At 48.4% G+C, this 230,686-nt stretch carries 170 protein-coding genes, 10 tRNA genes, 1 rRNA gene and 1 other annotated feature (1 of these 182 cut by a window edge); of the genes, 144 read left to right on the plus strand and 37 right to left on the minus strand.

Annotated elements, in window-relative coordinates; translation table 11 throughout:
- Positions 1-15: 15 nt before the first annotated feature.
- From rrf to BN1360_RS10055, 10 genes are all read left to right on the plus strand, one after another.
- Positions 16-132: ribosomal RNA gene (gene rrf, locus BN1360_RS10010) — 5S ribosomal RNA — on the plus strand.
- Between the two features lie 5 nt (positions 133-137).
- Positions 138-210, plus strand: a tRNA-Asn gene (locus BN1360_RS10015).
- A 53-nt stretch (positions 211-263) separates the two neighbouring features.
- Positions 264-338 (plus strand) — tRNA-Glu (locus BN1360_RS10020).
- Between the two features lie 6 nt (positions 339-344).
- A tRNA-Val gene (locus BN1360_RS10025) sits at positions 345-420 on the plus strand.
- Between the two features lie 14 nt (positions 421-434).
- Positions 435-508 (plus strand) — tRNA-Met (locus BN1360_RS10030).
- Between the two features lie 21 nt (positions 509-529).
- Positions 530-606, plus strand: a tRNA-Asp gene (locus BN1360_RS10035).
- A gap of 129 nt (positions 607-735) precedes the next feature.
- Positions 736-811, plus strand: a tRNA-Lys gene (locus tag BN1360_RS10040).
- Between the two features lie 14 nt (positions 812-825).
- Positions 826-900, plus strand: a tRNA-Gly gene (locus BN1360_RS10045).
- A 9-nt stretch (positions 901-909) separates the two neighbouring features.
- A tRNA-Arg gene (locus tag BN1360_RS10050) sits at positions 910-986 on the plus strand.
- 7 nt (positions 987-993) lie between these two features.
- A tRNA-Leu gene (locus tag BN1360_RS10055) sits at positions 994-1,072 on the plus strand.
- Positions 1,073-2,399: 1,327 nt separating this feature from the next.
- On the opposite strand, the gene BN1360_RS10060 is transcribed toward BN1360_RS10055, so the two are convergent.
- Both BN1360_RS10060 and gap read right to left on the minus strand, forming a co-directional pair.
- Positions 2,400-2,639, minus strand: coding sequence for a NifU family protein (locus BN1360_RS10060; RefSeq protein ID WP_068779742.1), 240 nt, complete (start codon positions 2,637-2,639; stop codon positions 2,400-2,402).
- 220 nt (positions 2,640-2,859) lie between these two features.
- Positions 2,860-3,870, minus strand: a complete 1,011-nt coding sequence (gene gap, locus BN1360_RS10065) for a type I glyceraldehyde-3-phosphate dehydrogenase (protein ID WP_068779743.1) — start codon at positions 3,868-3,870, stop codon at positions 2,860-2,862.
- A gap of 231 nt (positions 3,871-4,101) precedes the next feature.
- Here gap and BN1360_RS10070 point away from each other — a divergent pair, with 231 nt between their 5' ends.
- The gene (locus BN1360_RS10070; RefSeq protein ID WP_068779744.1) at positions 4,102-4,701 is read left to right on the plus strand and encodes a TetR/AcrR family transcriptional regulator; all 600 of its coding nucleotides are present in this window, start codon (positions 4,102-4,104) and stop codon (positions 4,699-4,701) included.
- A gap of 781 nt (positions 4,702-5,482) precedes the next feature.
- Here the strand turns inward: BN1360_RS10070 and rarD are convergent.
- From rarD to hemQ, 6 genes are all read right to left on the minus strand, one after another.
- Positions 5,483-6,439 (minus strand): EamA family transporter RarD, encoded by a 957-nt coding sequence (gene rarD, locus BN1360_RS10075; protein WP_229520965.1) that lies wholly within the window; start codon positions 6,437-6,439, stop codon positions 5,483-5,485.
- Positions 6,440-6,483: 44 nt separating this feature from the next.
- Positions 6,484-8,211, minus strand: a complete 1,728-nt coding sequence (gene cydC / locus BN1360_RS10080; RefSeq protein ID WP_068779745.1) for a thiol reductant ABC exporter subunit CydC — start codon at positions 8,209-8,211, stop codon at positions 6,484-6,486.
- The gene (gene cydD / locus BN1360_RS10085; RefSeq protein WP_068779746.1) at positions 8,208-9,974 is read right to left on the minus strand and encodes a thiol reductant ABC exporter subunit CydD; all 1,767 of its coding nucleotides are present in this window, start codon (positions 9,972-9,974) and stop codon (positions 8,208-8,210) included. The genes cydC and cydD overlap by 4 nt, the downstream gene beginning before the upstream one ends.
- Positions 9,975-10,017: 43 nt before the next feature.
- Complete coding sequence (locus tag BN1360_RS10090) at positions 10,018-11,031, minus strand: cytochrome d ubiquinol oxidase subunit II (protein WP_082790008.1); 1,014 nt, start codon at positions 11,029-11,031, stop codon at positions 10,018-10,020.
- On the minus strand, positions 11,031-12,395 hold the full coding sequence (locus BN1360_RS10095) for a cytochrome ubiquinol oxidase subunit I (protein WP_068779748.1): 1,365 nt from the start codon (positions 12,393-12,395) through the stop codon (positions 11,031-11,033). Before BN1360_RS10095 ends, BN1360_RS10090 begins: the two co-directional genes overlap by 1 nt.
- Before the next feature lie 464 nt (positions 12,396-12,859).
- Positions 12,860-13,606 carry a hydrogen peroxide-dependent heme synthase gene (gene hemQ, locus BN1360_RS10100; RefSeq protein WP_068779749.1) on the minus strand — a complete coding sequence of 249 codons (747 nt, stop codon included), beginning with the start codon at positions 13,604-13,606 and terminating at the stop codon, positions 12,860-12,862.
- An 822-nt stretch (positions 13,607-14,428) separates the two neighbouring features.
- Between hemQ and BN1360_RS10105 the strand changes: the two genes are divergently transcribed.
- Positions 14,429-15,409, plus strand: a complete 981-nt coding sequence (locus BN1360_RS10105; protein ID WP_068779750.1) for an NAD-dependent epimerase/dehydratase family protein — start codon at positions 14,429-14,431, stop codon at positions 15,407-15,409.
- Positions 15,410-15,555: 146 nt separating this feature from the next.
- On the opposite strand, the gene BN1360_RS10110 is transcribed toward BN1360_RS10105, so the two are convergent.
- The gene (locus BN1360_RS10110) at positions 15,556-15,690 is read right to left on the minus strand and encodes a helix-turn-helix domain-containing protein (protein WP_082790009.1); all 135 of its coding nucleotides are present in this window, start codon (positions 15,688-15,690) and stop codon (positions 15,556-15,558) included.
- 138 nt (positions 15,691-15,828) lie between these two features.
- Here BN1360_RS10110 and BN1360_RS10115 point away from each other — a divergent pair, with 138 nt between their 5' ends.
- From BN1360_RS10115 to BN1360_RS10190, 16 genes are all read left to right on the plus strand, one after another.
- Positions 15,829-16,875, plus strand: a complete 1,047-nt coding sequence (locus BN1360_RS10115; protein ID WP_068779751.1) for a LacI family DNA-binding transcriptional regulator — start codon at positions 15,829-15,831, stop codon at positions 16,873-16,875.
- Between the two features lie 137 nt (positions 16,876-17,012).
- The gene (locus tag BN1360_RS10120; RefSeq protein ID WP_068779752.1) at positions 17,013-20,174 is read left to right on the plus strand and encodes an alpha-mannosidase; all 3,162 of its coding nucleotides are present in this window, start codon (positions 17,013-17,015) and stop codon (positions 20,172-20,174) included.
- A 59-nt stretch (positions 20,175-20,233) separates the two neighbouring features.
- On the plus strand, positions 20,234-21,028 hold the full coding sequence (locus BN1360_RS10125) for an alpha/beta hydrolase (protein ID WP_068779753.1): 795 nt from the start codon (positions 20,234-20,236) through the stop codon (positions 21,026-21,028).
- Between the two features lie 26 nt (positions 21,029-21,054).
- A complete protein-coding gene (locus tag BN1360_RS10130) occupies positions 21,055-21,717 on the plus strand; it encodes an SGNH/GDSL hydrolase family protein (protein ID WP_068779754.1) in 663 nt (220 codons plus the stop codon).
- Between the two features lie 470 nt (positions 21,718-22,187).
- Complete coding sequence (locus BN1360_RS10135) at positions 22,188-23,951, plus strand: glycoside hydrolase family 36 protein (RefSeq protein WP_068779755.1); 1,764 nt, start codon at positions 22,188-22,190, stop codon at positions 23,949-23,951.
- Positions 23,952-24,099: 148 nt separating this feature from the next.
- Entirely contained in the window at positions 24,100-25,725 is a 1,626-nt protein-coding gene (locus BN1360_RS10140; protein ID WP_082790010.1) for an extracellular solute-binding protein, read from the plus strand.
- A 233-nt stretch (positions 25,726-25,958) separates the two neighbouring features.
- Entirely contained in the window at positions 25,959-26,921 is a 963-nt protein-coding gene (locus BN1360_RS10145) for an ABC transporter permease (RefSeq protein WP_229520966.1), read from the plus strand.
- Between the two features lie 15 nt (positions 26,922-26,936).
- Positions 26,937-27,812 (plus strand): carbohydrate ABC transporter permease, encoded by an 876-nt coding sequence (locus tag BN1360_RS10150; RefSeq protein WP_068779757.1) that lies wholly within the window; start codon positions 26,937-26,939, stop codon positions 27,810-27,812.
- 25 nt (positions 27,813-27,837) lie between these two features.
- Complete coding sequence (locus tag BN1360_RS10155) at positions 27,838-29,730, plus strand: sensor histidine kinase (protein WP_068779758.1); 1,893 nt, start codon at positions 27,838-27,840, stop codon at positions 29,728-29,730.
- Positions 29,730-30,536, plus strand: coding sequence for a response regulator transcription factor (locus BN1360_RS10160; protein ID WP_068779759.1), 807 nt, complete (start codon positions 29,730-29,732; stop codon positions 30,534-30,536). Before BN1360_RS10155 ends, BN1360_RS10160 begins: the two co-directional genes overlap by 1 nt.
- Before the next feature lie 55 nt (positions 30,537-30,591).
- Positions 30,592-33,639 carry a glycoside hydrolase family 2 TIM barrel-domain containing protein gene (locus tag BN1360_RS10165; RefSeq protein ID WP_324254259.1) on the plus strand — a complete coding sequence of 1,016 codons (3,048 nt, stop codon included), beginning with the start codon at positions 30,592-30,594 and terminating at the stop codon, positions 33,637-33,639.
- A 290-nt stretch (positions 33,640-33,929) separates the two neighbouring features.
- Complete coding sequence (locus tag BN1360_RS10170; protein ID WP_069188330.1) at positions 33,930-34,946, plus strand: response regulator; 1,017 nt, start codon at positions 33,930-33,932, stop codon at positions 34,944-34,946.
- 74 nt (positions 34,947-35,020) lie between these two features.
- The gene (locus tag BN1360_RS10175; RefSeq protein ID WP_229520967.1) at positions 35,021-36,790 is read left to right on the plus strand and encodes a cache domain-containing sensor histidine kinase; all 1,770 of its coding nucleotides are present in this window, start codon (positions 35,021-35,023) and stop codon (positions 36,788-36,790) included.
- Between the two features lie 96 nt (positions 36,791-36,886).
- Positions 36,887-38,455, plus strand: coding sequence for an extracellular solute-binding protein (locus BN1360_RS10180; protein ID WP_068779762.1), 1,569 nt, complete (start codon positions 36,887-36,889; stop codon positions 38,453-38,455).
- 93 nt (positions 38,456-38,548) lie between these two features.
- Positions 38,549-39,403, plus strand: a complete 855-nt coding sequence (locus tag BN1360_RS10185; protein ID WP_068779763.1) for a polysaccharide deacetylase family protein — start codon at positions 38,549-38,551, stop codon at positions 39,401-39,403.
- A 103-nt stretch (positions 39,404-39,506) separates the two neighbouring features.
- A complete protein-coding gene (locus BN1360_RS10190; protein WP_068779764.1) occupies positions 39,507-40,781 on the plus strand; it encodes an MFS transporter in 1,275 nt (424 codons plus the stop codon).
- 154 nt (positions 40,782-40,935) lie between these two features.
- Here the strand turns inward: BN1360_RS10190 and BN1360_RS10195 are convergent, their stop codons facing one another.
- From BN1360_RS10195 to BN1360_RS10210, 4 genes are all read right to left on the minus strand, one after another.
- Positions 40,936-42,126, minus strand: a complete 1,191-nt coding sequence (locus BN1360_RS10195; protein WP_068779765.1) for an MFS transporter — start codon at positions 42,124-42,126, stop codon at positions 40,936-40,938.
- Positions 42,127-42,202: 76 nt separating this feature from the next.
- On the minus strand, positions 42,203-42,652 hold the full coding sequence (locus tag BN1360_RS10200; RefSeq protein WP_068779766.1) for a MarR family winged helix-turn-helix transcriptional regulator: 450 nt from the start codon (positions 42,650-42,652) through the stop codon (positions 42,203-42,205).
- A 306-nt stretch (positions 42,653-42,958) separates the two neighbouring features.
- Positions 42,959-45,118 (minus strand): alpha-amylase family glycosyl hydrolase, encoded by a 2,160-nt coding sequence (locus BN1360_RS10205; protein ID WP_082790011.1) that lies wholly within the window; start codon positions 45,116-45,118, stop codon positions 42,959-42,961.
- A 317-nt stretch (positions 45,119-45,435) separates the two neighbouring features.
- The gene (locus BN1360_RS10210; RefSeq protein WP_068779767.1) at positions 45,436-47,232 is read right to left on the minus strand and encodes a glycoside hydrolase family 13 protein; all 1,797 of its coding nucleotides are present in this window, start codon (positions 47,230-47,232) and stop codon (positions 45,436-45,438) included.
- Positions 47,233-47,757: 525 nt separating this feature from the next.
- On the opposite strand from BN1360_RS10210, the gene BN1360_RS10215 reads away from it, so the two are divergent.
- The 4 genes from BN1360_RS10215 to asd all read left to right on the plus strand — a co-directional run bounded on the left by BN1360_RS10215 (position 47,758) and on the right by asd (position 52,959).
- Positions 47,758-49,083, plus strand: coding sequence for a sugar ABC transporter substrate-binding protein (locus BN1360_RS10215; protein ID WP_229520968.1), 1,326 nt, complete (start codon positions 47,758-47,760; stop codon positions 49,081-49,083).
- Positions 49,084-49,169: 86 nt separating this feature from the next.
- Complete coding sequence (locus BN1360_RS10220; protein WP_068779768.1) at positions 49,170-50,480, plus strand: carbohydrate ABC transporter permease; 1,311 nt, start codon at positions 49,170-49,172, stop codon at positions 50,478-50,480.
- Positions 50,477-51,310 carry a sugar ABC transporter permease gene (locus tag BN1360_RS10225; protein WP_068779769.1) on the plus strand — a complete coding sequence of 278 codons (834 nt, stop codon included), beginning with the start codon at positions 50,477-50,479 and terminating at the stop codon, positions 51,308-51,310. Before BN1360_RS10220 ends, BN1360_RS10225 begins: the two co-directional genes overlap by 4 nt.
- 93 nt (positions 51,311-51,403) lie before the next feature.
- Positions 51,404-51,667: a binding site (T-box leader), on the plus strand.
- Between the two features lie 206 nt (positions 51,668-51,873).
- Positions 51,874-52,959, plus strand: coding sequence for an aspartate-semialdehyde dehydrogenase (gene asd, locus BN1360_RS10230; RefSeq protein WP_082790012.1), 1,086 nt, complete (start codon positions 51,874-51,876; stop codon positions 52,957-52,959).
- Positions 52,960-53,238: 279 nt separating this feature from the next.
- Here the strand turns inward: asd and BN1360_RS10235 are convergent, their stop codons facing one another.
- Positions 53,239-54,108 carry a helix-turn-helix domain-containing protein gene (locus BN1360_RS10235; protein WP_068779770.1) on the minus strand — a complete coding sequence of 290 codons (870 nt, stop codon included), beginning with the start codon at positions 54,106-54,108 and terminating at the stop codon, positions 53,239-53,241.
- A 223-nt stretch (positions 54,109-54,331) separates the two neighbouring features.
- Here BN1360_RS10235 and BN1360_RS10240 point away from each other — a divergent pair, with 223 nt between their 5' ends.
- From BN1360_RS10240 to BN1360_RS10265, 6 genes are all read left to right on the plus strand, one after another.
- Positions 54,332-55,288: a DUF1861 family protein gene (locus tag BN1360_RS10240; protein WP_068779771.1), complete on the plus strand. Its 957-nt coding sequence runs from the start codon at positions 54,332-54,334 to the stop codon at positions 55,286-55,288.
- A 159-nt stretch (positions 55,289-55,447) separates the two neighbouring features.
- Positions 55,448-57,736, plus strand: coding sequence for a helix-turn-helix domain-containing protein (locus tag BN1360_RS10245; protein WP_068779772.1), 2,289 nt, complete (start codon positions 55,448-55,450; stop codon positions 57,734-57,736).
- 301 nt (positions 57,737-58,037) lie between these two features.
- Positions 58,038-58,910: an ABC transporter permease gene (locus BN1360_RS10250; protein ID WP_229520969.1), complete on the plus strand. Its 873-nt coding sequence runs from the start codon at positions 58,038-58,040 to the stop codon at positions 58,908-58,910.
- 29 nt (positions 58,911-58,939) lie between these two features.
- On the plus strand, positions 58,940-59,824 hold the full coding sequence (locus BN1360_RS10255; RefSeq protein ID WP_068779774.1) for a carbohydrate ABC transporter permease: 885 nt from the start codon (positions 58,940-58,942) through the stop codon (positions 59,822-59,824).
- 87 nt (positions 59,825-59,911) lie between these two features.
- Positions 59,912-61,435 carry an extracellular solute-binding protein gene (locus tag BN1360_RS10260; protein WP_068779775.1) on the plus strand — a complete coding sequence of 508 codons (1,524 nt, stop codon included), beginning with the start codon at positions 59,912-59,914 and terminating at the stop codon, positions 61,433-61,435.
- Between the two features lie 67 nt (positions 61,436-61,502).
- Positions 61,503-64,214 (plus strand): hypothetical protein, encoded by a 2,712-nt coding sequence (locus BN1360_RS10265; RefSeq protein WP_068779776.1) that lies wholly within the window; start codon positions 61,503-61,505, stop codon positions 64,212-64,214.
- Between the two features lie 144 nt (positions 64,215-64,358).
- On the opposite strand, the gene BN1360_RS10270 is transcribed toward BN1360_RS10265, so the two are convergent.
- Complete coding sequence (locus tag BN1360_RS10270) at positions 64,359-65,150, minus strand: helix-turn-helix domain-containing protein (protein WP_068779777.1); 792 nt, start codon at positions 65,148-65,150, stop codon at positions 64,359-64,361.
- A 125-nt stretch (positions 65,151-65,275) separates the two neighbouring features.
- Here BN1360_RS10270 and BN1360_RS10275 point away from each other — a divergent pair, with 125 nt between their 5' ends.
- From BN1360_RS10275 to pgmB, 21 genes are all read left to right on the plus strand, one after another.
- Positions 65,276-67,525: an FAD-dependent oxidoreductase gene (locus BN1360_RS10275; RefSeq protein ID WP_068779778.1), complete on the plus strand. Its 2,250-nt coding sequence runs from the start codon at positions 65,276-65,278 to the stop codon at positions 67,523-67,525.
- A 301-nt stretch (positions 67,526-67,826) separates the two neighbouring features.
- On the plus strand, positions 67,827-68,693 hold the full coding sequence (gene erm, locus BN1360_RS10280; protein ID WP_069188331.1) for a 23S ribosomal RNA methyltransferase Erm: 867 nt from the start codon (positions 67,827-67,829) through the stop codon (positions 68,691-68,693).
- 113 nt (positions 68,694-68,806) lie between these two features.
- Positions 68,807-69,178, plus strand: coding sequence for a MerR family DNA-binding transcriptional regulator (locus BN1360_RS10285; protein WP_068779780.1), 372 nt, complete (start codon positions 68,807-68,809; stop codon positions 69,176-69,178).
- Positions 69,179-69,180: 2 nt separating this feature from the next.
- Positions 69,181-69,501, plus strand: a complete 321-nt coding sequence (locus tag BN1360_RS10290; protein ID WP_068779781.1) for a thioredoxin family protein — start codon at positions 69,181-69,183, stop codon at positions 69,499-69,501.
- A gap of 149 nt (positions 69,502-69,650) precedes the next feature.
- Positions 69,651-70,370, plus strand: coding sequence for a CPBP family intramembrane glutamic endopeptidase (locus BN1360_RS10295; RefSeq protein ID WP_068779782.1), 720 nt, complete (start codon positions 69,651-69,653; stop codon positions 70,368-70,370).
- Between the two features lie 211 nt (positions 70,371-70,581).
- Positions 70,582-72,381: a sensor histidine kinase gene (locus tag BN1360_RS10300; RefSeq protein WP_068779783.1), complete on the plus strand. Its 1,800-nt coding sequence runs from the start codon at positions 70,582-70,584 to the stop codon at positions 72,379-72,381.
- Complete coding sequence (locus tag BN1360_RS10305; protein WP_068779784.1) at positions 72,353-73,789, plus strand: helix-turn-helix domain-containing protein; 1,437 nt, start codon at positions 72,353-72,355, stop codon at positions 73,787-73,789. Before BN1360_RS10300 ends, BN1360_RS10305 begins: the two co-directional genes overlap by 29 nt.
- A gap of 104 nt (positions 73,790-73,893) precedes the next feature.
- Complete coding sequence (locus BN1360_RS10310; RefSeq protein WP_068779785.1) at positions 73,894-75,231, plus strand: ABC transporter substrate-binding protein; 1,338 nt, start codon at positions 73,894-73,896, stop codon at positions 75,229-75,231.
- 107 nt (positions 75,232-75,338) lie between these two features.
- Positions 75,339-76,208, plus strand: a complete 870-nt coding sequence (locus tag BN1360_RS10315; protein WP_068780005.1) for a carbohydrate ABC transporter permease — start codon at positions 75,339-75,341, stop codon at positions 76,206-76,208.
- An 18-nt stretch (positions 76,209-76,226) separates the two neighbouring features.
- Positions 76,227-77,075: a carbohydrate ABC transporter permease gene (locus BN1360_RS10320; RefSeq protein ID WP_229520970.1), complete on the plus strand. Its 849-nt coding sequence runs from the start codon at positions 76,227-76,229 to the stop codon at positions 77,073-77,075.
- A 71-nt stretch (positions 77,076-77,146) separates the two neighbouring features.
- Positions 77,147-80,476 carry a sugar-binding protein gene (locus BN1360_RS10325; RefSeq protein WP_068779786.1) on the plus strand — a complete coding sequence of 1,110 codons (3,330 nt, stop codon included), beginning with the start codon at positions 77,147-77,149 and terminating at the stop codon, positions 80,474-80,476.
- 51 nt (positions 80,477-80,527) lie between these two features.
- Positions 80,528-81,001, plus strand: coding sequence for a hypothetical protein (locus tag BN1360_RS10330; protein ID WP_195714254.1), 474 nt, complete (start codon positions 80,528-80,530; stop codon positions 80,999-81,001).
- Between the two features lie 157 nt (positions 81,002-81,158).
- A complete protein-coding gene (locus tag BN1360_RS26205) occupies positions 81,159-81,287 on the plus strand; it encodes a hypothetical protein (RefSeq protein WP_267490885.1) in 129 nt (42 codons plus the stop codon).
- Positions 81,288-81,324: 37 nt separating this feature from the next.
- Positions 81,325-82,281 carry an alpha/beta fold hydrolase gene (locus BN1360_RS10335; protein WP_068779788.1) on the plus strand — a complete coding sequence of 319 codons (957 nt, stop codon included), beginning with the start codon at positions 81,325-81,327 and terminating at the stop codon, positions 82,279-82,281.
- Between the two features lie 126 nt (positions 82,282-82,407).
- Complete coding sequence (locus tag BN1360_RS10340; RefSeq protein WP_068780007.1) at positions 82,408-83,418, plus strand: LacI family DNA-binding transcriptional regulator; 1,011 nt, start codon at positions 82,408-82,410, stop codon at positions 83,416-83,418.
- Between the two features lie 180 nt (positions 83,419-83,598).
- Positions 83,599-85,926 carry a glycoside hydrolase family 65 protein gene (locus BN1360_RS10345; RefSeq protein WP_068779789.1) on the plus strand — a complete coding sequence of 776 codons (2,328 nt, stop codon included), beginning with the start codon at positions 83,599-83,601 and terminating at the stop codon, positions 85,924-85,926.
- 33 nt (positions 85,927-85,959) lie between these two features.
- Positions 85,960-87,270 (plus strand): ABC transporter substrate-binding protein, encoded by a 1,311-nt coding sequence (locus BN1360_RS10350; RefSeq protein ID WP_068779790.1) that lies wholly within the window; start codon positions 85,960-85,962, stop codon positions 87,268-87,270.
- A gap of 60 nt (positions 87,271-87,330) precedes the next feature.
- Positions 87,331-88,224: a carbohydrate ABC transporter permease gene (locus BN1360_RS10355; protein ID WP_068779791.1), complete on the plus strand. Its 894-nt coding sequence runs from the start codon at positions 87,331-87,333 to the stop codon at positions 88,222-88,224.
- 20 nt (positions 88,225-88,244) lie between these two features.
- Positions 88,245-89,084 carry a carbohydrate ABC transporter permease gene (locus tag BN1360_RS10360; protein WP_068779792.1) on the plus strand — a complete coding sequence of 280 codons (840 nt, stop codon included), beginning with the start codon at positions 88,245-88,247 and terminating at the stop codon, positions 89,082-89,084.
- A gap of 259 nt (positions 89,085-89,343) precedes the next feature.
- Positions 89,344-91,551 carry an alpha-L-rhamnosidase-related protein gene (locus tag BN1360_RS10365; RefSeq protein WP_229520971.1) on the plus strand — a complete coding sequence of 736 codons (2,208 nt, stop codon included), beginning with the start codon at positions 89,344-89,346 and terminating at the stop codon, positions 91,549-91,551.
- A 44-nt stretch (positions 91,552-91,595) separates the two neighbouring features.
- Positions 91,596-92,258, plus strand: a complete 663-nt coding sequence (gene pgmB / locus BN1360_RS10370; RefSeq protein ID WP_068779793.1) for a beta-phosphoglucomutase — start codon at positions 91,596-91,598, stop codon at positions 92,256-92,258.
- Between the two features lie 110 nt (positions 92,259-92,368).
- Here pgmB and BN1360_RS10375 read toward each other — a convergent pair whose 3' ends face one another.
- Positions 92,369-93,775 (minus strand): MATE family efflux transporter, encoded by a 1,407-nt coding sequence (locus tag BN1360_RS10375; RefSeq protein WP_068779794.1) that lies wholly within the window; start codon positions 93,773-93,775, stop codon positions 92,369-92,371.
- Positions 93,776-93,947: 172 nt separating this feature from the next.
- On the opposite strand from BN1360_RS10375, the gene BN1360_RS10380 reads away from it, so the two are divergent.
- Together BN1360_RS10380 and BN1360_RS10385 are read left to right on the plus strand one after the other, a co-directional pair.
- Positions 93,948-94,916 carry a helix-turn-helix domain-containing protein gene (locus BN1360_RS10380; protein ID WP_068779795.1) on the plus strand — a complete coding sequence of 323 codons (969 nt, stop codon included), beginning with the start codon at positions 93,948-93,950 and terminating at the stop codon, positions 94,914-94,916.
- Positions 94,917-95,060: 144 nt separating this feature from the next.
- Entirely contained in the window at positions 95,061-95,858 is a 798-nt protein-coding gene (locus BN1360_RS10385; protein ID WP_068779796.1) for a Nif3-like dinuclear metal center hexameric protein, read from the plus strand.
- A 132-nt stretch (positions 95,859-95,990) separates the two neighbouring features.
- Here the strand turns inward: BN1360_RS10385 and BN1360_RS10390 are convergent, their stop codons facing one another.
- From BN1360_RS10390 to BN1360_RS10400, 3 genes are all read right to left on the minus strand, one after another.
- Complete coding sequence (locus BN1360_RS10390; RefSeq protein ID WP_068779797.1) at positions 95,991-97,814, minus strand: ABC transporter substrate-binding protein; 1,824 nt, start codon at positions 97,812-97,814, stop codon at positions 95,991-95,993.
- 140 nt (positions 97,815-97,954) lie between these two features.
- Positions 97,955-99,439 (minus strand): ABC transporter permease, encoded by a 1,485-nt coding sequence (locus BN1360_RS10395; protein WP_068779798.1) that lies wholly within the window; start codon positions 99,437-99,439, stop codon positions 97,955-97,957.
- Between the two features lie 13 nt (positions 99,440-99,452).
- The gene (locus BN1360_RS10400) at positions 99,453-100,829 is read right to left on the minus strand and encodes an ABC transporter permease (protein WP_082790029.1); all 1,377 of its coding nucleotides are present in this window, start codon (positions 100,827-100,829) and stop codon (positions 99,453-99,455) included.
- Between the two features lie 211 nt (positions 100,830-101,040).
- Between BN1360_RS10400 and BN1360_RS26310 the strand changes: the two genes are divergently transcribed.
- The 10 genes from BN1360_RS26310 to yajC all read left to right on the plus strand — a co-directional run bounded on the left by BN1360_RS26310 (position 101,041) and on the right by yajC (position 111,276).
- A complete protein-coding gene (locus tag BN1360_RS26310) occupies positions 101,041-102,780 on the plus strand; it encodes an ABC transporter ATP-binding protein (RefSeq protein ID WP_068779799.1) in 1,740 nt (579 codons plus the stop codon).
- A 92-nt stretch (positions 102,781-102,872) separates the two neighbouring features.
- Positions 102,873-102,946, plus strand: a tRNA-Pro gene (locus tag BN1360_RS10410).
- Between the two features lie 135 nt (positions 102,947-103,081).
- On the plus strand, positions 103,082-103,774 hold the full coding sequence (locus BN1360_RS10415; RefSeq protein WP_068779800.1) for a BofC C-terminal domain-containing protein: 693 nt from the start codon (positions 103,082-103,084) through the stop codon (positions 103,772-103,774).
- A 475-nt stretch (positions 103,775-104,249) separates the two neighbouring features.
- Positions 104,250-104,753, plus strand: a complete 504-nt coding sequence (gene ruvC / locus BN1360_RS10420) for a crossover junction endodeoxyribonuclease RuvC (protein WP_068779801.1) — start codon at positions 104,250-104,252, stop codon at positions 104,751-104,753.
- Positions 104,750-105,367 carry a Holliday junction branch migration protein RuvA gene (gene ruvA, locus BN1360_RS10425; RefSeq protein WP_068779802.1) on the plus strand — a complete coding sequence of 206 codons (618 nt, stop codon included), beginning with the start codon at positions 104,750-104,752 and terminating at the stop codon, positions 105,365-105,367. The genes ruvC and ruvA overlap by 4 nt, the downstream gene beginning before the upstream one ends.
- A 170-nt stretch (positions 105,368-105,537) precedes the next feature.
- A complete protein-coding gene (gene ruvB, locus BN1360_RS10430; RefSeq protein ID WP_068779803.1) occupies positions 105,538-106,554 on the plus strand; it encodes a Holliday junction branch migration DNA helicase RuvB in 1,017 nt (338 codons plus the stop codon).
- Between the two features lie 77 nt (positions 106,555-106,631).
- Positions 106,632-108,737: a SpoIID/LytB domain-containing protein gene (locus BN1360_RS10435; protein WP_229520973.1), complete on the plus strand. Its 2,106-nt coding sequence runs from the start codon at positions 106,632-106,634 to the stop codon at positions 108,735-108,737.
- A 7-nt stretch (positions 108,738-108,744) separates the two neighbouring features.
- A complete protein-coding gene (gene queA / locus BN1360_RS10440) occupies positions 108,745-109,773 on the plus strand; it encodes a tRNA preQ1(34) S-adenosylmethionine ribosyltransferase-isomerase QueA (protein WP_068779804.1) in 1,029 nt (342 codons plus the stop codon).
- A 22-nt stretch (positions 109,774-109,795) separates the two neighbouring features.
- Positions 109,796-110,935, plus strand: a complete 1,140-nt coding sequence (tgt, locus tag BN1360_RS10445; RefSeq protein WP_068779805.1) for a tRNA guanosine(34) transglycosylase Tgt — start codon at positions 109,796-109,798, stop codon at positions 110,933-110,935.
- A 35-nt stretch (positions 110,936-110,970) separates the two neighbouring features.
- Entirely contained in the window at positions 110,971-111,276 is a 306-nt protein-coding gene (gene yajC / locus BN1360_RS10450; protein ID WP_068779806.1) for a preprotein translocase subunit YajC, read from the plus strand.
- Between the two features lie 69 nt (positions 111,277-111,345).
- Here the strand turns inward: yajC and BN1360_RS10455 are convergent, their stop codons facing one another.
- Complete coding sequence (locus BN1360_RS10455) at positions 111,346-111,738, minus strand: TIGR04086 family membrane protein (protein WP_068779807.1); 393 nt, start codon at positions 111,736-111,738, stop codon at positions 111,346-111,348.
- Positions 111,739-111,846: 108 nt separating this feature from the next.
- On the minus strand, positions 111,847-113,424 hold the full coding sequence (spoVB, locus tag BN1360_RS10460; protein ID WP_068779808.1) for a stage V sporulation protein B: 1,578 nt from the start codon (positions 113,422-113,424) through the stop codon (positions 111,847-111,849).
- A gap of 625 nt (positions 113,425-114,049) precedes the next feature.
- Between spoVB and BN1360_RS10465 the strand changes: the two genes are divergently transcribed.
- The 6 genes from BN1360_RS10465 to BN1360_RS10490 all read left to right on the plus strand — a co-directional run bounded on the left by BN1360_RS10465 (position 114,050) and on the right by BN1360_RS10490 (position 120,744).
- Positions 114,050-114,307 (plus strand): post-transcriptional regulator, encoded by a 258-nt coding sequence (locus tag BN1360_RS10465; protein ID WP_068779809.1) that lies wholly within the window; start codon positions 114,050-114,052, stop codon positions 114,305-114,307.
- Between the two features lie 157 nt (positions 114,308-114,464).
- Positions 114,465-115,718 carry a protein translocase subunit SecD gene (secD, locus tag BN1360_RS10470; RefSeq protein ID WP_068779810.1) on the plus strand — a complete coding sequence of 418 codons (1,254 nt, stop codon included), beginning with the start codon at positions 114,465-114,467 and terminating at the stop codon, positions 115,716-115,718.
- The gene (gene secF / locus BN1360_RS10475; protein WP_082790014.1) at positions 115,699-116,610 is read left to right on the plus strand and encodes a protein translocase subunit SecF; all 912 of its coding nucleotides are present in this window, start codon (positions 115,699-115,701) and stop codon (positions 116,608-116,610) included. The genes secD and secF overlap by 20 nt, the downstream gene beginning before the upstream one ends.
- A 105-nt stretch (positions 116,611-116,715) precedes the next feature.
- A complete protein-coding gene (locus BN1360_RS10480; protein ID WP_068779812.1) occupies positions 116,716-117,684 on the plus strand; it encodes a cation diffusion facilitator family transporter in 969 nt (322 codons plus the stop codon).
- Between the two features lie 75 nt (positions 117,685-117,759).
- Positions 117,760-120,165, plus strand: a complete 2,406-nt coding sequence (gene recJ, locus BN1360_RS10485) for a single-stranded-DNA-specific exonuclease RecJ (protein ID WP_068780011.1) — start codon at positions 117,760-117,762, stop codon at positions 120,163-120,165.
- Positions 120,166-120,225: 60 nt separating this feature from the next.
- Positions 120,226-120,744, plus strand: a complete 519-nt coding sequence (locus tag BN1360_RS10490) for an adenine phosphoribosyltransferase (protein WP_068780012.1) — start codon at positions 120,226-120,228, stop codon at positions 120,742-120,744.
- A 98-nt stretch (positions 120,745-120,842) separates the two neighbouring features.
- Here BN1360_RS10490 and uraA read toward each other — a convergent pair whose 3' ends face one another.
- Positions 120,843-122,129 carry a uracil permease gene (gene uraA, locus BN1360_RS10495; RefSeq protein WP_068779813.1) on the minus strand — a complete coding sequence of 429 codons (1,287 nt, stop codon included), beginning with the start codon at positions 122,127-122,129 and terminating at the stop codon, positions 120,843-120,845.
- Between the two features lie 337 nt (positions 122,130-122,466).
- Positions 122,467-122,814, minus strand: a complete 348-nt coding sequence (locus BN1360_RS10500; protein ID WP_068779814.1) for a DUF4870 domain-containing protein — start codon at positions 122,812-122,814, stop codon at positions 122,467-122,469.
- Between the two features lie 303 nt (positions 122,815-123,117).
- Between BN1360_RS10500 and BN1360_RS10505 the strand changes: the two genes are divergently transcribed.
- The 7 genes from BN1360_RS10505 (at position 123,118) to BN1360_RS10535 (ending at position 134,164) form a co-directional block, all read left to right on the plus strand.
- Entirely contained in the window at positions 123,118-125,295 is a 2,178-nt protein-coding gene (locus BN1360_RS10505; protein WP_068779815.1) for a RelA/SpoT family protein, read from the plus strand.
- A gap of 46 nt (positions 125,296-125,341) precedes the next feature.
- Positions 125,342-125,788, plus strand: a complete 447-nt coding sequence (gene dtd / locus BN1360_RS10510) for a D-aminoacyl-tRNA deacylase (RefSeq protein WP_068779816.1) — start codon at positions 125,342-125,344, stop codon at positions 125,786-125,788.
- Between the two features lie 396 nt (positions 125,789-126,184).
- Entirely contained in the window at positions 126,185-126,667 is a 483-nt protein-coding gene (locus BN1360_RS10515) for a hypothetical protein (RefSeq protein WP_068779817.1), read from the plus strand.
- Between the two features lie 840 nt (positions 126,668-127,507).
- Entirely contained in the window at positions 127,508-128,755 is a 1,248-nt protein-coding gene (gene hisS / locus BN1360_RS10520; RefSeq protein ID WP_179014475.1) for a histidine--tRNA ligase, read from the plus strand.
- A 102-nt stretch (positions 128,756-128,857) separates the two neighbouring features.
- The gene (aspS, locus tag BN1360_RS10525) at positions 128,858-130,636 is read left to right on the plus strand and encodes an aspartate--tRNA ligase (protein ID WP_068779819.1); all 1,779 of its coding nucleotides are present in this window, start codon (positions 128,858-128,860) and stop codon (positions 130,634-130,636) included.
- Between the two features lie 501 nt (positions 130,637-131,137).
- Positions 131,138-131,893, plus strand: coding sequence for a tRNA threonylcarbamoyladenosine dehydratase (locus BN1360_RS10530; protein WP_068779820.1), 756 nt, complete (start codon positions 131,138-131,140; stop codon positions 131,891-131,893).
- Positions 131,894-132,034: 141 nt separating this feature from the next.
- Positions 132,035-134,164: a HelD family protein gene (locus BN1360_RS10535; RefSeq protein WP_068779821.1), complete on the plus strand. Its 2,130-nt coding sequence runs from the start codon at positions 132,035-132,037 to the stop codon at positions 134,162-134,164.
- Positions 134,165-134,275: 111 nt separating this feature from the next.
- On the opposite strand, the gene BN1360_RS10540 is transcribed toward BN1360_RS10535, so the two are convergent.
- Complete coding sequence (locus tag BN1360_RS10540; protein ID WP_068779822.1) at positions 134,276-134,575, minus strand: CD3324 family protein; 300 nt, start codon at positions 134,573-134,575, stop codon at positions 134,276-134,278.
- 421 nt (positions 134,576-134,996) lie between these two features.
- On the opposite strand from BN1360_RS10540, the gene BN1360_RS10545 reads away from it, so the two are divergent.
- The gene (locus BN1360_RS10545) at positions 134,997-136,304 is read left to right on the plus strand and encodes a replication-associated recombination protein A (protein ID WP_068779823.1); all 1,308 of its coding nucleotides are present in this window, start codon (positions 134,997-134,999) and stop codon (positions 136,302-136,304) included.
- A gap of 338 nt (positions 136,305-136,642) precedes the next feature.
- Here the strand turns inward: BN1360_RS10545 and mnmA are convergent, their stop codons facing one another.
- Entirely contained in the window at positions 136,643-137,764 is a 1,122-nt protein-coding gene (mnmA, locus tag BN1360_RS10550) for a tRNA 2-thiouridine(34) synthase MnmA (protein ID WP_068779824.1), read from the minus strand.
- 259 nt (positions 137,765-138,023) lie between these two features.
- Here mnmA and cymR point away from each other — a divergent pair, with 259 nt between their 5' ends.
- From cymR to BN1360_RS10630, 17 genes are all read left to right on the plus strand, one after another.
- Positions 138,024-138,443 carry a cysteine metabolism transcriptional regulator CymR gene (cymR, locus tag BN1360_RS10555; protein WP_068779825.1) on the plus strand — a complete coding sequence of 140 codons (420 nt, stop codon included), beginning with the start codon at positions 138,024-138,026 and terminating at the stop codon, positions 138,441-138,443.
- Between the two features lie 95 nt (positions 138,444-138,538).
- Positions 138,539-138,667 carry a hypothetical protein gene (locus BN1360_RS26220; protein ID WP_256872305.1) on the plus strand — a complete coding sequence of 43 codons (129 nt, stop codon included), beginning with the start codon at positions 138,539-138,541 and terminating at the stop codon, positions 138,665-138,667.
- A 340-nt stretch (positions 138,668-139,007) separates the two neighbouring features.
- Positions 139,008-140,162, plus strand: a complete 1,155-nt coding sequence (locus BN1360_RS10560) for a cysteine desulfurase family protein (protein ID WP_068780013.1) — start codon at positions 139,008-139,010, stop codon at positions 140,160-140,162.
- An 87-nt stretch (positions 140,163-140,249) separates the two neighbouring features.
- Positions 140,250-140,765 carry a PRC-barrel domain-containing protein gene (locus BN1360_RS10565; protein WP_068779826.1) on the plus strand — a complete coding sequence of 172 codons (516 nt, stop codon included), beginning with the start codon at positions 140,250-140,252 and terminating at the stop codon, positions 140,763-140,765.
- A 24-nt stretch (positions 140,766-140,789) separates the two neighbouring features.
- Positions 140,790-140,996: a hypothetical protein gene (locus tag BN1360_RS10570; protein WP_082790016.1), complete on the plus strand. Its 207-nt coding sequence runs from the start codon at positions 140,790-140,792 to the stop codon at positions 140,994-140,996.
- A 136-nt stretch (positions 140,997-141,132) separates the two neighbouring features.
- Complete coding sequence (locus tag BN1360_RS10575; protein ID WP_068779828.1) at positions 141,133-142,200, plus strand: AI-2E family transporter; 1,068 nt, start codon at positions 141,133-141,135, stop codon at positions 142,198-142,200.
- Between the two features lie 790 nt (positions 142,201-142,990).
- On the plus strand, positions 142,991-145,615 hold the full coding sequence (gene alaS / locus BN1360_RS10580) for an alanine--tRNA ligase (RefSeq protein WP_068779830.1): 2,625 nt from the start codon (positions 142,991-142,993) through the stop codon (positions 145,613-145,615).
- A gap of 403 nt (positions 145,616-146,018) precedes the next feature.
- On the plus strand, positions 146,019-146,279 hold the full coding sequence (locus tag BN1360_RS10585) for an IreB family regulatory phosphoprotein (RefSeq protein WP_068779831.1): 261 nt from the start codon (positions 146,019-146,021) through the stop codon (positions 146,277-146,279).
- Positions 146,280-146,287: 8 nt separating this feature from the next.
- A complete protein-coding gene (gene ruvX / locus BN1360_RS10590) occupies positions 146,288-146,704 on the plus strand; it encodes a Holliday junction resolvase RuvX (protein WP_068779832.1) in 417 nt (138 codons plus the stop codon).
- Positions 146,705-146,715: 11 nt separating this feature from the next.
- Positions 146,716-147,039, plus strand: coding sequence for a DUF1292 domain-containing protein (locus tag BN1360_RS10595; RefSeq protein WP_068780014.1), 324 nt, complete (start codon positions 146,716-146,718; stop codon positions 147,037-147,039).
- Positions 147,032-147,337: a DUF1292 domain-containing protein gene (locus BN1360_RS10600; protein ID WP_068779833.1), complete on the plus strand. Its 306-nt coding sequence runs from the start codon at positions 147,032-147,034 to the stop codon at positions 147,335-147,337. Before BN1360_RS10595 ends, BN1360_RS10600 begins: the two co-directional genes overlap by 8 nt.
- Before the next feature lie 107 nt (positions 147,338-147,444).
- Entirely contained in the window at positions 147,445-148,497 is a 1,053-nt protein-coding gene (gene mltG, locus BN1360_RS10605; protein WP_068779834.1) for an endolytic transglycosylase MltG, read from the plus strand.
- Positions 148,498-148,511: 14 nt separating this feature from the next.
- Positions 148,512-149,447, plus strand: coding sequence for a peptidase U32 family protein (locus tag BN1360_RS10610; RefSeq protein WP_068779835.1), 936 nt, complete (start codon positions 148,512-148,514; stop codon positions 149,445-149,447).
- Between the two features lie 243 nt (positions 149,448-149,690).
- Entirely contained in the window at positions 149,691-151,025 is a 1,335-nt protein-coding gene (locus BN1360_RS10615) for a peptidase U32 family protein (protein ID WP_068779836.1), read from the plus strand.
- 252 nt (positions 151,026-151,277) lie between these two features.
- Complete coding sequence (locus BN1360_RS10620) at positions 151,278-153,428, plus strand: methyl-accepting chemotaxis protein (protein ID WP_068779837.1); 2,151 nt, start codon at positions 151,278-151,280, stop codon at positions 153,426-153,428.
- Positions 153,429-153,580: 152 nt separating this feature from the next.
- The gene (locus tag BN1360_RS10625) at positions 153,581-155,380 is read left to right on the plus strand and encodes a peptidoglycan D,D-transpeptidase FtsI family protein (protein ID WP_068779838.1); all 1,800 of its coding nucleotides are present in this window, start codon (positions 153,581-153,583) and stop codon (positions 155,378-155,380) included.
- 516 nt (positions 155,381-155,896) lie between these two features.
- Entirely contained in the window at positions 155,897-157,300 is a 1,404-nt protein-coding gene (locus BN1360_RS10630; RefSeq protein WP_068779839.1) for a polysaccharide deacetylase family protein, read from the plus strand.
- 108 nt (positions 157,301-157,408) lie between these two features.
- On the opposite strand, the gene ilvD is transcribed toward BN1360_RS10630, so the two are convergent.
- Positions 157,409-159,094 carry a dihydroxy-acid dehydratase gene (gene ilvD / locus BN1360_RS10635; protein WP_068779840.1) on the minus strand — a complete coding sequence of 562 codons (1,686 nt, stop codon included), beginning with the start codon at positions 159,092-159,094 and terminating at the stop codon, positions 157,409-157,411.
- Between the two features lie 1,785 nt (positions 159,095-160,879).
- Positions 160,880-161,938: an acyltransferase family protein gene (locus BN1360_RS10640; RefSeq protein WP_082790017.1), complete on the minus strand. Its 1,059-nt coding sequence runs from the start codon at positions 161,936-161,938 to the stop codon at positions 160,880-160,882.
- Positions 161,939-162,218: 280 nt separating this feature from the next.
- On the opposite strand from BN1360_RS10640, the gene BN1360_RS10645 reads away from it, so the two are divergent.
- The 3 genes from BN1360_RS10645 to BN1360_RS10655 all read left to right on the plus strand — a co-directional run bounded on the left by BN1360_RS10645 (position 162,219) and on the right by BN1360_RS10655 (position 164,762).
- On the plus strand, positions 162,219-162,983 hold the full coding sequence (locus tag BN1360_RS10645; protein WP_068779842.1) for an HAD family hydrolase: 765 nt from the start codon (positions 162,219-162,221) through the stop codon (positions 162,981-162,983).
- Positions 162,984-163,152: 169 nt separating this feature from the next.
- A complete protein-coding gene (locus tag BN1360_RS10650) occupies positions 163,153-163,899 on the plus strand; it encodes an NAD-dependent protein deacylase (RefSeq protein WP_068780015.1) in 747 nt (248 codons plus the stop codon).
- A gap of 86 nt (positions 163,900-163,985) precedes the next feature.
- Positions 163,986-164,762, plus strand: coding sequence for a protein-glutamine gamma-glutamyltransferase (locus BN1360_RS10655; protein ID WP_229520974.1), 777 nt, complete (start codon positions 163,986-163,988; stop codon positions 164,760-164,762).
- A gap of 138 nt (positions 164,763-164,900) precedes the next feature.
- Here the strand turns inward: BN1360_RS10655 and BN1360_RS10660 are convergent, their stop codons facing one another.
- Positions 164,901-165,773 (minus strand): AraC family transcriptional regulator, encoded by an 873-nt coding sequence (locus BN1360_RS10660; RefSeq protein WP_068779844.1) that lies wholly within the window; start codon positions 165,771-165,773, stop codon positions 164,901-164,903.
- A gap of 161 nt (positions 165,774-165,934) precedes the next feature.
- On the opposite strand from BN1360_RS10660, the gene BN1360_RS10665 reads away from it, so the two are divergent.
- The 35 genes from BN1360_RS10665 to groL all read left to right on the plus strand — a co-directional run bounded on the left by BN1360_RS10665 (position 165,935) and on the right by groL (position 214,736).
- Complete coding sequence (locus BN1360_RS10665) at positions 165,935-167,113, plus strand: galactokinase (protein WP_068780016.1); 1,179 nt, start codon at positions 165,935-165,937, stop codon at positions 167,111-167,113.
- Position 167,114: 1 nt separating this feature from the next.
- Positions 167,115-168,101, plus strand: a complete 987-nt coding sequence (gene galE, locus BN1360_RS10670) for a UDP-glucose 4-epimerase GalE (protein ID WP_068779845.1) — start codon at positions 167,115-167,117, stop codon at positions 168,099-168,101.
- 13 nt (positions 168,102-168,114) lie between these two features.
- Entirely contained in the window at positions 168,115-169,698 is a 1,584-nt protein-coding gene (locus tag BN1360_RS10675) for a UDP-glucose--hexose-1-phosphate uridylyltransferase (RefSeq protein ID WP_068779846.1), read from the plus strand.
- A 483-nt stretch (positions 169,699-170,181) separates the two neighbouring features.
- Entirely contained in the window at positions 170,182-170,724 is a 543-nt protein-coding gene (locus BN1360_RS10680; RefSeq protein ID WP_068779847.1) for an NfeD family membrane protein, read from the plus strand.
- A complete protein-coding gene (locus BN1360_RS10685) occupies positions 170,725-172,272 on the plus strand; it encodes a flotillin family protein (protein ID WP_068779848.1) in 1,548 nt (515 codons plus the stop codon).
- A gap of 220 nt (positions 172,273-172,492) precedes the next feature.
- Complete coding sequence (glcT, locus tag BN1360_RS10690) at positions 172,493-173,341, plus strand: glucose PTS transporter transcription antiterminator GlcT (RefSeq protein ID WP_068779849.1); 849 nt, start codon at positions 172,493-172,495, stop codon at positions 173,339-173,341.
- Positions 173,342-173,811: 470 nt separating this feature from the next.
- On the plus strand, positions 173,812-174,087 hold the full coding sequence (locus tag BN1360_RS10695) for an HPr family phosphocarrier protein (RefSeq protein WP_068779850.1): 276 nt from the start codon (positions 173,812-173,814) through the stop codon (positions 174,085-174,087).
- On the plus strand, positions 174,080-175,792 hold the full coding sequence (ptsP, locus tag BN1360_RS10700; RefSeq protein WP_068779851.1) for a phosphoenolpyruvate--protein phosphotransferase: 1,713 nt from the start codon (positions 174,080-174,082) through the stop codon (positions 175,790-175,792). Before BN1360_RS10695 ends, ptsP begins: the two co-directional genes overlap by 8 nt.
- 197 nt (positions 175,793-175,989) lie before the next feature.
- On the plus strand, positions 175,990-176,700 hold the full coding sequence (locus BN1360_RS10705; RefSeq protein WP_068779852.1) for a DsbA family protein: 711 nt from the start codon (positions 175,990-175,992) through the stop codon (positions 176,698-176,700).
- Positions 176,701-176,744: 44 nt separating this feature from the next.
- Positions 176,745-177,206, plus strand: coding sequence for a disulfide oxidoreductase (locus BN1360_RS10710; RefSeq protein ID WP_068779853.1), 462 nt, complete (start codon positions 176,745-176,747; stop codon positions 177,204-177,206).
- Between the two features lie 171 nt (positions 177,207-177,377).
- Positions 177,378-179,207 (plus strand): sensor histidine kinase, encoded by a 1,830-nt coding sequence (locus BN1360_RS10715; RefSeq protein WP_068779854.1) that lies wholly within the window; start codon positions 177,378-177,380, stop codon positions 179,205-179,207.
- Positions 179,182-180,765: a response regulator gene (locus tag BN1360_RS10720; RefSeq protein WP_068779855.1), complete on the plus strand. Its 1,584-nt coding sequence runs from the start codon at positions 179,182-179,184 to the stop codon at positions 180,763-180,765. Before BN1360_RS10715 ends, BN1360_RS10720 begins: the two co-directional genes overlap by 26 nt.
- 206 nt (positions 180,766-180,971) lie before the next feature.
- Positions 180,972-181,886 (plus strand): carbohydrate ABC transporter permease, encoded by a 915-nt coding sequence (locus BN1360_RS10725; RefSeq protein ID WP_068779856.1) that lies wholly within the window; start codon positions 180,972-180,974, stop codon positions 181,884-181,886.
- Between the two features lie 5 nt (positions 181,887-181,891).
- Entirely contained in the window at positions 181,892-182,731 is an 840-nt protein-coding gene (locus BN1360_RS10730) for a carbohydrate ABC transporter permease (RefSeq protein ID WP_068779857.1), read from the plus strand.
- Between the two features lie 136 nt (positions 182,732-182,867).
- Entirely contained in the window at positions 182,868-184,214 is a 1,347-nt protein-coding gene (locus tag BN1360_RS10735) for an ABC transporter substrate-binding protein (RefSeq protein WP_068779858.1), read from the plus strand.
- Between the two features lie 69 nt (positions 184,215-184,283).
- Positions 184,284-185,948: an MGH1-like glycoside hydrolase domain-containing protein gene (locus tag BN1360_RS10740; protein ID WP_068780017.1), complete on the plus strand. Its 1,665-nt coding sequence runs from the start codon at positions 184,284-184,286 to the stop codon at positions 185,946-185,948.
- 74 nt (positions 185,949-186,022) lie between these two features.
- Complete coding sequence (locus BN1360_RS10745; protein WP_068780018.1) at positions 186,023-186,934, plus strand: glycoside hydrolase family 43 protein; 912 nt, start codon at positions 186,023-186,025, stop codon at positions 186,932-186,934.
- 186 nt (positions 186,935-187,120) lie between these two features.
- Positions 187,121-189,676 carry a DUF2339 domain-containing protein gene (locus BN1360_RS10750; protein WP_068779859.1) on the plus strand — a complete coding sequence of 852 codons (2,556 nt, stop codon included), beginning with the start codon at positions 187,121-187,123 and terminating at the stop codon, positions 189,674-189,676.
- Positions 189,677-189,829: 153 nt separating this feature from the next.
- A complete protein-coding gene (locus BN1360_RS10755; RefSeq protein WP_195714255.1) occupies positions 189,830-194,203 on the plus strand; it encodes a WIAG-tail domain in 4,374 nt (1,457 codons plus the stop codon).
- 190 nt (positions 194,204-194,393) lie between these two features.
- Positions 194,394-195,353, plus strand: a complete 960-nt coding sequence (locus BN1360_RS10760; RefSeq protein WP_068779861.1) for a 3'-5' exoribonuclease YhaM family protein — start codon at positions 194,394-194,396, stop codon at positions 195,351-195,353.
- 173 nt (positions 195,354-195,526) lie between these two features.
- Positions 195,527-196,189 (plus strand): L-serine ammonia-lyase, iron-sulfur-dependent subunit beta, encoded by a 663-nt coding sequence (sdaAB, locus tag BN1360_RS10765; protein WP_068779862.1) that lies wholly within the window; start codon positions 195,527-195,529, stop codon positions 196,187-196,189.
- 53 nt (positions 196,190-196,242) lie between these two features.
- A complete protein-coding gene (gene sdaAA / locus BN1360_RS10770) occupies positions 196,243-197,121 on the plus strand; it encodes an L-serine ammonia-lyase, iron-sulfur-dependent, subunit alpha (RefSeq protein ID WP_068779863.1) in 879 nt (292 codons plus the stop codon).
- A 139-nt stretch (positions 197,122-197,260) separates the two neighbouring features.
- Positions 197,261-198,445, plus strand: coding sequence for a GntR family transcriptional regulator (locus tag BN1360_RS10775; protein WP_068779864.1), 1,185 nt, complete (start codon positions 197,261-197,263; stop codon positions 198,443-198,445).
- A 257-nt stretch (positions 198,446-198,702) separates the two neighbouring features.
- Positions 198,703-199,413 (plus strand): response regulator transcription factor, encoded by a 711-nt coding sequence (locus BN1360_RS10780; RefSeq protein WP_068779865.1) that lies wholly within the window; start codon positions 198,703-198,705, stop codon positions 199,411-199,413.
- 23 nt (positions 199,414-199,436) lie between these two features.
- Positions 199,437-201,056, plus strand: coding sequence for a sensor histidine kinase (locus BN1360_RS10785; protein WP_229520975.1), 1,620 nt, complete (start codon positions 199,437-199,439; stop codon positions 201,054-201,056).
- 93 nt (positions 201,057-201,149) lie between these two features.
- Entirely contained in the window at positions 201,150-202,793 is a 1,644-nt protein-coding gene (locus BN1360_RS10790) for a type 2 periplasmic-binding domain-containing protein (RefSeq protein ID WP_068779866.1), read from the plus strand.
- Between the two features lie 105 nt (positions 202,794-202,898).
- Entirely contained in the window at positions 202,899-203,768 is an 870-nt protein-coding gene (locus tag BN1360_RS10795) for an ABC transporter permease (protein WP_229521114.1), read from the plus strand.
- 9 nt (positions 203,769-203,777) lie between these two features.
- Positions 203,778-204,665, plus strand: a complete 888-nt coding sequence (locus tag BN1360_RS10800; protein WP_068779867.1) for a carbohydrate ABC transporter permease — start codon at positions 203,778-203,780, stop codon at positions 204,663-204,665.
- A 34-nt stretch (positions 204,666-204,699) separates the two neighbouring features.
- The gene (locus tag BN1360_RS10805; protein WP_082790019.1) at positions 204,700-207,438 is read left to right on the plus strand and encodes a carbohydrate-binding protein; all 2,739 of its coding nucleotides are present in this window, start codon (positions 204,700-204,702) and stop codon (positions 207,436-207,438) included.
- Positions 207,439-207,702: 264 nt separating this feature from the next.
- Positions 207,703-209,046, plus strand: a complete 1,344-nt coding sequence (locus BN1360_RS10810) for an FG-GAP repeat domain-containing protein (RefSeq protein WP_229520976.1) — start codon at positions 207,703-207,705, stop codon at positions 209,044-209,046.
- A gap of 23 nt (positions 209,047-209,069) precedes the next feature.
- The gene (locus BN1360_RS10815; protein ID WP_068779869.1) at positions 209,070-209,768 is read left to right on the plus strand and encodes a response regulator transcription factor; all 699 of its coding nucleotides are present in this window, start codon (positions 209,070-209,072) and stop codon (positions 209,766-209,768) included.
- Positions 209,755-211,152: a sensor histidine kinase gene (locus BN1360_RS10820; protein ID WP_068779870.1), complete on the plus strand. Its 1,398-nt coding sequence runs from the start codon at positions 209,755-209,757 to the stop codon at positions 211,150-211,152. The genes BN1360_RS10815 and BN1360_RS10820 overlap by 14 nt, the downstream gene beginning before the upstream one ends.
- A 104-nt stretch (positions 211,153-211,256) precedes the next feature.
- Positions 211,257-212,447 (plus strand): stalk domain-containing protein, encoded by a 1,191-nt coding sequence (locus BN1360_RS10825; protein WP_229520977.1) that lies wholly within the window; start codon positions 211,257-211,259, stop codon positions 212,445-212,447.
- A 320-nt stretch (positions 212,448-212,767) separates the two neighbouring features.
- Positions 212,768-213,049 carry a co-chaperone GroES gene (gene groES / locus BN1360_RS10830; RefSeq protein ID WP_068779872.1) on the plus strand — a complete coding sequence of 94 codons (282 nt, stop codon included), beginning with the start codon at positions 212,768-212,770 and terminating at the stop codon, positions 213,047-213,049.
- 58 nt (positions 213,050-213,107) lie between these two features.
- Positions 213,108-214,736 carry a chaperonin GroEL gene (groL, locus tag BN1360_RS10835; protein WP_068779873.1) on the plus strand — a complete coding sequence of 543 codons (1,629 nt, stop codon included), beginning with the start codon at positions 213,108-213,110 and terminating at the stop codon, positions 214,734-214,736.
- A 309-nt stretch (positions 214,737-215,045) separates the two neighbouring features.
- Here the strand turns inward: groL and BN1360_RS26225 are convergent, their stop codons facing one another.
- Positions 215,046-215,171: a hypothetical protein gene (locus BN1360_RS26225; RefSeq protein WP_267490886.1), complete on the minus strand. Its 126-nt coding sequence runs from the start codon at positions 215,169-215,171 to the stop codon at positions 215,046-215,048.
- 173 nt (positions 215,172-215,344) lie between these two features.
- Here BN1360_RS26225 and BN1360_RS26315 point away from each other — a divergent pair, with 173 nt between their 5' ends.
- Complete coding sequence (locus BN1360_RS26315; RefSeq protein ID WP_068780022.1) at positions 215,345-217,372, plus strand: glycosyl hydrolase family 18 protein; 2,028 nt, start codon at positions 215,345-215,347, stop codon at positions 217,370-217,372.
- A 61-nt stretch (positions 217,373-217,433) separates the two neighbouring features.
- Here the strand turns inward: BN1360_RS26315 and BN1360_RS10845 are convergent, their stop codons facing one another.
- The gene (locus tag BN1360_RS10845) at positions 217,434-217,742 is read right to left on the minus strand and encodes a hypothetical protein (protein ID WP_068779874.1); all 309 of its coding nucleotides are present in this window, start codon (positions 217,740-217,742) and stop codon (positions 217,434-217,436) included.
- A 242-nt stretch (positions 217,743-217,984) separates the two neighbouring features.
- Positions 217,985-218,458 carry a Cys-tRNA(Pro) deacylase gene (gene ybaK, locus BN1360_RS10850; RefSeq protein ID WP_218652903.1) on the minus strand — a complete coding sequence of 158 codons (474 nt, stop codon included), beginning with the start codon at positions 218,456-218,458 and terminating at the stop codon, positions 217,985-217,987.
- Between the two features lie 204 nt (positions 218,459-218,662).
- On the opposite strand from ybaK, the gene BN1360_RS10855 reads away from it, so the two are divergent.
- Both BN1360_RS10855 and BN1360_RS10860 read left to right on the plus strand, forming a co-directional pair.
- Entirely contained in the window at positions 218,663-219,364 is a 702-nt protein-coding gene (locus BN1360_RS10855; protein WP_068779876.1) for an ABC transporter ATP-binding protein, read from the plus strand.
- A gap of 13 nt (positions 219,365-219,377) precedes the next feature.
- Positions 219,378-222,686: an ABC transporter permease gene (locus BN1360_RS10860; RefSeq protein ID WP_068779877.1), complete on the plus strand. Its 3,309-nt coding sequence runs from the start codon at positions 219,378-219,380 to the stop codon at positions 222,684-222,686.
- 198 nt (positions 222,687-222,884) lie between these two features.
- Here the strand turns inward: BN1360_RS10860 and BN1360_RS10865 are convergent, their stop codons facing one another.
- From BN1360_RS10865 to BN1360_RS10880, 4 genes are all read right to left on the minus strand, one after another.
- The gene (locus BN1360_RS10865; protein ID WP_068779878.1) at positions 222,885-223,112 is read right to left on the minus strand and encodes a hypothetical protein; all 228 of its coding nucleotides are present in this window, start codon (positions 223,110-223,112) and stop codon (positions 222,885-222,887) included.
- Between the two features lie 318 nt (positions 223,113-223,430).
- The gene (locus BN1360_RS10870) at positions 223,431-224,348 is read right to left on the minus strand and encodes a glycine betaine ABC transporter substrate-binding protein (protein ID WP_068779879.1); all 918 of its coding nucleotides are present in this window, start codon (positions 224,346-224,348) and stop codon (positions 223,431-223,433) included.
- 2 nt (positions 224,349-224,350) lie between these two features.
- Positions 224,351-225,193, minus strand: a complete 843-nt coding sequence (locus BN1360_RS10875; protein ID WP_179014426.1) for an ABC transporter permease — start codon at positions 225,191-225,193, stop codon at positions 224,351-224,353.
- Entirely contained in the window at positions 225,186-226,406 is a 1,221-nt protein-coding gene (locus tag BN1360_RS10880) for a quaternary amine ABC transporter ATP-binding protein (RefSeq protein ID WP_068779880.1), read from the minus strand. Before BN1360_RS10880 ends, BN1360_RS10875 begins: the two co-directional genes overlap by 8 nt.
- A gap of 369 nt (positions 226,407-226,775) precedes the next feature.
- On the opposite strand from BN1360_RS10880, the gene BN1360_RS10885 reads away from it, so the two are divergent.
- Positions 226,776-227,327: a GbsR/MarR family transcriptional regulator gene (locus BN1360_RS10885; protein WP_068779881.1), complete on the plus strand. Its 552-nt coding sequence runs from the start codon at positions 226,776-226,778 to the stop codon at positions 227,325-227,327.
- A 134-nt stretch (positions 227,328-227,461) separates the two neighbouring features.
- Here the strand turns inward: BN1360_RS10885 and BN1360_RS10890 are convergent, their stop codons facing one another.
- The gene (locus BN1360_RS10890) at positions 227,462-229,720 is read right to left on the minus strand and encodes an alpha/beta hydrolase family protein (RefSeq protein ID WP_068779882.1); all 2,259 of its coding nucleotides are present in this window, start codon (positions 229,718-229,720) and stop codon (positions 227,462-227,464) included.
- Positions 229,721-229,877: 157 nt separating this feature from the next.
- On the minus strand, positions 229,878-230,686 hold the 3' portion of the coding sequence (locus BN1360_RS10895) for an amino acid permease (protein WP_256872302.1). Its footprint extends 559 nt past the window's final position; the window shows 809 of its 1,368 coding nt (coding positions 560-1,368); its start codon lies off the right edge, out of view — the gene reads right to left on this strand; it ends in the stop codon at positions 229,878-229,880.

Genomic DNA, 230,686 nt, shown 5'->3' on the forward strand with positions numbered 1-230,686 from the left:
GATTAACCTTGAACGTTTGGTGGCGATGGCGGAGGGGTTCCACACGTACCCATCCCGAACACGACCGTTAAGCCCTCTAGCGCCGATGGTACTTGGACCGAAGGGTCCTGGGAGAGTAGGAAGCCGCCAAGCAATGTTCCCTGATAGCTCAGTTGGTAGAGCACTCGACTGTTAATCGAGTTGTCACAGGTTCGAGTCCTGTTCGGGGAGTCAAATCCCCAGAAAGTAACGTTTTTTCTTTCTGGGGAACCCAAATTTTTTATGGCCCGTTGGTCAAGGGGTTAAGACACCTCCCTTTCACGGAGGTAACAGGGGTTCGAATCCCCTACGGGTCACCAAAATATGGAGGCTTAGCTCAGCTGGGAGAGCATCTGCCTTACAAGCAGAGGGTCAGCGGTTCGATCCCGTTAGCCTCCACCATATATTCTAATTGACGCGGGGTGGAGCAGTCCGGTAGCTCGTCGGGCTCATAACCCGAAGGTCGTAGGTTCAAATCCTGCCCCCGCAATTAGCTTTAATTTTATAGTGTGGAGCCGTGGTGTAGAGGCCTAACATGCCTGCCTGTCACGCAGGAGACCGCGGGTTCGAATCCCGTCGGCTCCGCCATTTTCTCTTAATCCGGACAGAAGTTTTCTGTTCTTTGGAAGTAATGATTCATTGACACTTTGGTACTGCAGATGTATTGCCATAGAATGTGCTTAAAGGCTCTTTACTTCATCTCAGATTTACTTATGAGAGCCATTAGCTCAGTTGGTAGAGCACCTGACTTTTAATCAGGGTGTCGAAGGTTCGAGTCCTTCATGGCTCACCAGTTTTTTAATTTATGCGGACGTGGCTCAGCGGTAGAGCATCGCCTTGCCAAGGCGAGGGTCGCGGGTTCGATTCCCGTCGTCCGCTCCATCTAAATATGCGCCCTTAGCTCAGCTGGATAGAGCGTTTGACTACGAATCAAAAGGTCAGGAGTTCGAATCTCTTAGGGCGCGCCATTTATAAGCCGGCGTGGCGGAATGGCAGACGCGCTCGACTCAAAATCGAGTGGGAAACCGTGGAGGTTCGAGTCCTCTCGCCGGTATAGCTAAAAGAGTTCATTGGAGATACTTTCCAATGGGCTTTTTTTATTTGAGTTTTAGTACTCCACTCATGGCTTGAGCTGAAGATACTTTCGAGTTGTATTTCAAATGTGAATAAATATTTGCTGTTGTTGAGTAGTCGCTATGCCCTAGCCATTCTTGAACTTCTTTCATGCTCACACCGTTGGTTACTAACAAGCTGGGCACAGCTATGACGAAGGTCGTGATACAGGATTCGCTTAAAACCGTGTCTGTTCAACAGAATGGAGAATGCTGAGTAATGTAGTCTGGCTTAATGCGCTGCCTCAATGTATCGACATAAATATACTCCAGGTAGTCTGTGCAGTAAGCATTGCCATAAGATAAGCGATGAGCTTCCTGTTGTTCCTTAATACGGATCAGTAGTTCATAGAACGTTTAAGAGTAGCGGGATTTGCCACAATCAGCTTTGTTTTCATTGCATAAATCAAGGTAACATTAAGATTTGATGATTGCTTCCTGTTATGTAAATGGGGAGGAAGAGAGAATAGGGAGGAACAAGGAGGAGAGTGTAAAGGCTCAGCATGAACGCAAGCCCATGCATGGTCTGTGGAAAAGAGATTATAGGGTAAGCAAATGCAATTATTAAACTTTTGACGCCAGGTAGCTTGGCTACAAAGCTCAATATTCGCGAGCTATATAAAGATGCTGTAACCTGCTACATTGTCAATTGGATTAAGATTTCGAGAAAAGAGTTCACAATACCATTAAGTATCTACTTTGATTGTTATCGCCATTAATATTTACGTGGAAATATAGCTTTTAAAAATAATAGTATAGATAGAATAGAATAAGCGGGGACTGTTGTCCCCGCCCCCTATATTGAAAGTAAATTATCCGAGCCAAATCGCTTCGATCCGTTTCAGTACTTACGGTTAAGCTTCGGTACATTTAACGATACCGCATCCTCAATTTGACTAACTTAGCTAGCGCCGATCAATGCTGAGGTCACTCTACTGCCACGAAGCCTCCCGAAGAGGGCCAAATTAGGACATCTTCTGCCCGCGAGACCATGGCGCTGCCGTTTCTCGAATGTATCGATCCTTTCAAAGTTATGCCGCAGACCTAGCGAGATGGCGGCAGAGGCAGAGTGCTGTGGCCAATTTGAAGCACGATCACTTCATGCACCTTGGAAAAGCCCATCTTTTCAGAAGTTCATACTTTCGTTGGATATAGAGCAATCTTCGTCATGAAGCAGTATGTTTTTCAAGTTAGTTTACGCTTTTATTGTAGGGGAAAGGCATCCAAACATATGTCAGCAAGGAGGTAGTTTGTGTGGGCACCCTCTCTCTAGAAGACTTGGACGACTTCATGAATGCCATCCACTTCTTCAAAAATGGCACGTTCAATTCCAGCCTTCAATGTGATCGTTGCGCTGGGACAGCCGTTGCACGCTCCCAAGAATTTTAGCTTAGCCACTCCGTCCTTAACTTGAACTAATTCGGCATCTCCACCATCGCGCTTTAAAAAAGGACGCAATCTTCTCAATACATCATCTACATCTTCGAACAATTCCTGAGAATCTCCCACTTCATAACTCCTTTCATAAAGGCTGCGCTAACTAGCTTCACCGTTCGTATTTTCTTTGTTTCATCAATCATGTCCTGATAAAACTTAACTCTTCACCTGGCGTAACTTTCTAGAAATCGGAAGTACCGATCTTGTTCTTGCTTATGCAGCTTTCCGTACAGTACATATAAACCCTGCTTTTTTGATGCTTGCAGCTAGGGTGAAGAAGAATGGCAATGATTTACTTGGCGATTTTAGCGAAGTATTCTAATGTTCTAACCAATTGCGCGGTGTAAGACATTTCATTATCGTACCAGGCTACGGTTTTCACCAGTTGCTGGTCGCCAACGGTTAGAACTTTGGTTTGAGTTGCATCAAAAAGAGACCCAAACGTCATTCCTCTAACATCGGAAGATACGATCTCGTCCTCAGTATATCCGTATGTTTCTGGATCTGATGCTTTTCTCATAACGGCATTAACTTCTTCAACCGTAACCTTCGTGTTTAAAACAGCTACGAGTTCTGTTACGGAGCCTGTTGCTACAGGTACACGCTGAGATGCACCATCAAGTTTACCCTTCAATTCAGGAAGAACAAGGCCTATGGCTTTAGCAGCACCGGTGGAGTAAGGAACAATGTTCTCGGCTGCAGCCCGTGCTGCGCGGAAGTTTCCTTTTGAATCTGGCGCATCAAGAGTATTCTGGTTGCCTGTATAGGCGTGAACGGTAGTCATCAACCCAGACTGAATTCCAAATGTATCGTTCAAAGCTTTAGCCATGGGAGCGAGACAGTTCGTTGTGCAAGAAGCACCGGAAATGACGGTTTCCGTTCCGTCCAGTGCTTCATGGTTTACGTTATATACGATGGTCTTCATGTCGCCTGTTGCCGGAGCGGAAATAACGACCTTCTTTGCTCCGCCTTTCAGGTGAAGCTCTGCCTTTTCTTTGGTGGTAAAGAAACCAGTACATTCGAGTACGATAGCTACGCCAAGCTCGCCCCAAGGGATTTCTTCAGGGTTGCGGTTAGCCAGCACTTTAATTTCTTGGCCGTTAACAGTAAGAGCTCCATCATGAACATCAATGTCACCATGGAAAGTGCCTTGTGTAGTATCATATTTGAGCAGATGCGCCAGCATTTTGGCATCAGTCAAATCGTTTATCGCTACAACTTCGATATTTTCCATTTCCTGAATACGACGGAAAGCGAGTCTTCCAATTCGCCCAAAACCATTAATGCCTACTTTTATTCTCATTAAATAGTCCTCCTGTTTCGTTCCAAATTCATTCCACATAAGTTTGTCCAGTAGAACTTAGAGGTAAACAATAGGCCGAAGCCAAACAAGATTGCCTTTGGAATGGGTTTGTTTTATAATAAATGATACCGATCGGTATCATTTATTATATCAGAATTTATAACTTTGGCAAGGTTTCGGCTGTAAATTTGATATAATGTTAGTTTAGAATAAGATCATTTGGAGGAAACTATGAAAAAAGGAGAACGAACAAGAGAGCATATTATTATGAAATCGGCAGCAATCTTTAATCAAAGAGGTTATGCTGGTACATCGTTAAACGATATTATTGCCGACACCGGGATTAAGAAGGGAGGCATCTATCGACATTTTACAAATAAAGATGAGATTGCGCTTGAAGCCTACAATTACGCTGCCAGTATAGTTATCAGCAAATTTGCTGAGGCGGTCGACCGGGAGCAGTCTGCATCAGGGAGATTACTTGCTTTTTTTCGTGTTTATGAAGATGTTGTTGGTAATCCACCATTTGTTGGCGGATGTCCTATGCAGAATACAGCAGTAGAAAGTGACGATACTCATGCGGAGCTTCGAGAACGGGCGAGACAAGGGCTGCATAACCATTTGGATATGATAAAGAGTATAATTCTTAACGGGATAAATAGTGGGGAGTTTAAGGAGGATTTGAATGCGGATGCACTTGCTACATTTGCCTTTTCCTTGCTCGAAGGAGGCATTTTACTCAGCAAGTTAGATGGGGATAATAAGCATATGCAAATGAATACAGCATCCTTTGCGTTCTATTTACAGAATTGTTGTTTGAAAAATAGTTAATCAGTTGTGCTTGGGAGCGTAGAGAGAATAAGATGCTTATATGATCTCTCTCAACATATTGGAGGTATATCGACATAAAAGTATTTGTTGCGACCAGAATGTTACTTCAGGTCGAGCAAATGAGGGTAGCGTTTTAAATCGGGCTTATATCCTGTTGTTTCGGAACATTGTAGAATTCTCCACAGTCGCCAAGAAGTCCGAGATGTAGCTGTCCCCCTGTTTTTTACCCCTTATGGGGAGCCCAAGGCAGGAGGCTGTTTTTTTGATTGTAGAATCTGATCATGAGAGTAAGCAAACGCTTGAATAAATGGTGGAGTGGTCAACCTTGCATACCCGCTACGCGTCATCCGCTGCTCCCCATCCTCGAAATTCCCTTCTACTGCTGGAAGGCAGCTTCCGCCAAAAACAAATGACTTATATACGGTGAATTTCCGCGCAACATCGACGTAGTGCATCTCGCTTGGTAGGAAAGGAGGCTTTCTTCCGAAATCAGTATATTGAAGTAGGCTTTTTTATGAGGCCGCCACGTTTCGGGAGATTGCATGGGTACAAATACTTTACCGAATGAGGCGGCTTTTTTACTTTCCTGGCTAACCAACAAGCTTGGCCCAATACAGCCCAGCTTTCCGCGATCCAGACATAGAAGATATCGCTAACCTATTTCTCTTCGGGGTTCTTCGCTTGGAACTCGCTGTTTAACACGTTGTGTTGAACAGGCAGCGTATTATTGGAGAACCATACACTGTGTCGTGGTTAATCTTCAGTTCTCGGGCGACGTCTGTCACCGGTTGGACGCTTCATTAATATGTTGTACTTTCTGACACCTGAAGGCCTCGTCATACATAGTTTTTTCATGGGGTACATTCATCTTCGTGACTTTTGTGCCACGAACCGATGCCACAGCGTATATAACAAGCGCTGTCCAAATGAGTGCAAAACCGACGAGAAGGGTAGACGAAACCGATTCCTCGAACACAAATACGCTCAGTAACAGCATGATTGTCGGCCCGATGTATTGTACGAATCCGAGTGTGGAAAACGCCATGCGGGCGGCTGCTCGTGCAAAGAAGAACAGCGGCAGTGCCGTTACTACGCCCGAAAGGAGTAGCCCGATGAACATAGAAGGAGCCAGTGTCCATGTCATCGCCTTGCCCACGGAGGCCAAATAGACCCAGTAGCCGAGCGCAATGGGTAGAACTACAATTGTCTCCGACAACAAGCCCACAGAAGCGTTTAGCGCAATCTTCTTTTTCGCAAGGCCGTATAAGCCAAACGATGCAGCCAGCGAGATTGCGACCCACGGAAATCGCCCATAGTCGATTGCGATGATGAGCACCGCCGCGCCAGCGACGGCAATCGCGAGCCACTGGCCACGATTCGGCTTCTCGTGAAGGAAGACGATCGCTAGTAACACGTTCAGCAGCGGGTTTAAATAATAGCCGAGGCTTGTCTCAACGACATGGTTGTTGTTGACAGCCCAGATGAAGATGAGCCAATTAGCAGCGATCAATAGTCCGCTGGCGGTGAGCGATAGCAGGAGCGAACGGCTAGTCACAATCCGCTTCATATCACCCCAGCGGCGCTGGACGGTGACGAGAATACCCATGAAGACAAACGACCAGACAACCCGATGCGATAAAATTTCGCCTGCGGGCACATCATTAAACAGCTTCCAATAAAGTGGGAGAACTCCCCACATGATATAAGCGATAATAGCGTTGATTAACCCATTATTCATAATCAATTTCCTTCTTCCCGCTCCGACGTCTGAGTGCAATTTGCTCAGTCCCCCGTAGCGCCAATTAATTGTAACTCAATTTGTTTCATCTTATAAAAATAGCCTTTTTGCTCCATCAATTCGGAATACGAACCCGTTTCTACTACCCCTCCTTGCTCCATAACGACGATTCTATCCATTCCTTCCAAACCGTTGAGCCGGTGACAAATTAGCAGAAGCGTATCTGCGGACGCTTGCTCGTATAGGTACGTCAAAACACGTTGCTCTGTCACATAGTCCAGCGAAGACGTCGGCTCATCCAGCAGCCATAGCTTTCCCTTGCGAAGTATGGCCCGCGCCAGGGCCAAACGCTGTTTTTCGCCTTCCGATAAATTTGCTCCCTTTTCGTACACGGGGTCCGTTAACGAGATGGTTGGCAATTGTACTTTAGCGAGAATATTCAAAAGGTCGCCGTCAGAATAATGCTCACCATCCATGAGCAAATTATCCCGGATCGTTCCCCGGAAAAAATGGCTTTGCTGCAGCACGACATTAGCCGTTTTCCAGATGCTCGACTCCTCCAGTTCCTGTACTGATATGCCGCTCAGTCGCAAGTCCCCAGCCGTTGGTGTACGTAGCTTGAGCAACAACTCAATCAACGTGGACTTTCCCGAACCGCTAGGTCCGACAATCGCTGTTTTGGATCCTGGTGGAATTTGCAACGAAACGTTCTTCAATGCTGGCCTCCACTCGTCTTTATATTGAAATAAAACGCTAGATAGTTCAATAGAAACGGCATGGTCGGTATTTAACGTACGACTTGGCTGAACCGGCTGCACTGTAGGAGTCAATACTGCTTCCGTCAGCCGCTTGGCTGCATGTTCGCTATCTTGCTTATAGGCTGGCAAAGTGGCCATAGCCGCTGCTTCTTCAAATACAGTTAATGAGGCCATGACAAGCATAGCCAGATATACGCCAGCTAGCGTTCCATTTGATATCAGATAAGCACCAAGTGCCAACACTCCCCAGGAAATCAGATATGTGATAAAGACATGCATCGATTGTCCACGTAGCAGTTGCCCGGCCGCTTGCTGCTGCTCGGCTGCCAATGCAGCAGAAGCTTGGCGTAGTTGCTGTTCCCGCTGTGCAAGCTGCCCATAAACTTTGAGATCCCGGAAACCATACAATACCTCTGTTAGTTCCGTAGACAGCAAAGCCCGCTGATTGCGAACCTGCCCATTGATTTTCCGGTATCCTAGCAACACGATTCCCGGCACGACCCATACGGTTCCCAGCATACCGAGTAACATCAAGCAGGCCATCCAGAAAGAAAAGGAGGCGGCAGCCAGCATTGTTGTCAAGAACACCATGACAACAATAATCGGCGGATACGCGACACGTAAGAAGTAGTGCTGCAAACTTTCAACATCCCCAACGATTCGCGCAAGCAGATCCCCGCTTCGTTTATTGCTTAAAATGCCCGGCGTTAGAGGAATGAGCTTGGCAAAAAAGGATGTTCGCAATCGGCTAAGCATAGAGAACGTCGCTCTATGCGAATATAAGCGCTCGCCATAACGACTCATCGCTCGAATCAAACCGAGCAGCTTGACCAATGAAGTAAGTACAATCAGAGTATACAGCGGAGGTGCAAACACCGTTTGCGAAATTAGGTATCCGCTCGCAGAAAAGAGGATCACACCAGCAATACCGGCGACAAATCCACCTAAAATGGAAAGAATAATATCTTTGCGTTCCCTAATCATAGCTTGGAACAAAATAGCCAATTCGTTCATCTCGCCCCCCCTTTACGTTGGATATCGACCATCTCTGCGTACGCAGGTAGACATTTCATAAGCGCGTCGTGATGTCCCGAGCCTATTAGGACGCCATGGTCCATAAATAAAATGTTGTCCGCATTTCGAATGGTATACAGTCGGTGAGCAACCGTAATCATCGTCGCTGATTTTGCCAAGGTTGCAATCGAATGTTGCAGGATGCCCTCGGTGTGAAGGTCGAGTCCAACGGTCGGTTCATCGAACAAAATAATGGAAGGTCGCTTCAAAAAAGCCCGCGCTATGGCAAGCCGCTGCTTTTCCCCACCGGATAGTCCTCTACCGCCTTCACCGACGGGGGTATCAATTCCCTGCTCCAGTTGGGATACAACCTGTGAAAGACCCGCGTCCGCAGCCGCTGCCTCAATTTCAGCCCTGGAGACTTTCCGCCCGGCGCCAACTGCGATATTATCAGCGAAGGTACCTGCAAAAATGTAAGGATGCTGTGTAATGTAGCTGATATGTTCGAACCATCTCGTCTCATTCTGTTGAGTAAGCGGGATTCCACTCACCCAAATGGTCCCCGACACCGGTCTTAGTAAACCCGATATAAGATGGAGCAAGGTTGTTTTACCGGATCCGCTATGACCAACAAGGGCAATATGATCCCCTGGTCCAATTGTAATCGAACCTGTATTCAGCTCAAATGAGTCAGGTGCATACTGAAACCGGACATTGTCCAGTTCAATGGTGGGCGGCATTGGAACCAGCTTCTTCGGAAATGGCTGAAGCCCTATCGGCTGATCCTTCAGATTGTTTCCATCGTTCGTGTCCGCGAGCATGGTTTCGACCTTGCGAACCGCTCCCATACTGGTTCGCCCATTGTGAAAGGCTGTTCCTGAACTCTTTAATAAGCTGTAAAATTCGGGCACGAGCAGCAAAACAAAAAAGGCCGTGTGAAAAGACATCGATTTGAAAACAAGGAGCTGAATGGCCAGTTCGAGAGCAACAATCCCGATGCTCAGCATCACAATTGATTCCAGCATAAAGGTATTCGTAAACGCAATCTTCAAAATATCCATTGTGGCATCGCGGTATCTTAAGCTACTACGTTCGATTTCTTGCTGCTGATGGCGGGCTCGTCCGAATATTTTTAACGTAACGAGCCCTTGAAGGGAATCTAGAAATGTACCGGCAAATTCAGCCAACTGCGCATACTTTTCTTCTGATTTATTTTTTGTTTTCAGTCCTATCAAAATCATAAAAATCGGTATAAACGGTGCTGTAACCAGCATGATGATACCTGAATTGGCATGTTGGATAAACGTAACGACTATAATCAGAATGGGGATAATGGCCATTTCCACCATGCGCGGCATGTATTGACTGAAATAACTATCCGCCTCATCCACTGCATCCAGCGCAATGCTGACCTTTCCCCCCGTTTGCTCTTGAAGGGAGGAAGGCATGGAAGCATGCATGAAATTTTCAAGCACGGCTGCTCGCATGTTTGTTTTGGCGGTTGCTGCCATTTGCAAACCAACTGTGGCATTCCCTAATGACAACAGGGTACGTATCGTCATCACGACCAGTAGGATGCCAAGCAGTAGGGCAACTGATGATAAAGATGCTTTCTCTACAAAGATCTGCTGAACGGCTTCAGCCAGCAGTGCAGCCTGACTTACAACCGCGGCGCCTAGTGCGAGCGAGATGAATGACAGGTAAATGAGACGTTTGCGTTGCGCGGTTAACTGTATAGCCATCAAGCTTCTTTTCTCCTTCACCAAACTCAACTCCTTTTATGGTAATAGCCTGCGAGTAATCAGCCTACTTTTTCCCTTTCACGTAATCCGCATCAAATAGAAACAGCTTGAAAACCAAAATAAGAGAAGGAATTAATAGACACATACCCCCGATAAATACGACAACCAGCGCGAAGCCCATTGAGGATGAGGTAACGCTGCTTTGAATCGTAATGTAGGGATCAAGAATATAGGGATACTGCCCAATCCCGTAAGTGAAAAAGGCACAGAGAAATTGCAGCATGATGCAAACAAATGCTACCCCATAGCGGCGGCCGCGGTATAACAGCCACAACGCAATGATGAAAAAGGTAACAGAAAGTGCTAACAGCCACCATAAATCCATCATATTTTGATAGTGCCGCTCATTATGTTGCCCCAAATAGATAAAGGCCGTCAGGGCGATAATAATCGTCGGCGTGCTCCAGAACAACGCATAGGTCCGCATAAGCTTTAAGGCAGCTTTGTCCTCTGCTCGTGAAGCGTAAAACGTTAGAAAACAGGCACTAATAAACAAAACAGACACAATTGCCAATCCAACGATGCTCCACGATAATGGATTGGTTAATAAAGCCCAGTAATCCAGAGAAACCGTCTGACCCTGCTTCAAGATAAAGCTGCCTTCAGACAGGGTTAACGCCACGGACAATGAAGCTGGGATCAGCAAACCCGTTGCACCGTATAAAAACAGATAGACCATATTATTTTTGGACCCATAGTTTTCAAATGCATAGAACGAGCCACGAATAGCAAGCAGCACGATTGCAACACTCCCTGGAACAATAAGCGCCGAGCCATAATAATACGCTGTATCCGGAAAAAATCCGATCATGCCGATGTAGAAAAAGACAAAAAATACATTTGTGATCTCCCATACGGGTGACAAATAACGAGAAATCAGACGATTAATGAGGTGATCTTGCTTGGTCAGGCGGGCATAAAAGGCAAAGAAACCGGCTCCAAAGTCAATGGAGGCTATAATAAGATACCCGTACAAAAACAGCCAAAGTACTGAAATTCCAATCAAATCATAACTCATCAGGCATGCGCATCCTTCCCGGACCTCTTGTTACCCGCATGCTGCGCCCACTTCTCCATCTCAGTTTCTGCCGGATTATTGTGAAACAAGCGCCGAAGAACAAGAACACTAACCACGCCTAATACGATGTAAAGAAGAAGGAAGAGGAAGAAAAGAATTCTCACGCTGGGCGATGTCGTTGCCGCTTCTTCTACACGCATATATCCTCGTAAAATCCAGGGCTGCCGCCCCAACTCGGCGTAAAACCAGCCCAACTCGACTCCCAAAAATGCGAGCGGCGCACCTAGAGCAATAATGCGGAGCAGCCATTTGTTGTGCTCATTGCGTTTTTTCCAGAATGTAAATAGGAAATACAGAACGGATATACCCAATAACGCAAACCCTATGCCAGCCATCAAATCAAAAAAATAATGCACAAGGAGCGAAGGTTGTTCATCTGGAGAAAATTCATTCAGACCTGTTACTTTCGCATTAAAATTTCCAAAAGCCAGGAAGCTGAGAAACTTCGGTAGGTGAATTGCGCCAATCATTTTATGCTCGGCATTAAGCCACCCCAATAGAATCAAATCCGCGCCGCTCCCGGTCTCAAAATGCCATTCCGCAGCAGCCAGCTTTTCCGGTTGATGCTCGGCCAAGAACTTGGCAGATGTATCTCCAGCTACTGTGTTCAGCAGTCCGAATAACATGACAACGGCCATCATAAGCTTTAACGCTTTTTTGTGGTATCCAGTAACCCCTTTTCTAAGTATCGTAAAAGCCGCAATCCCTGCTAGCAGAGCTGCTCCTGTTAAGTAGGCTGAGCTTAATACATGGAACACTTTGGAGAACGTCGCCGTATTCAGCATCGCTTGCACTGGATTAACGGCTGTAAATTGTCCGCCTTGCATTGTGAATCCCCCAGGTTGGTTCATAAAACCATTCACAGTCGTAATAAAAACAGCAGACATGCCTGCCCCTGCGACAATGGGGAGTGTGAGCAGCCAATGAATATAGGGGTTCTTGAACCGATCCCACGTATATAGATAAATGCCTAGGAAGATAGCTTCAAAAAAGAATGCAAATACCTCCATGAATAACGGAAGTGCAATAACGTTCCCCGCCAACTTCATAAAATTCGGCCATACCAATGCCAATTGCAGTGAAATTGCCGTACCTGTTACGACACCAACTGCGACGGATATAACAAATCCCCGCGCCCACCTCTTAGCCATCAGTGTGTAATGAGAATCTTGCTTGCGGATGCCGATGAACTCAGCAATCGCGATCATGAGAGGGATACCGACACCAATCGTCGCGAATATCATATGGAACCCTAGTGTCATTCCTGTCACCAGCCTGCTCCATAGTACCGTATCAATTCCCATTCCTTACGACCTCCCTTCCAAAGTGATTTGTAATTTGAGTTGATTATATCTCTTTCCTTCAGCAATCTAATCGCGGTCCACATCTTCTCCCATATTCGTTCAGGAAGGATCAATTCTCTCTGACAACTTGATGAAACCAATAACGTTTCAGTTCAACTTGTTTGAGATGAAGAAAATTACACGGCACTTTGGCTAGTCGTCTCACGTGCATAAATGTACATAAATTTACCGAAACCGCTGCCATGGCTAGTCCCCAGAATAGTTTTGCAGGGGCTTGGCGGAGGATGCTATTGCACTGGACAAAATAGCAATGCTGAATATGCCGCTGATAAACTGCATCAGTTGAAACAATTCCGTGCTAGAACCAATTGAGAGGAAGGAGGGGGACACGTATTCATTCACTTAACAATTTCGTATGGAGTCGCGACACGTCGACAATCTGAACGTCCGCGACTCTTTTGGCCTCACACGTTCAGTAACTCTGTCAAGCCACCGGGTGTGAGTATATTGCCGACGTAAAACTGGCCGAATTCGCCGAAGCGTGCGCTAGTCTCGTCAAACCGCATCTCATAGACGAGCTTTTTAAACTGCAGCGGATCGTCGGCAAACAGTGTAACACCCCACTCCCAATCGTCGAAGCCGACCGAGCCGGTGATAATCTGCTTGACCTTGCCTGCATAAGTGCGGCCGATCATACCGTGACTGCGCATGAAGTTTTTGCGCTCCTCCAGAGAAAGCATGTACCAGTTATCGTTGAGCATGCGTCGCTTGTTCATAGGGTAAAAGCAGATATGTTTCGCCTTGGGTAAGATTGGCTTAAGGCGAGTCGCTACTTCGGGAACTTGCATCGGATCGGAGCCGGGAGCTGCTAAATAATTGCTCAGCTCGACGACACTGACGTACGAATAAACGGGTTTTACGAATTTGGCGAACCGAGAACGATTAAATGCGTTCTCCACTGAGTCCAACTCCTCGAGTGTCTCGCGTAGGTTTATAAACATAATGTCTGCCTTCTGGCCGACGATGGCGTACATTGCCAAGCTGCCTTCCATTCTGGATTCGACCGCCGACCATTCGTAGATTAGCGTCATCAAATCATGTTTTGCATACTCGCGTTCTTCTGCAGTTGCACTTTCCCAGGCAACCCAGTCAATGGTGCGGAAATCATGCAACGCGTACCAACCCTCTATTGTTTCTGCTGCCTCACTCATCTTACTTCAGCTCCCCTGATTGTTGTGGCTTATCCAATAGCTTTCTTTTTTGAATTTCATTTTCTTGATCTTAGAATAAAGAGTGATCTCATCCTGATAAGGAGTTGTCTGCGACCAATGTAACGGGACTATAGTCGAACTGTCGTGTTTTAAGAAATGATGATTTATCATCATACGCTTGATCGACCATGCAGTCTTTCTTCTCAAGATTTGATTTGAGAAGCATTTGAATGCGCCTATCCCGAGTAACAAATGAGAATTTTAGATCCGTTTTAAACAAATATATAATTACTTCCTTGTCCTGGCGCACACTACCTATTCATTATGTAACAACTCTTTAATTCGGCGGAAAATAAGGCGAGATCAGTCCATTACCTTTAAAATCTACTTTTCAGTCATTCTCAAATCCTCCTATAAGTTTTAGTTATTCCAAAGAGGCGAATACCTCTCATGAAATTAAAATGGCTTGGCGCTATTTCATTCTGGAACAGCTTGTTGTACAATAAAAGATACCGAACGGTAGCTTTTATTGTATCATGATTCTAGTTAAAGGCAAGACCGGAATCGTATATTCGATTTTCTTGTAACGGGCGCGTAGCGCCATAACCGGATCAAAGGATTGCGTGAGGGCTTGCTCAGGCCGATGGTGGAGGTGGCTGCGGATCTCATGTGGGCATCTGCAAATGCTGCATCTCTACTATACGTCACAACTCGGCTACGCAAAGCGGTGCCACCCACGTCATCCACTTCAGAAATCCTGGTGCAAATCCGTGAGGGTGCCATACGGTCCATCCTAAATCCTGAACAGAAAGGACGAACACAATGAAAATTCTTGTCACGGGAGGTACTGGTCTGGTAGGTGGTCGCCTAATCCCGAAGCTCATAGAGGACGGTCACGAGATTTTCGCACTTACGCGCTCCATATCATCTCACGCCAAACTCAAGTCCATGGGTGCTACGCCAGTCGATGCCGATCTCGAAAGCAGCACGCCACTCATATTACCGGTGATTGATGCGGTTGTACACGCGGCCGCCCTGTTCCGCTTTTCGGGATCTCGCGAACCCTTCTTCCGCACCAACGTTGATGGAACCATAGCCTTGTTGAAGGCAGCCGAGTCCGCCGGTGCGAAGACATTCGTCTACATCAGCGCAGCGGGAATTCTCATGGATAATGGCGGTACGCCAATCTGCAACGTTGATGAAAGCACGCCGATTTTCCCGAACCACTTCTCCGCCTACCTGGCGAGCAAGGCACGGGCCGAATCAATGGTTCTGGCAGCTAACAAACCGGGCTTTCGCACCATCGCGCTTCGCCCTCCGGCTATTTGGGGACCTGGTGATCCGTTTAGTCAAGGGCTTCCCGAAGCAGTCAGATCTGGACAGTTCGCCTTCATCAACCGCGGTGACTACGCTTTTTCAACCTGCCACGTGGACAATGTGGTAGAAGCCATACAATGCGCTCTCAAACGCGGAGAAGGCGGTCATGCCTTCTTCATCAAAGACCAGGAAGGGCAGACTTTCCGTGAGTTCGTCACCTCGCTCGCAAACTTACAGGGCCTGTCCATCGATAAGCTGCGTTCGATGCCCTACTGGCTTGCCTCTGCCATTGGCCGGCTGCTCGACACGATCTGGGCCGTCACGCGGAAAGACGGAGATCCGCCGATCTCACGCTCGATGATACGCATGATCGGGCGTGAGTTCACAGTCAACGATGCCGCTGCACGTCGAGAGTTGGGCTATGTCGGAAGAACTTTGCGCGACGCGGGCTTGCAAAGCTATGAGGAACCATCTACTCGACGATAGTGCTTTGGAGGGCGAACGCCGGCAAGCGCCGGTTATTCGTTCTCTGGACTTCCCCCTCGAATATTTCTCTAAAAATAATTTGGAATACAGTATGTAAAAACAAAGACAAGCCATGTGAAGCAAACTCCACATGGCTTGTCTTTGTATTATCTGTAACGACTAAGATCAAAACGACGAATTGCCAGGATAAAGGCAATTGCCAACTGTTGTTTGCAATCTGTATCAATGGTTCCATTTCGTTTAGCGTATTTATTAATAACTCGTTTTGTAGCTTCAAACATTTGCGCATAGTATGGACGGGAGACGTTTTTGCTTAGCGAAAGCTAGTTAACTTGAGCAAGCTAACGAAGGGAAGGCTATCATAAAAAACGTCTATACATCTTTTATAACACGTGTTATACTCTTGCCGAGGTGCTAATATGGGAAGAAAAAGAATTACCAGCCACGATGTGGCCCGGCTGGCCGGCGTATCTCGCAGCGTAGTATCCGCGGTGTTGAATGCGACGCCCGGGATCGGGGTCAGTGCGGAGACACGGGAGAAAGTGCTGGCTGCAATCCGCGAGCTGGACTATCATGTGGACGCCCAGGCGCGCAGCATGAAGACGGGACGCAGCATGACGCTGGCAGCCTTTGGCGACACCCGGCATCCGCTGTTCATCCGCCTGTTGGAGGGCATGCAGCGGGAATCCGAGGCCAGGGGATACCATATTCTGCTGTGTTCTCCAGGATACAGACAATCAGGAGAAGCGAGGAATGAGCTGCTGGATCTCTATCATCAGCGGAAGATCGACGGAATCGTTACGCTGGACAGCACAAGCTATCGGAGCAAGGAATGGGCTGCGAAAGTCCAAGCTGCAGGTGTACCCTACGTATCGGTTGAAGGTTATGCGGAGACATCCGGCGTATCTTCGGTGCTGGCTGATTACAAAGGCAGTGTAACGATGGCGCTGGACTATCTGTTGAAGCGCAACCCTGATATGAAAGGGGCTCCGTTATATGCAGAGGTCTATGGAGCACCTGCAGGTCGGGTAATCTGGGCGGAGAAGATGCGCAAAGCTGCTTATATGGAATGGTGCCGCAAGTATAACCTGAGTCCGAAGGTCTCCCGTCATGAAGAGAAGGAGGGCCAGGTCAATTGGTTGGAATGGCTGGAGGGTGTAGCCCAAGCGGGAGCCGGAGAAACGCTGCCTCCTGTGCTTGTCAATTGGTCCAATGCGGTTCCCGATCTTTACCGGGCGGCACACAGCCTGGGTTTGCCCATCGGGGAAGAACTGAAGATCATGGCTGCGGACAATATGATTCAGGGCCATCGTCTAAGCCTTCCTGCACTAAGCTGCGTAGAGATTCCCTATGTGAGCATGGGGGAGGAAGCAGTGCGCTGTGTACTGGGACAGATAGAGTTGGAGCGGGAGCTGCCGGAAAAGGTATGGCTGCCGGCCATTCTGAGACCGGGTGAAAGCGCGTAACAGGTAGTGCTGGTAAAGAAGAGGTCGAATGCCCACTAGTTCTTTTTTCACCAGGTGTAAAATGCGGTCCCACTTTGTGGGTAACCGCTTATTTCATAGCATATAACACGTGTTATAAACTAAAGGAGGAGAAGTGTATGTTTTGGACGGAAGAGAAGCTGGAAGCGCGTATTAAGGAGTTGGAGACCTATCGTTACCGAGAAGCTATGCAGTTGGTGGAGTGGAAGATACAGGAGGATGAGGAGGGAGCCAATGGAAAATATCCTTCACAGCCTGCCGGACAATCCGTTATCCGTTTGGGGGAGCACTGGACCGGCCGAGACCGTTATTTGTGGATGTACAAGCGGGTGGACGTGCCGACGGACTGGAAAGGCCGGCGTATTGTAGGCCGCTTTGATTTTGGACGGACAGGCGGAGGCAACAATAGCGGATTTGAAGCTCTGCTGTTCCTGAACGGGAAGCCGTATCAGGGCGTAGATTCCAATCACCAGGAGGTGTTTCTCGAGGAAGATGCTGCGGGGAGTACGCTCGATTTTGCCTTCCGTCTGTGGTCTGGTCTTGAAGGCGGCGGGAAGCCAACGCCACAGGAGCATCGCATTAAGCTGGCAGAGCTGGCTTGCTTGGATGAAGCGGCGGATGACCTATACTTCACCGGTCGGGCTGTACTTGCCGTCAGCAGGCAGCTGGCGGATAGCCAGCCGGAGAAGCAGGAGCTGATCACGGCGCTGAATCGTGCGTTTGCAGAACTGGATTGGTCGCGGCCCGGCAGCGAGGCTTTCTATGCCTCCGTCGCTGCGGGCAATGCCCTGCTGCAGACGAAGCTGGCGGCGATGCAGCGAGAGCATCCGGTTACGGTTACGGCAGTGGGCCATACCCATATCGATGTCGCCTGGCTGTGGCGGCTGACTCATACGCGGGAGAAAGCGGCGCGTTCCTTCTCCACCGTTCTGAGGTTGATGAAGCAGTATCCCGAGTATATCTTCCTGCAGACCCAGCCGCAGCTGTACGACTATATCAAGCAGGACTACCCGGAGATTTACGCCGAAATTGCCGATCGTATCAAGGAAGGACGTTGGGAGGCTGGCGGGGCGATGTGGCTGGAGGCGGACTGTAACCTGACGAGCGGAGAATCGCTGGTTCGTCAGATTCTGTACGGTACGAAGTTCTTCCGCGAGGAATTCGGCGCGGAATGCAAATATCTCTGGCTGCCAGATGTTTTTGGCTACAGCTGGGCGCTGCCGCAGATTTTACGCAAATCAGGCATCGACACCTTTATGACGACCAAAATCAGTTGGAGTCAATACAATCGTATGCCGCATGATACGTTCCGTTGGAGAGGCATGGACGGTACCGAGGTGCTGGCCCATTTCATTACGACACCGGAAGGGCCCGAGTCCAGCGCTTGGTATTATACATACAACGGGTTGATCGAGCCGTTCTCCGTGCAGGGCATCTGGGACCAGTACAGGGACAAGAATCTGAACAGAGAGCTGTTATTGTCTTACGGGTATGGCGATGGCGGCGGCGGAGTTAACCGTGAGATGCTGGAAATGCGCCGCAGACTGGATGAGATTCCAGGGGTTCCAAATGTGAAGACGGGGCGGGCTGATACGTATTTTGAACGGTTGCAGACAACGATTGAGAGCACGGATGAGTATGTCCACACATGGGATGGAGAGCTGTATCTGGAATTCCATAGAGGCACATATACGAGCCAGGCCTATAACAAACGGATGAACCGGAAGCTGGAGCTGCTGTATCGGGAATCCGAATGGCTGCAAGCGATACTGGCTGCGGAGACAGGGGATTTCTCCAGGTATCCGGCTCAGCAGCTATATGAGGGCTGGAAAATCATTTTGCGCAATCAGTTCCATGATATCATTCCTGGCTCTTCCATCCGCGAGGTATATGAGGATTCCCGGGCGGAGTATGCGGAAGCGCTTCGGATTGGTGAGGAAGCCGCCGCATCGGCCAAAGAGGGTCTAATGGCCTTAAACAGCGGAAGAGATGAAATAGAATATACAGTGTTTAATGGTGCCTTCTATAAGCGCAGCGATCTTGTCATTTTAACGGATGCGGAGGGCCAAGACAGGGAATGGAGAGACGGAAGCGGGCGCGTGCTGCGTTCACAAAGACAGGGGGACAAATGGCTGATCGAGGTTCCTGATCTTCCTATGATGGGGGCTGCAATCCTTAAAGCCCGCCCGGCTGAACCAATCCAGCAGGATGTGCCATTCCACTGGGAAGCCTCCCGGCTGACCACTCCATTTTATGTTCTTGAGTGGAACGAGGCGGGGCAATTAACCCGCATTTACGATCGGGAAGCGGAGCGGGAAGTCCTCGCTGCGGGAGAGTGCGGCAATGTACTGCAGGTGTTCGAGGATAAGCCAAAAATGTATGAGGCATGGGATATTGATCTGTTCTATCAGGAGAAAATGCGGGAGATTACGGATTTGCAGTCCATGTCCTTGATTGAGAGCGGACCGTTAGCCGCTGTACTGGAATTGAAATGGGATTATATGGACTCAACCCTTACCCAGAAAGTTAAGGTGTACTCGGGAAGTCGGCGGATCGACTTTGAGACGCTGGTCGATTGGCACGAACGGCAGCAGTTATTGAAGGTTGCGTTCCCGGTTGCGGTAAGATCGACAGAAGCCACTTACGATATTCAATTTGGCAATGTGAAGCGGCCGACCCACTGGAATACGAGCTGGGATTATGCGCGTTTCGAAAGTGTGGGGCATCAATGGGCTGATTTGTCGGAGCGAGGGTATGGCGTGAGCTTGCTCAATGATTGCAAATATGGGTACGACATCAAGGATCATGTGATGAGGCTGTCATTGATTAAGTCGGCCACCGAGCCGGATTGGCAGGCAGACCAAGGCGAGCATCTCTTCACTTACGCTTTGCTGCCGCATCTGGGAGATTGGGCTGTCGGAAGAACGGTGGAGGAGGCATGGTCGCTGAATAACCTGCTGCAGGCGGTACAGGGAGGATATGCCGCCGGAGCCGGCAGGTCGCTGATCCGAACGGATGCCGACGGCATCGCGATTGATGCGGTGAAGCTGTCAGAGCAAGGCGACGGTCTGATCGTCCGACTACATGAATATCTGGGGGGACGTAGCGAGGTCACATTATCCAGCGATTACCCGGTTTACTCCTGGCAGGTGTGCGATCTGATGGAACGCCCTCTATCGGAAGCAGTGAACGGTCTCGAGATCCGCCATAGCTTCAAGCCTTATGAGATTAATACTTTTCTAGTGAAATTCTCTGGCCTATCCGGAGAAGGCCGCAAGTAGAACGATAGGCAATTGGAGCCTTGAAGCAGCAAAACTGTATTTTGGGAGAGAACTCAAATATGAAAATGGAACTATGGCCGGAAGAGGCCCCTTTGGCGTTCGGCAGTCAAGTAGAAGATCGTCCTGCCATAACCGCTTATCTCGCAGAGAATAAAGGGAATTTGCAATCGGCTGTTATTGTGCTCCCGGGAGGAGGCTACGAATCATTAGCTCATCATGAAGGTGAACCTATAGCCAGATGGCTAAATGGAATAGGGATTACTGCTTTTGTGCTTGAATACAGGGTAGCGCCATATAAGCATCCGGCTCAACTGCTGGATATTCAACGGGCGATCCGCTATGTCAGAGCGCACGCTGAATCATGGCAAATCGATCCGGCCAGATTAGGGCTGATAGGGTTCTCGGCAGGAGGCCATTTGGCCGCTACTGCGGGAACCCACTATGACGAAGGTGACCCTGCATCTCTCGATCCAATCGAACATTTTAGTTGCCGTCCTGACTTTTTAATGCTATGTTATCCGGTTATAAGCATGGGCGAATTTGGCCATGGGGGATCTCGCATTCACCTGCTGGGTGAACATCCATCGGCCGGAGAGCTTGAATATTTGTCAAATGAACTTAGAGTAACGGCTGATACGCCACCGACTTTCCTGTGGCATACTGCTGATGATCCAGTAGTTCCGGTTGAAAACACTTTGCTGTTCGCTCGGGCGCTAAGTCGCTGTAAAGTGCCGTTCGAGATACATTTGTATCAAAGCGGCAAACATGGCTTAGGTTTGGCAGAGGATCATCCGGAAGCCCGAACTTGGCCTGATCTGTGCGCACGCTGGTTGAGGCGTATCGGAATTTTGTAATAGATTTGACGAAAGGAGAGACAGCGATGTTAGTAGGCTATAACGAGAAGCTGATCATGATTGGCGACTCTGTGACAGATTGTGAGAGGGCTCGTCCTTATGGAGAAGGTCTATTTGGAGGAATTGGAAAAGGGTATGTCATGATGGCAGACGCTCTGATCCAGTCGGTATATCCTGAGCGGGGTATTCGTATCACGAATATGGGCGCGAGCGGCAATACGATTCGGGATTTGCAGCAGCGGTGGACAACAGACGTAATGGACTTGAAGCCAGATTGGCTGTCTATTATGATTGGGATCAATGATGTATGGAGACAATTTGATACTCCGCACATCACAGAGGGGCATGTATATCTTGGGGAATATGAGCTGACGCTTAGAAATTTGGTAGAATCGACGCTTCCCTCTTTGAAAGGACTTATCCTTATGACTCCCTATTATCTGGAGCCTAACCCTCATGATCTGATGAGAGCAGACATGGATCGGTATGGATCTGTCGTGAAGCGCGTTGCCGATGATTACGGCTGCTTGTTCGTTGATACCCAGCAAGCATTTGCCTCTGTGCTTGAGTCTATTTACCCGGCGACGATAGCATGGGATCGGGTTCATCCGAATGCTGCCGGTCATATGGTATTGGCCAAAGCCTTTCTAAATGTCATTGGCTTCGATTGGAGCAAAGCCTCGCATTAAGCGGGGCTTTTTTTTATTTGTGCGACATAGAATGAGGATTTCCCCCGGTAAAATCGTTCTTCTCCCCGGTTTTCGCTTATATGGGATTGCGATATGTTTAGGGGGCAGTATGCTTCAAGTGCGTGTTCAAAAAGGCCGGTTTTCAGCAGCGAGAAGGTCGGATGAAGCCAGGAAAGAAAGGGGCGGAGCGTAGACAAAACCAACGTGAGCACCTGAGATGTTTTTGTAAGCATTGGCTTAGACCCGGCTGAACTCAAGGATTCGATGTCGAGTTACTTCTTGATTCACTTCGTGCTAGATATCGATTTTAATCCTTTATCAGCCAGGCTGATGAAATTCTATATTGCCAGAAAACCTTCATTCGGATCATGGTCGCGCATTCTGAATAACCTTGATCGGTTTTCTGATCGAAAGCGGACTTTTTGAACAACATCTTTGAAAGTATGTAAGCGAGTACAGGAGGGCTATACATGTCGATGAGGCAACACCACTTTCATTGGACTGACGGAGGCGATGGCGTTCAGTGGGAGATTACAACGGAGACTCCTGAAGCAGGAATAGAGCTGGTTCATATTCGAATCAGTCTGGAAAACCCAGACATACCACCGTGCATCCAATTGACTTGGGAGCATCCGGCAGCTGATATTCAAGGGGTCTGGCATCCGAACTGCGGAAGGAACCGGGGATTTGTGCCGGATTGGGGGGCTGGTTATACCAGCCGACTGACCAACTCTTCTCCCGTGGTATGTCTCTTTAGCGGAACTGGCCGAAACAAGCTGACATTTGCTTTCTCGGATGCGTTGAACCCGATTGTGATGAAGGCCGGTGTTCATGAGGAGACCGCGGAGTATCATTGTGCGGTGACTCTGTTTGACGAGCCGGTGGCACCGCTAAGCCATTATGAGGCGACGCTTAGGGTGGATTGCCGGGACTTATTTTATTACGAGGCATTGAATGAAGTTCAGAACTGGTGGAGCGGGTTGCCTGGTCTGACTCCTGCCCCGGTTCCGGACTCTGCCCGCGAGCCGATGTACTCAACCTGGTACAGCTATCACCAGCAACTGGTGCCGGAAGAGATTGAGGAACAATGCCGCCTGGCCAAGAAACTGGGTTGTGAATCCGTGATTGTGGACGACGGGTGGCAAACAGCGGACAATCTGCGCGGATATGCATACTGCGGCGATTGGAACGTGTGCCCGGACAAAATACCGAATATGAAAGAGCATGTAGAGCGGGTTCATCGCTTGGGAATGAAATATTTGCTCTGGTATTCCGTTCCTTTTGTTGGCATGCATAGCCGGGCCTGGAACCAATTTCAGGATAAAATGCTGTATACGATTGAAGAGCGAGGCTGGGGAATCGTAGATCCAAGGTATCCCGAGGTACGCGAATATTTAATCTTGATCTATGAAAAGGCGCTGATAGAATGGGACCTGGACGGTTTCAAGCTGGATTTTATGGATAGCTTCCTACCTCCAGGGGGAAGGAAGCCGGAGTACGGCAACGGGCGCGATTATGTGTCGGTATCGGAGGCAGTGGACCGGCTGATGACCGACATTATGCAGCGTCTGCGCAGGATTAAACCGAAGGTGATGATTGAGTTTCGTCAATCTTATATTGGGCCGCATATGCGCAAGTACGGCAATATGTTCCGAGCCTCGGATTGCCCCAATGATTCTATCGAGAATCGGGTGCGCACTTTGGATATTCGGCTTCTATGCGGCAATACGGCTGCACATGCTGATCCGATCATGTGGAGCATGGAAGAACCGGCAGAATCGGCAGCACTTCAGCTCATCAATGCATTGTTTGCCGTGCCGCAAATTTCGGTTAGATTGGATCAGCTCCCTGAACGACATCAAGATATGGCAGCGTTTTGGCTGAGCTTCTGGAGGGAACATCGGCAGGTTTTGCTGGATGGACCGCTTGAGCCTTATCATCCGGAGCTGCTGTATCCTGTAGTCATCGCTGCAGCAAAAGATATCCTAATCGCCGCTGCTTATGAGCGGACGGTAGTGCCCCTTAATCGCGAGCTGCCAAAGACCGTCGTGCTGATTAATGGCACGCGAGAAAATGGAATGATTGTGGAGTGGGCAGCCAACGCTGGTTCCAGAGCAGTTACGGTACAAGATACTACCGGGCGCGTAATGCAGGAGTACAACCTGGGTATAGAAGGGGTACAGCAAATTTCTGTTCCGCCCGCAGGTCTTGTTACACTTATAGCAGGCAAATAAGACTTTTATCCGGTATTATCGTCCTTTTCCCCGGTTTTCAGGGAAGGTATTTTTTATTAATTTTGACATGTGAACGCTTTCTTTTTAGTTTTAGGTCAGGTCGTTTTTAAGGGGAAACAGAGTACAAATTGAGGAGGTCTTTTCGTACATGGCAAAACTAAGAAACAGGTTGACTAGTAGTATGCTGGCTGTTGTTCTGGCAGGTACAGTAGCATTAACGGGATGTGGCAGCTCCGGAGAACCGTCCGCCTCGCCGTCTTCTTCACCGTCTGAAGGAAAGGAGACGAACGCTGCGGATCAGCCTTATAAGCTGAATTGGTTGAAAGGTCAGGATATATCGAAGCCGTATGATTATTCCAAGGATGTCGTGAAGCAGGCGATTGAGAAAAAGCTGAACATTGAGATTATTCCGGAAATGGTGGATGTCCAGCAGTACAAGACGAAGCTGAATCTGAAGATGACCAGCGGGGATATTCCCGATGTGGTTCGAATTGATTTCGCCGATGACTTTCAAAAGTATGCGCAGCAGGGCGCTTTTGTCGACCTGACCGATCTGATCAATGAGACAGACACACCAAACATTGTTAAGGAAGTGCCTGCGGATGTGTTCGAACAGGCTATGGTTAACGGTAAACTGTATGGAATCCCTTATCAGGGCGGTCCGGGAGCCGGCTACCGTTGGGATTTGGTAATGCGTACAGATCTTCTGGGCAGCACGCCGGCGCCAACGACGCTTGATGACTATTATAATCTGCTCAAGAAGATCAAGGCAGAGCATCCCGATGTCATTCCCCTCGGAGGTTATAACGCAGAGGTCGGTCAACAAAAATATGCCAACAATTCCTTTGATCATATTTTTGGCGCATTTGGGGTGACGCCAGGCTTCTTCACGGAAGCGGATGGCAAATTCAGCAATTATGATATCGATCCGAAAATGAGAGAGGCGCTTCTTTACCTGCAAAAGATGTATTCAGAAGGACTTATTGATAAGGAATTCGCTACGATCAAGGAAGAGCAGCTGCGGACCAAGCTGTATAGCGGCAAGCTGTTCTCCTGGATGGGCTGGTGGTCTACGGCTAACGATTATGATACACAAATCGAGACAAACCTGTTGAAGCAAAGCGGAGAGCTGGCATCGGATGGCAGTTTGCCTGACCAATCCAATTTGCCTTTCAAATATTTAACGTTGACGGGTTCCCTTGTCGGAGCCGATGGTACGGCAGTGGCTCCGGCAGGTGCCCCATTCAATCAAATGACGGCGATTAGCGTCAAGACGAAAGATCCTGCACGGGTATTGCAAATTATCGAGGATTCCTTGTCGCCTGAAAATCAAATGCTTACGGTGTGGGGAATCGAAGGCGAAGACTACAAGATTGAGAACGGTAAAATGTCGGTAGTAACGGATTTGGTAGATCCTAAAACGATGCAAGACAAGGACGGTAATTTCCGCAGTATCCAAAGCTATTTGTTTGCTCCCGGGCTGAAAGGCTGGCCGCGATATCTAGAATCGTTACCGCTTCGGCATTCCCAGGCGCTTGATGTAGCTATTACGAATAAATATCAAATCACAGATGCCTCCAACTTCTTGGATTCTCCAACCAAAATTGCCAAGCTGGTAGAGCTTAATACGATGCGCGACTCTGTATTTACTCAGATTATCATGGGCGGGGATATTAAGAAATTTGATGAATTCGTGGAAAAATGGAAGTCCCAAGGCGGATCGCAAATTTTAAGCGAGTTGGAAGCATCGTTCAAGAAAAAACAAGGCAAATAATCCCCTTTTAGGGTAAGGGAACTCATGAATGATTGAATGTACAATCAAGAACGGGAAAGGGGTCGCTCCATGGAGCAGCCTCTTCCCGTCTTTTTTTCTTCCTAACTTAAAACTCGACTTTTCCCCTGTAATACTTCGCTTCTGTCCGGTTTTCGGTTCAGGAGGGATTAGATATATTATTTATGAAAGCCCTTTCGAAACGGTTGTATATGGAACAAGGAGGCATAAAAAGAATGGGGAGCGAGTTGAAATCGGCGCAAATGATCGTAGGAACTGTGCCTGAATCAGGATGGAAGAAAGCGCTGGATCGGATCTGGAAGTATAAACTGTTGTATCTTCTTTTACTTCCGGGATTTTTGTGGGTATTCATTTTTGATTATCTCCCGGTTTTCGGGATCAGCGTAGCCTTTATGGATTACAATTTTATTCGCGGAATCAGTGGTAGTGAATGGGCAGGACTAAAATACTTTCATGCATTGTTTGAGTCTGACATGTTCTGGACGGCCTTTAAGAATACGCTGATCATTAATTTGTACAAGATGATAAGCGGCTTTATCTGTCCAATTCTATTAGCCCTTGCCTTAAATGAAATTCGCATCAAATGGTTCAAAAAGACGCTGCAAACGGCCGTGTACCTGCCAAGATTCGTCTCCTGGGTCGTATACGGGGGAATTATTACTCTACTGCTGTCTCCGGAAACCGGGATTGTTAATAAGGTGGTTGAGCTGCTGGGCGGAAGTCCTGCTTATTTGCTTGCCGATCATCATTACTTCCGCACGATCTTGGTGGTGACCGACGCGATGAAGGAGATGGGATGGGCAGCGATAATATATATCGCAGCCATCGCCGGCCTGAACCCGGAGGTTAATGAAGCGGCTGTTGTGGATGGAGCCACCCGCTTCCAGCGCATCATTTATATGACGCTGCCGGGGATATCGGGTACGATCGTAGTCATGTTTATTTTACGGGTCGGCTTCATAATGAGCGCGGGCCTTGATCAGGTGATCAATCTGTACAACCCTATGGTTCTGCAGGTTGGCGATATTTTGGATACGTATATTTACCGCGTTGGGGTGGAGCAATTCAATATTAGCGTGGCTGCTGCGGCAGATGTGATCAAAGGGATTATCGGATTAGCGATGGTGCTGACAGCCAATCATTTTGCCAAACGAATCAATGATTCGGGCATTTTCTAGAGAGGAGACCGAATCATGAAGCTTACCGCTACAGAAAAGTTATTTGTCGTCTCTAACTATATTCTTTTGTCGCTTATGACAGTTGTTATTATTTTGCCCTTCTGGTATGTCATTACTGTATCCGTTACTCCTTATCATATATTCAGTGCCAAAAATGGCATGGTCTTGTTTCCAACTTCGTTTAGCCTGGAGTATTACAAGTATTTGCTGGAGAAGGGTTCACTGATCTATCAATCCTATGGGAATACGCTGAAGAACACAGCCGGGGGTGTAATCCTTGCTCTGATTCTGACCTCTGGCGCCGCTTATGCATTAGCTGAGAAAAAGCTGCCCGGACGTAGAATTCTGATTTTGTTTTTTGTATTTACGATGTTATTTAGGGGGGGAATGATCCCTACCTATATTACGATCAAGCAACTAGGGCTGCTGAACACTTCGTATGTTTTGATCCTGGTTATGGCGTTCAGCGCGTTCTATATGATCATTATGAAAACCTTCTTTGAGGGCATCCCGGAAAGCTTGAAGGAATCCGCTGCTATCGATGGAGCCTCGGAATTCCGCATCTTATGGCAAATTGTCTTGCCGCTGTCCATGCCGGTTTTAGCTTCTATCGGTTTAATGTATTTAGTAGTCTACTGGAATGATTTCTTTAATGCTATGCTATATGTGACGGATTGGAGTAAGGCGCCGGTGCAATTAGTGCTTCGAACCATTATAGCCAGTTCCAGCTTGCCTCCTGAGCTGTTAGAGGCGGCCGGAACTACACCTCCGCCAACGATCGGCATCCAAATGTCAGCCATCGTGATCGTGGCTTTGCCGATGCTGATTATCTATCCTTTCGTTCAAAAATATTTTGATCAGGGGATGATGGTAGGCTCAGTCAAGGGGTGATATTCCATGTGCAGGGGATGAGAAGATGGGACAGAATGCATCGCGTAAAACCTCACGCTTGTTCAACAAATTGAGCTTGCCGCTCTTGGGTTTGATTGTGGTATTTATCGTCCTGTCCACAACGGCCTCCAGCTATATTCTGATTCAGGTTCAGAACAACCATACGCTGAAAATGGCGGAGCAGTCGATGGAGTTCGTACATCGGAATGTCTGGTATCAGTTTGATACTATGAAAAATGTAAGTGCATTCGTGCGATCCAATCAGTTTATTGATAACCTTATTGATCGTCAATATAAGCAGGATTATGAGTCGATCGGTGACTTTTTTGAGCTGGAGAAAAATTTGCAAAATCTATCTCTCTTGTCTCTGCTCCATAATGTCGCTTCAAATAATGCAGTTCAGACAACGTATAGCGTATCTATGTTATTGGAGCCCACCAGCAGTCTTTATAGCGTTTCACCCGCCCATTTTTTCGGGGGAACCGGAATCTATCAGGCTAATGACCTGATCGATGCGGAATGGTATCAACGCTTGAATCGTAATGAGAGCGAAGGCGTGTGGTGGGCTCAGCCTTTTGGAACGGGCAATGTCGTGTATTTGGCGAGTCGCAAGCTCAGCTATAAGGATGGACGGAATATAGGCACGGTGATGGTTGGTGCCGATACCCGAAGCATCCAGGGTGTGATTGGCAACGCACCTATTGATAAAGGCTACTATCTGCTGCTGGATGAGAAGAACCAGGTAATATATAGCGCCCGGCATTCATTTATGGATAATTTGAGCGGAACGCCCTATGTTCAATCGCTTCATGGCGCTAAAGGGACAGTTAAAGCCACTGTAGATAACGAATCATACAGAATTATGTACGATTCGTTCGATAATGGCTGGAAGCTGGTGGCCCTGGTTCCAGAGAGTCATTTTAGCCGCTATACCTTTATGATCTCGATGATCTGCGCAGTGATTGGCATTGTTGCGCTACTGGTATCCGGATTCTGGATGCATTCGATTGTTACCCGGGTGACAGTTCCCATATCCCGGTTAGTCTCGGCCATGCAGCGAAAGGATGTGCTGCAGCTGGAGCAGCCCCTGCCAAGCGATATTTCGGAAATTTATGAGATTAACGAGTTGAACCAACAGTTCTCAGCCATGCTGGTTATGATTCGGCAGCTGATTGAGAAGAGCTTCACTGAAGAAATCGAGCGGCGCCAACTGCAGTTGGAATTGTTACAGGCTCAAATCAATCCTCATTTTTTGTATAATACCTTGGATTTGATCAACTGTCGGGCATTGATATCCGGGGATATGGAGACCAGCATGATCGTTCGTTCGCTTGCCAATGTGTTCCGTTATGGGTTAAATAAAGGCAAGACCTGGATTCCTCTGAAGGATGAGGCTTGTCAGGTAGAAGCTTATTTAGACATTCAGAAGCAAATGCTGGATGACTTGACGATTCGCATAGATATTCCAGAGGAGTTGGCCGCGGTACAGGTGATCCACTTAATCTTGCAGCCGCTCGCGGAAAATTGCATTGTACATGGATTTGCCAATCAGACGAGCAAATGTCGAATCGCGATTTCAGCCAGAAGAGAATCTGAAAGCGTTATCCTTCGGGTGGAAGACAATGGAAGCGGAGTGGATTCGAACATGATGAACCAGCGTTTGGCCCGAGAGAGCAGCAAGGAGAAGAGCTCGGAAGGGGGCTATGGAACTTTAAATGTACATCGCCGAATTGTGCTGAACTGTAAGGAACGGAAGGGAGAATATGGGCTGCGGTATATCAGGGTTCCCAACGGAACCTGTGTCGAAGCGGTTATGCCATTTATCGCTGAGGCGGATGAAGCAATTAAGAATGAAGGCGGACTTAGTCCCAGCTTGTTCGGAAATCCTGCATCGGAAGAAAGAATGGAGGATGAATAATGTATAAGCTGCTGGTAGCTGAAGATGTAAGGACGGTTCGGGAAGCCATTGTTCGCTCCATAGATTGGCGTGCCCTAGATGTAGAGATCGTCGGAGCACTAAGTAACGGTGAGGAGGTTCTGGAACAACTGGATGTCCTTGCTCCCCAAATTCTATTAACGGATATTAGTATGCCAAAGGTGAATGGCATCGAGTTGATCACAGGTGTGCTGCAGCGGTATCCGGACATGAAATGCATTATTCTCTCAGGTTTGAATGAATTTGAGTATGCCCGCAAGGCGATCTCATTACAAGTGCTGGATTACGTTCTGAAGCCGGTAGATCCGGAGCAGATTCAACGAGTGGTGGGACTTGCCGTTGCCCAGCTTCGCAAGGAAGAAGAGGAACGCAATGGGCTGGCCATGGCGGAGCAGTTGGTGAGAGAGCAGCTTCCCAATCTATCGGGTCAAATGCCGCTAAACAGCATAGGCGGAAATGTGAAAAAGAAAAAGCTGGTGGAGCAAGCTCTTGAATATGTTTTGGCTCATTACATGAAGCGAAGCTTGACCTTAAACGATATTGCTTCCCATGTTGGATTAAGTGAAAAATATTTGAACCAGGTGTTCAAAGAGGTAACCGGGACGACCTTAAACCATGCTATTATCCAGGTGCGGATGGAAGCGGCGGTTCAGCTCCTTAAGGACCCGACGATCAAAATTTATGAGATTTGCGATCAGATTGGCTATACGGATCAGGATCATTTCCGGGACAGCTTCAAAAGACATTATGGATTAACTCCAACCGATTATCGAAACAAGTTTCTTTAGTTCATTTCGTCAAAGGGCTTGCTGTTGTTATCTTAAGATTCGGAGGAAAGGATGAATGTTCATGAAGAACCTGCCTAAATTGTGGGAAAATCCAGGGAAACTGCACGAAAATCGAGAGCCGGCACGCGCTCATTATATTCCTTATGCGACGATGGAGCAGGCCAAGTCTCGGAAGCGGGGGCGTTCGCCATTTTATCAAACCTTGAATGGGAAATGGAAATTTCAATATTTCGCAAGTGTTGTTAATGCGCCTGATGGATTCTATACCGAAGAAAATGATGTGAGCAGTTGGGATGATCTCATCGTTCCATCTTGCTGGCAGGTCAACGGATATGATCAGCTTCATTACACGAATGTAAGATATCCGTTTCCCGTAGATCCGCCTTATGTGCCTGATGATAATCCTGCAGGATTATATGTGCGCGATTTTCAGGTGCCGGTTGATTGGGCTGCAAAGGAGCAATATGTCATATTTGAAGGAGTGAACTCCTGCTTCTATCTTTGGGTTAATGGACAATACGTCGGCTACAGTCAAGGCAGCCGCAATCCGGCAGAATTTATGATAACCCCTTATCTCAAGGCGGGAGTCAACCGGATAGCTGTGCTGGTGCTCAAGTGGTGCGATGGTACCTATTTGGAGGATCAGGATTGCTGGCGGTATTCGGGGATTTTCCGCGATGTCTATCTTTTGGCCCGCGACAAGGAGCATATTCGCGACGTGTTTGCCCATCAGGAATTTGAGGCTGATTACGAAAAAGTCACATTGCAGGTTGAGGTGGATACAACGGGGCCGCTGCAGGTGCAGGTTGAGCTCCGGGATGCACAAGCATTGCTCGCAGGTTCGGCTGAAGGGTTCATCGACCATTCCTCCACGCTGGCTATTCAGGTGGAGCGTCCTGTGCTCTGGAATGCGGAGCAGCCGTATTTATATGATCTGTATGTACGAGCTGGGGAAGAGAGCTTAGCTATTCAAGTGGGATTCCGCCATGTGGAAGTAGTGGACGGTGTATTTAAGCTGAATGGTCAGGCCTTGAAGTTGAAGGGCGTTAATCGGCATGATTCACATCCACTGCTGGGACAGACGGTGCCGTTGAATCATATGAAGCATGATCTGCTGCTGATGAAGCAGCATAATATCAACACGGTGCGGACTTCCCATTACCCGAACGATCCTCGCTTCCTGGAGCTTTGCAACGAGCTGGGCTTCTATCTGGTCGATGAAGCGGATCTGGAATGCCATGGAATGAGCGTGGGGACCCCATGGACCTCTGCTCAGACGGATGTTCTTAGTGAGGACCCGGACTGGCGGGATGCTTATCTTGATCGTGCCAAGCGTTTGGTAGAACGGGATAAGAACCACCCTTCTGTACTGATCTGGTCGCTTGGCAATGAGTCAGGCTTTGGGGATAATCATATCGCTATGGCTGAATGGATCAAGCAGCGGGACCCCTCCCGTCTGGTCCATTACGAAGGGGCGCCTGGCTCCCAGTCTGAGCCTGAGCGTACCCGCAGCCTCGACGTTGATAGCTGGATGTATGGCTCTGTAGAGAGCTGCGCCGAATACGGACGCGACGAACAGAACAGGAAGCCGCTCTTTTTATGTGAATACAGTCATGCCATGGGCAATGGTCCGGGCGATCTGCGGGATTATTGGGAAGTGTTCGAGGCCTACCCCAAGCTGATGGGGGGATGTGTGTGGGAATGGGTGGATCATGGGATTCTGACCCATACAGAGGAGGGAACCCCTTATTATGCATATGGAGGAGACTTTGGAGATCAGCCGAATGACGGCAATTTCTGCATAGATGGACTGGTCTCCCCAGATCGTGTGCCTCATGCCGGACTGTTGGAGCTAAAGCAAGTGCTTGCACCGGTCCGGGTGGAGACGGTAGATCTTGCTGCCGGCCGGGTGCGAATCGGCAACCGCTATGATTTTACGGATCTTTCCCATATTGCCGCCTATTGGAGACTCCTGGAGGATAACGTGCTTATTGATCAAGGCAAATTACAGGAATTAAATACGACCCCGCAGGAATGGGAGACCGTGATTCTGCCCTATACACTCCCTCCTAATCCCGGACGCCTGGTGCTCCAGCTCTCCTTCCGGCTTGATCGGGATATGGAGTGGGCGGAGCCGGGTTATGAATTGACATTTGCCGAATTGGAATTTCCTATCGAACAGGCGGGAGCCGCAAGGGAAGTCAGCGCAAGCCGGACATCGCCAGTTAAAGGGAGGCTTAGCGCTTTAGAAGCTGACGGCAAGCTGTTGCTGAACGGATTTGATTTCCGATATGAGTTTGATCTGCATCGAGGGGCTCTCACCAAGCTGGAACGGGATGGACTTGAGCGGCTGGCAGCCCCTGCAACGCTGAGCATCTGGCGTGCGCCTACAGATAATGATCGTAATATCCGGCAGGCATGGGAGCAGTTAGGCTATGACAAGGCGAAAATGAAGGTATATCGGTCTGAGTGGGAGGTAGACTCGAACGGGGGGATCCGCATAGGAATTGAATACTCGCTTGGAGCTTATATTCATGCGCCGTTTCTACGCGGACGGATGGAGTGGAAGGTGGCTCCGTCCGGAGAATTGACCTTGAAGACGACCGCGGCAGTGGGGGAGAAGCTGCCTTGGCTGCCGCGCTTTGGACTTGAGCTTGTATTAGCGCCTGGCAATGAGGAAGTGGAATACTCCGGGCTTGGGCCACACGAGAGCTATATCGACAAGCGCCTGAGCGTACGGCAAGGGGTCTATTTGACCAGCGTAGATCAAATGTTTGTCCCTTACATTGTGCCGCAGGAATTTGGCTCGCGATATGATACGAACTGGGCTATTGTTTCGAATGAGCAGGGAATGGGACTGCGTATTGATGCGCCACAGCCGTTCTCATTCCAGGCTGCCCACTATAAGGCGCAGGATCTCACCGAGGCCACTCATCTTCACCAGCTGAAGAGACGGCCCGAGGCCTATGTGCATCTGGATTATCGGATGAGCGGGGTCGGTTCGAATTCTTGCGGGCCGGAATTGGCCGAAAGGTATCGGATTGAAGAGAAACAGATTAACTTTGAGTTGACCCTGAAGCCGGTTAATAAGGAAGATGAATAATCATGACAGGCCGCTGCTTATCAGTTTAGGGGAATGTTGCCAAACATTCCCCTTTACGGGAGGGAGGCGAAAGATTACTGTTGGACCGCCCGCGCAAGCCCATTCAAATGATTTGCCCCCAAAGCTCTATTTTTCCTCGTAAGACTTCGGATGACTCCTGGCGGAAGAAGAGGCCCGTTTCTTTTGACGGGATCATTACGTGAGAATTAAGTCACATATACGGTTTTGCTTTATCTGTTATACATGAGTTATTCATTCTAAAAACAGATGCGCAAAGGGGAGAAGCTAAAATTTATCACGTTGTTGTAGCAGAGGACGAAATGTGGATTCGCAGCGCATTAGTCAAAATGATTGAAGGCTTGGGCAGCGGATTCAAGGTCGTAGGCGAGGCGTCAAGCGGGGAGGAAGCCTGGTATATGATACAGGAGCTCTGGCCGTCCATTCTGGTAACAGATATTATGATGCCGACCATGAACGGGCTGGATTTGGCCAAACATATTCATGCCTACAAGCTGCCGATCGTAACCGTTGTTATAAGCGGTTATGATGAATTTGAATATGCCCGTCAGGCTATACGCTATGATGTGTCCGATTATTTGTTGAAGCCCGTCAGCGAGGAGCAGGTGCAACAAGCGCTGCTGAACAGCAAGGAGCGCTTGTATTCGTTGCAGGATGAGCAAGCTTATATGTTTAAGGTTCGGGAATTTTTGGATCAGCTCTTCCTTGGCGATGGTGTTCAGCTGCTTAAGATGGTTACAGTACTCATCTCCTCGATTCTCAGGATGAAAGGGGCCCGGCCAGGTGTACGTCTCGGTTTTTTGCGTATTATAGCCGGACGATTGAACGAACTTATCGCAAGTCTGGATGAACGGTTTAGTGCTCCCCCCATGCCGGAGAATACAGAAGACAAAGTGATTATTCGGTATTTTGAAATGCTAGTTATTGCTTGGCTCGAACGCCGTCCGCTTTATGCCGGCGGGGAAGCGTCACATACGATTAAACAAGTGTATGCCTATCTGGAGAAGAACTATATGAATCATCTGACCTTATCAGCAGCAGCAGATCATGTTCATTTAAGCCCCAGTTATTTCAGTACCTTGTTTAAACAATATACCGGGGAAACATTCGTCAACTATTTAAATGGAATAAGGATTGCAAAAGCGAAGATATTGCTGGTGGATTTTGATATAAAAATTTATGAGGTTGCCGAGCTGGTAGGCTTTGCTTCTCTGCCTTATTTTAACCGGGTTTTTAAACAAGTTACTCAAATGACGCCAAAAGAATTCAGAAATCGGTTGATGTCATGATTGATTTTTTTACTTGGAAGAGACGGTTATCTGCTCAGAACCTGTCCATTAAATCAAAAATGATCGCCGTTTTTTTGTCTATTAATATAGTATCGGTTGTCATTATCACTGTTATATCCCAGTTATATTATACAAAGGAAGTAGAAAAAAACTTTTTTGCATTATCTTACGATGCGGTTTTCAGCAAAAAGCATCAGCTTGATTTATATTTTAAACAGGTCATTCAGTCTACTTCTTCCCTGCTTAATGATGATCTGGTACAGCGTTATTTGACTAATCCAGACAAGGTGAGCGCGGACGATATTAACGATCTTAGAAGAGCATTGAGCAGGTATGTAGCGCTTAATTACTCCGAGATAATTGACATGTTTTTAGTTCCCCGTCAAATGGAAAGTGTTGTTTCACTGAACGGCCCGGATTTAACAACAGAGCCATATAAGAACGAGCCCTGGTTTAACTGCCCTCCTCTATTAAAGCCGGCCATTCTGGCTACCCATCGTATCTCTTACGCTAACGGCGCAGGAACTTATGCGGTCTCCCTCGTCATGCCTATATTTAGTACAGATACAACGGAACATATTGGATATCTCGTTGTGGATCTATCCTTATCGCAAATTCAGGAAATGTTCGAAATGGACTCGGCGGAAGGAGAAGCTCCTGGTGTCTTCCTTGTAGTTGCAGCGGATGATACGGTTGTCTATCATCCAGAACGAAAATGGATGGGAGCGGCAAGAAAAAACACGGACTTGGTACAATTAAATATTAATTATGACAAGGCTTCATTGCGGCAATGGCAGGGAGAAAAGTGGCTGATCGCCTTAGAGCATTCAGAGCTTACTCAATGGACCATTGTTCTTGCATTGCCCTTTAGAGAAATGGCAGGGGGGCTCCAGGCTATACAGAGGGCGATTTTCATATCTTTTATTATTGTGACCTTATTGATTATGATCGTAATTCCCCTGCTTGCAAACAGCTTTATGAACCCCTTGTTGAAGCTTGCTAAGCTGATGAGGATTGTAGCAAAAGGGAATCTAGACGAAAAGGCTGATCTTGCATCAAGACATTATGAATTTAAGCAGCTGGGCTATAATTTTGATGATATGATTTCACAAATTAAAGAGCTTATGGAAGAAGTAACTGAACTACAGGTAAGGGATATTCATAGTCGGATCAGGCAAAAGGAAGCACTAATCCAAGCATTACAGAATCAAATCAATCCTCACCTGCTGTACAATTCCCTGGACATTATTAAAAGTATGGCCTACCTGGAGGATATGCCGGTTATTGAAAAGATGGCCCTGAATCTCGGAGATGTTTACCGCTATACAGCCAAAATTTCCGATGATGAAGTGACTTTACAGGAAGAACTGGATCATTTGACAAAATATCTGGATATTATCCGGCTGCGATTCCCCGGAAGTTTTCAGAGCCGGATTTACATTAACGAGAACTTTCTGGATTGCTCGATAATCAGACTAACACTGCAGCCGATAGTAGAAAATGCTGTGAAGTATGCTGTGGAGCCAAGGGGAGGCCACGGTGCTATTCTGGTTAGCGCCTACCAAGACAAATCGGACATGATTATAGAGATTGCCGATAACGGAGAGGGATTTCCGGCGAATAAGCTGCAACAGGCGCAAGATCTGCTCGAAGGCATCTCCAGTCAGACAAATGACTTCACACAGCAGGATAGTCTTGGCATATCCAATGTCCATGCTCGCCTTGTATTAAAATATGGCAGTCGGTATGGAATCCATATCAACTCTTTTCCGGGAAGAGGCTGCGTAATTTCAGTCCGAGTTCCTTATACACCAGTTGCTGAAACTATGAAGTTCAAAAAATAAGAGAATAAATCATTAAAATGTGCAAGGAATTATTTTGATCATACGTCTACTATAGACTAGTAGCCAAACAAACTGACTGGGGGTTCATATGAGAAAATGCGCATTTGGCTCACGGTACTCGTCCTTATAGTCAGCTTGCTTACAGCATGTGCAAGTACGCCTGAAGCTGCTCCTCAGAACAATAGCCAACCCGGATTATGGGGGAACGGCAAGGATAATCATCCATCATCCACACGAGGCCTGGCTGATGACGGCACAGAAAAGCTGACTATTCATCTCATGTCGCCCAGCTGGGCCGGTGGGGGATGGGCAGACAATAATCATCCTGTCATTGAAAAATTAAATGAGAAGCTAAACATCGAATTAAAAATTCAATGGGTTCCGGCAGAAAGCTATATTGAGAAAATACATGTGTTGGCTGCTTCTAACAATCTGCCGGACGTATATTATTTGAATACGAATTTCCTGAGATGGAGAGAACGTGGCCAGTTTATGGACATTAAGCCTTATCTGGATAACTATCCAGATCAATTTCCTAATTTGAGATCTAATATCGCACAGTATGGCTACGAAATAATGAATCCTAAAGGCAAGTATTATGGACTCCCGTATTATGGAATTGAAACCCGGGACTCTCTTGTTATCCGCCAAGATTGGATGGATGAGCTTGGTTTGCAAATGCCGGCGACGGTCGATGAGATGTATGAAGTGTTAAAAGCATTTGTCTATGGTGATCCGGATCGGAATGGGATTAACGATACAATTGGCTTTAGTATGTCTGTGCTGGAGAACGGCGGATTTGGCTACGTTGATTATTTGATGGGGGCATTCGGACTGGCTAATGGCTGGAAAGATGTAGACGGTAAACTGGTGCCTGTACAGGTTCAGCGCAATGAACTAAAAGCGTTTGTTGCCTTCTTGCGCAAAGCCTATGATGAAGGGGTATTGGACAAAGACTTCCCGACTAATAAGACGGACGATCCTATGTACAAGTTTGCGGGGGGCAAGCTGGGCATGAACTATGCAAATCCGAATGAATTGTATACAACCCTTCTTCCTGCCTTACAGAGGCTTGTACCAGATGCAAAACTGGCTTACCTCGTTCCGCCAAAAGGCCCCACGGGGCTGCGGGCATCCAAAACTGCCACGATAACGAACAAAGTTGTTATTCAGGGCAAGATTAACGTCAAGAAACAAGAACGCATATTGAAAATGCTCGATTATCTCGTTTCTGATGAAGGAACTATTTTGACTCGAAATGGCTTGGAAGGGATTCATTACAGAATGAATGCAGATCGAACCTACAGGAAGCTGGAAGCTTTCGATTCAGATCGGCCATTTCTTCTTTCCTCCTGGTTTTTCCGCCGTTTTGATCCGGCGACCCAAGAAAGATTGTGGGATGATCCGGTTCAATCCGCCAAAACCTTAAAAATGTTCGAAGAAAATGCTAAATATGCATGGCCAAATGCTGCAATAGGTATAGAGACAGAAACAATGAACAAGCGTTTTACTGATTTGAATATAAGATGGACCGCAGCCCTGGTTAAGATCATCATTGGACTGGAGCCGATGCAGATGCTAGATAAAGCCATTGCTGATTGGAGAGCCGATGGGGGCGACCAGATAATCATTGAAGTAAACGAAGAGTACCAAAAATTGCAATAAAGAGGTATGTTCGGATCAGTCAAAGGATAAGGTGAATTATCAGGAACAGAAGCTAATATTAGATCGTTTCATAAAAAGAAAGGAGGACTTAACATGAGTCCTAAGTACCTAATTATTAATTGTGACGATTTTGGTCAAAGCGCTCCGATGAACCAGGCTATCATGCATTTGCTTGAGGAGCGCAAGGTATCCTCGGCAACAATTATGACTCCGGCTCCGGGATTTGAGGAAGCTGTTGAATGGTGCATCCAAAAAGGCTATAAAAATATTGGTTTGCATATGACGCTTACAAGCGAATTTGACGCTATTCGGTGGACAAGCTTGACTGGCCATCCATCGCTGCATGATGAGAGCGGTTATATGCACAAGACTGCTGAAGCCTTTGAACGCCATGCCGATACCGATGCAGCTGTAAAGGAAGTATCCGCGCAATATGAAAGGCTTGTACAATATGGAATTTACCCTACTCATGCCGATAATCATATGGGCAGTTTATATGGAATGGAGTCAGGAAGGAGCCATATACCACAGGCATTGAAATTATGTGCCGAATGGAAGATACCTTTCCGTTTCTTCCGCAAAGTCTACCTGGGTGACCCATTACTTTCCGTAATCCCAGGGGTCGAGCATGTAGCCTCTGAGGTTTCCGCTCTTGCGGACGAATTTGGCGTTGGAATCCCCGACTACTTGTTATCGCACCCTTTTCATATTGGTAAAGGTGAGACCTACGAAAAATTTAAGCAAGAGATAATTACTAAGATATACAATTTGCCTGAAGGCATTAGTGAAACATATATTCATCCTGCCATTCAGGACATACGCTTGCAGGAACAAGTTCCAAGCTGGGAGAAGCGGGTATGGGAATACAAGCTGATGCTGGACGATGATTTTGCTTATGCCATCAAGGATGCTGGTATCATTCTGACTGATTATTCTGCTCTACGTTAATATATCGTCCAATGTAAGCGTTTTAGGAAGCGGTTCCCTTTCCGCTTCAGCAATATTCCCAATTCATTGGCCGCAGATATGCACAGGAGGTTATCACCGAAGTATGAAGCAGAAACTACTGAACTCACCTATGATATACGCATTTGGAATGCTAGCGATGATGATACCCAGCCAAGCCTTCAGTTCTTTTTACACTTACTACTATGTGGATAAGCTGGGCCTAAGCATCGGACTTGCCACCCTTGCACGAACAATATTTTTAATATGGGATGCCGTTAACCAGCCTATTTTCGGCTATTGGTCCGATCGGACGAGGACCAGATTCGGGAGGAGGCGTCCATGGATATTTATTGCTTCTCCATTATTCGCGCTCGCATTTATTTTAGTATTCTCCCCGCCGGTCAATCTGTCAGAATCGGGATTATTTACATGGTTTTTAGTAATGCTTGTATTCTATGAAGCAGTGGCGGCAATTATTTGGGTTAACTATGGAGCCTTATTTCCGGAATTGTTCAAGGGAGACCGTGTCCGTACAAAAGCTTCAGCAATTCAGCAGGGCTATCAGATCGTGGCAATTTTAATCGGGACTGCATTTACACCCGTTTTATTTAATGCCCTGGGTTTTGGAAATATGGCTGTAATCTACTCGCTAGTGTTTCTTATTTTCATGGCTTTGTTTCTCTGCTTTATAAAAGAGGACGAAGAGGCGAGTAAAGGTCCGCAGCTGAAGCTAAAAGAAGCATTCAAAGCAACCTTGAAGAACAAGCCGTTTTGGCTGGTTAATATCTCTAATTCATTTGCCCAGACTGTCAATGGACTGCTTAGCGCAACGATCCCCTTTTACGCCAAGTATGTTCTTCACATCCCTGAGAAACAGAATACAATCTTGTTTGCCGCCGTATTTGTATCGGTCATTCCGCTCGTCGCTGTGTGGTATTGGCTGCTGCGCAGGATGGATCCGGTCAAGGGCTGGAGATTATCACTCATCATGTATGCATGTGCTGTTATTGCGTTCTGGTTCGGTTATAATTTAACAAGCGGTATCATAGCAGGCGTGGTAGTTGGCTTCGGATTGGCGGGCTTCCTTGTCTCCCCTCCTATGGTCAATAGTAGAATTATAGATCTTGATGTGGCAAAGACCGGGAGCAGGAGGGAAGGCATCTATACAGCTGTCAGCAGCTTTATTGTTCGGTCAAGTGGTTTGATTTCTTCAGTTTCATTTTTTGTAGTGGGCGTTATCTTCGGGTATGAAAGCGGTGATAATCCGGGACCCGATCCGGAGTCCACCTTTCGTTATTTGATCAGCGTTGTTCCGCTGATTCTGTTATCCATTTCCATCATTATTTCTTTTTTTGTGAAAATAGAGGACAGAATGTAATCATCCAGATCGAATCCACATCATCAAAAAGAGAAACCTTGGGTTTGAAAAGTCCAGGTTTCTCTATATTTGCGTCGTATTAAATGATATCGTGGCGCGATATCATTCTTTCACTAAGAACGAACAGGCATCAAGGTTTATCCGAATAAGACAATTACTGCGTCTTGATCGCTTTGCCTTTCCATATCATAAACATAACAAAAGCAGCGGACAGTACAACGGCGGCAAACATATATGGAAGATTGAGATTTACATCGAACAGGATACCGCCGATGGCAGGCCCGACAATAATGCCAAGGCTTGTATAGGTGGAATTCATCCCGGCGACAAAACCTTGATGCTCCCCTGCCATTTTAGATAGCAGTGTTGTTACGGCAGGACGAAGCAAATCACAAGCAAAAAATACAATACTTGTTACAGCCATAATGCTCCAATAGCTGTTCATGAAGATCGTAGCGAGAATAAACAGGGCGGCGATGAGCAGCATGGCATGAATCAATTTTTTCTCGCCAAATATGTTCACCAGCTTTTCGAAAAGTGCGATTTGAGCAACTACACCGAGAATGGAGCCGACGGTGATGATCACGGCAATATCTTTAGCCGTAAAACCGAACTTGGCATCCATAAAAAGGCTGAACATCATTTCATAGACGGCTAATCCAAAGGATAGCACGAAAACGATCAGAAACGGCGCGAAATAGGCGGAATGGACCGACTTTTTCAGTTCTCCAATAAGGTTGGCCTTCTTTTTTTCGCTCCGGTGCTTCATCAGTTGTTCCTTTGACATCGTTTCTTCTAACATAAATAATGAAAAGACAGCTGCGATGAAAGCGAATCCTGCGGCGAAAAAGAACGGGGCACGTATTCCGATTTCAGCGATAAAGCCGCCCAGTCCGGGACCGATGATGAAGCCGCCGCTGATTGCCGCCGCTTGGTAACCTAATACTTTGGCCCGGTTTTTCAATGAAGTTCGGTCTGCGATATACGTGATGACGGCCGGCATAATGAACGCATCGCTGACTCCCCCTAAGATTCTCGATAGAAACAGGACCCAGACCTGATTCCCGAACCCGAATAATAGCTCCGAGAACGAAAATAGAAACAGTCCGAGGACAATCATTCTCTTTCTACCGAGGGTATCGACCCAAACGCCGGTAATTGGTGACATGAGCAACTGAGCAAAAGCAAATGCGGAAATCAAGTATCCTACGGTCCCGCCGCTTAAATGCAATTCATGTGCAAATGACGGCATGACCGGGACTACAAGGCCAATCCCTACGTAGGCAATAAATAGATTGAATAAGACTAAACCTAAAGATATCTTTTCTTTGTTAAACTTACTCATGGAATAATCCTCACTAGATCTTAATATTCTATTTTTTTTGAATTTAGTTGCACGATCGGGGCTTTCAAAAGGTTTATCAAGCTTTATTGTTGGACTGCTTGATCACCCGATTGATTTTTTTCATGGTTAGAAGTACTTGCTTCAGATCCTCTACCTCGATATGGGAGAAATATTGCTTCACAAAAGCTGCATCCGCCTCGCTGATCAAATGGGCATATTTTTTTCCTTCTTCCCCAAGAAGGATCAAGGTTTCCCGACGGTCATCAGGGTTGCTTTTCCGGCGTATAAATTTTCTGTCCTCTAAATGGGTAAGTACCTGGCTGACTGCGCTTTTTGTGATTGAAAAATTCTCGGCAATCTCATTTACAGTAATTCCCTCATTCTGAACTACATAAAGCAAAATATTTTCTTGTTGGACAGAAAGGTGATATTCATCAAGTTTTTTTGCTCCCTTGTTGTAAAATACATAGTATTCGTTCAATACCTCATTTAATTCGTTAACTAATTTTTGATATTCTTCAAGCATGATGTTCCTCCTTGACTATAGACAAAACTTGAACATAATATTGGTCGTTTGCCATAAAGAGAAAAAATGAGAGACAGGCAACTGAATTAGGTTAGTTCACTTAACTAATCTATATTAGCTTTCTTTTATTGTCAACCCATGAGATCAGATTTTTTGGGAAACAAAATAATGGGATTTCTTGTCCCAAGCCAGGATCACCGAGATCACTGTTCCTGGCTTGGTTGATTTTACTAAATGTACTGAACACAAAAAGGTCCAGCCGATGGGGTGACCCCCGGCCGGACCTTTCGGTTATTGAGTTGAGGATTACGGCTGCCAGTCGACTACAATCGTACCGACACCGCTGGTTGGTGTTATATAACTGTGATTGGCACCACCTTCCCAGCTGGCCGCCGTACCGTTCTTTTTAATGAATTTGAACTGCAGTTCTGTTCCCGCAGGCACGCTGACATCATAGTACCAGGACGGATAGGCAGCGATAATCTGATTAAATAAAGGGCCGATCGCCTTGTTCGGGTCCCAGCTGCCGAGCTCGGCAACATTGCCTGTCAGGTAGACATTTTCGCCGTACACGGTGCTGGCCTGGTTCACAATGAAGCGGACCGATACCTGCTGCCCTGTCAGCAGATTGAAGCTGGTGTAGCTATTGCTGTTCACAGAGCTGCCGCTGCGAACCGTCACGTCATGCTTGCCGGGGGCAGCTGCCGGAACGATGACCTGAATCTGCGAATCCTCCCATTGAAGGATCTGGCTGTCGGTGACCGCCGTTGTGCCAAAGAAGACGGTGCCCTTGGCAGCGCCAAAGCCGCGTCCGTCAATCGTCAGCGTTGAGCCGGCTGTCCCCAGGTCCGGTCCGATATTGCCAATAATCGGCGAAGTCTCGTCGGCAGCAAATTGCCATACGGCGGTAGCTCCAGCCGGCAGGCTAAAGGCAGCAACGGCGCCCGTGGCGTTAACCGTTATACTGCCGCCATCCAGCAGTCCTCCCAGCTCATCCGCATAGTTGCCGGCGGGAAGCGATGTTTGCAAACCGGTAACTGCTGCAGTGCCAGTCTCGCTGCGGTTAATGGCAATCAGTGCCGTGCTGCTGCCGAATTTCCGTTCGTATATATAAACATCATTATTGATCCAGCGTTCCTGCGTACTGCCGTAAGCAATGGCCGGATTGGACTTGCGAAGCGGCGCCAGCTTGCTAATGACTTGATAGGCGGTGCCCGCCGTTGAGAAGCTGTTCATGAAGGAGCGGTTTGCCGGATCTCCATTGCCGGCCATGTACTGCTCCGTACCGTAGTAGATAGCCGGAACGCCGCGCGAGGTAAGTGTAAAGGCCAGCGCTTGTTCCAGGCGGCGGTTATTATTTCCAAGCTTAAAACGATCCATGTCATGGTTGTCAATAAATGTAACCTGATCATGGATATGTGTATAATCGGCGGCGGTTTCGCTCAGCATGCTGTTCAAGCCGTACATATTATCGGTGTTGTCGCGAAATACGTCACGAACCTTCTGCCCGAAACGAAAATCGAGCAGACTCATGCCCGATTCATTGGCGAAGCGGGTGTTTTGCGGATCATTTTCCCCAACTCCAAGGAACCACTCGCCGAAAGTGAACACCGGCTTATATTCCGAGAGATAAGCCATCCAATTCTTCTGCCAGCCCTGCGGCATATGCTTCACCGCATCAACCCGGATGCCGTCGATCCCCATATCCAGCCAGAGCTTGATCGCTTCTTTGAAGTAGGCGTCCGTCTTATCGTTGTGGTGATTGATATCGGCCAGATCATACAGATTGCGATAAATACCATCCTCCAGCGATGAAAAATCAGTCCCCAGGTTATGATGGAAAATACCGTTCGTATCTCCGGAGTAGCCGGCGATCAGGCTGCCGTTATCGTATAGCCGTCCATTTTCTGCGAAGGAGGGTTCCGTCTCGGAAGCCGGCGAAGTATGATTCGGGGCAAAATCTATAATTATTTTGATGTTATGGGCATGAGCGGTGTTAACCAGCTCCTGAAAATCGGCCATGCTGCCAAACGCCGGGTTGGTCCGCTTGAAATCGCGGGCCCAATAACCGTGGTAGGCTGTGTTATTGACGCCGGAGTAGTTGATAATGCTGTATATATTCTCTACAGGCTGGGAGATCCACAGCGCGCTGATGCCCATTCCCGTAAAATAGCCATCGGTGATTTTATCGATGATTCCCTGCCAGTCTCCGCCGCAGTAAAGCTTAAGATTGGTGCATCCTGAAGAGAATGCCGCACCGGACGGGTTGTTGGAAGCATCCCCGTCTGCAAAGCGGTCGGTTACAATCTGATAGATAACATCGGTGGAGAACCCTTGCTTGTTCAGAACCGATGTATCAGGAGCGGCGCTTGCCGAAGGAACGGCAATAGTGGGAGCGAGCCATGCTGCAAAGAGAAAGGTGGTAGCAAGAAGTGTGATTATTGATTTTTTAATCATCCGTTTCATTAATCAAGCCGCCTTTCAAATTTTTAGTAAGGTTTCTGAATGTGTTTCCTTCCTTGTATACCAAGCCAAGCGCTGAATGAAGGCAGAATTCCTCCTTTCGCGCTGCTTACGCCAAATAACCCCGCAATCTTCGCAAGAAGATTACGGGGTTGTTCCTGGTTCGGATCATGATCAGGAAAGCAGCGCCCTCAAATTGTAAACCGGCATCCTTGCCCGGCAGTTACAAAATAAAAAACAAGAATGCGCTTTCATTCTAAACGAAGGTTCCATTTTTGTCAAATGATAACAATATAAGACGCACACTATAGGTCAGCCGCTTATGATACGGTTAGCTGGATGGCTTTGGTGAGGTGATCTGGAGAAGCTTGCAGGATGGCGTAGCCAAAGCCAGGGAGTGCGACTTCTATCGTACTCTCGGCTATCCCGATTGCAGCGTCGCTGCCTACATCCTGCCACAGCCCGTTCAGCCCGCTGCTTCGCACGGCAACTGTACATGCGGATTCGTCATTGTTCAGCAGCAGCAAGAAGCGGTCCCTCTCATCGTACCGTTCGTAGACGAGCAGCTGCGGAAGCCCGGGGATCGTTAGAAAGCGCAGGCCGCTGCCACGTAATGCCGGTTGCGCTTTGCGCAGGGCAATCAGGTGGCGGAAAAATGCCAGCAGCTCCCGATCCTGCTTCGCGGGGTCCCATTCCATGCATTTGCGATTATAGGGATCATGCTCTCCGTCGAGGCCGATCTCATCCCCGTAGTAGATGCAGGGGGCCCCTTGAAAGGTCAGCTGAAATATCACGGCCAGCTGCATCAGCCGTTTATTGCCGCCGCACAGCGTCAGCAGCCTGACGGTATCATGGCTGTCCAGCAGGTTGAATGCGGCTTCGGTGACCTGCTGCGGGAAGCTGGCTAACTGGGTGTTGATGCTCTGGGCAAACCGAGTGGCATCAATGTGTCTTCTGGCGAAGAAATCAAGCACGATGTTGGTAAACGGGTAATTCATCACCGCATCGAACTGGTCGCCCTGAAGCCACAACATCGCATCATGCATAATTTCCCCGAGCAGGTAGGCGTCCGGATTGGCTTTCTTGATCTCGCGCCGGAACTCGCGCCAGAATGCATGGTCCACCTCGTTGGCTACATCCAGCCGCCATCCATCCAGCCCCAGCTCGCTGATCCAATACCGGCCGACTTCCAGCAGATAGGCCTTGACCTCCTCGTTGCCCGTGTTAAGCTTTGGCATAATCGGCTCAAAGCCGAAGGTGGCATAGCTTGGAGTACCGTTCTCCACCTTGAGCGGCCACTCCTTAATATGGAACCAGTTGGCATAGCGGGAGGCGGGACCGTTCTGTTGTACATCAAGAAAGGGCGGAAACAGGTGTCCGCAATGATTGAATACACCGTCCAGCAGCACCCGAATTCCCCGGGCGTGACAGGCGTTGACCAGTTCCTTCAGCTTTTCGTTCGTGCCGAATTGCGGATCAACGAACATATAATCGCTTGTGTCATATTTGTGATTGGTTGTCGCAGCGAACAAGGGGTTGAAATAGACCGCATTGATCCCCAGCTCTACGAGATGGTCGAGGTGGTCAAGCACACCTTGCAGGTCGCCGCCAAAAAAATGGGTTGGACTCGGCTCGCCGCCCCATTCCAGCGCCCCCTCGGGATCGAGAGACGGGTCGCCCTTGGCAAAGCGCTCGGGGAAGATTTGATAGAAGACAGCTTCCTTCACCCACTCTGGCGGGGTGTGAACATCTTTAGGGTTCAGATAGGGGAAATCGAACAGCCCTTCATACAGAATCTTCGGTGGTGCATCAAAGAAGCCCTTTTCCAGAAAATAGACGGTCTCGCCAGCTTCTTCATACAGCGCAAAATAATAAACGACCCGCTGAAACCGCGGCGAGACGGCAGCTTGCCAGTAATCGAATAAGCCGTCTGCAGCAAACTGTTCCATGGCCATGGATTCGTTGTATTTATCCCAGTTGTATTTGTCGCCGCATACCAGCTGCACTTGTGCCACATTGCCGCGCTTGGTACGCAGGCGGATGTGGACGGTCGATTCGTTATAGGCATAGGACCAATTCAGTCCGATGCGATGGTATACCGCTTCCAGGATGATCATAATAATGGCCTCCTTCAGGCATGAGAAACGCAAAAAAGGCCCAACCTCTGAATAGACCGAGGTTGAACCCGAAAGTTTCATTGCCTTTAAATTTCCCCAATCTTAACACAGGTTTTCCAGGTTAGCAACCGCTTTTGATGAACCCGCTCGGGCGGACAAATATTTCCGGAAATAATAATTGAATTAGAAAGCAAAAACGAGATATTAGACCAAAACATATAAAAAGTTAAGGATTTTAATCTATTTCTTCGTTTTTTATCCGAATTTCCGTAATTATCCTATTTGCAAACGTTTTCTTGTAAAGTTTATGATGGAGGTGTCTTAAGAGTTCTAGTGGAAATAACGACCGCTTGAAACAATTTAAAGGCGCTGCTACCCAAGGGTACAACCTCGACAATCGTGAGATTTGTAGAGAGTTGTACTCTTTTTTTTATAGTTAAAGGGAGCCTGGGGGTAGAGCCATTTTCCGCAAAAGGTGTAACGTTTGCACAAAAAATATGAAGTTAAGAAAGGGTGGACAACAAAGTGAAGTTGAAACAAAAAGCGAGTTTAAGACAATGGGTTATCGGTCTCGTTAGTGTAATGCTGGTTCTAAGTCTGGCGGCATGTGGGGGCGGCAACGGGGGAAACTCCAGCACAAACAGTTCCCAGCCACCTAACACATCCGAGGCACCCCCGGCTTCTTCTGAAAATAGTAACGAAGAGGAGTATTTACCGGAACCTGGAGCGAAGTTAACGGTATGGGAATCGCAGGAGCAAATGGAGTATATGGAGAAAATTGCGGCCGAATTTGAGAAGCAGTATGGCGTGCCGGTTAAGCTGGAAGTTGTAGCCGGCGGGGATCAGGGCACCCGTCTGGCGACTGACGGACCATCGAAGCTTGCAGCGGATGTCCTGACCATGCCTCATGATCAGATCGCTCAAGCGGTTAAAGCGGGACTTCTGCTGCCTAACGATTTGTTCGAGGATGAGACTCGCGCTGTCATGGAAGAGTCCGCCATCAAAGCGGTAACTTATGATGGAGTTCTGTACGGCTATCCCAAATCGGTCGAGACCTATGCCATGTATTATAACAAAGACCTCTTCCCCGAAGCTCCGAAAACTTGGGATGAAATTAAGAGCTTCGCAGAGTCGTACACGGACACCAAGCAAAATAAATACGCCATTATGTGGGAGTTCGTCGGGTATTATACTTATCCATTCGTCAGCACGCTTGGAGGTTACTTCTTCGGTAAGGATAATACCGATCCGACGGATATCGGCTTGAATAACGAGGGGGCAGTCCAGGGGTTTGAACTGCTGAAGAGCCTGAAGGGAATTCTGCCTATGAACGCGGGAGACGTATCCTATGATGTGAAGACGCAATTGTTCCAGGAAGGCAAGCTGGCCTTGAATATCGACGGGCCATGGTCAATAGCGGCATTCAAAGATAAGGTCAACTTCGGTGTTGCTCCATTGCCGGCGATGTCCAACGGCGAAGTATCGCACTCGTTCTCTGGCGTGAAAGCTTATTTTGTTAACTCATACAGCGAATATCCGATTGCTGCTCGCCTTTTCTCCAACTTTGCGGCTAATAAGGAGAACCAATTGTTGAACTACCAGATGACGGGGGCCATTCCAGCGAATAAGGAAGCGGGAGAGGATCCGACAATTAAAAATGATCCGATTATCAGCGGGTTCTTCGAGCAGTTCTCTCATTCCACGCCGATGCCAACGATCGGGGAGATTAACGCGGTATGGGATCCGCTTCAAGCGGCGTTTAGAACCATTTGGGACGATCCAAAGGCGGATGTCAAGACCACGCTCGATACGATGGTCGATACAATCAAGACAAGTATTTCATCCAATTAGTTGTATCTTTCAGAGGGACTTTCACCCGATCGTTCCGGCGGTCGGGTAAAGTCGGTCAAATCGCAAGAAAAGAGGTTGTTTAACACATGCAAAGAAAGACGATAAGTACCACCCTGTCGGTTCTTTTTATGGGTCTTGGACAATTGTACAACCGGCAATGGATGAAAGGGCTTTTGTTCTTGGCGACAGGCCTGGCAGCGATCTATCTATCTTCGGTGGTTGGACTTTCTTCTTACCTGAAGGGGCTTATTACATTGGGAGAGCAACCTAGCGGATTGGTGAAGATAGGTAAAATTACGAAGATGGTCGAAGGTGACCACTCGATATTTCTGATGATCAAAGGGTTAATGGCAGCCTTATCTTTAGTTCTCGTTGGCGTGTTATACACCCTGAATATCAGGGACGCCTACAAAGTGGGGAAGGAAAGGGATGCGGGCATTGCACCCAATAACTTCCGACAGTCGCTGCGGCTTATCAATCAGAATAACTTTGCTTATCTCGTATTAGCGCTGCCCACCGTCACGGTTCTATTTTTGACGATTCTTCCCTTGATATTCTCTATTTTGCTGGCCTTTACCAATTACGCCGATCCGATCCTCCCGCCCGCCAATCTGATTGATTGGGTTGGCTTCAGCAATTTTGTCAAGCTGGTCAGCCTGAAGGTGTGGAGCAATACGTTTTTCGGCGTCCTGCTATGGACGGTTATCTGGGCCATCCTGGCTACGGCGACGACGTATATTGGCGGCATTCTGATCGCAGTGCTGATTCAACAGCCCCGCATTCGCTTCAAAATGTTCTGGCGCACGGTTATGATCATCCCATTTGCGATTCCAAGCATGATCTCTTTGCTCGTGATGCGGAATATGTTTAACAATAAATTTGGTCCGATTAATGAAATCTTGCGCTGGATCGGTTTAGACGGAATACCATGGCTTACAGATCCGATCTGGGCCAGGGTCACACTCGTTCTTGTTAATATGTGGATCGGTATTCCGGTAACGATGATACTGGCTATTGGGGTGTTAACGACGATTCCGAGGGATCTGTACGAAGCGGCTGATGTGGATGGAGCGAACTCATTCCAGAAATTCCGCTCTATTACGATGCCGATGGTATTGTTCTCGACGGCGCCGATTCTGATCATGCAATTTGCTGGCAATATAAATAATTTCAACGTCGTCTATCTCATGACGGACGGCAACCCGGTCAATTCAAATTATCAATACGCCGGGCATACGGATTTGCTGGTGACCTGGCTCTATAAGCTGGCTTTAAATCAATCGCAATACAGCTTCGCGTCGGTGATCGGTATCATTATCTTCCTAATCATCGCTTCCTTATCAATTATTAGCTACCGCCGCACCAGATCCTATAAAGAGGAGGATATGATAGCATGAACAGCCGGTCCGCTCGGGTCAAGCTTGGGGTCAGCTATGTGCTGCTTATCCTTTTATCCTGCGCAAGCTTGTTTCCCGCCCTATGGATTATCATGTCTTCCCTCAAGGAAGGCAACAGTCTTTACAGCGATACATTAATTCCGCGCAGCTTTACGTTGGAGCATTATCGGGATCTGTTCGAGAAGACCAAATATCCGCTGTGGTTCTTGAATACGCTGAAGGTCGCAGTACTGTCGACCCTTTTCGGTACGTTCCTGCTGCTGCTGACTTCATACGCAATTTCAAGATTCCGCTTCGCGGGCCGTAAATTCGCACTGAACACTTTGCTTGTGCTTCAGATGTTTCCCGGGTTTATGGCCATGATCGCTATCTACGTTCTGCTGAATACGATGGGATTGCTCAATTCCCATTGGGCGCTGATTCTCGTTTACAGTTCGGGCGCGATTATCTCGAATGTATTCGTAGCCAAAGGTTTTTTTGATACGATCCCCAAAAGCCTGGAAGATGCGGCAAGAATCGATGGAGCCAGCCACCTGAAAGTGTTCTTTTCCATCATTATCCCGCTCGCCAAGCCGATGCTGACCTATGCGAGTCTTATGATCTTCAACGGCGCCTTCCTCGACTTCATCTTCGCCGATCTGGTGTTAAGGACGGAAGATCAGCGAACGTTGGCAGTTGGTCTGTACAGAATGGTGAGCCAGCGCAATTCGACCGAATTTACGATGTTCGCTGCCGGAGCCGTGATCGTTGCATTACCCATAACGATGTTATTCCTGCTGCTTCAGCGCAATCTGGTCGACGGACTGACTGCCGGAGCCTCCAAAGGTTAGAGGCAGCAAGAACATTGATGAATCAGGGATTAAATAAAAGAAAGAGAAAATGGTTTACCTCCGGCCGATTTTTTTATATTATAAACAGTAATACTAAATGCGATGAAGAGAAGAGTAGGTAAACCGGTTCTTTTCCAGAGAGCTCCACTACGCTGAAAAGGAGCAAAGAATCGCTTATTCGAAAAAAGACTCTGAGCAGCACTCCGAAACCTGAGAAAATCAGGGGATGGTGTGCCAGGAGCTCCTGTTACAGAGCTAAAGTATATGCGCCTTTTGCTGTACTTGAAGAGGCTGATATGGCGACATATCGGTAAATTTAGGGTGGTACCGCGAGAGAATTCAAATCTCGTCCCTGAGACTGCAGTCTTGGGGGTGAGATTTTTTTGTATAATAAAGCTGTGGTACCTGTTGCAAAGGATTCGCATAAGTATCTATTAATAGTACGTGTCTAAAAAGTCAGGCTTATTAAGCAATTGCTAAAGTGATGTGATTTACCGTTTGGAATAGGCCGGCGGATGTAATAATCAAAATATTGAGCTAATAAGGAAAGGAATGGAGATATCATGGCAGAAAGGCTTAAAGTAGGGATTATCGGAGGAACGGGCATGGTTGGGCAGCGTTTTGTGCAGCTGCTGGATGGTCATCCATGGTTTGAGGTGGTTAGTATTGCAGCTAGCGGCAGATCAGCGGGCAAAACTTACGAAGAGTCTGTTCAGGATCGGTGGAAGATGGCCGGACCCATTCCGGAACAAGTGAAAAATATTATCGTACAGGATGCGGCAAAGGTAGAGGAAGTTGCGGCGGACGTGGATTTTGTATTTTGTGCCGTAGATATGAAAAAAGATGAGATTCTTGCTTTGGAAGAAGCGTATGCCAAGACCGGCACGCCTGTCATCTCCAACAACTCAGCGCATCGCTGGACGCCGGACGTTCCGATGGTAATTCCGGAAATTAACCCGGAGCATATCGAGGTCATTGCTGCTCAAAGAAAGCGCCTTGGCACAAAAACCGGCTTTATCGCCGTGAAGCCGAACTGCTCGATCCAAAGCTATGTCCCTGCGTTAAATGCTCTGCTTGATTTTAAGCCAACCCAAGTGGTTGCCTCCACCTATCAAGCTATCTCGGGAGCAGGTAAGAACTTCACAGACTGGCCGGATATGCTGGATAATGTGATCCCGTATATCGGTGGAGAAGAAGAGAAGAGCGAGCAGGAGCCGCTGCGAATTTGGGGGCATGTCTCCGGCGGAGAAATCGTTAAGGCCAGTTCGCCGCTTATTACAACGCAATGCATTCGCGTTCCTGTAACAGATGGCCACCTGGCTGCGGTGTTTGTCTCGTTTGAGAATAAACCTGCGAAGGAAGAGATCATTAAGCGCTGGAGCCAATTTGCCGGACGTCCGCAGGAGCTTGGTCTGCCAAGTGCGCCGAAGCAGTTCATTACGTACTTTGAAGAAGAGAACAGACCGCAGACGAAGCTGGATCGTGATATTGAGCGTGGTATGGGCGTATCGGTAGGCCGTTTGCGCGAGGATTCGTTATACGATTTTAAATTCGTCGGCTTGTCGCACAACACCCTGCGCGGTGCCGCTGGCGGTGCCGTCCTGATTGCGGAGCTGCTGAAAGCGGAAGGATATATCCAGCCTAAATAAAGCGGGGAATCGCATATATCATGGTTAAGTCCGTTTCTACTCTAATGAATTAGAGAGAGACGGGCTTTTTTTATGGGAGAGGGAAGTCCCAAATAAATATGAACGAATCAAAAAAGATACGTCGTTGTTGGGGGTATAGATCGATTCTATAATTTGAGGTGTACAACACAACAGAAGTGATTGCGGGGGGAATTTCAATGAAAAGATCTTGGTGGCCAGAAGTATCTGCCGGAGTCGTCGGACAGGACGATGCAATTTTTTTGGAGTGCCTTGTATAACTCATATCAATGGAGTGAGCTTGGTATGGTGCATTTTTCGGTGGGCTTGAGGCGTTCTTCCAAACAGCTTCTTAAACGATTTATAGAAATGTCCCAGATTTCCGTATCCGGCCTCTAACGAGATGTCCAGTATGCTCCAGTCGGAATGGAGCAATAAATTTTCCGCATATTGCAATTTAATCCGGTTCAAATATTGCAGAGGCGTCTCATGCTCCCATTCCTTGAACATACGGCACAGGTGGGCATGAGATTTGCCGGATAACCGAATCATCGCCGGAACACCTTCAATAAAGTGCTCCGGCTTTTTCATTTCTTTGCAAAGATCGAGAAACCATGCGGGTTTTTCGCTAACTCCCGGAATAACGGAATGCATCAAGTAATGACAGTAGACTTCCGCTAAAAGAGCTCGAAGCTCGGCCCGATACCACTGCTTCTCATGCTGGGGAATCCGGTAGAGCTTTTCCATGCGATGCTGTAGCAGCCGCTTTTCTTGTTGGGATAGCTGGATGACGATGGGAAAAGCCGCACTAAGGAACGATTCCTTGGGAAATCCCGGCCCGAGATAGGCAAGCAAATCCAGCAGTGTCTTTTCATAAAATGACAGGTTAATCAGCCGACAATCGGTGCCGGGCAATGGTTCATAATAGTGGACATCCTGTGGACGCATGAACACAAGTGCGCCTTCATTCAGCAGTTCTCTTTTACCATTAATGCAATGATAGGCCGCTCCTTCAATGATGACGAAAAACTCGAAAAAATCATGGGTGTGGGGGCCTGATGTATTTTCAATCCCCGTTATATCCCTGTAATGTCCCTCTGACTCGGCGTCAATTCCGCCCTCTGCGGTCAGCTTCTGAATCTGATTGTTCATCCTTCGGCTCCCTCCTTATCTAACATCAAAATAGCATATTCTATTTAATAATGTATAGATTATTTGGATTATATAAAGCTTGAATTGTTGGTGCATTATTCAAAAGATGCCTGAGTGAATGCGAAAATAGCGTAGTCTGTGGCTAAATATAAGTAAGATTCCGGTGCCGGTCCATGATAAACTAATCGACAAGTCACGAAGACAAACGGAGGGATAATGGTCAATGAATTTGATAGAGCGGCGAGAGCATTTTGAGATGAATAAGTCTATTTATGAAAGGGAAAAGCTCTTATTTTATGGAGTAGAGGGCTACGATGTATATAATGTTTCGATTCCGTTCCAGTGGAAAGGGAGGGAATATATTTTTGGTCGAATAGAAAGACGCAGCGAATGGGCCCGTTCCTGGGTACGGCTGTTTGAAAAGACTGGCAAGGACCAATGGACACTGGTTCCTGATTCTATGATCTATCCGTTGGAAGATCCGTATATCAGCCTGATCGGCGATACCCTGGTTATGGGCGGAACCCATGTGCGTTACCAGCAAAATAGCGTCGATACGTATTTCGGATATTTTTACAAAGGTACGGAAATCGATGATTTGCATTATTTCACCACGGGACCCGAGTATATGAAGGATATACGTTTGGTTGAAATGGATGGGGGGAGGATCGGGGTATTCTCCAGACCGCGGAGCGAGGAGATCCGCAGAACATTCGGCAGTGAATCGATGATCGGCTTCACCGTCATTAACAGTCTTGACGAGCTCACGATGGAGGTAGTCGAGAATGCGCCTTACATCTATGGCTTATTTGAGCAAAATGAGTGGGGGGGCTGTAACCAGGCCTATTATTTGGACAGCGGGAATATTGGCGTTATTGGTCATATCTGTTACAAGACTACTGGGGAAGACGGCGGGATGAAGCAGGTCTATATGAATTTTTCATTTGTTCTCGATGTGGATCGTCATGTTGCTATGGATCAGAAAATCATTGGCACCCGAACCTGCTATCCCGATGGTCCGGCCAAAAAGCCGGAATTGACGGACTGTGCTTTCTCATCAGGCATCGTGATGCGCGAGGACGGAAAATGCGACCTTTATAGTGGAATAGGGGACACAGAGGCAGGAAGAATTGTGATCGACTACCCTTTTGCCGGTTACGGAAACATCATTTCAAAGTAATTTTGCGGTATGAATTTAAATCGACCAGCTGTCCGGGCCCGGATACGAATCGAGGGAAACATGCATTTACAGGTGTGGTATAATTAACCTCATTAATTACCATCAATATGGAAGCGCTTTATATTGACTGTGGCAGGTAACAACACAAGGGGGACTGGGATGAGGTATATCAGAGAGAAAATCCGTTTGAGGTCGCTGTTTGTCAAGTTCTTTTTTTCTTTCGTTGTGCTGCTTGCCGCTGTTACTTTAACTATGACCGTCCTGCTGTATCATGCTTTCTCCAAGAGTTCGACGGAACAGATTAATGAAATCTCGCAAAAACGGCTGGAGCAAAGCTCAAGCATGTTCGAGTTCATTATCGATCAGGCCAGACTGATTACGCTGCAATTATCTGTGGATAATGACATTATAAGATCCATCAACGGCCGTGAAGCGGCGGGCGACTATTATTTGAACAATGCATCCTTGCGAAAAATCAATGACCTGATGCTGACCAATAAAAATATTTTTTCTATCACGTTATATAACGGACAAAGCCAAACACTGATCGGGACGGATCGCGATAAAGCGCATGCCGAAGCCGCAACGATCGAGTGGCTGAGAGAGGCTCCCGTCCAGAGTCTGGGCCGCGCGGTTCCCCGCAAACTGTCTATCGGGGGAGCGACGCGATCTGTTCAGAATGTATATACTATTTTCTACTATGATAAAAATCTGGAAACCAATGATATTACCAGTGCTATTATAGTCAATTTGACCATAGACAGCTTTGTTAATCATCAAGAGGATGAGACGAAAAGCAAAGATGGTCTTATGATCCTGGATCAGGAAGGTCATATCGTGTTTGGCTTCGAGGAGAGCGGGTTCCTTGCTGATATTTCCCAGCGGAATTATGTACAGCGTATTATAAAAACAAATCAAAATGAAAGCTTTACAGATAAGACAGATCAGACCCTGTCCATGGTGTCTTCTCTTTATTCGGAGCAGCTTGGATGGTATTTTGTCTCTGTCATTCCATACGATACGGCTACGGCGCAGATCTCGGCCATTCGACAGGTGGCGATTATAACCTGCCTGGTGCTGCTTGTTCTGGCTATGGGTGTGTCAGCGCTTCTCAGCGGGCTGCTGTCTTCACCGCTATCCAGGCTTGCCCGCAATACGCTTCGTTTCCAGGCCTATACGGGGGAGCTGCCGGAAGGAAAACTTAGCGAAATGGAGATATTGACCCGGTTTTATTCCAATATTGCTACACAATTTGAACAATTGGAAGCTTCTAGCCGAAAATCGCGAGTATCATTAAAGGCCGAATACCTTAAGGAGCTGCTGCATGGGGTACGGAATCCGGAGCCGGAGGATATAGAGGAGTATAAGCTGCGTGTCGATCTACTGAAAAACGCCGCTTTGTATGTGGCTGTTCTGAAGCTGGATAACATTCGTGAACTGGCTGAACGAAAGGAAGAGATTGACCATACCATCAGCACGGTCCTGTATAGCTTCACCGAGCAGTTTATGCTATCCCGCGTTCTCAGTGAAACGGTTAAGGTAGACCATGAAATCGTGCTTATATTCAGCGGAGAAGAAGCGGCTCTGCCTGATGCCGTGATGAACGCGATGCTGGAGCTTCAGCAGGAGGTTGCGCGGACTTATGGGATCACGGTAACCATCGGTATTGGACGCGCTGCTCTGAGCGCTCAAGAGATTAGCGACTCCTATTTAAGTGCGAAAGAAGCTTCCCTTTACCGGATTGTTCGCGGAGCGGGCAGCATGATTGCTTACGAAGATGCGATATCACGGCTGAATAACGATTTTGACTATCCAAATGCCAAACAGAAAACACTTCTTGAGATCATCAAGGCAGGCCGGGAAGATAAGGTTGAAGCGGCTATAGCAGATATTTTTGCTTCCTTGCGGCTCGCGCCATACCATAAGATACGGCTTTCGGTGCATCATTTGTTATTTTCCGTGATTACAGCTACCTCTGCTAATCCCTCGGTTTCGACAACCTCCTCCAATTTTATTGAGATGCTGGGGAGCCTGGAGCGAAAGGAATCTTTGCAGCAAATCGAGGATTGGTTTGTGGAGTTTATTAGGACGGCCATTTGCCGCTCAAAGGAAAACAAAAAGCAGCAGAAGTCGGATTTAGCGAAGAAGATTGCCGCTTTTCTTGAGGAGCAGTATGGTAATCCCGAGCTATCTATTGAAATGGTTGCCGAACGCTTCCACTACAACGGCATTTATTTCGGCAGGTTGTTCAAGGAATTGTTTAACTGTCTGTTTCTCGAGTATGTTACGGAGCTGCGAATACGGAAGGCGAATCAATATTTGAAGGACTCTAAGCTAACGGTCAAGGAAATTGGGGAAAAAGTAGGGTTCCTGAATTCCTCCTATTTTGTAACCTGGTATAAAAAGCATACGGGTTTGGCTCCAACCGAATACCGGAAAAAACACTAGCTTATGAGTTTGAGACGTTCCCCAGGAACGTCTTTTTATATGGTAATTTTCTGGAAGATACTGAGAATACTTACACAGATTGAGGTTTGAAATACATAGATCGGCCTTAGGTATGTTTTTTACCGGGTCCAACCTACATTATTCAAAGGAATATTTAGTTTTTAAACTTGTGATTCAATATTGAAAGCGCTATATTTTGGCCCTGAGGCAAGAGAATCGACATAGAGAAAATGAGGTGTACAAAATGAGGAGAGTCCTGCATGTAAGGTTTACCGATTTAGTCAAGAACAGATTTCTATATTTGTTGGTATTACCCGGATTAATCTACTTCCTATTATTCAGTTATTTGCCCATGGCTGGTATTGTCATAGCTTTTAAGGAATACCGCATGGATCTGGGGATTTTCGGAAGTCCGTTTAATGGACTGAACAATTTTAAATTTCTAAGCGTAGATACGATTTCCGTATTGAGGGTTGTTTTCAACACTCTATTCCTGAATGTTTTATTTATTGGTATAGGTACTGCATTAGCCATAACGACCGCAGTTCTGATTAATGAGATCCGCCTGGTCTGGTTCAAGAAAATCTCCCAATCGCTCGTAATCCTCCCCAATTTTATTTCATGGGTGATTGTTGCTGTATTTGCGTACAACTTCCTGAATACGGATTTCGGCATCGTGAACAATTGGTTAAAGAGCTTGGGCCTGGAAGGGATCAGTTGGTACAACCAGGCCGGGTATTGGCCGGCCATTCTCGTGCTGCTGTACTCCTGGAAATCGGTTGGCTTCAACAGCATTATTTACCTTGCCGCTATCACAGGAATTGATCAGGAGCAGTATGAATCTGCTGCGCTTGACGGTGCCAACAAGTTCCGGCAGATCTGGCATATTACCATACCCGGTATTTCCAAGACGATCATTATTTTGCTTCTGCTGGCTATAGGCCGGATCTTTTATGGCGACTTCGGCATGATCTATGGTTTGGTTGGCGATAACAGCCTGTTGTTTCCTACGACAGATGTTATTGATACTTATGTGTTCCGGGCGCTTCGAACCTTGAATGACGTAGGGATGTCCTCGGCCATCGGACTGCTGCAATCCGTGATTGGCTTCCTGTTTGTCTATACGGCCAATGCCGTAGTAAGAAAGTATGACAAGGATGCCGCGCTATTCTAAAAGATAAATCCAGATAGGTGTGATAATGAATGAAAACCAAGTCTGCCAGTGATAAGATCATTTCCGCTTTTGCCTATATTTATATGATTTTGTTTGTTATCGTCGCTATTATTCCATTCATGACCATTATTTCCACATCGATTACAGATGAGCAATATATTCGTGCGAACGGCTTCGATATATTCCCGCATAAAGTAACTTGGTCGGCATACAAATATGTGCTTGGAAGAGGCTCCACCATTCTGGACGCTTACCAAGTCACGACTTTTGTTACGGTGGTTGGAACGCTGTTCAGCATGCTGATTACCACCATGATGGCATTTGCCTTGTCGAGAAAAGAATGGAAGATGGCGGTGCCGATCTCGTTTCTTGTCTATTTCACCATGCTGTTTAATGGCGGTCTTGTTCCATGGTACATCATAACGACGAAGTATCTGGGCCTGCATGATAGTTTGCTTGCCTTGATTATTCCTTACACCATTAACGCTTTTAATCTGCTTGTACTGAGAAGCTTCATATCCGGCATTGACAATTCAATCTTTGAAGCCGCGAAAATAGATGGAGCAAATGAATTTCAGCTATTATTTCGGATTGCATTACCGCTGGCATTGCCCGGGCTGGCCACTATCTGCCTGTTTTATGCCATCAGCTATTGGAATGATTGGTGGCTCGGGCTTATGCTGATCAACGAAAGGGAGCTTTACCCGCTGCAACTGCTGATTCGGGCGATTACCTCCAATATTTCTTATGCGACCTCAAGCGGAGCCAATTCATCGATCGCCGCTGCATCTATTCCGGAGGAGGGCGTCAAGATGGCAACCACAGTTCTGACCATCGGGCCCATCATCTTGCTGTATCCGTTCTTGCAGCGCTATTTTGTCAAAGGTCTGACTATTGGAAGTGTAAAAGGCTGAATATGGGGTTAACCTGCGCATGTTTCTTTGTATACATCCCGAAAGGGTTTGTATAGATAGCACTCATCATAAACAGGAGGTCTGGTCATGAAGAAATTATTCGGTAAAACGTTTGGGGTTTTTCTGGCAAGTGTACTGCTGATAGCTGCTTTGGCCGCTTGCTCGTCCAATGGAGGAAATGGAGCGGCAACAAACGCTGGCAAAGAGAATGGATCAGCTCAGAGCAGCGGCACGGAGTCTTTGCCGAAAGTGACTCTGAACATCGTATATCCGGGCGATCCGCAGCCGGATCAGGATACGGTAACAGCGGCCTTGGAGAAGAAGCTGGCCGAGGACGGCATTAACGTGAAATTGAAGTATCAATACATTCCTTGGGGGGATTACTATCAAAAATTGCCAATTATGCTGGCCACGGGAAATCAAGTAGATATTATGTGGACGGACCCGGGCCTACTGGGCACATTCGCCAAATCCAACTCGCTTGCCTCGCTGGATGAGCCTCTCTCCAAATATGGCCAAGCTATCATGGATGCGCTTGACAGCAAATACTGGCCTCCGGTGACGATTAACGGTCAGAAGTACGGCGTGCCGGCAGGGGCATTAGGTACGACCAAGGGCTACTATACGGCGACAATCCGCAAAGACTTGCGTGAAAAGTACGGCCTGCCTGAGATCAAGACCATGGATGATCTGTTAGCCTATGCCGAAGCGGTGAAGAAGAATAATCCGGAAATGATCGTATTTAACGAACCGCCTGCCCAATACCAGACAGGGGAAGTGTTGCAAAGCACAGTTTCTGACGGCATTTTATTTAACTTCAAGACGCTGAAAGCGGTAGCTAAATACGACCTTCCGGGCACTTTGGAGGATGCGAAATATTTGCGGATGCTTTATGAAAAAGGATTTATCGATAAGGACGTCATGGTTGGTCGTGACATCCGGGCAGATTTCAACTCAGGAAAAGCAGCGATAGGCGGCGGGGATGTATATGAATATAACAATTATTATCGGAATATTTCCGTACCTGGAGCCGAGGTCGAGTTCGTAAAAATATTGTTGACCGATGAGCCTTATATGCCAACGACCACTTGGAACTTCCAAAGCATTGCCGCAACCTCGAAAAATATCGATAGAGCCGTTATGTTTCTAAACTGGATTCAGGAGAACGAAGAAAATTACGATATGATGACCAATGGGTTGAAGGGCACTCACTTTGATATTAAGGACGGCAAGATTGTTACTCCTGATAGCGTAGATGTTTCGACGATTGGATATGCACCGCCGGAGTGGATGTGGCAAAATCCGAAGTTCCTGAAGCCAAAGGCTACCGATGCGCCGGACTTTATGGAGCAATTGCTGGACTTCGATAAGAATACCAAGCTGCTGAGTCCGATTATGGGCTTCAACTTCGATCAAACACCGGTTAAGACCGAACTGGCTGCTCTTAGTACGATAGAGAATAAATACAAATACGGAATTGCAGCGGGCGTATTGGAGCCGGAAAAGGCGATTGCCCAATACAGCGCTGAGCTCAAAAAGGCCGGACTGGACAAGGTAATTGCGGAATATCAGCAGCAGGTCGATGCCTTCCTGTCTGCCGCCAAAGAATAGATAGAGAAAAATAGAGTTATGAGGGAGAAACCGTGCTGATTCAATCCGAAAGGGAGGATTAGCTGATATGAGGAAAGGGAGAAAGCGAGGAAAAGCTCTGCTTGCAAGCTCATTGATCCTTTTGATTTTATCCGCCTTCGTGCCTGCAGCTTACGCGAATGGCAATTTCAGCGCCCAGTATGTTCAAGAGAGCGCTTCGTCCATTACTGTACATCCAGGCGAGACGGGGGAGTTTTGGGTTGATCTCAAAAATAACGGCAGCGAGCCATGGTTATTCGGATGGCCAAGCAATGAAGTCGTCTTGGCCAATACGGACGCCAGTTATTCATATGAGACAAGCTCTATATTTACCGGCTACAATAATTGGCTTACGTTCAGCAGACCGGCTGCACCAGACTATTCCGGGATTGAAACCGGAGGTACAGGAAGGTTTATGTTCAGCTTTACAGGTCAGGAGGAGCTTGGGACAAGCAGAATCTACCTGCGTCCTATTAAGGCGGATGGCACCTTTTTGCCGGATCTGGGGATATGGTTTGATATTAATGTGGTTCCTTACCCTGAATTTTCCCTGTCTGCGGGTGCTCCCGCTTCCAGCCAAGCCACGATTAACTGGGTGAAGTATGAGGGGGACGATTTCGGGGCTTATAAAATCTATAAGTTCCCCAAGACATATCCGGGCCTTAGATATTACACGGGGGGAGATTGGAACAAAAACTTTCAATATCTGCCCCAAATGCATCCTTATTACCTTGATGCCACAATTACAGATGTAAATACGTTGTCCTACGTGAGTTCTCTTGAAGCAGAAAAAACATATGTCTACCTTGTTGATGTCTGCGATTCAAACGGGGACACCCTCGCGCGGTCGAATCAGGCGGAGGTCAGGAATGTAGCCAGCTATGCCGTCAAGCCTCAGGAGAGGGGGCAGAGAATTTATTATGATCCTCAATTAGGTGACTACAGAAATACGGAAACCAGAGGTTATATTGAGAGCAGTATGAGATGGAGTACGGATTCCGCCGAGATATTGCTGAGCTTGCAGACCTTGCCCGAAACCTATGCACAGGATACGGCGCAAAATCTGGTTGATTTCGTGAAGGAGAGCATGCCAAGAGGCCTGCCAACTCACAGATGGGCTGATTTCAGGTACGGACAGGGTCCAAGTGTGTTTGTGGATCCGCAGCTAAAGTTTGATAACGGTCTGTATTTTGTAACGGGGGATCTATCTGTTCCTCGATTAACGTTTGCGGAGAGTACTTATGGTTCCGATCCGTTGGGAGCCCTTCGCTTTGCTTATGGCTATGATGGTTTGACTCCCGTGGAAATTGCCAATCCGACGACCCGATCGGTTGCCTTTGATGAAGATACCAATACAATGGTCGTGGAGTTCACTAAAGATGAAAACAATGTCCATGTGTATTTTAAGGTCCGCATTCATGGAGGTGTGGCCGAGATTGAGGGCTCCATTACGCCTACTGGCGGTTCAATAAGCAATCCGCGCTTGATTGTAAAAGCATTGAGCGACGACGGCATCGGGGACGCCGAATTTTTTGGCTCTGTCAAGCAGTGGGGAAGCGATGCCTGGCTGCTCTATGATGACGGAAAAGGCTTTGTGAGGGGAGAAGACCTTGCGAAGAACAATCCGGACCGATTCGAGGGGATTTTGCAGTCCAACGGCAGTTCTTACTTTAAATACAACGGAACGATTGCTGAGGGTGAGACCTGGAGCGAATATCTTGAAAAAATAAGATTTGGTTCTCATATGCTGGGAGGAACCGCTGACAGCTATGAACCGACAGCATATAATTCAACCAAGTATGATAATTACTTGTTTGGCAGGCTTATGAATTACGGCTACCCGATCATGGGCTTGGCCTCATGGTGCAGCAGCCATCCAGCGGATAACGATGCAAGGGAAGTATTAAATCAGGCGTTCGGTATTTATTATCGGAATTTAATGAATTACGGGGAACATAACTGGACGTCCTATGAAGACAAGTCGAACGGTTCGTTATATTGGGGCGAGCTGGGGCCGCTTCTTTATGGATTATCCGTTATGGCCGATCTGGACAATACAACAACTATAGAAGGAAAAACTTATGCGCAGATCGCTCAATATGTATATGACCTGCTGCCTGCGGAAGCTTCCGGATTGTTTGCTAATGACAATGATGGGCTGGGGAATGCGATTTTTGGCATAAGGAAATTCAAAGGAATGGACGATCCCAAAGCGGCGAACTATGAGTCTCATTTGCAGGACATAAATGCCAATAATAATAAGGGCTACTACACTACCAAAACTTATTTGGGATATAGCGACAAGCAGAGCCCAAACGCGCTAAGCGCCTTGAGTTATTTCTTGCAGCTTCCGCAATGGGATACAGAGGATGCGCTCGTTATCCGAAATGAGCTGGGTTATGCCGGTATGGGCGAATCCCAGGCTTGGGGGCAAATCCTGTTCAACCAGCTGGAGGAGAGTTATGGGGGAGTCTACCCGATTCTAATAGGAACGGACACCAGACATTCCTATCAGAATATTAACCTTAAGTCCATGCATTGGGACGCCGGCTCCAAGACACTTAATATGAGCTTTGATCATCCTTTTGAGGAATTGGACGTATACACGGGGCTCTCTGATTTATCGGATGTGAAGTTGAACGGGGTTTCTTTGATTCCGGGAGCGGACTATACTTTTGATACTACTACACATATATTAAGAATCATGAAGACGGGCACCGCAGGAAATAACTTTAATGTATCCGTCGTCACGGTTCTGTAGCGAGGAGAATCGCTATTGCCGATTGTTGATATGCCTTTAGAGCAACTGAAAACCGGTACAGAAATCAAATTAAGCATGGGCGCTTGTAGAGTTGAACCAACAACTCTACAAGCCTTTTTTATGGGGATCATGGTAGAGAAGCAGCTAGACACGAGGCATGCTGCGATATTGTGAGGGAGGCATTCCCCGTTTGCTCCGGAAGATGCGGCTCAAGTAGAAGCCGTTCTCATATCCGCAGAGCTGCGCGATTTTGTCGATGCTAAGCTCTGTTTCTAACAGCAATTTACTGGCTCTGTCCAGCCGGAGCCGGGTTGTATATTCAGAGGGAGGCATTCCGTAAGCTGCGCGAAAGCGTCTGGTTAACTGTACCGGGGTAAGCTGCAGCGAGAGCGCCAGACTCTTTAAATCGATCGGGCCAAATGCATTGTTGATGATAAATTGGGCAGCCGTTCGCATCTCCACATCTGCCAGCATGCCATTTAACCCTATTTCCCGTGGCATATTCGTCTCCAGTTCGTATAAACGCCATATATCGCTTACCAGATGCTGTTTTCGCTCCATAGCGGTTTTATCCTGTTCCAATGCCAGCATCCGCAGGTAGAGATAATTGGAACGCAGCCGCTCGATGTCGGTGATTTTCAGAGCACCGCTTAACGACTGTATTTCTTCCAGAGAGGGCTCTGTATTCCATGCGAAATGAATAAAGTGAAAGCTTAAGGGTTCAAGGGTTTTTCTATGAAACCAGGTGTTCGGAGGGCAGACCACCAGGCTGCCAAGTCCGGCTTCGCCCTGCCGATCTCCTATGCGGTAAATAAACCTGCCGTCTTCCACCGCAAATATCGTCCAGTAAGAATAGATATCCCGTTCGAGAGCAAATGCTTCTTTTTTAATCCAATACAGATGCGTTACCAGGCGGATCGTAAAGTCACTTCTCATTTCATCACCACTCTATGTGAAATAAAGTATATATTTAATCGTAACATGATGCATGTATTTAAGGAAGTGTTCATTATAAGATGAAATCAAGGATATTGAATACGACCTTAAGGAGAGGTTCAATCATGAGAAAGGAAGTTATCAAGTCGGATATTACAGTGATTGGCGGCGGCCTGGCCGGAGTGAGCGCTGCTGTTGCCGCAGCCCGTTTGGGCAGGACGGTGTCATTGATTCAGAATCGTCCGGTACTAGGCGGAAATTCAAGCAGCGAGGTACGAGTCTGGGTGTGCGGAGCTACCGCTCACGGAACAAATCGTTATGCACGAGAGACCGGCATCATGGGCGAGCTGTTCCTTGAGAACCAATATCGGAATATCGATGGGAACCCGTATATTTGGGATATGATTGTGCTGGAAACGGTACGTGCGGAGCCTAATATCCGCTTATTTTTGAATACCGATGTCCATGAAGTGGAGGCCGAAGGTGATGCGGACAGCAGGATTATCCGTTCTGTAACCGGTTGGATGATGGGCTCTGAGCGTCGTATTCGTTTTGAAAGCGGTATGTTCCTGGATTGTACGGGCGATGGGCTGATCGGTTTCCTGGCCGGGGCCAAGTATCGCATTGGCCGTGAGGCGAAGGAGGAGTATAACGAGGCTTGGGCACCGCAGGTTGCAGATGACATCACGCTGGGAAGTACGATGTTCTTCTATACGAAGGATGCGGGACAACCGGTAAAGTTTATACCGCCAAGCTTTGCAAAGGATATCACGAAGACGACCATTCCATTGAAGCGTGTTATTCGCAGCGGCGATAACGGATGCGCTTATTGGTGGATCGAGTGGGGCGGGGAAATGGATACGGTTCACGATAATGAGCGGATTCGCGACGAATTGTGGGCGGTGATTTATGGCATCTGGGACTATATTAAAAATTCCGGCAAATTTGATGCCAACAATATGACGCTGGAGTGGGTAGGCTCGATTCCGGGCAAACGGGAGTACCGCCGTTTCCTTGGCGATTATGTGCTTAACCAAAACGATATTGTGGAGCAGCGCCAGTTCGAAGATGGCGTTGCCTTCGGCGGATGGTCAATTGATTTGCATCCTCCGCAAGGGATGTATTCCACGGAAAGCGGCTCGAAGCATTTGCATGCGGATGGGGTCTATTCTATTCCGTTCCGTTCCCTGTACTCCGCCAATGTGAACAACTTGATGATGGCCGGACGTGACATCAGCGCATCGCATGTCGCGTTTGGGACGACCCGTGTCATGGCGACATGCGCCGTTATTGGTGAAGCCGCCGGCACCGGGGCAGCTTTATGTGCGGCTAAGGGAATCTTACCGCGCGAGCTCTACCAAACGCATATGCTGGAGCTTCAGCAAACCCTGCTTCGCCAGGGGGCGTCCATCATCGGTTTCCGCAATGAGGATCCTGGCGATTTGGCACGGAACGCAAAAACAACGGCTTCCAGCACGTTGACGCAGCTAGCTGTGCAAAAGTCGGTTGAATCCTGTCGATTAGCTTCCGATATCGGCTTGCTCTTGCCTGTCGACCCAGAGCTGACGGGGCTTGAATTACTCATCGATGCGGCGGAGGACACAAGGCTGGAGGTGGAGCTATGGGGTACCGGACGCGGTGAGAACTATGTCCCGCATACCCTGCAGACGGCGGCTTCGATTCCGATCAGCAAGGGAGTGGGGCAGTGGGCTAAGCTGCTTTTACAGTGGAAGCCGGACGCTCCACAGAACGCTTTTCTTATCATTAAAGCAAATGAGCGGATTGCCTTGCATCTGTCTGATGAGCCGCAATCCGGGGTGCTTGTGTTCGTGAAAGGCCCGCAGCCTATCGTTTCTCCGGAATTTGGCGATCAACAGCCAGCTCAGCCCGTTGTGCAGTGGAATATGCGCCCGTTTGTCCGCAAGTCCATCTGCTTCCGTCTGCTCTCGCCGACACATGCTTTTGCGCCCGATAAGGTGATCGACGGTTATCATCGGCCCTATGCGGGGACGCATCTGTGGTCATCCGCCTCGCTGCGGGAAGACTCGCCGGAGTGGCTGGAGTTAAGCTGGCCAGCCTCGGTCAGCATTCGCACGGTACATCTTACCTTTAACGATGATGTAAATGAGGATCTGATCAATCTGCATCATCACCGCACACCGTTTGAGGCGATTCCGGAATTGATCAAGGATTATCGATTGCAGAGCTATATAAATGGGGAGTGGGTCACCATCGCCGAAGGCCGAAATAACCGGAAGCGTAGAGCAGTGCATACACTGGATCGATCGCTTTCCTCGGAACGGCTCCGCTTGGTGGTGGATGCAACCAACGGTTGCCCCCGGGCAGAGATTATAGAGATACGGGTGTACGAATAGAGTCATTTAAGACTTATGAACAAACCTGTTGAGAGGTTTGTTCATAAGTCTGCTGCTGGTAAAGAATCGTTATATTGAAGATTCCCCATGCGATCAGCGGAGGGGCTATGCTATACTGTTGCTTGTAATAGGATCCGTTTCATATAAGGGAGGATTGTCCTTACATGTATTGCATCGCATTCATACGTATTCGTTAATGAAGGTACAGAACATCTAAATCCAGGCATTTTCTTATGAAATGCGCAGGATTATTTGTGCTGTGCCTTTTTCATTACTATACGAATGAATGAGGTGCTTTTTGGTGTCCAAAAATAATAAAAATTATTGTAGTAAGTGGAAGAAAGAATCCAACTTTTCCGCACAACATCTATTAATCAGCAAACGGCTGATTCATGATATGATCACATTGGCCCGGATTCGCCCTACCGATACCGTGCTTGATATCGGGGCGGGGACGGGAGCATTAACCTATCCGCTTGCAGAGAAAGCGGCACATGTACTCGCCATCGAGACAGATCCAGCGTTAATTGACAGACTCTTCAGCAAGATGCAGGATAGAAGCAACATTCGTATCAAGCAATCTGATTTTCTGAAGGTCTCTCTCCCAGGAAGTCCTTTTACTGTCGTCGCCAATATCCCTTATTCAATAACTACTCCGATTATGGGGAGGTTATTGGATCAACCCGCCGTTCCTCTGCAGCGAGCCGTACTGCTTGTGGAGAAGGGGGCAGCCCAACGATTTACAGCAATCCCCGTTACAGATCCGCGCATTTTGAGCTGGAGGATGCAATATGATATCCGACTTGTGCGGACGGTTTCGCCTCATCATTTTGCACCGCCCCCGCAAGTGGATTCCGCCATCCTGCTCATCGAGCGAAGGGAGGAGCCTATTGTTCTTACACAGCATCAGCCGAAGTTTACATCGTTGGCAGCATATGGACTGCGAGATCCGCGGTTACCGTTATTTGCCGCTCTATCAGGTGTGTTTACCCCTCCCCAGATTGCGAAGCTGGCCAGAGAATTGAGGGTGAGTCGGGAATATCCCATCGGTAGACTGAATGAAGAGCAGTGGGGAAGGGTGTTCCATACGATGCTTCAGCATGTGCCGCCGTATCGCTGGCCCCAATGGGGGAAAAGCCCAAAGGGAAGATCGCGGACAAGAAGATAACCATAATTTATTTCTAATAATAGAAATTTAAAATAGTCAAAATCCCCTTGACCTTGACACTACTGTCAGGGTTTACAATGAAATCGAATCGTTCATCTAGGAGGCCAGATAGCATGAAAATCGGAGAACTTGCAGCCCGTACCGGTGTCAGCGTCCGTTCACTGCGATATTATGAGCAGCAAGGATTGCTTAAGCCTGCTCGAGACGAGAGCGGCTACCGGGATTATTCCATATTCGCAGAAGAACAGGTGCGCACGATCCAGTTATATCTAAATCTTGGATTGACGACCGAGCAGATTGCAGGTTTCCTGCATTGCGTCATGAAAAATAAAGAGGCGTTTTGCACAGAGGTTTTTCCGATCTTCCGCCAAAAAATCGCAGAGATTGATGCGCGAATAAACCAACTGAATCATATCAAGATGAATCTGGAGGAGCGCATGCAATCGATTCTGGATGAACGACAACGGGATGAAATGGAGGAATGAAGATGAGTTTACAACGGATAGATGGAGCAAGCTTCCAAAATGCGATTAAACAGGATGGAGTCACGCTTGTTGAATTTGGAGCCAGCTGGTGTCCACCCTGCAAAACACTGCTGCCCATTTTGGAGGAGCTAAGTCAAGAGGAAGCGGGGCGCCTGGATATTTATCAGGTAGATTGTGACGAATCGCCGGAGCTTGCTGCTCAGTTTGGGATCATGTCCATGCCGACGGTGATCATGTTTCATAACGGTGAACCTATGGATAAACTGATTGGACTGCGGCCAAAGAGTACGTATCAAGCAGCGCTGGCCCGCTATGTATCATAAAGCTTATAAATAAAGAAATCGCTTCTGATGTTTTGATAACACAGGGGCGTTTTCTTTTTTGTGAAGGTCATTAAGAGGCAAGTATAGAAGTCTAATATATCGAATCGAATCGGATCGGATCGCAAAAGCTGCTTAAAGGAGATTCTTTTATGAAATCAAGCAGGAAAACAGTTTCACTTATTGCCATCATTATCCTAAGCTGTCTTGCCATGAGTTTGGTAGATGCTGTAATCCGTCCGGATTACGCAGTCAAATCAGTCATCAAAATCATCCTTTTTCTGACACTGCCGATTAGCTACGCCAGAATAGCTGGAGGGGTACCGTTCCGCAGGTTGTTCGCCTTTGAAGAAAAGGGGTTCCTGAAGTCTCTTTTACTGGGATTCGGCGTATTTACCTTTATACTCAGCGGATATTTTCTAGTGGGTCCTTTATTTGACTTCACCCACGTAACGGGGGCATTGCAGAAGAATATGGGGGTGAATGCAAGTAATTTTGTGTTTGTAGCCCTGTACATATCGATCGTGAATTCACTGCTGGAGGAGTTTTTCTTTCGCGGCTTTGCCTTTTTCACGCTGAAGGAGCTGGCAGGACGGAGGTTTGCTTATCTGTTCAGTGCGGGAGCTTTTGCTGTATATCATATTGCAATTATGACAAGCTGGTTTTCGATGGGGCTGTTCCTTTTGTTAATTGTATCCCTGGTAATAGCGGGCTTATTGTTTAACTGGCTGAATGAGCGTAATGGCAACATTTATACCTCATGGATGGTCCATATGTTTGCTAATCTTGCGATTAATACCATAGGATTTATACTGTTTGGAATCATGATTTTTCAAGCTGTCTCCGCTAAGAATTGTTATATAAAACAATAAGTTTTATTTCTATTAGCTTCGTTTTTATGCGTGATATAATCGGTTGAATAAAGAACCAAAGCTGTTATGCTTCAGGCAAAAAAACCTCTGTTCAAGAGGTTTTTTTGCCTACTCAAAGAACCGGCCAATTCTTTTGGATTGAACCGTATGTTTGCCTTCATTGTTTTTGTGCCTTAAGAACATTTAACCTACGTTTTGGGGGGGCTCCTGCATGATGCTTAACTGGCGTAATTTGCTTCCGAACACCTTGAAACACAGGCTTATCATGGCTTATATCGTCCTTCTAATGATTCCTTTGTGTATTGCCATTTATTATTTGTTCCAGCATTTTGAATCGATTCGTCAGAAGGATATGATGGATCGGATGTCTGAGCGTATGCAGCAGGTTCATATGTCGTTGAGTGATATGATGGCTTTTGCTTACAAGGCGAATATTATGCTGAGTCAAGATGAGAGTCTGGTTCAGATTATGCACGAGCCGGACAAGTATGATCCTCTTGAACGAAAAAAAGTGATCGAGAGCAAAATGTCCGGAATCAACAACAGCTTTTTCTTCCATCAGACGGAGCTGTATTTTCGATTCATCGATCTTAAGGGCAACGTATACACCTCATATGCTCCCAATAGTCAGTTGACTAATGATTTGGACGATTTGCAGAGTTGGCAGAGTATGCTGCAAACCAGCACTCATCCCTACCGCTGGGTGGCGGATGATTTGAACGATGTAAGGGGCAGCCAGGGAAGCAAGCTATTGAGTATTTACACTATTCTGGATGACCCATTGAGAGGAAACTTCGGGCTGGCCCGGATCAGCATAAACATACAGGAATGGTTTCGCAGCACCTTGAGAGACAGCCCGGTGAATCAGGATTTGACCATTTTTACCGGGCAAGGAGAGACCATTCTGCAAAGCGAAAAAACAGCTTTCAGTACGGATATGATGCATAGAATTATGTCTTTGCAAGCACAGGAAGGGCACTATGAGGATAAAACCTCCTTGTCCTTGGTCAATTACAGCTATCTGGAGGATCTGGATTGGTATGTGGTCAGCCAAATGCCGCTAAGCGAGGTGCAGCAGGAGATTCGGCAATTAAGATTTATTGTTTTTGTATTCTTGACCATACTGGTTTTCGCTTTCGTGTTGGTAACGATCATTTTGTCCGCCCGTATGACAGAGCCGCTAAATGTGCTGAAACGGAGTATGGAGGAAGCGTCAGACAAGAGGCTGAATGTTAAAATTTCCATCGGCAGGGGAGCAGCAGATGAGGTGCGCTTCCTTGGCGAAAGCTTCAACCGAATGATTGACGATGTCCTGGCGCTTATAAATAAGCTCAAGCTGGAGGAACGGCAGAAGCAGGCTGTTCGCTTCCAGATGCTACTCTCGCAAATGAACCCGCATTTTCTGTTGAATACCTTGAATACCGTCAAATGGATTGCCAGAAGGGAGCAGCAGGAAGCAATCGCAGGCATCTGTACGTCTTTAGGGTTAATACTGGAAGCAAGTCTCAACTCGGAAATCGAGCTGATCCCTCTGAATAAGGAAATAAAGCTGCTGCGTTCCTATGAATCTATTCAAGCCTTTCGCTTTCGGGACCACTTCACCATTTTATATGAAATGGATGAATCAGTTGAGCACGCTTTGGTTCCCAAGCTAAGCCTTCAGCCTCTAGTGGAGAATTCCATTGCTCATGGCTTTGATGGGGCCGGAGGTTGCGGCACGATCTGGGTAAGGGTTCGAGCAGAGCGAGATGATCTGGTTCTTGAGGTAGAGGATAATGGCATCGGCATGGAGGCAGCTGCGCTTAGGGCGGGAAGACGAAGCGACCACGGCATCGGTTTGAGCAATTTGAAAGAAAGGCTGCAATTGCTTTTTAAGCGGGAGGGTTCTATGGAATTTATAACTGGGGCGGAAGGGACCCTGGTTCGACTCCGGCTGCCTTTGCTGATTGCTACGCCTTATACACAGGAAGGAGGCAATGAGCATGTGGACGATTTTACTGGTGGAAGATGAGGTGTTTGTCCGCGAGGCGATTCGGGATATGGTGGACTGGGCACGCCATGGATTTAGCGTTGTAGGAGAGGCAGGGAACGGCAAGGAAGCCTTGGCGGCTATTCTGAAGCTTAAGCCTGATGTTGTGATTGCGGATATTGCTATGCCGGGGATGGACGGGATTGAATTATTGAAGGAAACGAGGAAGGCGGGAATTCGCAGCCGATTTATTATGCTGACGGCATTAAGCCACTTTGATTATGCCCGGGATGCCCTTCAATATGGAGCTTTCAACTATCTGTTGAAGTTGTCCTTAAATGATGATGTTCTGTTGGAGAATCTGGCGCGGATCAAGAGAGAATTGCTTGAGGAATTTACGATCGCTGGAGAGGCGCTGTATCCTTATTATCACCGCATCTGGTCAGGCATTTGTGGGACAGCTGCATCTGACGGCAATGATCAAGTGGGGGCGATTGCGGCAACGGAGAAATTCCGCAGTTTAACCCTGGATATTTTTACTGTGTTGAGCGGAGCAGCTCCAGCTAATGAGGATCTGGCTAGTATCCAGACGGAGGAGTATCTTCTGGTTCAATCCTTCTATGAGAGGGGGCAGACGACTTTCTTCTGCTGGCGCTCTCCGAAGAGGACAGAGCATGTAAGCAGAGAGGAGCAGAATTGCTCCATAGGGATGGTGACCGGCAGCAGCTTAACCGGGCTGTCCCAGGATTGGCGTTCAGCATTGAATCAATTGAATGCAGACTGGTACGGGGGGAAGACGGGTGCGGTAAAGGTACGGCACGAGCTGCCTGCTATTGCAGAGCTGGAAGCTGAGCTGATCCGCTGCTTTGAAGAACGCGACGCACACAAATGCGCCGAGGTTATAGCTCTGATGTGGGGCAGTATGGAAATCTCGGCTTTTTCTCATGTGGAAGTAAAAATGCTGGCTTCGCATCTCCTTCATATGCTTGCCATGCTGGCAGGACGGAAATCGGAGGACAGAGGGGAAGTCAACTCCGCCGCCAGCCATGATTCGCTGCTTATCTATATACAACAGGCAATACACAAGCAGATTCGCCAGATGAAGGAGGAAAAGATTAGTTATACAGACCATCCGGAGGTAAATCGGGTGATTCAATATATGCTGGAGCATTTCAGAGAGAATATCAAGGTCGCCGATTTAGCCAGGCTGGTATCCATAAACGTAGATTATTTGAGCACCGTGTTTGGCAAAAAGACCGGACTGACGCCAATCGCCTATCTGCAAAACATCCGAATTGAGCAGGCAAAGCGATTGCTATTGCATTCCAAGCTAAATGTGGAGGAGATCGCCTATCAAACGGGATTTTCGGATAACGCCTATTTTATTAAGGTATTCAAGCGCGTGGTTGGGCAAACGCCCAGCTCCTTCAGGCGGGAGAATAACTTCTAAGTTTTGTACTATTCATCTGCAAGTTTCAACCCTTATGAGATCATGGGCAGCTTGGTATAGTTGGGGTGAATCAAACATCCGATTTAAGGGAGGTTGCAGGTAAGATGAGAAACAGAAGATGGATGATTGCTGGGCTGGCGCTGCTTGTAGCATTGCCGCTGGCACTTGCTGGCTGCGGCGAAAAAGGGGACAGCAATCAAAAGGAGGGAACGACTTCCCCTGGGGCAAGTACGGCTAATAGTGACCCGATTAAGCTTACTTTGTGGGGCGCGGTACCATCCGAGAATGGGCCTCAGGAGGTTGTAGACAACTGGAATAAGCAAAATCCGGACATTCAGGTAGAGTATGTGCGGTTTGTCAATGATGATGCGGGTAACCTGAAGCTGGATACGGCGCTCATCTCTAGCCAGCCGGTGGACATGTACGTGAACTATGACTACAGCCTTTATGAAAAGCGGATTAAAGCGGGCAATGCCCTTGATCTGAGCCAATTCTCCGACTATGACGTGGACGCAAAAATGGGGGAAGGTGCTGCGCTATGGAAGGTGGATGACAAGTATTACGGTCTGCCTACCCAGAAAGGCTTGTCTTTTGTATGGCTGAACAAGGATATGCTCGATGCCAAGGGGCTGTCGATTCCGACAGAGTGGGGGCTGGATGAGTTCAGAGATTATGCAGCCAAGCTCAAGTCTGACCATGTCTGGGGATTGGCGCAAAGTGATTATTACTTCAATGTGCCTATCAACGGCTCCCTGCAGAAGCAAAGCTTGCAGCTGACAAAGGCCGATGGAACTTCCGCTTTTGACAACCCGATGACGGTCAAGACGCTTCAGATTTATTCGGACATGATGTTTACCGATAAGAGCTTGATGCCTCATACGGAGCAGATCACATCAAAACCTGCTTTGGACCAAATGTTTGTAAAGGGAGAAGCGGCGATGCTATTCTCTACAAACCAAATCTTTCGGACGACGAATAATATTCAAGAATTTCCGCGGACATTCAAAGTAGCGGCTGCCCCGGCTCCCAAAGTAAATAAGGATCAGGCGGACTATATTAACGCCGGTGGCTTGGGCGATGTGATTTCAATTAATCCTAGCACCAAGCATCAGGAAGCTGCCTGGAAATTTATTAAATGGTATGCGGATGAGGGCATGCTGCCGATGGCGGCAGGCGGAAGAGTACCATCCTCCAAGGACTTTCCTGTCGATGAGGCTGTTGCCCTTATGTTCAAGGGCGTGGAGGATACTTATGACCTGGACTCCATTAAGCGGGTCATGTTCGGGGATTTGCCGCTTGGCCTGAGTCGTCTTGACCGGAAGACAGGAACCGAGCAGCAGGCCATCTATGATAAGGTATTCACCCAGAAGCTGACGCCAGAGGAAGGTGCGAAGGAATTAGCACGGGTGCATAACGAGAATTTGAAAGCGCTATCTAAATAGCGCTGCCAGGATAGAGAGGGGTGGTAGATTTGATGCCGCACCTCTCTGTGGCCGCAAACTGCAAGATACATGAATAGAGAGAAAGGCGGTGACTGATCGTGAGCTGGATGAAGCGGCAGAGGCTAGTAGGCTATGTGTTTATCGCGCCTAATTTAATAGGAATGACGGTGTTTATGCTCGTTCCGGCCCTGTTCTCCTTTTATTTAATGTTTACGGATTGGATATTCGCTAGCGGGCAACCCCCGCGCTTTATTGGATTGGATAATTTCAGAATGATGGTGAGAGATGATTTGTTTGCTGTCTCGGTCAAGAACACCTTGCTGGTGTTAATCCCTGTACCGATTTCTATTATGCTTGGATTTTTGATTGCCGTCATGCTCAATAATCGCACCTATTTCCAGAAGACATTGCGGGCTTTCTTTTTTGCTCCGTATTTCACCAGCGGTATAGCTATTGCATTTGTCTGGATGGTGCTATTCCAGCCTACTAATGGTCCGGTCAATGCTTTCCTTCGATCCATTGGCATATCCGAGCCTCCGCTTTGGTTCGCTTCCCCGGATACGGCAATGTACGCGGTGTTGATCATGATGACTGCGGGCGGCATTGGCTACAATATGATCATTTATTTGGCCGCCCTGCAAGGATTATCATCCGAACAGCTGGAAGCTGCCAGGATGGATGGAGCAACATTTGGGCAACTGCTGCGCTTAATTATATTTCCATTGGTAAGTCCGACGACCTTTTTCTTGATGATCACCGGTTTTATCGGCTCCATCAAAAGTTTTGGCATGATCTATGCGATTACCCAAGGAGGACCAGGCAATAGTACAACGGTGTTCTCTATTTTCGCCTATAAAAAAGCCTTCAACTTTTATGAGATGGGCTATGCGTCGGCAGTCTCGTGGACCATGTTCCTGATCATCCTTTGTATTACGCTGATTCAGTGGGTTGGTCAGAAAAAATGGGTCCATTATTAACAGAGGAGAAGACGCGCTATGGATACGAGAAGTAAGAGAATGATCAGAGAACGGTTGCTTAAGAGCTTCAATACGATCATCATGGCATTGGCCAGTTTGCTGCTGCTATCGCCAATGATCTGGATGATCAGCACCTCGTTCAAGAAGCCAAAGGATGTCTTCACTTATCCAATTCAGTGGGTCCCGCTCGATCCTGTATGGACCAACCACTTCAAGGTATGGATGACCGGAGACGGATTTGCCCTTTTTTATTTCAATTCCCTGAAGATATCTTTGATTTTGCTAATTGGTGCACCTTTGCTGGCTGCTTTTGCAGCCTATGGCTTTAGCCGTATTCCGTTTAAGGGAAGGGACAGCATCTTTTTGCTCTATCTATGTTTGATGATGATACCGCCGCAAGTCCTTTTTGTACCGAAATTTATTATGTTTGATTGGATGAAAATTTACAATACCCATTGGGCGCTTATTCTTCCAGGTTTGTTCACCGTGTTCGGCGTCTTCATGATCCGGCAATTTTTCATGAGCATTCCGCATGAGATTTCTGAAGCGGCTTTCATCGATGGAGCCGGTCACTTCCGGATTTTCTTTCAATTATTCCTGCCGCTCTCCAAACCGGTGCTGGCGACCTTCGCTATTATTGATTTCACCTGGACCTGGAACGATTATGAGAACGCGCTGATATTTTTGCTAGATAAGAAACTTTATACGGTTCCGCTCGGTATGCAGAACTTCATGCTGGAAGCCGGTGTGGATTACAATCTGATGATGGCCGCCGCTACAGCGGGAGTCGTACCACTATTAATCGTCTTCTTCCTCGGTCAAAAGTATATTATTCAAGGTTTTGCAAGCTCTGCCGTCAAAGGATGAACAGCTGCTGATGAACTCAATTACTCAGACCTATTATGAAAAATATGAAATAGAGGAGGAGTTTCATCTATATGAAGAGGATATCGTTCGTTATCGTATTGCTTTTAGTGACCCAAATGTCTTTGCTCAACGGTCCTGTCCAGGCTTTTTCGGAGGAGATGGCGGGAAAAATGGCTTTTGCAGCAGATGATCTTAACTACTTAATCAGTGACTTTGAACAAGAGAGTGATAACTGGCTCTTTGCTTACGGTGATGCACCTGAAGTAAAAGGGAGCTTCAATGTAGTCGAATCAGCCGAGAGCTATGCAGGAAACTATATGGGACAAATAAAAGCAGATTTCAGTCAAAGGCCCACGGGTTCACCATATGCTTCTATAAAAAAAGAAGTGGATGAGCTAGACATTGAACAATTGAAATTCTGGGTTAAGACCTCGGATCTGAAATCATTGCGCATACGAACGACAGATTCGACAGGGCAGACGTTCCAGCAGCGGATTGAATTGCAAAATACAGCGGATTGGCAGCAGGTGGCTGTCAGTGAAATGGGATCAAAATCATTTACTTACTGGAACGGCGCCAATGACGGGGTGTGGCATAAACCAGCAATGGCTATAACGATACTTTTTGATCGTTTTGATATTAAGAATACTTCATTAACGGCGACTTTACTGGTAGACCAGATGACGGCTCAAATCGGAGACTGGCTGCCGGATTTGAAAATTCAGCAAACAGCACTTGGCAATATATTTCTGGATCATGAACCAAACGATTTTGTTATAAGAACAAGCAGGCCGGCAGTAAATTGGGTCGCATATGATATTTATGGTGCGCAGGTTGCTTCGGGAAGTAAGGCTACGAACGCAGGGGAAGCCCGCATAACCGTACCTTTCAGCAAGCTGGGTTACTTTACTCTTGAAGTCTCTGCTGAACAGCCAGGTAGTAGACCTCTGGTCCGACGAACATCCTATGCGACCATATCTTCGGCTTTGCCGCCGGGCAATGGCGAGTCGCCGTTTGGTGTCAGCACGCATTTGAACCGGACGGCTTTCGGATGGAGCAAAGAACTGAGCAAGCTGGTTCGCTATATGGGCGCGTCCTTCGTCCGGGATGGTGTGGAATGGAGCAGTATAGAGAAGCAAAAAGGAGTCTATACTTTTGCTCCTTCACCAGATGACTATATGCAGAAGCTTGCGGAGAATGATCTTAAGCTGCTCTTTGTAGCGGCATTCAATAACCCATTTTATGATAATAACGGCACACCTTACACGGATGCGGGGAGAAAGGGACTTGCTGAATATGCCAAGGCTTACGTGGAGAAGTACAAGGATCAGCTTATCGGTTTTAACGTCTACAATGAATTTAATGGTGGATTCGGCAAAAGGGGCAATAGTCCTGCTAATTCGCAGCCAGATTATTATTTCAAGCTGCTGAAGGAGACCTATAATCGGGTTAAACCCGCCTATCCGGATGTGCCGGTAGTCGGAATCGTCTCAGGTGGCATCGACTTGGACTGGATTGAAGGGGTACTAAAAGGCGTAGGTGAGGGTGAGGACAAAAACGCTGGTTTGAAATATCTGGATGCCGTGTCCATTCAAAACTATATGGACCCGAATGATCCTGATAATGTATTCGTTAAATTGGAAGGCCTGAAAACCTTAATTAAGCAATACAATGATGGCAAGCTTGTACCGATATGGGTAACGGAATTTGGTTCGCCAACTCACCAATCCGCTAAAGGCGTCGATGAGAAGACACAGGCTAATTATTTACCTCGTGGCTTTGTGACGGGATTGGGCCTCGGAGTAGAGCGAATGTCCTGGTATGATTTTATGAACGATGGGATTAGAGCAGATTACAATGAAGATAATTTCGGTTTAGTCCGGTATAAGGATGACCCGATGGGAGCTTATACACCGAAGCCAGCTTATGTGAGCTATGCGGCAATGAGCAGACAGCTTGCTGGCGCGACCTTCGAGGAGTCAGAGCAATTCGGTTACCCGATTAAAAGTAATTTGTTTACGAAAGGCGGCGAAGCTCTCAGAGTCGTCTGGGCGCAGAGTGAAGTGCAAGCTGTAATTAAAACGGAGAGCAACTTGGAAATTACAGACTTTATGGGTAACACGGAAATTTACACCCCGCATAACGGCAAGATCTATATGACGATAACCGGCGAACCTTTTTACATTAAAGGAAATATCACTCGAATTGTGAAAGATAACACTTTTGCAGTTGCCGGAGAGCAAACGGCAATAGGCGACCCGCATACGTTCACGGTAACGGTGAAAAATGATAGTCTTCCTCAGCTTGCTTTATCCGCGAAGATGGAGGGGAACAGCTATTCGATTGTAGCTGAGCAGGGGCAGCCGGAAGTGCTCTCTCTAACCGTGGATGAAATACGGGAAGGTTTCCGCGCGGTATCGATTCATTTGTTGGATGAAGCAGGCAACAGGATAGGCAAGCTGCAGCATGAGGTCTTAACCGGAGTGCCGCAAAAGGTTACAGTCAGACCCGCGATGCAGCAAAATGATGGGCAATACAGTCAAATGCTAAATGTAGATGTGGAAAACTTCAGGCAAGCTACAGATCTTACTGTTAGCCGTGTAACCTGGCGGGTAGGAGAACAGTCCGGTCAAGAGCATGTCAATATGATCGTACAGTCGGGCAGTAAGCAGCAATTCAGCATTCCGCTCAGCAGGGTCGCGCTAGGAGAGGACCTGTCTGCATCGATCCGCGTCGAGTTTGCAGAGCAGGAGCCATATGTGTATGACGGAAATTTCAGTTTTAATCCGGTTACCCGGGGGACGATTGCGATTAATGACCACATCGAATCGGAAATCGAAGCTTTAGCGCCTACAATCGATTTGTCACAGGGCAAGCCAGTTCTACTTTCCGGTCATAGCGGCACAATTGATGTGAGCGGGGAAGCCTGGATTCACTATGATCAGGATCATTTGTACCTTACTGCAAAAATTAAGGACAATGTCCATGCGGCAGCAGCTTCTGGAGCTGAGATTTGGAATAATGACAGCATTCAGTTTGCCTTGTCTCCAGGAATCCCGGGCGAGAGCGGGGGCTGGTATGAATATGGCATTTCAGATTCCCCTCATGGTCCGCAAGTTTATCGCTGGACGGCGATGGAAGGATTGCCGGCAGGCCTCGTGCACAATGCTGATGCAGCGGTAACAAGGGATGAAGGACAAAAGCTAACGATCTATAAGCTTGCGATTCCATGGTCGGAGCTAACGCCAATTCAGCCTAAAAACGGAGATGTGATGAGCTTCTCGTTGCTTGTGAATGAGAATGACGGCAAGGGGAGAAGAGGCTGGATCGAATGGGGAGGCGGAATCGGTACCGAGAAGCGGCCGAGTTTGTTCCGTTCCATGCAGTGGATATGCCCTTAAGCCTTTGATCCAGATCGAAGCCATCGCGGAAGGCAAGTCTATACAGATGAAGTGACACCTGCCGTTCGCCTTCTAGATGAATCGGGAAAATGGAAGATTACACGGATGGAGCTGGATGGAGAAGCGTGGACAACGGGATCAGCCGTGACGGAGAAAGGAAATCATTCGTTTAGCGTCTGGGCCGAGAACGCTTACGGTCAACTTATGAGTGAAACCGTTTCGTTCCAGTTGTTTCATAGCACGAATGTCGAAGTAAGAGACAATTCGGGAGCATATGGCAATGAAGTCCAGTTGGAAGCCAAACTGATGGATGTGAACGGTCAATCGGTGATCGGTGGACAGGTCGAATTCGAAGTAAATGGCCTTCCAGTGGGGACGGCGATGACGGATGCAAATGGAAAAGATTCATTGCCATGCACGATCGAAATCGGCACAACCGATGAGACGGATAGCCGATTAATTGAAGTTAAGGCGATTTATGAAGGAAATGAAGAGACCTACTACGGGAACAGAAGCAAAGGGTAAACTGACTGTAACGAAAGCAGAGGTCGCTATTCAATAGGGCAACCTTGTAGCCCGCACAGATGAGAGCCCGGTATTGTCGGCACAAGTTATGGGTGCCGACCTGAAGGGAAGTTACCAGATCAAGTGACTTATGCCAGACCGGAATTCGATTCTACGATTGACGAAACACCATGATCGAAAGAAAGAATTCAAATCTCCCGTTACCGGTCATTCTGGGAACGGGAGGTTCGTCGTTGGCATGTGGACCGTCGGCTTTACAGCCTTATCGGGCAAGCCGATGCTGTGACTGATATCGTAAGATTAGTAGGAAGAGGAGAATAGATATGCCAATGATCGATATGCCACTGGAGCAATTAAAAACCTATCAAGGAACCAATCCACGTCCGGCAGATTTTGATGAATACTGGGAGCGAGCCTTGGCGGCGATGCGTGCGGTGGATCCGCAAATTGAGATTGTACCTAGCAGATTTCAAGTACCGAATGCAGAATGCTTTGACCTTTATTTCACTGGTGTGAAGGGAGCGAGAATTCACGCGAAGTATGTGCGGCCTAAGCAAGCAAAAGAGCCTCATCCTGCGGTAGTCATGTTCCATGGCTATTCTGGCCATGCCGGAGATTGGAGCGATAAGCTGGCTTATGCTTCGATAGGTTTCTCTGTACTTGCCATGGATTGCCGCGGTCAAGGGGGAAGCTCTGAGGATGTTGGCAGGGTGAAGGGGAATACGCATCATGGACATATTATCCGCGGTTTGGAGGATCATCCGGATGAGCTGCTATTCCGCCACATTTTTTTGGACACAGCACAGCTTGCTGGGATAGCGATGAAGCTGCCTGAAGTTGACCCGGATCGGGTTTACGCAGCGGGCGGATCTCAGGGGGGCGGACTTACGATAGCATGCGCTGCTTTGGAGCCAAGGGTGAAGAAGCTAGCGCCGATCTACCCGTTTCTTAGTGATTACAAGCGGACCTGGGACATGGATCTGGATCAGGAAGCTTACGGTGAACTGCGAACGTATTTCCGCTATTATGATACACTGCATGAACGTGAGCACGAAGTATTTGAGAAGCTCGGCTATATAGATATTCAATTCCTGGCTGAACGTATAAAAGGTGAGGTATTGATGAGCGTGGGGTTAATAGATACCATCTGCCCGCCATCCACTCAATTTGCAGCCTACAATAAGATGAGCACGAAGAAGAGACTTGTTATTTATCCCGACTTCAAACATGAGTATTTGCCGGAGTCGTCGGATCGAACAATGCAGTTTTTTCTGGAGTAAAGCCATGAAGCTTGTAAAGTTGAACATTCAGCTTTGCAGGCTTTTTCCTGCTTTTGACCTATATGCTATAATGAAAATGAAACAGGAAAGTGATGAAAATTGAATAAGGATGGGATTGCAGAAAACATGGTATCTATTAAAGATGTAGCCAAGCATGCTAATGTTTCCATCTCGGCGGTCTCCAAGACCTTGAACGGGTACAGCGATGTAAGTGAAACAACCAGGCAGAGGATTCTCAAAGCAGCGCAGGAGCTGAACTATTCTCCCAACATGTTGGCGAAAAATCTCAAGCATAAAGTCACGAAGACAATCGCACTGATCATATCCAATTTCGAGCAGACCAGCGGTAAGGACGGCGTTATGTTCCAGATTATGAGCGGAGTGTATGCCGCCGCTACTCAATACGGGTATGAGGTCGTCATCTATACCCGCAGCCTTTCAGAGCAGCAGGATCGTTCCTATTGGCAATTCTGCAAGGATCACAAAATAGCCGGGGTCGTCATTTCAGGTCTGCGGACGACGGACCCGTATTTTGAAGAACTGGTCAAGAGCGATATTCCTTGTACCGTCGTCGATGCTCATACAGTAGGGCCGCATACGGGCTCCGTCATCACGGACAATCTGCTGGCGTCAAGGCGGGCTGTACAATACCTGATCAGCAAAGGGCATCGCGAGATTGGTCTGGTGAATGGGCATAAATATGCAACGGTTAGTATACAGCGCGAGCAGGGATATCGTGAGGCATTGGAAGGCGCAGGACTCCCGTTTATTGATTCGCGTGTGATCGAGGCTGACTTCAGCGAAGAGAAGGCTTACCAGCTGACGGAAGAATATATTAATAACAACCCGCAATTAACAGCGGTATTCGTAGCCAGTGATCTGATGGCAATCGGGATGATCAATCGCTGCAAAGAGATTGGACTGCGCATTCCAGAGGATATTTCGATTATGGGCTTCGATGATATCGTGCTCTCCAGCTATACGACCCCCAAGCTATCGACGATTAGCCAGGACTTTGCCGGCATCGGTTTTGCCGCATTGGAGCTGGTAGTAAAGATGCTAGAGAATAGCTTGCCGGGCTATCACAAAATTCTTCCCTTCAAAATAGTTGACAGAGAATCCATAAAGACTTTATAATAAGTTCGAAAACGTTTTCGAAAACCTTTGCAAAAAGTTTAACAGGTGTAAAAGTTTTCGGAATCGGGATCGAATTTTTTTTCAAGTTCGAAAACGATTTCGGTAACGCTTACAGAATAATGTGGATTTTTTGCAGAAAATTAAAGATATTGAATTAGGAGTAGAAAGGAAATTTAAGCCATGCTAAATTACAACAAGAAACTGCCGGACGGAGCGTCGGATTGGGTAGTATCGGAGGAGAACTTCCAGACTCTTGCGCTCGGAAAGTGCGAAGCTGTAATGGCTTTAGGCAACGGCTATATGGGACTTCGTTCCGCTGCTGAAGAATCCTATGTTGGAGAGAAGCGCAATTTGTTCGTGAACGGCACCTTTAACCGTTTTGATGAATTTGAAGTGAGTGAACTGCCGAATGCGGCCGATGTTACCGGTCTGGATATCCGAGTTGACGGCAAGAGATTCACATTGGAGCAAGGAGAAGTAACGGAGTACAGCCGCAGCTTGAATTTGCGTGAGGCGGAGCTGGTTCGTACCTTCATCTGGACCAATGCCGAGGGCAAGAAGCTGGAATTTACTTTCCACAGATTCGTATCCCTGAATCGCTTGCATCTGATCGGAATGAAGCTGGAGATCAAATCATTGAACGGTCCGGTTAAATTGTCGATCGCATCAGGGATCAATGCACAGGTGAGCAATAGCGGAAGCCAGCATTTCCATGAAGGCGAGAAACGGATTTATGATAAGAAGTATCTGGAGCTGATTCAGACGACGACGGAATCCAAGGTTGATTTTGTCATCGGAGCTGCACATCGCTTGAAATTGGATGGCCAAGAGATCGAGATCAGCCCGGCAATGGAGATCGACCGCCGCAAAGTGGCAGTCGCATACAGCGTGGAGCTTCAGGAAGGACAAAACCTCAGCTTCGAGAAGGTAGCAACGGTTCATACAAGCCGCGACCAAGCCTACGCACAAGACTACAGCTTGCCGGCGATGAGAGAGCATGCTCTTAGCGACTTGAAGAGCGTATATGCCGCAGGATATGATGTACTGTTCCAGGATCATACTGCCGCTTGGGCGAAGGTATGGAATGAATACGGAATCAACATCGTATCTAAGAATTCCTTTGATCTATTGGCACTGCGTTTTGCTCTGTATCATCTCGTAGTTATGACTCCGGCGCATGATCGGAGAATGGGTATTGGGGCGAAAGGTCTTAGCGGCGAAGGCTACAAAGGCCACTCCTTCTGGGATACAGAAATTTTCATCCTGCCTTTCTATATTTACAGCAATCCGAAAACAGCACGCTCGCTGTTGGAATACCGTTATCTGGGCCTCGAAGGCGCACGCCGCAAAGCGAAGGAAAACGGTTATGCCGGAGCGATGTATCCGTGGGAAGCCGCATGGCCTTCCGATGGTGAAGTAACGCCGGTATGGGGCGCAGTTGATATTGTGACAGGCGAGCAGACAAAGATCTGGTCCGGATTTATCGAACAGCATATTACATCCGACATCGTTTATGCCGTATGGCATTACTACCGGGCTACCGGAGATGAAGACTTCATGGAGCGTTACGGCTACGAGATGATCTTCGATACGGCGATATTCTGGGCAAGCCGCCTGGAATGGGACGAAGCGGAAGGACGTTATGAAATTAACGAAGTTGTTGGTCCGGATGAATACAAAGAGCATGTAGACAACAACGCCTTTACGAATTATATGGCTCATTTCAATATCGAACTGGCTTTGCAGTATTACAGCAGGCTGGAGATGGAGCAGCCTGAACTGTTCAAGCATTATGATGAATTGCTGAACTTGCAGGAAGCACGGAAGGTATGGGAGAGCAAGCTGGATTTGATCTACCTGCCGCAGCCCAACGAGCAACTGATTATTCCTCAGGATGATACTTATTTGCAAAAAGAAATAATTGATCTGACGCCTTACAAGGATCAGGAAAAAGTGGGCAGTATATTTAATGACTACAACCTGGATCAGGTTGGCAACATGCAAATTTCGAAGCAAGCGGACATTATGATGCTGTTCTTCTTGCTGGAAAATAAATTCACACCTGAAGTGAAGCTGGCGAATTACGAATATTACGAAGAGAAGACGCTGCATGATTCATCGCTGTCGCTCTCGACTCATTCGATTCTGGCCAGTGATTTCGGCGACAAGGAACTCGCTTATCATCTCTTTAAGAGAGCGGCCGAGATTGATCTGGGGCCGAAGATTCATTCGTCGGATGCCGGTATCCATGCCGCCTCGCTCGGCGGAATCTGGGAATGTGTTGTCATGGGCTTTGCCGGAATAAGAATGCTGGATGGTCAGCTGCATTTGGCACCTAAGCTTCCAGAGCACTGGGAGAAGTTAAGCTTCCCATTGCATTGGCAAGGCAAACTGCTGGAGATCAGCATCACACCTCAGCAGATCTCGATCACAAACACTGCAAGCGAGCCGGTAGAATTGTTTGTTAACGGGGAACTGCAGGTCGTCCAAGGTAATGTTGTTTTTTAATCATAAAGTCAAATATTTAGGGAGGTCATTGAAATGAAAAAGAAATTGTCGATTACCCTTGCAGCAGTGCTAAGTTCCGTTCTGCTTCTATCCGCTTGCTCCACTGGCGGCAACACAGCAAATTCGGGCAACAGCTCTGCTGGTAATAGCGGCAGCAAAGAGAAAGTACAGCTTACATTTACGACTTGGGGCGATGTAAGCAGCAGCTCCAGCGAGCAGAAGCTGGCTGATGAATTTAATGCTTCTCACCCTAATATTGAAGTTAAATTTGAGCCTGTACCTGGCGATGGTTATGCAACGAAGCTGACGACTTCGCTGGCTAGTGGTACTGCTCCTGACGTATTCCTGATTGGTGAAGGCGATTTCTATGCTTATGTAGATAAAGGTGTAGTTGAGCCGCTTGATGATTATGTTGCTAAGGACAGCTCCTTCGATCTGAATATGTATCAGCAGGACCTGATCGACATGGAACGCATCAACGACAAGCTTTACTACCTGCCTAAAGACTTCAACCCATTGGCACTCTGGTTTAACAAACGCATCTTTGATGAAGCCGGCATTGCTTACCCTAGCGATGAATGGACTTGGGATGATTTGATCGCGACAGCACAGAAGCTGACCAAGCAAGAGAACGGCAAGTATACGCAATTCGGCTATAATGCAGGAACCTGGGAATACCCGATCTACACTTATCTGTGGGCCTATGGCACTGACATTGCCAACGAAGAAGGCACTAAAGCTGAAGGCTTCATGAACAGTGAAAAAACAGTAAATGCTATCCAGAAATATGTAGACCTGTCGACAGGTCCGAACAGAGTTTCCCCAACACCGCAAGACACGGAAACAATGGGTGGAGACTCCTCGATGTTCATGACCGACAAGCTGGCTATGATGGTTACAGGACGTTGGATCAAAGCCGACTTGGATAAATCGAATGTTGAATACGGTTCCGCTCTGATTCCAAAAGGTCCGAACGGCGACCGCGCAAGCATTATCGCTGCTGCAGGTTGGGCAATGAACTCCAAGACGAAGCATAAAGAAGAAGCTTTCGAACTGATGAAATGGTTGTCAGGTACCGATGCTCAGAAGCTTCGTTCCATAGACGGCCGAGTATTGCCGGCAACTACAGCAGAACTTGAAGAAGTTAAGGCTACTGAAGAGAAGGATAAGCCGGTTATTGAAATGATGAGCTTTGCTCGTAAGCCAGTAACCATGCGCTCTGCTAACGGTCCAATCTTCAAAGATGCATTCACTCAAGCCCTTGAGAAAATTCTTGTTGGCAAGGTAGATGTGAAGAGCGCGCTTGATGAAGCGGCGAAAACTGCGGATTCTAAACTTAAGTAAAAATCGCTGCGGGTGAGGTGTCGATAAGGCGCCTCGCCCGCTTCCATCAAGGAGGATGTCATGAATAATACCAAATCGGATCGGGCGGGGTACTTGTTTATTCTTCCGTGGCTAGTGGGACTTATCATCTTCACGCTTGGGCCGATGATCTTTTCGCTGATCCTATCCTTCAGCAAGTGGGATGTTATCACCGGCGTTGAATCCATTCAATATGTGGGACTGGACAATTTTAAAGCGATTTTCCATGATCCGCTGTTCTATCAGTCTCTGAAGGTTACTTTTATTTTTGCATTGGTATCGGTACCGTTATTCCAGGTCGCTTCGATTCTGATTGCCGTACTGCTCAATATGCGTTCACGCGGAATGAAGTTCTTCCGCCTTATTTACTTTATGCCGTCTGTAATTCCAGCTGTTGCCACTTCGATGATGTGGGTTATGATCTTCAACCCGGAATACGGAATTCTGAACGAGGCCTTAGGTTGGTTCGGCATTCAAGGTCCGGCTTGGCTGCAAGATCCGAGCTATGCGCTTGGTGCGCTGATTGTTATGGGTCTGTGGGGAATCGGCAACACAATCATTATTTATCTATCGGGTCTTCAAGGGGTGCCCGAGGACTTGTATGAGGCCGGAGAGCTTGATGGGGCCGGTATTTTCCGCCGTTTCTTCAGCATCACTATGCCGATGATTACCCCGACTATATTCTTCAATTTGATTATGGGGATTATCGGTGGATTCCAGTACTTTACCCAGGCGTTCGTTATGACAAATGGCGGTCCGCTCAATTCAACCTTGTTCTACAATCTGTATTTGTATAACAAAGCGTTCATCGAATTCGACATGGGCTATGCGTCCGCACTCTCCTGGATATTGTTCATCATCATTTTAATATTCACGCTTCTGGTTATCCGCAGCTCGTCCTTCTGGGTGTATTACCAGGGCGATGATCGAGACTAAAAGGAAGGGGGAGGCCTACTATGCAAACTTCACTCAGAAAAATTAATCTATCCCAGTGGCTCGCTCTTCTTATTCTGATCGCGGGCTCGGCCATTGTACTGGTACCGCTGCTGTGGACCGTATCTACATCATTGAAGACACCGGCTGAAGTATTCGGCAACTCATTCTTTCCACAGAAATGGATCTGGTCCAACTATTCGAATGCAGTTACAGCAATTCCGTTCTTTTTATTTTTACGCAATACGCTGATTATTCTCGTTCCTACGATGATAGGGACCGTCTTTACAGGCGCTCTCAGCGCCTATGGATTCGCGCGCTTTAATTTCCGTGGCAAACAGACCTTGTTCCTGATCCTGTTGGCTACAATGATGCTGCCAAGCCAGGTCACATTGATCCCGACGTTTTTGCTCTTCAAGCAAGTAGGGTTGACCAATTCCTTCTTGCCGTTGATCCTGCCCGCATTCTTCGGTGGTGGGGCGTTTAACATTTTCCTGATTCGTCAGTTCATGCGCGGTATTCCACGCGAACTCGATGAGTCGGCATTTGTAGACGGGGCGAGCCGCTGGCAAATTTTCGTTTGGATCATGGCTCCACTCTCGAAGGCTCCGTTAATCGCGGTATCGATCTTCACCTTTATGGGCGTATGGAACGACTTCCAAGGACCATTGATTTATCTGAACTCCAATGAAAAGTATACGCTGGCCCTTGGCTTGTCCATGTTCAAAGGGATGTATAATGTCGAGTGGAACATGCTGATGGCTGCGACGATTCTCATTATGCTGCCGGCATTGATCCTGTTCTTTATAGCGCAAAAATATTTCATTGAAGGTATTTCGATATCCTCGGCTGTAAAAGGCTGATGGGCTGAATGCATTCATGTTCTTATAATGAGAGATCAAAGAGGACTTTTTGAATTACCTCATAAAATAAGGTTCAAAAAGTCCGGTTTTCAGCACCGAGAAGGTTTGATGAAGCTAGGGTATGAGGAGCGGAGCGTACGTAGTTTGTACGTGAGCACCGGAAGACCCGGCTGAATTCAAGATTCGATGCCGAAAACCCTTTCAGGTTTGCTTCGTGATCAAAAGAGGAATTACCGCTTATTAGATGGAGGAGATGAAGGTGAAGATAGCTGGCATCAATAGCAAACATCCATTCAACTTATATTATAACGGCGGAGAATACGTCAAGATTTGTGGAACACAGGACGGGTACTTTCCCGATTTCGGCCATCATATAGCTAATGAAATGGGCGGGGTCTGGCTGCATCCGGTTAAACTGCTTGACGGCTTCTGGCTGAAGCTGACTGATACGAAACGGAATATCTCCGTCTGGTCCCGGGCTGACGGGTTTACAAGCGAGCCCTGGGGCAGTCGTTTCCATTACGATCATGGCCTTAGCTATATCCCTGTAGCTATGCAGCGCACGCAGTTTGCGCCTGAACAAGTTAAAGGCATGACGGCGGGATATGAGCTTCGTCATTATGGCGAAGGAGAGCTTCATCTGCAGGTAGAACTGCTCGCGCGCACCGATCTGCGGCCGGTCTGGTACTCGGATGAGGTCGGTATCCATAAGGGAGCCGGAGATCAAGCTTCCGTATTGAATCCGCGGGAGGTGCTTGTTCGCGACCCAGAAAATAACTGGTTCGTGCAAGTGGGTTCGGATTTGCCGGGGGATCAATTGGAGGTTGGAGCCGAGCTGTACGGTCCGGAATTCACGGCCGGAGCAGGCTGCGGGATTGCCTTCCGAACCGAACTGACGATCCCGGCTGGCGAGAGCCGCCGCTTCAATCTGTTTGTGGCTGGTTCCTATCTATCCGCAGAAGAATGTACGGATTCATATCGTCAGATCGCTGAGCATCATCAAGAGCTTCTTGCTGAGAAGCAAGCGGTATACAATGCTGTGGCAGATCGGGCCAAGCTTACGATCGAGGGGGAAACGGACTGGAATGAAGTCTTTGCCTGGGCCAAGTGGAATAACCAATGGCTGATCCAGAAGGTGGATGGGACCGGACGTGCGCTGACTGCCGGCGGACCAACCTATCCTTGGTGGTTTGGCTGTGACAATACCTATTCCTTGCAGGGTGTGCTAGCGATTGGCGATCCTCAGCTTGCCAAGGACACGCTGAATTTGCTGCTGCAGAAATCCGAGGAGGTTAACGGCAATGGTCGCTTCATCCATGAGGTGACGACACTTGGCGCTGTATCCAACCCGGGCAATACGCAGGAGACAGCGCATTATATCGCCTTTGTCTGGGATTTATTCCGCTGGACAGGGGATGAAGAACTACTGCGCCGTCATTATGCTTATTGTGTAAAAGGCATCGATTGGCTGTTGGAGGAGATGGACCCGGATCATGATCTATTCCCTTCGGGTTACGGCATTATTGAAATCGCTGGCCTGAATATGGAGCTTATCGACAGCGCTGTCTATACGGCAAAAGCACTGCAAGCTATGGCTGACATGAGCGCATATTTACAAGACGCTGCGGCAGAGAGCAAATACAGTGAACTAGCAACGCGCTGCATAGATGCGATCAATCGCTCATTTTGGCAGGAGGATGAAGGCCTGTATGCCGATGCAGTTGCACCGGCTCGCGATGTAGCACCGAAGGTTGATTATCTTGTCTCGCTAGCCGAAGGGCAGGGGGTGACCGACTATCGCGAGTATGTAGAAGGTCTGTTGGCCAAAGCCGCCAATAGCGGAACTGCTGATGCGGATCACGGTTGGCTGCTGAACAAGAACTGGGTTATTGTCACTCCGATGGAAGCGGGAATTGCCGATCCTGCTAAGGCGCGCAGAGCGCTGGATAATATGCGTAACGATACATTTATCGGTGAATACGGTACGTACTTATCCGGAACATTCCAGCAAGGCACGATGACGATCTCTACCGGGGCACATGCAGTAGCTGAGGCAGCTAACGGAAATGCCGATGCCGCGCTTGATCTTTTGAACCGGATGCGCCGCAGCTTCTCACGTGCCCTCCCAGGTTCCTTTTCGGAGATGTCGCCGGATTACGGCTGTGTTGTCCAGGCCTGGACAATCTATGCGCTGGCCGTTCCGTTTATACGGCATTTCTTTGGTGTAGCCCCGTTCGCTGCCCGTCAACAATTGACATTGCGACCACAGCTGCCTTCAGCCTGGAGCGGCAAAACATGCACGCTGGAGCGTCTGGTTATCGCCGATGCTGAATTTGACCTGTCTCTGACAGAACAAGACGGCGTTCTAACTGGACAAATCCGTAATGATGCCGGTTGGACTGTCACTGTGGAATGGAATGGACAGACGGTCACAAGTACAGAGAAACTCATTGAACTTAGCCTGTAAATCCCTTAAGGTTATAAATAAACAAGAGGAGTTGGAGTGAGAGCATGAAGCTGGAAGCAGTTATTTTCGATCTTGACGGTGTCATTACCGATACTGCGGAATACCATTATGTAGCTTGGAAGCAGTTGGGTGAATCGATCGGAATTCCGTTCGACCGTGAATTTAACGAGACGTTAAAGGGAATTAGCCGCGGCGAATCACTGGAGCGAATCTTGCGACTAGGTGGCAAGGAGAACGATTATACAGAGGAGGAGAAGGCGGAGCTGGCTCGGCAAAAAAATGAACATTATGTCTCATTGCTGGTTAATCTTACTCCGGCCGATACCTATCCTGGGATCGTCTCATTGCTGACTGAGTTGAAGGCCCAAGGCATTCCGGCCGTCATCGCTTCGGCAAGCAAAAATGCGCCGCAAATATTGCGTTCCCTGGAGATCGACAAGCTGTTTCGCTATGTCGTTCATCCGGATTCTGTGAAGCGCGGCAAACCAGCGCCAGATCTGTTCCTGCGCGGCGCCGAGGAGGTTGGAGTGAGTCCGGAGCATTGCGTGGGTATCGAGGATGCAACAGCCGGAGTTGAAGCCATCAAAGCAGCCGGAATGAAGGCGGTTGGCATCGGTGAAGCCGAAGCCTTGCAAGCAGCTGGCGCCGATATTGTACTCCCGAACACATCGGGATTGAATGTGAACCTGTTGAACTCTTTATTGTAAAAGCAGGAGACACCAGGAGACAGGATGAACCTGAATATCCATCAGGCTGTGAAGTGAAGTCAGCCTGATTATAGTGGCTGAGGAGGCCGAGAGCGTCAGACAGCTCAGTATTAAGTACAACTGAGCTGTCCGGCTGCTTCGGAATCCTCAGCTTTTGCTGATTTCAGAGCTAAAAATTCCTGTCTGACCATAATCACAGTCCATAACACGATGATAGTATCAATGCCCAGCGAGCCGTAATAAATACCGGATACGCCTAATACTCTGGGAAGCAGCAGCATGACTGGAACATAGAACACCAATTGTCTGGCAATCCCGATGAGCACGGCCGGCCTTCCTTTATTAATAGAAGGGAAGAAGGTCATTGCCATGAAGATCGAAGATAAAAGGGGCAAAATCGCCATATAAATTCGGAAATGCAGCAATTGGGCTCCTGTGAAGGCTTGATCGGGCAGCATTATTCCCAGAAGGAGCTGCGGAGCGGTCATCGAAAGGATCCAGAATGGCAAGGTCAGCAGCATTGAAGCCAAGGTGAAAACTTTATACGAGCTGATGACCCGGTCATACTGTCTGGCACCGTAGTTTATTCCGATCACAGGCTGAAGCGCGCGCATTAGGCCGAAAATAGGCGTGAGCAGGAAGGTAAATATTCGGTATACCACCCCGTAGAAAGCGATATCGAGCATCGTACCGTATTTGGCGAGTGCGTTGAATACAATGACGGCTTGCACTAAGTTCATAATGTTCATGATCAGCGAGGACATACCCAGATTTGTGATCGATTTTAGGATAGAGCCATTCCAATAAAAAGCGAACGTGCTTGTCTTAAAGGAGGAGAATCCGCCCTTAAAATAAATCCAGCCCAGCAGCGTATATACAATCATGCCGATGTTCGTGGCCCACGCTGCTCCCTCTACCCCCAGATCGAGAAGAACGACAAGAATATAATGGAACGCGATGTCAGCTGCAAGACCGATCGCCATTAGCAAAGCCGCGGATTTCATTTTGCCTTCTGCCCGTATGATCATGTTGGCAGCCAGCCCATAGATCCAGAAGAAGGAGCAGAGGACTGTGATGCGAAAATACTGATCGCCGAAAAATAATGCTTCGCCTTCTCCACCCATCATTTTGATCCATTGAGTAGAGAAGACCAGACCAAGGATCATATAGATGGCTGTGACAATTAGGGCGAGGCAATTTACATTCCCAAGCAGTCGCTTCTGGGTGCTCTTGTCCTGGCGACCGATGGCAATGCTTAATACGGATCCTGCTCCGACCCCGATAAGAGAGCCTAGTCCTGCACTGATCTGGCTTAACGGGTAGGCGACCGAGACGCCGGCCAATGCGTTCTCGCCAACATATCTGCCAACAAAAAAGGCTGAAATAACGGCATTTAAGCCATATAAGACCATAGCGATGATAGCTGGCCAGGATAATCTGATCATGACTTTGTACAGCTTCTCATTTAATATGAGCTTCGTTTGCTCATCCTTCTCTAATGTGTTTTCTTCATTCAAGGTGAACCCTCCCGCAACATTGATTTATAGAAGAATGTAATTTAAAATCAATTAAATGATATTGATAATCATTATCATATAATTGTTTTTTTTAGCGTCAATACGTGGAGAGCAACTATGGTTTTTAGGGGAAAAGCTTAGGCTTCCAGCAGTAAATACGGGGGGATGAGCCTTGGAGAACATATTGGATAAGCTGTTTCTGCCCTATTTGTCCGGGATCGGGCTGATCCCCGTGGAGAGAGGGGATAACTTCAAACGCAGCGGTTATTGCTATTGCCTTGCCCCGACAGAAGGAAGAGGGTACTACTGGATTTATCCCATAGATCGCTGGCACGCGATTGCTGTATGCGACCTTGTATTTTATCGTGATATATCCTTTCAATGCGAACATCCGGCCTCTTTAAGTCTAGGGTATTACGAATCACCGTTAGCCCGGCTGATTTGCAGCAGAAAGGCCTCCCGGACAGAGAATCTGATCGCGTGCATGGGGAATAAGAGTACACATAGAGAGACTTTTCAGAAGAATATGCCTGTGCGGGGCGTTAGCATAAATTGGCTTCCGGAGTTCTATCAAGAGATTCTGCCGGCAAAATATTCGGAGGATTTCAGGGCTTTGCCTACGATCTGCACCAGGCTTGACGGCACCGGTACGATCCCGGAGGTGGAACAGATATTGAAGCAAATTCGCGCGTCCAAGCCAACCGACCATTTCGCGCGAATGTACTATGAAGGCAAGGTTCTGGAGATTATTTCACTGGTGATGCATTGGGGAACGAATGAGCTTATGGTTCATGCTGCTCATGAAATTCCCGTTAAGGATTTGGAGGCCTTGGCTAAGGTAAAGAGCTATGTGGAACGGCATTATGCCGAACAGATCCCGTTGGCAGAACTCACAAAAATCGCTTGTATGAGCTCAAGCAAATTAACCAGTGATTTCAAACGGGCATATGGATTAACGATTACCGAATATATACAGATAATCCGAATGAATCGAGCGAAGCGAATGCTGCTGGATTCAGCGAAGGGAGTTGGCGAGATTGCCTGCGCTGTAGGGTACCAGAGGCATGCCAGCTTCTCCGAAGTGTTCAAACGGATAACCGGACTGACGCCAATTGAATTTAGAAGACGCAGCAAGCTGTAAGCTTGTCGGCAGGGCTTGATTTGGATAAACTTCCGATAGAAGTGGCTATGGTTATTTGTCTGTGAGCATGATAGGTTGAAGGAAAAGATCCGAGGATTAGTCCACCCTTTTATAGGTGAGACGAGGCAGGGGGTATCAAATCCAATGAGTATAAGCATACGTGAGGTATTGGAGCTGTTGGCAGACTCTGGCGGCGGCTCTACGGAGAACGGTGTCGACGGGCTGGAGTATGGGGACCCGGATACGGCAGTGAAGGGAATCGCCACGGCTTTCATAGCCAGCCAGCCTGTCATTGCAAGGGCGAAGTCCCTCGGGGTCAATTTGCTGATTACCCATGAAGGTTTATTTTATAGTCATTTTCCGCCAGGGGAGCAGATTGCGGAAACAGTTGTAGTACATGAGAAGAAAAGACGGATCGAGCAAAGCGGAATTGCCGTCTATCGCTATCATGACGGGATACATCGCTCCCGGCCGGATGGCATCACCTCTGGCTTGGTACGGGAATTGGGCTGGTTGGATAAACTGGAGGGATATCGTTCCTTTGCCGCGATAATCAGACTGCCGCGGATGACGGTTGCGGAAATAGCAGCCCATGTTAAGAGCCAGCTGGACTTGAGACAAGTGCAAATCGTTGGCGATCGCACGATGTCTTGCGAAAGAATCGGAGTTCTGGTCGGCTACAGAGGCGGGGGAAATCCGGCAATTCCCCTATTTGAACAGGAAAATCTCGATTTAATTCTATATGGCGAGGGGCCGGAATGGGAAACGCCGGAATATGTTAAGGATTCGCTCTCGCAAAATAAACCGAGGGCACTCTTGATCCTGGGACATGCGGCGAGTGAGGCGCCGGGGATGAAATACTTAGCTGAATCGCTCCAGACGAAGCTGCCTGACCTGCCTGTTCATTTTATTTCCGAGGAGCCGTTATTTGATAGTTTATAATTAAGTGACAGTTCAAAGCGGACCTTCTTAACAACCGCATTAAATAAAGAACCCTTGAATCTGCCATAATGGATTATGGCCTGGATTCGAGGGTTCTTTTCCCGTTTGCTGGGAGATTATAGGGTTTGCGGCTTATTTTGCCGCGTTGTATTTATCGAGGTATTCCTTCACCTTGGCCGGATCAGCCGTCAGCTCGTTGCCGGTCTTGACGATCGGACTAACGGTCGATACTGCCTTGATCTTCTTGTTGTTATAGAATTGCAGGAACTCATCCTGATTGATCGAGTAGAGCACGGCTTTTCTCAGATCATCGCTCTTGGCTACATCACGATTGCTCGTATTAAACAGCAGATAAGATACAGCATTGCTCTCAATACTTTGCAGCTTCAGCTTGCTATCGCTCTCTATCGTATCAAATTTCGTCTCCGGCACACCGTAGTAGAGGTGGATCTCACCGCTGCGCAGCGCGGACAGAGCGCTATCGGTATCGGCGATAAAACGGACTTTTACAGTTGAGATTTTAGGTTCGGACTCTGTACCTTTCCGATAGCCAGGATTCTTGTAGAAGATGCCTTCATAGTCATTTTTGTAAGACAAAATATAGGGTCCGCTGGCATACAGAGTGTTGTTGTATTTGCTTCCTTCGGTCACTGTGTTTTGATCCCCGTAAGGAATATCCTTATTCACATCGAACTTGGCTACATCATAAGTATTGATGCTCTCCACCTGCTTCTTGGAGACGATCCCGGCAGACTGGTGCGCCAGGTAATTCAGCACTTGCGGGAAAGGCTCGGTTGTTGTCAGCTTCACAACCTGGTATTTACCTGCTTTGTTGTCGGCTTGATTCTTGTCAGCTACAAGCTCTTTGATCTTCGTATCGAGTCCCGCTTCCAGCGCTTCCTTGATTGTACCGCTGCCTGAAGATTGCTTGACATTGTCCAGCGCGGTCAGATCCGTCACGGTCTCAATGGTTTTGATATGCTCATGCAAGCTGTATGTCCGGTGATCAGGTACCGAGTTTTTGTCCTTGGCCCGGTCGAGGGAGAAGATGACGTCATCCGCACCTACGCGCTCACCGGTGTCGGCAGCTTTTTTGTTATCGATCTTGGCAAAGTTAATATCGTCCCTAAGGAGGAAGTAGTATTCCGTATTGCCTTCTGCGATGCTGTGATTATAGGATAGAGAGCCGTCAGACGTAATTTTGTCATCATCCGTCAGGTTGATCAGGCGTACATACATATTCGTATTAAGCTGGTTAATCGACCCGTCATTGCCTTTGATCGGGTCCAAGGATGTCAGGACTGAAGCAGATTGCGTCAGAATAAGCGGCTCCTTGTCCCGTTTGGATGTATCGTTGAAATCGATGCTCTCCCAAGCCAGGGCACGGGATTTCGAGAGTCGAACGGTATCCGGGTTCAGCACATCCTTGTTCACAGCCTGGCTCTTCAGGGAAATATAGAGCGGAGCAATATAAGCTTTGTCAAATACGAGACGCTGTTCTAATTGTTTGTAGGTCTCTGTGTATTGATCCGGCGTCTGGGTGGCGGCTTCATCGATCAGCTTGTCCAGCTCCGGATCAGAGATAATGCTGTAGTCGCCGCCGGTCTTGAACAGCGATCTAACCGCATAATCGGGATTTCCGGTTACGGTTGTCCAGCTGGACAGGGCGATATCGAAGTTACCCGCATCCTCCTGTGCCTTGAAGCTGCCATAGTCGGGTTGAATGTTCAGCTTCACATTGAAGCCGTTTTTCGTTAACTGGTCGCGAATAATATTGATATCTGATTCATTTGAACTCATGCTCAGTACTTCAATATCTACCGGGGTATTGTTCTGGACAGGCGTTGTTCCAGAGTTATCCGGGTTACTTGCTGCATCTGTCTTGGTTTTTACGGAGCAACCGCTCGCCACCAGCACAAACGTAAGCAGCAGTGCAAGCAAAGAAAATTTTTTCATGAATAGTTCCCTCCTGAATTGTTATTTGTTATATATATTGATTCATTCCCATGCGACAAATGAGAGGCATGCTCCGCATAGCTGATGAAAATGAAGGCCAACCGAAAATAGTAAACAGTACATACCAGATAAATATGACGCTAGCTTAATTTAGGATCCAGTGCATCGCGAAGCCCGTCTCCAAGAAAGTTAAAAGAGAGAACGAGAGCGATGATGGCCAGCCCGGGATAAATTGCCAAGTAGGAATTTGTCTCCAAGTAAGTGCTGCCCAGCTTCAGAATATTTCCCCATTCCGGGATATGCGGCTCTACACCGAGACCGAGGAAGCTGAGACTGCTTGTAGAGATTACCGCCGCGCCGATCGTTAAGGTCGCCTTAACAATCATTGGTGCGAGAGAATTCGGAACGATATGCTTGAAGATTATGGCGGTATCTTTGGATCCGAAAGCTCGGGCAGCATCCACATATTCGAAGGTAGAGACTAACAGTACATTGGCCCGCATCGTCCTGGCATAGGTAGGAATGGAGCCGATGCTTAACGCCAGGATCAGGTTGATGGTGTTGGCGCCAAAAGCGGCTATAATCGCAATCGCCAGCAGCACCCCGGGAATTGCATATAGAATATCAAGCAGCCGCATGATGATATTGTCGGTGCGCCGCCCATAATAGCCGGATACCGCTCCAAGGATACCGCCAATCACGAGAGGGATCGCTGTGGAGATCAGTCCAACAATCAGGGAAGTACGTGCACCAAATATGATGCGCGAGAACAGACATCTGCCGAAATTGTCCGTGCCAAGCGGATAAGCAAGACTCGGATGCTGCAATATCGCGCTGTAGTTATTCTCGGTTGCCATCGCGTAATCGAAGGTGAACAGGCTGCAGATCGATATCGAGAACAGGAAGATGATAAAGAACAAGCCGATCATCGCTGCTGTATTTCTCGTAATTTTCTCCCAGATGTCCTCCCACTTTGCTGAGGCGGGATTCCCTTGATTGCGGATCTTCAGCAGCAGATTAATGCCAAGCAGCAGGGCAAACAGATTGCCGGTAGCAGAGGTCAGAATCAGCAGACAAGCTACGACTGACATCCACGAAGCGATGGTTTGGCGGCCGCGTACATACTTCGCCACAAGCAGTAATGCAATGAGATGAAATAGGCTGACAATGACCAAAAGGAACATTGCCGGCAGAAATGTATCGGATACATACGGCTTGAACAGATTTAACGCCGATATTGCAATAACGAAGATCCCGGTAAGCAAGGTATACACGGCCAGGGCATATTCCGGGGTCCTCTGCTTTTTGATGAGATAAAAGGCGGAAGTGACCGTGAATAGATTCCCTGTCACAATACTAGCCAGTTGTACATAGCCGAGTGCGCGCGTGAAGCTTCTAATCTCTCCGTATCGGAGAATATCCTTCCTGATCAGCAGGGTAATGGCTAACTGAATGATCGTGAATAGCGCATACGCCACAAAAGCAGCAAAGACATAGGGCTTAACGGTCTGTGCTGAGAAATCGTAGCTGTTCAGCAGCAGCAGTACGGATAAGGCAAGGGAGACCACCAGAGCGAAGATCGCTTTGCTGTATTCCTCGGAAGTTTTCAAGTTCGTCTTGATCATATCTACACCTGCTTTAATATTGTTTCATTCTGGTTCGGATTCTTGGATCGAAAAAGGCATACAAAATATCGATAATGACGTTGATCAGCGAGATCGTAATTGCGGTATAGACAACCCCGCCCATAATGCTCGGGATATCCGGGATAAATTGCTTATCTACGATATAGCTGCCGATCCCGCTAATATTAAATACTTTCTCGGTGACCGCTGATCCGCCCAGCATCCCGCCGAATTGCAAGCCGATGACGGTAATGATCGGGATCATCGCATTGCGGACCGCATGTCTCCAGAGCACCTGACGCTTGCTCAGCCCTTTGGCTTTGGCCGTAATCATGTAATCTTCGTTAATGACCTCCAGGGTGGAAGAACGGGTCATTCTGGCAACGGAGGCAGTAAGCCCGGTTCCCAGCACGATTGTCGGCATGATGATCGACAGCCAGTTCTGCGGGTTATACGTGGCCGGCAGCCAGTGCAGCTTGATCGAGAAATTCAATATAAAGATGAGCCCCTGCCAGAAGCTTGGAATGGACAAGCCGATCAGGGCAATGAACATAAACGTATAATCCCAGAAGGAACTGCGCTTCATCGCGGATATAATCCCCACGGGAATGGCGATGATCATGGACATGAGCAGGGAGATCATCGTCAGCGTAAAGGTGATAGGAAACTTCCTGGCGATTGTCGCGGTCACCTGCTCATTGCCGGCGAACGATTTGCCCAGATCGAAGGTGGCGATTCCCTTGATGTTGTTCCATAGCTGGGATAGGTAAGACTGATCCAATCCATAGATTCTATTAAAGTTAGCGATTTGATCTTCCGTAGCCGTCTCGCCGAGAATATTCGCTGCCGGATTCATCGGTGACAAATGCAAAATCGTAAAGACAAGCACAGATACGCCCATTATGACGAACAGACTCATTAGCAATCTCTCAAACACATATTTCATATAAGGACTGCTATATAGGAGGATCAGCAGATACATAAAAATCCCGGGAATGAACGAGAGAAGCAAAAAGGTCCGGCTCTGAATGCATGAGGCAAATGTCTCGGCATAGCTCAATCTCTGCTGTCCGTTAAGCAGCAGCTTGCGATTCGTGCTTTCGGTCAGCTCCTCCTGAAATCTGGCCTTGGCTATTTTATGGGCCTCGCGTTCCGTCTGCTCCGCGCTTGCGTTCTGTCTGAAGAATTGCTGTTTTTTCAGCAACTGCTCCCGCGTCTCTTCTACCAGTTGTCCCATATAGCCGGATTCAAGCAATTCGAGACGAGTCTCCTCAAGTAGAGTGTGATAGATATCATTCTTGCGGCGAGAGATATGAAATAGCAGAACAGCGATATTAACGGGTGCTCCCAGAATGAGTAAAAAATATTTATAGGAAGGATTCCGCAGCATTTTGGCATAGGTGTTACTTATGTAGCGGATAAAATGCGATTCTCTAGTTTGCTCTTTGGTTGCTCTGGCAACTTCCACAATAGTTTCCCTCCTGATGTGCAAATTTGCATTATTCCGATGGATATAGTATATATTATGGTAGGTTGTTTTTTATGTCAACACTAGAAATGATAGATTTAACGATATTACATACTAGACAGGTGTGATTAATGTGGAAACTATATTACAAGTGAAGGATTTAACGGTTTCCTTTCAAACCCGTGAACAGGAAGTTGAGGCGGTTCGCGGGGTCAGCTTCGAGGTTAAAAAGGGAGAGACCCTGGGAATTGTAGGGGAATCTGGCAGCGGGAAGAGCGTAACGGCTCGTTCAATTATGCGTTTATTGCCTTCGCCCCCTTCATATATGAAAGCTGGAGAAATTTCTTTTCTGGGCAAAAATCTGGCCGATTATTCGGAGAAAGAGATGGAGAGCCTTCGCGGCCGTGATATCGGCATGATCTTTCAAGATCCTATGACCTCCTTAAATCCGACCATCAAAATCGGAAAACAGATCTCGGAGAGTCTGATCAAGCATCAGCAGCTATCGAAGAAGGAAGCGAAGCAGCAGGCTTTGGAAATGCTCAAGCTGGTCGGGATCCGCAATAGCGAGGTCAGGTATAATCAATATCCGCATGAGTTCTCCGGCGGGATGCGTCAGCGGGTGATGATCGCGATTGCCTTGGCCTGCCGTCCTGCTCTGCTGATTGCTGATGAGCCAACAACGGCGCTGGATGTGACGATTCAGGCGCAAATTTTGAGCCTGATGAAGAATATTCAGGAGAAATTCGGTACATCGATCATTTTAATTACACATGACCTTGGGGTGGTCGCAGGAATGTGCGATCGGGTCGTCGTTATGAAGGAAGGGTCCATTGTAGAGAGCGGCACGACCGAGGAAATCTTCGAGAAGCCCTCGCACCCGTATACTTTGAAACTGCTAAATGCACTGCCCAGACTGGACGAGAAGAAGAAGGCGAAGCCGTCGCCTCTGATCATGACGAACTCGGATAGTGCCCGTCCGCTGCTGGAAGTTAGATCGCTAAGACAGCATTTTGATCTGGGCAAGGGCAATATATTGAAGGCCGTCGATGATATCAGCTTCACTATCCGCGAAGGAGAGACGCTGGGCCTTGTCGGCGAGTCAGGCAGCGGCAAATCGACGACCGGGCGGGCAATTCTTCGCCTGCATCAGCCAACAGGGGGAGAGGTATTATATCAAGGGATGGCGGTGAACCGTCTAACTTCAGCGGAAATGAAGACGATGCGTCGCTATATGCAGATGATCTTCCAGGACCCCTACGCTTCGTTGAATCCTCGCTTTAAGGTGCTTGATATTATCGGAGAAGCGCTCGATGTCCATCGCCTTGTCGGCAGCAAGGAGGAACGAAAGAAGCGAGTTGAGGAGCTGCTTGATATGGTAGGACTGGATCCTTCCTTCGCCATGCGATATCCTCACGAGTTCTCGGGGGGACAGCGCCAGAGGATTGGGATTGCCCGCGCGCTTGCGGTCGAACCGAAGTTCATCGTCTGCGATGAGCCGCTCTCTGCGCTTGATGTATCGATCCAGTCACAGGTCGTCAGGCTGCTTGATGAGCTGCAGCAGCGGCTTGGTTTGACCTATCTGTTCATCGCTCATGATCTTTCTATGGTGAAGCATATCAGCGATCGGGTAGCTGTGATGTATATGGGCAAGATCGTGGAGCTCGCCGAGAGTGAGGAGCTCTATGCCAATCCGCAGCATGAATATACCAAGTCGTTATTCAAAGCAATCCCGGTACCTGATCCGAGGATCGAAGCGAAGAAGACGAGATCGGCCCTCCATGATTATTCCGATGTGGACAAGTATCAGCTGGAGCATTCCAGATTAGTAGAGGTCTCTCAAGGACATTGGGTGGCTATGGCAGGGGCATAATCATTGATTATTCCCCTTTCTCTTTTATATCTATTTTTCCTTGCTATACCAAGGCGGATGTGCTATTATCTTCTTTGTCAGGTTTTTTACTTCGGGACGTAGCTCAGCTTGGTAGAGCACCTGGTTTGGGACCAGGGGGTCGCATGTTCGAATCGTGTCGTCCCGATCAAGAACAGTCATTTGCGAATGGCTGTTTTTTGCGTTTACAGACGAGTGTACAGCTTGCAACGCCGTATATTTCCTGATTCTATCGGTCACAATATTAGTGCATGATCAAAAAGGTCGATAGAAGGGGATCATCGTGAATATATTCCGTACAAAAAAGCAATGGAGAAGACGCTGGAAAAGATGGAGACGTGCGATTTGGACCTTTAGTGCCTGCGCTGTGGTTGCGGCAATGGCATGGATGGGATTACAGCTGTCCGGTCAGCTTGAGAAGCTGATGACCGGTGAGCCGCTTGCGCTTGAGACGCTAGGCAAGCTGCGCAGCTATGCCGAGGATCAGGCTGGACCGTCATCCACTGATTGGGTCAAGGTGCTTCAGGATCGGAAGCGGGCTCGTATCGTCCATTTAAATAAAGTATATACCTGTGGTGAGGAGCGCTCTGTCCTTGGCATTATGGATGCAAAGGAAATCGAAGCGTTGGCCGAGGAGCATCCGGAATGGACGGGACGGGTAGATTCGCTTGGCGAAGTCTGGCTGGAGGAGCATATCGTCGGATTATCCGAGGAATGTCAGCGATCAGGGTATATGGGCATCGATAAAGATGGGAATTTGAGCCTATTTGAAGGACCGCCCAAGGAGGAGAAAGTGCTGCGTACTTTTTTCCAATTGGATGTAGAGACGATGGAGAGTGTGCTGCCTGAAGATGTAGTGAGGCAATTGCAGCAAGGAATCCGCGTCCAGGATGTGGATGAATATAACAGTGTGCTGTCAACCTTCAGTGATTTCGCAGTAGAAGTATCGCAGGAAGCACTAAAACAGCATAAATAGAACAAGGCCAGAACGGGAGCTATTCTATAAGTAGTGATATCTACTTGGGATAGCTCCTTTAGTTATTCCTTTAAACTTTTTCCGCAAGGGTGGAAATCTTTTGTTATAATGAAGTGAATACATATGTTCGCTTATCGGACATGCGTTCTTTCCGGCTTGGTGAAGCGGAATTTGCAAGATTATCTGGATGAATTATTAATATAAAGGCGTGAAATGCGAGTTCAAAAGGTCTTTTATTCAGCAGCGAAGCTTAGGCTTGCGATGTACGTTTCTTTGAAACGCTTCAGCTGGAAAAGATAAGGGGCTGCGGGGCAGAGCGTACGTTGTTTGTGCCTGAGATCTGAAATAGTTCCCGAGGAAGCATAAGATCAGAAATTCTATATCGCAATCACAAGAAAACCAACCTTTGACTCATCATTGCAAGGCCTCGTTAGAGGTTTTCTTATCAAAAGTGGATATTAGGGAGAGATTGTATTTGCGAATATTGGGGATAGACCCGGGAATTGCGATTGTCGGGTTTGGATTTATCGATAAGGAGGGCAGCAAATGTACACCGGTTCAGTATGGGTGCATTGAGACGAAGGCTCATACGCCGGAGGAAGATCGGCTGCTCTATGTTTACGAAGGAATGGTCCAGTTGATCGAGAAATATCAGCCTGATGCGGTGGCACTTGAGAAGCTGTTCTTCAATCGCAACGTAACGACGGCGATGACGGTCGCTCAGGCGAGGGGTGTGCTCGTGCTTGCAGCGGTCCAGAAGGGACTGCCCGTTGCCGAATATACACCGATGCAGGTTAAGCAGGCCATCGTCGGATACGGTAAAGCGGAGAAACGCCAGGTGCAGGAGATGACCCGGATGTTCTTGAAGCTGAAGGCGATTCCGAAGCCGGATGATGTGGCCGATGCATTAGCGGTTGCTATTTGCCACGCTCATTCATACACTTTAAATTCCAAGTTAAATGAGGTATTGAGGTCATGATCGATTTTTTACGAGGCCAGGTTGCTTATGTAGAGACGGAATATATTGTGCTTGATGTACAGGGTGTGGGCTACCGCGTGTTTTGTCCGAACCCGTACGTATTTCCGGCCAAGGGGCAGGATGCGATTACGGTGTATATTCACCACCATGTCAGGGAGGACGCTCAACTGTTGTTCGGATTCCCGACTCGGGAGGAGCAGCGCTTGTTCCGCAAGCTGATCGAGGTATCGGGCATCGGTCCGCGCGTAGCGCTCGGGATTCTTAGCGGCGGCAATCCGGATGGAGTGATTGCCGCGATTCATAACGAGAACATCGCCTTCCTGACCAAGCTGCCGGGAATCGGTAAGAAGACGGCGCAGCGGATGATTCTGGATCTTAAGGACAAGCTTGAGGGTTTCGGAGGCGTAACCCTGTTCAATCCGGTCTCTGCGGATGCGGAAGAACTGGAGGATGTCAGCCCGGGCTGGCCGGAGGCAAGGGAAGGCTTGAAGGCGCTGGGCTATACGGATGCGGAGCTTGATCGTGTGTGGGCGAAATTGAAGGATCAGTTAAACGCGGATGAAGCGGTTGATTCGTTAATGAAGAAAGCCCTCAAGCTGTTATATGCAGGTTAATGCAATTTCATAAGCTATCGGCCAAGCTGATATAATTCGATATCGCAAGAAAATCGGCCTCCGGATCGCGGTCGCTCATCCTTGGATGGCTTCGAACGATTTTCTGATTACAGGCTGAATTTTTAAACAACCTCTAATAGGCGACAGGATGGAAGGAGAGTGGGAGAGCGATGGAGGATCGAATCATTTCCGCGAATTTAATGATGGAGGATCAAGTGGAGGAGCTGAGCCTTCGGCCCCGCTACTTGTCTGAATATATTGGACAGAATCAGATCAAGGAGAATCTGAAGATATATATTGAAGCGGCAAAAATGCGCAAAGAGGCCTTGGATCATGTGCTGCTGTATGGTCCGCCAGGACTCGGGAAGACAACACTGGCTAACATTATTGCCAATGAGCTGGGCGTAAATCTGCGTACGACATCCGGGCCGGCGATTGAGCGGCCCGGAGATTTGGCGGCTTTGCTGACCAATCTGCAAGAGGGCGATGTCCTGTTCATTGACGAGATTCATCGTCTGCATCGAACTGTCGAAGAGGTTCTGTATCCGGCGATGGAGGACTCGGCGCTGGATATTATGATCGGCAAGGGACCCAGCGCGCGTTCGGTACGGCTCGATTTGCCGCCTTTTACATTAGTGGGGGCTACGACCCGGGCTGGACTGCTGTCTGCTCCGCTCAGGGATCGGTTTGGCATCGTCAGTCGACTTGAGTTCTATACGATGGAAGAACTGAGCTATATCGTCTCCCGTGGTGCGGATATTTTCGGTATACAGATTGTTGGCGATGCAGCTGATGAGATTGCACTGCGTTCGCGCGGGACGCCAAGAATTTCCAATCGATTGCTGAAGCGGGTGCGCGATTATGCCCAGGTTCGCGGTGATGGAATGATTACGGAGGCCGTTGCCGCAGAAGCGCTGCAGATGCTGCAGGTAGATCCGAAGGGCCTGGATATGATCGACCATAAGATGCTCAATGCGATGATCACCAGCTTCCGGGGCGGCCCTGTTGGACTGGATACGATCGCAGCAACAATCGGCGAAGAGAGTCAGACGATCGAGGATGTCTATGAGCCTTATCTGCTGCAAATCGGTTATTTACAGCGGACGCCGCGCGGCAGAATGGTCACAGCTGCTGCTTACAATCACTTGGGAATTCCTTATCCGGAAGACAGAGGTAAGGGCCAATAACAAGATCAAGTTCAATCTTAAAAGTGTGTGTTCATAATATGTGTTCTAATACGACAACATGAAGGAGGAGCGAACAAGTGAAGGAGAAGAAGACAACATTCAAGCTGTTAAAATGGGGAAGGGGGATATTAGCGGGAGTTTTGCTGGCAGGGGCTCTGCAGCTCCCTGTATCTGCGCCTGTATCTGCCGATGATTGGTCGGGGAACCGCGTACGCGTCGCGATGTTCCTTGATCTTGGCAGCACCTATAAATTAACAGTGCCGGCGGTGACCTTGAAGCCAGGATCGGCAATGGATCTGGTGCTTCAAACATCCTTTGGCGCCAATAACTCATTGCTTACATTGGATTCCGGCCAAACTGTGCGTTTCAGCGCAGGAAGCAATCGGATTAAAGCGGCGGAGAGCTCTGACTGGAAAGCGATTGCCGCCGCCGTTAAAAAGCTGCAGGGTACGGCAGACCGTCCTGTGGCTTATGCTGTAGAGCAGTCGGGGGGCACGGTCTATCAAATTTATACCGGTCCTTATGCGAGTGCGGCAGAAGCTAAGAAAGCGGTAAGTCGAGTGTCCGGCAGCCTGTCTGGAGTTATCAGCGGACAAGCCCCTTCTGTCAAAGGTGGTTATTATTATTCCGCAGGGGCTCTTGGCAGCAAGTCAGAAGCGGAAGCGCTAAGAAATTCTGTATCCGCTGCTGGCGTGGATGCCTATCTTGTCTTGATTGGACAGCAGCAATATACGGTATGGGCTGGCGGAGCAGCAAGCGAATCTGAACTGTCAGCGGTGCGAGGTTCATTACCGCAGGCTTCCTGGTCCCAGGTTGACGATTCCGAGCCGGGAGTGATCGTGCAGCAGGACGTAACGCTTAATCTTAATTCGCCATCCCCGGTGGATCACTACGAGCTGAGAGGGACGGACAGCAAGCTGATTGTGAATGGCGATGATACGCTTGCAACCCAGGTCGTCGAAAGATCGGGTCGCAATTATCGAGGGAGCTTCGAGATTAGCCAGCTTAACGGTCAACTCGCCCTTGTCAATGAACTTCCGCTTGAGAAATATTTGTATTCGGTGGTTTCCGGGGAAGTTCCAGCATCCTGGCCACAGGAATCCTTGAAGGCACAAGCGGTTGCTGCGCGCAGCTATGCGCTCTATTCGGCTTCAACGGATCGCTTTAAGGTGGCCGGGCTTATCGATACAACGCTGAGCCAAGTGTATAACGGGGTTGAGAACGAAAAAGACAGCATCATCGAGGCAGTTGACAGCACGGCGGGGGAAGTTATCAAGTCCAACGGTAAAATTGTCGAAGCCATATTCTCCTCCAACAGCGGCGGTGTGTCGGCTGACTCTTCCGAGGTCTGGAGCAGTGTGAACCCGACGTTCTCAAGCGTGAACAGCGAGTGGGACAAGGCGGCGCAGGCTGCGTTGAAGTCGTGGTACTATGTTCTGCTGCCCAACGGTAAGACGGGATATGTTCGCGAGGATAATACAAAATTGACTGGCGGGACGACGGCCGCAGGCTTGAAGAAGCTGAGTGTAACGACTAGTTCCGTAGCGGTCCGTCCTCTGCCGCAGATTCAATCCGATGTCGATCCTGTAGCTAAGCTGAACCCTGGCGATGAGATTATCATCCTCGATAAAGTTGATGAATCCAGCGCCTATGCATGGATTCGCGGTCCGTTTACATCGGATCAATTAGTGAAGTCCCTAAGCGGCAAGACCTCGACGCCGGCTCCGTCGTCGATCTATAATATGGAAGTTACGCAGAGAGGACCTTCGGGCCGGGTCACGCAGATCAAGGCGAACGGACAGATTCTCGATGTGAAGTACCCGGATGCCTTCCGTTCTGCGTTAGGCAGCTTGCCAAGCACTCTGTTTGATATTAAGGCAACGGGAAGGTATACTGTACTGGGTGCTTCAGGAGCGACTACAAGCGGTACAGCAGCTTCCGGCACGCCTGTTCTAACGGCTTCCGGTCAGAAGACCTGGAGCGGCGGCAATATGGTCGTCATGGATGGGGACGGGGTTGCTCGTGTGGTGGATCAATCCAATCAGTTCCTCTTTGTAGGCCGCGGCAACGGACATGGTCTTGGGCTATCCCAGTGGGGAGCCAAGGGAATGGCGGATGCCGGGTATGATTACCAAAAGATTTTGCAACACTACTATCAAAATGTAACTATCGTTAAGGAATGAACAAGATATGGACATAAATATGTATGACTTTGAGCTTCCGGAAGAGCTGATCGCTCAGACCCCATTGGCGGATCGGAGCGCTTCGCGCTTGCTGACGCTGGATAAGCGCAGCGGGAACATGGAGCATCATCAATTCTCGGAGATCATCCAATATTTGCAGCGCGGAGATACCCTTGTACTGAATGATACAAGAGTGCTTCCGGCTCGTCTCTTTGGTGTCAAGGAAGATACAGGAGCCAAGGCGGAAGTGCTGCTGCTCAAAAATTTGGGGAATGACAGCTGGGAAGCATTAGTGAAACCTGGCAAGAAGCTGAAGACGGGATCCGTCATCATCTTCAGTGATGAGTTGAAGGCAACGATCGAATCGGAAGGAGAGATGGGCGGCAGAGTGCTGCGCTTCTCTTATCAGGGAATTTTCAATGAAATTCTTGATCGCTTGGGACAGATGCCGCTGCCTCCCTATATCAAGGAAAGATTGGATGATCAGGAACGGTATCAGACGGTCTATTCCAAGCATGAAGGGTCTGCGGCGGCGCCGACGGCGGGATTGCATTTTACGGAGGAACTGCTGGAGCAGATTCGCAATAAAGGGGTAGACATCGCTTTTGTAACGCTGCATGTCGGACTGGGTACTTTTCGTCCGGTGTCCGTTGATCGTGTGGAGGATCATGTGATGCATGAGGAATATTATGTCCTCCCGCAGGAGACGGCTGACTTGCTGAATGCTACGAGGCAGCGGGGCGGCAGGGTCGTTGCTGTCGGTACGACATCAGCGCGGACGCTGGAGACTGTGGCGCAGAAGTGCGGGGACGGTCCCATCGTGAAAAGCAGCGGCTGGACGGGAATTTTCATTTATCCCGGGTATTCGTACAAGCTGGTCGATGCTTTAATTACTAACTTCCATTTGCCGAAGTCTACGCTGGTGATGTTAGTTAGCGCGTTAGCCGGACGGGAGAATATATTAACTGCTTATCGGGAAGCGATTGAGCAGAAATACCGTTTCTTCAGCTTTGGCGATGCGATGTTTATTTATTAGGTCTACGGAATGAGGGAAGAACGTGACAGCTGCAATTACTTATGAACATATCAAAACTTGTAAACAATCCGGGGCAAGGCTCGGGATCGTGCATACTCCGCACGGAAGCTTCGAGACTCCGATCTTCATGCCGGTAGGCACCTTGGCTACGGTTAAGACAATGAGTCCGGAAGAACTGAAGGAGATGGAAGCGAAGATTATTCTCAGCAACACCTACCATCTGTTCCTGCGTCCGGGTCATGAGATTGTCCGCGAAGCTGGTGGACTTCATAAATTCATGAACTGGGATCGGGCGATCCTGACCGATAGCGGCGGATTTCAAGTGTTCTCTCTAAGCGAGATGAGGAAGATTTCTGAGGAAGGCGTTCATTTCCGCTCCCATCTGAATGGGGACAAGCTGTTCTTATCGCCTGAGGTTGCGATGGAAATTCAAAACGCTCTTGGTTCGGATATTATGATGGCATTTGATGAATGCGCCCCCTATCCTGCGGAATATGACTATGTGAAGAAGTCGATGGAACGGACGACGAGATGGGCAGAACGCTGTCTGAAAAGCCATGCTCGACCGCATGACCAAGGGCTGTTCGCGATCGTGCAGGGGGGCATGTATGAGGACCTGCGCAAGCAGAGCGCACGGGATTTGACTTCGCTCGATTTCCCGGGGTATGCTATTGGTGGACTGAGTGTAGGCGAGCCTAAGCATCTTATGTATGAGGTTCTGGATTACACGGTTCCACTCTTGCCAACAGACAAGCCTCGGTACCTGATGGGTGTTGGGTCTCCGGATGCATTGATCGAGGGAGCCATACGCGGTGTCGATATGTTCGACTGTGTACTGCCAACCCGGATTGCCCGCAACGGGACAACAATGACGAGCCAGGGAAGACTGGTTGTTCGCAATGCCCAGTACGCCAGAGATTTTGGACCATTGGATCCTGAATGTGACTGCTATACATGCCGGAACTACTCCAGGGCTTATCTGCGTCACTTGATTAAGAGTGATGAGACGTTTGGACTGCGGTTAACTACATATCACAATCTGCATTTTCTGCTTCGTTTAATGAAGAAAGTGCGGCAGGCGATTATGGACGATAGACTGCTGGATTTCAGGGACGAGTTCTTCGAACAATATGGTCTGTTTGGCAATGACAAAGGATTTTAAATTCATTAGGAGATAAATGGAAGGAGGATAAGAACATGTTTCAACTTGCAGAAGGTACAGCAGCGCCATCTTCATCCGGCCAATTGCTATCCTTTATTGTGCCTTTGATTATTATGTTTGCGGTATTTTATTTCTTGCTTATTCGTCCGCAAAAGAAGAAACAAAATACACGCAATAACATGCTGAATGCTTTGCAAAAAGGCGATAAGATTGTTACCATCGGCGGCTTGCATGGTACGATCTTGGAGTTGACAGACGACACCGTTGTACTTCGCGTTAATGATGTAACCAAGCTTACATTTGAGCGCAGTGCGATCAGTCACCAAGTTAAAGAGTCGTAAGGTTGATCCTTAATGCATAAGTGAATGACAAAAAAGAGCCTGCATTCAGGCTCTTTTTTGTTGTATCCGCTAACGTTTATTCAAATTGACCCCAAATACACCTCCGATCGCCCCGATGATCAGTGCTGGCAGCAGTAAGAGCCATGTAGCAAGCTGCACTGAGCTGTCGAGGGCCAGGAAACTGATAACAAATACGAGAATTCCATAGATGAGACCTGTGATGCAGCCTTGGTACATCCCTTTCATCTGAGCGCGCTTGCCGGAGACGACTCCTCCGAATAGGATAGCTATGGAATGAACGATGTAAGTGTACAAGCCAAGCTCCTGCTCCTCTAGCATATTGGACTGTAGAAGCAGCGAGAGTACGAGAGCGCCGATCATCATCCAGAGAAAAGCGTACCACAGCCCGGATATGGTCGGATGGGAAATGCGGATTGAAACAATGCGGCGGATGAAATTCATGACGCGTTCCTCCATTTCTATTCATAGTGCATATTCAAAAAAACTCTCATGCTATTATTTTATGGTCAAGCAGGAGAGGTTATGACAAGTCCGTAGGTGGTCAGTTGTTCAGTTCTTGATCCATCTCCGCAAGATTGGAATTCGGCTAATATCATGCCAATCTATCAGTTTCAAGGCTGCGGACAGGATTAAGTAGATCATTGTGGCGATCAGCGAGGTCATGAGGAAGCGAAGCCCCGTGCCCCAGATAGTTAGTAATTCGTTATAGAGATAGGCTGCGGCTCCGCTCATAATGACCATCAGACATGCAACTTTCAAAATATCAAGCAAGGGAAAGCGGAAGCGAAGCGCGCGTGAGACGCTGAAGCCATGCAGTATAGTAACGATAATAATGTTGATAATGATCGCGATAATGGCTCCATAAATGCCCATGCTAGGGTTCGAGGCCAGATAATAGATGAGAACTAGCTTCACCGTGGCCCCGATTAATGTATTGATCAATGCCCGCCCAGGTTTGTCTAGCGCTTGCAGTGTAGCTTGCAGCGGGGCTTGCACATAGGAGAAGAGGGCGATCGGAGCCATAACTTTCAGCATGCCTGCGATGCTTCCGTTGTCGTATAGAAGCTGGCAGAGCGGTCCGGCCAAGACATACATGATCGCTGCAAAGGGGGCGCCGGTCACTAACGCCAGCCTGATGGATTGATGAAGTCTTAGATGAATCGTACGCATATCTCCTTTGGCCTGTGCTTCTGCGAGAGAAGGAACAAGTGATATGGCAAGCGAAGAGGTCAATGCGCCCGGGAGCAGCAAGAGTGGGATGATCATCCCTTGTAATGCGCCGTACTGAGAGGTGGCGATGGCCGTGGCTACTCCGGCAATGGCGAGACTGCGTGCCGTAATAATGGACTCTAGAAGGTAGGACATCGAACCGACTAAGCGACCGCCAGTTACCGGGAGAGCTACCTTGAGAATCTGCCAGATCCGCGAGAAGAAGGAGTCATCGTCCTGTTGCTCTGCCGCGACAGGGGCCGTTGTAGTATTGGGAGGATTTTTCCGGCGTATGCGGCTGTATTGCCATAATAAGACGGCGAGGCCGACGATCTCCCCAAATACGACTCCAAGCATCGCTCCGGCTGCAGCATACTCGATACCCCAAGGTAGGAACAGGTAGGAGAATAAGAGGACACAGATAATTCTTGCAATGGTCTCTGTGACTGATGAGACGGCGGAGGGGATCATGTCCTGCTTTCCTTGGAAATACCCGCGATAGACGGAAGAGATAGCGACAATAACGACCATTGGACTCATCGCGATAAAGGTGTGATAGACCCGTGGATCGGTGAGAATATAGCGGCTGGCCCAAGGGGCCCCGAACAGGCAGATAAATGTAAATAGAAATCCGACAGCCGTTGCGTAGACCAGGCTTGTCCGCAAAATAGTAGTAGAACGCTGTGAATTCCCCGCCGATTCCGCCTCGGCTACCAGCTTGGCAATCGCTAGCGGAATGCCGCCCGCTATGAGGGTAACAATTACCAAGAAAAAGGGATAGCCAAGCTGATATAAGCCAACGCCTTCTGTACCGATGATCCTTGGAAGCATAATGCGCGGAATGAAGCCGAGAATACGATTAACCACACTTGCCAAGAGCAGGATCATCGTGCCCTGGATAAAGGTTTGTTTATTCAAAGTGATTCCCTCTCTCCCCTAAATGAGCCTCTACGAATATCAATGTTAATTAACCATATGCTAGTCCTGTCCCAATTCATGACTTATCCTTGAGAGGAAGTTCAAAAAGTCCACTTTTGATCTCGGAGTAACACAAGGGGGCTAATCGGCGTCGAATCTTGAATTCAGCCGGTCCTTCCGGTGCTCACGTACAAACTACGTACGCTGCGCTCCTCAACCCCTAGCTTCATCCAACCTTCTCGGAGCTGAAAACCGACCTTTTTGAACCTGCGATTTGAGAGGAAGTTCAAAAAGTCCACTTTTGATCTCGGAGTAACACAAGGGGGCTAATCGGCGTCGAATCTTGAATTCAGCCGGTCCTTCCGGTGCTCACGTACAAACTACGTACGCTGCGCTCCTCAACCCCTAGCTTCATCCAACCTTCTCGGAGCTGAAAACCGGCCTTTTTGAACCTGCGATTTGAGAGGAAGTTCAAAAAGTCCACTTTTGATCTCGAAGTAACACAAGGGGGAGACTAATCGGCGTCGAATCTTGAATTCAGCCCAAATCAATAATTCTATCAAGCAGGAATCGGAAAAATGAAGTAGAATGTTATTTAGATGGGGATCAGGAAGGAGGCACCAGGATGGCTGAAGAGGATTACACGAGAAAGGAACTGTTCGAGACGATCGAGAATTTGTGCCGCAGCAAAGTGGAAGAATTCCGGATGATCGGTTATGAACATGTGACTGAAGAGGAAATATGGAGCTGTGTCAGCCAGAAGTATGAAAAAAATGGCTTTCCGCCATTACATCAATTGGTAAATGATATCCTTTCTTTGAAGATAACCCATTTTATGAACTATTTGACGATTTCAGCTTTTCGTGGATCCCATTTAGATTAAGGGGTCTTTTTTGTGCTCTATCACTAAAAAAAGATCTTTTTGAACACAGGTTTAAGAGTCGATCGTAACAAAAATGATAAAATTCGTGAAATTGACGGTCGATTCCTGCCTAGCTATAATAGGAATATTGAGAATTGAAAGGGGATCGAAGTACGGGATGAAAAGAATAGTGGCATTCATAACCGTCGTGGTTGTCTTATCAGCCCTGATGGGTTGGACAACCCCTGGTTTACTGAAAAGCATGCGTCTCGGCCTGGACTTGAAGGGCGGATTCGAAATTTTGTACGAGGCTTCGCCATTGGAATCCGGGGCTAAAGTAACAAAAGAATCGCTCGTCAAAACGGCGCAAAGCTTGGAAAAGCGTGCGAACAAGCTCGGTACGAGTGAGCCGGAAGTGACTACGGAAGGCACAAACCGGATTCGTGTAAAATTGGCCGGTGTGACCGACGAAGCAGAAGTACGCAAAATGATGAAAGAGCCGGCGGAACTGACTTTCCGTAGTAAAGACGGAACTGAAAAGAACCCGGATGAGTACAACAAGATCGAAATGATCGGTACCGACTTCGCCGAGAACGGCGCTGCGCTTCAATTTGATAATATGAATAAGCCGCAGGTAAGCATCAAGGTGAAGAGTAAAGATAAATTTGCTGAAATAACGAAACGTTTGCTTGGTCAACCACTTGCTATTTATATGAATGATGAGCTGATCTCAGCGCCAGTTGTACAAGCCGTTCTTACCGATGGAACAGCGTCAATCAGTGTAGGTGGAGATATGGATGAAGCGAAAGAGCTTCGCGATGTTATTAACCTGGGTGCGTTGCCTTTGAAGCTTCACGAGAAATACTCGCAGAGCCTTGGAGCAACCCTTGGCCAGCAATCGCTGAAATCTACAATTGAAGCAGGTTTGATTGGCTCCGTGTTTATTTTAGTGTTCATGGTCGGAATGTACCGGGCACCTGGACTTATTGCCAGCTTTGCATTGATTTTGCACACTTGGCTCTTGATAGCGGTGTTCGCATGGGCCAACTTCACGTTAACTCTGCCGGGGATCGCGGCGATTATTCTCGGGATCGGGATGGCCGTCGATGCCAACATCATTACCAACGAACGGATAAGAGAAGAGCTGAGGAGCGGCAAGAGCGTAATGTCGTCCGTAAAAGCAGGCGGCAAGCATTCACTCCGTACGGTTTTGGACTCCAACATTACGACGATTATCGTTGCTATCGTAATGTATATTTACGGAACTGGATCAGTTAAAGGGTTTGCCCTGGTGCTCATCGTGGAAATCGTGCTTAGTATTGCAACGAATGTCTACTTCGTACGGTTCCTCCTTAACTTGCTGCTCAAGGCTGGTAAGCTGATGAAACCGAAATACTTCGGGGTTAAGGAGAGTGAGATTCGTGCACTTTGATAAGAGCATTAAGAGACTGGATTATGTCCATCTAAGCAAATATTTCTTCGCCATATCGATTGCTTTAATCATACTTGGCGTAGCATCTCTATCCTTTTTTGGATTAAATTATAGCGTAGACTTTCAATCTGGCTCCAACGTAGACGTGACGATCACAAAGTCGATTTCGAAGGATGAAATTGAATCGATTATCAAGAATCTCGACATTGCAGAAGGGACAACCATTAATATGGGAGAGGAGCGGATAAGCATTCGCTTCACTAAGGTTCTGGATGAAGATCAGGATGTCGCGTTGAAGAAAGAAATAAGCAAGCTTGACGAGAGTGCAGCTTTCGAGGTTAATACTGTTGATACGGAAATGGCCAAGGAGCTGGCGCAAAATGCAATAAAAGCGGTTCTCATCGCTTGTTTAGGGATAATAATTTATGTAAGTATCCGTTTTGAATGGCGTTTTGCTGTAGCAGCTGTAATTTCTCTGCTGCATGATGCGATTCTGGTTATAGCGATTTTCTCTATCTTCCATCTCAAGGTCGATCTTACCTTTATCGTTGCTGTACTTACGATTATCGGCTATTCTATCAACGATACGATCGTTATCTTTGACCGGATTCGTGAAAATATGCGGTTCGCCAAGCTGAAGACCAGAGATGATCTCAAGGAACTGGTTGATCACAGTATCGCTCAGACGATTATGCGTTCGATTTATACGGTCTTGACCGTATTCATCGCGGCCTTCTTCCTGTTCCTGCTCGGCGGGGAATCGATTAAAATGTTCTCACTTGCTATGACGATCGGTCTTGTGCTCGGGGCTTATTCGACCATCTTTATCGCCAGCCCACTGTGGTTTGTGCTTAAAGTAAGAGAAAAGAAAAAACCGGCTAAGGCGGCTTAAGCGATTATATAGAGAGAAGTATTGTTGCTGGGCATGAAGAGCCGCGTCGATTACGACGCGGCTCTATCATTCTTTATTAAGTTCTCGGGTTTCAGGGGGGATATCATGAGACGCGAACAAACTGTTGCTGTTGATTCGATCGCTGCAGTTAGTATGGTGAGCCATTTTGCTCTAACCGCATTAAAAGGAATCGTAGGTATATTGTTCAATAGCTATGCTTTGCTGGCAGATGCATTATTCTCATTAGCTGAAATTTTATCTACAGTAAGTTCTTCGTTAACGGATGCATGGAGACGATTCTATGAGCGCAAATCACCGCTTTCCCGGCAGGACCCGGCGCAGAAGGCAAAATCGTTGCTGCCTGTTGCTGTATTTATCGCTGTCTTGATTTTGCTGGGCGCTGTGCAGACGATGATTACGACGGTCACGGCGATTTTTGCAGGAGATATCCTTGCGCCTGGTTATGTAGCCGGCGTAGTTGTGGTTGTCTCTCTCGTCGTGAATGAACTTATTTTTCAGATACAATATCGATCAACAACCGCTCGGGCTGAGAAAGAGCGTGACACTTATGTCGAGAACCACCGTTATTCGTTGTATTGCTCTATAATCGTAATGCTGGGTGTATTTGGTGCGATGGCTGGTCATGCCCTGGATATACCGATGATGCTCTATTTCGACCCGATCGTGGCGACCATCGTGGCCATTCTCGTAGCTTACAGGGCTTATATTATGGTTCGTAAAGTAATTAACAGCACGCTGGCTACAACATTGTTCCGGGAGGATACAGAGCGGTTCATAGAGACGGTTCAGCGCGTCCATGGCATTATTACCGTCGAAGATTTGCGCGCACAAGAGCAGGGGCATTATGTGAGGGTTATCGCTAAGATTAGCGTAAATCCGCAGATTACGGTAACAGAGGCAAATGATATCGCTAATAGAGCCAAGGTACTGCTCATGCATCGCTTCTCTCATGTGAATGATGTCAGTATTCTTGTTTTGCCTTATGATCCCGGTTATCCCTATAAGAGCAATCAGCTTGGGGCAAATGACGATATGCCAAACCTGCTGCAATAATAGTTCGAACATACTTTCTGTTTCACTTTGCAAAGAATATCGGGGGATCGACTGGAGAAAGAGGGTGTGAAGTCATTGCTTCAATCGAAATACCATTGGAATATATCTCCTTGTGACTTGGAGGTCTCTCGTCAACTGCAACAGCAGTTAGAGATTTCGGCTCCGCTGGCATCACTATTAGTGACGCGGGGAATATCCAAATTAGAGGATGCTGCAAAATTTCTGGATCACTCCTTAGTGGAGCTGCATGATCCATATCAGATGAGTGGAATCGAGGAAGCGGTTCCAAGAATCCGCAAGGCGGTGGAGGCCGGAGAGCGAATATTAATATACGGGGATTATGATGCAGACGGGGTATCGTCAACTGCTCTTATGATCGAGTTGATGCGAACGCTGCAGGCGAATTTTGAATTTTATATTCCCCATCGCTCAAAGGAGGGTTATGGATTACATAATCATGTGCTCAAGCAGGCTCATGACAACGGAGTCAGCCTGATCGTTACGGTAGATACCGGAATTAGCGCAGTGGAACAAATCGCTTATGCTGTCGAGTTAGGCATGGATGTGATTGTTACCGACCATCATGAGCCACCGGCAAAGCTGCCGGAAGCTTATACGCTGATCAATCCAAAGCTTTCCTATTGTTCATATCCATTCAAAGGATTGGCTGGCGTTGGTGTGGCGTACAAGCTAGCCAATGCATTGCTGGGGAAGGACACTCCCGCTGCATGGCTTGAACTGGTAGCCTTAGGAACTATAGCGGATCTGATGCCGCTGACAGACGAGAACAGAGTGCTTGTCCGCATGGGGCTGGAGCAGATGACAGCTTCAGCCTTCCCGGGCATCTCAGCCTTGCTTCATACCGCCGGGTGGAATCAGGGAGAAGTGACCTCTACGAATGTAGCCTTTGGTCTGGCCCCGCGTATCAACGCGGCTGGGCGGATGAGCCATGCATTCAGCGCGCTTGATGTATTGACTGCAACGAGCATGGAAGCGGCAGAGGACGCGGCAGAGAAGCTGGATCTGCTGAATAGAGAACGACAGCAGCTTGTCGATGATATCGTAGGCGAAGCTTTCGAACGAATCGAGGCGCAAGAAGCTGCAGGTACGCTGCCGGATGTGCTGGTAGTTGCCGGAGAAGGCTGGAATGTCGGGGTCGTCGGGATCGTTGCTTCAAAAATACTGGAACGCTACTACCGTCCGACCCTGGTGTTGGGCATTGATGCGGCTAGCGGAGAGTGCAAGGGGTCGGCGCGTTCCATCCCGGGCTTTGATATTTATGAAGCCTTAACGCATTGCGACGCGCTGCTGGGCCATTATGGCGGGCATCCTTCCGCGGCAGGGATGTCATTGCATAGAGACCGTCTGGAAGAGTTTGAGCAGAGGCTAAATGAGTTTGCTCGGAGCGTACTTAGGCCGGAGCATTTCATCCCCTCCTTGCAGGCGGATCTCGAATGCAGATTGCGAGAGATCACTCTGCCGGTGATTGAGCAATTGGACCAATTAGCTCCGTTTGGCATGGGGAACCCTTCCCCGCGTTTGCTCGTTCGTGGCGCCGAACTGCTCGATTATAGGCAGATGGGTAAGGATGGCAAGCATTTGAAGTTGACGATCCGTCAGGATGGAAGTATGATAGAGGCCGTTGCTTTTGGAAAAGGGGAAATATTCAAGCTTCTAACACCGGAAGCAAGAGTTGATTTGGTTGTAGAAGCCGGGATCAATGAATGGAACGGTCAGCGTAAACCGCAGCTATTTATTCAGGATATTTCGATTCCGCATCTGCAGGTGTTTGATTATCGCGATCCACTGGACCCTGGTGCCAAAATCGAGGAATTGCAGCAAAGCATCCTGAAGATCTCCTATTGCAGTGCAGGGTCGATGGCGGCGGTCTCTAGCCGCAGAGCTGATTTGCTCGCGGTTGGCCATTTAGAGGGAACTTCGGTTTGGGTTTATGACGAGGAACTGGGGATTAGCCCTGGCAGGTCTGAATCGGATCGCGGGGATGCGGTTACAGTAAAAACATTATTTGTAATAGAATTGCCGGATTCGGCGGATATTTGGAATAAAATGTTGACCAGCTTCGTTCATCTGGAACGGGTATTTCTGCTTCATCCACGCTCATCGGTAGATACGATTGAAGCCCCTTCGCGGGAGCGTTTCAAGCAGGTCTATGTATTTCTCAGGAAATATGCTGGCCAGGATGAATGTCCGGAAGAACGGGTTATTGCTGAGTTAATGTCCCGTTTTGGAATCTCTCGCCGTATGTTATATTTTATTCTGGATATATTTGTAGAATTGGATTTCATCGTTCGCGGCGAAGGACGGATTGCAGTAAATCCTGCGCCATCTAAACGTCCGTTAGAATCGGCATCAGGCTATCAGAGCTTAGGCTTGCTTGCCGAGATGGAGCAAATATTGCTTCATGAAGAAGTGCCACAAATTACGGAATGGATCACCTGTCAACTGCAGGGGGTTTCATAGCATTGAATTTTGTTCAAGTCTTACGCTGAAGTCTATTTTATTTTGATGGAGGAGATTTTGTTGGATTTAAAACCGTATATTCGCGTCATTCCTGACTTCCCACAGCCAGGCATCAGCTTCAAGGACATTACGACCTTGCTGAATGATGGTGAGAAATACAAGGAAGCAATCAATGCGATTAAAGAGATGGTAAGCGAATTGGAGATCGATGTCATCGCCGGACCGGAAGCCCGCGGTTTTGTTGTGGGAGCTCCACTTGCTTATGCGCTTGGAGTGGGGTTCGTACCGATCCGCAAGAGCGGCAAGCTTCCGTATGAGACGATTGAGGTTGGCTACGATCTTGAATATGGAAAAGATAAATTAGCGATGCACAAGGATGCCATCAAGCCGGGACAAAATGTACTGATCGCTGATGATTTGCTGGCGACGGGCGGCACGATTGCGACCTCCGTCAATCTCGTTCGCGAGCTGGGCGGCAATGTTGTAGGCACGGCTTTTCTGATTGAGCTCAGCGAGTTGAACGGGCGTGCGAAGCTGCCGGACATTCGTGTATTCTCTCTTGCAAAATATGATTATTAATCAGGTGCGTCTGAATTCAACTTTTTAATAATACAGCAAGGGCGGTCCCCAAAGTAGTAGTTCACTACTGGAGACCGCCCTTTGTCTATTTTATAAAATTAAGCGGCGTCTTCCTTCTCGTTCGAGAGGCCGAAATGCTGAATGAATTTGAAGAACAGGCTGAGTACGATTCCTACGATCGTAGCAAGCGCCATGCCTTTCAATTGCACATTTCCGAATTTCAAGGTAGCGCCGCTAAGTCCAACCACAAATACGACGGTAGTTAGAATCATATTTGTAGCCTTGGAGAAATCGACCTTCTGTTCAACGAAGATACGTAGACCGGAAGCGGCGATGACGCCGAACAGGAGCAGCGATACCCCGCCCATAACCGGTTCAGGGATATTGGCAATGACCGCCGAGAATTTGCCTGAGAACGAGAGCAGGATGGCAAAGAGGGCAGCTCCACCGATTACGTATGTGGAATACACCTTGGTTAATGCCATAACACCGATATTCTCACCATAGGTTGTATTTGGCGTGGAGCCGACAAACCCGGATAATACGGTGGAAATACCGTTCCCCAGCAAGGATCGATGCAGCCCTGGATCCTTTGATAGATCTTTCCCGACAATATTGCCTGTAACAAGCAAGTGACCGATATGTTCAACAATGACGACCAGTGCAACGGGGATGATCGTAATAATGGCTGCCGAATTCCATTGAGGTGTCGTTACAGTTGGCATAGAGAGCCATTTTGCCGCGCCAATGGCTGCTGTATTCACTTCACCGAGGATAAGGGCGAGGATATAGCCGACCACAATGCCGATCAGAATGTGAATGATTTTAGGAAAGCCGCGGAAGAGTACGGCACCGAGAATGGTTACACCTAGAGTTACTAGTGACAGCGTAATATTGGTAGCGTTTGGAGTAAATATTTCTCCCGGATTTTTAGCGATCCATCCTGCCATACCGGCAGCGACGGGAATCAATTCAAGCCCGATTAAGGCTACAATTGCGCCCATAGCGGCTGGTGGGAATACAACATCAATCCACTTGGTTCCCGCATATTTTACGAGTAATCCTACAAGGATGAAAATAAGACCGGTAATGATGAAAGCTCCCAAAGCAAGGGAATATCCATGGCCCGGGTATTCTTTGAGCACTAGGCTAACAGGGGCGATAAAGGCAAAGCTGGATCCGAGATAGGCAGGAATTTTGCCTTTACAGATAAGAATGTAGAGCAGGGTGCCAATTCCGTTCATCAGCAGGATCATGCCCGGATCTACGCCGAATAGATTCGGGACTAGGACTGTACTGCCAAACATGGCGAATAAATGCTGAATGCTTAATAGTACGCCAGGCCCAAAAGGAACTTTCTCATTAACTTGAATTTCACGTTGCAAGCAGGGTCACTCCTCTATTTAATTTTAACGTTCTTAAGGCATCCCTAATATGATAAGGACAAACCCGACATTTTTCAACAACAATTTTAGCGGGTTAGGCTATTTTTCAGAATACCCCAGGTGACGTTGAATATTCGCAATCGTATATTAGCGGGAGTTCGGGCAACAAAACCCAAAAAAGGCCCGATATTTGCTTGGCTGCAAATCCGGACCTTTCGGTTCAATAGATTTTATTAGGTAAAACCTGTCTATAAACGAGCTTCAAAGGTTTCGCCTTCTTATCAAAAGTGAAAATCATGAATTGAATTGACCTCATTAAATGAAGGTTCAACCCGCTTTAAAAGCTTCTGCTGAGCTGTTCGGCGTAATCGCCAACGATAGGCAGCTTTGTCTGCTTCCCTTGCAGGGCAAGGAGCATAAGTACAATCCATAGTACAAAAGAAAGCGGCCAAACAATAAAAGCGATGATCGCTCCGATAATCGGGATGAAGCCCAGAATAAAATTAATTAGGGTTAAGGCGCCAAAGACGATGAGAGATTGGGCCGCGTGAAACTTAACGAATTGGCTTTTCTTCTCGATAGCGAGGAAAATGATGCCTGAAATGAAGCTGAATACATAACATAGAAGACCGGCCACTTTGGGGTCTAACCCGGTCGAGGATGGATCAACATTCACATTGTTCATAAGAATGGGATTCCTCCTAATTAGAAATGAAATCGAGATTTTCTGCTATATGGATATTCGTCAGTATGGGGGATGATTCCTCCCAATGATGAAACATTATTTTCAAATAAACGGGAAAATAGTGGGAACCTGTCGGACAGATTCAGCACAACCTTCCACAAGCTGCTAAAATCGAGACACAATAGTTGACGGCAAGGTATGTAAGAGTCATAATTATAGGAAATCAAAAATGGGGGTATAGTGCCCGCCAACGTACAAATCTCAATCTAGATTTATATATAGAAAGGACTCGGACTGGATTCAATGGGCATAGAGCGATTACTTGAAAAGGCGTCCGCCTATATAAAAGAACCGGATCTTCCTCGTATTCGGGAGGCGTATGATTTCGCGGAGCAGGCTCACCATGGCCAGCTGCGGAAATCCGGAGAACCGTATATTCTGCACCCCTTGGCGGTGGCGGATATCGTCGTTAGCATGCAGATGGACATTTTGTCGATTATTGCAGCGCTTCTTCATGATGTGGTGGAGGACACTACCGTCTCCTTGAAGGAGATCGAGAATCAATTTGGCACGGAATGCGCCTTGCTGGTTGATGGTCTGACTAAGCTCGAGCGGATCAAGTTCCGTTCCAAGGAAGAGCAGCAGAATGAGAATTATCGCAAAATGTTTATAGCGATGGCCCAGGATATTCGCGTGATTGTGATCAAGCTTGCCGACCGCCTTCATAATATGCGGACCTTGAAATATCAATCGGAAGAGAGCCAGCGTCGTATTGCCTATGAGACATTGGAGATTTTCTGTCCAATTGCAAACCGACTTGGTATATCGGCCATTAAATGGGAAATGGAAGATATTGCGCTGCGTTATTTGAACCCGCAGCAGTATTACCGAATCGCCAATTTAATGCGCAAGAAACGGGCAGAGCGAGAAGAATATATCGAGAACGTGATCGGGCGGATTAAAGAGAAGCTGGAGGAAATGGGGGTAGAGGCTGATCTATTGGGCCGCCCTAAGCATATCTATAGCGTCTATAAAAAAATGACAACGAAGAACAAGCAGTTTAATGAGATCTATGATCTGCTTGCTATTCGTATTATCGTGAACAATATTAAGGATTGCTACGCAACCCTCGGAATTATCCATACCTTGTGGAAACCGATGCCTGGGCGCTTTAAGGATTATATCGCTATGCCCAAGGCGAATATGTATCAATCCCTCCATACGACCGTAGTTGGACCAAACGGTGAGCCGACAGAAGTGCAAATCCGTACCTGGGAAATGCATCGAACGGCAGAGTATGGGATCGCGGCGCATTGGGCCTACAAGGAAGGCAGCTATGCGGGGGGACCGGAGAACAAGATGACGTTCTTTAATGAAATTCTTGAGCTGCAGCACGAGGCCAAGGATGCTTCCGAGTTCGTGGAATCGCTTAAGATGGACTTTTTCACCGACTTGGTGTTTGTGTTCACTCCTTCCGGAGAGGTCATCGAGCTGCCGGCGGGTTCTGTTCCGCTTGATTTTGCCTATCGCATCCATACGGAGGTTGGCAATCGAACGATCGGAGCCAAGGTGAACGGGCGGATTGTTCCACTGGATTGCCAGCTGAAAACAGGGGATATCGTTGAGATATTGACCTCAAAGCATTCCTACGGCCCAAGCCAGGATTGGCTGAAGATTGCGCAGTCTTCCCATGCCCGCAGTAAGATTAAGCAATGGTTCAAGAAAGAGAAGCGCGAGGAGAATATTGAAAAAGGACGCGAAGCGATTGAACGTGAGCTGAAGCGCGCCGGTATCGAAGCCTCGTTATGGATGACGGATGATAAATTGCTGGATGCCGCAAAGAAATACTCATTTAACGATATCGATGATATGCTGTCCGCGATCGGATTTGGCGGCATTACAGCAGCGCAAATATGCACAAAACTCACAGAGAAGCTGCGCAAGGAGCAGGAAGAGAGCAATTCCATCGAGCTGACTTCGGAGATCAAAGAAGTGAAGCCGGGGCCGGAGGCTCGCAAATCTCGTCCGACCAATGGCGTTGTCGTGAAGGGGATCGATAACCTGCTTGTTCGCTTTGCCAGATGCTGTAATCCGGTTCCGGGAGACGAGATCGTTGGATATATCACTCGGGGCCGGGGCGTGTCTGTACATCGCAGTGACTGTCCGAATATCCCTCATGATGGTGAAGGTGAAGAAGCAGCGCGCATTATCGAAGTCGAATGGGTTGGAGCGATCGAAGCCAACTATAGTGTTGATATTGAGATCACGGGTCATGATCGGCGCAACTTCCTGAATGAAGTTCTTCAGGCCGTATCGGAGAGCAAGACGAACATTTCTGCAGTGTCAGGGCGCTCGGATAAGAATAAAATGGCCCAGGTCCATATGACGATCCTGATTCGCAACACAGATCATTTGCAGTCTGTCGTCGAGAGAATCAAGCGTGTGAAGGATGTCTATACAGTACACCGGATCATGCAATAACTTTGTCTGAACAGGTGATTACAAGAAGAACGGAGTTAATGCAGAAATGAAAGTCGTCTTACAACGGTGTAAAGAAGCTAAGGTTACGGTACAGGGTGAGACCGTTGGCTCCATCGGGCAAGGTCTGACGCTGCTTGTCGGAATTACCCATGAGGATACGGAAAAAGAAGCCGCTTATCTGGCCGAGAAAATTGCCGGATTGCGGATTTTTGAAGACGAGGAAGGCAAGATGAATCTTAGCGTGACGGATATCGGGGGAGCCATCTTGTCGGTATCGCAGTTCACGCTTTATGGGGATTGCCGCAAGGGCAAACGCCCAAGCTTCATCGCTGCTGCCAGACCAGAGCAGGCTGAGCCTCTCTATAACCGCTTTAATGAGATGCTGCGCGGGAAAGGTCTTGTGGTGGAGACTGGCCAATTTGGCGCCAATATGGACGTCGCTCTGACGAACTGGGGACCTGTTACCATTGTGCTGGACAGCCCTACCGCCTGATCGTTAGTTAACCATCGCTGTATATTACGGATAAAGGGCTCCTTCACTGGATACCCTTCTATGTAGAGGGTTCAATAAAGTTGCTGAGATGAGACCCATCATGGCGACTTGCTGGACAAGCATTTGCCGCATAGAAGATGTTCAAGTGAGGGAGCTTGTTTGTTATGCGCCAATCCTTAAAATCAAAAATATGGCAGAGCCTCTCACACCACCCGGTAGGGAGTTGCCATGAGGCTGGAAAGCTGGCGAAGTCCGGACAGAAGGAAGAGTTCGAATCCTTGCGGGATTTCAGGCCATCTAACGAATATCTGCCGCGTCGTTGAGCCATTGTCGTATAGTCAGGGGATGTACTGTCCGTTATATTTCGAAGCAATCTCTATAAGGGAGTGAGCAAGGATGTCCAAACATATACAAGCTTATTTTCGTAATGAGGATGAGGCTGAAGGCGCCAGAGCAAGCTTGATGGCCTTCCAGGCCGATGATGTGGAGGTCGGGCGATTGACCGACTCGGTCGCGAGCAGCAATTGGGTTGCTCCTGCCTTCTACCCGATGAGCAACAACGGTTTTACAGTGGGTACCGGACCCGGGACGATGTCGGCGCAAGGATTATTCCCTGTCATTGACATGGGGGGCGGCGATGTGCGCAACGATCTGGATGGAAGCAATAGCACGGATGCGGATCATGGAGATTCGGTCAGAGATGCTGCAGGGGATCATGCCAGGAATGACGCAAGGGATGACGCAAGGGATGACGCGGCAGCCGATGCTACGGACCGCTTCGAGTATACGCTCAGCGCCAAAGTAAGTGATGCTCAATATGAGCAGGCAGTCCTTAAATTACGGTCTATGGGGGCCTATATTGAATCGGCCAATTTGTGATATTTTGTAATCTAACTGTAACATTGGCTTCACAGTCCTTTAACATAGCCTGTTTATAATAAAGACATGACCCCCTTTTTAATATATACCTTTTGAACCTGTACCCCGTTGGTAGCAGGTTTTTTTCTTGTATAGGGGACTTGACTTTGTCGCATTAGTTACTTAAAATCAAAAAATATATATTAGTTTGTTCCTTGTTTTGATGAGAGTTCAAAAAGTTTGGCTCACAGTAGCCGAAACCAGGCTTCCAATGGGCTTTTCTCCGGAAGGCTTCAGATGGATGAAGCCAGGGGTTGGAGCTGAACGTACGCGGTTTGTACGTGAGCACCGAAGGGCCCGGGTGAATGCATGCTTCGATGCTGAGATACTTCCTGAGCCACTTCGTGATCCAAAACGGACTTTTTGAATCCTATAGCGATTTGATGACGGGACGAGTACTTCAACCCCACCTCCACAGAGAAGAATCCCTGACTGTTCAATAGGCTGTATGGCGGTATCACCGCTCGTAGCCATTGAATCAGCTGGCTGAAAGGATTCCGGTTGATGATTGAAGGAAGGACTTCCCCGAGAACTGGCGACGAAAGGCATTTGCAATGGTATTCCGTTGCATGCTTAGTAGACGTGCAGCGTTAACGGGCGTTAACCGTATGAAGCGAATGCTGGCGAGTTTGTATATTGCATATAAATGCTGTGTACGGAGCGAAACCTCGTGCAATGTATTCGGAATGTGGGTGGTACCACGGGTGATATGAAAATATAATCTCTCGTCCCTGTTATTGATGACAGGGGCGGGAGTTTTTTTATTTTCGAGCAATTCATAAACGATGGAGGATCGATAATATGGCTTTTCAGAAACCGACAGGTACACAGGATTTGTTGCCGGGCACGGTGGAAAAATGGCAGTTCATCGAAGAGAAAGCGCGCGACTTATGTCGGCGTTATAACTACAGAGAGGTTCGTACCCCGATCTTTGAACAAACCTCCCTCTTTGAACGCGGCGTTGGTGAGACGACAGACGTTGTTGAGAAGGAAATGTACACCTTTATGGACAAAGGGGATCGCAGCATGACATTGCGTCCGGAGGGCACTGCCGGGGTTGTACGCGCCTATGTGGAGAACAAGCTGTACGGTGAGCCGGATGTAAGCAAGCTGTACTATATCGGGCCGATGTTCCGCTATGAGCGCCCGCAAGCTGGACGACAAAGACAGTTCCACCAATTCGGGATTGAAGCGTTCGGAGCGACAGCTCCGGCGATTGATGCAGAAGTAGTGGCGCTTGGTTATCAGTTCTGCTGTGAGCTCGGCCTTCAGGATGTTAAGGTGGAGATCAACTCGGTAGGAAATGCGGAGAGTCGGGCTGCTTATCGCCAGACCCTGCTTGATTTCCTTACCCCAATGAAGGATACGCTGTGCAAGGATTGCCAGTCCCGTATGGAGCGCAATCCGCTGCGCGTGCTTGATTGTAAAATAGATCAGGATAAATTTGTGAATGCCCCTTCGATTTTGGATAGTCTGGATGAAGAATGCACGGCGCATTTTGCCAAGGTACAAGAGCTGCTCACCGCAATGGAGGTTGAGTATGTGATTAATCCTCGTCTTGTACGCGGGCTTGATTACTACACGCATACCGCATTTGAATATAAAGCCCAAGGGATCGGTGCGATCGATACGATTGGCGGCGGCGGGCGTTATAACGGACTTGTCAGCGAAGTGGGCGGACCGGATCAGCCGGGAATCGGCATGGCGATCGGGCTGGAGCGCATCGCTTTGATTCTGGAGAAGCAGGAGATTGGGATCAGCGGGATCAAACCGCTTGATATTTATCTTGTGTCACTGGGCGAAGCGGCTGACAGAGAAGTTACCATCCAGACAGCCAAGCTGCGTCAGGCAGGCTTCTCGGTGGACCGTGACTATCTGGGACGCAAGATTAAGGCTCAGATGAAGTCGGCGGATCGGATGCAGGCCAAGTTCACAGCGATACTCGGTGATGACGAGCTGGAGCGCGGTGAGATTATGCTGAAAGCAATGGAGACCGGAGAGCAGCGTACTGTGAAACTGGACGATCTGGCCAATGAATTGAAGAAGTAATGAAATGATCAAGAGCTTCAAGTAAGCTTTTTCTCATAAAAGTGCGTGTTCAAATGTGTTTTTTGAACAACCTTTAAAAAATGCAAAGGAGATATTTATAACATGAAACGAACTCATCAATGCGGAACGCTTAGCGCCGCGAACATTGGAGAAACAGTGACGCTGAACGGCTGGGTTCAGACCCGTCGCGACTTGGGTGGCGTGCTGTTCATCGATCTGCGTGACCGCAGCGGCCTGGTGCAAATCGTATTCAACCCTGCTTATTCTGGCGAGGCGTTGAAGATTGCTGACCGAGTGCGCAGTGAATATGTCCTTGCTGTCAGCGGTAAAGTAGTAAAGCGCGACGCCGAGACGATCAACCCGAATATGCCCACCGGCGACATTGAAGTCCATATTACTGAAATTGAAGTGTTGAATGCTGCGAAGACACCTCCATTCTTCATCGAAGATGGAGTAGAAGTGGATGAATCGCTGCGCTTGAAATATCGTTATTTGGATCTGCGCCGTCCGGAAATGCAGAAAACGTTATTGCTCCGCTCCAAGGCAGCAAAAGTATTCCGCGATTTCCTCGATGGGGAAGGTTTCATCGAAGTGGAAACTCCGATCTTGACGAAGAGCTCTCCGGAAGGCGCGCGCGATTATCTGGTGCCTAGCCGTGTGCACCCTGGGGAGTTTTTCGCTTTGCCGCAATCTCCGCAGCTGTACAAGCAGCTTCTTATGGTAAGCGGTGTTGAACGCTATTATCAAATCGCCCGCTGCTTCCGTGACGAAGATCTGCGTGCTGACCGTCAACCGGAATTTACTCAGGTGGATATTGAGACTTCATTCCTGTCGCGTGATGAGCTGCTGGAAATGATGGAGAAGCTGGTTGTACGTCTGTTCAAAGAAGCGAAGGGGATCGATATTGAGACTCCATTCCAGCGTCTTACCTATGCCGATGCTATTGGCAAATACGGCTCTGACAAGCCGGATCTCCGCTTTGGTCTGGAGCTCGTTGACGTTAGCGATATCGTCGCAACTAGCGGTGTGAAGGTATTCTCCTCTGTGATTGAGAAGGGCGGGGAGGTTAAAATCCTTAACGCGAAGGGCTGCGGAACCTGGAGCCGTAAGGATATCGATGATCTTGGACCCTATGCGGCTCGTTATGGAGCCAAAGGTCTGGCTTGGGTACAGGTGAAGGAAGGAACATTCCGCGGACCGATCGTGAAGTTCCTGAGCGAGCAGGAAATTGAGATTCTGAAGGAGCGTACCGGTGCTGAAGAAGGCGACTTGCTGCTCTTCTCCGCAGATAACAAGAAGGTTGTCGCCGATGTGCTTGGCGCACTCCGTCTGAAGATTGGACGCGATCTCGGCATGATCGATGACAATGTCTATAAATTTGCTTGGGTTGTTGACTTCCCGCTGCTGGGCTGGGATGAGGAACAAAAGCGTTATGTAGCTGAGCACCATCCGTTCACCCGTCCGCGCGAGGAGGATCTGGAGCTGTTCGATACAGACCCGGGCAAAATCCTGGCTCAAGCCTATGACCTCGTATTAAACGGTTATGAAGTGGGCGGCGGTTCGATGCGGATCTATAAGCGCGAGGTTCAGGAGAAGATGTTCAACGCCATCGGCTTGTCGCCGGAAGAAGCAAAGGACAAATTCGGATATCTGATGGATGCGTTTGAGTATGGGACTCCACCACATGGCGGTATCGCTTTTGGTTTCGACCGCTTGGTCATGCTGTTGTCTGGACGCTCCAACCTGCGCGAGACGATTGCATTCCCTAAGACAGCGAGCGCAACCGACCTGCTCATGAATTCACCGTCCGAGGTCGATGCGCCTCAGCTGGAGCAGCTCCATATTAAGGTGGCAACAAAGCCTCCTGTAGCTGCAAAATAATATAGCAGCCTCGGGCAATCTCTCCGAACAAACGGCTTGCTTATAGCGAAATATTCACCAGGACCTTACTCCACTTTTACGGGGTGAGGTCCTTTTTTATTTTCCACGATGATCCTGTTAGGTACTATTAACAACCCAAAACACCAACTAAGCCTATTGTTTAAATGTAATTTGTGTAAAACGGGCGAAGAAGCTTGAGTAGAGAGGCGTCGGGGTGATATGATGACAAACGGGACAATCTTCTGTATATATTATTACTATTAGTGCGTGTTTAAAAAGTCAGATTTTCAGCACCGAGAAGGTGGATGAAGCTAGGGCGTGAGGAGTGGAGCGTACGTAGTTTGTACGTGAATACCGGAAGGCCCGGCTGAATTCAAGATTCGATGTCGAATAAGCTCTCAGTGTTACTTCGTGATCCAAGGGGGCTTTTTAAACAACCTCTATTCATTTGCATACAGGAAATTGAATTTATCGTCAGAGCTAATGGGAGGTATATGAATCATGCTTCATCAATTTTCACGGACAGAGCTGGCCATCGGAGCAGAAGGGTTGGAAGTTCTGAAGAATAGTACTGTAGCGGTACTGGGGATCGGCGGTGTAGGCTCGATGGCGGTGGAGGCTCTGGCCCGGACCGGAGTAGGCCGTATTATTCTAATTGACAAGGACGTTGTAGATATAACCAATTTGAATCGGCAAATTCATGCGCTGACGACTACGATCGGCCAGAAAAAAGCGGATCTGATGTGTGAGCGGGTCAAATTGATCAATCCCGAATGTGAGACGATCGCCTTGAACATGTTCTATACGGAAGAAACCTATGAGGAATTGTTCAAATACGATATCGATTATGTGCTTGATGCTTCGGATACAATTATTTATAAAATTCATCTTATCCTTGAATGCCGCAAGAGAGGCATCCCGATGTTGTCCAGCATGGGAGCGGCGAATCGAATGGATCCCACGAAATTCCAGGTCGCGGACATTTCCAAGACTCATATGGACCCTCTGGCCAGAGTGGTGCGTACGAAGCTGCGCGAGCTGGGCATCAAGAAGGGGGTGAAGGTTGTCTTCTCTACGGAGCAGCCGGTTAAACCGCGCGCTGATGTAACGAAGAAAATCGTGCCTGCCAATGCACCAGAGATTCGCAAAGCGAAGCAGCCACCGGCAAGCAATTCCTTCGTTCCGCCGGTCGTCGGTCTGATTATGGTTAGTGTAGCGGTACGGGATCTTTTGGATAAAGAACAAGCTAATAAATAATAAGAGCAGACGCTATGGTGGTAATACAAAGCCCCTGGCGTCTATTTTTGTAATGCTGCAAAGTTCTTGTTCGCTTTTTGTGGAACGCAATGATATAATTGAATTCCTTTTGACAAAATTTATCTTAGGAGGTAACTGAAAGTGAGTGATTTTCAAAGTGCCTATCAAGAAGAGGAACGGAAGCTTGAACGTGCCCTGGCGAGTATTGATGAACAGCTGCAGCAGCTGCGGAGCATCCCGGTTTATGTGGGAGATGATTTCACGGAGCAGGCGCTTGAGGCAAGCAGAGAAGGACAGCGCCAGAAGCTGATGCAATCCGCACAGGAGCCTTATTTTGGACGCTTGGATTTTGAGGAGACGGGCAGGGAGTTTATGCCGCTCTATATCGGGAAAGCTGGCGTGAGTGATGCAGTGGGCAAACAGCCGATGGTGATTGATTGGCGGGCTCCAGTCGCCAGCTTATTTTATTCTTTTACCGGTGGAGAGTCCGCCTCATACGAGGCCCCGGAAGGGGTGATCGAAGGTAAAGTCTCGCTGAAACGGAATATCGTAATCCGTCAGAGGAAGCTGGAGCGGGTCGTAGATACCTTCAATGAGAATGCCGACACTCCGGGGGTATCTGACGAGTTTCTCGTCTATCGACTTGGTGAGAATAAGGATAATCGATTGCGCGATATCGTCTCAACGATTCAGGCGGAGCAGGATCAGATTATTCGTGCCTTGAAAAATACCGCGCTGATCATTCAAGGGGTCGCGGGGAGCGGGAAGACGACGGTTGCCCTGCATAGGCTGGCTTATTTGCTGTATCAGTATAAGGAACAGATAAGGGCGGAGCGAATGGTTATATTTGCCCCAAACCTGATGTTTATCGATTATATCTCCGAAGTGCTGCCTGAGCTGGGCGTTGGCGATATTCAGCAGCGTACCTTTACGGATTGGGCCGCTAAAGTGATCGGACTTGCGACAGCACCTGAAGATGGTTCTGCAGGGCTGATGCGCTGGTTCGATGATCAAGCGCGGAGGCAAGAAATGCGGGCGGAGCAAGTTTACCCGGGCAGGTATAAAGGATCGATGGAGTTCAAACATTTATTGGATAATTATCTGCTGAGGATCGAGGCCGAGTGTGTGCCACAGGTCGATTTTGAGCCTTGGGACGGCAACCGGCTGTCCCGAGCGGAAATTATGGGGTGGTTCGAAGGCGAGTATAAATACTATCCGGTGGCTCGGCGCAAGGAGAGGGTATTGGCCCGGATTCATCGCTGGGTTGAAATGGAGCTGAAGAAGTCACCTTCGGCCGCAGCGCTGAAGGATCGGAAGAAGAAGGCGCAGCAGCGCGAGAAGGCTTATGCGAAGAAATGGCCTGAGCTGGATGCGTTCCAATTGTACCGGAATCTGTTCCAGGTGAAGAAAAATGCTGATTTTACGGTCGAGGATTTACAAGCTCAAATTCCGGCGGCAGTCTGGAAAGAGACGAAGGACAGCTTGAAGAACGGAACTGTGCAGGAAGACGATTTAGCGGCACTGCTGTACCTTTTTGCTGGAGTTAATGAATTGGACAGCTCGTTGACCTTTGACCATATCGTCATCGATGAAGCGCAGGATTTTAGTCCTTTTCAGGTGGTGGTGCTGGACCGGTTTGTGAAGGGGCATTCTTTTACAATATTGGGGGATTTGTCGCAGGGCATTCATTACTACAAAGGAATTGATGATTGGCAAGAGATGCAGGAGCTGTTCGCTCAAGAAGAGACGGCGTATTACGCTCTGACCCGAAGTTATCGCTCGACAATGGAAATTATCGAGTATGCCAATGAGATATTGAAGCATGGAGTGGGTACCGACTTGCTGGCTGTTCCTGTATTCCGCAGTGGCGATCCCGTTCGGCTGGAGCATGCCTCGTCGGAAGAGGGTAAGCTGGGGCTAATCAAGCAGGCATTAACCAAGGTGTTAAATGGCGAATATCGCACAACGGCGATTCTGACAAGAACGTTGGATGAGGCCAAACGGATGTATGAGACGCTTGCTTCCGTGGGATTGGCCGCCAATTTGATCGATGGTGACAAGACGCAATATGCGGGGGGAATTTCGGTTCTTCCGGTATATTTGTCCAAAGGGCTCGAATTTGATGCCGTGATTGTTACGGATGTGGATGCGCAGCATTATGGGGCGCAGGACGCAAAGCTGCTGTATGTCGGATGCACAAGGGCTCTGCATGAGCTGTGGCTGCTGTATGGGGATCAAATTCCTGAGTACGTGGTGACAGAGGTATACTAAGATTCAGATATACTTCCTCATTTTCTTCTTCATCCAAAGGTATAATTAAAGACCGTCCGAAATAATGTAAATATTCGGACGGTCTTTTTAGTTTCCATTTCTTCATGTTCTTCATTCTGTAACCGAAGCGACTTCTTTGAGGGAAGCGCGCATTTTACACAATATTTTACGGATGCTCTCGTCGGACAGGTAGTAGTCTTCAGCCAAATCCTTGACAGAGCGCCCGGTACGGTAATGATAATATATTTCTTCATTCCGCTTGGCAATTTGCTTGCGGGTTCCGCTGAGTTCTCCCCAATGCGCTTTTGCGCGTTCCGGTTTGGGGATGTAGAGCAGCTCTCCTTGAATATAATATTGGAGCTCCTTCAGCAGCCTAGGGGGAAGCACATCCTTCCCATTTTTGTAATTCACGGTCATGTTCCTCCTTGCTCAGTAATTCGTATTTAGTATGCAAGTCAAGTAAAGTCAACATGGCTCGTTAATCCCCCTTTCGGCAATTTAGTATTGTCGTACATAACCTTTATATTAGCATAGTCTGGTTCAAACGGAAATAAGAGGATGGCTGTAAAGCCACCCTCGCTGTTAGAGCTTCCGCGTTACGCGGAAACCACCTCAATCACTGAAATCACTTCGATCAGCCCCCTTTCACGTGATTCGTCGGCCCGACATCTATATTAACTCATATAATGTCAGCAGTTGGAAGCGAAAGAACGATTATAAATGTTTTTTACTTTTGGTGTGCTAAAATAGAGGGAGTGTGAGCTCTGTCAGTTTAGTGTTTAATTAACTTATAGAGCCTTAAATTTGGAACAAGATCAAGGAAGTGAACGGTATGGATTTATTCTCTTACAGCCAGGAGCAGAAGCCGTCAGGCCGCTTGCTTGCGGATCGGATGCGCCCTGCTTCCCTGGATGAATATATCGGACAAGAGCATATTATTGGGCCAGGCAAGCTGCTGCGGCGGGCGATCGAAGCGGACCAGGTATCATCGATTTTGCTATATGGCCCGCCAGGCTGCGGCAAGACGACGCTTGCTCATATTATCTCGAACCATACTCAGGCGGAATTCGTGCGGTTAAATGCGGTGGACGCTTCCGTCAAGGATGTGCGTGAAGTGATTGAGAAAGCACAGAATGATAAAGCCTTTTACGGTACAAAGACGATCCTGTTCCTGGATGAGGTACATCGCTTTAACAGTTCACGTCAGGATGCACTTCTGCCAGCGGTGGAGAAAGGGACGATTATTTTCATCGGCGCTACGACGGAAAATCCGTTCCATTATGTAAATGGCGCTTTGATGAGCCGTTCGACGCTATTCCAGCTAGAACCGCTAAATAAGGAGCATTCGCTCTTGGCAATGCGCCGGGCGCTTGAGGATAAGGAGAAAGGGCTTGGCTTCATGAAGCTCAAGGTCGATGAGGATGCATTGCAGCATATCGCCACGATGGCGAACGGCGACATCCGTCGGGCCTTGAACGCTCTCGAGCTGGCAGTGCTGACGACACCTCCTCTAGAAGATGGCACGGTTCATGTGACGCTGGAGGTCGCAGAGGAATCGATCCGCCGTCCGTTAGTCAAAGCAGACGAGTCCACACAATACGATGTTTTATCGGCATTCCACAAGAGTATTCGCGGCTCCAGCGATGCGGCGGTGTTCTGGTTCCTGTATGCGGTCGAGAAGTTGGGCATGGACCCGATGACCTTCATCCGCCGCTTGATCGCGGCCAGCAGCGAGGATATCGGCCTGGCTAATCCGCAGGCGATGGTGCAGGCGGTCAGCGCTCTGCAAGCCTATAGGAACAACGGCTGGCCCGAGGCTAAGCTGAACGTCGTTCAGGCGATTCTTTTCGCGGTGGAGAGCCCGAAATCCAATGGGGTGACGTTGGCCATCGACAAGGCGATGACGGCGATTGAAGAGGTAAGGTCGGCGGAGGTGCCGCTTCACCTGCGGGATACACATTACAAAGGTGCCGTTAAGCTGGGACATGAAGGATATAAATATCCGCATAACTTTCCGGGCCATTATGTGAAGCAGCAGTACTTGCCGGACAGTATATCCAAGAGGGTATTCTATGAAGCGACGGAGCAAGGCAATGAAGCGAAGATTCGGCATAACCAGGAGCTGCGGAGCAGGCAGTAGAGTAGCAGATTTCTATCACGTGATGGATCGCCTTTTCTTAGTACAGCGATGTATCGTTTTTGAAGAAGCTGGCAGAAGCGGCGTTTCTGCGTTTTTCTAACGAAACTTCATAACGCTATTTCCCTAAAAACAGCGGAAAATAAAATCTAACGAAACTTCAGATCGTTATTCGGGGGAATTCGAGACTTTAAGCCACTATTTTGCTGCAATAGCGATACCCAGTTTCGTTACAACTTTGCGCAGCCCATTTCGGCCGAAATAACGTTATCCCGTTTCGTTAGAAATAAATAAAGGCAGATCCACGATAAAGAGTGAATCTGCCTTTTATTTGTTGAGGCTCAAGAATTGGCATTAGCGACCTTCTTTGGGGCTTCAATGGTGCCGCCGCCGAGGCAAACTTCGCCGTCATAGAAGACGACCGCTTGTCCTGGGGTAATGGCCTTCTGCGGCTGGTCGAAGACGACGCGCACTGTGCCGTCCGCGTTCGGGATCATCGTTACGCCTTGATCCGGTTGACGGTAACGGAACTTGGCGGTGCATTGAAACGGCTCTTGCGGCAGCTTGTCCTGACCGGCAATCCAGTTGATACCGGATGCTGTCAGCTCAGTGGAGTAGAGGCTTGGATGCTTGTCGCCTTGTACAACATACAGGATGTTGTGCTCCAGATCCTTCTCGGCGACAAACCAGGGCTCCCCATTACCCGATCCGCCGATGCCAAGTCCTTGTCGTTGACCGAGCGTGTAATACATCAGGCCGTCGTGGCGGCCTTTGACCTCACCCGTTACGATGTCAATCATTTCGCCGGATTTAGCCGGCAAATATTGACTCAGGAACTCACGGAAATTACGCTCGCCGATGAAGCAGACGCCGGTGCTGTCTTTTTTCTTCGCGGTATATAATCCGGCTTCTTCAGCAATCCGTCGTACCTCGGGCTTCGGCAAATGACCGATTGGGAACATGGCCTTGGACAATTGCTCCTGGCTCAGGGCATTCAGGAAGTAAGTTTGATCCTTGTTGCTGTCGATTCCCCGAAGCAGCTTGTATCCATCAGCGTCATTGATCACGCGGGCATAGTGTCCGGTAGCGACATAATCGGCGCCAAGATCGAGCGCTTTTTGAAGGAACTCCCCAAACTTGATCTCGCGATTGCACATGACATCCGGATTTGGGGTACGGCCGCGCTTATATTCTTCGAGAAAATAGGCAAAGACTTTATCGAAGTATTCTTTTTCAAAATTCACTGTATAGTAAGGGATATCGATCTGTTCGCAGACACGCCGCACATCCTCAGCATCCTGCTCTGCCGTACAGACTCCGAATTCATCGGTATCATCCCAGTTTTTCATGAAAATTCCGATCACATCATAGCCTTGTTGCTTCAACAGCAGTGCGGTTACGGAGGAATCTACGCCGCCGGACATACCCACTACGATGCGAGTCTCGCTATTTGGTTTAGACATATTTTTTCACTCCTTTAGGACCGATATTGGCCTGTTCTTTATTGTAACATATACCCCGGCGATGTATACGATCAGTTTGTCTTCAGCTAGCGTCGCCCAATAAATGTACGATTTTGATGTGAGATTTATTTCCCAAAGCTATAAAGGATATGATACGATAAGCAGAGGTAAGTGATAGGAATAGAGAGTTATACTATTCTCTTCTTGATCAAGGTTCCATTATATAAAGATTATTTGAAAATTGAAAGAGGTGGCTTCTTTGAAGATTTCTACAAAGGGACGCTATGGCTTAACGATCATGATGGAGCTGGCGGCAAAATTCGGCGAGGGACCAACTTCCCTGAAAAGTATCGCTGAGAAAAATCAATTATCGGAGCATTATCTGGAACAATTGATTGCCCCGCTTCGTAATGCTGGACTCGTTAAGAGCGTCCGCGGCGCGTATGGCGGCTACATTCTGTCCCGCGACGCCTCCGAGATAACAGCCGGGGATATTATCCGCGTACTTGAAGGACCGATCTCACCGGTGGATTTCACGGAGGAGGATGATCCGGCCAAACGTGATCTGTGGCTTAGAATCCGCGACAGCATCGCTGAAGTGTTGGATTCTACGACCCTGGAGGATTTAATTACATTCGAAGAGCAAAGCACTAAAGAAAACTACATGTTTTACATCTAATTGGATTTGCAGATGAATTTAGTGCTACTTACCTTCCATAAGTGGGAAAATCCGGATATAAACTCGCAAAAATGACTCCTGGAAAGGAGTCATTTTTGCATCAAATTGCAGGAAACGGCATTGCTGAGCTGTGGCAACGGTGCTATAGTATCCTTGCCAAGAATCGCATGGTTGAGCGGCTGGGGCCGTTTGGAGCGCAATGGAGCAGCACGAAGGAAACATGATCGGTTAGAGCCGTTTGAAACCTATACGATACATAGAATTGGCTTGTTCGTACAAAAACTTTTGTGCGGCGTACTGCGTCTTATAGCTGGACAACAGGGGACTGTTGAATCTAATCAAATATGGGTAATTGTCCGAGCCGTGGGCCTGGACAGATGACAAATTTTGCAGAAATACAGTTTTTCTGAAAATAGATGTTTTAAACCGGAGATTCCTGCAAAAATGCAGATTTTTCACGGATTTCGGCTTAATCTAAAGGAGATAGGCTGAAAAGCCTGCATTTTGCAGTTAATATTATACGGACAGATATAGATCTATAGGGATAAGGTGATATTCATGAAAATGAACAATATATATTTGGACCATGCGGCGTCTACCCCCATCCGCCCTGAAGTAGCTGAAGTGATGATGAAGGTGATGACAGAGCAATACGGGAATGCTTCCAGCATTCATTCCTTCGGACGTGCAGCTAAGAGACTGATCAGCTCAGCACGGGATCAGGTGTCCACGGTGGTAGGCTGCCGACCCGATGAATTGGTGTTCACCGCGGGGGGGACGGAGAGCGATAATCTGGCTTTGTTCGGAATTGCTGCTGCCCGTGCGGGACGGGGCAAGCATATCATCACGACAATGACTGAACACCATGCGGTGCTGCATACATGCCAGAGGTTGGAAAAAGATGGGTATGAAGTTACTTATTTGCCAGTCGATCGATATGGTAGAATTCATCCGGAGCAGGTAACCGAAGCGATCCGTCCCGATACGATTCTCGTCTCGGTCATGTATGCCAACAATGAAGTTGGAACGATTCAGCCAATTGCAGAGATCGGACGGATTACGGCTGAGCATGATATCGTTTTTCATGTTGATGCGGTGCAAGCGCTAGGGGCCTTGCCGATTCATCTAAGCGAATTACCCGTCGATCTAATGAGCTTCTCTTCACATAAAATTAACGGCCCGCAAGGCGTAGGTGCATTATACGTAGGCAAAAATATCAAGCTGGAGCCCCTGCAATATGGCGGGCTGCAAGAGCGGACGCGCCGGGCAGGCACTGAAAATATGGCCGGAATCGCTGGCTTCGCCAAAGCGGCCGAATTGGCCAAGCTGGAAATCCGCGAACGGACAAGCCGTGATGAAGAGCTGCGCCGGGTGCTGCTGGCAGAGCTTGAAGCGCTGGTTGGCAGCAGTCATTATCATATTAATGGCCATCCTGAGCACCATCTGGCTCACATCCTGAATATCAGCTTCCCGGAATGCGGTACAGAGACGATGCTTATGAATCTGGACATGGAGGGAATTGCAATTTCCAGCGGCTCGGCCTGTACTTCAGGGTCATTAGAGCCTTCGCATGTGCTTGAAGCGATGCATCTTCCGCCAATTCTTTTACAATCCGCGGTTCGATTTAGCTTCGGGTTGGGTAATACTATAGAAGAAATTAAAATTACTGCAAAAAAAATTGCAACCATTCTCGATCGTATACGTAGTAGAAAATATTAGTCGTTTTCTATCCATTCTGAGGGAGGAGGATTATGTTTTTTATTGCGGGACGTTCAGGGGTGCCCTGCTTTAGGAGGACCGCATACTGTGAGGCTGCAGCAATTAATAGGACTTGCTGTATTTGATATAGAGAACGGTAAAAGGGTCGGGAAGGTCTCGGATATCCTGCTTGATCAGGATTGGACCATCTCGGGGATTCAATTAGAGGGGAAAATGCTCTTCTCTCCGCGCCTTAGGGCGGTCCCTTGGAATGATATCGTCGCATACGGCGAAGATGCCGTGATGATTCGCAATCAACAGGCTATCCAAGTATGGAATGCCGAGAATATACAGCTTACCTTCTTATCAGGTAGCGGCAGAATTAAGGAACTGCCCATTCTTACCGCGGACGGTTCGATGATCGGTTATGTTAGCGATGTTTATTTTGACCAAGAAATGGGTAATACAATTACAGGTATTGAAATCAGTGACGGCTTCTTGTCCGATCTGATCGAGGGTCGCAAGAAGCTTCCTTATATTTCGGAAATGACGAAGGGGGAGCATGCTATTATGGTCCCTGCAAACAGTGAGCAAAAACTGCTGGAGAACGATGAATTCAGTTAACGTATAGGATAGGTGATGTGTATGATGAAATGTCCAAATTGCAGTTCCAAAGATATTGGCAAGATCGGTTCGCACCAATATTATTGCTGGGGCTGCTTTATTGAATTGACTGTGAACGGAGATAAGATGTCGGTCTATCAAGTAGAAGAAGATGGGACCCTCAGCTCCTTGGATGACTTGTTCTTTGGTGATGAATCCATGCAGGATTTCCCGCAAATCCATCTCTCTTAATTGAGAGCAACAGTCTGATTGTAACAAGCTCTTCTCCCATTTCGGGAGGAGGGCTTTTTGCATGGCGCGGTTATTTTTCCAGGCCTTCGCATATACTTTCCATAGCTGGTCCATATGCAGGGAGGAATGAGAGACAATGGAGCCGTTCCTGAAGAGCAAGCTGTTCCGTTATGGAGTCTGGCTGCTGCTGGGGCTCATTATTTTATATTTTGTTTGGCAGCTCCGCCCGATGTTTGCTGTTATTTACGAATTTCTGAAAGCGATCTTTGCCCCATTTGTGATCGCCATGATTATCTCCTATGTACTTAATCCGATTGTTAAAATGCTTGGCGGACGGAAGGTCCCAAGAACGATGGCAGTGCTGCTTATTTACGCGGTGTTTCTAACGAGCCTATCGGTTATTCTGATGAATGTCATCCCCATGTTCGTAGAGCAGCTTGAGGAATTGGGCGAACATTTGCCGCAGCTAACCATGCATACGCAGCAATTTATGAACCGCTTTGATAACAGTATTCTTCCGGGAAGCATTCGCATGGGAATGAACAACTGGTTCTTTCAGGTCGAACAACGAATGGCCACGGCAATCTCTGATTTTCTTAACAATATCGGTACGACCTTGAATATTGTCTTCAACGTGTTCATTATCCCTTTCCTCATCTTCTATATCCTCAAAGACTTTGATACGTTCGAGCGTATGATCCTGCAGTACCTTCCCCGAACCCATCGCAAATCGATCGTCTCGTTGCTAAAGGAGATTGATGAAGCACTGGGGAACTATATTCGCGGGCAGCTGCTTGTCTGCGTCATTATCGGTGTGCTGGCTTATATTGGATATATGATTATCGGCATGCCCTTCGCTCTATTGCTGGCAGGTGTTGTTGCTGTATGCAACATTATTCCATATCTGGGCCCTTTTCTGGGGGCTGCTCCAGCCCTGCTAATGGCATTAACGATTTCCTGGAAAATGGCGCTGTTCGTCCTGCTCGTTAATATGTTATGCCAGACCATCGAGAGCAATATTATCTCGCCGCAGGTGGTGGGCCGAACATTACATTTGCACCCGATGTTGATCATTTTTGCTCTGCTTGTCGGCGGCGAGATCGCGGGTGTTCCCGGGCTGATCGTTGCGGTGCCTATGTTTGCAGTGGGCAAGGTGATTCTGCAGCATTTCTATACTTACTATGTGCGTCGGAAGACGATATAGAGCGATCTGTAATATAATCACTTCACTTCCGGAATACGCATTATTGGTACTTAACCCTCCGTGGCTTGTGATAACCCTGGGGGGTATTTCTCATTTCACGGTTAAATATGATTACATAGTGAAAGGTTTAACGGTACTTTATTGGACTCGTTTGTTGCAGATTTCGATGTGACGGATAATGTTGCTATCGCTGTAAATGTTAGTACAGTAGCTGCCATTGCAGTTCAGAAGCCGAAGCATACCGATCGGCAAGCCATCGACAACGCTCAGAAGGGGTGCATTGACACTGTGCATGTTGCCCTATATACTAAAAATGTTATGTTCGAAAAATATGTCTTGAAGCTATTTCGGGGAAACCCCCAATTATAGCAGCAAAGCGATGATGAAATGAAGTACATTCGCAAACGGATTTTTGCAGAGAAGGGTTTCTTCATATCCGATGGTCTTTATAGACACAGCAAGGTATGATGGCTGAGAGAACCCGAAATACGGGCGGATGGAAAGCTGATTTCTGAGTGTGAGTTCAAAATCACCGGCAGGTCCCCGTTATCGGACTGATCAAGGCGATCGCTAGATCCGGAATACGGAAGATGACTTTGGATAAGGGTTCCAGAGGATACTTCAGCCGGCATTATTACAGCGATAACCAGGGTGGTACCGCGATTAAATCGTCCCTGAATTTCAGAGGGCGTTTTTTTGTTTTTCAGATTGTCACAAATTTTCACAAATGTTTACAATTCGATGTAGCAAACTGGCTTAACCAAACGTTAATAATTAGGGGGAGTATTCAATGAAAGCAAGTGAAATTCGCTCCAAATGGCTGGAGTTCTTTGCCAGCAAGGGGCATAAAATCGAACCAAGCGCTTCGCTCGTACCGCATAACGATCCGTCCCTGCTGTGGATCAATGCTGGTATGGCACCGCTCAAGCCTTATTTTGATGGCCGGGTGAAGCCGGAGAATCCGCGCCTGACGAATTCGCAGAAATGTATCCGTACCAATGATATTGAAAATGTCGGCAAGACGCGCCGACACCATACTTTCTTCGAAATGCTGGGCAACTTCTCCATTGGTGATTATTTTAAGGAAGAAGCAATCACTTGGGCTTGGGAATTTCTGACCGGCAAAGAGTGGATTGGCTTCGATCCGGAGCGCCTGTCTGTAACTGTATATCCTGAAGATGAAGAAGCCTTCAAGCTGTGGAATGAAAAGGTTGGCCTGCCGGCTGAACGGATCATCAAGCTGGAGGACAACTTCTGGGATATTGGCGAGGGTCCATGCGGGCCATGTACCGAAATTTTCTATGATCGCGGTGAAGCGTATGGCGATGCTTCTGATCCGGAGATGTATCCGGGGGGAGAGAACGAGCGTTATCTCGAAGTATGGAACCTGGTATTCTCGCAATTCAATCACAATAAGGACGGCAGCTACACACCGCTCCCTAACAAGAATATCGATACCGGGGCAGGCCTGGAGCGCTTCGCCTCCATTCTGCAGGATGTGAACTCCAACTTCGATACAGATCTGTTCCAGCCGCTGATTCAGAAGACAGCCAAACTGGCTAATGTGAAGTATGGGGAAAAGGAAGACCTGGATGTAGCGTTTAAAGTTATTGCTGACCATATCCGTACAGTTGCGTTTGCTGTATCCGATGGCGTGCTTCCTTCTAATGAAGGCCGCGGGTATGTCATTCGCCGTTTGCTGCGCCGGGCAGTTCGTTATGGGAAGATGCTTGGCCTGGACAAGCCGTTCATGTACACGCTGGTAGAAACGGTTGGTGAAGTAATGGGCAGCTACTACTCGGATGTGGTTGAGAAACGTGAATTTATTGAGAAGATCGTCCATAACGAAGAGGAACGCTTCCATGAGACACTGACCGAAGGCTTGGCTATTCTGGCGGAGATGAGCGCAGAGGCCAAGGCAGCAGGTCATACAGTGATTAGCGGAGCGAATGCCTTTAAGCTCTATGATACTTATGGATTCCCGCTGGATTTGACGGAAGACTTTGCGCTTGAACATGGTCTGAATGTAGACCGTGAGGACTTCGAAGCGGCGATGGAGGAACAGCGTGCGCGTGCGCGTTCGGCTCGTCATGATGGAGCCAGCATGAAGATTCAGGGCGGAGTTCTCTCGGATTTGACGACTAAATCGGAGTTCGTTGGATATAATGAGCTTAATGTTACTACTAAAATTGTGGCGATCGTATTCGAGGATGTATTTGTTGATGTGCTGTCCGCAGGGCAGACAGGCCAAATCATTCTGGAGAAGACGCCATTCTATGCGGAGAGCGGCGGACAAGTCAGCGACCAGGGGATCATCTCCGATGCTTCCTCAAGTGCTGAGGTTACCGGATTGTTCAAGGCGCCGCGTGGTCAGCATGTGCATCAAGTGACCGTACTGTCCGGCGAACTGCGTACCGGTACAGACGTGAAGGCGGAAGTAAATGGCGAAATGCGCCGTGACATCGTGAAGAACCACACGGCTACGCATTTGCTGCACAAAGCGTTAAAAGAAACGCTTGGCGAGCATGTTAATCAAGCAGGGTCTTTGGTGGAGCCGCAACGTCTGCGCTTCGACTTCTCTCACCTGGGCAGCATCTCTGCTGAGGAGCTTGCCGTAATAGAACGCCGTGTGAATGAGCAGATCTGGAACGCACTCGATATCGTCATCCGGCAAATGCCTATTGACGAAGCGAGGGCTTTAGGAGCCATGGCCCTGTTCGGCGAGAAATATGGCGATGTCGTCCGTGTCGTTAAAGCAGGGGACTACAGCCTCGAGTTGTGTGGAGGATGTCATGTGAACAATACGGCGGAGATTGGACTGTTCAAGCTGATCAGCGAGAGTGGCATCGGCTCGGGCGTAAGACGGATCGAGGCAGTAACCGGTCGCGGAGCTTACCAGTTCATGGAAGAGCAGCTTGATCTTCTGAAGCAGTCTGGGGGATTGCTCAAGGCGAACATCGCCGACGTTCCGAAGCGGGTTGAGGCACTGCAGCATCAATTGAAGGAGCTGGAGCGTGAGAACGAATCGTTGCAAGGCAAGCTGAGCTCGATCGAAGCCGGATCGCTAACCAGCCAGGTTGTGACCATTGGCGAGACGAAGCTGCTGGCCGCTCGCGTCGATGCAGGCAGCATGGATGCGCTGCGCACCTTGGCGGATGAGCTGAAGGTCAAGCTGCCTGATGCTGTTCTGGTTCTTGGAGCAGCTGCACAAGATAAAGTGAATTTTGTTGTCGTAGTTCCGCAGTCGGAAGTGAAGCGCGGGTTGCATGCTGGCAAATTGGTCAAGGAAGTCGCTGCGGTATGCGGCGGTGGCGGTGGCGGACGCCCGGATATGGCCCAAGCCGGCGGCAAGGATGCTTCCAAACTGGAGGAAGCTCTGAAGGTAGCAGAAGAATGGATTGCTTCCCAGGCATAAAGAACGAGTTCAAAAAGGTTTCAGCATCTGAGAGAGTGGATTTGAAGCCAGGGACATAACTTCGCAAGTATTTGCTTAGGCCCGGCTAAATTCAAAATCGGATGTCAAATAGGCCCTCTGTATTACTTTTGGATTAGATATAGGATTGATTCGTGATCAGATAGGCTGATGAAATTCCATATCGCAAGAAAACCTGCCTTTGAATCGCAGTCGCTCGTCTTTGAATGACTTCGATCGGTTTTCTTATCAAAAGCGGACTTTTTGAACAACCTTTTAAAGTCCTGAGATCCTGGGAGCTTTTATTCAGTGAATGTTTCCTTATGGAGCCCGTGATATGATATAGTAAGATTAGATCAAGACGATTTAAGCAGATGGTGGATGTCTGAGGAAGCGAGGTGTCGTCATGGACTCCATGGATAAAACCGTCAAGTTCAATGTAACAGGGGATGAGCAGCAAGCGTCGGCAGAAAATATTCTTCTTGCGGTGTATGATGCGCTTCAGGAGAAGGACTATAATCCGATTAACCAGATTGTCGGGTATTTGCTGTCGGGTGACCCGGCATATATACCACGGCATAATAACGCAAGAAGCTTGGTTCGCAAGAAGGAACGCGACGAGCTGATTGAGGAACTGGTGAGATATTATTTGGCTGGTCATCGTTAGGAGAAGTTATGAAAATTCTAGGTCTTGATTACGGGGATGCACGAATCGGAGTCGCGATTAGCGATGAGCTCGGATGGACGGCCCAAGGACTTGAAGTCATTGAACGCCGTAAAGAAGGGGCGGAGCTGAAGCGGATCGCTGAGCTGGTCAGCCAGCATGAAGTGGAAGCGGTCGTAGTCGGGCTTCCGAAGAATATGAATGGTACGATCGGCCCCCGTGGTGAAATATGCAAGGCCTTTGCGGAGCAGCTGCATGAAATGCTGCAGGTGCCTGTGCACTTGTGGGATGAGCGTCTGACTACGGTCTCAGCGCATCGAACGCTAATCGAGGCAGATGTGAGCAGGAAGAAACGCAAAGGGGTCGTGGACAAAATGGCCGCGAGCTTGATTTTGCAAAATTATTTGGACTCTAAGAGTAAAAAGTGAGGGTGATCGCTATGTCTAAAGATCGTATTGGCTATGAAGAAGAACCGGAAATTATTTATATTCCCAACGAAGAGGGGAATGAAGAAGAATTCGAAGTAATTATGAAGTTCGAAGTTGACGGTTCCGACGCCAAATATATGATGGTCGTTCCTTTGGATTCCGAGGATCATGATGATGATGATGAAGAGAGCGAAGAAGTATATGCCTTCCGCTACGAGGAAGACGGCGATGACCTGAAACTGTACACAATCGAGAGCGATGAAGAATGGGAGATCGTTGAAGAGACATTCAACACCCTGGTTGATGAATTCGACGGGGAGGACAACGATGACTGATTTTTCAGCGGAGAAGGTAGTGTGGACGTCACGGGTTCGTGATGCTTACGGTACCATCGTCGAGCTTCAAGATGAACAGGGCAAGGCTTCCTATTATACTGTCGAGAATGAATTTGACGTGGCGGGAGCAGCTTACGCCGCTTTACGCCCTGATCAAGACTCTTCTTCTGTAGAAGAGCCCGAATTGTTCAAGATTGTTCAGTCCTCGGATGGGGAGCTAGAGCTTGTTACCATCGAAGATGATGAAGAGTGGGAGAATGTATCTGAGCTATACGGTGAACTTACGTTCCCTGAATGAGTTCGGCAGGACATCTCTTGAATACGATCGATTGTGTTATCTGATGAGCTAATATAAATCGGCATAAGGGCGGGAATCCCGCTCTTTTTGCTGTAGAGGAGTGGGCTATGAAGACAGCATTGAAATGGTTCCTCGCATTTATTCTGATTATTATTATTGCAGCGGGAGCGGGCGGTACCTATATTTATTATGGTATACAGCCAGTGAAAGCTTCGGAAGAAGCGGTGAGGGTTACGATTGAACCTGGAATGCGGACGAGCAGCATAGCTGATACCCTGGAGCAGCAAGGACTCATCAAGAATGCGTTCTTGTTCAAATCGTATTTAAAGTTGAAATCCGAGGGTAGCCGTTTTCAGGCGGGTACTTATGATATAAATCCCGGTGCGGATTATGATGAGATTATCGCCAAGCTGAACAGCGGAGATATTGTCAAAGCGGAGATGATCCGTTTTACTATCCCGGAGGGGTATACCGTCAAGCAGATGGCCAAGACCTTATCCGAGCAGGGATTCATTAATGAGGATACTTTCCTGAAATTGGCCAAGTCCCCTACAGGCATCGACAGTCAGCTGCTGGCTGATATTCCCGATCAAGCGGAGATGAAATTCAGACTGGAAGGGTATTTATTCCCGGAAACCTATGAGTTGAAGAAGGGCAGCAGCGAGCAGGAGATTATCAACCGGATGTTCACGGAGACGGATCAGCGTCTGCACAAGATTGCTGATTTTGAACAACAGTTGAAGAAAAGCGGTCTTAGTCTGAATGAAATAATGACAGTCGCTTCCCTTGTGGAGCGTGAAGTCGTCGTTGATTCGGAACGAAGTCTGGTAGCTGGCGTCATCTATAATCGGCTTGCTAAAAACATGAAGCTAGAGATTGATGCCACTGTTCAATATCTGTTAGACAAACCTAAAGAGCGCTTAATGAATTCGGACCTGAGAAAAGTCGACAGCCCCTATAATACTTATTTGTATGAGGGACTGCCGCCAGGGCCGATCGCAGCGCCAAGCCTGAAATCTATCGAGGCCGCGCTTGCGCCGGAAGCTTCGGAGTATCTGTTCTATGTGACGAAGAAGGATGGCAGCGGCGAGCATCTGTTTGCCAAGACCTACAAAGAGCATTTGAAGAATATTGAGAAGAGCAAGGCAACAGCTAAATAACCGAGGTGTATAGAATGGGTAACAGACCGGAACTGCTTGTTCCCGCAGGCTCCCTTGCGGAGCTGCAGGCATATCTTGATTGTGGAGCGGATGCCTTTCTTATTGGCGAGGATAAATTCGGCATGCGTCTGCCAGGTGCTTTTACCCCGGCCGAAATTGCTGAAGCAGTCAGGATTGCCCATGAACGCGGGGCTAAAATATATGTATGTATCAACATTTTAATGAGTAATGAGCTGCTCAAGGATCTGCCGGATTATGTGAAGCAGCTTGGGGCCGCCGGGGTGGATGCCGTTCAATTTGGCGATCCATCCGTATTGCAGACGGTGAAGGAGCTAGCTCCTCAATTGAAGCTGCACTGGAACGCGGAAATGACTTCGACGAATTATATGACGGCGAACTATTGGGGCAGCAAAGGGGCCAGCCGCGTCGTGCTGGCTCGTGAGCTGAATATGGACGAGATTACGGAAATGCAGCCGCATTTGCAAATCGAGTCCGAGGTGCAAGTGCATGGGATGACGAATATTTACCATTCCAAACGCAGTCTGGTACGCAATTATATGGCGCATCAGGGCCGGGTGATTGGCGAGAATGAATCCGTAGGTATGGAGCGCGGGCTGTTCTTGATCGAGGCGGAGCGCCAGGATGAGAAATTCCCGATCTATGAGGATCGTAATGGAACACATATTATGAGCTCCGACGATATTTGTATTCTGGAAGATCTTCATATGCTGCTGGGCGCTGGGGTAGACAGCTTGAAGATCGAGACGATTCTTAAGCCGGTGAGCTATAACGAGGCAGTTATTCGTATCTATCGTCAAGCGATTGACACTTATTTTACCGATCCGGAAGCCTATGAGTTTGAGGAAGCCTGGATTGAGAAAATTCGTGAGGCTCAGGATCCTGAGCGTGAGTTGTCATTCGGATTTTTCTATAAAGAACAAGTGTATTAATTTAAGAGGTAGTTCAAAAAGTTAATAGTCCACTTTGATAAGAAAATTGATCGAAGCCCTCCAAAGAGAGTGATCGTCTCGTCGTTCAGAGATAGGTTTTCTTGCGATATAGCGTGACCCTGTCTTTATCAACAGAAGCGTTTTGAGAGAACGCACATCGGAAGCTTGAGCTTTGGTGCTGAAAGTCGGACTTTTTTGAACATGTCATTTAACGATTAAAAATTTCTAGAGGTGAACGAATTCATGCAAACTGCGGAGAGACACATACGCAAATATACCGGCAAGCGATACCGTTTGGAGAAGCCAGAGCTGCTGGCTCCGGCAGGAAACCTCGAGAAATTGAAATTTGCAATCCACTATGGAGCAGATGCGGTTTACATCGGGGGTCAAAAATACGGTCTTCGCTCAGGTGCTGACAATTTCAGTCTGGAGGAAATGCGCGAGGGCGTTGAATTTGCTAAAAAATATGGAGCCAAAGTATTTGTGGCTACAAATATATATGCCCACAATGAGGATTTGGCGGGGATTGAGGCTTATTTGCGCGGCCTGCATTCCGTCGGAATTGCGGCGATTATCGCTGCCGACCCGATTATTGTTGATACGGCACGCCGTCTTGTGCCAGAGCTGGAAGTGCATCTTAGCACTCAGCAATCGACGGTGAACTGGCAGGCTGTGAAGTTTTGGAAGGATGAAGGTCTGCCGCGTGTAGTTCTGGGACGGGAGACAAGCCTGGAAGAGATCGAAGAAATCAAGCAGCATGTAGATGTAGAGATCGAAGCTTTTATTCACGGGGCGATGTGCTCCTCTTATTCCGGCCGCTGTGTACTGTCCAATCATTTCACAGACCGTGACTCCAACCGGGGCGGATGCTGTCAATCTTGCCGCTGGAAATATGATCTGTTCGAAGATGCCAGACCGGTCGAAACATGGATCTCTGAAGAAGAAGCGAGAGAAAGCTCGGTATTGCGCCAATTCCAGCTTGGGGTTAATCAATTGCCATTATTCAATGAAGGCGACAATGCCTTTACGATGGGCTCCAAGGATTTGTGCATGATTGAGCATATCCCTGATTTGATTGATGCGGGCGTAGACAGCTTCAAGATTGAAGGTCGTATGAAATCCATTCACTATGTGGCTACGGTCGTCAACGTATATCGTCAGGCGATCGATGCTTATATGGCTGATCCGGACAATTATGTTCTTAAACCGGAATGGCTGGAGGAGATTCAGAAGGCGGCCAATCGCCCGGTCAACACCGGCTTCTTCTACGATATTCCCGATCATGAGGATCACATTTATGAACCGGAAGAGAAGGCAATGCCGTATGACTTTGCCGGCCTTGTCATGGACTATGATCATGCTACGGGCATGGCTGTCATTCAGCAGCGCAATCATTTCAAACCGGGTCATGAGATTGAATTTTTCGGTCCGAATGGCACTTTCTTTAAGCAGACGGTGGGCAAGATCTGGGACGAAGAAGGTAATGAGCTGGATGCGGCTCGTCATCCGCTGCAAAGAATCAAGATGAAGGTGGATTATCCTGTATCTTATTTTGATATGATGCGTAAGAAGAAATAGACGAGATGCGACTTGTATATCACTGAAATTAGGGCTTTTCGATCATAGGACGAAAGGCCCTTTTTTGTGTTAAATGATAAAATTCAACAAATTCCACTAAAAAATACCCCCTTGTTATACCGATACATATAGGAGTATGACATCGTTTGTCGAATAGACTAAGTATGAGGCGATGTTGGTATTTAGTAATAGAGGCATGACCTCTAGCCTAGTTTCACGGCATACAACTATTATGAGCGGTGGGTGATTGACATGGGTCTGGTTCCGAAGAAGGAGGGCCAAGCAGCTGACAGCAAGAACAAGCAGAAGAAACAAACTAAATCAAGTGGGGAAAAGAAGCTTATTTCAAGTTGGAAAGACAACGTTTCAAATCTTCTTCCAACACAAATAAATCCTTCTAAATCTGTAGGTGTTCGTCTGTTTCTGATTTTCTTCGTGGCGATCATGTTCTTCGTATTAGCTATTGGGATATTGTCCTATCAAATGGCGAAGTCGACGATTCAGGATAATGCGGAAAATGCCAACCTGCAAACGATAGTACAAACATCGCAGAAGCTGGACATTATTTTGCAAAAGTATGAAGAGACTCTGCAACAGACCTTCCTGGACAATGAAATGCAAAAGGCGATTATGAATGCTTCTCTGTCCGGCGTGTCTGAATACGACCGTTTCACAACCATTAACGATATCAGGAACCGGTTGAATTCCCTCGTCTATTCAAGCAAAGGGGTAGAAGCGGTTTATATGCTGAGTGTGGACGGCAGCGTGGATGATATTTCAACCGGCAGCTCGACTCAGACATTCTTCGAAGCAGCGCGTAAGGAGCCTTGGTACGAAGAAATGTCCAAGACGGTCGGTACACGCTGGATTAAAGTGCCTGAGAAGAGTAATGGCAAATCGACTATACGATTGATTCGTTCCTTATCGAGCGTTACTACTTCCAAGCGTTTCGTTCTCGTACAAGACCTGAATGTTGAGGTGTTGGAGAACTACTTGAAGGAAATTAATTTTGGTGACAATTCAAAGCTGCAAATCGTCGGAGCGGATAATGTAGTTATCGGTTCATCGGTGGAAGCGGAATCAGGTGAAGCTTCTGAGTATGATTTGTCCAAAGCGGTAGACAAGAGTGGAGGCGTTCGCATCAAGGATGCGGGAGGCAATTCCGTACTGGCTGTGTATAACGATTTTACAGCTGCCGACTGGAAGTTAATTGGTACAGTTAGCACCGCCGAACTTGTGAAGGATGCCAAAGGCATTTTGCTCACAACATACATAGCTGCAGCTGTTGTCGCCTTAATTACAATCCTGATTGCTATGTGGATGGTTAGAATGATTGCCCATCCGTTGGCACAGTTGAAGAACTTGATGGAAGAAGGCTCCAGAGGGAACCTGAATGTACGGTTGAAGGCGAAATCACAGGATGAGATCGGTCAATTGACAAATAGCTTCAACGTGATGATGGAGCATATTACTGAGCTTGTGAAACAGACGAATCATTCAGCGAAGGATGTTTTGGACACGGCAACTGAATTGACGCAGGCTTCCAACAAGACAGCTATCTCTGCCAAAGAGATTGCTATCGCTACAGAGGAAATCGCTAACGGAGCTACCAGCCTGGCTAATGAAGCCGAGCGCGGCAATGAGCTTACAGAGAACATATCCCGACAAATGGAACAGGTTGTACAAGCGAACAAGCAGATGGAGACCGCTGCTCATCAGGTAGAGAAGTCAAGCCAGCAGGGTACCGAATATTTGAATGGGCTGCTTGCACAAACGAACTCTACAGTGGATATTGTTAATTCACTGACCGAGAAGGTAGACGCTCTGAAATCGAGTACATCTTCTGTGCTGAAGGTGCTGGAAGTAATGCAGAATATTACGCAGCAGACGAATATCCTGTCCTTGAATGCAACGATTGAAGCGGCGCGGGCCGGTGCAGCAGGGCGCGGCTTTATGGTCGTAGCCGATGAGATCCGCCAGCTGGCAGATCAGTCCCGTCAATCGATTACGATGGTCGGAGAGATCACAGACAATATTCAGCAAGAAATGAATGAGACGGTCCAAGCCCTATCTGATGCAAGTCCGTTATTCCAACAGCAGATTGCTTCTGTGAAGGAAACCAGTCAGATCTTCGTATCTGTACAGGATCAAATGGAAGGCTTCGTGAAGCAAATCGAGATGGTTACGGCTTCTATTGATGATCTGAATGAATCGCAAAACGTTCTGTCTGAAGCGATGAGTAACGTCAGCGCTGTTGCGCAGCAATCTTCGGCTACCTCCGAAGAGGTTGCATCGCTCAGCAGCGAGCAGCAGACGGTGAGCGATCAACTGGTGCAGCTTTCCGGAAAGCTGGAAAATGTATCCAATGGTTTGAAGGAATCGCTGTCCAAATTTACAGTTTAAGCGATATATATAATAGAACTGTCCCAGGAGTAATTTTGCTCTTGGGACAGTTTTTTTGCTGTTATCCTACGGGTCTGCTTGTTCCTTCTTCTCATGTGTTAACATCCCTCTCCAGGGAAATAATGAAGTTGTAAGGAAAAAGGGGGATGTACATGTCATTAGCTAGGAAAAGACGCATATTTTATATTCTAATCGTGTTTAGTCTTTTTTTTGTTGTATATACGCTAAGGATTGCCTGGGTTCAGACCCATGCTGCGTTTGCCGCAGTGACATCTTCGGGGAAAACGATCAATGAATTGGCGGTACGGCAACGGGAACAGGGAATTGAGCTTGATCCGGGAAGAGGAAATTTTTTCGATCGATATGGCCGGCAATTGACCGGGATTACAACCTGGTCGCCTGTATTGTTCCCTATCAAGAAGCTGCCTGCTCAGGAGGATCTGGCACGTATCGCCGCTTCTTTGGGGGTATCTGAGAGCGAGCTAAGGAGCAAATGGGCAAATCTTGAGGTACCTTATATTTGGTCAGGTTCTCATAGCAAGCATGGGCTCCTGGATCATTCGTCCGGAGTCAAGGAGCCATCACTTGCTCAAATGGAAGGGATAGAGGTGCTTCCTCACGTCGTACGCTACCAATCCGGTCAGAACGGACAGCAGTGGCTTGGTTATGTAGCTCAGCGGCCGGATGTGATCGAGCAGATTCGCGGTAGCAGGAAGCAAAGCGAACACCTGCCTTTGACTATGCAAGTAGGGGCGTCGGGTTTGGAGAAGACATTCGACAGATTTTTGCGCGGCGCTGGAAGTACAAGGGTTTATTACGCGGTAGATGGGAAGCGGGAGCCCTTTCCGAATGTAGGCACCCGAGTTAAAGGCCCGGAGGAACGCTTCCATCCGCTGCAGATCAGAACGACGATTGATATCGCGCTGCAGCAAAAATTAGAAGCGCTTACGGAAGAGATGAAGGTGAAGGAGGGCGCGGTGGTTGTTCTTGATGCGGAGAACGGAGATGTGGCAGCGATGGTCTCAAGACCGTTCTTCGATCCTAATCATATTGACCTGACCGGAGGCAGTTGGGGCAATCGCGCTTTGAAGGCTGTCCCGCCCGGTTCCATTTTCAAGACCGTCATTGCAGCGGCTGCCCTGGAGAGTGGAGTCACTAAGCCGGGAGAAGTGTTCCATTGCTCGGGGCAATATGGAAAATACGGATTAGCCTGTTGGAAGAAAGGCGGACATGGCGATATTACGCTGGAACAAGGCTACGCCCATTCTTGCAATATCGTGTTTGCGACATTGGGCGAACGTTTGTCGCCCGGCAGCATTGAACTTGCTGCGGCCAAGCTTGGCCTCGGCCATAAGGTCGGCTGGCATGAGGAGAAATTCATGGGCGGTGATGATCTTTGGCAATTCGACCATGAGGAAGCGGGGGCGATTTTTCACGGCAATTCGCCAATTGATGGAGGGGTGCTGGTCCAGACCGCGATCGGGCAGCGCGATGTTCTGGTTACTCCACTGCAGGCAGCCAATATGGTCGTGACGCTGCTCCATCAAGGGCGGGTTACATCACCGCGTCTGGTGAGCGAGATCCACTTCCGCGATGGCTCGCTGCTCACGAATATGCCGGAGCATCGAGGGGGGACAAGGGCGGGGCAAGTATCGCCTCGCACGGCTGGCTTGCTGTTGTCCTGGATGAATGAAGTGGTTGAATCGGGAACGGGGAGATCGCTTAGACAAGCCGATTGGCATTTAGCGGGCAAGTCCGGTACAGCACAGGTCGAAAAAGCAGGTAAAAAATACAATCACCAATGGTTCATTGGATATGGTCCCGTGGAGAAGCCTAAGTATGCGGTAAGCGTGCTTGTAGAGAGCAAGCCGGAAGGATCGGAGCATCAAGCGACTGCTTTGTTCAGACGTACGATGGATCTTCTCGCCGCCTACAGGCCGGAACAGATCTGATTCATTTTCAAATTTTATAAAATGCGCCTCATTTTGCTCAGTATGTGCTAAAATAGTTAGGATGCTATTCAATATGTACGAGTGAACTACCTCTATATGTGTTCGTTCAAAAAGGCTGATTTTTCAGCACCGAGAAGCTTGGATGAATCTAGGCGTTGAGGAGCGGGGTGTATGCAGGTGGTACGTGAGCACCAAAAGCCCCGGGTGCACTCAAGATTTGCTGCCGAGGATGACTTCGCAGGTTAATTTCCTGTCAGATATAGATTTTATATGTTATCAGCTGCGCTGATGATATTCTATATCGCAAGATAACTTACCTTTGAATGACGCGAGCTGACGCCGCTACTGTTTCTGCTCCAATGCCGGGTCGACGCCCCAGGCAGCCAGCTTAAGGGCAAGCGTCCGCCGCCCATCCTGGAATGACTTGGATTGGTTTTCTTATCAAAGGTGGACTTTTTGAACTATCTCTATATGTGCGTGGAAAAGCTAAGATCAGAGAGAAGTGGGGAAAGCGACATGGAGACTTTGCTGATATGGCTGTTTTACATTTCATCGTTGTATGCTTTTATACCAGGGCTGATCACGCGTCTGTTTGGTTATCGTGTCTTCAAGCATGGTTCGAGCAAAGATGAATTTGCCCTTACCTTTGATGATGGTCCGGATCATTATTATACCCCTCAGCTCCTTGATTTGCTGAAGCGGTATGATGCCAAGGCTACTTTCTTTGTCGTTGGTTCCAATGCGGAGAGAAATCCTGAGCTGATCAGACGGATGCACGAGGACGGGCATTTGATTGGAATCCATAATTATGTTCATAAGACGAATTGGCTGATGGGTCCCGGTGCCGTGAAGAAGCAAATTCAGAAGACGAATAAAATTATCCATGAGGTTACAGGCAAAGATACTCACTATTATAGACCGCCGTGGGGGATCGTTAATTTATTCGACTTCGCTAACCGAAGCGATGTCCAGATCGTGCTTTGGTCGGCAATGTTCAGCGATTGGCGCAAGCGCATCGGAGCTGAACGCTTGACGAAGCGGATGTTGAAGAAGCTCGGCGGCGGCGAAGTATTTCTGCTGCATGATTGCGGAGCTACCCTGGGCGCCGACAATGAGGCACCCAGGGAAATGCTGGTAGCACTGGAACGAGTGCTGGACGAAGCGCAGAAGCGAGGCTTGCGCAGCGTTCGGATCGACCACCTGATGGAGACAGACAGTAAGCTGAAGCATAGCAAAGCGGCGGCGAAGGCGGCAAATAGCACCCGTTCCTTAAGTTGGTGGAAGCGGTCGGTTGTAGCTTTATGGCTCCTCTGGGAGAAGTTGTTCCATCTCATATTCCAGTTGCATACGGCGAATGAACAGAACCCGATTTTTCATTTCCGTAGCCGTCCTTATCATGGACAGTCCGTTGAATTGATGGATGGAACGATGCTGAAGTCCGGCGACGAGGTGCTGGAGCTGCATTTCGACAACAGGAAGCTGTTTCAGATGGGGATGAGGTCGAAATCTACAGTTCATTTGGCCATTCAAATGATCAGGCAAGTCGAGAAGGCATTGCCCGAAATTGCCAAGTACGTGGTCGATCATCCTGAACTGCATAATGTCAAGGCGCTATATGGGGTAACAATGATTAATCGCGGGCCAGAGAAATTCGGTTTTACGGTTACGGATTTGCCGAAGGGGTTCTTTGCTAGTTCTTCGCGAATTTATTTGAAATTCCTGATGCGAGTGATCCACCCGGATGGAGGGACAAGATTAAAGCAGGCACCGGAGTTATTGGTGCCAAAGTTGATTCTGATGCCGATAGATCTACTGATGAAGAGATATCTCAACGATGGTTCCCATCATCGGATTAAGCATGACAGGCTTGTCGAGGAGGAAGAAGAGACGGTCATCAGCTCCACCCTACCTTGTCGGTAATCCGTAATTATTTATTTGTTTATTCAAAAAGGCTTGGCTCCTGTTGAAGGAGCCAAGCCTTTTCTACATGTAAAAGGGAGAAAATAATGTGTCTCAGCTAGATCTCGGTTAGATCTTCATAACTCCGCCCGAACTAGCGTTAGTAACCAGTTTGGAGTAACGAGCCAGGTAGCCGGTTTTTACTTTCGGCTCAAAGCCCTTCCAGTTAGCACGGCGGCTGGCCAGTACTTCTTCATCAACCAGCAGCTCGATTTTGCGGTTGTTCAAGTCGAGCTCGATGATATCGCCATCCTCAACGAATGCGATCGGGCCACCTTCCGCAGCTTCCGGAGAAATATGACCGATGCTGATTCCGCGCGAGGCGCCTGAGAAGCGGCCATCGGTAATCAGGCCGACCTTGGCGCCAAGGCCCATACCTACAATTTGTGAAGTAGGAGCGAGCATTTCTGGCATTCCCGGACCACCCTTTGGTCCTTCATAACGAATAACGACGACACAGCCCTCTTTTACTTTGCCGTTGGCGATTCCCTCCAACGCTTCCTCCTGAGAGTCGAAGCAGATGGCTGGACCTTTATGATATCCGCCGACAGATGGATCGACAGCACCAACCTTGATGACCGAACCTTCCGGAGCCAGGTTGCCGTATAAAATGGCGAGCCCGCCTTTTTCGGAGTAAGGATTATCGATCTTGTGGATGACGCTGGTATCTTTAATCTCACAGTTGGCTACGTTCTCTGCGAGCGTCTTGCCGGTAACTGTCATCTGCTCTCCGAAGATAGCCCCCGGCTTCTTCAGCAGCTCATGAATAACGGCGCTAACGCCGCCTGCCCGGTCAACATCCTCGATAAAGATATCTGTTGCCGGTGCCAGCTTGGAGATATGAGGAACGCGGTTAGCTACTTCATTGATCCGTTCCAGTGGATAATCGATTCCAGCTTCCTGCGCCAGAGCGAGGGTATGCAATACGGTATTGGTAGAACCGCCCATCGCCATATCCAGAGCAAAAGCGTTATCGATTGATTCCTTGGTTACGATATCGCGAGGCTTGAGATCAAGCTTGATCAATTCCATCAGCTGCTTTGCGGATTTTCTTACGAAGTCGCGACGCTCATCAGATACGGCAAGTATTGTACCGTTACCTGGCAGTGCCAGTCCCAGCGCCTCGGCCAGACAGTTCATGGAATTAGCGGTGAACATTCCCGAACAGGAGCCGCAGGTTGGACAACCGAACTGTTCAAGTTCCAACAGATCCGAATCATCAATTTGGCCCGCTTGATGAGCACCAACTCCTTCAAATACGGAGGTTAGCGACAGCTTGCGTCCTTTGCTGTCTACGCCGGCCTTCATCGGACCGCCGCTGACGAAGATCGTCGGGATATTGACGCGAAGCGCGCCCATCATCATGCCCGGTGTGATCTTGTCACAGTTCGGGATGCAGACCATCCCATCGAACCAGTGAGCCGATACAACAGTCTCTAATGCGTCGGCGATAATCTCGCGGCTTGGCAGAGAGTAGCGCATTCCGATGTGCCCCATAGCAATGCCGTCATCCACGCCGATTGTATTAAATTCGAACGGAACGCCCCCCGCTTCCCGGATCGCCTCTTTGACGATTTTACCGAACTCCTGCAAGTGAACATGTCCAGGGACAATATCGATGTAGGAATTACATACGGCGATAAACGGTTTGTTGAAGTCTTCTTCCTTAACGCCGGCGGCGCGGAGCAAGCTGCGGTGCGGCGCACGGTCGAAGCCTTTTTTGATCATGTCTGAACGCATTTTCTTGGCTGTCATAATAGACGATCCCCCCATGATAAGAATTTATTAGATTTTGGAACTTTACACCGCTAAAGGTTTTCTTTACAGTCTATCATATGTATTCTGCTTTTTCTAGCAAACAAAAACAGTAAAATATCTGAAAAAAACGTCAAATGGAGTGGAAGTTTGACCTGAAATCAACGGATTTGGCGCCTAAAACGGAATATAAGATGGTGTAAGGCAGGAGCGCCCTCGTTGCAAAAAAAAGAAAACTCCTGCAAATGCAGAACTTTTCTGAAAAACTTAATTGGTTATGAAAAAGTATAATTTGTCCAAAAAAAGTGCTATATATTGGTTAAAATTAATGCGAGAATTGGTTAATCCGCCAGTTAAGCGCGTAGAGTGAATAGGGGCAATTAAGCTAACAGAGGGAATATTGCGGACAGAGTGAATTGGACCAACAGAGAGAATTGAGTGAACTGATCCTCACAGAGTGAACCGAGTTAAGTGAGCGAACTAGGCAAAAGGTGGATAAAGTCAATAGAGTAAACAGGGCCAAGCTGGGCCGATAGGGCTAACGGAGCCAACAGGTGAACTGAGAAAACTGGCCTAACAAGCCGAACTAAGCAGCAGAGTGGACAACGCTAACAGGTGAACTGAGAAAATTGAATGAGCTGAGCCAGCAAAACGAGCAGAGTGAACAGGGCAGGCTGGGCGAACAGAGTAAACAAGCTAACAGAGCCAGAACGAACTAGGCCAACAGAGTAAATAGAGCTAACTGAACGAGCTGAGCCAACCAGAGTTCACTATTGAGAATCTAACGAAACTCCAGAGCGCTATTTGCCCAAAAATAGGGGTGGAAAAAATCTAACGAAACCTCATATCGTTATTCGGGGCAAATCGAGGCTTTTCGCGTTAAAATGTACTAAATAAGGCTCCCCAGTTTCGTTAAAACCCCAAAGAGCCTATTTGTCCCTGAATAACGCTCCCCAGTTTCGTTAGATCTAGCAGGCAGTTCAGACTACGCCCGGATTCGATGATTCTCACCCATTGTCAAGAATCTAACGAAACTCCAGAGCGCTATTTGCCCGAAAATAGGGGTGGAAAAAATCTAACGAAACCTCATATCGTTATTCGGCGCAAATCGAGGCTTTTCGCGTTAAAATGTACTAAATAAGGCTCCACAGTTTCGTTAAAATCCCAAAGAGCCTATTTGTCCCTGAATAACGCTCCCCAGTTTCGTTAGAGCTAGCAGGCAGTTCAGACTACTCCCGGATTCGATGATTTTCACCCACTGTCAAGAATCTAACGAAACTCCAGAGCGCTATTTGCCCGAAAATAGGGGTGGAAAAAATCTAACGAAACCTCATATCGTTATTCGGGGCAAATCGAGGCTTTTCGCGCCAAAATGTACTAAATAAGGCTCCCCAGTTTCGTTAAAATTCCGAAGAGCCTATTTGTCCCTGAATAACGCTCCCCAGTTTCGTTAGAGCTAGCAGGCAGTTCAGACTACGCCCGGATTCGATGATTCTCACCCATTGTCAAGAATCTAACGAAACTCCAAAGCGCTATTTGTCCGAAAATAGGGGTGGAAAAAATCTAACGAAACCTCATATCGTTATTCGGGGCAAATCAAGGCTTTTCGCGCCAAAATGGACTGAATAACGCTCCCCAGTTTCGTTAAAATCCCGAAGAGCCTATTTGTCCCTGAATAACGCTCCTCAGTTTCGTTAGAGCTAGCAGACAGGTTCAGACTATGCCCGGATTCGAAAAGTCTCGCTCACTGTCAAGAATCTAACGAAACTCCAGAGCGCTAAAGTCTTAATGCTTGCTTGCTGCACTTGTGCCAAACGAGTGGGTGGCCCGGTGCTCCAGGTCAACGATCCATTGTACAGAGGGCTCGATCAGAGGCGCTGCCAGTTTGCGGACGAATGGCTGACAGAGCAGCAGGGTCAAGGCAACGGCAGCTGCAACAAGCACCAGTGAGGCTACATCGCTATGAATCCAGCTGTAAATAGGGGACAGGGCAGCGAGCCGGACAATAAAACCGTGCAGCAGGAATACATATAAGGTTCTGCGTCCCATATCAGTGATGCTGCTTTTTCTCCAAGGCACGAAAGCCAGAAAGCTAGCCGCGGCCAGAGCTTGCAGTATATATAGCAGCATACGAAATATTCCGGTGTACCATGCGATTTGTCCCAATTGGCCATAGGTCATATTGCCATACAGCCAGCCGGGGGATATATTCAATCCGCCCAAGGCGATCCAGAGGAACAGCAGGGCTGATGCGCTTAGGGCGAAGATTTTTACCTTGTGTGTGAACAAGAGCTTTAACCGTGCGTAAGAGAAATGATAACCGACAATGAAAAATGGGAAAAATACCAGTGTCCGCGAAATACTGAGCCAAACCCCATCAACCGGCAGATAGCCAACCAGCACACCGAGCAGAACCGCAGTGATAACCTGTTGAAGGGGTGTCAGCTTTTTCAGCATAATCAACAGCAGACGCCAGCAGAAATGGCTGGCCAGGAACCAGAGCAGCAAGTAAGGGGCGAAGTAAGAATAATGTGTGTTATGAACATGGAATAATAGCGCGTCCAGCGCCAGATAGAGGGTCTGAAAGATCATATACTGCATCGCGATTTGCAGCAGTACCTTGCGTCCAGCGCCTCCAAATAAATTGCTTTTCGCGAAATATCCGGTGACGAATACGAATAAAGGCATATGAAAAGTAAAAATCCACATATATAAAGCTTCCATGCCATGAAGTCTCGTAATTAACGGTTCGATGGCGTTGCCTATAAATACACAGACGATGAGCAGAAAGCGCAGATTCAGAAAAAAGGTCTCTCCCCGCGAACTTATCGAATGATTGGTCATGACGATTCTCTCCTTATCCGGCGGCTTCCGCATGGTTGTCGAGTCGGTACGTTTTAAAATAAATTATTGAAAATTTTGAGGAATCTTCGTTCAGCTATAAGGTACTATTTTTACAGGATCCGCCTTGTGATAATAATCACAAAAGAAAACGCTATCAGCCAGGGGGAATGTGTCGATCTGTTGACAACTGCTGAAGTGTCGCTTTTGTCTGGATTCGTACTTCAAGGTACAATAGAGGAAGATATCGGGTCGTGAAAAATAAATATAGGGAAGTGAGTCGATGCCGAAAGTTACTGTGCATGGTCAAGAGGTTCCGTGCAGAGGGATATTGTTTGATAAAGACGGTACGTTGCTGGATTTTATGCCAATGTGGGGGGCTTGGGCCACTGTGCTTATCGGATTGCTTGATGAGCATTTGACCACTCTGGATAAAGAACCAATGGGTCATAGAAAAGAATCGCTTGGGTTGTTCAGCGACCAGACGGGAAGGATCATTGGATATGATAAGGCCGGGCCAATTGCGATGGGGACAGAGGAAGAGGTGACGGCGCTGCTGGCCTGGCATCTGTATGCTGCCGGAATCCCCTGGAATGAAGCGACAGTGCTGGTCAGGCGTTATAACAAGTTGGCGATGCAGAAGCTGGAGCAGGACAGGAGGGCGTTGCCGCTTCCGGGACTGCCGGAGTTTCTGGAGAATTGTCACAGATCGGGGATCAAGCTGGCAGTAGTGACTTCGGACACGGTGAAAGAAACCGAAAAGCATCTGGATTGGATGGGGCTGAGCCGTTATTTTCCAGTAGTTGTTGGTAGAGACCGGGTATCCAAGGGGAAGCCGGATCCGGAGATGGCATTACTGGCTGCGCAGAAACTGGGCCTTACGCCACAGCAATGCATCGTTATTGGAGATAGCAATGGCGATATGGTGATGGGGAAGCAGGCCAGCGTTGTGTGTACAATTGGCATTGCCCCAGACGGGGATGGCAAGCAGTATTTGCTTGATGCGAACTGGGTTGTTCGCGGATATCATGAATTGTCGGTTCAGTAAATACAGGGGTGTTCGCTTGGGATAAGAAAACCAGTTCGAGTTCAGTTTAAGGATGAAACACCGCGATGTGAGGGCATAGCTTTATCCAACTTCTCGGTGCTGAAAATCGGTCTTTTTGAACTTTTCGAACATCTACATGAAGAATAAAAAGGGGTCAATGACGATGGATATGACGAAGATAGAACAGTTAGCTGCCTGGATGCAGGAGAGCCAGAGGATCGTCTTCTTCGGCGGGGCAGGGATCTCCACTGAGAGTGGAATTCCTGACTTTCGTTCGGCAGCGGGAATTTATCAGACGGAGACGGCTTCGCCCTATGCACCTGAAGAAATTTTAAGTCGGTCTTTTTTCAACCGTCATCCCGAGGTTTTTTATGATTTCTATAAGACGAAAATGATTCACTCGGAGGCCCGTCCTAATCCGGCGCATCTCTGCCTCGCTAAGCTGGAGCAGGCGGGACAGCTGACGCATATTATTACACAAAATATCGACGGATTGCATCAAATGGCCGGCAGCAGGAATGTACTTGAGCTGCATGGTTCGATTCATCGCAATTATTGCATGGATTGCCGTCAGTTTCACAGCCTGGATGAGGTGATGCAAAGCGCTTCAGTCGTGCCGGTCTGTCATAGCTGTGGTGGAGTGGTCAAGCCTGATGTCGTGCTCTATGGAGAGAATCTCGATAACCAAGTGCTCTCAGAGAGCATCCAGGCGATCGCTTCGGCAGATATGCTGCTGATCGGAGGGACGTCCTTAACGGTACAGCCGGCCGCACACCTTGTGACTTATTTTAATGGAGATCGGACGGTGCTGCTGAATGCCTCGCCAACGGCATATGACCATCATGCCGACCTATTAATTACAGATCCGATCGGAGCGGTGATGGAGAAAGTAGGGCGGATGCTGCCGCCAGCATAATCGAGACGACCTGATATAGGCACTTATCTGTCTGCGCAGCGTACAATATCCGTATACGATGGATAATTCTACGATGTGAGGTGGGTATGATGATCGTTCTTCCGCCGGGGGAATCGGAGCAGATTGGGCAGATGAATCTGACGGGGCTGGAGCAGCAAATTTTGCGGATGAAGCAGGAGAGCGCAGTACAATATCGCTATGATTCTATCGCCGATCTGAAATTTGAATTAACAGCCAGGGGGAAAATAGTAGAAGCGGCCAGGGCGCTCTATGACAGCGGCGTGGGCTTTGCCACTTTTGAGAACTCACGCTGTAATCAAGACTACTGGGTTCGGCTTAGCAACGGGGGATTTCAACAGCGTAGCGATGTCACTCCAGCGGAGGCCATCCGCGATATTTTCCATAATGGCCGCAAGTATGCCTTCGAATGTGCTACAGCGATGGTGATCGTCTTATATCAAGGCGTCATGGATATGATCGGGGATCAGGCGTTTAATACTTATTTCGCTAATCTGGTGCTGTATGATTGGAAGTATGATAGCGATTTGCGCATTAATTCGGTCAGTGGGGCGGAAGCATTTCCGGGGGATGTAGTCTATTTCAAAAATCCCGATTTTGATCCTTCCATGCCGCAATGGCAGGGGGAGAACACGATCGTAATGCCTGATGGACGTTATTACGGCCACGGCATCGGCAACGTAACTGCGGATTATATTATCCGCTCTTTGAATTCGAGAAGGAAGCCGGGAAGTACGACGTCTGCGTATTTGATGGACGATGTGGAATCCTTGGATTTTGCTTATACACAGAGGCTGAGTAACGGTGTGGCGAGAATCGGTTCGAGCGTCTATTTGCTCGCTTGATATCGTGATGGACATCAGCTATCCTGTTGGTAGTAGAAATTATAGGGGACACCCTCAACTGCGTTGTCAGGCAATGGGGGTGTCCTTTTTTGGATTATGGGACTGTCATCCGTAAACCGTCCTAGTATATCAGCTTCTTTATGAGTTAGCAGCGTTGTCAGTTCTGCCCGGGGCATTTCTGCGGTACTCGCTTGGCGATTCACCGTAAAATCTACGGAACTGGCGTGAGAAATACAAGGCATCGGTTAATCCGACAGAAGCGGAGATTTGCTCAATGGATAGTTCCGGCCGCTCCCGCAGCAGCTGACGGGATTTGTCTATCCGCAGCTTAAGCAGGTAAGTGACAGGGGTCAGCCCCGTCGTCCTCTTGAAGATCCGTGACAAGTAAGCCCGGTTGTACCCCAGGCTGGAGCACATTTGTTCAATAGAGATCGGATGGGCGTATTGACTGCTCATATAATGGATCATTTGCTTGACGGTGCGCTGCACTCCCGATTCCCCGGTCGGCAATGCAGACTCGCGAACGAGTCTCTCTTCAGCTTCGGCCATAATCAGGTGCAGATAACCTAATGAAGCCAGATGGGAGCTAGGCTTCCGTGTGCGGAAGACCTGAAGCACGGATTCGAGCACTTCAGGAATGGCGCTGGCTGATCCGGAGCTGAACGCAGCCATTTGCGGTGTAAACCCCGCACGCTGGACAAGCTCGGCTGCTTTATCCCCCGCGAAGGCGATCCAGCGGTAACGCCAGGGCTCAAGGCTATCTGAGGCATAGCTTACGAGCTGGTCAGGCTGAATCAGGAAGCAGTCTCCTGCGCTGAGAGAGTAATAAGCAAATTCAGTCTGGAAGCTTCCCCTTCCCTGCTCAACAAAATGCAGCAGGAAATAGTCATATACCTTCGGTCCCAGTCTATGATCGGCCGAGGTCTGACTCTCGCCCGCGAACAAGACATGCAGATCGCTAGTGTCGAACACTTCCGGATTAGCAGCGGCACTATAGGTTTCCTGAAGCATAGGGTGACCTCCTCTATTATTCTGACTATATTCTACTCTCTGAGGTCACATTTATCCATATAAAACTCGCATACATGCATTACGATTATATTCGATTTTTCTTATACTGGGTTCAAGGAAGCTTGAAACAATCAATCATGAATAATGAGGTGTCCATAACGATGAAACGACAAGAGATGGAACGGTTGTTAATATCCCAATACGGCGAGAACGATGCAGCGATATCCGTATTCAATGCCCCGGGACGCGTCAACCTGATCGGTGAGCACATCGATTACAATGGCGGGTATGTACTGCCGGCTGCGCTGGAATTTGGAACAACGATGGCAATTCGCAAGCGTACGGATCGCAAAGTAATGTTCTCGTCCACAAATCTCACTTATAAGGGCGAGTTCGATGTGGATCAGCTTGGCAGCGTTAAGACTGGCGAGTGGGTCGACTATCCGATCGGAGTGATTGTAGAGCTTGGCAAGCTTGGCGTACAGCTCAGCAGTGGCTACGATATTCTGTTCCAGGGCGAGATCCCGAATGGGGCAGGTCTCTCATCTTCCGCCTCTATTGAAGTTGTTACCGCGTATGGACTGCTGGTGATGGAGAATCAACCCGCCGATAAGGTGGAAATCGCCAAGCTATCGCAACGGGCTGAGAATCATTACGTTGGCGTGAACAGCGGAATTATGGATCAGTTTGCTGTTGCGAACGGAGCGAAGGATCATGCGATTTTGCTGATGTGCGATACGCTGGAATATCAGCTTGTACCATTTGTGACGGGCAACTATAAGCTCGTAATCAGCAATACGAATAAGCGCAGAGGATTGGTTGATTCCAAATATAATGAGCGCCGTGGGGAATGTGATGCGGCTTTGAAAATTTTGCAGCAGGATGTACCTGGTCTTGAGTATTTGGCTCATCTGTCCCTGGAGCAATTTGCGCAGTTGAAGGGCAAGTTCACAGATGAAGTTCTGCTAAGACGGGCCACTCATGTCATTGAAGAGAATGCTAGAGTGCTCCAATCGGCCCTGGCGCTGCGCGCTAACGATTTGGTTCGTTTCGGGCAATTGATGAACGCTTCTCATGATTCGCTGCGCGATCTGTACGAGGTCAGCTGCATGGAGCTTGATGTTATGGTCGAAGAGGCACGGAACATTGAAGGCACGCTGGGCTCACGGATGACCGGAGCCGGATTTGGCGGCTGTACGGTATCACTCGTCCATGAGGACGCAATTGACCAATTCTTGTCTGCTGTAGGCGAAGCGTACGAGAAGAGAACGGGCTTGAAGGGCGAATTCTATGTGTGTGGAGTGGGCAACGGAGTTCAGGAAATGAAGGAGGAGTATTAATATGGCGATCTTGGTCACGGGTGGAGCAGGATATATCGGTTCTCATACAGTTGCGGAGCTGCTGGAGCAAGGCAAGGAGGTTGTCGTTATCGACAATCTGCAGACAGGGCATAAGGATGCGCTGCTGGGCGGGAAGCTGTACGAAGGTGATCTGCGCGATAAGGAACTGCTGAAGAGATTGTTCGCTGAGAATGAAATCGAGGCGGTGATCCATTTTGCCGCGAATTCACTGGTTGGGGAGAGTATGAAGGACCCGGTAAAATATTTTGACAATAACGTCTACGGCACACTGTGCTTGCTGGAAGCTATGGATAAGGCCAATGTGCGTAAAATCGTGTTCTCCTCCACGGCCGCAACCTATGGCGAACCGGAGAAAGTGCCTATTGAAGAGAGTGACCCTACCCATCCGACAAATGTCTATGGAGAGACGAAGCTGACGATGGAGCGGATGATGGCCTGGTTCGATCAGGTGCTGGGAATCAAATATGTGGCGCTTCGCTACTTCAATGCGGCCGGGGCTCATGCCAGCGGCAAAATCGGTGAGGATCATGATCCGGAGACGCATCTGGTTCCGCTTATTCTTCAGGCAGCGCTTGGACAACGCGATTCGATCAAAATCTTCGGGGATGATTACAACACACCTGATGGCACCTGCATACGCGACTATATTCATGTGAGCGATCTGGCGGATGCCCATCTGCGCGCTGTAGAGTATTTGCTGGGCGGTGGAGATAGCGATGTGTTCAACCTTGGCAGCGGTCAGGGATTCTCGGTCAAAGAGATGATCGAAGCTGTGCGCGAAGTAACGGGTCGCGACTTCCCGGTACAGGTTACCCCTCGTCGGGATGGAGACCCGGCTGTACTGGTTGCTTCCTCTGACAAAGCGAGAAGCGTGCTTGGCTGGAAGCCATTACGCGACAATCTGCAAGACATTATCGGCAGCGCCTGGGAATGGAACAGCAATCATCCGGAAGGATATAACGACTAAGGAGTGGGCAGAAGTGAAAGCTGAAGACAAGAACAGGCAGGATGTGCAGGCAGCTATCGAAAGACTGCTTCACTATGCACTGGAACAAGGACTATTCGATTGGTGGGATCTGGAGTATTCCCGCAATCGTCTGCTGGAATTGTTCTCCTTCGATGAGCCTTATGCCGGGGAGCTTGCAGAAGAGACACTGACGAGTCCGGAGCAGCCGCTAGAGGTATTGATTGATTATGGCTTTGCAATCGGATTGATCCCGGAAAATACAGTGACATATCGCGATTTGCTTGACGCACGGATAATGGGGCTGATCATGCCTCGCCCGTCAGAGACCATCTCCGCCTTCCGCAAGACGGAGCAAAGTCAGGGCATTCAGGCGGCGACGGATCAATTTTACAAGTTATCTGTGGCGAGCAATTATATCCGTATGGATCGGGTTGCACAAAATATATATTGGGACCAGCCTACTGAATATGGCTCGATGGAGATTACTATCAATCTGTCCAAGCCGGAGAAAAATCCGAAGGAGATCGCAATGGCGAAGCTTCTGCCGCCTCCGGTCTATCCGAAATGCCAGCTCTGCCGGGAGAATGTAGGGTATGCCGGTCGGATCAACCATCCGGCGCGCCAAAATCTCCGCGTTATTCCGCTGGAATTGAATGGGGAGCCCTGGTTATTCCAATATTCTCCATACGTATATTACAACGAACATTGCATCGTGTTCCATCATGATCATGTGCCGATGAAGCTGACGAAGGATACCTTTAAACGGCTGTTAGCCTTTACGGCACAGTTTCCACACTATTTTATCGGATCGAATGCCGATTTGCCGATTGTCGGCGGGTCCATCCTGACGCATGATCATTTTCAGGGAGGAAGACATACCTTCCCATTGGAGAAATCGCCGATCGCAGCAAGGTTCCATCATTCATCTTATCCGGGCGTAACAGCCGGCATTGTCCAGTGGCCGATGGCGGTATTGCGCTTAAACAGCCAGGACCCCGATATATTGCTGGAAGCAGCCGATGATATATATGAGCAGTGGAAGGAATATAGCGATCCGACAGTGGATGTATTTGCTTACAGTACAGACGCTGGTGAGAAGGTGCCGCATAATACGGTGACTCCGATCGTTCGCCGCGGAGCGGACGGCAGCTTCGAGATGGATATCGTGCTGCGCAACAACCGGACGAGTGAGCAGCATCCGGAAGGAATTTTCCACCCGCACCGGGAAATGCATCATATCAAGAAGGAGAATATCGGTCTGATTGAAGTCATGGGGCTGGCGATTCTGCCAGGCCGTCTCAAGGAAGAACTAGCCGATATCGCTGGTATTCTGAGCGGAGATACGACTTTGTATGATGATGTTACCTCCAATCCCGATTCCAAATTGGCCGTGCATGCTGCTTGGGTGAAGCAATTGGTTGCAGACTACGGGCAGGCTATGGTCAAAGAAGATGCGGAAGCACTGCTTCGCGATGAGGTCGGCCGCAAGTTTGCCGAGATTCTAGGACATGCCGGCGTGTTCAAGGTCACGGATGAAGGACGGGAAGCATTCCGCCGCTTCGTGACCAGCGTTGGGTACGGAGCGTTACAGGTATAATCACTAGGAATGACAGGGTGAAGCACTAGTTTTTAGGGGCTTTGCCCTGTTTTTTTGTAGGGAAGGAAGCTAACGAAACGTGGTATCGCTATTCTGCACCAATAAGGCTTTTCAAATCTCTAAAGAAACAGGGTATTGCTAATTGGACATAAAGTACGCATTGGAGCGAAAAGGTGCCTGAATAACGATGTGAAGTTTCGTTAGAATTTGGCAGGTGCCTTTTTACTTGAAATAGCGTGTGCCAGTTTCGTTAGCGTATGAGTGTAAGCGGAGTGACCCAATGTTCAGATCGGCTTCAGTCTAATACGAGATTAAGTAACGGAAAGGTTGCTGAATTTCCTGTTTCTTTGCTTTGGTTACAAGTATAATGGAATTGGATGCAATATTTGAAGAATGGGGTGTTGCAACCAAATATAGGGTTTTACGTAGTAAATATTACATATCATGATATGGTGAGTCATTTTGGTTCAAGGAGGAGAAGGGATGGATGGATTATTTTGGGGCTGCTTTATCGGCGGAGCGGTTTTTGCTTTGGCGAGTACGCTCCTGGGAGATATCATCGGAAGCTGGATCGATGGGATTTTCGATTTGATCTCCGTTGACTTTTTCAAGCCGATCATTAGTGCTTCAGCAATTACAACCTTTGGGGGAAGCGGTATTTTGTTAAGTCAGTATACCGGCCTGGGGAATGCTGCGATTATTATTTTCTCGATCCTGATCGCCCTTCTCCTCTCCGTCGTCGTGTATTTCATTTATGTTAAGCCCATGGATAACAGTGAGAATTCAATCGGGTTCTCAGAGACCGATCTGCCCGGCAAGCTGGGGGAAGTTACCATACCGATCGCCGGTGAAGGCTTCGGTGAGATTATGGTTAAGCAAGTGGCAGGAAATACGCTACATATCGCAGCGAGTTGGGATAAGAGGAACATTTCCGTGGGTAGAGAAGTGGTGGTGGTGGATATGAAGGAGGGAGTCGCCCTCGTATCCGAATTGTATGATAATAGGAAAGAAGAGGAGATGATCTAATTGATCGAAGGGTTTCCGGATTATTTGCTAATTCCATCTGTGGTTATTGCTGTCATTCTTATTCTTGGTATCGCATTCTGGGCCCGCTACAAGACGGTTAGCCCGGATGAGGCGATGCTTGTAACGGGTTCCTTCCTTGGCAGTAAGAACGTGTCAGACGATGATTCTGGTCGCAAGATTAAGATCGTTCGCGGGGGCGGCGCATTTATCTGGCCAATCTTCCAGAAGGCGGAGTTCATGTCCTTGCTGTCGCACAAGCTGGATGTGATGACGCCAGAGGTATATACGGAGCAAGGGGTTCCGGTATCCGCCGACGGTGTTGCCATCATCAAAGTAGGCAGCTCGGTAGAAGATGTGGCTACGGCTGCAGAGCAATTCATGGGCAAGCCCATTGAGTCGCTGAAGGGCGAAGCCCAGGAAGTGCTGGAAGGGCACTTGCGCTCGATTCTCGGCGGAATGACGGTTGAGGAGGTATACCGCAATCGGGATAAGTTTGCCCAGGAGGTACAGGGTGTAGCCGCCAGGGATTTGAAGAAGATGGGGCTACAGATTGTGTCGTTCACCATCAAGGATGTGCGCGACAAGCACGGTTATCTGGAAGCGCTTGGTAAGCCGCGGATCGCTGCTGTAAAGCGCGATGCTGATATCGCTGAGGCTGAGGCGCTGCGGGATGCAAGGGTTCAGAAGGCGCTGGCCGAGGAATCCGGACAAAAAGCCGAACTGCTGCGCGATACTAATATTGCGGAAGCGACCAAGGAGAAGGAACTGAAGGTCGCCGCCTTTAAGAAGGAGCAGGATACGGCCAAGGCGGAGGCGGACCAGGCGTATGAAATTCAGGAAGCGCGGGCCAAGCAGACCATGGTTGAGGAACAAATGAAGGTGGAATTGGTCCGTAAAGAGCGGGAGATTGATCTGCAGGATAAGGAAATTACGGTACGGCAGAAGCAGTATGACGCGGAAGTGAAGAAGAAGGCTGATGCGGACCGTTACGCGGTAGAACAGGCGGCGGAAGCCGATAAAGCCCGTAAAATGCGTGAGGCTGATGCATTGCAGTATTCCATTGAGGCGCAAGCGCGCGCCGAGGCGGAGCAGAAGCGTCTGGAAGGTCTGGCGGTCGCAGATGCCGAGCGTGCCAAAGGTACAGCGGATGCCGAGATCATTCGTCTTCGCGGTCTGGCTGAGGCTGAAGCTAAGGAGAAGCTGGCCGATGCGTTCCAGAAGTTCGGCGAAGCTGCCGTACTCGATATTATCGCCAAGATGCTGCCAGAATTGGCTGAGAAGATCGCTGCACCGATCGCTTCGATCGAGAAGCTGACGGTTGTGGATACCGGTAAGGGAGAGGGCGCAGCTCGTGTCAGCAATTATGTGACGGAGCTGATGGCTACAGCTCCGGAAATGATTAAGAATATTTCCGGAATAGAAGTGGAGCAATTGATCAAGGGGCTTACACAGCGGAAGATAGTTAATCCAGCTCCAGTTCCAGCACCAGCTCCAGCTCCGTCCAAGCCAGCCCCTAACGTAAATCCCGTTCAACCGCCTCAGGAATAATTCATATATCATTGAATAATATATACGGACGTCTCACGTTTATGTGAGACGTCTTTTGTTTGCATTACTAGCTTGCTATTTTCTATTTTTGGGCTAAATCATAAGTAATTTCTGGATCTGACCACCTTTTGTCCGGAATTACTGGCAACGCTTTATTCGGTCAGTTATAATGGGTGTAAGCGTTCCGGACAACTGAATATCAATTAAATGAGGTGCAAATGTGAAGATCCTACGAGTGGCCAAGGTGTTGAATAACAACGTCATTATTGCCGGGCATCCTGAGCATGGTGAAGTTGTCGTAATCGGCAAAGGCATCGGTTTCAATCGCAAGACGGGGGACACCATTCCTCTCGAAGCGATTGAGAAAATGTTCATCCTTACGAATCAGATGGAGCAGGAGCAGTACAAGCAGCTCGTGCCTCAGGTAGATGAGCATTTGATCGAAGTCATTGGCGAAATTATCTCGTATATTTCCCGGAAAACGCAATCGGAGCTCAATGAACATATACATATTGCGCTAACCGATCACCTCGCATTCGCTATTAAGCGTGCTGAACAGGATCTTGCCTTCCATAATCCTTTTCTATATGAGACAAAAGAGATATACCCCCTTGAGTTTGAATTAGCAGAGTATGCGATCGACCTGATTCATAACAAACTGGGGGTGGACCTCGGCGATGATGAGATTGGATTTGTTGCGCTTCATATCAACAGCGCAATTACTAACCGGCATATTAGCGAGGTTCGGGGACATGCGCAATTGATTGCTGATTTAGTTACCATCATTGAAGAGGAGTTACAGATTTCTATTTCACGCCATTCTCTGGATTATTCCAGACTCCTTACCCATTTGAGATTTGCTATTGAGCGAGTGCGTAGAGGTGAAAGAGTTGGAGAGATCGAACGACTGGATGTGCTGTTGCAGCAGGAATATCCAAGACTGTATGCCCTGGCTGGTAAGCTGACCCAAATCATGGAGCAGCGGCTGAATAAGCCGATCTGTCATGCAGAGCTCAGTTATTTGACTATGCATCTACAGCGCATCGCTACCTCGCAAACCGACATCTAGGGAACTTGCACTCGTTATGCAGGTTTGTTATACTTTTAACAAGTAATACAACAGAAAATTTATTATCACAATGTGTGACTGATTCGATCAGGCATGAGTTGATTAAAGTGTTTTGATTGCAACGCTATTTGTTGGGGATAATATCCTCAGAAATAGGCGCTTGCAGCGGAGTACTTTATTGCTCATGTCTTTTTTGCATTTTGAACGATTTGTTACTGTCAGAGATATTATGACAGGGGAGGGATGTTGCTTAGAGCTTAAGGGGTCGCCGGAACGCTCCCTTATGTAGTAGTAAATTCGGTAGTTAATTTGGATTGAAATTAGATAAAAGCAAAGAATGTGGTGAAATTATCCTCATATAATGCCATTGCAATGTGGGGGACAATTTGGCAAATAATGTCGCATTCCCGTATTATAAAGGGAGAAAGACTAAAAAGACATAAAAATGTGGAAAGCGAGATGAGATAAACATGGAGAAAAATTTTAGAATTACTGATGAGGATGGAATTCATGCACGTCCGGCAACCGCTTTGGTAAATACGGCCAATAAATTTAAAGGTTCCGAGGCTTTTGCTGAGGCAAATGGCAAGAAAGTAACTTTGAAATCGATTCTTGGGGTCCTGTCCCTTGGGTTGGAGAAGGGGGATGACCTGAAGTTAATCGTTGAGGGTGATCAAGCGGAAGAGGCTATTCAAGCGCTTGCGGAAGTGATGATTAACGAAGGGTTAGGCGAAGTCCATGCTTGAAATTAAAGGAATTGCCGCATCTGCGGGAGTGGCGATTGCATCTGCCTTCCGGCTGGAGCACCCTGATTATACCGTACATCAAGAGAATGTAGCTGATTCCGATTCGGAACTGAAGCGATTGGATAATGCTCTGGCAAAATCGCAGCAGGAGCTCGAAGGGATCAAGCAGCGTACCGAGCAACAGCTTGGCGCTAAGAAAGCAGAGATCTTCGAATCGCACTTGTTGATTCTAAATGACCCTGAGCTGCTTGATGCCGTTCGCGATAAGATTACTTCCGAGAAGGTGACGGCACAATACGCGCTGGATGAAGTAGCCAAGCAATTTATCTCGATGTTCGAGAATATGAAGAGTGCTTATTTAAGAGAACGCGCTGCTGACATGAGAGATGTGACCAAGCGGGTGCTTACCCATCTGCTTGGATTGAATTATACCAATCCGGCTGACATTAGCGAGGAAGTTATCGTCATCGCTGAGGATTTAACCCCATCGGATACGGCGCAGTTGAATCGGCAATATGTAAAAGGGTTCACGACCAACATTGGGGGAAGGACTTCTCATTCGGCCATTATGGCCCGTTCCCTGGAGATCCCGGCTGTAGTTGGCACCCAGGAGGTTATGGCCCAGATTCAGAGTGGCGATACCGTCATCGTTGACGGTCTGGACGGCAAAGTTATTGTCAATCCGTCCGCAGAGCTGCTGGAGCAGTACCAGCTTAAACGTGACCAATATCTCCTCCAGATTGAGGAATGGAAGAAGCTCAGAGAGGTTCCTACCCAGTCCAAGGATGGCGTTCATGTAGAACTCGGTGCCAATATAGGCACTCCAAATGATGTTACAGGTGTGCTGGAGAACGGTGGAGAAGCCGTAGGTTTGTATCGTACGGAGTTCCTCTACATGGGACGCACGGAGCTGCCGTCGGAGGATGTCCAATTCAACGCCTACAAGACCGTTCTTGAACGAATGGAAGGCAAGCCAGTAGTGGTTAGAACCCTGGATATCGGTGGAGATAAGGAATTGCCTTATCTTGATCTGCCTAAGGAAATGAATCCTTTCCTTGGATTCCGCGCAGTCAGACTATGCCTGGAACGCCAGGATATATTCCGCACCCAATTGCGCGCGTTGCTGCGGGCAAGTGTGTATGGCGATTTGAGAATTATGTTCCCGATGATTGCTACGCTGGATGAGTTCCGTCAGGCCAAAGCTTTGCTCCTGGACGAGAAGCAAAAGCTGACTTCGGAAGGAGTTCAGGTCTCGGATGCCATTCAGCTAGGAATTATGGTAGAGATTCCGTCGACGGCTGTACTCGCAGACCAATTTGCCAAAGAGGTTGATTTCTTTAGTATTGGAACCAATGATCTGATTCAGTATACGATGGCCGCAGACCGCATGAACGAACGCGTGTCCTACTTGTATCAGCCATACAACCCGGCGATTCTGCGCCTGGTGAAGATGGTTATCGATGCAGCGCATCAGGAAGGACGCTGGGTAGGCATGTGCGGCGAGATGGCTGGGGATGCAACGGCAATTCCACTCCTGCTCGGTCTTGGACTCGATGAGTTCAGCATGAGTGCGACATCCATTCTTCCGGCTCGTTCCCAAATTTCCCGTCTTTCGAAGGCAGAGATGGAGCAGCTTGCAGCCAAGGCGATTGGTATGCAAACCGCACAGCAAGTGGTTGAACTGGTTCACTCGATCGGCGAATAAAGGAAGAGTACGTAACTGATTATCATAGCAATAATTCATGGCGACCTACAGGGTCGCCATTTTTAATGGGAACCATCTACCACCAGGAGTGAATCACTTGACGAAAAATGTTTTTGTAACTAGAATGGTTGCAGGATTGTGAGAATTTAATATATTCTATAATAAACTATTAAATTTTGGTAGAAAGAAGGGATTAAATGGCACCTAAAAAACAAAAAAGCTCCATGGCACAGCGTAACGCCGCCGGAGAACAAGCTAAGAAGAAGCAGCAGACCAGACGGATTATCTGGTTCTCGACCGTCGGCATTTTGCTGGTTCTGATTGTGGTCGTGCTATCAATCAGGCCTGCGGCAACCGCTGCGTCTTTTGATTATGAGCAGCTCCCAAGGTTAGGACAAGCCGATGCTCCGATTAAGGTTGTCGAATTTGGGGATTACAAATGTCCGGCTTGTAAAATTGCCAATGATAAGATTAAGCCGAACCTGGTCAGCGATTATATAGATTCGGGAAAAGTGGCTTTTTATTTCATGAACCTTCCGTTTATCGGCCCGGACTCAACGACAGCCGCGTTAGCGGCGCAATCGGTCTTTCATCAGAACAGCGGGGATTACTGGACTTATTTTGATGCCTTATACAACAATCAGCAGGATGAGAACCTCACATGGGCGACTCCTGATTATTTGGTAGATTTGGCGAAGCAGGCCAATCTGTCCATCGATTTTGACGTGCTGCGGAAAGATATCGAGAATCAGACCTATCTCCAAGAAGTGAACGAACATCAGAGTAAAGCAAGCAAGCTAGGTGTCTCAGGGACGCCGACCTACTTTATTAATGGGGTAGAGTATCTTGGACATTATGATGATTATGCCGAGTTCGAGCAGCAGATCAAGGCGGCGCTCGGGGAATAACCTGTTGTATACTGTATCCGTTAATTAAGGGAGGAGCGAGAACAGTGCGTTCTTTGTTCAGAAATTATGGTATTTATTTTGCCTGGATCGTATCTATGGTGGCTACAGCCGGAAGTTTGTATTTAAGTGAAGTGTTGCATTATGAGCCATGCAGGTTATGCTGGTTCCAGCGTATCTTCATGTACCCACAGGTTATTCTGCTGGGAATTGCCGCGTATCGCAATGACCGGAATGTGATCCCTTACATCCTCCCGCTTAGCTTTATCGGCGGATCCATCTCGGTGTACCATTATGCGGAGCAGAAGATTCCGGCTTTGGCCAAGGCGCTGCCTTGCAAGGTAGGCATTCCGTGTGATTTTGACTACCTGAACTGGTTCGGATTCCTGACGATTCCGCTAATGTGTCTGATCGCCTTCATTCTCATCATCGTATTCCTGTTTACGGCCCGCAACACAACCCACTCTATGCCTGCAACGACAGATATTCAAGAGACGGAGCAACTATAATTTCATATTTTACTCAACAAGCAAAAAGGTTGATCTTATATAGTTTACGGGGGAGAGTCATTACTCTCCCTCTTTTGCGTGTATGCAAAATATCATATGATATTAAACATTAAATCGTTTACATAAAAGAATATTTATACATATGATCAGCACGAGGAGGAGTCGACACTCATGTTTTATTCTTTGAAGAGCAGACTGATGACCTTTTTCGTACTTCTATCTATTTTATCGTTCGGAACGATGGCCATTCTCCTGTTCAATCAATCCCGGACAATTATCCGCTCGAATATCGAATCCTCTGCCCTGGAGAAGATGGAGGAGTATGGGGCATACATCGATATGGTGCAAATGCAAATCTATGATTTGGCTTCGCTGGTGTTCAATAGTGACGTGACAAAAAATTGGGATAAGCTGACCTCTGATCCGACTATTCCGGCCGGTGAGAGGATGTATGAGCATATTAAAATGAGCAAGTTTCTGACTCAAGCAACGAATGGCTATTCCGGCGTGTCGGGGGTATCCATTTATAGTGAGGACGGGATGTGGCTGGGCACCGATAATCAGGTCGTGTTCGACAAGACCTTTTTGCAGCAGGATTGGTATAAGGATTTTATCGTCAACGGCAACCATTGGATGGCAGAGCATACGGATCCCGGGGAGGTGCTTCGCAACAATGCCAGTCCGGTCGTCAGTATGCTGATGCCGCTAGGCACCTTCGAGCCTTCTATGGCCCAAAATATTATGAAGCTCAATGTGAATGCGGACTATTTCCGCGAGCCGTTGAACCGCATCCATCTGGGCGAAAATGGGACGATCTATTTACTCGATCAAGAGGGGACGCCGCTGTTGTCGCAGACTCCACAAAGCGGACTGTCCGCCGGCGAGCCGCTGCTGGACAAGATCGAAGAGGCCCGCAGGGACTGGAGGAAGCAGGGCGTTATTAACCTGAAAAATGAGCGCGGAACGATGGATATCCTGGTCTACAAGAAGCTGAAGCTGACCAACTGGATGCTGGTCGGCTTCGTCTCCGAGGAGGATCTATACTCGGAGCTGTTCATGCTGCGCAAGAGCATCGTTATCTTCTCGGCCTTGCTGTTAATAGTTTCTCTGTTTGTAGCCGCCGGGCTTGCTTATAGTATTACAAAGCCGCTATCTGAGCTTGTATCGGCCATGCGGCTTGTCCAGCGCGGCGATTTCCGGCTTGCGGAGAACAAAATACCGCCGGAACACAGCATTCGCAGCGAGATTGGGTATGTAACATCGACCTTCCGTACGATGGTGACTCAGCTTCGCTACCATATCAAGACGGAGTTTGAACTGAAGCTGCTGCGACAGCAGGCGGAATACAAAAGCTTGCTGATGCAGATCAATCCTCATTTCCTGTTCAATACCCTGGAGCTGATGAGCAGCCTTACAATGCAGAAGCGAAATGACGATACGATCGAAGTCATTGAATTGCTGGGGAAGATGATGCGCTATTCTCTCAAGATTAGCGATGATCTCGTACCTCTCACAGAGGAGCTTGGGTATGTGCATGATTATGTAGGAATTCTGAAAAAACGCTTCAGCGATCGGCTGCATATTACGATCGTTGAAGAAGGGGAGCTGGACAACCTGACGATAATTAAATTTATTTTGCAGCCGCTTATTGAGAACGCTGTCAAATTCAGCCTTCGCCAGCAGGCGGAAGCACGGGTAGATATTCATGTGCGCCGCGTCCAGCGCCGCCTATACTTTATCATTGCCGATAATGGGCCTGGCATCGATCCTGAGCAGCTGCAAAGGCTTCAGGAACAGATGATGCCCCCGCAGCTTGATCTCAGCATGCTCAATCGCAACTGGCAAATCGGACTTGGCAATGTGCTTGCCCGCTGCCGTCTGTACTATGGATCATTATTTGCTGTCCAGATCGATTCCTCGCCGGAATCGGGCACTCGGATTGAACTTAGACTACCTGTGGAGGAGGAATCACAAGATGTATCGGGTATTGATCGTCGATGATGAGCCTGAAATCAGGCAAGGCCTGCAATTGAAGGTGGATTGGAACAAGCTGGGCTTCGTTCTGGTTGGGGAAGCCGCCAACGGAATGGAAGCGATGAACCGGCTTCAGGAGGAAGAGATCGATATTGTCATTACGGATATGAATATGCCGATGATGGATGGGGTCTCTTTTCTGGAGGCTTATCATAAGGTATATCCCTTCTTACGCGTGGTTATCATTACCGGCTATGAGGATTTCAAGTATGCCAGAGCAGCGCTTCGTAACCGGGCCAAAGATTATCTGCTTAAGCCTGTGACCCGAAGCGAATTGACCGATACGCTGGAGAAAGTGAAGCAAGAGCTTGATGAGGAGCGCGAGAACAAAAACCAGTTTGAAAGGATCAAGTGGCAGATCTCGGAGTATTACAAGGAGATGAAGGAGCATTTCATTCTCCATTTGGTCAAAGGAAGCATTGATGAAGAACATCTCGTACATGATCGGGCCAAGCTGCTGCAATTGGATCATTGGGACGAACGTGAGATTCGTATCATAACGGTTGGCCTTCGTGAACAGACATTGCTGGAGGACAGTGATCGACCGCTCGATAAGCTGTGTCTGCCCTTCCGTTTGATCTGTCGCGAGTGTGCAACGATGTTTCCGGGCTCGCCAGAGGTGTTCTACGACAGCAATTACCGCCGATTAATCCATATCATCGTGTCCGAGCAGGATACGGCATGGCCCGAACTGGTGGATAAGCTAAGCCGAGAAGTACTGTCCAATATTGGAATCCTGCCTTTTGCAGGTGTGGGACAAGCTATGCGCGGGTTTAAACAGTGGAAGGAGGGGTATGTCGATGCGCTGCTGGCCTGGAACCTATCAAGAAATAATATCTCGGAGAGCTCGTTCCCTATCGAAGGCGAGCAGGAGCTGCTGCCGGATGAAGAGATTCGAATCATCGAACGACAGTTGCTGCAGGGGGACCTTGCCAGCTTCGAGAATGCGATTCGGACGCCACTACAGAAGGCATTTTGCATCTCACAAATCAAATTTGTGAAAATATTTTTTCAGCTCTATCTAATGCTGGAGAAGCTTGCGGGCGAATCACAGATTTCGTTGGAGGCAGAAGAGCAGCTATGGATTCGCCCTCAATTAGTGCTCGCTTTTAATACGGTGGATAAGGCATATCAATATTTACTGCGGATTGCCGCGAAAATTCAGCGAAGGCTTAGCAACGAGGCGGATGCCGATCAATCGTTGGTCGAGGCGGCTCAGCATTTCATTGAGGAGAATTATATGTATGACCTCAGTCTGAAAATGATCGCCAAAAGGTTCAATTATAATCCCTCTTACTTCTCGGAAATTTTTAAGGCGCGTGTCGGGGTTACGTTCATTCAGTATGTGAATGAGGTACGCATGGGTCAAGCGGTCCGGCTATTGGAAGGCACGGAGCTTAGTCTCTGGGATATCGCCGAATTGAGCGGATTCTCCAGCGCCAGCTATTTCAGTTCGAAATTCAAGCGGATGTATGGAATTACACCGTCGGATTACCGGCAGACAATCGCTGAAGAGAATACCTGAAGAAATTGATAGCGAAGTTCCGAAGAAATAGCATTCATCCAGGCTGATCTCCTGTTTATGATGAAGATAAATCGCATACGAACTCGGAACGGCTGCAACAGCTGAGCATTTCATATGGATGGTTGCCTATTCCGGGGAATCGCTGCATGCAGCGATTCCTTCTTCGTTGACGATTAATCTAAGCTCAGAAGGAGGAAGCATCAGCGATGCGATCTGCGCACAAATCATTAGCAAGAGAACAAAATCGGGCCGGCTATCTATTCCTGTTGCCCTGGCTCATCGGCTTTTTCTGTCTGACCTTATTGCCGATGCTGGGGTCTTTGTACTTGTCGATGACCAAATTCAACTTGCTTAGTCCGCCGAAGTGGATCGGGCTTAATAACTTCGTACAGATTTTCACCTCAGACCATACCTTTGTGAACTCATTGGTTCTAACTTTTAAATACGTGCTCTTATCTGTGCCTTTACGGCTTGCCTTTGCCTTACTGGTTGCTATGGCTCTGAATAAGGGGTTACGGGGACTGGGAATCTACCGGACGGTGTATTATATCCCTTCGCTCCTTGGAGGAAGTGTGGCGATTGCCATCGTTTGGCGCCAGATTTTTGATGGAGACGGATTGGTGAACCATTTCCTGGGCTGGTTTGGGATTCGGGGTCCTTCCTGGATCGCTCACCCGGATTATATTCTTTATACCATTATTACGCTTGCGATTTGGCAGTTTGGTTCCGCAATGGTTATTTTCCTGGCCGGGATCAAGCAGATTCCGGCTGATCTGTACGAAGCGTCAGAGGTGGACGGAGCAGGCCAGGTCCGGCAGTTTATCAAGATCACCCTGCCTATGCTGACGCCAGTCATTTTTTTTAATCTCGTCATGGGGATTATTAACTCCTTTCAAGCCTTTACGCCAGCTTATGTTATCGGGGATGGACGTGGAGGGCCGCTTGATGCAACGATGTTCTACACCCTGTACCTGTACTTGAAAGGCTTCTCCTTCTTCGATATGGGCTACGCCGCGGCTCTGGCCTGGATAATGCTGGTCATTATCGGAGTGTTCACAGCGATGATATTTGTGACCTCGAAATACTGGGTGTTCTACGGCGATGGCAATGAAGGGAGATGATGGGGATGAGAGCGAATTCAACGATTTTGAAAATAGGCAGACATATACCGATTATCCTGCTGGGTATCATCATGCTGTATCCTGTGCTGTGGCTTATTAGCAGTTCGTTCAAGCCCAATCAGCTCATATTTGCGGACTCAGGCTTATGGCCTGCTCAAATTACGCTGGACAACTACGCGAACGGCTGGAAAGGACTGCAGGGGATTTCATTTGCCCGATTCTTCGCCAACTCGGCATTTATATCGAGCATGTGTGTGATCGGCAACGTGATGACCTGTTCCTTTGCGGCTTATGCCTTTGGAAGACTGAATTTCAAGTATAAGAAGCTTTGGTTCGGGTTGATGCTCGTTACGATTATGCTGCCTTATCATGTGACGCTAATTCCGCAATACATTATTTTCGACAAGCTGAGCTGGGTTAACACGTATTTTCCGTTGATTGTGCCAAAATGGCTGTCGCATGATTCATTCTTCATCTTGCTGATGGTGCAGTTTATCCGCGGGCTGCCGAAGGAACTGGACGAGAGTGCTACGATCGACGGCTGCGGATTGAAGCAAATTTACTTCCGGATTGTGCTGCCGCTTCTGCTCCCGGCTTTAATTACAACAGCGATCTTTACATTTATTTGGTCCTGGGATGACTTCTTCAGCCAAATGATCTACTTGAGCAAAATTGATCTGTTCACCGTACAGCTGGGCATTCGTTCGCTGTTTGACCCTTCGGGCCAATCGGACTGGGGCGCACTTCTGGCTATGTCGACGTTGTCGCTTATACCGATCACGATTATCTTTCTGGTCTTCCAGCGCTACTTCCTCGAAGGGATCGCGACGACAGGGCTCAAGTAGAGCCTAATAAACCTAAACCCGAAAAAATTTAAAATCAACTGCCGAAATAATCCTATTCTCGCAGCAGTGGCGATGAAGTAGCATGAGGGTGAGTTTGAAGGCGTTCTTATAAAACCGATATGGGGGAGATCACGGAATGAAGCAACGTATTTTAGCGGTGCTGCTGGCTCTTTTTATGGTTATCGTGTCAGCGTGCGGAGCAGGAAGTGGTGGCGTAAATAGCAAGACGGACGGTAATACAGCGGGCAATAATACGGCGAAAGGCAATGATCCGGGGACGGAAGAGCAGGTTGAGCTCCGGATTATGTGGTGGGGAGATCAGAAACGGGCGGATAAGACTAATGAAGCCCTAAAGGTATTTCAGGAAAAAAATCCGAATATTAAAGTTATCGGAGAATTTGCCCCTGCATCCGGTTATTTCGATAAGTTGAACACGCAGCTAGCCTCGGGAACTGCGCCGGACGTATTCTTTCTTGGTGGCAACGTTGTTGATTACGCCAACAAGGGCGTCCTGCTTGACCTTGATCCGTATGTAGGCGGTGTGCTCGACTTGACAGATATGGATCAAAGCATGGTTGAGTACGGCACATTTGAAGGGAAGCTTCAGCATATCTCGGTTGGAGCTAACGCCCGCGGCATCGTCGTCAACACAGCGATGTTCGAGAAGGCGGGAATGCCTGTACCGGAAGATGGCTGGAGCTGGGAGGACTATGCTCGGATCAGTCAGGAAATCTCTCAGAAGCTGGGCAAAGGCTTCTATGGAACCTATGATTTCACTGTAGATGGCATGGACATCTACCTGAAGCAGAGAGGCAAGCAACTGTATGAGATGGAGAACGCCGCACTGGGATTTGAGATGCCGGATGCACTGGAATGGTTCCAATACTGGGCGGATACAGCAAAAACAGGCGGAGTAGTGACACCGGAGCTGCAAGTATCCAACCCGCCGGGAGACACAAGCAAATCGTTGATTGTTACTGGGAAAGTAGCTATGAATCTGATTCCGTCCAATATGTTCAGCGCTCACCAGAGTTTGACAGAGGACCCGCTTATTATGGTTCAGCTTCCTCGCGGACCCAAGGGTACCGGAGTTGTATTCGAGTCTAGTCAAGGCATATCGGGCTATAGCAAGTCGAAGCACCCGGAAGCTGTAGCGAAGCTGATGAATTTCTGGATCAATGATGATGATGCAGCCCATATTCTAGGCAATGATCGCGGAGTTCCGGTGACGTCCAAGAAGCGCACATTACTGGAGGGTACGGCGACTCCGGAAGAGAAAATCATCTACGATTATACGAGCCGGGTATCCAACGCGACAAAGGCAGAGCCTTTTGCTATCAGTTATAATATGCCGGGCTTTGCTGAATTCTCCAAGCTGGCTGAGACGACGATGCAGGAGATCGGGTTCGGACGCAAGAGCGTTGAGAAGGCGGTGGATGATTTCTACAACAGCACGGTTAAGATCTTCGAGAGCAATAAGTAAGTGATTGCAGCGGCTGCCTCAGGCGGCCTGCTGTTGTTATATCTACTTTATGAGAGTGAGGCGATACGGGTGAGTCAGTCTCTGAAGGAACGCCTTCGGAATCTATCTGTTGAGGATAGGATAGGGGAATTGGAGAAGCCGCAGGATAGACAGCTGCTGAAGGAATGGAAGCAGTCGGGCGTACGCTTTGCAGCAGCGTCTGGCGAACTGGAGAAGGTTTATTATAAGGCGCTGCGAAGGCTGTTCGATTGCATCGCGCCTACAGGCGGATCGGAGCCGATATTGCAGGAAGGAGGCGTCTATCTCGGCTGCTGGTTGGAGAGCACGGGAACGATCAATGCGGAATTGTTGTCCAGGTTTCTTCCATCGGTCTCTGAGGCGACCTATCTATCCTTCGCCAAGCATCAAAGAGAGGATGGACTACTTCCATACAAAATTACCGAACAGGGTCCGGTATTCAAACAAATTCAATTGGTAACCCCGCTGGCCCGCAGCGTATGGAATCACTATGGCCTGCACGGGCGAGACGAGTCATTCCTGCGCACGATGTATGAAGCTATGTCGCGTTATGATCAGTGGCTTGCCACATACCGCGATACACGCGGAACAGGGTGTGTAGAGGCGTTTAGCACTTTTGATACCGGCCATGATCTGTCACCCCGGTTTTGGCATGTTCCGGATACTCCACATTTAAATGATCCTGCGGCTTACAATCGGGATTCACCGATTCTGCCATTTCTGGCACCTGACTTGACCGCTAATGTATATTGCCAGCGGATGTATTTGGCGCTGATGGCAGAGAAGCTGGGGGAGACTTCAGGGGCCATGGATCAGAAGCTTTGGAGAGAGAAGGCTGGGCAAAGCCTGGACAGCTTGTTCAGGTACTGCTTTGATGAAGCGGATCATTTCTTCTATGATCGGGATGCCAACGATGCCTTTGTTCGGGTACAGTCCGATGTATTGCTTCGTGTCATGGCCTGCGAGGTAGGGGATCGGGAATTTTTTGATACGATGCTAAGGCGTTATTTGTTAAACACTCGCAAGTTCTTTGCGAGGTTCCCGTTCACCTCGATTGCGCTTGATGACCCGAGGTTCAATCCATTCTCCAGCTATAACAGCTGGGCGGGACCGTCAAACTTCCTGAGCATGATTCGTGCCCCTCATGCCTTCGAGCATCATCATCGTTACGTGGAGCTGACATGGGCGTTCTATCCTATTCTCTCCGCATTAAACCGGGCAACGCGCTTCCCGCAGACGCTTGATCCATGGACAGGACAGGAGGGCTTCACAGAAGCTTATTCCCCGTCCATCCTATGCCTGCTGGATTATGTAGAGAGATTATGCGGAATCATGCCGCGGCCGGATGGCGAGCTGTGGTTCACCGGTCTCGTGCCTTATGATATCGATATGGGGGGAGAGATCGCGGGCGAGACGGCCTACTGCAGAATGGTGAATGGGGATTTATATGAACTATATAATACGAAATCAGGCTCTGAAATCTGCCGGAATGGCCGGACTATCATGACTTTCCCACGGGGGGTTCGGGTTGTGACCGATTATGGTGGAGGCCTGCTATCCATCATAGGCATGAGTGCCCGTCCGGTTCAGGGAGCCATGCAGTACGAAGGACGCAGCATTCCATTCACGGTACAGGGAAATGAAATATTGAACTATAAGCAAGGCCGCTTCAGCCGTAAGCAGGATATCGGTATCGTGTATCCTGCCTATTCATAAGGCCAGGAAATCCCCGGCTTATAAAGGGTCTGTCCAGAGGAAGGTTTAAACAAAGGAGAAGGGAGCTCATGACGATGCTGAAAAATAAGGATATCCAGATCAGAGATCCATTCGTTTTCCCGGTGTTGGAAGAAGAGAAATATGTACTATTTGGCAGTACGGATAAAAATATATGGGGAAAAGGCGCGGGATTCGACGCATATACGAGCCACGATTTGCAGTATTGGGATGGGCCGTACAATGTGTTTTGCCCTGAGGCGGATTTTTATTCGGATACGAATTTCTGGGCGCCTGAAGTTTACTCCTATGAGGGACAGTATTACATGTTTGCAACGTTTCGACGCAAAGATAACCAGTTGCTTGGCACTGCCGTGCTTACAGCCGATCATCTGCTTGGGCCATATAAGCCGCACAGCGATGGGCCGGTAACTCCGCAGAGCTGGTCTTCTCTGGATGGCAGCCTGTTCTGTGATGAGGAGGGCCAGCCATGGATGATATTCTGTCATGAATGGCAGCAGATCGCTGATGGAGAGGTATGCGCGATGAGGCTAAGTTCGGATTTGCGACGGTCGACAGGGGAGCCTATCCTCCTGTTTCGGGCATCGGAGGCGCGCTGGACGGCCCCGTTCATCTCTGCCCGATTTCCCGGACAGCAGAATTATGTGACCGACGGTCCTTATCTGTTCAGGGCATCCTCAAATGAGCTCTATATGTTATGGGCAAGCTTTGTGAGCGACAACACCTACGCGCTTGGCATTGCTAAATCTCCATCAGGACGGGTTAGCGGACCATGGCTGCAAGAGGAGAAGCCGCTATATCAGAACGATGGCGGACATGCGATGGTATTCCGTACCTTTGCAGGCCAGTTGATGCTGGCGATTCATACCCCGAATCAGACGCCGGATGAACGACCGCTGTTCCTGCCTCTTCATGAGCAGAACGGCAAAATCGTCGTGGCAAGTGAAGGGGAAGAGGCAATAGGTTAAAGCGTAATTTTGAATAGCCGATTAAGGACCTTGATCATTCGCAAATATATGCGGGATAGGGGTCTTTTTTTCGATATTTGGAATTCCACTAAATCGGGGCATAGAAAGTTAAAATCAAAAGGAAATTTATAGGGGCATATAGTAATATATAAAATGAACCTGAATAAGCAACAAAAGGAGGATGTAATGGAGGAATTTAAAGACCGATTATTTAAACTCCGAGAACAACAAAACGTTATTGCCGAAGAATATGAGGCGCTTCTCAAGGAATATAAAGCGAATGATCTGGTACAAGAGAATGAAATACTTAAGCGGGATTATGAAGAGTATAAGCAGCGGGTTGCGGCACTGGAGAGCAGACTGCGGCAAGTGGAGAAGGAAAATGGCTGGCTCCGTCAGGCTCTGGCCGAGCAGATTCTCGATGAGAAGCTCACCTTCATCAGGGTATCTCAGGAGAAGCTGAATACTTATTTCACCACGGCGTCCCATCAGCATATGAATCGGCTGCAAGCGCTTGAATATTCCAGCAAGCAGAGGATTCAGCAATTGTATGACCAGGCGCAGCGCTTGTTGCAGGCCGATCAGCAAATGATCCAGGCCAAGCTGACCGACCTTCAGGGGGAGGTTCACCAAGGGATTCAGCGTCACCGGCAGTTCATATATGAAGCGGAGCGTCAAATTCATGAGCAGGCCATCGACGGTTATCAGCAGCTGGAAGCCGAAGGGGTGGACGAACATACGATTCAGCGCCGCGTGAAGCAGAACCAGCTCGAGATGAAAATTGGCCTAAACTGGATTAACAAGCTGGGCATTCTGCTGCTCATCATAGGAATGGGCGCGGCATTTAAATATACATATAGCTGGTTTAGCGCTTATACCAAAGGAGCTGTCTTCTTTGTACTCGGCTTGCTGATGCTGGCCGGCGGGGAATGGATGTTCCGGAGAAATAAGCAGGTTTTCGCACTAGGGTTGTTAGGCGGGGGGATCTCCGTTCTGTATGGCTCTGTCTTCTATAGCTATTTCTTGCTTGATATCATTAATTTAGCGTCAGGGCTCATACTCTGTGTTATTATAACCGCAGCAGCTGCGCTAATGTCACTGCGTTATCAATCCAAAACAATTTGTTCATTTGCGCTCGTAGGCGGCTATCTGCCTTTCTTCTCTTATTTAGAGGCATACGGATTAGCCGGAAATGCTGTATATGTGGCGATGGGCTATTTATTCCTATTGAACGCCTTGATCCTGCTCATATCTTTCCGAAAACGCTGGCCTATCGTGCATTATATCAGCTTTGGACTGAATACCCTATCGATGATCATCCTTGTAAACCTGGCAGATCAAACCGTAATTGCTATCATCTATGCACTAATTACATTTTTAATGTATCTTTGCATTACGCTGTGGGTGCCGTTCCGCTATCCATCCAAGCTGAATTGGCTGGACTTCTCTCTGCTTGCGCTCAATACGCTGATCAGCTGCAGCATCATGTACAGCCTGTTCGATCGGGCGGACTGGAATCAATATCGCGGCTTGCTCGCGCTCATCTTCTGTGTCGTTTATTACGGGATTGCCCGCTTCAATCGTAAATATCTGGACAAGGAAATCGAGACGAGACTGTTGTTCTACGGCACATCCCTTACCTTCTCCCTGCTCGTTATCCCTTTCCAGTTCGGAATTCATTACATGTCACTAGGCTGGTTAATCGAGGGGATCGTCTTCTCCGTGCTGGGACATTTGCAGCGCTCGAAGTTTGTGGAGAGGATCGGCTGGGGGATTCTGGCGCTGACGATGGGAGCTTTTGTTCTGGTCGATTTGGTAGGAGGCATGTTCAGTCATCCCGAAGTGGACTTTGCTTGGAAATACAGCTTTATCTCGATGGGGCTGTTTGGTCTGGCTTGCTTCTATGGTTTCCGTCTCCGGGATATACAGGAGATCAAGCGGTACAATGCGTCGGATCATTCGCTGCTGGCGGTATTAAAGTATATAACATCTATTAATATATGGTTCTACCTGCTGTACGAGATCCACCGGATCTACAGGGCGTTGATGCCTGGAGATGCTATTCTGTATAGCTTCTATCAATGGCTGCTGTTCGCCGCGATTACGTTTGGTCTTGCCTACAGCTTGAGCAAGGCGAAAATATTGTATGACAGAGTCATTAAATATTATAGCCGTATTTTGTATCTCATCGGGTATGTGCTGTGCCTGGGAGTTACACTGGGAATGCCCGCACTGAATACGAACGGAGAATACAATTCGTTCGAGAATTATTTAGCGCTGGTCATCTTGATCGCCTTCAATGTATTTGTCTTTTTTAGCGGACGCGATCTGCTGCTGCAGATGATTAGCCGTCAAGCCGGGGGGCTGGAATGGATTCCGGTATGCCTCGGAGTTTATATTTTTGGAATGGCTACAGCCTTTTTAGGCATCCAATTCAGGTTAGGTGATGTGAGCTGGCTGTTCAGCCTGGTCTATCTTCTGTTGGCGATCGCGTATATCGCTTACGGATTCCGCAGGAGATTTGTCTTCATTCGCCGGATGGGGCTTGGGCTGACGCTGCTGTCTACGGGGAAAATGCTGCTCTTTGATCTGTCTCTGATGACGACCGGCAGCAAGATTATCGCGTATTTCAGTTTTGGTCTGCTGCTGCTTGGTATTTCATACCTCTATCAGAGGGTGTCGAATATGCTGAATGCGGTGCATAAGCCGGCGGAATCGAACTCTCAAGGTGAAAACGTATAGCGTGTAATGAATTAGCCCTGCTGCGAATGCGGCAGGGTTTCTTCGTTATATTTGGAGGAATGCGAAAAATAATCGCGGTAAGTTGGATAAGTCGCGGTGTTGCTGTGACAGGAGCCTAACTGTCCGCATATGATGCCTAAGGAGATTTATCTTTTGGCAAAGGGGAGGACGGCTCTGAAAAAGCGAACGAAAACCGCGAAAAACGGCAGGGCGAAAAACTCGCTATATTTCGTGGATAACCCGGATAAGAATGAACTGAAACTGCTAAGCTCTGTCAAGAACGAGAGCCAGCAGGAAGAACTGGAGGTCAGACTGCATCAGTCTCTGGCTGTAGCTGATGCGGAAGACAACAAAGTGGAGCAGAAGTCTGCGCAGGGTTCTCTTTCCAAGGAGAGGTCCGAGCAGGGTTCAAGATGGAGAGAGGCCAAGGAGCTGGGCGCTAAGGAGAGAGTATCGCAGAATGAAGCCGGGCAAGCTGAACGGCATGATCAGCTGGTGAAGGAAGCTCTTCAGGAGAAGAGAGCCTCACAGCTTGAAAAAGGTATCATTTACACCGACGATCTGTCGAGTTCATCTGTAACCGGTGATAAGATTGCACCGTTTGCCATCGATTCGACCAAGATCAAACATGGAGCGATCGGCACGGCCTGGATCGCCGATTACGCGGTAAACAGCATTAAGATCGCCGAATCGGCAGTAAATGCCTCGAAGATTGCCCCCGGCTCCATCACAGCCGATCATTTGGTAGACGGAGCTGTTGAAGGGCGCAAGATTCGTGAACGTTCGATTAGCGGAAGCAAGCTGGAGGAAGGCAGCATTACCTCTGATAAGCTTGCGGACGGTGTGATTGGCGGGGAGAAGCTCGCTGACGGCTCCATCGAGAGTCGCCATCTGCGGGAATGGATCGTAACGACCGATCTGATTCAGGATCAAGCCGTCAATGCAGAGAAGCTGCGCAGTGGGAGTGTCCATTCTTATCACATCGCCAATGCGGCAATTGATACTTCCAAATTAAGCGAAGGTGCGGTTACGTCCACCAAGCTGAGAGACGGGGCGGTGACGGGAACCAAGCTGCAGGACGGGGCGATCGAAAGCCGTCATTTGGCCGGAAATGCGATCACCGTTCATAATCTTGCTCCCGGATTGATCGCCAAGGAGCATCTGGCCCACGCGAGCGTTGGGGCTGAGCAGCTTGAGAAGGGAAGCGTGGCTGCGCATCATCTCGGCGAGCAGGTCGTAGAAGCGATGCATATTGCTCCAGGCGCAATCGAGAGTATCCATCTGCAAGCGGGGAGCGTTAGAGAAGAACAGATCGGAAGCCATGAAATCAAGGGCAAGCATTTGTCGGATCGCAGCGTTACTTCTACCAAGCTGGCCGATCAGTCTGTGGGCACTTCACAGATCGTCGAGCAGGCGGTGACCTCTTCGAAGATTGCCGACCAGAGCATATTGCCGCATAAGCTGGCAGATGAATCGGTCCTGACCCGACATTTAGCCAAAGGGTCCGTGCAGGGGCCGCAAATTGCAACGAATACGCTTAATGCTGCGCATTTACAGCAGGGGGCAGTACAACGCGATCATATCGCCCCGGGCGCCATCCAGGAATGGCATATCGCGGGTTCCGCAGTGACGGGTGACAAAATCGACCTTGAGACGATCTCCGGCGAGCATATTACAGAAGAAGCCATCGAAGAGAGACATCTCCAGCCTGGGAGCGTGGTCTCGGAGAAGCTGGCCGAAGGCAGCGTGACGGAGAGCAAAATTATGCGGGGAGCGGTGACCAGCAGCATTATTGGGGACAATCAAGTACAGTCCCGTCATATTGTCTCCGGCTCGGTTCAGCAGGAGCATCTGGCTCAGAACAGCGTGAGCAGCGATAAGCTGCAGAAGGACTCGATTCATGAGGATCATTTGCGCAAGGGGGCTATTTTCTCTTACCATTTGCAGGACCATGCCGTGACGGCCTTGAAGCTGTCCCCAGAGAGCGTGAGCAGCGACAAGATCACAGATCTGTCGATTACGAGCAGTAAACTGGCTGAAAGCAGTGTGGTCTCCTCTAAAATCGCACCGGGAACGATTCAATCCTGGCATTTGGCACAGGGGGCGGTGCTGTCCGAGAATTTGGCGGCGGGCGCCGTACAATCTCAACATTTAGCAAAATCCGCGGTTGATGGCAGTCATCTGCAGACTAACGTGCTCAAAGAGACACATTTTACAACCGAGTCGGTGTCCGGGCAGGCCTTGCAGAATCAAGCGGTCACATCCGCTAAAATAGCAGAGCAAGCCGTGCAGTCGCGCCATTTGGCTAAAGACAGCATTCAGGGAGCGCATATTGCAGAAGGGGCCATCGAATCGAATCACCTTGCTTCTCAGGCAGTGAAGCTAGACCATTTATCCCTGGAATTACAGGAGGGGGGATTGCTGCCGGAAGCAGGAATCAACGGCATGGACATTCAGCCTTCATCCATTCGTCGCGCTCATTTGCAGAAGGGAGCGGTCGATGGAGAGGTTCTGCAGCTGGGCTCGGTAGGCGTAGGCCATCTACAGGCACATAGCGTGCAAAGTCAGCACATTGTTGCTGCTTCGGTGCAGAGCGAGCATCTGGCCGGCGGTGCCGTGCAGTCCCGTCATATCGTCCCGGGAACGATCGATAGCGAATTGCTTGCCAAGGGGGCGGTGACGGCTGAACATATTCAGCCGGGCGCGATTTCCAAGGCATTGATGAATGAGGAGATTGTTCGGGAGGGGATCCTGCCTGAAGGAGGAATTGGCGGAAAAAGCTTGCAGCCCGATTCGATCAGCCGCACCCACCTACAAAAAGGCGCGATCGATGATGAAGCGCTGCAGAATGAATCGGTCGGTTCGCTGCACCTGCAGCTGAAATCGGTGCAGTGCTATCATCTGGCAGATGAAGCTGTGCAAATTCAGCATTTAGCTACGAATATTATCGGAGCACAGCATCTGACGGAAGGCAGTGTGCATGACTCTCATATCCGGGAAGGGGTTATCGATTCACGGCATATTCGCGAAGGCTCCGTCAATCAAGCTCATCTGTCTCCCGAACTCCAGCAGGAGGGGCTGCTTCCGAAGGAGGGACTCAGCGGCAAAGATCTGCAACCTGGCTCGATCAGCCGCGTTCATCTTGAGCAAAATGCGGTTGATGCGGATGTGCTCAAGAGCCACTCGGTGGGGGCTGTGCATTTGCAGGCCAATTCGATCTTCAGCTTGCATCTGACGGATGAGGCAGTACAGTCGAAGCATCTGGCGGCCAATGCGGTTGAATCCGGGCATCTGTCCGAGGATAGCATTCAAGCGCGTCATATCGGGGAAGCCGTGGTTGGTTCTGCTCATCTACAGCCGCAGTCCGTATCCTTGCAGCATCTGTCCTCAGAGCTTCAGCAGGAGGGTATCCTGCCTCAAGAGGGCATCCGGGGCGAGAATATCCAGCATAACTCGATTAGCCGCAAGCATTTGCAGAAGCATGCCGTTGATTCTGATACGCTTCGGAATCAGTCGGTCGGTTCGGTTCATATTCAGCCGGATTCAATCTACAGCGTTCACCTGACCGCTGATTCGGTACAATCGCAGCATTTGGGGGACAGCACGGTTAGTTCGCGCCATCTTACAGAGAACTCCATCGATGGCTCCCATATTGTGCAGAAGGCGATCACTTCGCAGCATATTGCTTCTCACGTGATCAGCAGTGAGCATTTGGCGCTGGAGCTTAGAGAACAAGGCTTGCTGCCTGAAGGCGGGATCAGAGGAGAGGATATCCAGGCGGGAGCGGTCTCCCGGGAGCATCTGCAGGACAATACAGTGGATTCCGATGTGCTGAGCCATCAATCGGTCGGTTCCGAGCATATTCAGGAGGGCTCGGTATTCGGCTATCATCTGGTGGATGAATCCGTGCAGTCTCGTCATTTGGCTGATGACGCGGTGGAATCCAATCACCTGTCGAAGCACGCTGTCGGCTTCGAGCATATTCAAGAGGGAGCTATCTCCGGGTATCATCTGGGCAACGAATCTATACATTCTCATCATTTAGCTGATGAAGCCGTTGAATCCAATCATCTGTCAAAATGGTCGGTCAGCTCGGAGCATATTCAGGAAGGTTCGGTATTCGGCTATCATCTGGTGGATGATTCGGTGCAAGCGCGGCACCTGGCTGATGGCTCTGTAACCTCCCATCATCTGTCGCCAAATTCTGTGGGCTCCGAGCATTTAAGCATCAATCCGGTCCAGACGGTCAGCGGCCAACAGGCTATACAGCAGTTCGGCATGTCGGCATTCTTGCTGCAGGGCTACGAGAAGTCGACCGAGATTACGATTCAGTTCGATGAGCCCTTTGATCATGCCCATTATGTGCTTGTAGCCATGACGAATCATCCGGCGTACTATGTTACCATGAAGGATCGTTCTCCGGATATGGCTACTGTGGAGATATCCAGACTGAAGGATAGTCCGATCAATTATGGATTTATTACCTGGATTGCGATCGGAAGCAAGGAAGAGTCTGCGAAGAAATAGCGGAAGAGTTGCAGGTGGGCCGGCAGCCGTACCGGATTGATCCGGGGCTGCCGGCCCTTTTAACTTACCTTTAAAATGCTGTTCAAAAACTTTGCTTATCAACACTGAGAAGGCTGAAAATCTATTTTATTCTGCATTAGCTCGGACCCATAGTATAATAGAGATATGATTATTTTGTGGGGGAGAATCCATGACATTAATTAGAGAGTTTGTAAATCAAGAGGAATTCATCGGTTATTATTTGCTGAAGGAAGTAGATGTGAAATTAACGAATAGTACGCCTCCCAAAAATTATTTGGATATTGTGCTGAGCGATTCCAGCGGGGAAATTTCGGCTAAATTATGGGATGCTTCAGAGGTTGACAAAGAGACCTTCTTTCCTATGGGACTCGTAAAGGTGCGCGGTGTTGTACAGACTTATCGGGAACGGCTGCAAATGAAGATCATCCAGATGCGCCCGGTCAAAGAAGAAGATGGAGTGAGGCTGACGGATTTCGTCCGTTCTGCACCGATCCGGGCCGTGGACTTGGTCCATACGATCCGGACGACAATCGCGGCTATAGCGGATGCGGAGATTCGCGGCATCGTCGCTTATTGCGTTGATAAAGTGGAAGAGAAGCTGATGCATTATCCGGCTGCGAAGACGCATCATCATGCCTATTTTGGCGGCCTTGCCTATCATATGGTCAGGATGCTGGAGCTGGGCGAATTTCTCTGCGGGCAGCGTCCATTTCTGAATCCGGATATGCTGCGGGCGGGAATTATTTTACACGATATTGCCAAACCTGAAGAGATGGTGGCACAGCTCGGCATTGTGTCCGAGTATAGCACGGCAGGCAAGCTGCTGGGCCATATCTCAATGGCGTCCAATTGGATTACTGAGGCAGCGATCCGGCTTGATATTGACCTGGATTCGCCGAAGGTAATGGGACTGCAGCATCTGGTGCTCTCCCATCATAACTTGGGCGAATGGGGCAGCCCTGTACAGCCGCAGACGGCAGAAGCGGTGGCCCTGCACCATATCGATGCCCTGGATGCGAAGCTGCAGATGGTGGAGGATGCATTGAACACTACTGCGGAGGACGAGGATTGGACCCCGCTTATTCGCGGTCTTGAGAACAAGGGAATTCATCGTTTACGGGTATTATAAGCAATAACTTAGATAGGCTGTCTCGCGGTCAGGCTTGATCGAGGGGGCGGCCTTTGTGCGTATCGCCAGGTTATGGCCAATCTTATTGCATCGTCTCTGTGAAGCGCATATTATGGATTAGTGATTCTTTTTGCTCGAGATATTTCATGATTTACGTACAAGGGAGAATGATAATGAAATACCGTAGCGTGTTTGATGTAATCGGTCCGGTAATGGTTGGCCCCTCTAGCTCTCATACAGCAGGGGCGGCGAAGATTGGCAGGCTGGCGCGCAGCATATTTGGCAAGGAGCCGCAGCGCGTTGTGTTGTCGCTGTACGGTTCCTTTGCTGATACTTATAAGGGACATGCTACCGATGTGGCATTAATTGCCGGATTATTGGGGTATGATACGGATGATCCACGTCTGCCTCAGTCTGCAAAATATGCGGAGGAAGCAGGAGTAGAGATTATCATTAGAACGGAAGAGGCGATCCCGGAGCATCCAAATACGGTCCGCATCAACATGCAAAGCGGGAGCGAGGAGATTGATCTGGTAGGGATCTCGATCGGCGGCGGCAAGGTGGAGCTGCGTGAGCTGAACGGATTCCAATTGGGTCTGTCCGGCGAAAGTCCGGCTATTCTCATTATTAACCATGATCGCTACGGCGTTATCGCCAGGGTGACCCATATATTAAGTGAAAGTCATGTGAACATCGGGAATATGAAGGTATCCCGCAAGGAAAAGGGCAAGATGGCGCTGATGGTTATCGAGACGGATGAGATGATCAGCGATAAAGTGATCGATATGATCAGGAGGCTGGAGGGCGTCGACCGGGTTTTATCCATGGAGGATTAGCAGAGCCAACCGCTTGTTAAACGTAAATTATAGGTAAGGAGGCTGAACTTCAAATGTTTTCAAATGTGGCGGAGTTAGTCGCACTTGCGGAAGAAAAATCATGCTCCATTGCGGAGATTATGGTCCGCCAGGAGATGGAAGTTAGCGGAAAGAGCCGGGAGCAGATCCGTGAGCAAATGTCGCGCAATCTTGAGGTGATGGAGAAGGCGGTAGAAAGAGGACTCAGCGGGGTGAAGTCGCATTCGGGATTGACCGGGGGGGATGCGGTGAAAATGCAAAAATATATCGCCAGCGGTCAAGGATTAAGCGGCCTTACAGTGCTTGATGCGGTTAGCAAAGCGGTCGCTACCAATGAAGTTAATGCGGCGATGGGGCTGATTTGCGCTACGCCGACCGCTGGCGCTTCCGGGGTGATCCCGGGCGTATTATTCGCGCTGGTGGATAAGCTTCATCCGACCCGGGATCAAATGATTGATTTTTTGTTCACATCAGGAGCATTCGGGATGGTTGTCGCCAACAATGCTTCGATTAGCGGCGCCGCCGGAGGTTGTCAGGCCGAGGTGGGTTCTGCGACGGGGATGGCGGCAGCTTCGATCGTTGCCCTGGCCGGAGGGACGCCGCAGCAATCTGCTACAGCGATGGCCATAGCGCTCAAAAATTTGCTGGGTCTGGTATGTGATCCGGTCGCTGGCCTGGTTGAAGTTCCCTGTGTGAAGCGGAATGCGATGGGAGCAGCGATTGCGATGGTAGCCGCGGATATGTCGCTGGCTGGTATTACCAGTGCGATCCCTTGCGATGAAGTGATCGAAGCGATGCACCGGATTGGCCAAGCGATGCCGGTTGCACTGCGAGAGACCGCACAAGGCGGCCTTGCTGACACGCCTACCGGACGACGGTTGAAGACGGAGATATTGAAGGGCGAGCGGGCTTGAGCGAAGCATTTATTGACAATTCTCCTATGCTCATGGAATGCCGATTAAATGATCGGCATTTCTTGGCATGCCATTAGACAATAATGATATATCATGATATATTATTATGTATTGTGGAATAAGTACGGGAGGTATCATGATGAGTGAATCAACCTCTTCAAAGCCGATGTATGAGCAGATTTTTAATGATGTTAAGCGGCGGATTATAGATAACACTTATATGGCCGGTGATAAGATTCCATCGGAGAAGGAGCTGGCCGAAGCCTATAATGTGAGTCGGATTACGAGCAAGAGGGCGCTGGAGATGCTGGCCGCCGAGAATTTTATTATCCGCAGACCCGGGCGCGGGTCCTTTGTAGCGGAAGCGGGAGACGATGGGCAAGCGCCGCCCGCTGCTGCGAAATCATCAGCTGTGCTGAAGAAACGGCCGGGGAAATTGATCGGGGTAGTGCTGACGGATTTCGCCAACAGCTATGGGACCCGGCTCATTTACGGCATGGAGTCCGCTGCCCGGGAGCTGGACTGCTATCTTATATTGCGTCGTACGTTTGGTGTGCAGGAGAATGAGGAGGAGACGATCCGCAAGCTGCTTGAGCTTGGTGTGGATGGGCTGATTGTTTTCCCTGCACAAGGAGAGTATTTCAATGCGGAAATCCTCAAGCTCGTTATCGAGCGCTTCCCGCTTGTGCTTATTGACCGGGAGATCAAGGGGGTAGCGTCGTCGTCGATTAGTACTGACAATGTACAAGCGGCGTTCATGGCAACGGAGTATCTGTTCGAGCTCGGGCATTCTCATATTTCAATCCTGTCCCCGCCTCCGAAGGATACGTCAGCGATTGAGGAACGGATCGAGGGGGTTATGCAGGCATATGCCAGTCACGGTGTTATTGTGGATCAGAGATTGTGGATCACCGGACTGACTTCGACGCTGCCTAATTCCTTTAATGATGAAGAGAAAATAGAACAGGATATCGAGAGAATCATGAATCATCTGCAGGCGTTCCCGGAGATCACGGCGCTCTTTGCGTTCGAATACCACATTGCCCTCTTGGTCAAGGAAGCGGCGCGACGTCTGGGCTTAAACATCCCCAGCGACATCTCTGTCATCTGCTTCGACCATCCGCTGTTCCGGCTTGGAGAAGGGTATGCCTTTACTCATATGCGGCAGCAGGAAGAGAATATGGGCCGGTTGGCGCTGGAACAGGTGACGGCTCTTATGGGAAGCGGGGCAGGAGCTGGCAGAACCAAGCTGCAGGCGCAGCTGATTCCAGGGGAATCTGCCGCATCCGTACGCAGTCATTCAATGGATCGATCGTCTTTTTAAGCATAAGCAACGATGAAGCTGTTTCTATGACCATCAGGTCGTGGAACAGCTTTTTTTGTAATATTCAGTCTTTTTATTTTCCATAAATAGGATTTTACACTCATTGACATAATAATATTATACTAATATACTCATTTCCATGAAAGCGTTTTATTTACAGGAAGAAACGATATCGTCAAAGGAGGCGAGGATGTCTCAGCTTGTAACGATGGCTTGATAAGGGGGAGTATTACATCAATAAGTAAGGAGACGATAGGATGATGAATGTTCTGGTTGTAGACGACGAATCTACGGAACGTGAAGGAATCAAAAATTTGCTCTGCCAATACAAATTTCCCTGCCGCGTGCTTGAGGCCGAAAACGGTCGCGTTGCTGAAGAGATCCTGCAAAAAAACGCGGTTGATATTTTAATTACCGATGTGAAGATGCCGTTGATGAATGGCATTGAACTGAGCAAAGCGGCTAGAAGGATGCAGGAGAATTTGAAGATCGTCATCTGCAGCGGTTATGGCGAATTTGAATACGCCCTCAGCGCAATCAAGCTTGGGGTGATCAACTATTTACTGAAGCCGCTCATTCGTGAAGAGCTATTGGAGGTCATGGAAAACCTCACTCAGAAGAAGGCCTATATCGATCCTGATCAGGAGACCGAAGAATCCAGGGTGATTCGCCAAGTGAAACAGATTATAAAAAATAATTATCAACATGATATTTCATTAACAGATGTAGGCAACGAGGTCTATTTATCGCCAGGCTATCTCAGCATTTTGTTCAAAAAAGAAACAGGCATGAATTTCTCCAAATACTTAACGGATTACCGATTGCGGAAAGCAGATTATTTGTTGACACAAACCAATATGAAAATAAACGATATTGCGGAAAACGTTGGGATTGAAAATCCGTCTTATTTCTGCAAGTTATTCAAAAATAAATACGGTGTCAGTCCGATGCAATATCGGAAGTGCTGAGATCAATGATGATCATTCGTCTGATGAAAAGCAGGTTTAATGATCTAAAGTTCCGCAGCAAGCTGCTTCTCTCACACCTCACCATTGTGCTGATTCCGATTCTACTCCTGGGCATGCTGTCATTTCTTCAATCCTACACAACGCAGATCAACGAATTAAATAGTGAGGCGCGCTCCGGTCTCAGCCAAATGGCCAACATCCTGGACTACAAAATAAACCGCTATAACATGCTGTGCGAATTTATTGTACTGAACCGGGATTTCTCTCAAATTTTTTTGAAAAATTATCAGGACAATTATTTTAATATGTACTTGGATTTCAGGGATACGATGGACCCGCTGCTCTCGCAAATCAAGCTGATGGACGGGAATATCGAAGAAATTACCTTCTACACCTCAGGTGATCTGCTGGGGATTCGCGATCATATACTGCCGCTTCATGAACTGAAAAGACAGCCATGGTATGACGGTGATCGAGGCCGGCGCTGGATTATTTATGACGGGCATGTGTATTTGCTGCAGCAGTTGATCAGCAATCACAGGAACAGCAATTTTATGGTGATCACCATCAATTATGAAAGTATCTTCTCAAGCATAGAGCAGGTCTCCGACCATATCTCTGTAAGCATTGAAGACAGCCGGCATAAGCTCATATATCAAGGCAATCAGGACGTGCTGACAGCCAGAAGCCTGACGGACATCAGCGGTTCGCTGCAAAATATCGACTGGACGCTGAAATTTTCCGTTTCCCACGATAATGCTTACATGAATGCACTGACCATTTTTAAGATTACGTTTTTTGTTATTGTGCTAAGCTTGCTGATTGCCTTCAGTCTGATATATGTATTTTCCAGCAGCTTCACGCGGAGGATCGTTCATCTGAGAAATAAAGTAGATAAGGTGGAGCAAAACAATCTGGAGATCATCATCCAAAGCTCTTCCCGGGATGAAATAGGCGAGCTTACGAATGGGATCGGCAAGATGCTGGGCAGGATCAAAAGCTTAATCTCGCAGGTATACGAGGCAGAAAGCGCCAAGAGAGAAAGCGAGTACAGCCAGCTCATTGCCCAGATCAATCCGCATTTTCTGTATAACACCTTGTCGTTCATACATTGGCGCTCTGTGAAGAAGCAAGATATCGAAACCGGGTACATGGTGGCCGCGCTGGCCCAATTTTATCGGACCACGCTGAATAAAGGCAAGGCGCTGGTAACGATTAAGGACGAATTAGCCAATATCAAGGCCTATATCGATCTGCAGCTCATTATGCACGATGCAAGCTTTGAGATTGATTATAAGGTGGAAGAGTCGCTATTGAACCATCACATTATTCACTTCATATTACAGCCGATTGTCGAAAATGCGATCAAGCATGGCTTTGCTGAACCTCTGATTGGCGACCGCCTGTTAAACATCTCTGTCTATCTTGAAAAAGGGGAGATCAAAATGAAGGTGGAGGATAACGGCATCGGCATGTCGTCGGAGCAGGAACAAAAGCTGTTGACCGCAAGCAGCTCCGGTTACGGTGTGAAAAATGTCAATGATCGCATCAAGCTGTATTACGGAACGGACTATGGCTTGGACATTTTTAGTAATCCGGGCCAAGGAACTAAGGTGAAGATTACGCTGCCTTATAATTCATAAAAAACGTGTTATGAATCAAAAAAACGTTGCATATCCGCCCTTTATGAAAACGGATACAATGAACCCATAAAATCAAATAAAGGGGTTAGCGATATGAAGAATAAGCGGAAATTAGTCTTTATTCTCCTGGTTTGCCTCAGCATGCTTGCTGTCAGCGGCTGTGGAGGAGGAAGCGGGACAAACGCTGGCGGCTCGGATGAAGCGCAGGTCGATGATGGGGTGAAATTTGATCCGTATGGCAAATATGACACCTCTGTTGAATTCACGATCGGCCGTAACACAAACCATACTAGCAATCTTCCCGACGGAGACACAATCGAGAACAACATGGCTACCAGATATGTGGAGAGCAGGGTGAATGTGAAGGCGAAGATTGCCTGGGAGACCGATGATATGGATCAGAAGCTGTCCCTCTCCATGACGACGGGCGATCTGCCTGATGTAATGACGGTTAGTCGGGACATTCTCAACCAATTGGTCGATAACGATCTGATTGCGGATTTGACCGAAGTTTATGACAAGACCGCCTCCAAAGGCTTGAAAGAAATTTACGACACCTATGGCAGCCTGCTCATGGATCAGGTTACTTTCGATGGCAAGATCATGGCTTTGCCGCATACCAATATCGGCAACCAGCATCAGCTGCTGTGGATCCGCAAGGACTGGATGGATAAAGTAGGCGCAAAGACGCCTGCAAGCCTGGAGGAAGTTTGGGACCTGGCCAGGACTTTCGTTGAAAAGGACGTTTCCGGCACAGGAAAAACGGTCGGTTTCGTTATGGATCAGAATGCGATGAACTTTACGCCGGTATTCGCGGTCTATAATGCCTTCCCGACGAACTGGATCAAGGATGCGGAAGGCAAGGTCGTATATGGCTCGGTGCAGCCGGAAATGAAGGAAGCGCTGGCTGATTTGGCCCAGCGTTACAAAGAGGGGCTGATCGATAAGCAGTTTGCCGTCAGGTCCGGGGAAGAGAAGGAAGCGCTGGTCATTAAAGGCCAGGCAGGTATGCTTTTCAACCCTTGGTGGATCGGCTACACGAACTATAAAGATACCATTAAGCAGGATCCGGAAGCGGTCTGGATCGCCGTATCCGCACCGGTTGATGAGAACGGCAAATTTAAGACAATCCGTCAGGACCCGGCCGGCAGCTTCACCGTAGTCAAGAAGGATTACGCTCATTCGGAAGCGATTATGAAATCGATTAACCTGAACACAGATTTTTTGTATTCGCTTACGGACGATGCTGTTCAGTACAAAAAAGAGCATGCAAGTGAAGGGCTGACCGATAACAGCAGATGGAATAACGAGCCGACGCAGATTCCGATGCAAATCGATTATAACGACGTATTGAAGCGTTACTATGATGACATTATGGAAGCGGACCAAGCCGGAAATGAGAGCAAAATTCAACCTGACCGTCTAGTATCGCTCCATGCCTATCAGGACTTCAAAAAAGAAGGGAACAATATCGACGCTAATACTTACGGGGAATATCTATCGCGTATTGAAGGGCAACGGGAAGCCAACAATCCGAATCTGGAAGTCATACCGGGCGCTTTTTATGGCACAACCGATACGATGAAGATGAAATGGGCCAATCTGAAGAAGATGGAAGAAGAGACGATTCTTAAAATCATTATGGGCGAAGCGCCGCTTAGTGAATTCGATAAATTCGTCGACACCTGGCATCGGACTGGCGGGGACGAAATTCTGGCCGAGATAAATCAAAAGTAACTTTAATCGCAGGATGTGATGAACATGAATCGAACCGGAGTCAGCATGGGCCGGCAGCTGCAAGCGCCGCTGCGCCAAAGCCGTGCGCGCCAACGCCTGAACGGGATGACCTATCATATGATGCTGCTGCCTGGCATGATCATGCTGTTCATTTTCGCCATCATTCCGATGTTCGGTGCGGTGATGGCGTTTCAGAGATTTATTCCAGCCAAGGGGATCGGCGGCTCCCCTTGGATTGGACTCGGCAATTTTACTTATATGCTGCAGCTTCCGGACAGCAGACAGATCTTTGTGAACACTCTGGTCATCGCTGCCGGAAAGATCATTCTTGGCCTGATTGCACCGATCGTATTCGCGCTGCTGCTTCATGAGGTGCGGGTGAAGCTGTTCAAGAGCACAGTGCAGACGATCGTCTATTTACCGCACTTTATGTCCTGGGTTGTGCTGGGAACGATGCTGACAATGATCTTCTCTTATGACGGGATGGTCAACAATTTGCTGGAACTCCTGGGTCTGGAGCGGATCATGTTTATGGCCAGCAATACATGGTTCAGGCCGCTGCTGATCGTGACGGATACCTGGAAGGAATTCGGCTATGGGACGATTATTTATTTGGCGGCCTTAACGGCGATTAACCCGGCACTGTATGAATCGGCCGCGCTTGACGGAGCTAACCGCTGGAAGCAAATGCTGAATATTACTTTGCCAGGCATTTTTCCAACCATCATCTTATTGGGCACGCTCAGCCTGGGGAATGTGCTGAACGCCGGCTTTGATCAGGTCTTTAACATGTATAATCCGCTCGTCTACGAGACAGGGGATATTATCGATACATTTGTTTATCGTATGGGGCTTATTAATATGCAATATTCATTTGCTACGGCGGTCGGTTTGATGAAATCAGTAATTAGCTTTGTGCTTATTATTATCTCCTATCGGCTGGCGGCCAAGTATGCCGGGTACAGGATTTTCTAGGAGGATCATATGGTACAGTCGCAAACCTTGGGATCAAAAATGATGAATGCTCTGATTATCGCCGTGCTGGTTATCATCGCTTTTCTATCGCTGGCTCCGATGCTTAACACGATCATGATCTCGATCAGCAGCAGCGCGGCGGTGAACGCCAGAGAGGTCAATTTCTGGCCCGTTGACGTTAATTTCTCTTCCTATGAGAAGATTCTGAACGATGTCAAGTTCTGGCGCGCTTTCAAAATATCTGTGGAACGGGTCGTCCTTGGGGGCGGCATCAATATGCTGCTTACGGTGCTGATGGCTTACCCGCTGTCGCGCAGCACGATGCAATTCAAATCGCGCAATGTCTACATGTGGATTATCATTTTTACTATGCTGTTTAGCGGTGGGATCGTCCCGTGGTATATGGTCATCAGCAAGCTGAATCTCATCAATACCCTCTGGGCGCTGGTGCTTCCAGGCGCGGTCCCGGTGTTTAACGTGATCCTGCTGATGAATTTCTTCAAGGGCATTCCCAAGGAGCTTGAGGAAGCGGCATTTATGGATGGAGCGGGGCCGCTCAAAATTTTATTGAACATCTTCCTGCCGGTCTCTCTGCCCAGCCTGGCCACAATCACCCTGTTCGTGATTGTGGGGCACTGGAACAACTTTTTTGACGGTATTGTGTTGATTAATGACAGCAGCAAAATTCCGTTGCAGACCTATCTGCAGCAGCTAAATCTGACGCGGGACCAGATGCAGAACCTGACCGTTGAGCAGCTTCAGCAGTTCAATAAAATATCCAATACGACCCTGAATTCAGCGAAAATCTTGGTCTCCATGATTCCGATTATGATGATATATCCTTTCTTGCAGCGGTATCTGATTCATGGCATCGTGCTTGGCTCGGTAAAGGAATAGATGGGAAAGTAAATTTATATTGGGAGGGGTTAGCGTGAACTTGAAACATGGAAAGCCGTTCAGGTCCAAATGGTTTATGGCCGTCCTGGCCATTGTGCCTGCTTTAACCGTATTCACAGGAATAGGAGCTTCTCCAGCCGATGCTTACAAGTCTTCCGATGCCGATATAGCCATCAGGGCATTTAATCAATATTTCTGGAATCCCGAAACGAAGCATTTTCGGGCCGATTCGCAGCAAAGCGACTCCTACCAGAGTTTTTGGGTAGAAGCCGAATTATGGGAGATGGTCATGGATTCATATCTCCACACCTCCGATAGGACGTTAAAGCAGCAGCTTCGCCAGCAAATCGATGATATTTTTACGGGGGCGGTGGCGAAGTACGGAGAGGACTGGACGAATAATCCGTTCAACGACGATATTATGTGGTGGGCTATGGCCAGCGCGCGAGCGTATCAAATTACCGGCGAGCCGAAATACCTGGACAAGGCGAAATATTACTTCGACTTTGTGTACGACACCCAATGGGATGAGGAATTTGGCGGCGGACTCTGGTGGTTAAACAGCGAGCATGTTACGAAGAACGCTTGCATCAACTTTCCGGCTGCCGAAGCAGCGGTATTCCTCTATGAAATAAGCGGGGACCAGCACTATCTGGACGCCGCTTCCCGTATTTTTCGCTGGGGCAAGACGATGCTGACCGATGGCAAGGGCAAAGTCTTTGACCGGATTGAGCCGGTACGCGGCGGCGTTCCCGATGCGACCCACTATAATCAGGGAACCTTTATCGGCGCGGCGGTAGGGCTGTACCGCAGCACCGGGGATTCCGTCTATCTGGAAGATGCCGTGAAGGCCGCTCAATTTGTCAAGGAACACCAGACGGATGAGAATAGGCTGCTTAATTATGAAGGGCCCAACGGGGACTTGAAGGGCGGCAAGACGATTCTAATTCGTAATCTGGCCTATTTATTAACCTCCCTGGACGGAAAAAAGGCTGCATCAGGCTATAAGCAGTTTAGCAGGGAGCTTGACGAATGGCTCGCTTATAATACGGAAATGGCCTGGAGCCACCGCAATGAGGATGGAATTGTTGACGGCAATTGGATCGGCCGCAGGCAGTCCGGAACCTACGACTCCTGGACAGCGTCCAGTGCCGTTCAGGCGCTGGCGGTCCTTAAGCCCAGGAGTATGCCGCTAAGCTATCAGACCAGGGATGCCTATCATAAAATTGAAGCGGAGAAGTACAATGACGGCAAGGGTTTCATCCTGGAGGGAAGCGCAGAAGGAACGATGCAGCTCGGCGGAATTCAATCCGGCCATTTTGCAGCCTACAAGCAGGTGGACTTTGGCAAGCTGGGTGCCAAGGGCTTTATTGCCAGGGCGGCCAGCGGGACGGCAGGCGGCAGGATCGAGATTCGTCTGGATGCTCTGAACGGTCCGGTCGTTGGCACTGTCAACGTCGAAGACACAGGCGGATGGGAGCATTTTATGGATGCCGTCAGCGTATTGAAAGATCACCAGGGCCATCCTGCAACGGTAACCGGAGTTCATGACGTGTATCTGGTATTTGAAGAAACAACGGACAGCTATCTGTTTAATCTCAATTGGTTCAAATTCACGCGGGATGATCCGACCAGGACAGACGCTTTCGCTAAGTTGCAGGCGGAAGATTTTGATGACAGCTTCGGGTTGGACCGAAATATGGAGCATGGCTATATTGAGGGGATTTCCGATGGAGCTCATGCTCTTTATCGGGGGATTGATTTCGCTGACGGAGCGTCCGGGGTTACGGTATATGTATCAAGCGGATCCCAAGGCGGAACGATTGAGGTAAGGCTCGACAGTCCGCAGGGACCAGTGGTCAGCGAGATCCCGGTTCCGGCCATGGGCGATTGGAATCGGTGGATGAACATGATGTCCATCGTTGATGATACGCTGGCAACCGGTACTCATGATGTATATCTAACCTTTAAAGGAACAAATGGAGCTGATTTCCCATGCAATCTGGATTGGTTTAATTTCACGACGGTGAAGGGCAAGGTTATGGATGCCTATAGCAAAATAGAAGCCGAGAGTTATACAAGTGCAGTGGAGCTTGGAACGGAGACGGGCGGAGGTCATACCTATTTGGCTGGTTTGTATGGCCCGAATCAGCCTTATGCAATGTACAACTATATTGATTTTGGCAGCGGCAGTCCGGAGCAGTTCCATGTGCATGCGGCCAGTGATACCGCTGGCGGTACCCTTGAAGTGCGGATCGATGGAGTGAACGGCCCTGTAATCTCAACTGTGCAAGTGACGGGGACCGGAGGCTGGCAAAAATTTCAGGTTTTCTCGTCAGAGATAACCACCCGCGTAACGGGAAAACATCTGATATTCCTTGTTTTTAAGGGATCGGACTGGTTGTACAATATCGATAAATTCACCTTTGGGGATCCTGAGGTATTCACCGCTCCTGCTCCCGAGCCTGAACCGGTGATAGATCATATTCCGCCGGGAGAGGTGGAGAATGTGCGCGTGGTGCAAGCAGGACAAAGCATGGGGCTCTATTGGGATGGACCCTATGATTTGGACGGACAAAAAGTGTTGATCAGCCTGTTTCAGAACAAAAAACAGGTCGGTCATACATTAGAGGTATCAAGAGGGGTTCAGACCGTTGTACTCCCGAAAATACCCGCTGCCAAAAGTTATTCGATAACGATTCAAAGCGTGGATGTCTCGGGTAATAGATCCAAGGGATATACGTTTCGGCTGAAGGATCATCTGCGCGGGTAACTTATTGGAATTTCCAGCCCGGGTAGGTGTATAATTTGTTACACAATCAGTTCAGCAATATTCCCGCTGGCGCTGATATAATAAAATACTGGAAATGTCGTGCTTATTCATTGCAAATACGGGCTATCCTAAGGTCATCTGACCTTATGTGATAGCCTTTGTTCATTGTTGGCGTAATGGTTCTGTAACCTCTTCATCTCGTCATTCTATATGATTAGAGATAGAGTTAGTCAGTCTATGAATTTAGAATTGAATGGTGATGACATGAGAATCAATCGAATGATATTTGTATTTATAATCAGCGGAGTTGTCCTGCTTCTCGGCGGCTGCAGTCTGGGCAGTACGCCATTTCAGCTGCTGCAGCCCCCGGCCCAGTCCCAGCAGCAGTCCAATATCCGCCAGGAAGTACTGCAGCAATTGCCGCCTCATTCCAAGCTGGTCATACCCGATAACGGACCTTATGGGGCCACGGCGATATTCATTAAAGATATTCTCGGGGATGGCCATCGGCAGGTGATTGCTTTTTATGCCAATGAAAGCGATGAATTTGAACACGGGTATATTCTATTGCGGGAGAATCAAGGGAAATGGGAACGGATGGATCAGGTTGCAGTTCCAAGCCGCGGTATCGATTTCTTCCAGCTTGCCGATCTTGACGGAGACGGACGCAGCGAGATTATTACCGGCTGGAAGGGCGGGGTTCGCGGACGCAATGAGCTGCAGATTCATTCGGTGAATGAGCAGAACAAGCTTGAACTGGCTGGGGATATGCTGTACACCAGGATACTTGTTACCGACCTGGATGGCAACAACAGACCGGAGCTGTTCAACCTGTCCTGGGATTCCGAGAAAATGGTAGCGGAAGCGGCTTTATATGATTTTCATGATGGCCGGTTAGTCAAGCAAACAGCGCTTGATCTGGATGGTGCGATCAACGGCTATGCCCAGGTTGTTACCGGCAAAGTAAATGAAGAACGTCAGGGAATCGTCATCGTGGCAGATTTCGGCGCCCACTCTTCTTATACTTCGCTGCTGATTAAGGAGCAAGGGCAGTTAAAGGATGTGCTTAATGCCGATCCGCTCAACCCGGAATTTTTTAATGCTCAGACGACCTTGAGCGAGGATATCAACGGGGATGGAATTCTGGAAATTGACCGGATGAAGGAGCCTCCGGGAACAGAGGATATCCCTTATTCGGACATGCCGTTCATTCATGAGTGGATACAGTGGACGCCGCAAGGCAAGCTGCAGCCCGTGATGGACAGCTTCTATAGCTTTGAGAACAATTACCGCTTTGATCTGCCGATGCGTTGGATCGATCAGGTGACACTGCAGTATACCGGCGACAATGAGGATATCTCGTTCAGACCCCTGCGGAACCCTGAGCTATCGCTCCTGGAGATCAAAATAGTGCCTTTGTCCGACAAGAGTCAAGAGATTGAAAAATGGAAGAAGGCAGGCTATCAATTTGTTTCCTTGCGCGAAGGCAAGGACAAGTGGATTGCTGGCATATTCCCGGAAAGTTTGCAGGAATATCCGAATGCAATTCAATCGTTGGCTATTTCGGTGAAGGAATTGGTCAGCGGTTTTAAAGATACGAAATATTAAGGCAGTGTTGGAGGTTGTACAAGATGAAGGTAATGATTGTAGAGGATGAGCGCCCGATCCGTAATTTTGTGCGCATCAACTTGAAACGGCAGGGGATCGTCGTTGTGGAGGCGGAATCCGGTGAGGAGGCAATGGAAGCTGTAGAGAGGGAGAAGGACATAGATATAGCCTTGCTTGATATTCAACTGCCCGCGATTAGCGGGCTTGATGTGTGTAGAATGCTCAGGCGTTCTTTTCCGAAAATGGGCATAATTATGCTAACAGCACTAACGCAAGAGGAAGACTTGGTGGCCGCGCTTGAAATGGGGGCGGATGATTATATATGTAAACCGTTCAGTCCAACTGAGCTGTTGGCCCGGATTAATGCGCTTTACCGCAGATTGCATCCTGTGGCGTATGAAATGGGCGGACAGCTTCAGTCGGGCATTTTTAGGTTATCGTCGAAGGAACGGAAGCTGTGGAAAAATGGGATTGAGGTGGAGCTGACGCCGACCGAATATGCGTTGATGAAATTGTTTCTGGAGCATGCAGACGCCAGCTTGAGCAGGGATGACATCCTTAATGCGGTATGGGGACAGGATTATTCGGGTGAGGTAAAGACTGTCGACGTACATATGCGGCGCTTGCGCAACAAGATTGAGGACGATCCTTCTCATCCGCACTGGATTCATACGGTGTGGGGACATGGCTACAAATGGAGCTCACAGCATGAAGAGCATTAAGAGCAAGCTGTTATTAAGCCATTTCTTTATTATTTTGTTCGTTACAACCTTGTTTTCCACCGTCTTCCTGTATGGTGTCCACCGGTATTATTACCAGGGGGCGAAGGAAGCGTTCGCGGAGCGGGTGGATGTGCTGTCTTCATACTACAATAAATTTATTAACGATGAGACGCTGCGTGAAAAAGCGACAGAGATCTTCCAGCAAATTCCGACGGCTGATTATATGAGTATTCAAGTGCTTGATCTGTCGGGAAAGGTGCTGATGGATGCCAATGGCTTCGAGCAGGAGGGGCAGCTGTCCTCGCCGGATATTACCGAAGCCACTCAGGCCGGAGAAGGGTCTTGGACCGGAAGGACAGAGCAGGACGGCGAGCATGTGATAGCATACAGCTATGCCCTGTACCGGGAGGAGAATGCCGTTGGTGTCGTTCGGTTTGTTACATCCTTGGCTGCGGTTGATAAACTGTATGCGGAGATCGTCTTGGTTACGCTGACGCTCAGCGTCGGCATTATTGCCGCTTCCTTCATCGTCAGTTTATTTCTGTCGAGCAGAATGGTGGGCCCCCTGCTTGAATTGCGACGCATAGCCAATGCGTATATCAGGGGGGATTTCCATGTCCGTTCCGAGAATCGGCAGCGCGATGAGATTGCTGTGCTTGGTCAGACGATGAATGTCATGGCCGAGGAAATTTTAAAAACCGATAAGCTGAAGCATGAGTTTATTTCGACGGTGTCCCATGAATTAAGGACGCCGCTTACTTCTATTCAGGGCTGGTCGGAAACGCTGCTTACCGGAGATATGCAGGATAGAGAAGAACTGCTCGACGGGCTGCAGACGATTCGTGATGAGGCAAAGCGGCTCAACGGCATGGTTAATGATCTGCTGGACTTCTCCAAGCTGCAGGCCAAACATCTGGAGATGCATCCGACGCGCTGGAATGTAGGAGAATTGCTGCATGAACTGAAAATACAATTCGCGGCCCACCTCGAGCAAAAGGGGGTTACTCTGCGGACTGAGTATGATGATGCCGGATATATTACGGCGGACCGCAACCGGATGAAGCAAGTGCTGATTAATTTGCTGGACAATGCGATCAAGTTCTCGCATAAGGGCGGTGAAGTGCTGCTGAGAGCCCGGCGGCTGGAGCAGGGGCTTCAGCTTGAGGTGATCGATGAAGGCGAGGGGATCGCACCGGCTGATTTGGAGAAGATGATGACCAAGTTTTTTAAGGGCAAGAGCAAGCAATCCGGCAGCGGAATCGGGCTTGCCCTGGCCAGGGAGATCGTGGAACTGCATGGGGGAAGCATGAAGATGGACAGCGAGTTGCATCAGGGGACAACGGTAACTATTGTATTGCCTTCTGCTTCATCGCTGCTGACGTAGGCTGTTGTTGATTTGTAACTATCTCTTTCACCGCTCCTGTTACGATAGGTTCACAGGAAGATTAGTCCAATTAAATGCTGGCTGCTGCCGGCGAATTCAGACTAATGCTTCAGAATCTAGAGTTTAACTTACTCATTATCGAAAGGGCGATGGACATGAAAACAGGGATGGCTAAAAAATCGATTATTGCTTTGGGAGTGGCTGGCGGATTGCTGATCAGCGGCGTGGGTGTTGCCCAGCTGGCACAACCGGTACAAGCGGCACAAGGGGTTGCACCCTCCGCCAAAAGCGTGGTTGAGGCAGAGCTCTCAAATAAGCTGGAGCAGAAGGTTACTATTAAGACGAAGGCGCTCACCTCGAATAGTCCCTATTTGAAGGTACATGTGAAAATTCCAGTCGTGGAGGGCTTGAAGGATACACAATATGGCCTGGAAATGAACGATATTATTGAACGCAATGCGGATAAGGCGATTCAAGAGTGGGAGAAGCTGGCTGCGGAAGGAGCCAAGGAGGCAAAAGAGAATAAATATGAATTCCGTCCGTATGAATTGTATATCGACTATGAGGTGAAGTCAGACGGCTCGGCTGCCGTTAATCCGCAGCAATTGCTCTCGTTTGTAGTTACTCAAGAGGGCTTTAGCGGAGGAACTTCAATGCCGATCAAATATTTCTACAATGTATGGAATAAAGCCGAGGCCGAACGGGTGACGCTTGAGGAATTGTTTGGCTCCGATTATAAAGCAGCGCTGGACAAGCAAATTCGTGAGCAAATTGCTAAGCAGCCGGACGATTATTTCGCGGACGAGTTCAAAGGAATCGATGCCGGACAAGAGGAGGATTTCTATGTGAAGGACGGCAAGGCTGTGATCGTATTCCCTAAATACTCGATCGCACCAGGAGCCGCAGGAACACCGGAATTCAGCATTGCCCTTGCCGCCAAAGGGGAAGATCATGAAGCTGCGAAGGCCAGTGTTGTCATCAACAAGAGCGAATACTACACAAAAGCAGATGGGCAGATGATGATTCCACTGCGTTCCACGATTGAAGGTCTTGGCTTCAAGCTGACCTGGAATGCAAAGGAGAAGAGAGCAGACCTGACCAAGGATGCTGTATTTACATCGATTGAGCTCGGCAAGGATCAATATTTCTTGAACAAGGTAGCTCCGTTCTCCCTTGGTGCTGCTCCAGAGCTGCATAATAAGAATACGTATGTTCCGGCAGATTTCGTAACCAAAGTGCTTCAAGGTACGATCGAAAAGGCTGAGAACGGAGCGCTTAACGTAACGCTTAAATAATTCAATCAGATTGATAAACATAATAAATATATTCAGCTAACAAGGTTAGAAAAGAAAATAAAGAGCAATCTCAAGTGAAAAAAGATATTGGGATTGCTCTTTTCTTATTTTGTGCGATTGAACTCCAGTCTGGTGTCAGAGGGAAATATCCTCTTGAATGAGCGTTTGGTCTGATAAAAAATCCAATCAGGAACTTGAAATTTGTCCCTAATTTGAGTATCATAATATTGGTTATTAGCACTTGAATATGTCGAGTGCTAATACATAGAAGAATATGTCTATGATTTCATTACAACATATTAATAAGGAGGCTATTTCTCATGATTAGACCATTAGGTGAACGTGTATTGGTAGAACCAATTGAACAAGAAGAAACGACGGCTTTCGGCATCGTGCTTCCAGATACAGCGAAGGAAAAGCCGCAAGAAGGCAAAGTCGTAGCCGTAGGCAGCGGCGCATTGAAGGATGGGGTTCGTATTCCTCTTGAAGTGAAGGAAGGCGACCGCGTGTTGTTCTCTAAATATGCGGGTACTGAAGTGAAATATGAAGGCAAAGAATATTTGATCATGAAGGAAAGCGACATTCACGCGATTGTCGGTTAACAGGCCGTTCTCGATCAAATCGGTCACGCTTTAATATCCTTAAGGAGGAATCGTAACGATGGCAAAAGTAATTAAATTTAGTGAAGAAGCACGTCGCGCAATGCTACGTGGTGTAGATACTTTGGCAGATGCAGTAAAAGTAACACTTGGTCCAAAAGGCCGCAACGTAGTGTTGGAGAAGAAATTCGGCAGCCCGTTGATCACCAATGACGGTGTAACGATCGCAAAAGAGATCGAACTGGAAGATGCATTTGAGAACATGGGTGCTCAGCTCGTTAAGGAAGTAGCGACGAAGACCAACGATGTAGCCGGTGACGGTACGACCACAGCCACCGTTCTTGCGCAAGCGTTGATTCGTGAAGGCTTGAAGAACGTAACGGCAGGCGCCAGCCCCATCGGTCTGCGCAAAGGGATCGACAAAGCGGTAAAAGTAGCGGTTGAAGAGCTGCAAAAGATCTCCAAGTCGATTGAAGGTAAGCAATCGATCGCTCAAGTAGCTGCGATCTCTGCCGCTGACGAAGAAATCGGCGAACAAATCGCAGAAGCGATGGAAAAAGTGGGTAAAGACGGTGTTATCACAGTTGAGGAATCCCGCGGTTTCTTGACGGAGCTTGAAGTGGTAGAAGGCATGCAATTCGACCGCGGCTATGTATCTCCATACATGATCACAGATACCGATAAAATGGAAGCTGTCCTCGACAATCCCTATATCTTGATCACCGACAAGAAGATCAGCAGCACGCAAGAAATCTTGCCGTTGCTTGAGAAGATCGTACAACAATCCAGACCGCTGCTTGTAATCGCCGAAGACCTCGAAGGCGAAGCACAAGCGATGCTGATCGTGAACAAACTGCGCGGCACGTTCAATGCGGTAGCGGTTAAGGCACCTGGCTTTGGCGATCGTCGTGAAGCGATGCTGCAGGATATCGCTGCTCTGACTGGCGGCCAAGTGATCACCGAGAAGCTCGGCCTGGATCTGAAGAGCACAACCATCGACCAATTGGGTAGTGCACGCCAAGTGATCGTTACGAAAGAGAACACAACGATCGTGGACGGCAGCGGCGACAAAGCGGATATCGATGCTCGTGTGAACCAAATCCGTGCGCAGCTGGAAGAGACGACTTCCGAGTTCGACAAGGAGAAGTTGCAAGAACGTCTGGCTAAATTGGCTGGCGGCGTAGCGGTGATCAAGGTTGGCGCAGCTACAGAAACGGAATTGAAGGAACGCAAGCTTCGCATCGAAGATGCCCTAAACGCAACGCGTGCAGCGGTTGAAGAAGGGATCGTATCGGGCGGTGGCGTAGCGCTCGTGAACGTATATAACGCAGTCGCAGCGCTTGACCTGAGCGGCGACGAGAAGACAGGCGCAAGCATCGTGCTGCGCGCACTGGAAGAGCCAGTTCGCACGATCGCGGCGAATGCGGGTGAAGAAGGCTCCGTGATTGTAGAACGGCTGAAGAAGGAAGAAGTAGGCGTAGGCTACAACGCAGCAACAGGCGAATGGGTGAACATGTTCGACGCAGGTATCGTTGATCCGGCGAAGGTAACACGTTCCGCATTGCAATATGCAGCATCCGTAGCAGGTCTGTTCCTGACTACTGAAGCGGTAGTGGCTGATAAGCCGGAACCGGCTGCACCAGCTGCTCCTGACATGGGCGGCATGGGTGGAATGGGCGGCATGATGTAATCAGGCCAACATAGCCTTATGCATCAAGGGTTTCCTGAAATATGAAGCACTGGATGCTTCACGATTTAATTGCATGGTTTAAATGAGAGGCCCCTCATAAGTTCTTCGAACTTGTGAGGGGCTTTTTTGTATACTGTTTTAGTTATGGGGTTCATACTCTCTTCCCCCTGTGCATATATTTAGTTTCGTGTTACAACGATTGAACTGAATGATCCTTACTCTTGATTTCCCCGATTTGACCCAGCTTTGCCTTCCTTCCGCCAGGCAATCCCAAATTCCATTCGAGGTTTATCCACTTTATTCCGTTTATCAGATATCTACGACCCAGTGAGCCGCGAGTGCATGAATTTCTACCTTGCTGCTTACATCCATGGATTCATAGGTACTGATCAACTCCAAAACCCCAAGCAGCTTGTAATTTCGCATTCTAATCATCGGGTGTCTTCTATCATTCCGGTAATTTTGGAATGCGATTACATAGATTTCTTATGAAAGGAGAGATGTCACGTACTCCCGGGTCTGACAAACCATCAACCAATCTAAGCGGAGTGTGATCAGAATTGAGAAAAGTCAAAAAAGTTAGTGCTATCCTGCTTCTTGTTATCATCATGGCATTCACAACCGTGCCGTTAACCGCCTTGGGCGCTGCCCCATGGGAGCCTAATACTACTTATCAAACAGGTGATATCGTCACCTACGGGACAGATACTTATCAATGCGTACAAGGACATACCTCCCTCGTGGGATGGGAACCGCCAAATGTTCCGGCGCTTTGGAGCAAACAATCATCCCCTGCGGATACACAGCCGCCAACGGCGCCAGCCGATGTAATAGCGAGCAACGTGACGAGCAGTACCGTTACATTAACTTGGACGGCTTCAACGGATAATGTGGGTGTTACGGGTTATGATGTGTACAACGGTTCTGCCGTGGCCGGTTCTTCAGCAACGACTTCCTATACGGTTACAGGATTAAGCGCCAGTACAGCCTACACGTTCACTGTCAAAGCGAAAGATGCTGCCGGCAACGTGTCAGCTGCCAGCGCGCCAGTTAACGTCACGACAGGAGCGCCTGTTGTGGACACAGAGCCGCCAACAGCCCCTAATAATCTAACTGCACCTACAGTTACTACAAGCTCGGTATCCCTAAGCTGGACTGCCTCGACAGACAACATCGGCGTTGCCGGCTACGATATTTATAATGGCACGACGCTGGCTGGCTCTTCGAACACAACTTTTTACACAGTAACAGGCTTAACCGCGAACACCTCCTACACTTTTACTGTGAAAGCAAAAGATGCAGCAGGTAATGTATCCACTGCTAGTAATGCGCTCACCGTTACAACCCTTCCTCAGAATTCAACCCAATATGAGATCATTGGTTATTTCCCAAGCTGGGCTGCTTACGATTCACCATCCTTTACCCCCTCCAATATCGACTCTTCAAAAGTAACTGTGATCAACTATGCTTTCCTTGATATTTGCTGGAATGGAAGGCACGGCAACCCTTCCCAGAGTCCCGATAATCCCAATCCCAACACATGGACCTGTCAAAACGGTGACGGCACTGTCAATAATGCGCCAAATGGTTCAATTGTGCTTGGGGATTCATTTACCGACGGTACCGCCGATGGCGGGTATAACCAATTGGTGAAGATGAGACAGCTTAAAAACACCAACCCCAATCTTAAGCTGTTCGCCTCTGTTGGCGGATGGACCTGGTCCAACCAATTCTCCAACACTGCGAATGACCCGGTGACCAGAGGCAACTTCGCGACCTCTGCCGTCAACTTCCTGCGTCAGTACCAATTCGATGGCATCGATATCGACTGGGAATACCCGAACAGTATCGGTGTACCTTGCGCATCGGGTCAAACATGCCAACGTACAGCTGACAAAGCGAACTACGTCCTGCTTTTGCAGACGCTGCGTCAAGCCCTGGATACAGCCGGGCAGCAAGATGGCAAGCACTACTATATTACGATTGCTTCCAGCGCGAACTCCAGCTTCCTGGCCGATGCAGGCGGCACCAGCAACTGGCTGTCTAATGCCGCACAGTATTTGGACTGGATTAACATCATGACCTATGACTACTACGGTCCATGGGATGCTGCCAGCGGCATCGTATCGCCATTATATAACGACCCGGCCAATACAAATGGAAATAGCCAATTCAACATCAATTCCACAGTAACCAATTACTTGAATAAAGGTCTTCCTGCCAATAAGTTAACCATCGGCGAACCATTCTATGGCTATGGCTGGAAAGGCTGCAATGCAGGTCCCAATAACAATGGATTGTATCAAAGCTGTAGCGGTGAAGCCACGGGTGGCTCCGACGGCTCAACATATGACTTTGCCTATATGCAGAACACCGGCCTTCTATCCGCGGATTCCACCGGAAAATATACCATAGCTGGCCAAGGCTACACCCGCTATTGGAACAGTGTGACGCAGACTCCATTCCTCTACAACCCTTCTACGAAAATCTTCATTACGTATGATGATGAGCAATCGGTCCATCTGAAAAATGAGTTTATCAAAACCAAAGGATTACGCGGCGCGATGTTCTGGGAATTAAACGCAGACAGAAACCGTACCTTGCAGTCCATCGTCTCCAATGACTTGCCGCATTAACCAATAAAGCCAGGGCTTTCCCGGAAGCAGAAACCTGCTTGCTGAGGAAAGCCCTTCTTGTTTAAATCCGGCTGCGGTCGAATATTCGGATTAGGGCTGCTGTGCACGGAATCGGCTGCTCCATCGTACCGCTTGCGCAGACAATCGCATCGATCTGATCCAGCTCCAGCGAAGCATCGCTCAGCGCTTGCAGAGCTGCCTTCGCGCCCATAGATGAAGCAGGTTCTCCCTTGGCGTAATAACGGGTTTTGATGCCCGACTTTCTCTCCGCACATCCCCTCGTCAGCTGCAGCACCTGATCCAGCTTTGCAGAATCTACATTATGCTCAGGAATATACTTGCCTGTACCCATGGTTTTTACTTTGCCCATTGGATGTTCTCTCAGATTTCATCAAAGGCTTGCACCTTCAGGCCGATCCCGGCCTTTGATATTAATTCGACCTGTCTAAGCTTTGTTACGGCCTTTGATAGGGTGTCTCAATGAGCGCCTGTAAGGTGATCTTCTACGGAAATCTCATAGGGGCTTAAGTACAAGCTATCGTACGCTCCGCTCCTCATGCCTTGGTTTCATCCAACCTTCTCGGTGCTGAAAACTTGTTGAATAAAGACAACTTATTGTGAAACATCTCCTAATTGAATGGAAATGGCTCTTTGTAAATCCTCCAGGCTTAGTTCGACCTGATAGCCAATTTTGCCTGCGCTGAAAATAATCGTTGAATAAGCGGCGGCTGATTCATCGATCGTCGTGGTGAAGTTCTTCTTCATACCGATCGGGGAGCAGCCTCCGTGAATATATCCGGTAATCGGCAGCAAATCCTTCGATTTGATCATCTCAATCGATTTCTCCCCAACCGCATGCGCGGCTTTTTTCAATTCAAGCTCCTTGGCAACCGGGATCATAAATACGTAGTATTTCTTCGACTTTCCCATGGTGACCAAGGTCTTGAATACTTGATTCGGGTTCTGCCCCAAAGTCACGGCCACCTCGGTACCACTAACCGCATCCGTACCCGCGTAGCTATAACTGCTATATTCCATCTTTAGCTTGTCCAAGATTCTCATGACATTTGTCTTAAACTCCATCATTTATCACCTTATGCATTTTTGAGTTCCTTGTTTTGTGAGTATACTGTCCTATTATCATACCAAATCTTGCTGTAATAGGGGAAAGTAGTCCTCCTTTCATGAATTTTTATTCACATAGTCGATTATGATACACTGGATCTAGAGATAGATATACGAGAATCGGCGTTATCGATCGCTTCGTTAGGATGATAAGGGGAGTGGCATATGGCATTCGTAGTGATCAAGGATGAGTACAAGCGTTACCAAATGGGCGAGACGACGATTGTTGCCAATGACGGCATCAATTTTGAGATCGAAAAGGGTGAATTTGCGGTTATTGTCGGCCCCAGCGGCGCCGGAAAATCAACCGTGCTGAATATTCTCGGTGGGATGGATACGGCTGATGAAGGCCAGGTGCTTGTAGACGGGACCGATATCGCCAAGTTGAATCGTAAAGAACTTACTGGCTATCGTCGCAATGATGTCGGCTTTGTGTTTCAATTTTATAATTTAGTACCGAACTTGACGACCAAGGAAAATGTGGAGCTGGCAGCGCAAATCTCTCCTCGAGCTCTTGATGCCGAGCAGGTGCTGCGTAATGTCGGGCTTGGCGAACGGCTCAACAACTTTCCGGCCCAGCTCTCCGGTGGAGAGCAGCAGCGGGTGGCGATTGCCAGGGCATTGGCGAAGCAGCCCAAGCTGCTTTTATGCGATGAACCTACGGGCGCGCTCGATTACAATACAGGCAAGCAGGTGCTGAAGCTGCTGCAGGATACTTGCCGCAATACAGGAACGACAGTAATTGTTATTACGCATAACTCAGCGATCGCGCCAATGGCGAATCGGATTATTGAAATCAACAATGCCAAAGTGCGCAAAATGGTCATGAACCCGAATCCGATCTCTGTAGACGACATTGAGTGGTAAGGAGCTGTACAGCATGCAGAAAAAAGCGCTATGGAAAGATATTTTCCGGGAAATATGGCGAACAAAGGCGAGGTTTCTGTCGATCTTTGCGATCATCATGCTCGGTGTCGGCTTCTTCGTAGGGATCAAGGCAACCGGACCGGATATGCTGGATACAGCTGAGCAATATTACGAGCAGTTCCATTTGATGGATGTAAAAGTCCAGACAACATACGGGTTGAAGTCAGCCGATATCGATACGTTAAAGAAAGTGTCTGAGGTAGAAACCGTCCAGCCGGGCTACAGCTCGGATGTATTTCTGGACGATAGCGGTCTGATCGCGAGTATTCGCTCTTATCGATCAGATGATACGCTCAATCGTTATCTCATCACCCAAGGAAGATTGCCTGAAGCTTCGGGGGAAATTGCGCTTGATAAGAGCGGGAAGACGAAGCATTACAAGTTGGGTGATACGATTACCTTTACGAACCCGGATACTGAAGTTGATTTGCAGGATACATTTCATACGCTGAGCTATAAGGTGGTCGGCTTTGTACAAAGTCCGCAGTACATTAATACGATTGGACGAGGGACAAGTCAAATTGGCAAAGGGACGACCGATGTATTCGCTGTGATTTCTGAGCAGGATTTCAATATGTCTGTGTATACAGAAGCCTATATAACCTTCAAGGATAGTGCGGGATTTCGCTCCTATTCGGATGAATATGCCGATCGGATCGAAGCGCATACGAAGGCGGTTGAGCAGGCGCTGACAGGAATGCCGGAGGAGCGTCTCAGCGAGGTGCGTGAGGAAGGGCAGGCCAAGCTGGATGAAGCGAAGCAGAAAATCGCTGACGCCAAGCAGCAGCTTGCAGATGCCGAGAAGAAGCTTAGCGATGCCAAGCTTAAGCTGGATGAAGGGGAGCTCAGCTATCAGGAAGGTGTGGACAAGCTGCAATCCGAGCTGGCCAAAGGCCAGGATAAGCTGGATCAAGCGGCCAGGCAGCTTGAGCAAGGCCGTGCTGAGCTGGCCCAGAATAAGCAGAAAATAAGCTCCGGCCAGACGAAGTTGAAGGAAGCTCGGGAACAATTGAATGATCAGAAGAAAGAGCTCCAGCCGAAGCTGGCGGGTGGACGAGAGCTTGCCGCGTCACTGCAGCAGATCGCTGCCGTTCCTCCAGACAGCATTCCGCAGTCGCAGCGGGATCAACTGGTGGCTGGCGCCAAAGCGGCCGATTCTGCCCTAGGACAGGTCGTCGCCGGATATATGGCGGGTGAGGTGGACGCCGCTGCATTGAAACAAGCGGCAGGCGCATTCGAGCAGGGCCTGAACGAGGCTGAACAGAAGCTGGCAGCGGCGGAGCAGGAGCTGAATTCCAAGGGGCAGGAGCTTGAATCCGGGGCTGCTCAGCTGAAGGCCGCGGAGAAGAAGCTGGAGCAAGGCGAGCTGGACTGGAAGCAGGGGAAGGAAGAACTGGCCAAAGCCAAGCAAGAAGGAGAGGCCAAACTAGCCAAAGCGAAGGCCGATCTGGATCAGGGGCGTCGCGATTATGAGGAGGGCCTTCGCACCTACCGTGAAGAGAAGCAGGATGCTGATGCGAAGATCGCTGATGGTGAGCGCGAGCTGTCCAAAGGACAGCAGAAGCTGGATGAACTGAAGCTGCCCAAGGTCTACGTGCTGGATCGTGACTCCAATCCCGGTTATACCGAGTTTGAGGATAATGCCGAGAGGCTGGCCTCGATTGCCAAAGCATTTCCGGTCTTTTTCTTCCTTATTGCCGCCTTGGTCAGTTTGACGACGATGACGCGAATGGTCGAGGAGCAGAGATTGCAAATCGGAACGTTAAAAGCATTAGGCTACAGTAATGGCGATATCATGAGGAAGTTTCTCGTCTACGGTACGCTTGCAAGCGTATTGGCAACAGGCGCGGGTCTTGCAGTGGGATTTACACTATTTCCAACGATCATCTATAATGCGTACGGCTCATTGTACAATTTGCCGGAGGTGAAGCTTAATTTCTATCTCAGCTATAGTCTGATGTCCTTGATCGTAGCTGTGTTATGTACGACGGTAACGGCCTTCACGGCGGCGCGCGTCGAGCTGCGTAGCGGCGCAGCCGTGCTGATGCGTCCGAAAGCTCCTAAGAGCGGGTCGCGCATCTTCCTGGAGCGGATTCCGCTAATATGGCGGCAGCTCAATTTTACTGGCAAAGTGACAGCGCGAAATCTGTTCCGCTATAAACAGCGAATGTTCATGACGGTGTGCGGCGTAGCGGGTTGTACAGCGCTTATACTGACCGGATTCGGACTCAAAGACTCTATACGTGATATCGCTCCGCTGCAGTATGGCAAGATCATGAAATATAATGCGGCTGTCGTCTTTAAAGAGGACACCAGTCCTGCTGGGGAAGTATCCTATCATAAGCTTATCGAAGACACACCAGGGATTACAGGCACGCTTAATGTGTCCCAGGAAGCGATGCAGGCCGTTCGTAAAGGTGTGAATAGCCAGGATATTCATCTATTCATTCCGGAATCCACAGAGCATTTTTCTGATTTTGTGGTGTTAAGGGAGCGGGGACAGAAGCAAATCCTGAATTTGCCGGATGACGGAGCGATTGTTACGGAGAAGCTGGCTAAGTTGTTCAATCTGCATATCGGCAGTAAGCTGGTCATTCAGAATAACAGTAATGATTCCTTCGAATTGAAGGTAGCGGGCATTACTGAGAACTATACGATGCACTATGCCTATATGACGCCTAATTATTATGAGAGCATTTTCGGCAAGCAGCCAAAGCCGAATGTGGAGTTGATTAATTACAGCAATTCTGAGCCCTCGTTCGAGGATCAGTTCGGCGAACAATTGACGGCCAATGAACGGGTAGCTATGGTCAGCTTCACAAGCGGGGTCAGTGGATCGTTCAAAGATACGATGGACAGTATGAATGTGGTCGTCATTGTATTGATTATCTCAGCCGCTGCGTTGGCCTTCGTTGTGCTCTATAATCTGACCAATATCAATGTGTCCGAGCGGATTCGCGAGCTATCGACGATCAAGGTGCTGGGTTTCTATGACCAGGAGGTCACGATGTATATTTATCGTGAGAATATGATCCTGACGGTTCTCGGCATTATAGCCGGGGATCTCCTCGGCATCGTTCTGCATCGTTTCGTATTGAAGACGGCGGAAGTCGATGTGATGATGTTCAGCCCTACGGTACATTGGTTCAGCTATGGCTATGCGGCGGTGCTGACTCTGCTGTTCTCAGGAATCGTGATGGTCACGATGCATTACAAGCTGAAGCATATCGATATGATCGAAGCCCTAAAATCAGTCGAATAGAAATAAAATCCCCTCACTTTATAAAAAAGAGAGGGGATTTTTCTATAAGTTTAACCAAATGATAATCAATTATTTATCGTATTCTCATTTTCTTTTAAGCCAATTCTAAGGTTGGAGAGGTAGCATAAAGGTACCCCATAAATGATATATGTGTGAAGGCCCTGCTCATAGCAGGGCCTTCAGTGCGAATGCGGACAATTATATTAAAGCGATAGCAAGCAGTGTGAACAGGCTCAAGGTTAATATATCGGCACCATAGGCGCCGGGATAGAATGCGGAGGTTTTCACTTCGCAACCTCTATCAACACGTAGATAGACGTTATTGTAATCAACATCGACAATCGTTCCTACATAATGCTGTCTGTCCACGGTCAAGATGCGGACACGCTTGTTCTTACAGCGCATACAGTTATAATAGGCTTCCATCAAGCGTTTTCCCCTCCTTCTTAAAAGGCTGTTCAAATGCCTTATCCAGACCTTTTAAAATTACCTCTTAATAAAGTATGAGAAGAGCGGCTATCAGTAACGGCAAGTACCCTGATGCATGGGGATTTTCCATGATTTGAATTTTTTTAATTTAATTTTCAGGTTGCAGTAAGGTTCTATTAAGGATGCAATGGTACAGTAATGATACTCCCTCTTCTTCATTATATATAAATACACAAAGAAACCATCCCGTGTTTGGGATGGTTTCCTCTTGTTTCAGGGACTTTCTCGGATTGATCAGAGACTAGAATCCCCTTATTATTTGTTCAAATCTTCAATGGTCGTGATGTCTACATAGGAGGGAACAACTAGTCCGGTACGAACTCCGGTCATGTTAGCGCCGAGATCTTCAACCTGGTCTTTATACTTGGCCCAATAATCGGCGTGAGTTAAGGGGAGCCATGCCGCTGCCATCGCATCTACATCACCGCTGGCCACCCCTGTCCACATCGGTCCAGCTTCAACCTGAAGTGCCGTAACTTTATAGCCAAGCTTGCTCTCAAGCACGTATTTCAACAGGTTTGTGCTGGCGATTTCAGAATCCCAGGCCACATAACTTAATTTCAGCGGATCCCCATTTGCCGGAGTCAGATCTTGGGTCCAGGAATCAACACGGTCGCTATGGCTGTCTGCCCACTCCTTGGCTGCAGCTTCAGGGTCTTTGCCGTCCTGGATCGCAGACATGATCTCGCCCATTTCATCTGAGGTCCATTCAAAGCGGTTAAGGAATTCATAAGCTACCGGCTGATCTTCCTTCAAGCCTTTGCGGGCGATGGTATGAATTTCTTCTGCATCCCCGTAGACTTTCTTCGAATCATCGAGGAATTTAAGATCATACTTAGAGAACATCCAGTGTGGTGTCCAACCGGTAATAATGATCGGTTCTTTCTTCTTAATCGACTTATCCAGCATCGCAGTCATGGCCGCGCTTGATCCTTCGACCAACTTCCAATCCTTCAGATCATATTGCTTGATCGCTTCATCTGTGGCTTTCATAATTCCTGCGCCGGGATCAATGCCGATAATTTGGTAATTGACCTGCTTCCCGACGGAAGTTGCTTCACCATTTCCGGATGTGTTGTTATTCCCATTTTTGTTAGCAGCTTGACCGCAAGCGGACAGCGCGAGCACAGAGGCAAGACCACCGATAAGCAAAAGTTTCTTCGATAATTTCATAGTTATTCTCCCCTTTTTTTAGTTTTGAACAGGCCTTGAGTGAACCGATCCAGTACGATCGCCAGAATGACGACAGCAAGCCCGGCCTCAAAGCCCTGGCCAATCTTCAATTGAGTGACAGCGCGATAGACCGTTGCGCCGATCCCTTGAGCGCCAATCATGGAAGCGATGACGACCATCGAGAGCGAGAGCATAATAGTCTGATTGACGCCGGTCATCATCGTCGGCATGGCAAGCGGCAATTCCACCTTGAACAGCTTCTGCCAAGAAGTCGAGCCGAAGGCATCTGCCGCCTCGGAGAGCTCGCCGGATACTTGCTGGATTCCCAGTGTCGTCAGGCGAATCGTTGGCGGAATGGCGAAAATTACCGAGGCAATAACCCCAGGAACGACCCCCAGACTGAAGAAGGTAACTGCCGGAAGCAAGTAGACGAAGGCTGGCATCGTCTGCATGAAGTCGAGCAGCGGGAATACGATCCGATGCGTCGTCTTGCTGTAGGCGCTCCAAATACCGATCGGAATCCCGATTAGAATCGAGATCAGTCCTGAAGTAATAACAAGGCCCAGCGTGTTCATCGTTTCTGTCCAATAGCCGAGATTATCAATTAACAGAAATCCGATCGCTGTAAAGAGTGTTAGCGGCCATCGACCAATGAGATAGGCAAGGACGCTTAAAATAGCGATAAATAACAGAGGATGCGGAAGAAGGAACAGATCGGAGAATAGATTAACGAACCATTCGATGACCGTTGCCAGACCGTCGAAAAATCCGCCTAGCGCTGTCCCCATCCAATCGACGATACTTTCAATCCAATCCGCAATCGGTATTTTTGGAATATTATCCATTGTCCTTCACCTCCAATACGCTAATTTCATCGCTAAGCCCACCGGCCAGCGCTCCCAGTACGGCCCCGCGTACGATAACGCCAAGCAATCGATCGTCATCCGCTACGACCGCAAGCGGCACTTTGGCCGAGCTTGTCACCTCGAACAGATCGCCAAGCAGGGTATCTGGCGAAACCCGCGGACCGTCGGTAATCAGAATGTCCTGTAATCCTTGTCCCGCCTTCAATGCTCTGGAGGCATCTTCGGCGGTAATTACGCCGAGCAGCCGCTTGCCGCGATCGATGACGAACAGGTTGGAAATTCCTCGTTCACGCATTAACTGAAGCGCGACCCGAGGACCGCGATCAAGGGCAACCGTCTCAGGACGCCGCATAACCCGTGATGCCGTAATGACTTTCGATAGATCCACGTCTTCAATAAAGCGTTCAACATAACGGTCGGCCGGCTGTGTCAGCATCTCTTCCGGCGTCCCAAGCTGTACGAGCGCTCCATCCTTCATGAGGGCAATTCGATCCCCAAGCCGCAGCGCTTCGTCCAGGTCATGGGTAATGAAGATGATCGTCTTCTTCATTTTCTCCTGCAGCTCAAGCAGTTCATCCTGCATATCGCGGCGAATTAATGGATCAAGTGCGCTAAACGCTTCATCCATAAGCAGGATTTCCGGATCATTGGCTAATGCTCTAGCCAGACCGACCCGCTGCTGCATGCCACCGCTTAACTGATCAGGCAATTTGTCTTCCCAGCCTTTGAGCCCCACAAGCTCTAACGCTTGCATGGCTTTCTGCTTGCGTTCTTCCTTATTAACTTTCTGGATCTCAAGGCCATATTCCACGTTGTGCAATACTGTGCGGTGGGGGAATAGTGCAAATTTCTGGAAGACCATCGTAATCTTCTTGCGCCGCACTTCTCTTAACTGGGTTTTGTTCATCTTCAGCAAATCTTGACCATGCAGCAGGATCTCTCCTGCAGTAGGTTCTATGAGCCGATTCAGCATCCGGACGAGCGTCGACTTGCCGCTGCCGGACAGGCCCATAATAACGAATATTTCTCCCTTATGGACGCTGAGACTCATTTGGTTGACCCCAACGGTGATTCCTTTTTCTTTGGCCAGTTTCTCTTTGTTATAGCCTTGCTCAAGCAGCCGAACGCCTTGTTCCGCATTAGGACCGAACAGTTTGCTCAGCTTTCTAATTTCCAAAATATTTTGTTCCATATACTCACCTCTTCAAGTTCCGCTAACAGTTCGCTGAGTTCACGAGTTCTTTGCAGCTTTCTGTAATTCGTAACTATTTATTTGAACATAAAGTTAAAATGTTGCGATGTGGCGTGCTTAGCTGTTCTATAGTGTAACAAAAGGATAGGAAATTAATCAAAGATAATATCCGTACGTATAGAACGTACAGAAAAAACTGAACGAATAGAATCTTACGAATCCTCCCTTATGCTTAAAATTGCGGTATGATTCGCTGCTTTACTTTTGGGCATCCTTTTCTTAAGATAAAAATATCATTATAAATGCTGAAGGTTTAGGAAATTGTATTACACCAAGATAGCTTGATCGGAACGATAGGAGGTTGCAAGCATGAGCTTGGACCAGCTCAGCCCGGAACAACAAACGGCGGTACTTAACGTGCGTAAGCGGGTTATTGAAGCGATAGGAAGAAATATGAATCTGTATGGAATTCCGTTATCAACGGGACATCTGTATGGGTTGCTCTTTTTTGCTAATAAACCGATGACCCTTGATGAGATGGGAATGGGAATGAAAATGAGCAAGACGAGCATGAGTACAGGAGTAAGAACCTTGCTCGATATGAAGATGGTTAATAAAGTGTGGGAGAAAGGATCTCGCAAGGACTTATATGAAGTGGAGTATGACTGGTATCAGACGTTTACCGACTTCTTCGCGATCAAATGGCGCAAGGCGGTCGAGGGAAATATTCTGGTGCTTAAGCGTTCCATCAAGGAAATGAACAAGTATTTAACGGAGGATATGGATCCGGAATTACAAACTGTCCTTGAGGAGGATATACACAAGATGAATGAGGCAGTTAAATACTATAGCTGGCTTGATCGTCTGATCGATGCGATGGAGAACGGCGATATTTACGATCTGGTACCCAAAGAGGAGTAAAATTGTTCTTATCGAATTTAAAGGGTCTGAAGGACGCATTAAGATAGCCTCACCTGTGTGGAACGCTTGATTATAAGCGATTTTGACCAGGTAGAGGCTATATTTGTTATACATAGGGATATCTAACAATAAAATCAATACACACCGATATCGTCGAGCATAATTTTGCCCCGGTCACCTATGAGTATGAATGAGAGCGACTTAATGCCTTGGTCGGGAGCAAACTCGGGATTGGCGTCTACAAATTCAGCTATTGGCAGCTGATAGGTCTGAAATATCGCTTCGGTCGGATTGTTATATTTGCCATCAGACATATGGAGCTCAAGCCAGGGATGAAGTGTAAATTGCACTTCTGATAAAGCGGGTAATTCCCGAAACTGAGATAGAGGCAAACGCGACTTCATGCCGTTTCCGTCCATAAGCTCGATCTCTATTGAAAAATGGTCCGTCTTCGGATTGTCCTGCTCTTCTATTTCATCCAACTCTCTACGCTGATCCGCCAAGGCGAAGGAGAGCAGCTCGGGCGGTCCTTCGGTCGGCTGCGGCGCTTGGTATGGCCAACTCATACGATAGACAGATTCCTCTTGGCCAGGCTGAGTTCTCTCCAGGATTAAAGCGTGATCGCCTTTATTCGATTTCCCGCGGTTTTTTGTTTCTACTTCACGCCAAAGGATATTCTCGCCTTCCGCAGTCCCGTTCTTCGGCAGGCTCTGTCGGTTCGAATCCTCCTCAAACCGCGTCCACATCGTGAAATGGCCATCTTCATACTGATTGATATAGGTTGTCTCCGGCATCAAGGGAAGAGCTTCGCGGAAATCGCGGAATAATGGCATATACCTGGTCTCCTCATGCAGCGATGTCTCCATGAAGGCGGATATATACAATTTAGCAATCATTCTCTGGTTAACACCACTTAGGAATTGATCCCTATTTAATAAAATACCCGATGGAAAGCTGATATCGCGCAATCCCCAGTCCGTATTGAATTGGCTGTGGTTCGCTCCCTGTACATATAAAGAAGCTTTGAAGAAATCCGTTCCCTTAGTGAAGGAAGAGCGATTGTACTGGCGATCTCCATCGAAATCACTGACATCGCCATCATTAGCTCCTTGAATGGTCAAGTAGTTGATATCCTTCAATTTAGCATTTATGCCGTCAACCTTCTTGTCGGTGGGAGCAATAGCGGCCAACGCCCTGATATTGAATTCCTTCACGCTGTCGAGAGTAGCATCGGATTTGAACCAGCTTGCATCATCCACCGCCATCGCGATCGCTTGCCCACCGCGTGAATGGCCGATCAGACCGATCCGGCTCATATCAACTTTGCCGAAGAAGGGCGTACCTGGAGACTGGGCGAAGGTATGGATCTGCTGCAGATGCTTCAGCAGCACCCAGGCCCTTACCTTCATATCGTTATTAGGGATTCCCGTCCAAGCGGAGTAATTCAGAAAATTCTCATCGACAGATACCGCAATAAACCCCCGACTGGCAAGCAGCTCCCCCAGATAGGCGTAGCCGGCGTCCGAATAATCCTCCATCAAATGGTTGCCATGAACGATAAGAATAAGCGGGTAAGACTCATCGCTGCTGCCCTCGGGCATCCAGACGCGGCCATTTAGCGGCAGAGCCTTCTCATCATACCGGAGATACATCGTGCGATATTTGGACCAATTCGTAATGTAGGCGCTGGCATCAACGGATTGAGAGATCAAGTCTGTCTTTGCACCGAACTCTGGCTGCCAAATATCCTTCCCACTACCGTAATTAAAGGTAGTAACGGCATAGGTTCCAGGCTCCGCCGGATTGTCCATGGACTGATCTGAATCGGCAACGCTTTGGATCGATTTAGTGCTTCCGCTAACGACCAACCCGATTACGATACATATACTGAGGGCCCCGATGATTTTCATTCCGGTTCTAAGGTGGCTTCCTGTCCGGCTGCCGTTATAAAGCTTGAAGAGTAATCCGGTTATCAGCCCGGCGATCACACCGATTAACGTGAGGATCGCGGCCACAATAATAGAGATTTTGAAGGACTCGTCATTATCGAAAATAAAGTAGGCGGCTCCAAGATCGAATAGCACGGTACCGATAAATAGACGCGGCACCGGCAATCCGATTAGGGACAGCAGAACAGCGATCGTATGAGCGACGAAGAACATCCCTACTGTTGCTGTGAAGAGGAACAACAGCAGATCCAGCCCCAGGCCAAGGCCGGTCGGCAGGCCCAATGCAGCAAGGGCAAAAGCGAACATGCCGGCTCCCCAAGGACCGGCAATGCTTATTCTCCAGAAGCGAGTGTCATATTGATACGTCCGCCGGATGCGGCGCATCATTCTTGAACGAAGCGTCGGTTTCCGTAAGGAAAATTGAGTTTGTATTTGTAAATCCATATTTTCTCCCGTCCTTAGATGACATTATTGTAACATTTTTAGTCCGGGAGTTCCAAAGGAGAAATGAGTTCAAATACTTCCATTTTATAGAGGTTGTCTTAAAGTCCCTTCTGATAAGAAAACCGATTGAAGTAATGGAGCCGAGATTGCCATTTCTTTAACTGCTTGTCCTTTTGTTGCTGGTTCTGAACTTCAGGAAGGAATAGATGATCAGAATAAACAGTACTCCCAGGCATACCCCGATGCTGATACGATTTTGGGCATCGAATATGAACATAAGCGCGATCAAGGACAGGCAGAAAATGGTGATCAGCGTGATATAAGGATACCCCCATACCTTGAAGCCAGGTTCATGCGGATAGGTTCTTCTCAGCTTGAACTGGGCCATACAGATGCTGATCCATACGAGAATTACGACAAAGCCCGGTACGGCCATCAGTAGTCTAAACAGCCCTTCCTGCGTAAGATAAGCGATCATGGAGCCAGCGATTAGTACGATTCCGCTCAGCTTGAGACTGTTGATGGGAACGCCTTTCTTGGACAGGAGGCCGAGTGCGGCAGGAGCTTCTCCATCCTTGGCCATTGAATGCAGCATTCGCGTTGCTCCGTAAATTCCGGAATTTGCTGCGGACAAAACTGCGGTAATGAGAATGAAATTAATAAGGTGAGCCGCGCCTTGCAATCCGGCAGAAGTCAGTACCTGTACGAATGGACTTGTATGCTCATTCAGACTATTCCACGGAACTAACCCGCAAATGATAAGAATGGGCAGCGTATAGAACAAAATCACTCTTAAGATGAAGCTTTTTACGACACGAGGCAGTACCTTCTCAGCATCCTGCGTCTCCGACAGCGTTAATCCGATCAGTTCTGAACCGCCATAAGAGAACATGACGACCAGTAGTGCAGAGAAAATGGCAGTCCAGCCGTTAGGGAAGAAGCCGCCATTCCCGGTGAAGTTTTGCA

This window comes from Paenibacillus sp. GM2, assembly GCF_900069005.2.
GTDB lineage: Bacteria > Bacillota > Bacilli > Paenibacillales > Paenibacillaceae > Fontibacillus.

Coding starts and splice junctions, on each gene's coding strand:
- gap (WP_068779743.1), bottom strand. CDS start 3,870: ATGAGAATAAAAGTAGGCATTAATGGTTTTGGGCGAATTGGAAGACTC.
- BN1360_RS10070 (WP_068779744.1), top strand. CDS start 4,102: ATGAAAAAAGGAGAACGAACAAGAGAGCATATTATTATGAAATCGGCA.
- rarD (WP_229520965.1), bottom strand. CDS start 6,439: ATGAATAATGGGTTAATCAACGCTATTATCGCTTATATCATGTGGGGA.
- cydC (WP_068779745.1), bottom strand. CDS start 8,211: ATGAACGAATTGGCTATTTTGTTCCAAGCTATGATTAGGGAACGCAAA.
- BN1360_RS10090 (WP_082790008.1), bottom strand. CDS start 11,031: ATGAGTTATGATTTGATTGGAATTTCAGTACTTTGGCTGTTTTTGTAC.
- BN1360_RS10095 (WP_068779748.1), bottom strand. CDS start 12,395: ATGGGAATTGATACGGTACTATGGAGCAGGCTGGTGACAGGAATGACA.
- hemQ (WP_068779749.1), bottom strand. CDS start 13,606: ATGAGTGAGGCAGCAGAAACAATAGAGGGTTGGTACGCGTTGCATGAT.
- BN1360_RS10105 (WP_068779750.1), top strand. CDS start 14,429: ATGAAAATTCTTGTCACGGGAGGTACTGGTCTGGTAGGTGGTCGCCTA.
- BN1360_RS10110 (WP_082790009.1), bottom strand. CDS start 15,690: ATGTTTGAAGCTACAAAACGAGTTATTAATAAATACGCTAAACGAAAT.
- BN1360_RS10115 (WP_068779751.1), top strand. CDS start 15,829: ATGGGAAGAAAAAGAATTACCAGCCACGATGTGGCCCGGCTGGCCGGC.
- BN1360_RS10120 (WP_068779752.1), top strand. CDS start 17,013: ATGTTTTGGACGGAAGAGAAGCTGGAAGCGCGTATTAAGGAGTTGGAG.
- BN1360_RS10125 (WP_068779753.1), top strand. CDS start 20,234: ATGAAAATGGAACTATGGCCGGAAGAGGCCCCTTTGGCGTTCGGCAGT.
- BN1360_RS10130 (WP_068779754.1), top strand. CDS start 21,055: ATGTTAGTAGGCTATAACGAGAAGCTGATCATGATTGGCGACTCTGTG.
- BN1360_RS10135 (WP_068779755.1), top strand. CDS start 22,188: ATGTCGATGAGGCAACACCACTTTCATTGGACTGACGGAGGCGATGGC.
- BN1360_RS10140 (WP_082790010.1), top strand. CDS start 24,100: ATGGCAAAACTAAGAAACAGGTTGACTAGTAGTATGCTGGCTGTTGTT.
- BN1360_RS10145 (WP_229520966.1), top strand. CDS start 25,959: ATGGGGAGCGAGTTGAAATCGGCGCAAATGATCGTAGGAACTGTGCCT.
- BN1360_RS10150 (WP_068779757.1), top strand. CDS start 26,937: ATGAAGCTTACCGCTACAGAAAAGTTATTTGTCGTCTCTAACTATATT.
- BN1360_RS10155 (WP_068779758.1), top strand. CDS start 27,838: ATGGGACAGAATGCATCGCGTAAAACCTCACGCTTGTTCAACAAATTG.
- BN1360_RS10160 (WP_068779759.1), top strand. CDS start 29,730: ATGTATAAGCTGCTGGTAGCTGAAGATGTAAGGACGGTTCGGGAAGCC.
- BN1360_RS10165 (WP_324254259.1), top strand. CDS start 30,592: ATGTTCATGAAGAACCTGCCTAAATTGTGGGAAAATCCAGGGAAACTG.
- BN1360_RS10180 (WP_068779762.1), top strand. CDS start 36,887: ATGCGCATTTGGCTCACGGTACTCGTCCTTATAGTCAGCTTGCTTACA.
- BN1360_RS10185 (WP_068779763.1), top strand. CDS start 38,549: ATGAGTCCTAAGTACCTAATTATTAATTGTGACGATTTTGGTCAAAGC.
- BN1360_RS10190 (WP_068779764.1), top strand. CDS start 39,507: ATGAAGCAGAAACTACTGAACTCACCTATGATATACGCATTTGGAATG.
- BN1360_RS10195 (WP_068779765.1), bottom strand. CDS start 42,126: ATGAGTAAGTTTAACAAAGAAAAGATATCTTTAGGTTTAGTCTTATTC.
- BN1360_RS10200 (WP_068779766.1), bottom strand. CDS start 42,652: ATGCTTGAAGAATATCAAAAATTAGTTAACGAATTAAATGAGGTATTG.
- BN1360_RS10205 (WP_082790011.1), bottom strand. CDS start 45,118: ATGAAACGGATGATTAAAAAATCAATAATCACACTTCTTGCTACCACC.
- BN1360_RS10210 (WP_068779767.1), bottom strand. CDS start 47,232: ATGATCATCCTGGAAGCGGTATACCATCGCATCGGACTGAATTGGTCC.
- BN1360_RS10220 (WP_068779768.1), top strand. CDS start 49,170: ATGCAAAGAAAGACGATAAGTACCACCCTGTCGGTTCTTTTTATGGGT.
- BN1360_RS10225 (WP_068779769.1), top strand. CDS start 50,477: ATGAACAGCCGGTCCGCTCGGGTCAAGCTTGGGGTCAGCTATGTGCTG.
- asd (WP_082790012.1), top strand. CDS start 51,874: ATGGCAGAAAGGCTTAAAGTAGGGATTATCGGAGGAACGGGCATGGTT.
- BN1360_RS10235 (WP_068779770.1), bottom strand. CDS start 54,108: ATGAACAATCAGATTCAGAAGCTGACCGCAGAGGGCGGAATTGACGCC.
- BN1360_RS10240 (WP_068779771.1), top strand. CDS start 54,332: ATGAATTTGATAGAGCGGCGAGAGCATTTTGAGATGAATAAGTCTATT.
- BN1360_RS10245 (WP_068779772.1), top strand. CDS start 55,448: ATGAGGTATATCAGAGAGAAAATCCGTTTGAGGTCGCTGTTTGTCAAG.
- BN1360_RS10255 (WP_068779774.1), top strand. CDS start 58,940: ATGAAAACCAAGTCTGCCAGTGATAAGATCATTTCCGCTTTTGCCTAT.
- BN1360_RS10260 (WP_068779775.1), top strand. CDS start 59,912: ATGAAGAAATTATTCGGTAAAACGTTTGGGGTTTTTCTGGCAAGTGTA.
- BN1360_RS10265 (WP_068779776.1), top strand. CDS start 61,503: ATGAGGAAAGGGAGAAAGCGAGGAAAAGCTCTGCTTGCAAGCTCATTG.
- BN1360_RS10270 (WP_068779777.1), bottom strand. CDS start 65,150: ATGAGAAGTGACTTTACGATCCGCCTGGTAACGCATCTGTATTGGATT.
- BN1360_RS10275 (WP_068779778.1), top strand. CDS start 65,276: ATGAGAAAGGAAGTTATCAAGTCGGATATTACAGTGATTGGCGGCGGC.
- BN1360_RS10285 (WP_068779780.1), top strand. CDS start 68,807: ATGAAAATCGGAGAACTTGCAGCCCGTACCGGTGTCAGCGTCCGTTCA.
- BN1360_RS10290 (WP_068779781.1), top strand. CDS start 69,181: ATGAGTTTACAACGGATAGATGGAGCAAGCTTCCAAAATGCGATTAAA.
- BN1360_RS10295 (WP_068779782.1), top strand. CDS start 69,651: ATGAAATCAAGCAGGAAAACAGTTTCACTTATTGCCATCATTATCCTA.
- BN1360_RS10300 (WP_068779783.1), top strand. CDS start 70,582: ATGATGCTTAACTGGCGTAATTTGCTTCCGAACACCTTGAAACACAGG.
- BN1360_RS10305 (WP_068779784.1), top strand. CDS start 72,353: ATGTGGACGATTTTACTGGTGGAAGATGAGGTGTTTGTCCGCGAGGCG.
- BN1360_RS10310 (WP_068779785.1), top strand. CDS start 73,894: ATGAGAAACAGAAGATGGATGATTGCTGGGCTGGCGCTGCTTGTAGCA.
- BN1360_RS10315 (WP_068780005.1), top strand. CDS start 75,339: ATGAAGCGGCAGAGGCTAGTAGGCTATGTGTTTATCGCGCCTAATTTA.
- BN1360_RS10320 (WP_229520970.1), top strand. CDS start 76,227: ATGGATACGAGAAGTAAGAGAATGATCAGAGAACGGTTGCTTAAGAGC.
- BN1360_RS10325 (WP_068779786.1), top strand. CDS start 77,147: ATGAAGAGGATATCGTTCGTTATCGTATTGCTTTTAGTGACCCAAATG.
- BN1360_RS10335 (WP_068779788.1), top strand. CDS start 81,325: ATGCCAATGATCGATATGCCACTGGAGCAATTAAAAACCTATCAAGGA.
- BN1360_RS10340 (WP_068780007.1), top strand. CDS start 82,408: ATGGTATCTATTAAAGATGTAGCCAAGCATGCTAATGTTTCCATCTCG.
- BN1360_RS10345 (WP_068779789.1), top strand. CDS start 83,599: ATGCTAAATTACAACAAGAAACTGCCGGACGGAGCGTCGGATTGGGTA.
- BN1360_RS10350 (WP_068779790.1), top strand. CDS start 85,960: ATGAAAAAGAAATTGTCGATTACCCTTGCAGCAGTGCTAAGTTCCGTT.
- BN1360_RS10355 (WP_068779791.1), top strand. CDS start 87,331: ATGAATAATACCAAATCGGATCGGGCGGGGTACTTGTTTATTCTTCCG.
- BN1360_RS10360 (WP_068779792.1), top strand. CDS start 88,245: ATGCAAACTTCACTCAGAAAAATTAATCTATCCCAGTGGCTCGCTCTT.
- pgmB (WP_068779793.1), top strand. CDS start 91,596: ATGAAGCTGGAAGCAGTTATTTTCGATCTTGACGGTGTCATTACCGAT.
- BN1360_RS10385 (WP_068779796.1), top strand. CDS start 95,061: ATGAGTATAAGCATACGTGAGGTATTGGAGCTGTTGGCAGACTCTGGC.
- BN1360_RS10390 (WP_068779797.1), bottom strand. CDS start 97,814: ATGAAAAAATTTTCTTTGCTTGCACTGCTGCTTACGTTTGTGCTGGTG.
- BN1360_RS10395 (WP_068779798.1), bottom strand. CDS start 99,439: ATGATCAAGACGAACTTGAAAACTTCCGAGGAATACAGCAAAGCGATC.
- BN1360_RS10400 (WP_082790029.1), bottom strand. CDS start 100,829: ATGCTGCGGAATCCTTCCTATAAATATTTTTTACTCATTCTGGGAGCA.
- ruvA (WP_068779802.1), top strand. CDS start 104,750: ATGATCGATTTTTTACGAGGCCAGGTTGCTTATGTAGAGACGGAATAT.
- ruvB (WP_068779803.1), top strand. CDS start 105,538: ATGGAGGATCGAATCATTTCCGCGAATTTAATGATGGAGGATCAAGTG.
- queA (WP_068779804.1), top strand. CDS start 108,745: ATGGACATAAATATGTATGACTTTGAGCTTCCGGAAGAGCTGATCGCT.
- yajC (WP_068779806.1), top strand. CDS start 110,971: ATGTTTCAACTTGCAGAAGGTACAGCAGCGCCATCTTCATCCGGCCAA.
- BN1360_RS10455 (WP_068779807.1), bottom strand. CDS start 111,738: ATGAATTTCATCCGCCGCATTGTTTCAATCCGCATTTCCCATCCGACC.
- BN1360_RS10465 (WP_068779809.1), top strand. CDS start 114,050: ATGGCTGAAGAGGATTACACGAGAAAGGAACTGTTCGAGACGATCGAG.
- secD (WP_068779810.1), top strand. CDS start 114,465: ATGAAAAGAATAGTGGCATTCATAACCGTCGTGGTTGTCTTATCAGCC.
- BN1360_RS10480 (WP_068779812.1), top strand. CDS start 116,716: ATGAGACGCGAACAAACTGTTGCTGTTGATTCGATCGCTGCAGTTAGT.
- BN1360_RS10500 (WP_068779814.1), bottom strand. CDS start 122,814: ATGAACAATGTGAATGTTGATCCATCCTCGACCGGGTTAGACCCCAAA.
- BN1360_RS10505 (WP_068779815.1), top strand. CDS start 123,118: ATGGGCATAGAGCGATTACTTGAAAAGGCGTCCGCCTATATAAAAGAA.
- dtd (WP_068779816.1), top strand. CDS start 125,342: ATGAAAGTCGTCTTACAACGGTGTAAAGAAGCTAAGGTTACGGTACAG.
- BN1360_RS10515 (WP_068779817.1), top strand. CDS start 126,185: ATGTCCAAACATATACAAGCTTATTTTCGTAATGAGGATGAGGCTGAA.
- hisS (WP_179014475.1), top strand. CDS start 127,508: ATGGCTTTTCAGAAACCGACAGGTACACAGGATTTGTTGCCGGGCACG.
- aspS (WP_068779819.1), top strand. CDS start 128,858: ATGAAACGAACTCATCAATGCGGAACGCTTAGCGCCGCGAACATTGGA.
- BN1360_RS10530 (WP_068779820.1), top strand. CDS start 131,138: ATGCTTCATCAATTTTCACGGACAGAGCTGGCCATCGGAGCAGAAGGG.
- BN1360_RS10545 (WP_068779823.1), top strand. CDS start 134,997: ATGGATTTATTCTCTTACAGCCAGGAGCAGAAGCCGTCAGGCCGCTTG.
- mnmA (WP_068779824.1), bottom strand. CDS start 137,764: ATGTCTAAACCAAATAGCGAGACTCGCATCGTAGTGGGTATGTCCGGC.
- BN1360_RS10560 (WP_068780013.1), top strand. CDS start 139,008: ATGAACAATATATATTTGGACCATGCGGCGTCTACCCCCATCCGCCCT.
- BN1360_RS10570 (WP_082790016.1), top strand. CDS start 140,790: ATGAAATGTCCAAATTGCAGTTCCAAAGATATTGGCAAGATCGGTTCG.
- BN1360_RS10575 (WP_068779828.1), top strand. CDS start 141,133: ATGGAGCCGTTCCTGAAGAGCAAGCTGTTCCGTTATGGAGTCTGGCTG.
- alaS (WP_068779830.1), top strand. CDS start 142,991: ATGAAAGCAAGTGAAATTCGCTCCAAATGGCTGGAGTTCTTTGCCAGC.
- BN1360_RS10585 (WP_068779831.1), top strand. CDS start 146,019: ATGGACTCCATGGATAAAACCGTCAAGTTCAATGTAACAGGGGATGAG.
- ruvX (WP_068779832.1), top strand. CDS start 146,288: ATGAAAATTCTAGGTCTTGATTACGGGGATGCACGAATCGGAGTCGCG.
- BN1360_RS10595 (WP_068780014.1), top strand. CDS start 146,716: ATGTCTAAAGATCGTATTGGCTATGAAGAAGAACCGGAAATTATTTAT.
- BN1360_RS10600 (WP_068779833.1), top strand. CDS start 147,032: ATGACTGATTTTTCAGCGGAGAAGGTAGTGTGGACGTCACGGGTTCGT.
- mltG (WP_068779834.1), top strand. CDS start 147,445: ATGAAGACAGCATTGAAATGGTTCCTCGCATTTATTCTGATTATTATT.
- BN1360_RS10610 (WP_068779835.1), top strand. CDS start 148,512: ATGGGTAACAGACCGGAACTGCTTGTTCCCGCAGGCTCCCTTGCGGAG.
- BN1360_RS10615 (WP_068779836.1), top strand. CDS start 149,691: ATGCAAACTGCGGAGAGACACATACGCAAATATACCGGCAAGCGATAC.
- BN1360_RS10620 (WP_068779837.1), top strand. CDS start 151,278: ATGGGTCTGGTTCCGAAGAAGGAGGGCCAAGCAGCTGACAGCAAGAAC.
- BN1360_RS10625 (WP_068779838.1), top strand. CDS start 153,581: ATGTCATTAGCTAGGAAAAGACGCATATTTTATATTCTAATCGTGTTT.
- BN1360_RS10630 (WP_068779839.1), top strand. CDS start 155,897: ATGGAGACTTTGCTGATATGGCTGTTTTACATTTCATCGTTGTATGCT.
- ilvD (WP_068779840.1), bottom strand. CDS start 159,094: ATGACAGCCAAGAAAATGCGTTCAGACATGATCAAAAAAGGCTTCGAC.
- BN1360_RS10640 (WP_082790017.1), bottom strand. CDS start 161,938: ATGACCAATCATTCGATAAGTTCGCGGGGAGAGACCTTTTTTCTGAAT.
- BN1360_RS10645 (WP_068779842.1), top strand. CDS start 162,219: ATGCCGAAAGTTACTGTGCATGGTCAAGAGGTTCCGTGCAGAGGGATA.
- BN1360_RS10650 (WP_068780015.1), top strand. CDS start 163,153: ATGACGAAGATAGAACAGTTAGCTGCCTGGATGCAGGAGAGCCAGAGG.
- BN1360_RS10655 (WP_229520974.1), top strand. CDS start 163,986: ATGATGATCGTTCTTCCGCCGGGGGAATCGGAGCAGATTGGGCAGATG.
- BN1360_RS10660 (WP_068779844.1), bottom strand. CDS start 165,773: ATGCTTCAGGAAACCTATAGTGCCGCTGCTAATCCGGAAGTGTTCGAC.
- BN1360_RS10665 (WP_068780016.1), top strand. CDS start 165,935: ATGAAACGACAAGAGATGGAACGGTTGTTAATATCCCAATACGGCGAG.
- galE (WP_068779845.1), top strand. CDS start 167,115: ATGGCGATCTTGGTCACGGGTGGAGCAGGATATATCGGTTCTCATACA.
- BN1360_RS10680 (WP_068779847.1), top strand. CDS start 170,182: ATGGATGGATTATTTTGGGGCTGCTTTATCGGCGGAGCGGTTTTTGCT.
- BN1360_RS10695 (WP_068779850.1), top strand. CDS start 173,812: ATGGAGAAAAATTTTAGAATTACTGATGAGGATGGAATTCATGCACGT.
- ptsP (WP_068779851.1), top strand. CDS start 174,080: ATGCTTGAAATTAAAGGAATTGCCGCATCTGCGGGAGTGGCGATTGCA.
- BN1360_RS10705 (WP_068779852.1), top strand. CDS start 175,990: ATGGCACCTAAAAAACAAAAAAGCTCCATGGCACAGCGTAACGCCGCC.
- BN1360_RS10715 (WP_068779854.1), top strand. CDS start 177,378: ATGTTTTATTCTTTGAAGAGCAGACTGATGACCTTTTTCGTACTTCTA.
- BN1360_RS10720 (WP_068779855.1), top strand. CDS start 179,182: ATGTATCGGGTATTGATCGTCGATGATGAGCCTGAAATCAGGCAAGGC.
- BN1360_RS10725 (WP_068779856.1), top strand. CDS start 180,972: ATGCGATCTGCGCACAAATCATTAGCAAGAGAACAAAATCGGGCCGGC.
- BN1360_RS10730 (WP_068779857.1), top strand. CDS start 181,892: ATGAGAGCGAATTCAACGATTTTGAAAATAGGCAGACATATACCGATT.
- BN1360_RS10735 (WP_068779858.1), top strand. CDS start 182,868: ATGAAGCAACGTATTTTAGCGGTGCTGCTGGCTCTTTTTATGGTTATC.
- BN1360_RS10745 (WP_068780018.1), top strand. CDS start 186,023: ATGCTGAAAAATAAGGATATCCAGATCAGAGATCCATTCGTTTTCCCG.
- BN1360_RS10750 (WP_068779859.1), top strand. CDS start 187,121: ATGGAGGAATTTAAAGACCGATTATTTAAACTCCGAGAACAACAAAAC.
- BN1360_RS10760 (WP_068779861.1), top strand. CDS start 194,394: ATGACATTAATTAGAGAGTTTGTAAATCAAGAGGAATTCATCGGTTAT.
- sdaAB (WP_068779862.1), top strand. CDS start 195,527: ATGAAATACCGTAGCGTGTTTGATGTAATCGGTCCGGTAATGGTTGGC.
- sdaAA (WP_068779863.1), top strand. CDS start 196,243: ATGTTTTCAAATGTGGCGGAGTTAGTCGCACTTGCGGAAGAAAAATCA.
- BN1360_RS10775 (WP_068779864.1), top strand. CDS start 197,261: ATGAGTGAATCAACCTCTTCAAAGCCGATGTATGAGCAGATTTTTAAT.
- BN1360_RS10780 (WP_068779865.1), top strand. CDS start 198,703: ATGATGAATGTTCTGGTTGTAGACGACGAATCTACGGAACGTGAAGGA.
- BN1360_RS10785 (WP_229520975.1), top strand. CDS start 199,437: ATGAAAAGCAGGTTTAATGATCTAAAGTTCCGCAGCAAGCTGCTTCTC.
- BN1360_RS10790 (WP_068779866.1), top strand. CDS start 201,150: ATGAAGAATAAGCGGAAATTAGTCTTTATTCTCCTGGTTTGCCTCAGC.
- BN1360_RS10795 (WP_229521114.1), top strand. CDS start 202,899: ATGACCTATCATATGATGCTGCTGCCTGGCATGATCATGCTGTTCATT.
- BN1360_RS10800 (WP_068779867.1), top strand. CDS start 203,778: ATGGTACAGTCGCAAACCTTGGGATCAAAAATGATGAATGCTCTGATT.
- BN1360_RS10810 (WP_229520976.1), top strand. CDS start 207,703: ATGAGAATCAATCGAATGATATTTGTATTTATAATCAGCGGAGTTGTC.
- BN1360_RS10815 (WP_068779869.1), top strand. CDS start 209,070: ATGAAGGTAATGATTGTAGAGGATGAGCGCCCGATCCGTAATTTTGTG.
- BN1360_RS10820 (WP_068779870.1), top strand. CDS start 209,755: ATGAAGAGCATTAAGAGCAAGCTGTTATTAAGCCATTTCTTTATTATT.
- BN1360_RS10825 (WP_229520977.1), top strand. CDS start 211,257: ATGCTTCAGAATCTAGAGTTTAACTTACTCATTATCGAAAGGGCGATG.
- groES (WP_068779872.1), top strand. CDS start 212,768: ATGATTAGACCATTAGGTGAACGTGTATTGGTAGAACCAATTGAACAA.
- groL (WP_068779873.1), top strand. CDS start 213,108: ATGGCAAAAGTAATTAAATTTAGTGAAGAAGCACGTCGCGCAATGCTA.
- BN1360_RS26225 (WP_267490886.1), bottom strand. CDS start 215,171: ATGATTAGAATGCGAAATTACAAGCTGCTTGGGGTTTTGGAGTTGATC.
- BN1360_RS26315 (WP_068780022.1), top strand. CDS start 215,345: ATGGCATTCACAACCGTGCCGTTAACCGCCTTGGGCGCTGCCCCATGG.
- BN1360_RS10845 (WP_068779874.1), bottom strand. CDS start 217,742: ATGGGCAAAGTAAAAACCATGGGTACAGGCAAGTATATTCCTGAGCAT.
- ybaK (WP_218652903.1), bottom strand. CDS start 218,458: ATGATGGAGTTTAAGACAAATGTCATGAGAATCTTGGACAAGCTAAAG.
- BN1360_RS10855 (WP_068779876.1), top strand. CDS start 218,663: ATGGCATTCGTAGTGATCAAGGATGAGTACAAGCGTTACCAAATGGGC.
- BN1360_RS10860 (WP_068779877.1), top strand. CDS start 219,378: ATGCAGAAAAAAGCGCTATGGAAAGATATTTTCCGGGAAATATGGCGA.
- BN1360_RS10865 (WP_068779878.1), bottom strand. CDS start 223,112: ATGGAAGCCTATTATAACTGTATGCGCTGTAAGAACAAGCGTGTCCGC.
- BN1360_RS10870 (WP_068779879.1), bottom strand. CDS start 224,348: ATGAAATTATCGAAGAAACTTTTGCTTATCGGTGGTCTTGCCTCTGTG.
- BN1360_RS10875 (WP_179014426.1), bottom strand. CDS start 225,193: ATGGATAATATTCCAAAAATACCGATTGCGGATTGGATTGAAAGTATC.
- BN1360_RS10880 (WP_068779880.1), bottom strand. CDS start 226,406: ATGGAACAAAATATTTTGGAAATTAGAAAGCTGAGCAAACTGTTCGGT.
- BN1360_RS10885 (WP_068779881.1), top strand. CDS start 226,776: ATGAGCTTGGACCAGCTCAGCCCGGAACAACAAACGGCGGTACTTAAC.
- BN1360_RS10890 (WP_068779882.1), bottom strand. CDS start 229,720: ATGGATTTACAAATACAAACTCAATTTTCCTTACGGAAACCGACGCTT.